The organism is Streptomyces sp. CB02414 (assembly GCF_001905385.1).
Lineage (GTDB): Bacteria > Actinomycetota > Actinomycetes > Streptomycetales > Streptomycetaceae > Streptomyces.
The window spans coordinates 1-223,381 of the sequence record NZ_LIPF01000010.1; the positions used below are offsets into that span (position 1 = coordinate 1).

At 72.9% G+C, this 223,381-nt stretch carries 206 protein-coding genes and 5 pseudogenes (1 of these 211 cut by a window edge); 110 read left to right on the forward strand and 101 right to left on the reverse strand.

The window, feature by feature from the left end; genetic code table 11:
• Nucleotides 1-191: 191 nt before the first annotated feature.
• Nucleotides 192-1,025, reverse strand: a complete 834-nt coding sequence (locus tag AMK11_RS29230; RefSeq protein ID WP_073731096.1) for a putative protein N(5)-glutamine methyltransferase — start codon at nucleotides 1,023-1,025, stop codon at nucleotides 192-194.
• A 172-nt stretch (nucleotides 1,026-1,197) separates the two neighbouring features.
• Entirely contained in the window at nucleotides 1,198-2,268 is a 1,071-nt protein-coding gene (locus tag AMK11_RS29235) for a hypothetical protein (protein ID WP_073731097.1), read from the reverse strand.
• A gap of 103 nt (nucleotides 2,269-2,371) precedes the next feature.
• On the opposite strand from AMK11_RS29235, the gene AMK11_RS29240 reads away from it, so the two are divergent.
• From AMK11_RS29240 to AMK11_RS29265, 6 genes are all read left to right on the forward strand, one after another.
• Entirely contained in the window at nucleotides 2,372-2,908 is a 537-nt protein-coding gene (locus AMK11_RS29240; RefSeq protein ID WP_073731098.1) for a MarR family winged helix-turn-helix transcriptional regulator, read from the forward strand.
• Nucleotides 2,909-2,957: 49 nt separating this feature from the next.
• Entirely contained in the window at nucleotides 2,958-3,563 is a 606-nt protein-coding gene (locus AMK11_RS29245) for a sulfite oxidase-like oxidoreductase (protein WP_073731099.1), read from the forward strand.
• 49 nt (nucleotides 3,564-3,612) lie between these two features.
• Entirely contained in the window at nucleotides 3,613-4,332 is a 720-nt protein-coding gene (locus AMK11_RS29250) for a ferredoxin reductase (protein WP_073731464.1), read from the forward strand.
• A 113-nt stretch (nucleotides 4,333-4,445) separates the two neighbouring features.
• Nucleotides 4,446-5,030: an Rv1733c family protein gene (locus AMK11_RS29255; protein ID WP_073731100.1), complete on the forward strand. Its 585-nt coding sequence runs from the start codon at nucleotides 4,446-4,448 to the stop codon at nucleotides 5,028-5,030.
• 151 nt (nucleotides 5,031-5,181) lie between these two features.
• Nucleotides 5,182-6,150, forward strand: coding sequence for an acetylxylan esterase (locus AMK11_RS29260; RefSeq protein WP_073731101.1), 969 nt, complete (start codon nucleotides 5,182-5,184; stop codon nucleotides 6,148-6,150).
• A gap of 201 nt (nucleotides 6,151-6,351) precedes the next feature.
• Complete coding sequence (locus AMK11_RS29265; protein WP_073731102.1) at nucleotides 6,352-7,095, forward strand: GntR family transcriptional regulator; 744 nt, start codon at nucleotides 6,352-6,354, stop codon at nucleotides 7,093-7,095.
• 18 nt (nucleotides 7,096-7,113) lie between these two features.
• On the opposite strand, the gene AMK11_RS29270 is transcribed toward AMK11_RS29265, so the two are convergent.
• A complete protein-coding gene (locus AMK11_RS29270) occupies nucleotides 7,114-7,839 on the reverse strand; it encodes a class I SAM-dependent methyltransferase (RefSeq protein ID WP_073731103.1) in 726 nt (241 codons plus the stop codon).
• Between the two features lie 4 nt (nucleotides 7,840-7,843).
• The gene (locus AMK11_RS29275; protein ID WP_073731104.1) at nucleotides 7,844-8,431 is read right to left on the reverse strand and encodes a PadR family transcriptional regulator; all 588 of its coding nucleotides are present in this window, start codon (nucleotides 8,429-8,431) and stop codon (nucleotides 7,844-7,846) included.
• 92 nt (nucleotides 8,432-8,523) lie between these two features.
• Between AMK11_RS29275 and AMK11_RS29280 the strand changes: the two genes are divergently transcribed.
• The 3 genes from AMK11_RS29280 (at nucleotide 8,524) to AMK11_RS29290 (ending at nucleotide 11,712) form a co-directional block, all read left to right on the forward strand.
• Nucleotides 8,524-8,934 (forward strand): nuclear transport factor 2 family protein, encoded by a 411-nt coding sequence (locus tag AMK11_RS29280; RefSeq protein WP_073731105.1) that lies wholly within the window; start codon nucleotides 8,524-8,526, stop codon nucleotides 8,932-8,934.
• Nucleotides 8,935-9,296: 362 nt separating this feature from the next.
• Nucleotides 9,297-10,436, forward strand: a complete 1,140-nt coding sequence (rho, locus tag AMK11_RS29285; RefSeq protein WP_073731106.1) for a transcription termination factor Rho — start codon at nucleotides 9,297-9,299, stop codon at nucleotides 10,434-10,436.
• Between the two features lie 97 nt (nucleotides 10,437-10,533).
• A complete protein-coding gene (locus AMK11_RS29290; protein WP_073731107.1) occupies nucleotides 10,534-11,712 on the forward strand; it encodes a D-alanyl-D-alanine carboxypeptidase family protein in 1,179 nt (392 codons plus the stop codon).
• A gap of 19 nt (nucleotides 11,713-11,731) precedes the next feature.
• Here the strand turns inward: AMK11_RS29290 and AMK11_RS29295 are convergent, their stop codons facing one another.
• Nucleotides 11,732-12,664 carry a glutaminase gene (locus AMK11_RS29295; protein ID WP_073731108.1) on the reverse strand — a complete coding sequence of 311 codons (933 nt, stop codon included), beginning with the start codon at nucleotides 12,662-12,664 and terminating at the stop codon, nucleotides 11,732-11,734.
• A 129-nt stretch (nucleotides 12,665-12,793) separates the two neighbouring features.
• Between AMK11_RS29295 and AMK11_RS29300 the strand changes: the two genes are divergently transcribed.
• Nucleotides 12,794-13,852 (forward strand): fatty acid desaturase family protein, encoded by a 1,059-nt coding sequence (locus AMK11_RS29300; protein WP_198941490.1) that lies wholly within the window; start codon nucleotides 12,794-12,796, stop codon nucleotides 13,850-13,852.
• 30 nt (nucleotides 13,853-13,882) lie between these two features.
• Here AMK11_RS29300 and AMK11_RS29305 read toward each other — a convergent pair whose 3' ends face one another.
• Both AMK11_RS29305 and AMK11_RS29310 read right to left on the reverse strand, forming a co-directional pair.
• Complete coding sequence (locus tag AMK11_RS29305) at nucleotides 13,883-14,719, reverse strand: undecaprenyl-diphosphate phosphatase (RefSeq protein ID WP_073731110.1); 837 nt, start codon at nucleotides 14,717-14,719, stop codon at nucleotides 13,883-13,885.
• Nucleotides 14,720-14,802: 83 nt separating this feature from the next.
• The gene (locus AMK11_RS29310) at nucleotides 14,803-15,090 is read right to left on the reverse strand and encodes an ArsR family transcriptional regulator (RefSeq protein ID WP_073731111.1); all 288 of its coding nucleotides are present in this window, start codon (nucleotides 15,088-15,090) and stop codon (nucleotides 14,803-14,805) included.
• 163 nt (nucleotides 15,091-15,253) lie between these two features.
• Between AMK11_RS29310 and AMK11_RS29315 the strand changes: the two genes are divergently transcribed.
• On the forward strand, nucleotides 15,254-15,658 hold the full coding sequence (locus AMK11_RS29315; protein WP_073731112.1) for a MarR family winged helix-turn-helix transcriptional regulator: 405 nt from the start codon (nucleotides 15,254-15,256) through the stop codon (nucleotides 15,656-15,658).
• Here AMK11_RS29315 and AMK11_RS29320 read toward each other — a convergent pair.
• Nucleotides 15,655-16,056, reverse strand: a complete 402-nt coding sequence (locus tag AMK11_RS29320) for an SseB family protein (RefSeq protein WP_073731113.1) — start codon at nucleotides 16,054-16,056, stop codon at nucleotides 15,655-15,657. The two genes, AMK11_RS29315 and AMK11_RS29320, sit on opposite strands and share 4 nt — an antisense overlap.
• A 183-nt stretch (nucleotides 16,057-16,239) precedes the next feature.
• Here AMK11_RS29320 and AMK11_RS29325 point away from each other — a divergent pair, with 183 nt between their 5' ends.
• Nucleotides 16,240-16,572: a DUF2795 domain-containing protein gene (locus AMK11_RS29325; protein ID WP_073731114.1), complete on the forward strand. Its 333-nt coding sequence runs from the start codon at nucleotides 16,240-16,242 to the stop codon at nucleotides 16,570-16,572.
• Nucleotides 16,573-16,667: 95 nt separating this feature from the next.
• Nucleotides 16,668-18,113, forward strand: a complete 1,446-nt coding sequence (locus AMK11_RS29330) for a glyceraldehyde-3-phosphate dehydrogenase (protein ID WP_073731115.1) — start codon at nucleotides 16,668-16,670, stop codon at nucleotides 18,111-18,113.
• 64 nt (nucleotides 18,114-18,177) lie between these two features.
• Here the strand turns inward: AMK11_RS29330 and AMK11_RS29335 are convergent.
• Nucleotides 18,178-18,366: pseudogene (locus tag AMK11_RS29335) on the reverse strand (N-acetylmannosamine-6-phosphate 2-epimerase); the annotation flags it as partial.
• 88 nt (nucleotides 18,367-18,454) lie between these two features.
• A complete protein-coding gene (locus tag AMK11_RS29340; RefSeq protein ID WP_073731116.1) occupies nucleotides 18,455-19,207 on the reverse strand; it encodes a FadR/GntR family transcriptional regulator in 753 nt (250 codons plus the stop codon).
• 66 nt (nucleotides 19,208-19,273) lie between these two features.
• Here AMK11_RS29340 and AMK11_RS38800 point away from each other — a divergent pair.
• Both AMK11_RS38800 and AMK11_RS29345 read left to right on the forward strand, forming a co-directional pair.
• A pseudogene (locus AMK11_RS38800) lies at nucleotides 19,274-19,420 on the forward strand (peptide ABC transporter ATP-binding protein); the annotation flags it as partial.
• Between the two features lie 93 nt (nucleotides 19,421-19,513).
• Nucleotides 19,514-21,766 carry a PI-PLC domain-containing protein gene (locus AMK11_RS29345; RefSeq protein WP_073731117.1) on the forward strand — a complete coding sequence of 751 codons (2,253 nt, stop codon included), beginning with the start codon at nucleotides 19,514-19,516 and terminating at the stop codon, nucleotides 21,764-21,766.
• A 48-nt stretch (nucleotides 21,767-21,814) separates the two neighbouring features.
• On the opposite strand, the gene AMK11_RS29350 is transcribed toward AMK11_RS29345, so the two are convergent.
• The 4 genes from AMK11_RS29350 to AMK11_RS29365 all read right to left on the reverse strand — a co-directional run bounded on the left by AMK11_RS29350 (nucleotide 21,815) and on the right by AMK11_RS29365 (nucleotide 29,795).
• On the reverse strand, nucleotides 21,815-25,198 hold the full coding sequence (locus tag AMK11_RS29350) for a CARDB domain-containing protein (RefSeq protein WP_073731118.1): 3,384 nt from the start codon (nucleotides 25,196-25,198) through the stop codon (nucleotides 21,815-21,817).
• Between the two features lie 373 nt (nucleotides 25,199-25,571).
• Entirely contained in the window at nucleotides 25,572-27,017 is a 1,446-nt protein-coding gene (argG, locus tag AMK11_RS29355; protein WP_073731119.1) for an argininosuccinate synthase, read from the reverse strand.
• A gap of 46 nt (nucleotides 27,018-27,063) precedes the next feature.
• On the reverse strand, nucleotides 27,064-28,506 hold the full coding sequence (locus AMK11_RS29360) for an NAD-dependent succinate-semialdehyde dehydrogenase (protein WP_073731120.1): 1,443 nt from the start codon (nucleotides 28,504-28,506) through the stop codon (nucleotides 27,064-27,066).
• A 20-nt stretch (nucleotides 28,507-28,526) separates the two neighbouring features.
• A complete protein-coding gene (locus AMK11_RS29365; RefSeq protein ID WP_073731121.1) occupies nucleotides 28,527-29,795 on the reverse strand; it encodes an aspartate aminotransferase family protein in 1,269 nt (422 codons plus the stop codon).
• Between the two features lie 225 nt (nucleotides 29,796-30,020).
• On the opposite strand from AMK11_RS29365, the gene AMK11_RS29370 reads away from it, so the two are divergent.
• From AMK11_RS29370 to AMK11_RS29380, 3 genes are all read left to right on the forward strand, one after another.
• Nucleotides 30,021-31,688: a PucR family transcriptional regulator gene (locus AMK11_RS29370; protein ID WP_073731122.1), complete on the forward strand. Its 1,668-nt coding sequence runs from the start codon at nucleotides 30,021-30,023 to the stop codon at nucleotides 31,686-31,688.
• Between the two features lie 119 nt (nucleotides 31,689-31,807).
• A complete protein-coding gene (locus AMK11_RS29375) occupies nucleotides 31,808-32,503 on the forward strand; it encodes a GOLPH3/VPS74 family protein (protein WP_073731123.1) in 696 nt (231 codons plus the stop codon).
• Nucleotides 32,504-32,603: 100 nt separating this feature from the next.
• A complete protein-coding gene (locus AMK11_RS29380; RefSeq protein WP_073731124.1) occupies nucleotides 32,604-33,176 on the forward strand; it encodes a dihydrofolate reductase family protein in 573 nt (190 codons plus the stop codon).
• Between the two features lie 128 nt (nucleotides 33,177-33,304).
• Here AMK11_RS29380 and AMK11_RS29385 read toward each other — a convergent pair whose 3' ends face one another.
• Genes AMK11_RS29385 through AMK11_RS29400 form a run of 4 tightly spaced genes read right to left on the reverse strand, consistent with a single transcriptional unit; the run spans nucleotide 33,305 to nucleotide 38,769 of the window.
• Nucleotides 33,305-35,686: a glycoside hydrolase family 3 N-terminal domain-containing protein gene (locus AMK11_RS29385; RefSeq protein ID WP_079187778.1), complete on the reverse strand. Its 2,382-nt coding sequence runs from the start codon at nucleotides 35,684-35,686 to the stop codon at nucleotides 33,305-33,307.
• Nucleotides 35,683-36,501, reverse strand: a complete 819-nt coding sequence (locus AMK11_RS29390; RefSeq protein WP_073731125.1) for a carbohydrate ABC transporter permease — start codon at nucleotides 36,499-36,501, stop codon at nucleotides 35,683-35,685. Before AMK11_RS29390 ends, AMK11_RS29385 begins: the two co-directional genes overlap by 4 nt.
• A complete protein-coding gene (locus AMK11_RS29395; RefSeq protein WP_073731126.1) occupies nucleotides 36,498-37,454 on the reverse strand; it encodes a carbohydrate ABC transporter permease in 957 nt (318 codons plus the stop codon). The genes AMK11_RS29390 and AMK11_RS29395 overlap by 4 nt, the downstream gene beginning before the upstream one ends.
• 10 nt (nucleotides 37,455-37,464) lie before the next feature.
• On the reverse strand, nucleotides 37,465-38,769 hold the full coding sequence (locus AMK11_RS29400; protein WP_073731127.1) for an ABC transporter substrate-binding protein: 1,305 nt from the start codon (nucleotides 38,767-38,769) through the stop codon (nucleotides 37,465-37,467).
• Between the two features lie 137 nt (nucleotides 38,770-38,906).
• On the opposite strand from AMK11_RS29400, the gene AMK11_RS29405 reads away from it, so the two are divergent.
• On the forward strand, nucleotides 38,907-39,956 hold the full coding sequence (locus AMK11_RS29405) for a LacI family DNA-binding transcriptional regulator (protein WP_073731128.1): 1,050 nt from the start codon (nucleotides 38,907-38,909) through the stop codon (nucleotides 39,954-39,956).
• Between the two features lie 29 nt (nucleotides 39,957-39,985).
• On the opposite strand, the gene AMK11_RS29410 is transcribed toward AMK11_RS29405, so the two are convergent.
• From AMK11_RS29410 to AMK11_RS29450, 9 genes are all read right to left on the reverse strand, one after another.
• A complete protein-coding gene (locus tag AMK11_RS29410; RefSeq protein WP_241847105.1) occupies nucleotides 39,986-41,155 on the reverse strand; it encodes a hypothetical protein in 1,170 nt (389 codons plus the stop codon).
• Between the two features lie 135 nt (nucleotides 41,156-41,290).
• Complete coding sequence (locus AMK11_RS29415; protein WP_073731129.1) at nucleotides 41,291-41,725, reverse strand: ribosomal maturation YjgA family protein; 435 nt, start codon at nucleotides 41,723-41,725, stop codon at nucleotides 41,291-41,293.
• A complete protein-coding gene (locus AMK11_RS29420; protein WP_241847106.1) occupies nucleotides 41,722-43,257 on the reverse strand; it encodes a fused MFS/spermidine synthase in 1,536 nt (511 codons plus the stop codon). The genes AMK11_RS29415 and AMK11_RS29420 overlap by 4 nt, the downstream gene beginning before the upstream one ends.
• Before the next feature lie 322 nt (nucleotides 43,258-43,579).
• Nucleotides 43,580-44,512 (reverse strand): aminoglycoside phosphotransferase family protein, encoded by a 933-nt coding sequence (locus tag AMK11_RS29425; protein WP_073731131.1) that lies wholly within the window; start codon nucleotides 44,510-44,512, stop codon nucleotides 43,580-43,582.
• Between the two features lie 130 nt (nucleotides 44,513-44,642).
• Complete coding sequence (locus AMK11_RS29430; RefSeq protein ID WP_073731132.1) at nucleotides 44,643-45,380, reverse strand: dienelactone hydrolase family protein; 738 nt, start codon at nucleotides 45,378-45,380, stop codon at nucleotides 44,643-44,645.
• A 97-nt stretch (nucleotides 45,381-45,477) separates the two neighbouring features.
• Entirely contained in the window at nucleotides 45,478-46,845 is a 1,368-nt protein-coding gene (locus AMK11_RS29435; protein ID WP_198941491.1) for a CoA transferase, read from the reverse strand.
• Nucleotides 46,842-47,189 carry a hypothetical protein gene (locus AMK11_RS29440; protein ID WP_073731133.1) on the reverse strand — a complete coding sequence of 116 codons (348 nt, stop codon included), beginning with the start codon at nucleotides 47,187-47,189 and terminating at the stop codon, nucleotides 46,842-46,844. The genes AMK11_RS29435 and AMK11_RS29440 overlap by 4 nt, the downstream gene beginning before the upstream one ends.
• Before the next feature lie 141 nt (nucleotides 47,190-47,330).
• Nucleotides 47,331-48,221 carry an aminoglycoside phosphotransferase family protein gene (locus AMK11_RS29445; protein WP_198941501.1) on the reverse strand — a complete coding sequence of 297 codons (891 nt, stop codon included), beginning with the start codon at nucleotides 48,219-48,221 and terminating at the stop codon, nucleotides 47,331-47,333.
• Nucleotides 48,222-48,320: 99 nt separating this feature from the next.
• The gene (locus AMK11_RS29450) at nucleotides 48,321-48,638 is read right to left on the reverse strand and encodes a hypothetical protein (RefSeq protein WP_073731135.1); all 318 of its coding nucleotides are present in this window, start codon (nucleotides 48,636-48,638) and stop codon (nucleotides 48,321-48,323) included.
• 338 nt (nucleotides 48,639-48,976) lie between these two features.
• Here AMK11_RS29450 and AMK11_RS29455 point away from each other — a divergent pair, with 338 nt between their 5' ends.
• Nucleotides 48,977-49,585 (forward strand): hypothetical protein, encoded by a 609-nt coding sequence (locus AMK11_RS29455; protein WP_073731136.1) that lies wholly within the window; start codon nucleotides 48,977-48,979, stop codon nucleotides 49,583-49,585.
• 873 nt (nucleotides 49,586-50,458) lie between these two features.
• A complete protein-coding gene (locus tag AMK11_RS29460) occupies nucleotides 50,459-51,850 on the forward strand; it encodes an MFS transporter (RefSeq protein ID WP_198941492.1) in 1,392 nt (463 codons plus the stop codon).
• 42 nt (nucleotides 51,851-51,892) lie between these two features.
• Here AMK11_RS29460 and AMK11_RS29465 read toward each other — a convergent pair whose 3' ends face one another.
• The 6 genes from AMK11_RS29465 to AMK11_RS29490 all read right to left on the reverse strand — a co-directional run bounded on the left by AMK11_RS29465 (nucleotide 51,893) and on the right by AMK11_RS29490 (nucleotide 58,446).
• Nucleotides 51,893-53,863 (reverse strand): helix-turn-helix domain-containing protein, encoded by a 1,971-nt coding sequence (locus AMK11_RS29465; RefSeq protein ID WP_073731138.1) that lies wholly within the window; start codon nucleotides 53,861-53,863, stop codon nucleotides 51,893-51,895.
• Nucleotides 53,864-53,938: 75 nt separating this feature from the next.
• Complete coding sequence (locus AMK11_RS29470; protein WP_073731139.1) at nucleotides 53,939-54,739, reverse strand: 3-hydroxybutyrate dehydrogenase; 801 nt, start codon at nucleotides 54,737-54,739, stop codon at nucleotides 53,939-53,941.
• 54 nt (nucleotides 54,740-54,793) lie between these two features.
• Nucleotides 54,794-55,273, reverse strand: coding sequence for an NUDIX hydrolase (locus AMK11_RS29475; RefSeq protein WP_073731140.1), 480 nt, complete (start codon nucleotides 55,271-55,273; stop codon nucleotides 54,794-54,796).
• A gap of 68 nt (nucleotides 55,274-55,341) precedes the next feature.
• Entirely contained in the window at nucleotides 55,342-56,955 is a 1,614-nt protein-coding gene (gene lnt, locus AMK11_RS29480; protein ID WP_073731141.1) for an apolipoprotein N-acyltransferase, read from the reverse strand.
• A gap of 83 nt (nucleotides 56,956-57,038) precedes the next feature.
• The gene (locus AMK11_RS29485; protein WP_073731142.1) at nucleotides 57,039-57,581 is read right to left on the reverse strand and encodes a hypothetical protein; all 543 of its coding nucleotides are present in this window, start codon (nucleotides 57,579-57,581) and stop codon (nucleotides 57,039-57,041) included.
• A gap of 79 nt (nucleotides 57,582-57,660) precedes the next feature.
• A complete protein-coding gene (locus AMK11_RS29490) occupies nucleotides 57,661-58,446 on the reverse strand; it encodes a glutamate racemase (RefSeq protein WP_073731143.1) in 786 nt (261 codons plus the stop codon).
• 39 nt (nucleotides 58,447-58,485) lie between these two features.
• Between AMK11_RS29490 and AMK11_RS29495 the strand changes: the two genes are divergently transcribed.
• Nucleotides 58,486-59,739: a glycosyltransferase gene (locus AMK11_RS29495; RefSeq protein ID WP_073731144.1), complete on the forward strand. Its 1,254-nt coding sequence runs from the start codon at nucleotides 58,486-58,488 to the stop codon at nucleotides 59,737-59,739.
• A 19-nt stretch (nucleotides 59,740-59,758) separates the two neighbouring features.
• Here AMK11_RS29495 and AMK11_RS29500 read toward each other — a convergent pair whose 3' ends face one another.
• Nucleotides 59,759-61,036: a TerD family protein gene (locus AMK11_RS29500; RefSeq protein ID WP_073731145.1), complete on the reverse strand. Its 1,278-nt coding sequence runs from the start codon at nucleotides 61,034-61,036 to the stop codon at nucleotides 59,759-59,761.
• Nucleotides 61,037-61,332: 296 nt separating this feature from the next.
• Here AMK11_RS29500 and AMK11_RS29505 point away from each other — a divergent pair, with 296 nt between their 5' ends.
• The 4 genes from AMK11_RS29505 to AMK11_RS29520 all read left to right on the forward strand — a co-directional run bounded on the left by AMK11_RS29505 (nucleotide 61,333) and on the right by AMK11_RS29520 (nucleotide 65,938).
• Nucleotides 61,333-61,773 carry a DUF6643 family protein gene (locus tag AMK11_RS29505; protein ID WP_073731146.1) on the forward strand — a complete coding sequence of 147 codons (441 nt, stop codon included), beginning with the start codon at nucleotides 61,333-61,335 and terminating at the stop codon, nucleotides 61,771-61,773.
• 42 nt (nucleotides 61,774-61,815) lie between these two features.
• A complete protein-coding gene (locus AMK11_RS29510) occupies nucleotides 61,816-62,643 on the forward strand; it encodes an MOSC domain-containing protein (protein ID WP_073731147.1) in 828 nt (275 codons plus the stop codon).
• A 139-nt stretch (nucleotides 62,644-62,782) separates the two neighbouring features.
• Nucleotides 62,783-63,388 (forward strand): Rv1733c family protein, encoded by a 606-nt coding sequence (locus tag AMK11_RS29515; protein WP_073731148.1) that lies wholly within the window; start codon nucleotides 62,783-62,785, stop codon nucleotides 63,386-63,388.
• 108 nt (nucleotides 63,389-63,496) lie between these two features.
• Entirely contained in the window at nucleotides 63,497-65,938 is a 2,442-nt protein-coding gene (locus tag AMK11_RS29520) for a right-handed parallel beta-helix repeat-containing protein (protein WP_073731149.1), read from the forward strand.
• Here AMK11_RS29520 and AMK11_RS29525 read toward each other — a convergent pair.
• The gene (locus tag AMK11_RS29525; RefSeq protein ID WP_073731150.1) at nucleotides 65,935-68,343 is read right to left on the reverse strand and encodes a hypothetical protein; all 2,409 of its coding nucleotides are present in this window, start codon (nucleotides 68,341-68,343) and stop codon (nucleotides 65,935-65,937) included. The genes AMK11_RS29520 and AMK11_RS29525 overlap by 4 nt on opposite strands.
• A 287-nt stretch (nucleotides 68,344-68,630) precedes the next feature.
• Here AMK11_RS29525 and AMK11_RS29530 point away from each other — a divergent pair, with 287 nt between their 5' ends.
• On the forward strand, nucleotides 68,631-69,458 hold the full coding sequence (locus tag AMK11_RS29530; RefSeq protein ID WP_073731151.1) for a DeoR/GlpR family DNA-binding transcription regulator: 828 nt from the start codon (nucleotides 68,631-68,633) through the stop codon (nucleotides 69,456-69,458).
• 126 nt (nucleotides 69,459-69,584) lie between these two features.
• Complete coding sequence (locus tag AMK11_RS29535) at nucleotides 69,585-70,058, forward strand: SRPBCC family protein (protein WP_073731152.1); 474 nt, start codon at nucleotides 69,585-69,587, stop codon at nucleotides 70,056-70,058.
• A 21-nt stretch (nucleotides 70,059-70,079) separates the two neighbouring features.
• Here AMK11_RS29535 and AMK11_RS29540 read toward each other — a convergent pair whose 3' ends face one another.
• Entirely contained in the window at nucleotides 70,080-71,204 is a 1,125-nt protein-coding gene (locus AMK11_RS29540; RefSeq protein WP_073731153.1) for a PLP-dependent cysteine synthase family protein, read from the reverse strand.
• A 351-nt stretch (nucleotides 71,205-71,555) separates the two neighbouring features.
• On the opposite strand from AMK11_RS29540, the gene AMK11_RS29545 reads away from it, so the two are divergent.
• Both AMK11_RS29545 and AMK11_RS29550 read left to right on the forward strand, forming a co-directional pair.
• Nucleotides 71,556-71,879, forward strand: coding sequence for a hypothetical protein (locus tag AMK11_RS29545; protein WP_073731154.1), 324 nt, complete (start codon nucleotides 71,556-71,558; stop codon nucleotides 71,877-71,879).
• A 183-nt stretch (nucleotides 71,880-72,062) separates the two neighbouring features.
• Entirely contained in the window at nucleotides 72,063-72,611 is a 549-nt protein-coding gene (locus AMK11_RS29550) for an ATP-binding protein (protein ID WP_198941493.1), read from the forward strand.
• Nucleotides 72,612-72,724: 113 nt separating this feature from the next.
• Here AMK11_RS29550 and AMK11_RS29555 read toward each other — a convergent pair whose 3' ends face one another.
• Nucleotides 72,725-73,009 carry an SHOCT domain-containing protein gene (locus tag AMK11_RS29555; RefSeq protein ID WP_073731155.1) on the reverse strand — a complete coding sequence of 95 codons (285 nt, stop codon included), beginning with the start codon at nucleotides 73,007-73,009 and terminating at the stop codon, nucleotides 72,725-72,727.
• A gap of 191 nt (nucleotides 73,010-73,200) precedes the next feature.
• Between AMK11_RS29555 and AMK11_RS29560 the strand changes: the two genes are divergently transcribed.
• The 5 genes from AMK11_RS29560 to AMK11_RS29580 are packed head-to-tail and all read left to right on the forward strand — an operon-like array spanning nucleotide 73,201 to nucleotide 76,170.
• A complete protein-coding gene (locus tag AMK11_RS29560; protein WP_241847107.1) occupies nucleotides 73,201-73,800 on the forward strand; it encodes a TetR/AcrR family transcriptional regulator in 600 nt (199 codons plus the stop codon).
• Between the two features lie 10 nt (nucleotides 73,801-73,810).
• Nucleotides 73,811-74,398, forward strand: coding sequence for a DUF4865 family protein (locus AMK11_RS29565; RefSeq protein ID WP_073731157.1), 588 nt, complete (start codon nucleotides 73,811-73,813; stop codon nucleotides 74,396-74,398).
• A complete protein-coding gene (locus tag AMK11_RS29570) occupies nucleotides 74,395-75,303 on the forward strand; it encodes a phosphotriesterase family protein (protein WP_073731158.1) in 909 nt (302 codons plus the stop codon). The genes AMK11_RS29565 and AMK11_RS29570 overlap by 4 nt, the downstream gene beginning before the upstream one ends.
• A 47-nt stretch (nucleotides 75,304-75,350) precedes the next feature.
• Entirely contained in the window at nucleotides 75,351-75,734 is a 384-nt protein-coding gene (locus AMK11_RS29575) for a tautomerase family protein (protein ID WP_073731159.1), read from the forward strand.
• 37 nt (nucleotides 75,735-75,771) lie between these two features.
• Complete coding sequence (locus AMK11_RS29580; protein WP_073731160.1) at nucleotides 75,772-76,170, forward strand: VOC family protein; 399 nt, start codon at nucleotides 75,772-75,774, stop codon at nucleotides 76,168-76,170.
• 5 nt (nucleotides 76,171-76,175) lie between these two features.
• On the opposite strand, the gene AMK11_RS29585 is transcribed toward AMK11_RS29580, so the two are convergent.
• Entirely contained in the window at nucleotides 76,176-77,417 is a 1,242-nt protein-coding gene (locus tag AMK11_RS29585; RefSeq protein ID WP_073731161.1) for an ROK family protein, read from the reverse strand.
• A gap of 37 nt (nucleotides 77,418-77,454) precedes the next feature.
• Complete coding sequence (locus tag AMK11_RS29590) at nucleotides 77,455-78,105, reverse strand: alpha-ketoglutarate-dependent dioxygenase AlkB family protein (protein WP_073731162.1); 651 nt, start codon at nucleotides 78,103-78,105, stop codon at nucleotides 77,455-77,457.
• Between the two features lie 55 nt (nucleotides 78,106-78,160).
• On the opposite strand from AMK11_RS29590, the gene AMK11_RS29595 reads away from it, so the two are divergent.
• Nucleotides 78,161-79,336 (forward strand): methyltransferase, encoded by a 1,176-nt coding sequence (locus tag AMK11_RS29595; RefSeq protein WP_073731163.1) that lies wholly within the window; start codon nucleotides 78,161-78,163, stop codon nucleotides 79,334-79,336.
• Between the two features lie 11 nt (nucleotides 79,337-79,347).
• Here AMK11_RS29595 and AMK11_RS29600 read toward each other — a convergent pair whose 3' ends face one another.
• Both AMK11_RS29600 and AMK11_RS29605 read right to left on the reverse strand, forming a co-directional pair.
• Nucleotides 79,348-80,232 (reverse strand): class II fructose-bisphosphate aldolase, encoded by an 885-nt coding sequence (locus AMK11_RS29600; protein WP_073731164.1) that lies wholly within the window; start codon nucleotides 80,230-80,232, stop codon nucleotides 79,348-79,350.
• Nucleotides 80,233-80,291: 59 nt separating this feature from the next.
• Nucleotides 80,292-81,173 (reverse strand): SIS domain-containing protein, encoded by an 882-nt coding sequence (locus AMK11_RS29605; RefSeq protein ID WP_073731165.1) that lies wholly within the window; start codon nucleotides 81,171-81,173, stop codon nucleotides 80,292-80,294.
• A 134-nt stretch (nucleotides 81,174-81,307) separates the two neighbouring features.
• Here AMK11_RS29605 and AMK11_RS29610 point away from each other — a divergent pair, with 134 nt between their 5' ends.
• A complete protein-coding gene (locus AMK11_RS29610) occupies nucleotides 81,308-82,087 on the forward strand; it encodes a DeoR/GlpR family DNA-binding transcription regulator (protein WP_073731166.1) in 780 nt (259 codons plus the stop codon).
• A gap of 396 nt (nucleotides 82,088-82,483) precedes the next feature.
• Here the strand turns inward: AMK11_RS29610 and AMK11_RS29615 are convergent, their stop codons facing one another.
• Nucleotides 82,484-83,452: a hypothetical protein gene (locus AMK11_RS29615; protein WP_073731167.1), complete on the reverse strand. Its 969-nt coding sequence runs from the start codon at nucleotides 83,450-83,452 to the stop codon at nucleotides 82,484-82,486.
• 190 nt (nucleotides 83,453-83,642) lie between these two features.
• Between AMK11_RS29615 and AMK11_RS29620 the strand changes: the two genes are divergently transcribed.
• Together AMK11_RS29620 and AMK11_RS29625 are read left to right on the forward strand one after the other, a co-directional pair.
• Nucleotides 83,643-83,888: a heavy-metal-associated domain-containing protein gene (locus tag AMK11_RS29620; RefSeq protein WP_073731168.1), complete on the forward strand. Its 246-nt coding sequence runs from the start codon at nucleotides 83,643-83,645 to the stop codon at nucleotides 83,886-83,888.
• Nucleotides 83,889-83,965: 77 nt separating this feature from the next.
• Nucleotides 83,966-86,227, forward strand: a complete 2,262-nt coding sequence (locus AMK11_RS29625) for a heavy metal translocating P-type ATPase (protein ID WP_073731169.1) — start codon at nucleotides 83,966-83,968, stop codon at nucleotides 86,225-86,227.
• A gap of 360 nt (nucleotides 86,228-86,587) precedes the next feature.
• On the opposite strand, the gene AMK11_RS29630 is transcribed toward AMK11_RS29625, so the two are convergent.
• A complete protein-coding gene (locus AMK11_RS29630; RefSeq protein WP_241847108.1) occupies nucleotides 86,588-88,654 on the reverse strand; it encodes a BCCT family transporter in 2,067 nt (688 codons plus the stop codon).
• A gap of 188 nt (nucleotides 88,655-88,842) precedes the next feature.
• Between AMK11_RS29630 and AMK11_RS29635 the strand changes: the two genes are divergently transcribed.
• On the forward strand, nucleotides 88,843-89,460 hold the full coding sequence (locus AMK11_RS29635; protein WP_079187784.1) for a TetR/AcrR family transcriptional regulator: 618 nt from the start codon (nucleotides 88,843-88,845) through the stop codon (nucleotides 89,458-89,460).
• 183 nt (nucleotides 89,461-89,643) lie between these two features.
• Nucleotides 89,644-90,327: a phosphatase PAP2 family protein gene (locus AMK11_RS29640; RefSeq protein ID WP_073731170.1), complete on the forward strand. Its 684-nt coding sequence runs from the start codon at nucleotides 89,644-89,646 to the stop codon at nucleotides 90,325-90,327.
• Nucleotides 90,328-90,335: 8 nt separating this feature from the next.
• On the opposite strand, the gene AMK11_RS29645 is transcribed toward AMK11_RS29640, so the two are convergent.
• The 4 genes and pseudogenes from AMK11_RS29645 to AMK11_RS29655 form a co-directional block, all read right to left on the reverse strand.
• On the reverse strand, nucleotides 90,336-90,788 hold the full coding sequence (locus AMK11_RS29645) for a phospholipase (RefSeq protein WP_073731171.1): 453 nt from the start codon (nucleotides 90,786-90,788) through the stop codon (nucleotides 90,336-90,338).
• Nucleotides 90,789-90,979: 191 nt separating this feature from the next.
• A pseudogene (locus tag AMK11_RS38805) lies at nucleotides 90,980-91,348 on the reverse strand (cupin); the annotation flags it as partial.
• 9 nt (nucleotides 91,349-91,357) lie between these two features.
• Nucleotides 91,358-92,287 (reverse strand): PmoA family protein, encoded by a 930-nt coding sequence (locus AMK11_RS29650; protein WP_073731172.1) that lies wholly within the window; start codon nucleotides 92,285-92,287, stop codon nucleotides 91,358-91,360.
• Complete coding sequence (locus AMK11_RS29655) at nucleotides 92,284-93,399, reverse strand: Gfo/Idh/MocA family protein (protein WP_073731173.1); 1,116 nt, start codon at nucleotides 93,397-93,399, stop codon at nucleotides 92,284-92,286. Before AMK11_RS29655 ends, AMK11_RS29650 begins: the two co-directional genes overlap by 4 nt.
• Nucleotides 93,400-93,607: 208 nt before the next feature.
• Between AMK11_RS29655 and AMK11_RS29660 the strand changes: the two genes are divergently transcribed.
• The 3 genes from AMK11_RS29660 to AMK11_RS29670 all read left to right on the forward strand — a co-directional run bounded on the left by AMK11_RS29660 (nucleotide 93,608) and on the right by AMK11_RS29670 (nucleotide 96,672).
• On the forward strand, nucleotides 93,608-94,201 hold the full coding sequence (locus AMK11_RS29660) for a Dps family protein (protein WP_073731174.1): 594 nt from the start codon (nucleotides 93,608-93,610) through the stop codon (nucleotides 94,199-94,201).
• Between the two features lie 112 nt (nucleotides 94,202-94,313).
• The gene (locus AMK11_RS29665) at nucleotides 94,314-95,378 is read left to right on the forward strand and encodes a hypothetical protein (RefSeq protein WP_073731175.1); all 1,065 of its coding nucleotides are present in this window, start codon (nucleotides 94,314-94,316) and stop codon (nucleotides 95,376-95,378) included.
• A gap of 91 nt (nucleotides 95,379-95,469) precedes the next feature.
• Nucleotides 95,470-96,672 (forward strand): cysteine desulfurase-like protein, encoded by a 1,203-nt coding sequence (locus tag AMK11_RS29670; protein WP_073731176.1) that lies wholly within the window; start codon nucleotides 95,470-95,472, stop codon nucleotides 96,670-96,672.
• Nucleotides 96,673-96,681: 9 nt separating this feature from the next.
• On the opposite strand, the gene yicI is transcribed toward AMK11_RS29670, so the two are convergent.
• Nucleotides 96,682-98,952: an alpha-xylosidase gene (gene yicI, locus AMK11_RS29675; protein WP_073731177.1), complete on the reverse strand. Its 2,271-nt coding sequence runs from the start codon at nucleotides 98,950-98,952 to the stop codon at nucleotides 96,682-96,684.
• A gap of 283 nt (nucleotides 98,953-99,235) precedes the next feature.
• Between yicI and AMK11_RS29680 the strand changes: the two genes are divergently transcribed.
• Genes AMK11_RS29680 through AMK11_RS29695 form a run of 4 tightly spaced genes read left to right on the forward strand, consistent with a single transcriptional unit; the run spans nucleotide 99,236 to nucleotide 103,744 of the window.
• On the forward strand, nucleotides 99,236-100,522 hold the full coding sequence (locus AMK11_RS29680; RefSeq protein ID WP_073731178.1) for an ABC transporter substrate-binding protein: 1,287 nt from the start codon (nucleotides 99,236-99,238) through the stop codon (nucleotides 100,520-100,522).
• Nucleotides 100,523-100,533: 11 nt separating this feature from the next.
• Nucleotides 100,534-101,487 (forward strand): carbohydrate ABC transporter permease, encoded by a 954-nt coding sequence (locus AMK11_RS29685; protein ID WP_073731179.1) that lies wholly within the window; start codon nucleotides 100,534-100,536, stop codon nucleotides 101,485-101,487.
• 6 nt (nucleotides 101,488-101,493) lie between these two features.
• Nucleotides 101,494-102,321 (forward strand): carbohydrate ABC transporter permease, encoded by an 828-nt coding sequence (locus AMK11_RS29690; RefSeq protein WP_073731180.1) that lies wholly within the window; start codon nucleotides 101,494-101,496, stop codon nucleotides 102,319-102,321.
• Nucleotides 102,322-102,361: 40 nt separating this feature from the next.
• Nucleotides 102,362-103,744 (forward strand): GH1 family beta-glucosidase, encoded by a 1,383-nt coding sequence (locus tag AMK11_RS29695; RefSeq protein ID WP_073731181.1) that lies wholly within the window; start codon nucleotides 102,362-102,364, stop codon nucleotides 103,742-103,744.
• A gap of 444 nt (nucleotides 103,745-104,188) precedes the next feature.
• On the opposite strand, the gene AMK11_RS29700 is transcribed toward AMK11_RS29695, so the two are convergent.
• Nucleotides 104,189-105,430: an ROK family protein gene (locus AMK11_RS29700; RefSeq protein WP_073731182.1), complete on the reverse strand. Its 1,242-nt coding sequence runs from the start codon at nucleotides 105,428-105,430 to the stop codon at nucleotides 104,189-104,191.
• A gap of 135 nt (nucleotides 105,431-105,565) precedes the next feature.
• On the opposite strand from AMK11_RS29700, the gene AMK11_RS29705 reads away from it, so the two are divergent.
• Genes AMK11_RS29705 through AMK11_RS29715 form a run of 3 tightly spaced genes read left to right on the forward strand, consistent with a single transcriptional unit; the run spans nucleotide 105,566 to nucleotide 107,877 of the window.
• On the forward strand, nucleotides 105,566-106,738 hold the full coding sequence (locus AMK11_RS29705) for an MFS transporter (RefSeq protein WP_073731183.1): 1,173 nt from the start codon (nucleotides 105,566-105,568) through the stop codon (nucleotides 106,736-106,738).
• A 59-nt stretch (nucleotides 106,739-106,797) separates the two neighbouring features.
• Nucleotides 106,798-107,538, forward strand: coding sequence for a maleylpyruvate isomerase family mycothiol-dependent enzyme (locus AMK11_RS29710; protein WP_073731184.1), 741 nt, complete (start codon nucleotides 106,798-106,800; stop codon nucleotides 107,536-107,538).
• A gap of 54 nt (nucleotides 107,539-107,592) precedes the next feature.
• Nucleotides 107,593-107,877: a DUF6332 family protein gene (locus tag AMK11_RS29715; RefSeq protein WP_073731185.1), complete on the forward strand. Its 285-nt coding sequence runs from the start codon at nucleotides 107,593-107,595 to the stop codon at nucleotides 107,875-107,877.
• Here the strand turns inward: AMK11_RS29715 and AMK11_RS29720 are convergent.
• The 3 genes from AMK11_RS29720 to AMK11_RS29730 form a co-directional block, all read right to left on the reverse strand.
• Nucleotides 107,838-108,503 (reverse strand): response regulator, encoded by a 666-nt coding sequence (locus tag AMK11_RS29720; protein WP_073731186.1) that lies wholly within the window; start codon nucleotides 108,501-108,503, stop codon nucleotides 107,838-107,840. The two genes, AMK11_RS29715 and AMK11_RS29720, sit on opposite strands and share 40 nt — an antisense overlap.
• Nucleotides 108,500-109,786 carry a sensor histidine kinase gene (locus AMK11_RS29725; RefSeq protein WP_073731187.1) on the reverse strand — a complete coding sequence of 429 codons (1,287 nt, stop codon included), beginning with the start codon at nucleotides 109,784-109,786 and terminating at the stop codon, nucleotides 108,500-108,502. Before AMK11_RS29725 ends, AMK11_RS29720 begins: the two co-directional genes overlap by 4 nt.
• Before the next feature lie 147 nt (nucleotides 109,787-109,933).
• Nucleotides 109,934-111,265: a geranylgeranyl reductase family protein gene (locus tag AMK11_RS29730; protein WP_073731188.1), complete on the reverse strand. Its 1,332-nt coding sequence runs from the start codon at nucleotides 111,263-111,265 to the stop codon at nucleotides 109,934-109,936.
• A 145-nt stretch (nucleotides 111,266-111,410) separates the two neighbouring features.
• On the opposite strand from AMK11_RS29730, the gene AMK11_RS29735 reads away from it, so the two are divergent.
• Complete coding sequence (locus tag AMK11_RS29735; protein WP_073731189.1) at nucleotides 111,411-112,766, forward strand: dipeptidase; 1,356 nt, start codon at nucleotides 111,411-111,413, stop codon at nucleotides 112,764-112,766.
• 73 nt (nucleotides 112,767-112,839) lie between these two features.
• Nucleotides 112,840-113,458 (forward strand): annotated as a pseudogene (locus AMK11_RS29740) (MBL fold metallo-hydrolase).
• A gap of 2 nt (nucleotides 113,459-113,460) precedes the next feature.
• Here AMK11_RS29740 and AMK11_RS29745 read toward each other — a convergent pair.
• The 3 genes from AMK11_RS29745 to AMK11_RS29755 form a co-directional block, all read right to left on the reverse strand.
• Nucleotides 113,461-114,504, reverse strand: a complete 1,044-nt coding sequence (locus tag AMK11_RS29745; protein ID WP_073731190.1) for an NUDIX hydrolase — start codon at nucleotides 114,502-114,504, stop codon at nucleotides 113,461-113,463.
• Between the two features lie 140 nt (nucleotides 114,505-114,644).
• The gene (locus AMK11_RS29750; protein WP_073731191.1) at nucleotides 114,645-114,842 is read right to left on the reverse strand and encodes a hypothetical protein; all 198 of its coding nucleotides are present in this window, start codon (nucleotides 114,840-114,842) and stop codon (nucleotides 114,645-114,647) included.
• Nucleotides 114,843-115,381: 539 nt separating this feature from the next.
• Nucleotides 115,382-116,335: an ROK family protein gene (locus AMK11_RS29755; protein WP_073731192.1), complete on the reverse strand. Its 954-nt coding sequence runs from the start codon at nucleotides 116,333-116,335 to the stop codon at nucleotides 115,382-115,384.
• A 245-nt stretch (nucleotides 116,336-116,580) separates the two neighbouring features.
• On the opposite strand from AMK11_RS29755, the gene AMK11_RS29760 reads away from it, so the two are divergent.
• A complete protein-coding gene (locus AMK11_RS29760) occupies nucleotides 116,581-117,657 on the forward strand; it encodes a LacI family DNA-binding transcriptional regulator (RefSeq protein ID WP_073731193.1) in 1,077 nt (358 codons plus the stop codon).
• Nucleotides 117,658-117,699: 42 nt separating this feature from the next.
• The gene (locus AMK11_RS29765) at nucleotides 117,700-118,533 is read left to right on the forward strand and encodes a hypothetical protein (protein ID WP_073731471.1); all 834 of its coding nucleotides are present in this window, start codon (nucleotides 117,700-117,702) and stop codon (nucleotides 118,531-118,533) included.
• Here the strand turns inward: AMK11_RS29765 and AMK11_RS29770 are convergent.
• From AMK11_RS29770 to AMK11_RS29790, 5 genes are all read right to left on the reverse strand, one after another.
• The gene (locus tag AMK11_RS29770; protein ID WP_073731194.1) at nucleotides 118,514-119,812 is read right to left on the reverse strand and encodes a DUF6986 family protein; all 1,299 of its coding nucleotides are present in this window, start codon (nucleotides 119,810-119,812) and stop codon (nucleotides 118,514-118,516) included. The two genes, AMK11_RS29765 and AMK11_RS29770, sit on opposite strands and share 20 nt — an antisense overlap.
• 167 nt (nucleotides 119,813-119,979) lie before the next feature.
• Nucleotides 119,980-120,942, reverse strand: a complete 963-nt coding sequence (locus AMK11_RS29775; protein WP_073731195.1) for an electron transfer flavoprotein subunit alpha/FixB family protein — start codon at nucleotides 120,940-120,942, stop codon at nucleotides 119,980-119,982.
• Between the two features lie 58 nt (nucleotides 120,943-121,000).
• Entirely contained in the window at nucleotides 121,001-121,789 is a 789-nt protein-coding gene (locus AMK11_RS29780) for an electron transfer flavoprotein subunit beta/FixA family protein (protein ID WP_073731196.1), read from the reverse strand.
• A gap of 221 nt (nucleotides 121,790-122,010) precedes the next feature.
• On the reverse strand, nucleotides 122,011-122,529 hold the full coding sequence (locus AMK11_RS29785; protein WP_073731197.1) for a flavin reductase family protein: 519 nt from the start codon (nucleotides 122,527-122,529) through the stop codon (nucleotides 122,011-122,013).
• A gap of 145 nt (nucleotides 122,530-122,674) precedes the next feature.
• Nucleotides 122,675-123,103, reverse strand: a complete 429-nt coding sequence (locus AMK11_RS29790; RefSeq protein ID WP_241847109.1) for a TlpA family protein disulfide reductase — start codon at nucleotides 123,101-123,103, stop codon at nucleotides 122,675-122,677.
• 220 nt (nucleotides 123,104-123,323) lie between these two features.
• On the opposite strand from AMK11_RS29790, the gene AMK11_RS29795 reads away from it, so the two are divergent.
• A complete protein-coding gene (locus AMK11_RS29795; RefSeq protein WP_073731199.1) occupies nucleotides 123,324-124,052 on the forward strand; it encodes a lysophospholipid acyltransferase family protein in 729 nt (242 codons plus the stop codon).
• Nucleotides 124,053-124,077: 25 nt separating this feature from the next.
• Here the strand turns inward: AMK11_RS29795 and AMK11_RS29800 are convergent, their stop codons facing one another.
• The 4 genes from AMK11_RS29800 to AMK11_RS29815 form a co-directional block, all read right to left on the reverse strand.
• Nucleotides 124,078-124,650 carry a transglutaminase-like domain-containing protein gene (locus AMK11_RS29800; protein ID WP_073731200.1) on the reverse strand — a complete coding sequence of 191 codons (573 nt, stop codon included), beginning with the start codon at nucleotides 124,648-124,650 and terminating at the stop codon, nucleotides 124,078-124,080.
• 81 nt (nucleotides 124,651-124,731) lie between these two features.
• Nucleotides 124,732-125,802, reverse strand: a complete 1,071-nt coding sequence (locus tag AMK11_RS29805; RefSeq protein WP_073731201.1) for a threonine aldolase family protein — start codon at nucleotides 125,800-125,802, stop codon at nucleotides 124,732-124,734.
• Nucleotides 125,799-126,545: an SDR family oxidoreductase gene (locus AMK11_RS29810; RefSeq protein WP_073731202.1), complete on the reverse strand. Its 747-nt coding sequence runs from the start codon at nucleotides 126,543-126,545 to the stop codon at nucleotides 125,799-125,801. Before AMK11_RS29810 ends, AMK11_RS29805 begins: the two co-directional genes overlap by 4 nt.
• A 56-nt stretch (nucleotides 126,546-126,601) precedes the next feature.
• Entirely contained in the window at nucleotides 126,602-128,005 is a 1,404-nt protein-coding gene (locus AMK11_RS29815) for a DUF6421 family protein (RefSeq protein ID WP_073731203.1), read from the reverse strand.
• A 227-nt stretch (nucleotides 128,006-128,232) separates the two neighbouring features.
• On the opposite strand from AMK11_RS29815, the gene AMK11_RS29820 reads away from it, so the two are divergent.
• Entirely contained in the window at nucleotides 128,233-128,916 is a 684-nt protein-coding gene (locus AMK11_RS29820; RefSeq protein WP_073731204.1) for a glycerophosphodiester phosphodiesterase, read from the forward strand.
• A 3-nt stretch (nucleotides 128,917-128,919) separates the two neighbouring features.
• Here the strand turns inward: AMK11_RS29820 and AMK11_RS29825 are convergent, their stop codons facing one another.
• Nucleotides 128,920-129,459 carry a GNAT family N-acetyltransferase gene (locus AMK11_RS29825; RefSeq protein ID WP_073731205.1) on the reverse strand — a complete coding sequence of 180 codons (540 nt, stop codon included), beginning with the start codon at nucleotides 129,457-129,459 and terminating at the stop codon, nucleotides 128,920-128,922.
• Between the two features lie 93 nt (nucleotides 129,460-129,552).
• Between AMK11_RS29825 and AMK11_RS29830 the strand changes: the two genes are divergently transcribed.
• Together AMK11_RS29830 and AMK11_RS29835 are read left to right on the forward strand one after the other, a co-directional pair.
• Nucleotides 129,553-129,945, forward strand: a complete 393-nt coding sequence (locus AMK11_RS29830; protein ID WP_073731206.1) for a VOC family protein — start codon at nucleotides 129,553-129,555, stop codon at nucleotides 129,943-129,945.
• A gap of 103 nt (nucleotides 129,946-130,048) precedes the next feature.
• The gene (locus tag AMK11_RS29835) at nucleotides 130,049-130,813 is read left to right on the forward strand and encodes a VOC family protein (protein WP_073731207.1); all 765 of its coding nucleotides are present in this window, start codon (nucleotides 130,049-130,051) and stop codon (nucleotides 130,811-130,813) included.
• 866 nt (nucleotides 130,814-131,679) lie between these two features.
• Here the strand turns inward: AMK11_RS29835 and AMK11_RS29840 are convergent.
• Both AMK11_RS29840 and AMK11_RS29845 read right to left on the reverse strand, forming a co-directional pair.
• A complete protein-coding gene (locus tag AMK11_RS29840) occupies nucleotides 131,680-132,237 on the reverse strand; it encodes a MarR family winged helix-turn-helix transcriptional regulator (protein WP_073731208.1) in 558 nt (185 codons plus the stop codon).
• Entirely contained in the window at nucleotides 132,234-133,922 is a 1,689-nt protein-coding gene (locus tag AMK11_RS29845; protein ID WP_073731209.1) for an FUSC family protein, read from the reverse strand. Before AMK11_RS29845 ends, AMK11_RS29840 begins: the two co-directional genes overlap by 4 nt.
• A gap of 162 nt (nucleotides 133,923-134,084) precedes the next feature.
• Here AMK11_RS29845 and AMK11_RS29850 point away from each other — a divergent pair, with 162 nt between their 5' ends.
• From AMK11_RS29850 to AMK11_RS29870, 5 genes are all read left to right on the forward strand, one after another.
• Nucleotides 134,085-134,648: a DUF5134 domain-containing protein gene (locus tag AMK11_RS29850; protein ID WP_073731210.1), complete on the forward strand. Its 564-nt coding sequence runs from the start codon at nucleotides 134,085-134,087 to the stop codon at nucleotides 134,646-134,648.
• Nucleotides 134,649-134,779: 131 nt separating this feature from the next.
• Nucleotides 134,780-135,715 (forward strand): M56 family metallopeptidase, encoded by a 936-nt coding sequence (locus AMK11_RS29855; RefSeq protein ID WP_073731211.1) that lies wholly within the window; start codon nucleotides 134,780-134,782, stop codon nucleotides 135,713-135,715.
• Between the two features lie 87 nt (nucleotides 135,716-135,802).
• Nucleotides 135,803-136,474, forward strand: coding sequence for a phosphatase PAP2 family protein (locus AMK11_RS29860; protein WP_073731212.1), 672 nt, complete (start codon nucleotides 135,803-135,805; stop codon nucleotides 136,472-136,474).
• 57 nt (nucleotides 136,475-136,531) lie between these two features.
• Nucleotides 136,532-137,221: an HAD family hydrolase gene (locus AMK11_RS29865; protein ID WP_073731213.1), complete on the forward strand. Its 690-nt coding sequence runs from the start codon at nucleotides 136,532-136,534 to the stop codon at nucleotides 137,219-137,221.
• Between the two features lie 176 nt (nucleotides 137,222-137,397).
• Nucleotides 137,398-138,081 carry a TetR/AcrR family transcriptional regulator gene (locus AMK11_RS29870; protein WP_073731214.1) on the forward strand — a complete coding sequence of 228 codons (684 nt, stop codon included), beginning with the start codon at nucleotides 137,398-137,400 and terminating at the stop codon, nucleotides 138,079-138,081.
• Here the strand turns inward: AMK11_RS29870 and AMK11_RS29875 are convergent.
• Entirely contained in the window at nucleotides 138,069-139,571 is a 1,503-nt protein-coding gene (locus AMK11_RS29875) for an LVIVD repeat-containing protein (RefSeq protein WP_073731215.1), read from the reverse strand. The genes AMK11_RS29870 and AMK11_RS29875 overlap by 13 nt on opposite strands.
• A 223-nt stretch (nucleotides 139,572-139,794) precedes the next feature.
• Here AMK11_RS29875 and AMK11_RS29880 point away from each other — a divergent pair, with 223 nt between their 5' ends.
• On the forward strand, nucleotides 139,795-140,451 hold the full coding sequence (locus AMK11_RS29880) for a DUF305 domain-containing protein (RefSeq protein WP_073731216.1): 657 nt from the start codon (nucleotides 139,795-139,797) through the stop codon (nucleotides 140,449-140,451).
• Between the two features lie 18 nt (nucleotides 140,452-140,469).
• Here AMK11_RS29880 and AMK11_RS29885 read toward each other — a convergent pair whose 3' ends face one another.
• Nucleotides 140,470-140,925: a DUF6214 family protein gene (locus AMK11_RS29885; protein WP_073731217.1), complete on the reverse strand. Its 456-nt coding sequence runs from the start codon at nucleotides 140,923-140,925 to the stop codon at nucleotides 140,470-140,472.
• Nucleotides 140,926-141,149: 224 nt separating this feature from the next.
• Between AMK11_RS29885 and AMK11_RS29890 the strand changes: the two genes are divergently transcribed.
• Nucleotides 141,150-142,502 (forward strand): FAD-dependent oxidoreductase, encoded by a 1,353-nt coding sequence (locus AMK11_RS29890; protein ID WP_073731218.1) that lies wholly within the window; start codon nucleotides 141,150-141,152, stop codon nucleotides 142,500-142,502.
• A 236-nt stretch (nucleotides 142,503-142,738) separates the two neighbouring features.
• On the opposite strand, the gene AMK11_RS29895 is transcribed toward AMK11_RS29890, so the two are convergent.
• A complete protein-coding gene (locus AMK11_RS29895) occupies nucleotides 142,739-143,101 on the reverse strand; it encodes an ArsR/SmtB family transcription factor (RefSeq protein WP_073731219.1) in 363 nt (120 codons plus the stop codon).
• 153 nt (nucleotides 143,102-143,254) lie between these two features.
• Between AMK11_RS29895 and AMK11_RS29900 the strand changes: the two genes are divergently transcribed.
• On the forward strand, nucleotides 143,255-144,334 hold the full coding sequence (locus tag AMK11_RS29900; protein WP_073731220.1) for an NADH:flavin oxidoreductase/NADH oxidase: 1,080 nt from the start codon (nucleotides 143,255-143,257) through the stop codon (nucleotides 144,332-144,334).
• Between the two features lie 199 nt (nucleotides 144,335-144,533).
• Nucleotides 144,534-145,337 (forward strand): pectate lyase, encoded by an 804-nt coding sequence (locus AMK11_RS29905; RefSeq protein ID WP_073731221.1) that lies wholly within the window; start codon nucleotides 144,534-144,536, stop codon nucleotides 145,335-145,337.
• Here AMK11_RS29905 and AMK11_RS29910 read toward each other — a convergent pair.
• Nucleotides 145,324-146,097 (reverse strand): PaaX family transcriptional regulator C-terminal domain-containing protein, encoded by a 774-nt coding sequence (locus tag AMK11_RS29910; RefSeq protein ID WP_383585480.1) that lies wholly within the window; start codon nucleotides 146,095-146,097, stop codon nucleotides 145,324-145,326. The genes AMK11_RS29905 and AMK11_RS29910 overlap by 14 nt on opposite strands.
• Nucleotides 146,098-146,206: 109 nt before the next feature.
• On the opposite strand from AMK11_RS29910, the gene AMK11_RS29915 reads away from it, so the two are divergent.
• From AMK11_RS29915 to AMK11_RS29935, 5 genes are all read left to right on the forward strand, one after another.
• A complete protein-coding gene (locus tag AMK11_RS29915) occupies nucleotides 146,207-147,889 on the forward strand; it encodes an acyl-CoA dehydrogenase family protein (protein WP_073731223.1) in 1,683 nt (560 codons plus the stop codon).
• A gap of 81 nt (nucleotides 147,890-147,970) precedes the next feature.
• A complete protein-coding gene (locus tag AMK11_RS29920) occupies nucleotides 147,971-149,125 on the forward strand; it encodes a WD40/YVTN/BNR-like repeat-containing protein (protein WP_073731224.1) in 1,155 nt (384 codons plus the stop codon).
• A 70-nt stretch (nucleotides 149,126-149,195) separates the two neighbouring features.
• Nucleotides 149,196-149,873, forward strand: coding sequence for a uracil-DNA glycosylase (locus tag AMK11_RS29925; RefSeq protein WP_073731225.1), 678 nt, complete (start codon nucleotides 149,196-149,198; stop codon nucleotides 149,871-149,873).
• The gene (locus AMK11_RS29930; RefSeq protein ID WP_073731226.1) at nucleotides 149,870-150,856 is read left to right on the forward strand and encodes an N-acetylglucosamine kinase; all 987 of its coding nucleotides are present in this window, start codon (nucleotides 149,870-149,872) and stop codon (nucleotides 150,854-150,856) included. The genes AMK11_RS29925 and AMK11_RS29930 overlap by 4 nt, the downstream gene beginning before the upstream one ends.
• Nucleotides 150,857-150,994: 138 nt before the next feature.
• Nucleotides 150,995-151,918 (forward strand): sirohydrochlorin chelatase, encoded by a 924-nt coding sequence (locus AMK11_RS29935; protein WP_073731227.1) that lies wholly within the window; start codon nucleotides 150,995-150,997, stop codon nucleotides 151,916-151,918.
• Between the two features lie 100 nt (nucleotides 151,919-152,018).
• Here AMK11_RS29935 and AMK11_RS29940 read toward each other — a convergent pair whose 3' ends face one another.
• Together AMK11_RS29940 and AMK11_RS29945 are read right to left on the reverse strand one after the other, a co-directional pair.
• Nucleotides 152,019-153,053, reverse strand: coding sequence for a lactonase family protein (locus AMK11_RS29940; RefSeq protein ID WP_073731228.1), 1,035 nt, complete (start codon nucleotides 153,051-153,053; stop codon nucleotides 152,019-152,021).
• A gap of 105 nt (nucleotides 153,054-153,158) precedes the next feature.
• A complete protein-coding gene (locus tag AMK11_RS29945; RefSeq protein ID WP_073731229.1) occupies nucleotides 153,159-154,649 on the reverse strand; it encodes an FUSC family protein in 1,491 nt (496 codons plus the stop codon).
• 207 nt (nucleotides 154,650-154,856) lie between these two features.
• Here AMK11_RS29945 and AMK11_RS29950 point away from each other — a divergent pair, with 207 nt between their 5' ends.
• From AMK11_RS29950 to AMK11_RS29960, 3 genes are all read left to right on the forward strand, one after another.
• On the forward strand, nucleotides 154,857-155,333 hold the full coding sequence (locus AMK11_RS29950; RefSeq protein ID WP_073731230.1) for an Lrp/AsnC family transcriptional regulator: 477 nt from the start codon (nucleotides 154,857-154,859) through the stop codon (nucleotides 155,331-155,333).
• Nucleotides 155,334-155,353: 20 nt separating this feature from the next.
• Nucleotides 155,354-156,040: an HAD family hydrolase gene (locus AMK11_RS29955; protein ID WP_073731472.1), complete on the forward strand. Its 687-nt coding sequence runs from the start codon at nucleotides 155,354-155,356 to the stop codon at nucleotides 156,038-156,040.
• A gap of 125 nt (nucleotides 156,041-156,165) precedes the next feature.
• Complete coding sequence (locus tag AMK11_RS29960; RefSeq protein WP_073731231.1) at nucleotides 156,166-156,906, forward strand: DUF4142 domain-containing protein; 741 nt, start codon at nucleotides 156,166-156,168, stop codon at nucleotides 156,904-156,906.
• A 24-nt stretch (nucleotides 156,907-156,930) separates the two neighbouring features.
• Here the strand turns inward: AMK11_RS29960 and AMK11_RS29965 are convergent, their stop codons facing one another.
• Nucleotides 156,931-157,728, reverse strand: a complete 798-nt coding sequence (locus AMK11_RS29965) for a LysR substrate-binding domain-containing protein (RefSeq protein WP_073731232.1) — start codon at nucleotides 157,726-157,728, stop codon at nucleotides 156,931-156,933.
• Between the two features lie 59 nt (nucleotides 157,729-157,787).
• Between AMK11_RS29965 and AMK11_RS29970 the strand changes: the two genes are divergently transcribed.
• Nucleotides 157,788-158,186, forward strand: coding sequence for a DUF5997 family protein (locus AMK11_RS29970; RefSeq protein ID WP_073731233.1), 399 nt, complete (start codon nucleotides 157,788-157,790; stop codon nucleotides 158,184-158,186).
• Nucleotides 158,187-158,222: 36 nt separating this feature from the next.
• On the opposite strand, the gene AMK11_RS29975 is transcribed toward AMK11_RS29970, so the two are convergent.
• The 3 genes from AMK11_RS29975 to AMK11_RS29985 form a co-directional block, all read right to left on the reverse strand.
• Entirely contained in the window at nucleotides 158,223-158,714 is a 492-nt protein-coding gene (locus AMK11_RS29975) for a DUF1360 domain-containing protein (RefSeq protein WP_073731234.1), read from the reverse strand.
• Nucleotides 158,701-159,111 carry a DUF2267 domain-containing protein gene (locus AMK11_RS29980; protein WP_073731235.1) on the reverse strand — a complete coding sequence of 137 codons (411 nt, stop codon included), beginning with the start codon at nucleotides 159,109-159,111 and terminating at the stop codon, nucleotides 158,701-158,703. Before AMK11_RS29980 ends, AMK11_RS29975 begins: the two co-directional genes overlap by 14 nt.
• A gap of 99 nt (nucleotides 159,112-159,210) precedes the next feature.
• On the reverse strand, nucleotides 159,211-160,281 hold the full coding sequence (locus AMK11_RS29985; protein ID WP_073731473.1) for an MGDG synthase family glycosyltransferase: 1,071 nt from the start codon (nucleotides 160,279-160,281) through the stop codon (nucleotides 159,211-159,213).
• A 252-nt stretch (nucleotides 160,282-160,533) separates the two neighbouring features.
• On the opposite strand from AMK11_RS29985, the gene AMK11_RS29990 reads away from it, so the two are divergent.
• The 4 genes from AMK11_RS29990 to AMK11_RS30005 are packed head-to-tail and all read left to right on the forward strand — an operon-like array spanning nucleotide 160,534 to nucleotide 165,009.
• Nucleotides 160,534-161,388 carry an SDR family NAD(P)-dependent oxidoreductase gene (locus AMK11_RS29990; RefSeq protein WP_073731236.1) on the forward strand — a complete coding sequence of 285 codons (855 nt, stop codon included), beginning with the start codon at nucleotides 160,534-160,536 and terminating at the stop codon, nucleotides 161,386-161,388.
• Between the two features lie 43 nt (nucleotides 161,389-161,431).
• Nucleotides 161,432-162,358, forward strand: a complete 927-nt coding sequence (locus AMK11_RS29995; RefSeq protein WP_073731237.1) for a DMT family transporter — start codon at nucleotides 161,432-161,434, stop codon at nucleotides 162,356-162,358.
• 58 nt (nucleotides 162,359-162,416) lie between these two features.
• The gene (locus tag AMK11_RS30000; protein ID WP_073731238.1) at nucleotides 162,417-163,229 is read left to right on the forward strand and encodes a polysaccharide deacetylase family protein; all 813 of its coding nucleotides are present in this window, start codon (nucleotides 162,417-162,419) and stop codon (nucleotides 163,227-163,229) included.
• A 10-nt stretch (nucleotides 163,230-163,239) separates the two neighbouring features.
• Nucleotides 163,240-165,009: a glycoside hydrolase family 15 protein gene (locus AMK11_RS30005; protein WP_073731239.1), complete on the forward strand. Its 1,770-nt coding sequence runs from the start codon at nucleotides 163,240-163,242 to the stop codon at nucleotides 165,007-165,009.
• Nucleotides 165,010-165,226: 217 nt separating this feature from the next.
• Here the strand turns inward: AMK11_RS30005 and AMK11_RS30010 are convergent, their stop codons facing one another.
• The 4 genes from AMK11_RS30010 to AMK11_RS30025 are packed head-to-tail and all read right to left on the reverse strand — an operon-like array spanning nucleotide 165,227 to nucleotide 170,064.
• On the reverse strand, nucleotides 165,227-166,357 hold the full coding sequence (locus AMK11_RS30010; RefSeq protein WP_073731240.1) for an XdhC family protein: 1,131 nt from the start codon (nucleotides 166,355-166,357) through the stop codon (nucleotides 165,227-165,229).
• The gene (locus AMK11_RS30015; protein ID WP_073731241.1) at nucleotides 166,350-168,500 is read right to left on the reverse strand and encodes a xanthine dehydrogenase family protein molybdopterin-binding subunit; all 2,151 of its coding nucleotides are present in this window, start codon (nucleotides 168,498-168,500) and stop codon (nucleotides 166,350-166,352) included. The genes AMK11_RS30010 and AMK11_RS30015 overlap by 8 nt, the downstream gene beginning before the upstream one ends.
• A complete protein-coding gene (locus AMK11_RS30020) occupies nucleotides 168,497-169,489 on the reverse strand; it encodes an FAD binding domain-containing protein (protein WP_073731242.1) in 993 nt (330 codons plus the stop codon). Before AMK11_RS30020 ends, AMK11_RS30015 begins: the two co-directional genes overlap by 4 nt.
• Complete coding sequence (locus AMK11_RS30025) at nucleotides 169,486-170,064, reverse strand: 2Fe-2S iron-sulfur cluster-binding protein (protein ID WP_073731243.1); 579 nt, start codon at nucleotides 170,062-170,064, stop codon at nucleotides 169,486-169,488. The genes AMK11_RS30020 and AMK11_RS30025 overlap by 4 nt, the downstream gene beginning before the upstream one ends.
• Before the next feature lie 196 nt (nucleotides 170,065-170,260).
• Between AMK11_RS30025 and AMK11_RS30030 the strand changes: the two genes are divergently transcribed.
• On the forward strand, nucleotides 170,261-170,851 hold the full coding sequence (locus AMK11_RS30030) for a TetR/AcrR family transcriptional regulator (RefSeq protein WP_073731244.1): 591 nt from the start codon (nucleotides 170,261-170,263) through the stop codon (nucleotides 170,849-170,851).
• Here AMK11_RS30030 and AMK11_RS30035 read toward each other — a convergent pair.
• Complete coding sequence (locus AMK11_RS30035) at nucleotides 170,814-171,611, reverse strand: response regulator (protein ID WP_073731245.1); 798 nt, start codon at nucleotides 171,609-171,611, stop codon at nucleotides 170,814-170,816. The two genes, AMK11_RS30030 and AMK11_RS30035, sit on opposite strands and share 38 nt — an antisense overlap.
• Nucleotides 171,608-173,254 (reverse strand): sensor histidine kinase, encoded by a 1,647-nt coding sequence (locus AMK11_RS30040; RefSeq protein WP_073731246.1) that lies wholly within the window; start codon nucleotides 173,252-173,254, stop codon nucleotides 171,608-171,610. Before AMK11_RS30040 ends, AMK11_RS30035 begins: the two co-directional genes overlap by 4 nt.
• A 265-nt stretch (nucleotides 173,255-173,519) precedes the next feature.
• On the opposite strand from AMK11_RS30040, the gene AMK11_RS30045 reads away from it, so the two are divergent.
• From AMK11_RS30045 to AMK11_RS30065, 4 genes are all read left to right on the forward strand, one after another.
• Nucleotides 173,520-174,506: a Bug family tripartite tricarboxylate transporter substrate binding protein gene (locus AMK11_RS30045; protein ID WP_073731247.1), complete on the forward strand. Its 987-nt coding sequence runs from the start codon at nucleotides 173,520-173,522 to the stop codon at nucleotides 174,504-174,506.
• Nucleotides 174,503-175,042 carry a tripartite tricarboxylate transporter TctB family protein gene (locus AMK11_RS30050; RefSeq protein WP_073731248.1) on the forward strand — a complete coding sequence of 180 codons (540 nt, stop codon included), beginning with the start codon at nucleotides 174,503-174,505 and terminating at the stop codon, nucleotides 175,040-175,042. The genes AMK11_RS30045 and AMK11_RS30050 overlap by 4 nt, the downstream gene beginning before the upstream one ends.
• 1 nt (nucleotide 175,043) lies before the next feature.
• Entirely contained in the window at nucleotides 175,044-176,543 is a 1,500-nt protein-coding gene (locus AMK11_RS30055) for a tripartite tricarboxylate transporter permease (RefSeq protein WP_073731249.1), read from the forward strand.
• Nucleotides 176,544-176,806: 263 nt separating this feature from the next.
• Nucleotides 176,807-177,130, forward strand: a complete 324-nt coding sequence (locus AMK11_RS30065; RefSeq protein WP_073731250.1) for a putative quinol monooxygenase — start codon at nucleotides 176,807-176,809, stop codon at nucleotides 177,128-177,130.
• Between the two features lie 850 nt (nucleotides 177,131-177,980).
• Here AMK11_RS30065 and AMK11_RS30080 read toward each other — a convergent pair.
• Entirely contained in the window at nucleotides 177,981-178,406 is a 426-nt protein-coding gene (locus AMK11_RS30080; RefSeq protein ID WP_073731253.1) for a secondary thiamine-phosphate synthase enzyme YjbQ, read from the reverse strand.
• Nucleotides 178,407-178,461: 55 nt separating this feature from the next.
• Between AMK11_RS30080 and AMK11_RS30085 the strand changes: the two genes are divergently transcribed.
• A complete protein-coding gene (locus tag AMK11_RS30085) occupies nucleotides 178,462-179,541 on the forward strand; it encodes an NAD(P)-binding domain-containing protein (RefSeq protein WP_073731254.1) in 1,080 nt (359 codons plus the stop codon).
• 12 nt (nucleotides 179,542-179,553) lie between these two features.
• Here AMK11_RS30085 and mltG read toward each other — a convergent pair whose 3' ends face one another.
• Both mltG and AMK11_RS30095 read right to left on the reverse strand, forming a co-directional pair.
• Nucleotides 179,554-180,420: an endolytic transglycosylase MltG gene (mltG, locus tag AMK11_RS30090; protein ID WP_198941495.1), complete on the reverse strand. Its 867-nt coding sequence runs from the start codon at nucleotides 180,418-180,420 to the stop codon at nucleotides 179,554-179,556.
• 43 nt (nucleotides 180,421-180,463) lie between these two features.
• Nucleotides 180,464-182,266 carry an ABC transporter ATP-binding protein gene (locus AMK11_RS30095; RefSeq protein ID WP_073731255.1) on the reverse strand — a complete coding sequence of 601 codons (1,803 nt, stop codon included), beginning with the start codon at nucleotides 182,264-182,266 and terminating at the stop codon, nucleotides 180,464-180,466.
• A gap of 163 nt (nucleotides 182,267-182,429) precedes the next feature.
• Here AMK11_RS30095 and AMK11_RS30100 point away from each other — a divergent pair, with 163 nt between their 5' ends.
• Nucleotides 182,430-182,891, forward strand: coding sequence for a MarR family winged helix-turn-helix transcriptional regulator (locus AMK11_RS30100; protein ID WP_073731256.1), 462 nt, complete (start codon nucleotides 182,430-182,432; stop codon nucleotides 182,889-182,891).
• Nucleotides 182,892-182,923: 32 nt separating this feature from the next.
• Here the strand turns inward: AMK11_RS30100 and AMK11_RS30105 are convergent, their stop codons facing one another.
• On the reverse strand, nucleotides 182,924-183,676 hold the full coding sequence (locus AMK11_RS30105) for a hypothetical protein (protein ID WP_073731257.1): 753 nt from the start codon (nucleotides 183,674-183,676) through the stop codon (nucleotides 182,924-182,926).
• Nucleotides 183,677-183,858: 182 nt separating this feature from the next.
• Between AMK11_RS30105 and AMK11_RS30110 the strand changes: the two genes are divergently transcribed.
• The 4 genes from AMK11_RS30110 to AMK11_RS30125 all read left to right on the forward strand — a co-directional run bounded on the left by AMK11_RS30110 (nucleotide 183,859) and on the right by AMK11_RS30125 (nucleotide 189,050).
• Nucleotides 183,859-185,769 carry an ABC transporter transmembrane domain-containing protein gene (locus tag AMK11_RS30110; RefSeq protein WP_073731258.1) on the forward strand — a complete coding sequence of 637 codons (1,911 nt, stop codon included), beginning with the start codon at nucleotides 183,859-183,861 and terminating at the stop codon, nucleotides 185,767-185,769.
• Nucleotides 185,766-187,547 carry an ABC transporter ATP-binding protein gene (locus tag AMK11_RS30115; protein WP_073731259.1) on the forward strand — a complete coding sequence of 594 codons (1,782 nt, stop codon included), beginning with the start codon at nucleotides 185,766-185,768 and terminating at the stop codon, nucleotides 187,545-187,547. The genes AMK11_RS30110 and AMK11_RS30115 overlap by 4 nt, the downstream gene beginning before the upstream one ends.
• 699 nt (nucleotides 187,548-188,246) lie before the next feature.
• Nucleotides 188,247-188,717: a DUF5709 domain-containing protein gene (locus AMK11_RS30120; RefSeq protein ID WP_073731260.1), complete on the forward strand. Its 471-nt coding sequence runs from the start codon at nucleotides 188,247-188,249 to the stop codon at nucleotides 188,715-188,717.
• A 60-nt stretch (nucleotides 188,718-188,777) separates the two neighbouring features.
• Nucleotides 188,778-189,050 carry a type B 50S ribosomal protein L31 gene (locus tag AMK11_RS30125; RefSeq protein ID WP_073731261.1) on the forward strand — a complete coding sequence of 91 codons (273 nt, stop codon included), beginning with the start codon at nucleotides 188,778-188,780 and terminating at the stop codon, nucleotides 189,048-189,050.
• A gap of 50 nt (nucleotides 189,051-189,100) precedes the next feature.
• Here AMK11_RS30125 and AMK11_RS30130 read toward each other — a convergent pair whose 3' ends face one another.
• Nucleotides 189,101-189,895, reverse strand: coding sequence for a metal-dependent hydrolase (locus AMK11_RS30130; RefSeq protein WP_073731262.1), 795 nt, complete (start codon nucleotides 189,893-189,895; stop codon nucleotides 189,101-189,103).
• 145 nt (nucleotides 189,896-190,040) lie between these two features.
• Between AMK11_RS30130 and AMK11_RS30135 the strand changes: the two genes are divergently transcribed.
• Both AMK11_RS30135 and AMK11_RS30140 read left to right on the forward strand, forming a co-directional pair.
• On the forward strand, nucleotides 190,041-192,554 hold the full coding sequence (locus AMK11_RS30135; protein ID WP_073731263.1) for a DEAD/DEAH box helicase: 2,514 nt from the start codon (nucleotides 190,041-190,043) through the stop codon (nucleotides 192,552-192,554).
• A gap of 19 nt (nucleotides 192,555-192,573) precedes the next feature.
• Nucleotides 192,574-193,443 carry an acyl-CoA thioesterase gene (locus AMK11_RS30140; RefSeq protein ID WP_073731264.1) on the forward strand — a complete coding sequence of 290 codons (870 nt, stop codon included), beginning with the start codon at nucleotides 192,574-192,576 and terminating at the stop codon, nucleotides 193,441-193,443.
• An 8-nt stretch (nucleotides 193,444-193,451) separates the two neighbouring features.
• Here AMK11_RS30140 and AMK11_RS30145 read toward each other — a convergent pair whose 3' ends face one another.
• Together AMK11_RS30145 and AMK11_RS30150 are read right to left on the reverse strand one after the other, a co-directional pair.
• Nucleotides 193,452-194,399: a DUF6397 family protein gene (locus AMK11_RS30145; RefSeq protein ID WP_073731265.1), complete on the reverse strand. Its 948-nt coding sequence runs from the start codon at nucleotides 194,397-194,399 to the stop codon at nucleotides 193,452-193,454.
• Nucleotides 194,400-194,538: 139 nt separating this feature from the next.
• Nucleotides 194,539-194,952: a roadblock/LC7 domain-containing protein gene (locus AMK11_RS30150; protein WP_073731266.1), complete on the reverse strand. Its 414-nt coding sequence runs from the start codon at nucleotides 194,950-194,952 to the stop codon at nucleotides 194,539-194,541.
• Nucleotides 194,953-195,059: 107 nt separating this feature from the next.
• Between AMK11_RS30150 and AMK11_RS30155 the strand changes: the two genes are divergently transcribed.
• Nucleotides 195,060-195,488 carry a PPOX class F420-dependent oxidoreductase gene (locus AMK11_RS30155; protein ID WP_073731267.1) on the forward strand — a complete coding sequence of 143 codons (429 nt, stop codon included), beginning with the start codon at nucleotides 195,060-195,062 and terminating at the stop codon, nucleotides 195,486-195,488.
• Between the two features lie 37 nt (nucleotides 195,489-195,525).
• On the opposite strand, the gene AMK11_RS30160 is transcribed toward AMK11_RS30155, so the two are convergent.
• The 5 genes from AMK11_RS30160 to AMK11_RS30180 all read right to left on the reverse strand — a co-directional run bounded on the left by AMK11_RS30160 (nucleotide 195,526) and on the right by AMK11_RS30180 (nucleotide 200,486).
• A complete protein-coding gene (locus AMK11_RS30160; RefSeq protein ID WP_073731268.1) occupies nucleotides 195,526-196,131 on the reverse strand; it encodes a GTP-binding protein in 606 nt (201 codons plus the stop codon).
• A gap of 62 nt (nucleotides 196,132-196,193) precedes the next feature.
• Complete coding sequence (locus AMK11_RS30165; RefSeq protein ID WP_073731269.1) at nucleotides 196,194-196,607, reverse strand: DUF742 domain-containing protein; 414 nt, start codon at nucleotides 196,605-196,607, stop codon at nucleotides 196,194-196,196.
• A gap of 18 nt (nucleotides 196,608-196,625) precedes the next feature.
• Nucleotides 196,626-197,063: a roadblock/LC7 domain-containing protein gene (locus AMK11_RS30170; RefSeq protein WP_073731270.1), complete on the reverse strand. Its 438-nt coding sequence runs from the start codon at nucleotides 197,061-197,063 to the stop codon at nucleotides 196,626-196,628.
• Entirely contained in the window at nucleotides 197,060-199,624 is a 2,565-nt protein-coding gene (locus AMK11_RS30175) for a sensor histidine kinase (protein ID WP_073731271.1), read from the reverse strand. Before AMK11_RS30175 ends, AMK11_RS30170 begins: the two co-directional genes overlap by 4 nt.
• Before the next feature lie 64 nt (nucleotides 199,625-199,688).
• The gene (locus AMK11_RS30180) at nucleotides 199,689-200,486 is read right to left on the reverse strand and encodes an MHYT domain-containing protein (protein ID WP_073731272.1); all 798 of its coding nucleotides are present in this window, start codon (nucleotides 200,484-200,486) and stop codon (nucleotides 199,689-199,691) included.
• A 152-nt stretch (nucleotides 200,487-200,638) separates the two neighbouring features.
• Here AMK11_RS30180 and AMK11_RS30185 point away from each other — a divergent pair, with 152 nt between their 5' ends.
• Nucleotides 200,639-201,238, forward strand: coding sequence for a class I SAM-dependent methyltransferase (locus tag AMK11_RS30185; RefSeq protein ID WP_073731273.1), 600 nt, complete (start codon nucleotides 200,639-200,641; stop codon nucleotides 201,236-201,238).
• A gap of 4 nt (nucleotides 201,239-201,242) precedes the next feature.
• On the opposite strand, the gene AMK11_RS30190 is transcribed toward AMK11_RS30185, so the two are convergent.
• The gene (locus tag AMK11_RS30190; RefSeq protein ID WP_073731274.1) at nucleotides 201,243-201,998 is read right to left on the reverse strand and encodes an alpha/beta fold hydrolase; all 756 of its coding nucleotides are present in this window, start codon (nucleotides 201,996-201,998) and stop codon (nucleotides 201,243-201,245) included.
• Nucleotides 201,999-202,121: 123 nt separating this feature from the next.
• On the opposite strand from AMK11_RS30190, the gene AMK11_RS30195 reads away from it, so the two are divergent.
• Entirely contained in the window at nucleotides 202,122-202,646 is a 525-nt protein-coding gene (locus AMK11_RS30195) for a PadR family transcriptional regulator (RefSeq protein WP_073731475.1), read from the forward strand.
• Here the strand turns inward: AMK11_RS30195 and AMK11_RS30200 are convergent.
• Nucleotides 202,632-203,558, reverse strand: coding sequence for an oxygenase MpaB family protein (locus AMK11_RS30200; protein ID WP_079187792.1), 927 nt, complete (start codon nucleotides 203,556-203,558; stop codon nucleotides 202,632-202,634). The two genes, AMK11_RS30195 and AMK11_RS30200, sit on opposite strands and share 15 nt — an antisense overlap.
• Before the next feature lie 66 nt (nucleotides 203,559-203,624).
• On the opposite strand from AMK11_RS30200, the gene AMK11_RS30205 reads away from it, so the two are divergent.
• From AMK11_RS30205 to AMK11_RS30215, 3 genes are all read left to right on the forward strand, one after another.
• The gene (locus AMK11_RS30205) at nucleotides 203,625-203,921 is read left to right on the forward strand and encodes a hypothetical protein (protein WP_198941496.1); all 297 of its coding nucleotides are present in this window, start codon (nucleotides 203,625-203,627) and stop codon (nucleotides 203,919-203,921) included.
• A 139-nt stretch (nucleotides 203,922-204,060) separates the two neighbouring features.
• A complete protein-coding gene (locus tag AMK11_RS30210; protein WP_073731277.1) occupies nucleotides 204,061-205,014 on the forward strand; it encodes a hypothetical protein in 954 nt (317 codons plus the stop codon).
• A 192-nt stretch (nucleotides 205,015-205,206) separates the two neighbouring features.
• On the forward strand, nucleotides 205,207-206,598 hold the full coding sequence (locus tag AMK11_RS30215) for a tannase/feruloyl esterase family alpha/beta hydrolase (RefSeq protein WP_073731278.1): 1,392 nt from the start codon (nucleotides 205,207-205,209) through the stop codon (nucleotides 206,596-206,598).
• Between the two features lie 4 nt (nucleotides 206,599-206,602).
• On the opposite strand, the gene AMK11_RS30220 is transcribed toward AMK11_RS30215, so the two are convergent.
• Nucleotides 206,603-206,785 carry a hypothetical protein gene (locus tag AMK11_RS30220; protein ID WP_073731279.1) on the reverse strand — a complete coding sequence of 61 codons (183 nt, stop codon included), beginning with the start codon at nucleotides 206,783-206,785 and terminating at the stop codon, nucleotides 206,603-206,605.
• Between the two features lie 228 nt (nucleotides 206,786-207,013).
• On the opposite strand from AMK11_RS30220, the pseudogene AMK11_RS30225 reads away from it, so the two are divergent.
• A pseudogene (locus tag AMK11_RS30225) lies at nucleotides 207,014-209,931 on the forward strand (DEAD/DEAH box helicase).
• Nucleotides 209,928-211,196 carry an SWIM zinc finger family protein gene (locus AMK11_RS30230; protein WP_073731280.1) on the forward strand — a complete coding sequence of 423 codons (1,269 nt, stop codon included), beginning with the start codon at nucleotides 209,928-209,930 and terminating at the stop codon, nucleotides 211,194-211,196. Before AMK11_RS30225 ends, AMK11_RS30230 begins: the two are co-directional and overlap by 4 nt.
• A gap of 233 nt (nucleotides 211,197-211,429) precedes the next feature.
• On the opposite strand, the gene xylA is transcribed toward AMK11_RS30230, so the two are convergent.
• Nucleotides 211,430-212,593: a xylose isomerase gene (gene xylA / locus AMK11_RS30235; protein WP_073731281.1), complete on the reverse strand. Its 1,164-nt coding sequence runs from the start codon at nucleotides 212,591-212,593 to the stop codon at nucleotides 211,430-211,432.
• A 187-nt stretch (nucleotides 212,594-212,780) separates the two neighbouring features.
• On the opposite strand from xylA, the gene xylB reads away from it, so the two are divergent.
• The 7 genes from xylB (at nucleotide 212,781) to AMK11_RS30270 (ending at nucleotide 220,989) form a co-directional block, all read left to right on the forward strand.
• The gene (gene xylB / locus AMK11_RS30240) at nucleotides 212,781-214,226 is read left to right on the forward strand and encodes a xylulokinase (protein ID WP_073731282.1); all 1,446 of its coding nucleotides are present in this window, start codon (nucleotides 212,781-212,783) and stop codon (nucleotides 214,224-214,226) included.
• A 156-nt stretch (nucleotides 214,227-214,382) separates the two neighbouring features.
• Nucleotides 214,383-215,597, forward strand: coding sequence for an ROK family transcriptional regulator (locus AMK11_RS30245; RefSeq protein WP_073731283.1), 1,215 nt, complete (start codon nucleotides 214,383-214,385; stop codon nucleotides 215,595-215,597).
• Between the two features lie 309 nt (nucleotides 215,598-215,906).
• Nucleotides 215,907-216,557 (forward strand): N-acetylmuramoyl-L-alanine amidase, encoded by a 651-nt coding sequence (locus tag AMK11_RS30250; protein WP_073731284.1) that lies wholly within the window; start codon nucleotides 215,907-215,909, stop codon nucleotides 216,555-216,557.
• A gap of 132 nt (nucleotides 216,558-216,689) precedes the next feature.
• On the forward strand, nucleotides 216,690-217,940 hold the full coding sequence (locus AMK11_RS30255; protein ID WP_073731285.1) for a GAF domain-containing protein: 1,251 nt from the start codon (nucleotides 216,690-216,692) through the stop codon (nucleotides 217,938-217,940).
• 160 nt (nucleotides 217,941-218,100) lie between these two features.
• Nucleotides 218,101-219,624 (forward strand): acetaldehyde dehydrogenase ExaC, encoded by a 1,524-nt coding sequence (exaC, locus tag AMK11_RS30260; RefSeq protein ID WP_073731286.1) that lies wholly within the window; start codon nucleotides 218,101-218,103, stop codon nucleotides 219,622-219,624.
• A gap of 31 nt (nucleotides 219,625-219,655) precedes the next feature.
• On the forward strand, nucleotides 219,656-220,153 hold the full coding sequence (locus tag AMK11_RS39275; protein WP_079187793.1) for an SDR family oxidoreductase: 498 nt from the start codon (nucleotides 219,656-219,658) through the stop codon (nucleotides 220,151-220,153).
• A gap of 47 nt (nucleotides 220,154-220,200) precedes the next feature.
• The gene (locus AMK11_RS30270) at nucleotides 220,201-220,989 is read left to right on the forward strand and encodes an OBAP family protein (RefSeq protein ID WP_073731288.1); all 789 of its coding nucleotides are present in this window, start codon (nucleotides 220,201-220,203) and stop codon (nucleotides 220,987-220,989) included.
• 5 nt (nucleotides 220,990-220,994) lie between these two features.
• Here AMK11_RS30270 and AMK11_RS30275 read toward each other — a convergent pair whose 3' ends face one another.
• Entirely contained in the window at nucleotides 220,995-221,405 is a 411-nt protein-coding gene (locus tag AMK11_RS30275; protein WP_073731289.1) for an SgcJ/EcaC family oxidoreductase, read from the reverse strand.
• 34 nt (nucleotides 221,406-221,439) lie between these two features.
• Nucleotides 221,440-222,198 (reverse strand): YqjF family protein, encoded by a 759-nt coding sequence (locus AMK11_RS30280; protein ID WP_073731290.1) that lies wholly within the window; start codon nucleotides 222,196-222,198, stop codon nucleotides 221,440-221,442.
• A gap of 103 nt (nucleotides 222,199-222,301) precedes the next feature.
• Between AMK11_RS30280 and AMK11_RS30285 the strand changes: the two genes are divergently transcribed.
• Nucleotides 222,302-223,381: the 5' portion of a DNA polymerase III subunit beta family protein gene (locus tag AMK11_RS30285; RefSeq protein ID WP_073731291.1), read on the forward strand. It continues 6 nt past the right edge of the window; only the first 1,080 of its 1,086 coding nucleotides appear in the window; its start codon is at nucleotides 222,302-222,304; its stop codon lies off the right edge, out of view.

Consider the following 223,381-nt stretch of genomic DNA (forward strand, 5'->3'; position numbering starts at 1 on the left):
CGCGGGACAGCACACCTAGGCCCTGTCGTCAAATTCCCGCCTGCCCGGCGACGTCTGGCACGCACGCTCGCCGCGTTGCCGAACCGCCCACGTGGCTCCGCCACGAGGACGCTCCGGCGCCTTGCGATCGCACGCACCAGACGCCGCCGGGCCCGCCCTCCGGGCGGACGACGGGAATTTGACGACAGGGCCTAGCCGAGACCAGGCTCCCTGACGCCGATCACCACATGGGCGTACAGCTCCTCGCAGACCGCGAGGCGGGTGGCGAGCCCCGCCCGGGTGAAGGCGTCGACGGCCGCCGGTGCCTGGCGTTCGCTCGTCTCGACCAGCAGGCAGCCGCCGGGCGCGAGCCAGTCCGGTGCCCCGGCGGCGACCCTGCGCAGCACCTCCAGGCCGTCGGCGCCGCCGTCGAGGGCGACCAGCGGCTCGTGCTCCCGTGCCTCGGCGGGCAGCAGGGGGACCTCGCCGGTGGGGACGTAGGGCACGTTGGCCGCGAGGATGTCCACACGGCCGCGCACCGCGTCGGGCAGCGCGTCGAACAGGTCCCCGGCGTACACCCGGCCGCCGCAGCCGGCGAGGTTGCCGCGGGCGCAGGCGACGGCGGCCGGGTCGACGTCGGCGGCGTGCACCTCGGGCCGGTGGAGCGCGGCGGCCAGGGCGACACCGACGGCGCCGGAGCCGCAGCACAGGTCCACGACGACGGCCGCGTCCGGCGCCTGTGCCAGCGCCTCGGTCACCAGGAACTCGGTACGGCGGCGGGGCACGAAGACCCCAGGGGTGACGGCGACGCGCAGACCGCGGAACCCGGCCCAGCCGAGGACGAGTTCGAGGGGCAGCCCGCCGGCGCGGCGGTCCACCAGGGCGGTGAGCTCCCCGGCGGTGCGGGCGGCAGCCAGGATCAGTTCCGCCTCGTCCTCGGCGAAGACGCAGCCCGCGGCGCGCAGCGCGGCCACGACGGAGTCGTACGACGGGAAGGCGGCCGAGAAGGGGGAAGAAAAGGGGGGCGTGGAGAACAGCTGAGGCATGGAAGCCGAGAGCCTTTCGAGAACCGAAGGGCGCTCTCGAGGTCACCCGCCGACGGGGACCGCACTGTTGTGAGGTGAGAGCACCAGGGCCGACACAGCGGTAATGGGTCTCACCTCCTCGGCGTCCGGCGGCCGGGACTGCCCGCGGCCGACGGACACACTACCCCAATGATCAGACGCCGACGGACTCCTCGGCTTCCTCGTCCGCTTCCGCCACTGCCCTGGCCCCGGCCTCCCGGCCGTCCGGCCTCGCGTGCTTGCCGGCGGCGGTGACCGGAGCCGGCGCCGTACCGGCGCGCTCACGGAGGGCGGCGACCGCCGTCACCAGCAGCCCGAGCAGCAGCCACGCGGCCAGCGTCCACAGGCTGCGGCCCAGCCCGTCGCCGTCGAAGTACAGCAGGCTGCGGGCGCCCTCGACGAACCCGGCGCCGTTCCAGAAGGCGTGCAGGGTGCCGAAGAAGCCGTTCTGCAGCTCGGGGCGGAACAGACCGCCGGAGGTGGTGAAGTTGAGCATCACGAACAGCACCATCATGGCGAGCGTGGTCCACCGCTTGAGGAAGGTGTGCAGGCCGACGCCGATGAACAGGATGCCCGCGGCGTACAGCCAGGCCATGCCCCACACACCGGCGAGGTCGTGGTGGGCGAGGTGGAACACCGGCCCGGCGAGCAGGGCGCCGATGCCGCTGACGACGACGGAGACACCGAGCGTGAGCAGGGCCCGCACCCGCATGGACAGGGCGGCTCCGACGGCGCCGAGGGCGGCGACGGAGGCGTAGGAGCCGATGCTGACCGCGATCAGCAGGAAGAACAGGCCCTGCCCGGTCGGGTCGTCGTCGACCGGGGTGGCCACGTCGGTCACCTTCAGCGGGGCGCCCTGCTCTTCGGCGAGGGGGGTGAAGACCTTCTCGGCGGCCATGGCGCCCATGTCGGAGGCGGCGGTGGCGACCAGGACCTCGGGCGCCTCGGCGCCGGGCACGTAGGCGCCGGTGATGTCGCGGGCCTTCAGCAGGTCGACGGCGTCGGCGCGGTTCGCGACGGTCCGCACGTCCAGGGCGTCGCCCGCCCCGTCCTTCACCGACTGGGCGAGGACCTTCGCCTCGGGTCCGGAGCCGACGACGGCGACCGGGAGGTGGTTCGGCTCGGGGGTGACGAAGGCCCCCATGTACGCGAGTCCCATGCCGACACACATCAGCAGCGGGGTGATCAGGTGCGTCAGCACGTGGCGCAGGGCGTGCGACTTCATCGCGCACATCCTCCAATGGGCGGCCGGAGGGCCACCAACTAGTTGGCTTATACAACTCTCTTTCCAGTTGTACTATACAACTAGCAATGGAGGAGGAAGACCCGTGACGACGGCCGAGACGCACGACGAGACGACTGTCACCCCCGGCGACCGCACCGCGGACGCGGCCGTGGAGACCATCCAGCGGGAGATGACGGCCTTCGCCCGCCGCGCCCGCGCGTCGGCCGGGCGCATGCACCCGGAGCTGTCCCTGGTGTCGTACACCCTGCTCGGGCACCTGGAGGAGCGGGACGGCTGCCGGGCCACCGACCTTGCCGCCCACTACGCCCTGGACAAGTCCACCGTCAGCCGCCAGGTGTCCGCCCTGGAGCGCGCCGGGCTCGTCGAGCGCCGCGTCGCCCCGGACGACCACCGCGTCCAGGTCCTGCACCTCACGGACGCCGGGCGGCGCATCCTGGCCCAGGTCACCGAGAGCCGCCGGGCCGCGGTCCGGGAGCGGCTCGTGGACTGGTCCGAGGAGGATCTGGCCCGCTTCTCCGCGTACCTGGAGCGGTACAACGCGTGGCCGGCCGCTCCGGCCGGCGGGGACCAGGACCGGGAGGCCGCCCCCGGGCGCGTACGGTTGACCGGTACGCACTGAGCACGCCGGCCGCGGCATCCCCTCGCGCCGGTCCGAAAGGCCGCACCGCATGAACACCACCCGAGGCTTCACCGGGCGCCCGCGCGGGGCCCGGCCCGGCCTGCCGCCCGGCCAGTACGACGCCGGCGACGACTGGCCCGTGCTGTCCGCCGAGGTCACGCCCGAGCTGGCGGCCGCCGACTGGACGTTCCGCGTCGGCGGCCTGGTCGCCGAGGAGCGCACCTGGGACTGGGCGGACGCCCACCACCTGCCGGCGTCGGCGTACGCGGGCGACATCCACTGTGTGACGGGCTGGTCGAAGTTCGGCGTGCGGTTCGCGGGCGTGTCCCTGGACACCTTCCTCGACGCGGCGGCTCCCCTGCCGTCCGCCACGCACGCCGTCGCGTACGCGCACACCGGATACACGGCGAACCTGCCGCTCGCGGACCTGACGGGCGGGCGCGCCTGGATCGTCTGGGAGTACGACGGGCGGCCGCTCGCCCCCGAGCACGGCGGCCCGGCGCGGCTGGTGGTGCCGCACCTGTACTTCTGGAAGAGCGTCAAGTGGGTCGCCGGCCTGGAACTCCTCGACCACGACGAGCCCGGCTTCTGGGAGCGGAACGGCTACCACGCGCGCGGCAACCCCTTCGAGGAGCAGCGGTACTCCGGTGACTGAGACGGCGACGCACGAGACAGCGCCCTTCACGCCCCCGACGCGGTTCGCCGTGCCGGGGCGGATCGAGGTGGCGGGCCAGGTGGCCGCGAGGTGGCAGACGGCGACCGTCGCGCAGGTCCGCCGGGAGACGTCCCGCGCGTCCACCTTCCGGCTCGCGGTGCCCGGGTGGGCGGGCCACCTGCCCGGCCAGCACCTGATGCTGCGGCTCACCGCCGAGGACGGGTACGCGGCCCAGCGGCACTACTCGCTGGCGTCCGCGCCGGACGACTCCGGGCACATCGAGCTGACCCTCGACCACGTCGAGGACGGCGAGGTGTCCGGCTGGTTCCACCGGGTGGCCCGGCCCGGTGACCGCATCGAGGTGCGCGGCCCGCTGAGCGGCTTCTTCGCCTGGCCCGGCGACCGGCCTGCCCTGCTGCTGGGCGCGGGCTCCGGGGTCGTGCCGCTGATGTCGATGGTCCGGCACCACCGGGCGCGGCGACTGACGGTGCCGCTGCGGATGCTGGTGTCCGCGCGCAGCCCCGAGGAGCTGATCTACGCCCGTGAGCTGGGCCCGGAGACGGTCCCCGTCTTCACCCGGAGCGCGCCGGCCGGGACGCCCGTGGGCCGGATGACGGCCGCGCACCTGGCACCGCTGCTGGCCGAGCGGCCCGCCGGGGGCTGGGAGGCGTACGTGTGCGGTTCCAACTCCTTCGCGGAGCACGCCTCGCGCCTGCTGGTGGCGGCCGGCCAGCCGGTGGACCGCATCCGGATCGAACGCTTCGGCTGAGCCGGCCCCGCCCTCGGACTCCTCCGCGTCCGGGACGGAGACAGAGTGAGCGAGGTCGGCCGTACGGGGTACCTGACCCTGCGGGTACTCGCACACGAGGCGCGGAGGTCGACATGCGGACCCGGGTGCGTGGCCGGCGCCTGCGGCACAACCCCCTGCGACGCCGGTCGGACGTCTTCGAGGCGTGGACGACGGTGGTCGTCGCCCTCCTGCTGTTGCTGGGGGCGCCGGCGCTGGGCGCGGCCGCCGCCCTGTGGAGCCACGCCGGCGCGCAAGCGGTCGCGGCGGAGCAGCGGGCCGAACGGCACCGCGTGCGGGCGACGGTGGAGGGCAGCACCCCGGACACCCTCCCGTCGGTGCAGGCGGGCGGCCAGCACTCCTACCGTGCGACCGTCCGCTGGACCACACCGGAGGGCACCGAGCGGACCGGCACCGCCCGGGTCCCGGCCGGTACCCGCCACGGTGACGCGGTCGACGTGTGGCTGGACTCCCGCGGCCGGAACGTACCGGCGCCGATCCACGACTCCGCGGTCCTGCAGCACAGCATCACCATCGGCGCCTGCACGACGGCCGGGGCGGCGCTCGCGGTGCTCCTGGCGCGCTGCGCCGTACGCAAGGTGACCATGCGGCGCCGGCTGGCCGAGTGGGACCGCGAATGGGCCCTGATCGAACCACAGTGGACGCACCGCAGGGCCTGACCGCTCGCACCTGGCTGACCTGCGGTTCGACGGGCCGAACGCCGGCGGGAGGGGTACCGCGGTCGGGGTCTGGCGGGCCCTCCGACCGCTCACGTACGGTGTGTGATCATCCGTACGGTCCGGCACCGGCTCCCTGCAAAGGCGGTTCTCGATGGCCCTGTTCGACCTTCCGCTCGACGAACTCCACGACTACCGCAGCGCGTCGGCCGAGCCCGAGGACTTCGACGCCTTCTGGGCCAAGACGCTCGCCGAGGCCCGAGAGCACGATCCGGCCGTCCGCTTCGAGCCGGTGGACACGGGACTGTCCACGGTGCGGGTGCACGACGTGACCTTCGCCGGGTTCGGCGGTCACCCGGTGAAGGGCTGGCTGACGCTGCCCGCGGCGGCTGCGGAGCCGCTGCCGCTGGTCGTGGAGTTCGTCGGGTACGGCGGCGGGCGCGGGCTGCCCCACGAGCATCTGCTGTGGGCGTCCACGGGGCGGGCGCACTTCGTGATGGACACCCGTGGTCAGGGCAGCGCGTGGGGCGGCGGTGGCGGTACCCCGGACCCGGTCGGCGGCACCCCCGCGTACCCGGGTTTCATGACCCGCGGCCTGGACGCCCCGGAGAACTACTACTACCGCCGCGTCTTCACCGACGCCGTCCGCGCGGTCGAGGCGGCCCGCTCGCACCCGCTGACCGACGCGACGCGCACGGTCGCCCTCGGCGGGAGCCAGGGCGGCGGCATCACGATCGCCGTCGGCGGGCTGGTGCCGGACCTGACGGCCCTCGCGCCGGACGTGCCGTTCCTGTGCGACTTCCCGCGCGCGACCACGCTCACCGACCGGCACCCGTACCGGGAGATCGGCCTGTACCTCAAGACGCACCGCGGCCGCACCGAGGACGCACTGCGCACCCTGTCCTACTTCGACGGGGTGCACTTCGCCGCGCGCGGCCGGGCGCCCGCCCTCTTCTCCGCGGCCCTGGAGGACCAGACCTGCCCGCCGTCGACCGTGTTCGCGGCGTTCAACGCCTGGGCGCACGACGACAAGGCGATCGAGGTGTACGACTTCAACGACCACGAGGGCGGCGGGCCCTTCCAGGAGGCCGCCAAGCTGCGGTGGCTGCGTTCCCGCCTCTGACCGGGACGGGAGCCAGCTGACCGGGACGGGGGCCGGGGTGCCCCGTACGGCGCCTTGTGGCGCGGTGACGGACGGTCGACGCGCGGGTGAGGTTTCGGCCGAACCGGCCGGCGGCTCTTCCGTGCTGGTTTAGACCAATGGTAATTCTGGTGGCGCACCGAGCCCGCGCGGCTACCGCACGTCACGACAGGAGGGCGCGGCATGGCCCCCGCCACCCCGTACGACCACTCCCCCGCCGACGCCCCGCCCCTGTACCGGCGGGTGGCCGCACGGCTGCTCGGCGAGCTGCACGACGGGACCTTCCCGCCGGGCGGACGGCTGCCCGGCGAACGCCGGCTGGCCGAGCACTTCGACGTGAGCCGGGAGACCGTACGGCAGGCCCTCGAGGTGCTGCGCCGGGACGGGCTGCTCGCCACCGACCGGCGGGGCAGTCACGTCGCCCTGCCGGGGCCGGCCCCGCAGAGCCCGGCGTCGCTGGCCTTCCCGGTCGGCGCGCGGGCGGCTCAGCCGTGCACCGGCGACCGGACCACCGTCGCCTGGAAGCCTCCGTCGCCCGAGCACGCCGAAGCGCTGGGGCTGGCGCCCGGCCGGCCGACCCTGGTGCACCGGTACACGTCGGCGACCGCGGACGGGAGCGGCCGGCGGACGGCCGTGACCTCGTTCTCCGCCGTGGCCCTCGCCGAGGTCGAGGAGCTGGCCCGGTACCGCGGACGCGCCGACGGGTCCAACTCGGCGCAGCTGCGGCGGGCGTACGACTGGATGCGCGGGGCGGGTCTGACCCTGCACCACCGGGACACGATCACCCGGCTCGCGGACACCCAGTCCGTGCGGGTCGTCCGGCGGGTGCACGACCAGTACGCGCGGCCCCTGGAGATCACCGACCTCCTCGTGGACGCCCGACAGGACGCGCTGGTCTACGAGTTCACGCTTCCGGCGGCCGGCTGACCCCGACCGCGCCCGCCCTCACGGCAGCCGCCGGGCCACGACCAGCCGGGCGCACGGGCTGCCGTCGGGCCGGAGCCCGAACTCGGGCAGGGCCCGCAGCTCCGTGCGGAATCCGGCGCGGGCCAGTTCCCGGCCCACGTCCCCGAGCCGGAACGTCCGGTAGTACATGACGAACGGCGGCCGCCACAGCGCGTTGCGCACCCGCATCGCGGCGTCGAAGCCGAGCAGCGTCCAGTATCCGCGGGAGCCCGGCCGGGGCGGGGCGACGACGGGGAAGGCGAAGCAGCCGCCCGGCCGCAGCACGGAACGCACCTGGCCGAACAGCCCCGGCAGTTCGCGGGGCAGGAAGTGCCCGAAGGCGCCGAAACTGACGACGAGGTCGAACGCGGGACCGAAGGGCAGGGCGCGGGCGTCCGCGCGCACCCAGGAGACCGCGGGCCCCTGGGGCACGGCGCGTTCCCGGGCGACCGCGAGCATGCCCGCGCTGAAGTCGACGCCCGTGACGCGCTCCCGGCACACCCGGGACAGCACGTCCACGCCGGCGCCGGTGCCGCAGCACAGGTCGAGCCCGGCGTCGAACGGCCCCGCCGGTTCCAGGGCCGAGGCCACGGCGCCGAGCACCCGGTCCGGCGTCCGGTACGGGGTGTGGTCGAACTTCGGTGCGAGCAGGTCGTAGCCGCGCTCGACCGACGACAGCGCCTGAACGGCGAGTTCACGCAGGGTGGGGCCTTCGGGGCTGAACATCAGGTCAGCCTAGGGCCTGTCCGGTGGGCCCGGCCGGGGCGCGCCGCTCCCGCAGCACCGTGAGGACGCGCTCGCACCAGCGGGCGTTCTCGCGCTCGAAGGTGATCCCGGCGAGCAGGGTGAGGTAGGGCCCGACGCGGTCGGACTCCCGCAGGTGCTCCTCCTCGGTGCGGCCGTCCAGGAGGCGCTCGCGGACCCGTTCGTAGCGGGCCAGTTTGCCCAGGGCCCAGGCCCTGCGTTCCTCCACCAGCGCGCGGACCCGCTCCGGGTCGACGCCGTCCATGGCCTGCATCTTGATCAGGAACTCGTCGCGGACGGCGGTGGGGCGCCGGGTCGGCTCGGCGGCGAAGGCCCCCAACTGCTCGCGGCCGGCCGCCGTGAGCGAGAAGAGCCGCTTGGTGGGCCGGCGCTCCTGCGGCACCGTCCGGGCCTCGATGAGTCCGTCGCCCGCGAGGCGCTCCAGCTCGCGGTAGAGCTGCTGCGGTGTGGCCGGCCAGAAGTTGGCGAGCGAGACGTCGAACACCTTGGACAGCTCGTAGCCCGAGGCCTCGCCCTCCAGCAGGGCGGCCAGGACGGCGTACTTGAGAGACATGTCGACACGCTAGCAAGCAGGGGCTAGCCTGCTCCGCACCTATTCAAAAAGTTGGGTATACCTCCGGGTGCCCACTGACTTCAGGAGTCGCAATGCGGGCATTCCGTGCGGCGGTCGAGGCCCACGACCTCGACGCCGTCGAAGCACTGCTGGCCGAGGACGTGGTCTTCACCAGTCCCGTGGTGTTCAAGCCCTACCGAGGAAAGGCGATCACGGCGGCGATCCTGCGTGCGGTCGTCCGCGTCTTCGAGGACTTCCGCTACGAACGCGTCATCGGCGAGGCGGACGGCCGGGACCACGCGCTGGTGTTCACGGCACGGGTGGGCGACCGCGAGATCGGCGGCTGCGACCTCCTGCACCTCGACGAGGACGGCCGGATCGACGAGCTGACGGTGCTGGTGCGCCCGCTGTCGGGTGCGCAGGCGCTGCAGGCGGCGATGGGCGCGCAGTTCGAGCGGATCGTCCGGGAGGCGCAGGAGGCGGAGGCACGTTCGGGGGCCTGAGTCCCGCCCGGCACACGCGGAGGACGGAACATCCGTCGCACCCACGGCGTTGAGGAGGGTGGGAGCCGGAACAGGCGCCCACCCCTCCGCCGCACCACGACTTCCGTGGTACGGTGCGTGAAGCACTTGTGTACGCCCGGTCCCGGGCGCCGGTGCCTGTTTCTCCCTCGGTTCGCCGACTCGCCCGTCCAGTCGACCGGCGCGTCAGCTTCTCAGCACAACCTCGTGAGCGGGCGTCTCGACCCGCTGTGTCCGAGGTGCTGTTCCCGCCGTCCGGAGGCGTGTCGTCCGACCCCTCGCGCGGCCTCTCACCCCTTCCTTCCACATCCTCCGTGCCCGCGTCCTCGAAGGGACCGACCACCATGACCACCACACTCGAACACCCCCCTGCACGTCAGTCCCCGGCCGAGACCGTGCGCGGTGTCCTCGACATCGACGCGGGCGGGAAGGGACACCTGCGAGGCCCGAGCCTCCAGCCCGAGCCGGCCGACCTGTCCGTCTCCCCCGCGCTGATCCGCCGCCACGGCCTGCGCAAGGGCGACCTGGTCGAGGGCGTGCGCGGCGACCGCCGCGCCCTGTCCGACGTCGTCCGGGTGGGCGGCCGCGCACCCGACCGGCAGGGCGGCCGGCGCCGGTTCGGCGACCTGACGCCGCTGCACCCGCACTCGCGGCTGCGGCTCGAACACCCGGCGGCCGGGGCGACCGGGCGCCTCGTCGACCTGCTCGCCCCGGTCGGCAAGGGGCAGCGCGGCCTGATCGTGGCCCCGCCGAAGACCGGCAAGACGGTCCTCCTCCAGCAGATCGCCGCCGCGGTCGCCGGCAACCACCCCGGCTCCCGCCTCATGGTGGTGCTGCTCGACGAGCGCCCCGAAGAGGTCACCGACATGCGCCGGGCCGTGCGGGGCGAGGTGTACGCCTCGACCTTCGACCACGGCGCCAAGCAGCACATCGCGCTCGCCGAGCTCGTGATCGAGCGGGCCAAGCGGCTGGTCGAGGCCGGCGAGGACGTCGCCATCCTCCTGGACTCCCTCACCCGGCTGTGCAGGGCGCACAACAACGCCGCCTCCTCCGGCGGCCGCACCCTCAGCGGCGGGGTCGACGCCGGGGCGCTGCTCGGACCCAAGCGGTTCTTCGGCGCCGCCCGGCAGGCCGAGGAGGGCGGCTCCCTCACCATCCTCGCCACCGCCCTGGTGGAGACCGGCTCGCGCGCCGACGACTTCTACTTCGAGGAGCTCAAGAGCACCGGCAACATGGAGTTGCGGCTCAGCCGCGAGCTCGCCGCCCGGCGCGTCTTCCCCGCCGTGGAACTGACCGGTTCCGGCACCCGCCGCGAGGAACTGCTGCTGTCCCCCGCGGAGTCGGCCGCCGTGACCGGGCTGCGGCGGGCCCTGCAGACCCGGGACGGGCAGTCCGGTCTGGAGACGCTGCTGGAGCGGATGCGCCGGACCCCGGACAACGCGGCGTTCCTGCGCGCCGTCCAGCCGACGCTGCCCGCCGGCTGACGTCCGCCGTCGCTCCCGCTACGGCATCCGGGTGCTTGCGGGCGCGACCCGGCCCGGGCAGCGTGGCGGTCCAGGGGCCCGTTCCTACGTTTGCGGTATGACTATCGGATTCTCATCCCGGGCGGTTCACGCCACCTGTGCGCTCTGCGCGGCCGGGCTGCTGACGCTCATGCCCGCCGCGGCCGCCCGCGCGGAACGGCCGGACCCCGGTCCGCCCGGCGGATCACGGGCCGCGGCGCCGGGGCAGGCGCTCCTGTACCGCTCCGGTACCCAGGTCCGGCCCCACCGGGGCGCGCCCGAGGTCCCCGATGTCTCCGCGCTGTCCTGGGTGGTGGCCGACGCCGGCACCGGCGACGTGCTGGCCGCGCACGACGCGCATCGCAAGCTGCCACCGGCCAGCACCCTCAAGACCCTGTTCGCGCTCACGGTGCTGCCGGTCCTGCCGGGCGGCATCCGCCACGAGGTGAGTGGCGACGAACTGTCCGGCATCGGGCCCGGCAGCAGCCTGGTGGGTGTCGTCGAGGGACGTACGTACCGGGTCTCCGACCTGTGGAACGGCGTCTTCCTGAACTCCGGCAACGACGCCGTCCACGTCCTCGCCTCGCTCACCGGCGGCTGGAGCGCCACGGCCGCCCGCATGCAGGCCGAGGCCCGCGCCCTCGGCGCCCGCGACACCCACGTGCGCTCACCCGACGGCTACGACGCGCCGGGGCAGGTGTCGTCGGCGTACGACCTCGCGGTCTTCGGCCGGGCGGGCCTCAGGAACCCGGACTTCGCCCGGTACTGCAAGAAGATCGACGCGCTGTTCCCCGGCCGCGACGGGGACTCGTACGGGATCATGAACACCAACCGGCTGCTCACCGGGGCGGACGGTGTGGAACCGTACCCGGGGCTGATCGGCATCAAGAACGGCTACACCAGCAACGCCGGCAACACCCTCATCGCGGCGGCCCGCCGCGACGGACGGACCCTGGTGGTGACCGTGATGAACCCGCAGGAGGGCGGCGGCCACGCCGTGTACGAGGAGGCCCGCGCCCTGCTCGACTGGGGATTCGAGGCGGACGGCCGCGTCGACCCGGTGGGATCGCTGGTGCCCGCTTCCGCCCGCCCGCGGCCGGGACCCGAGGCCGTGCCCGCGTCGGTCACGACGGCCCGGCCGTCACCGGACGACGCGGGCTGGGCGGAGACCGGTGCGATCGTGGGCGTCGCCGGACTCGGCGCGGGCGCCATGGCACTGGCCCTGCGGCTCAAGCTGGTCCGGGTGGAGAAGGACTGACGCCGCCTCGGCCCGTGCCTCAGAAGACCGAGAGGCCCGTCAGCGTCGTGAAGCGGTCCAGGGCGGCGACCCCGGCCACCGAGTTGCCCCGCTCGTCCAGGCCGGGGCTCCACACGCACAGCGTGCAGCGGCCGGGCACGACCGCGATGATGCCGCCGCCGACCCCGCTCTTGCCCGGCAGGCCCACCCGGTAGGCGAAGTCCCCGGCCGCGTCGTACGTCCCGCAGGTCAGCATCACCGCGTTGACCTGCTTGGCCTGACTGCGGCTCAGCAGCCGGGTGCCGTCGGCGCGGATGCCGTGCCGGGCCAGGAAACCGGTCGCCAGGGCGAGGTCGGCGCACGAAGCGGCCACGGAGCACTGCCGGAAGTACTGCTCCAGCAGGACCGGCACCGGGTTGTCGATGTTGCCGTACGACGCCATGAAGTGGCCGAGGGCCGCGTTCCGGTCGCCGTGCGCGGTCTCGGAGGCGGCGACCTCCTCGTCGTGGGCCAGGTCCGGGTTGCCGCTCTCGGCGCGCAGGAAGGCGAGCAGTTCGCCCGCGGCGTCGCCGGTACGGGTGTGCAGGCGGTCGGTGACGACGAGGGCGCCGGCGTTGATGAACGGATTGCGGGGGATGCCGTTCTCGTACTCCAGCTGCACCAGGGAGTTGAACGGGTTGCCGGACGGCTCGCGGCCCACGTGCTCCCAGAGGGCGTCGCCCTCGCGGGACAGGTCGAGGGCGAGGGTGAACACCTTGGTGATGGACTGCGCGGAGAACGGCTCGCGCCAGTCCCCCACTCCGTACACCGCGCCGTCCGGCTCGGCGACGGCCATGCCGAAGCGGCGCGGGTCGCAGGCGGCCAGCGCCGGGATGTAGTCCGCGGGCCGGCCGCTGCCCGGGGTCCGCTCGATCTCCTCGGCGATGCGTTCCAGGACCGGCAGGAAGGTCGTCGGCGTACTCATGATCGCCATTGTCCACGCGGGCCCGTCGCGGCGCGCAGCGGCGGGGAGGACCCCAGGTCGGGGGTGGGGCTGGCTACACCCCGGGCTCGGGTGCCAACGCCATTCTGCGGCCGGACGGCCGTTCACATACTGAAGTACATGGTCAATTCAACGGTGCTCGTCGAGAGCACGCCCGCGCGTGGACAGGAAAAGGGACGCGAGAAGGGCAGCGACTTTTCCGAACTCAACCGGCGTATGGCCGACGCGGGGCTGCTGCGGCGCCGCCCGCTGTATTACACGGTCCGTTTCGGCGTGGTCGCCCTGGCGCTCGCGGGCGGTGTCGCCGCCTTCCTCCTGCTGGGGGACAGCTGGAGCCAGCTGTTCGTGGCGGTGGGGACGGCCGTCGTCTTCGGCCAGCTCGGACTGGCCGCCCACGACCTCGCCCACCGGCAGGTCTTCACCCGCCGGCGCCCCAGCGAGACCGGCGGACTGCTGGTCGCCAACCTGCTGCTGGGCATGAGCTACGGCTGGTGGATGAACAAGCACACCCGCCACCACGCCAACCCCAACCACGAGGAGAAGGACCCGGACGTCTCGCCCGACATCCTGGTCTGGTCCCGGGGCCAGGCGAGCCGGGCCAAGGGGCTCCCGCGTTTCATCGGGAGGCACCAGGCCGCGCTGTTCTTCCCGCTGCTGACGCTGGAAGGGCTGAATCTCAGCTTCAACAGTTTCAAGGCACTGCGCAGCCCGTCCATGAAACGGCCGGTCCTCGAGGGCACCCTGCTCGTCGCCCACTTCGTCCTCTACTTCGGCGGCCTGTTCACGGTCCTCTCCCCCGGCAAGGCGCTCGCCTTCATCGCCGTGCACCAGGGCCTGTTCGGGATCTACCTGGGCTCGGTCTTCGCCCCCAACCACAAGGGCATGCCGATGATCGAGGAGGGCACGCGGCTCGACTTCCTGCGCCGTCAGGTCCTCACCTCCCGCAACGTACGCGGGGGATTCCTCGTCGACGCGTTCATGGGCGGCCTCAACTACCAGATCGAGCACCACCTCTTCCCCAGCATGCCGACCCCGGCCCTCGGCAGGGCCCAGGTCATCACCGAGCGGTACTGCGCCGAACTGGGCGTCCCGTACCACCAGACGGGGCTGCTGGCCTCGCACCGGGAGGCGCTGCGCCACATGCGGAGCGTCGGGGAGCCGCTGCGCAACGCCCGCTGAGCACCCGTCCGGTGTCCCGGCGTGCCGGGGTCAGCTCTGCAGTACGCCGGTGCCGAGCAGCCCGAACAGCAGGAGGCCGACCGCGATCCGGTAGATCACGAACGCGTTGAAGGAGTGCTTGGCGACGAACTTCAGCAGCCAGGCGATGGAGGCGTAGGCCACCACGAAGGAGACGAGGGTGCCGACCGCCAGGGGGGCGGCGCCCGTCCCGGTGCCGAGGGCGTCCTTCAGTTCGTAGAGACCGGCGCCGGTCAGGGCGGGGATGCCGAGGAAGAAGGAGAGCCGGGTGGCGGCCACCCGGTCCAGGTCGAGCATCAGGGCGGTGGACATGGTGGCGCCGGAGCGGGAGAAGCCGGGGAAGAGGAGGGCGAGGATCTGGGAGCCGCCGACCAGCATCGCGTCCTTGAACGACGTGTCGTCCTCCCCCCGCTTGTGCCGGCCGGTCCGGTCGGCCACCCACATCACGCCGCTGCCGACGATCAGCGAGCCGGCGACCACCCACAGCGAGGCCAGCGGCCCCTTGATCAGCGGCTTGGCGGCCAGGCCCACGAGCACGATCGGGATCGTCGCCGCGATGACCCACCAGGCGAACTTGTAGTCGTGGTGGTAGCGCTCCTCCCGGTCGGTCAGCCCGCGCAGCCAGGCGGCGACGATCCGCCCGATGTCCTTGCGGAAGTAGACGAGGACGGCGGCGATGGCGCCGACCTGGATGACCGCCGAGAACCCGATGACGGCGTCGTCGTCGACGGGGATGCCCATCAGTCCTTCGACGATCTTGAGGTGGCCGGTCGAGGAGACCGGAAGGAACTCGGTCACCCCCTCGACGGCTCCGAGGACGACGGCCTGACCGATGCTGATGGCGCTCATGGCACCCATGTCCTACTACAAGCGGTGGGCGGCTCCCCGTCACCGCCGGAGCGCGTCGGCCTCAGTCACCCCCGTGAGCGCCGCTACCAGCCCTTCTCGAACATCCGCGCCACCTCGGCGACGCGCACCTCGTCCCGCCGGTAGTACGTCCGCCGGCGGACACGGGCGGCGCGCAGCAGCCCGAGTCGCGCGAGCAGTTCGAGGTGGGTGACGGCCACCCGGCGGGACACGCCGAGCTTGGCGGCGACCAGTTCCGCGCGGACGCCGTGGGCGACGACGTCCTCGTGGTGCCGCGGCGGGAAGTGGGCGGCCGGGTCCCCGAGCCATTCCAGGATGGCGAGGCGCGTACCGCGCACGGGGGTCCTGAGCATCTCGCCCTCCCTGGTTCCGGGCCCGCCCGTACCGTGTCCTCCCACTGTCCCGCAGCCGGTGCCCCGCTGTCCGGGACTCCGGCACCTTGCCCCCCGGACTCACGCTTGCGCGCGCACTGGTTGCACGGGAAACGCACCGTGGTTCCGGTGTTACCGTGCAGACATGGCAGCCAGAACGGCCGGTGCGCGGCTCGGGGAACGGTGGCGGGAGATCCTCTCGGTGCACGCGCGCACGCTGTGCGAGATCGACCGCGTGCTGCACCCGCACGGTCTGGGCGCGAGCGACTTCGAGGTGCTCGACATCCTCGCGGCCGAGGCACCCGAGGAGGGCTCCCAGTGCCGGGTGCAGAACCTCGTCGGCCATGTCCACCTGAGCCAGAGCGCGCTGTCGCGCCTCATCGCCAGACTGGAGAAGGACGGGCTGGTGGTGCGCTCGATGTGCGCGGAGGACCGGCGCGGCGTGTACGTCGCCCTGACCCGCAGGGGCCGCGACCTGCACGCGGAGGTGCTGCCGCTGCAGCGGGCCGTACTGGCCCGCATGCTCGGCGACGGGGGCTCTCCGCTCTAGGGACGGGCCAGCAGGGTGCGCACGCCGTCCGACGTGAGCGTGAGGCGGTGTTCGGAGCCGGCGTCGATGGACAGCGACAGGTCGTCGGCCGGCCACTGCGCGGCGAGGGCGCCCAGCGGCACCATGCGGTAGCGGGAGACGTACGGCAGCAGGTCCGCCATCTGGAGTTCGGACGTGAAGACCGGCACCACCTGCCGGCCGCCCTGCTGTTCCAGCACCGGAAGCGCGAGCATCCCCGGGTCGGCGGCGTCCTGGTCGTTCGCGTCGTCGGGGACGGGGACGAGGACGTCGCTGCTCGCGAGCGTGTCCAGCGCCGCCGTGTCCTCGGTGTTCTCGGCGAGTGCGTCCAGCGCGCGCTGGGCGGGCGAGACGGAGTTGTCGTTCGCGGGTGTTTCCATGACAGTTCCCTGGTCGCGGCGGTGGGGTTCCCGCCCCGAATGATCGGCGCGGGGGCGGTCCAGCCTCGCGTACCCGATCGTCCAGGGCGCAACCCTGTTCGAGGATTCGCCCGGAATGTGAGGAGTGGGGTCCCAAGGGTTACCCGGAGACTCCGAACGTCCCACGGACCGGGAGAAGGCCTCATGTCCCACAGCACCAGCGCCCGAGAGGTGGCCGACGCCGTCAAGGACGTCGACTTCCCCGCGGGCAAGGACGATCTGATCCGGGCGGCACGCGAGGCGGGCGCCTCGCAGGACGCCGTCGCCGCGCTGCGCGGCATTCCGCCCGAGAGCTACGCCAATCGCGAGGAGGTGGCCCGGTCGGTGCGCGTGGACCCCGCGTCCGACCTCGGCACGTCCCGCGCACAGCGCGCCGAGCAGGCCCGCGCGGGCGGCAAACCCGGCCAGTCGCAGCACCTGCGTGAGGTGCCGAAGCCGCCGGTGGAGGAGGAACTGGACCGCGGCCGGGACCGCTGACGACCCGATCATCTGATCACAGGGAGGCCCACTTGATCGATCATAAGGGCGATGGGGTTAGCATATGAGCGCCGCCTAGCTCGAAAGATAGAGACGTGACTGTCAACGACGACTCGTTCACCAACTGGAAGAACCGCGAGGAGATCGCGGAGTCGATGATCCCGATGATCGGGAAGCTGCACCGTGAGCGGGACGTCACCGTCCTGCTGCACAGCCGCTCCCTGGTGAACAAGTCGGTGGTCAGCATCCTCAAGACCCACCGCTTCGCCCGGCAGATCGCCGGCGCGGAGCTGTCGGTCACCGAGACGATGCCCTTCCTGCGGGCCCTCACCACGCTGGACCTCGGCCCCTCGCAGATCGACATCGGCATGCTCGCCGCGACCTACAAGAGCGACGACCGCGGGCTGTCGGTGGAGGAGTTCACCGCCGACGCCGTCGCCGGGGCCGCCGGCGCCAACAAGATCGACCGTGGCGAGGGCCGCGACGTCGTCCTGTACGGCTTCGGCCGCATCGGCCGGCTCGTCGCCCGCCTGCTCATCGAGAAGGCCGGCTCGGGCAACGGCCTGCGCCTGCGCGCCATCGTCGTCCGCGGTGGCGGCGAGCAGGACCTCGTCAAGCGCGCCTCGCTGCTGCGCCGCGACTCCGTGCACGGCCAGTTCCAGGGCACGATCACCGTCGACGAGGACAACAGCACCATCCTCGCCAACGGCAACGCCATCAAGGTGATCTACGCCGACGACCCGACGCAGGTCGACTACACGGCGTACGGCATCAAGAACGCCATCCTCATCGACAACACCGGCAAGTGGCGCGACCGGGAGGGCCTGTCCAAGCACCTGCGGCCCGGCATCGACAAGGTCGTCCTGACCGCGCCGGGCAAGGGCGACGTCCCCAACATCGTGCACGGCGTCAACCACGACACCATCAAGCCGGACGAGCGGATCCTGTCCTGCGCGTCCTGCACCACCAACGCGATCGTCCCGCCGCTGAAGGCGATGGCGGACGAGTACGGCGTGGAGCGCGGCCACGTGGAGACCGTCCACTCGTTCACCAACGACCAGAACCTGCTGGACAACTACCACAAGTCGGACCGCCGCGGCCGCAGCGCGCCGCTGAACATGGTGATCACGGAGACGGGTGCCGCCTCCGCCGTCGCCAAGGCCCTCCCGGACCTCCAGGCGAAGATCACCGGCAGCTCCATCCGCGTCCCCGTGCCGGACGTCTCGATCGCGATCCTCAACCTCCAGCTCTCCCGCGAGACCACCCGCGAGGACGTGCTCGACCACCTGCGCGAGGTGTCGCTGACCTCTCCGCTCAAGCGCCAGATCGACTTCATCAGCGCGCCCGACGCGGTCTCCAGCGACTTCATCGGCTCGCGCCACGCCTCGATCGTGGACGCCGGCGCGCTCAAGGTCGAGGGCGACAACGCCATCCTCTACCTCTGGTACGACAACGAGTTCGGCTACTCCTGCCAGGTCGTCCGCGTCGTCCAGCACGTCTCCGGGGTGGAGTACCCGACATACCCGGCGCCGGCGGTCTGATCGCCGCGGTACGTGGAAAGGGGCGGTGGGAGAGTGTCTCCCGCCGCCCCTCGCGCATGCCGGGTCAGGACCTGAGGCCGTCCGCGAACAGCCGGGTCAGCGCGGTCGGCGCCGTGATGGCGGTGCCGACGACGACGCTGTGCGCGCCCGCCGCGAGGGCCTGCGCGGCCTGCTCCGGCGTGGCGATCCGGCCCTCGGCGAGCACCGGGACTGCGAGCGCCCCGGCGAGGTCGGTGACCAGGGCCAGGTCCGGGTCAAGTGCCCTTCGAGGCCGCCGGCTTTCGGCCGTACGCCGGAGGCGCCCCCGCCACCGCGAGGGCGCCTCCGGGTCCGCCGGTCGGTCAGCGGCGGGCGCGGGCCTCCGCGATCCGCTGCCGCACGGGCGCGTAGTGCTCGGCCAGCGCCTCCGCGAACTCGGCCGCGTCCCGCGCCCGCACCGCGTCCACGATCCGCTGATGGTTGGCGATGGTGGCCGCCTCGTGCTCGTGGGTGAAGACGTCGAGATGCGGCGCGACGATGACGTAGACGTCCCAGAAGGCGGACGAGAGCTGACCGACGAGGTCGTTGCCGAGCGGGGCGAGAAGCAGGGTGTGGAAGGTTCGGTCGGCCTCGACGAAGCCGTTCCCCTCCCCCGCGCCCGCCCTGCGCATCTCGTCGACGTGGGCTGCGAGGCGGTCGATCTGCTCGTCGCTCAGTGAGGTGACGAGCCGTTCGGCCATGCCCCGCTCGAACAGCTCGCGCACCTCGATGAGGTCGCTCATCACCTGGAAGTCGTCGTCGGGGCCGAGCAGCCCCCGGAAGGCCAGGCTCTCCACCAGGGCGGACAGGCTCAGCCGCCCCACATAGGTGCCGTGTCCGTGCCGCACCTCGACGATGTCGAGCGCGGTGAGGATCCGGATCGCCTCCCGCACGCTGGAACGGCTCGCGCCGAGCGCCTCGCACAGGGCGGGCTCGGTCGGCAACGGGTCTCCCGGGCGCAGCTCGTTGCGCAGGATGTAGGCCTTGATCCCGTCCACGACTTCCTGCCGCAACGGTTGTCGTGCCGTCTTGGGCTCCGGTACCTGGTGCCGAATCGCCCTTTGCCCCACCGCCACCTCTTGACCCCTCTCATTTGCCCAGCTACGCAGGATGTTACCAAGCATCAGACATCAGACGTATGATGCACCTTCCACACCCGCTGCTGGAAGGCGGACGACGCGTGCGCCACCGCCTTCCCGGCGGCGACGGACGGTCCGGGCGGGCACCGCTGGCACTGTGTGCATCCGCAGGGGAGCGTCGCCGGGCAGGAGGCCCTGAGCGGCGGCTGACCCGCATCGGCCGACCGTGCCGGGGCATGAGTGTGATGGCGTACCACCCGTACGCCGTGTCGCACGACGGTCGGCCGAAACGAGAATGGGGTCATGGACGGACTGGTTCGGCGCTCCCCCTGGATCGGGGTGCTGATCTGGTGCGTGGCGGTGCTGAGCCTGTCCGTCCTGGCCGCGGCGGCGGTGGTGCGCAGTACCGTCCTCGACCCGAAGTTCTACTCCCAGGTACTGGAGGACGAACGGGCCTACCAGCGGTTCTACGACGAGGTGCTGGTCGACCCGGCCAGTACGCCGCTGACCCAGGAGCTCCTGGACCGGCTGCCCGTCCCGCAGTCGACCATCACCTCGAACCTCAAGGTGGTGATTCCGCCGGAGACGCTGCGGGCCATCGGCGACCGGCAGATCGCCGAGGTGATCCACTACCTGGAGGGGAACCGCGACCGGCTACGGATCACGGTCGACCTGGAGCCCGTCGTGGCGAACGTCGAGCGGCTCAGCCAGGCCTACTTCGGTGATGCCGTCGCCGCCCTGCAACAGCGGTCCGAGCCCGACTTCCAGGCCTTCGTGCAGCGGCTGTCGGAACTGGCGGCGCAGGTGGTGGCCGGTGAGGCGCCGTTGGAGGGCCTGCCGTCGCTGCCGCTGTCCCACGGGCAGGCCGTCGCGGCGACCGAGGTGCTGATGCGCCTGGTGCCGGCGGACGCGCGCGCGGGGATCAGGCCCACCGTGCAGGCGGCGCTGGACCGCGGGGACGTGGCCGGGGCACTGGCGTCGGTCGCGCCGGTCGCGCTGACGGACCAGGTCCGGGCCGCGGCCGCGGAGTTCCTGCGGGAGGCGCGGGAAGGCACCTGGGTCGTCACGGTCGACGTCGATCCGGCGCGGGAGGCGCTGGCCCCGGTGGACCGCGCCCGTTCCGTCACCCGCCTCTTCCAGGAGGTGGTGGAACCGGCGGCGGCGGTGCTGTGCGCCGCCGCGCTCACTCTGCTGTGGCTGTCCACGCCCGGCCCCGTCAGACGGCGGCTGATGCCGCTCGGGTGGGTGCTCGCGGCCGCCGCCTCGCTGACGGCCCTGACCGTGGCGCTGCTGCGTCTCATGCCGGTCGACGCCCTGTTCGGGACTCCGGCCTCGTGGCCCCCGTCGGCGGCGGAACTCCTCACGGACGTCCAGGCCACGGCCGTCGACCAGCTCCTGACGACCGCCGTGCTCGTCGCGGTGATCCTGCTCGCCGCGGGCGCCCTGCTGATCACCGTCGGGTGGGCCTGGGAGACGCGGCCCGGCATGCCGGTCCTCACTGATCCGCGGCACGGTCCGACGCTGACCTTCGCCGTCACGGCCTGCGCGCTGGTCGGCACGATGCTGGCGCCGGTGGCCATCACCGGTTCCTCGCCGCGCATCTGCCAGGGCAGCGCCGAGCTGTGCGACGCCCGGTACGACGAGATCGCGCAGCTCGCGTCGCACAACGCGATGGCCACGACGGCGGACCGGTTCATCGGCCCCCTCCAGGACCCGGACATCGTCGGCCAGCTCGACGCCGGGGTGCGCGTGCTGCTCCTGGACACGCACCGCTGGGAGCGGCCCGAGGAGGTCGCGGACCGGCTCAGCACCTCGGACTTCTCCCCCGCGCTGCGCCGGCGGCTCACCGGCATCCTGGAGCGGGTGAACCCTCCGGAGCCGGGCCTGTGGCTGTGTCACTCGGTGTGCGGGGCCGGCGCGCTGGAACTGGCGCCCACGCTGCGCCAGATCGGTGGCTGGCTGCGGGCGAACCCCACCGAGGTGGTCACGCTGATCCTTCAGGACGGGGTCGGTGCCGTCGACAGTCAGGCCGCCTTCGAGCAGGCCGGGCTCTCGGACCTGCTGTACGAGCCGGACGCGGACCCGGACCGCCCGTGGCCGGAGCTGGGCGAGATGATCGACGAGGGCCGGCGACTGGTCGTCTTCGCGGAGAAGGCCGACGGGCCCGCGCCGTGGTACCGCAACTTCTACCGGTACGGCATGGAGACGCCGTTCGCGTTCCGCAGCCCGGACGAGATGTCCTGCCTGCCGAACCGGGGCGGTACGGACAAGCGGCTGTTCCTGCTCAACCACTTCGTCACGGCCGGCGGCGGCCGGCGGCTGGACGCCGGGACCGTCAACTCCCGGGAGCGGGTGCTGGAACGGGCGCACAACTGCGAGCGGCAGCGCGGCAGGCCGGTGAACTTCATCGCGGTGGACTACGCGACGATCGGCGACGCGCTCGGCGCGGTCGAGGAACTCAACGCCGAACGCCGTGAGGACGACGGCCGCTTCCCCGTGGAGCGGTCACCGGGAAGGCTCGGCGACGCGGTGGTGGCCGCGTCACCGAGGGAGTGAGGCGCGGGCCGGCGGTCCGCGGGCGGACCGCCGGCCGGTGCGCCGTTCCTAGCGGTTGATCTTGAACTGGGAGCCCGGCTCGATGCGTATGTCGTCCTCGGCCGAATCGGTGATCGTGACGTCGGTCAGGGTGGCGCTGCCGCGGGCGCCGCCCATGGCGAGGATGCCCGATCCGTTGTTGGACTTGTCGATGCGGACGTTGTCGATCTTCACGTCCGGCATCGCTCCGCCTCCCGTCTTGAACTGGATGCCGTCGTAGGTGGAGTCGAGGATCTCGGTGTCCCGGATGGTGACGCCCGGGATGTCCTGGCCCTGCGCGAAGAGGGTGATGGCGCCGAACTCCTGCGCCTCGTTCCAGAACGCGCCGCCGGTGCGGTGCAGGGCGTTGCCCGCGATCAGGGTCTGCCCGGAGAAGGGCAGCGGGTCGTGGTCGGTGGCGAGCATGATGGCCGGGTAGTTCATCGTGTCGGAGATGACGTTGTTCTCGATGGTGTTGCCGTAGCCGCCGTAGATCGCGATGCCGTTGGCCCGCCACGGGAGCTGGATGGTGTTGTTGCGGAAGTGGTTGTCGTGGCCGACGTCCACCGAGGTGTCCTTCACGTACTTGCTGGCCCACACGGCGAGCGAGTCGTCGCCGGTGTTGCGGAAGGAGGAGTTGTAGACCGTGGAGTTGCGGGTGCCGTTGGCGAAGTTGATGCCGTCGGCGTAGGTGTTGCGGATGCGCATGCCGGTGAACTCCAGGCCGTCACCGGGGCCCCACAGCTCGGGGATGTTCGAGTAGTCGCGGCCGGCCCAGACACCGACGTTGGCGTGCTCGATCCACACGTTGCTGATCTTGGTGTCCTTGCCGAAGCGGCCGTTGAGGCCGACGCCGCCCTCGTGGTTGCCGTCGCCACCGCGGATGGTGCCCGAGCCGAAGATGGCGAGGTCGGAGATCTGGGTGTTGTCGTCGATGTCGAAGCCGAAGTTGCCCTCGTGCGGGTGGTTGATGCCGCCGGCCTCGTGCGGCGGGGTCAGGGTGTACAGCTGGGAGTGCCACATGCCCGCTCCGCGGATGGTGACGTCCCGGATGCCGACCTGGTTGAACTGGCCGCGGTTCTGCGGGTCGTCGGTGAGGATCTTCTGCTCCTGGCGCCACTGACCGGCCGGGATCCACACGCAGGGGATGTCGCCGTTCTGGTCGGCGGTGACGGCGCGCTGGATGGCGTCGGTGTCGTCGAGTCCGTCACCGGGTACGGCACCGTACTCGGTGATCGGGACGCAGTCGTCCGGCTTGGTCTTCGGCGGCGCGACCTGCTCCAGGTCGATCAGGTCGATGACGTAGAAGGCGGCCGTGTCGCCCGCGTCGCGCTGGAGACGGAATTCGGTGCCCTGCGGGAAGGTCCGGTCCAGCAGCGCGTGGGACTCGTCGAACAGCCGCCGCGCGTCGCCGCCGGGGCGGTTGGTGAGGTCCTCGGGGTCGTCGGTGTCGCCGTACAGCCAGCTGTGCTTGGAGGACAGGGTCAGCTTCCGCACGAACTCGCCGTCGGCGTAGAGGCTGATCGTGGCCTCGGCACCACCGCCGCCGGGGGCGTCGGGGATGGAGTTGCGTACGACGATGGAGTTGGTGGGCGTGGTGGAGGTGAACTCGACGTACTGGCCGGTGGAGTCGAGCCGGACGGACTTGCGGCCCGAGGACTCGGTGCCGAAGTTGGTGTGGCCGAAGGTGCGCTTGGCGTCGGTGGTGAGCAGGGTGCCCTCGTAGCGGCCGTTCTCCGCCTCGTACTCGGTGTAGGGGACGGCGGCGCCGCGTCCGACGACGATGGACTTGGCGAGCACGTTGTTGTTCTCGTTGGTCTCGGTGACGACGCCGGTCGCGTCGGCGGTGGCGGTGAGCGTGGCGCCGCCGCTCGTCGCCTTCCAGGTGCCGCTGATCGGCACGTTGACGGTGGCGCCCGCGGCCACCTCGCCGGTCGTGCCGTTCAGGGGGGTCGTGCCCGCTTGGAGCCGGGTCACCGAACCGGCTTCGACGGCGCTGGTGCCGCGGTTGTGCACGGCGACGGTGAAGGTGACGGGTGCGCCCACGGCCGGGTTGGCCGGGTCGGTGGTGATGGAGCGCACCTCCAGGTCGGGTCCGGGGGCCCGGTCGACGACCAGCCGGCCGGAGGCGGTGCGGCTGTTGTTGGAGTCGTCGAGTTCGGCGACCGTGTCCCGGGGGTCGGCCACGGCGGCGACGGCGTAGCTGCCGGCCGCGTGGGTGCCGGTGGCGATCTCCACCTCGGCGGACTCGCCGGGGTCGAGCGCGGGCACCTCGGCGCTGCCGGCGGCGGCGCCCTCGACGGTGACCTCGGCCGTGGTGGCGGCCGAGGGTGCGGTGCCGGCGTTGCGGACGGTGGCGTCGACGGTGACCTCGTCGCGCTCGGAGGGGTCGGCGGGCGACCAGTCGAGGCCGGTGACGGTCAGGTCGGGCGCGGGCGCGGCGGCGCCGACGACCTGGAACTCGGCGACCTGGCCGCCGGGCGCGCCGGTGTTGGAGAAGAAGCGGAGCCGTACGTCGGACACGCGGCCGGTGACCGGGACGGTCACGGTGTTGTCCGTGCCGGGGCTGAAGGAGTAGTCGGCGCGGGCCCGCAGTGAGGTGAAGTCGCTCTCGCCCTGCGCGCGGCCGAGCACCTGGATGCTCTGGGTCCGGGCGGACCAGACCGGGTCCGGGTTGAGCTTGACGACCACGGCGCTGACGTCGGCGTCGGCGCCGAGCTTCACGGTGAGGTCGGCGGGGTGGCCGGCGGCCTCCCAGTAGGTGGAGGTGGAGTCGTCGGTGGCGTTGGCCGCGACGTAGGAGTGGACCGACGAGGTGGCCTCGACCGGCTTGTTGCGGGCCAGGTTGGTGCCGGTGGGCGGGGGCTCGGTGACCACGTCGTCGCCGTAGACCTCCAGTTCGGACAGCTGGGCCGCGTTCCAGCCGGTGTTGCCGGTGACGTGGACGCGGACGTAGCGGGTGTCGGCGGGCGCGTCGAGGTCGAGGGCGACGGTGTTGGCGCGGGCGGGGTCGAAGGCGCGCGGCGCCGAGGCGTCGAGGGCGCGGAAGGTGGAGCCGTCGGTGCTGCCCCGGAGGGAGAGCGTCTGGCTGCGGCTCTCCCAGCCGGCGGGCAGCTTGAGGACCACCCGCTCGACGTCGCGGGCCTCACCGAGGTCGACCTGCACCCACTGCGGGAAGGAACCGGCCGGGCCCTCCCAGTAGGTCGCCTGGGTGCCGTCGGTGGTGTTTCCGGCCGGGTAGGCGCCGTGCGAGCCGCCCGCGGTGGCGGGACGGCCGAGGGCGAGGTTCACGTCGGCGGCGGCCGTGGCGGCGTGCGCGCCGGCCGCGAAGGGCAGCGGGAGCAGCCCGACCGTCATCAGCCCGGCCACGACGGCGCCCGTCAGCGACCGTCGGCCGAGAGATCTCCATCTCATGGGGGTCCTCTTGTTCGGTGGGGAGTCGGGGAGCACGACAGGCCGGCAAGCAAAGGGGAAGCACCGACCATGCGCATCAATTGAGCTGGACAGTCGATTCTTTGCGGAAAGCGCGTCATCAGGTTTCTAGCGCGTCACCTGTTTGTCAACGGTCCTCGCCACGACCGGATTTGGTACGCAAACTCCTTGCGCCGCTTGCGATCGACTTGCGTTGGCGTTGACCTGGGCATGTCGCGTCGATACACCCAGACGACACCGTTTCAACCCTGTACGGCACGCAAGTCGTGCACGGGGAGGAGAAACAGAAAGGCCGGCCCGGCGCCCGTAGGCGTCGAGCCGGCCTCTGCCGGTGGGGGCGTCCCCGGGGACGCGGTCAGTCCGTGCCGGACTCCATGGCGGCGCGGTCCAGCAGCTCGTCGTCGCCGGAGACCTGGCCGCGCGAGGCGATCGCCTGGGCGCCGCCCTCCGGCATGGCGCCGATCAGTCCCGTGGCGGCGGCCTGGGCGGCGCCGATGGCGGGGTTGGCGGTGCCGATCATGCCGAGCCCGGCGTACTGCTCCAGCTTGGCGCGGGAGTCGGCGATGTCGAGGTTGCGCATGGTGAGCTGGCCGATCCGGTCCACCGGACCGAACGCGGAGTCCTCGGTGCGCTCCATGGACAGCTTGTCCGGGTGGTAGCTGAACGCCGGGCCCGTGGTGTCGAGGATCGAGTAGTCCTCACCGCGCCGCAGCCGGAGGGTGACCTCGCCGGTGACGGCCGAGCCGACCCAGCGCTGGAGCGACTCCCGGATCATCAGCGACTGCGGGTCGAGCCAGCGGCCCTCGTACATCAGCCGGCCCAGGCGCCGTCCCTCGGTGTGGTACTGGGCGAGGGTGTCCTCGTTGTGGATGGCGTTGACGAGGCGCTCGTAGGCCGCGTGCAGCAGGGCCATGCCGGGGGCCTCGTAGATGCCGCGGCTCTTGGCCTCGATGATCCGGTTCTCGATCTGGTCGGACATGCCCATGCCGTGGCGGCCGCCGATGGCGTTGGCCTCCATCACCAGGTCGACCGGGGAGGCGAACTCCTTGCCGTTGACCGTCACCGGGCGGCCCTGGTCGAAGCCGATCGTGACGTCCTCGGCGGCGATCTCGACGGACGGGTCCCAGAACCGCACGCCCATGATCGGCTCCACGGTCTCCACGCCGGTGTCGAGGTGCTCCAGCGTCTTGGCCTCGTGGGTGGCGCCCCAGATGTTGGCGTCGGTGGAGTAGGCCTTCTCCGTGGAGTCCCGGTAGGGGAGGTCGTGGGCGAGCAGCCACTCCGACATCTCCTTGCGGCCGCCGAGCTCGGTCACGAAGTCGGCGTCCAGCCACGGCTTGTAGATCCGCAGCTGGGGGTTGGCCAGCAGGCCGTAGCGGTAGAACCGCTCGATGTCGTTGCCCTTGAAGGTGGAGCCGTCGCCCCAGATCTGGACATTGTCCTCGAGCATCGCCCGCACCAGCAGGGTGCCGGTGACGGCACGGCCGAGCGGCGTGGTGTTGAAGTAGGCGCGCCCGCCCGAGCGGATGTGGAACGCCCCGCAGGTGAGCGCGGCCAGCCCCTCCTCCACCAGCGCCGCACGGCAGTCGACCAGGCGCGCGATCTCGGCGCCGTAGGTCTTGGCGCGGTCGGGCACCGAGGCGATGTCGGGCTCGTCGTACTGGCCGATGTCGGCGGTGTACGTGCAGGGGACGGCGCCCTTGTCACGCATCCACGCGACCGCGACCGAGGTGTCGAGGCCGCCCGAGAAGGCGATACCGACGCGCTCGCCGGTGGGGAGGGAGGTGAGGACCTTGGACATAGGAAGAGTATGCATGATGACGCATGACCATGCAAAGCCGGGGTGGTCAGCGGGCCGGCATAGCCAGGTACTGGTACTCCAGGAACTCCTCGATGCCCACGGTCCCGCCCTCACGGCCGAGCCCGGACTGCTTGATCCCCCCGAAGGGCGCGGCCGGGTTGGAGACGAGGCCGGTGTTGAGGCCGACCATGCCGACCTCCAGACGCTCGCCGACGCGCAGGGCGCGGTCCAGGCCCTCGGTGAAGAGGTACCCGACGAGCCCCCAGGGGGTGTCGTTGGCGCGCCGCACCACCTCGTCCTCGTCGTCGAAGGTGAGGATCGCGGCGACCGGTCCGAAGATCTCCGTCTCCATCAGGCGGCTGTCGGGGGAGACGCCGGTGAGCACGGTGGGCGGGTAGAAGCAGCCGGGCCCGTCGGGGGTGCGGCCGCCCACGAGCACCCGGGCGCCGCGTTCCAGCGCGTCGGCGACCAGGGCCTCCACCTTGGCCCGTCCGGCGGCGTCGATCAGCGGGCCGACGTCGACGCCGTCCCGGGTACCGGGGCCGACCACGAGGGCGCCCATGCGTTCGGCCAGCCGCCGGCCGAACTCCCCGGCGACCGAGCGGTGGACGAAGAAGCGGTTCGCGGCGGTGCACGCCTCGCCCATGTTGCGCATCTTCGCGACCATCGCGCCGTCCACCGCCTTGTCCAGGTCGGCGTCGTCGAAGACGATGAACGGCGCGTTGCCGCCCAGCTCCATCGACGTGCGCACGACCGTGTCCGCGCACTGGGCCAGCAGCAGCCGCCCGACGGCCGTGGAGCCGGTGAAGGACAGCTTGCGGATCCGGCCGCCGCGCAGCAGCGGTTCGCACACCTCGCCCGCCCGGGAGGTGGTGACGACGTTCAGGACGCCGTCCGGCAGCCCGGCCTCCTGGAGGATCGCGGCGAGGGCCAGGCTGGACAGCGGTGTCTGCGGGGCGGGCTTGAGGACCATGGTGCAGCCGGCCGCGACCGCCGGGCCGATCTTGCGGGTGCCCATGGCCAGCGGGAAGTTCCACGGCGTGATCAGCAGACAGGGGCCGACCGGGCGCCGGGAGAGCAGCATGCGGTTGCGTCCGTCGGGGAGGATGCCGTGACCGCCGTCGATGCGGACGGCCTCCTCGGAGAACCAGCGGAAGAACTCCGCCGCGTACGCCACCTCTCCCCGGGCCTCCGCGAGCGGCTTGCCCATCTCCGCCGTCATCAGGCGGGCGAGCGCGTCGGTGCGGTCGAGGATGATCTCGTAGGCGCGGCGCAGGATCTCGCTGCGGGCCCGGGGCGCCGTGCGGGCCCACTCCTCCTGCGCCTGGACCGCCGCCTCCTCGGCGAGCCGGGCGTCCTTGGGTCCCGCGTCGGCGACGTGGCAGAGGATCTCGCCGGTCGCCGGGTCGTCCACGGGCATGACGGCGCCGTCGGCTGCGTCCGTCCAGGCGCCGCCGATGAACAGCCGGGTCGGCGTGTCGTCGGTCATCGGGTTCCTCCTCGCCGTGCTCACCGGTCCGCGTCCCGCGACGTGCCGGCCTCCACCGCGGCCGCCCAGGCCCGCAGCCCCTCGTCGATCTCCGACTCGCCGATCACCAGGGCGGGAATCATCCGCACCACCTGGTTCCACGCGCCGCACAGCAGCAACAGCAGGCCCTCGTCGACGGCGGCCCGCTGGACCCGGGCGGCGGTCTCGGGGTCGGGCTCGCCGTCCTCGGTGACGAACTCGGAGGCCAGCATCAGCCCCATCCCGCGCACGTCCCCGATGGCCGGCGTACGGGCCGCCACCGCCTCCAGTCCGTGGCGCAGCCGCGCCCCCATGGCCTCGGCGTTCTCGACGAGCTTCTCGTCGCGTACGACGTCGAGGGTGGCGCAGGCCGCCGCGCACGCCACCGCGTTGGCGCCGTAGGTGCCGCCCTGGGAGCCCGGCCAGGCCTTGCGCATCAGTTCCTCGGGGGCGGCGATCCCGGACAGCGGGAACCCGCTGGCCAGCCCCTTGGCGGTGATGAGGACGTCCGGGGTGACACCGAAGTGCTCGTGGCCCCAGAACCGGCCGGTGCGGCCCACGCCGGTCTGCACCTCGTCCAGGATCAGCAGGAAGCCGTGCCGGTCCGCCCGTTCCCGCAGGCCCTCCATGAAGGCGCGGTTCGCGGGCACGTACCCGCCCTCGCCGAGGACCGGCTCGACGATGACGGCGGCGGTGTCGGCGGGCGAGGAGATCGTCTGGAGGGTGTAGTCGAGTTCCCTCAGGGCGAAGCGGGTGGCGGTGTCCTCGTCCCAGCCGTAGCGGAACGCGGTCGGGAAGGGGGTGACGACCACGCCGCTCATCAGCGGGGAGAAGCCGGAGCGGAAGCGGGTGCCGGAGGTGGTCATGGAGGCGGCGGCCACGGTGCGGCCGTGGAAACCGCCGTGGCAGACCAGGACGTTGGGCCGGCCGGTGGCCTGGCGCGCCAGGCGCAGCGCCGCCTCCACCGCCTCGCTGCCGGAGTTGGTGAAGAACAGGCTGTCCAGTCCGTCGGGCAGCACCTCGCCGAGCCGTTCGACGAGCCGGCGCAGCGGCTGGTGCATGACGGTCGTGTACTGGCCGTGGATCAGCGTGCCCACCTGCTCCTGGGCGGCGGCCACCACCCTGGGGTGGCAGTGCCCGGTGCTGGTGACGCCGATGCCGGCGGTGAAGTCCAGATGGCGGCGGCCGTCCTCGCCGTAGAGGTGGACCCCCTCGCCCCGGACCGCCGTCACGGGCGTGGCCTGGCGAAGGTGCGGCGACAGTGCGGTCATGCTCGTCTCCCGGCCTGGTCGTCGGTTCTGCTGCGTCCCCCGAGCATGCCCGCGGTGCGTGCCCGGACAACGCGTGATCTGTCCGGACGGGGCGCGGTATCCGGACGTTGTGTCAACCAGTGCGCTCCACCGTGCCGTGCCCTTGGTGTCCGGGGTGGGGTCCGGGCGCCCTTGCGCAGGTCAGTGACGCTTGTCAGAGTGACAACAGGCGCGCAGGGAGGCACCGTGAGCGAGAACCGGGACCCGGGTCCGGCGGGCCGTCCGCTCACCGTGGCCGACGTGCTGGCGCTGCCGGTCGTGGCCGACGGCGACCCGCGCGTGGTGACCGGCGTGGAGCACGTCGACCGCCCGGTGCGCTGGGTCCACATCACCGAGCTGACGGACCCCGCCTCCTTCCTCAAGGGCGGCGAACTGGTCCTCACCACCGGCATGCCGCTGCCCGACGACACGAGCGGAGTGCGCCGCTACGTCGACGAGCTCGCCGCGGTGGGCGCCGCGGCCCTCGTCATCGAGCTCGTCCGCCGGTACCACCGGCCGCCCGACGCGCTGGTCGACGCCTGCCGGGCGCGCGGTCTGCCCCTGGTCACGCTGGCCAAGGACGTGAACTTCCTGGAGGTCACGCAGGTCGTCCACGCGCTGCTCCTCGGCAACCAGGCGGACGCGATGCGCCGGACCCAGCGCGTCCACGAGGCGTTCACCGCCCTCACCCTGCGGGGCGCCGGGCCCGAGGACGTGCTGCGCGCGGCGGCGGAGATGAGCGGACGCACGGTCGTACTGGAGAACCTGGTCCACCGGGCACTGGTCTGCGAGCCCTCCGGCAGCACGGCGGAAGCCGCGCTCACCGACTGGGAGCGACGCTCGCGGTCCACCCCCGCCGCCGACCGGGCGGGAATCCGCGGGCCCGAGGGCTGGCTCGTGGCACCGGTCGAGTACCAGGGCGAGACCTGGGGTCGGGTGGCCATGCTCCACGACCCGTCCGGCACGTCCGGCCCGTCCTACACATTCGCCCCGGCCCGCACGGCCGTTCCCCCGCCCTTCGGTCCCGAGGACGTCACCGTCCTGGAGCGCACCGCGATGGCCCTCACCATCGCCCGCCTCACTCATCCCACGCCCTGGGAACGCGCCGCGCACCGCAACGCCCTGCGCGACCTCGCGGAACAGCGCCACCACTCCCCCGCGGACGCGCGCGCCCGCGTCGCGGCGCTCGGGCTGCCCACGGAGCACACCCGCTTCGTCGCCGTCCTCGCCGACGTCCCGGCCGAATCGGAGACGGCGCGGACCGAAGCCCGCCTCTCCGAGGAGCTGGACGCGTCGGGAGCACCGGCGCTCGTCGGCCTCCTGGGCCCCTCCCGCATCGGCGTACTGCTGGCGCTGCGCCCGTCCCAGCCCTGGCGGCAGGCGGTCGAGCGGGTGAGCAGGACCGTGCTGGACCCGGCCCCTGGCACGACCGTGAGCGCCGGCTCCCCGGCCGGGGACCTCGCCGACGTCGCCCGCTCGTTCCGCGAGGCGGCCCGGGTGGCCGAGGCGACCGAGCCCGGGCAGCTCCTCCCCCCGGACCGCTCCTTCCACGAACGGTCCGACATCGGTCTGCGCCGCCTGCTCTTCGCGCTCCGCGACGACACCCGGGTCCAGGAGTACGCGGAACGGCAGCTGGGCCGCCTCCTCGACCATGACGCCCGGCACGGCACCGGCCTCCTCGCCACCCTGCGGGGCTACCTGGACGCCGCCGGCAACAAGACCGTCGCCGCCCGCGCGGCGGGCGTGTCCCGGGAGACCGTCTACCAGCGCCTGCACACCATCGAGCGGCTGCTCGGCCGCGACCTGGAATCCGGCGAGCAGCGCACCGAACTGCACGTGGCGCTCCAGGCACTCGACGCCCTGCGGGGGCGCTGACCTCGCCGGGGAAATCGGCCGTGCGGGAACGGCGGGTACGGGTAGGGGCGTCTGTGACGACACAGGCGAAAGCCTCGCCCGCAACCGCTCGCCCGGCCCGACCCCGGAGGACCGAACGCATGACATCCCCCACAAAGACCCCGGAAGTTCCGGAAATCCCCACCACCCTCGGGGAGCAGCTCCTGCTCCTCTCGCTGGACGACGAGTCCGGCACCGCGAGGGAGACGGCGCGGGTGGCGCCGGCCATCGCCGCGGCCGCGCTGGTGGAGCTGTCGCTGGCCGGCCGCGTCGACGTGACCGACGAGAAGGTCACCGTCGTCGACGCGACGCCGCTGGGCGAGCCCGCCCTGGACGCCGCGCTCGAGGCCGTCGGCGGCGGCGAGCCGGGCACGGCCAAGGACTGGATCGAGCGGCTGAAGACGGACCCGGTGGCCCGTGCGAACACCGGCCTGATCGTCAAGGGCCTGATCCGCGAGGAGCGGAAGAAGGTGCTCGGGCTCTTCCCGGTACGCCGGTACCCGGAGGCCGACGGCTCCGTGGAGGCGGCGGTGCGCCGGCGCCTGGAGGCCGTCGTCCTGGGCGGCGCGGCACCGGACGAGCGCACGGCGTCCCTGGTGGCCCTGTTGCACGGAGCGAAGCTGCACCGCCTGGCCTTCCCGGACGCCGACGCGCGCCGCGTGGTGGCGGCCATGGAGTCGGTCGCGCAGGGACGCTGGTCCGCGGCGGCCGTGCGCCACGTGGTGAAGGCCACGGAGGACGCGCTGGCGGTGATCGTCGCGGTGACGGCGGCGACGACGGTCGTGACGACCGTCTGAGGTTCATTCGAGACGCAGCGATGAGTTTCCCGCCGGCCGCCGGTCCTACCTCCTGAACGTGCTGGAAACCGGACTTGAGACAGACAGTGGGGAACCCGAGATGCGTACCTTGATCAGCACCGCCTTCGTCTCGCTCGACGGCGTCGTGGAGGCCCCGGGCGGCGAGCCCGGTTACCGGAACTCCGGGTGGACCTTCAAGGACGTGGAGTTCCTGCCCGAGGCGTACGACATCAAGGACCGGGAGCAGAAGGAGGCCACGGCGCTGATGATGGGCCGGGTCAGCTACGAGGCGTTCAGCCCGGTGTGGCCGGACATGGAGGAGTTCGCCGGCTACAAGGTGATGCCGAAGTACGTCGTCTCCACCACCCTCGGCGAGGACGACCTGGTCTCGAACTGGAACGAGACCACCATCCTGCGCTCGCTCGACGAGGTCGCCGCGCTGAAGGAGACCGAGGGCGGCCCGATCATCGTCCACGGCAGCGCGGCGCTGAACCGGAGCCTGTCGGACGCCGGTCTGATCGACCGGTACCACCTGCTCGTCTTCCCGCTCCTGCTCGGCGCGGGCAAGCGGCTGTTCAGCACCACGGACAAGGACACCCAGAAGCTGAAGCTCGTCGAGCACGAGGTCTACGCCAACGGCCTGCAGAAGCAGGTCTTCGACGTGGTGCGCTGACCGGTGGCCCGGTCGCCCCGGTCCGGCTGAGCAGCGCGTCATGGCCTGATCGTACGGACGGGACGGCCGCCGGCGAGCGGCGCACCCGGCAACTCGCCCGGGTGCGCCGCTCGTGGTCCGCCGGCGGATCAGGCGTCGGCGGCGCCTTCGCGGCCGAAGTCGGCGTGCAGTCGCCGGGTGTGGTCGACGCGGCGCTCCGGGCCGGTGAGGGTGACCGTCGCCGTCAGACGCGGATCGGTGCTGGAGGCGGCGAACCTCAGTTCCAGATCGCCCGGTTCGACGACGCGGTGGCCGTCGCGGCCGGTGAACGCGGCGAGGTCGGCCGGGACCGTGACGCGCAGCCGGCGCTCCTCCCCCGCCGCCAACGGCACCCGGGTGTAACCGATGAGGCGCTGCACCGGCTGGACGACGGAGGCGACCGGGTCGTGCAGGTAGAGCTGGACGACCTCGGTACCGTGCCGTGCGCCCGTGTTGCGGACGGTGAGGGCCAGCCGGAACTCCCCGTCGGTGGGCGCCTCTTCGCCGTCCAGGACGAGGTCGCTCCACTCGAACGTGGTGTACGTGAGGCCGTGCCCGAAGCCGAAGGCGGGCGTCGGGTCGATGTTGGACACCTCGCTGGCGTGGGCGAGCCGGGCCCCCAGGTAGGTGGTCGGCTGGGCACCCGGGCCGCGGGGCACGCTGACCGGCAGCCGGCCCGAGGGGTTCGTCCGTCCGCCGAGTACCGCGGCGAGGGCTGCGGTGCCCTCCACGCCGGGGAAGAACGACTGGACGATCGCCGAGGACTCCCGCGCGGCCCGGCCCAGGGCGTAGGGGCGTCCCGCGAGCAGCACGGTCACGACCGGCTTGCCGGTGTCGAGCAGCGCGTCGAGGAGTTGCTGCTGTGCGCCGGGCAGGCTCAGCGACTCCGCGTCGCAGCCCTCACCGCTGGTGCCGCGCCCGAACAGCCCGGCCCGGTCGCCCAGCACGGCGAGGACGACGTCCGCGCCGCGGGCCGCGCGGACGGCCTCGGGGATGCCGGACACGTCCCCGTCGTCGACGCCGGTGCCCCGTACGACCGTGAGCTCCGCGTCGGGGAACTCGGCGGCCAGCGTGGAGCGCAGGGTGGGCAGGTCGATGCCGAGGGGGGTGCCGGGGTGGTGGACGCCGATGTGCTGGGGGAAGGAGTAGCAGCCCAGTACGGCAGTGGGCTCGTCGGCGTTGGGGCCGACCAGGGCGATGCGGCGCGGCCGGCCGAGCGGCAGGGTGCCGTCGTTGCTCAGGAGGACGACCGCCTCCTCGGCGACCGCGCGGGCCAGCTCCCGGTTCTCCGGGCCGTCTAGGTCGATCCGGCCGCGCAGGGCTTCCGGGTCGTCCAGGTCGGCGCCGTCCAGCGCGGACGGCACGGGGTCCCAGTCCCGGTCGAGCAGGCCGAGTCCGGCCTTCTGCGTGAGCACCCGGCGCAGGGCGCGGTCGATCACCTCTTCGGGGACCCGGCCGGCCGTCACCGCCTCGGCCAGGGGTGCGCCGAAGGTCTTGACGGTGGGCAGTTCGACGTCGACGCCCGCCCCGAGCGCGGCCCCGGCGGCGCCGGCCCAGTCGGCGGCGATGTCGTGCAGGGTCTTGAGGAAGGCGATGCCGAAGTAGTCGGCGACGACGGTGCCGTCGAAGCCCCAGGTTTCCCTGAGCAGTCCGGTCAGCAGGTGCTCGTCGGCCGCGGCGGGCACGCCGTCGGTGTCGGTGTAGGACGCCATCACCGACCGGGCGCCGCCCTCGCGGACCGCCATCTCGAAGGGCGGCAGCAGGACGTCGGCGCGCTCGCGCGGCCCCATGGGCGCGGGGGCGAGGTTGCGGCCGGCCCGGGAGGCCGAGTAGCCGACGAAGTGCTTGAGGGTGGCGACGATTCCGGCTCCCTCCAGGCCGCGCACGTAGGCGGTGCCGATGGTGCCCACGAGGTAGGGGTCCTCGCCGATGGTCTCCTCGACGCGGCCCCAGCGGGCGTCGCGCACCACGTCCAGAACGGGTGCGAGGCCCTGATGGACGCCGACGGAGCGCATGTCGCGGCCGATCGCGGCGGCCATGCGGTGGACGAGGTCCGGGTCGAAGGTGGCGCCCCAGGACAGCGGGACGGGGTAGGCGGTCGCGCCCCAGGCGGCGAAGCCGGCCAGGCACTCCTCGTGCGCGACGGCGGGGATGCCGAACCGGTTCGCCGAGGCGATGCGTGCCTGGGTGCGCAACAGCGAGAGCGCTCCGAGCGCGGGGTCGACGGGAGCGGTGCCGAAGGGGCGGGTCAACTGGCCCAGTCCGGTGGGCACGAGCAGGTCGAGGTCGACGGCCTCCTCCATGTCGTGCTGGTGGGGGGCCACGTCGCCGCCCTCGTCGGACGCGCCGACCCACACGCCGTACAGCTGGGCGATCTTCTCCTCCAGGGTCATCGCCTTGATCAGCGCGGACACCCGGGTGGAGACGGGGTGGGCGGGGTCGTTCCAGAGGGGGACTTCAGGGGCGGTCTCAACGGCCACGTTGTCGATCACTTTCCTCCGACGCCCATCAGGCCCTGGACCAGGGCGCGACGGGCGAACAGGTAGACGAGCAGGATGGGCGTCATGGACAGCACCACGGCCCCCAGCAGACCGGGGATGTCGATGCCGTGCGCGGTCTGGAAGTTGTACAGGCCCAGCGTCACCACCTTGGTGGAGTCGGACTGGGTCAGCACGAGCGGGAATAGGAAGCCGTTCCACGCCTGGAGCGCGGAGAACACCACGATCGTGGAGAGTCCGCCGCGCGACAGCGGCAGCACGAGCTGGAAGAACACGCGCCGCGGGCTCGCGCCGTCCATCGCCATGGCCTCGTACAGCTCCGACGAGATGTCGCGCATCGCGCCGCTGAGGATGAGGGCGGACATCGGCAGGCAGAACGCGGCCGTGGGCAGGATGACGCCGAGCAGGTTGTCGTAGAGTCCGGCTTCGCTGATCAGGTAGAACATCGGCACGATCACGGCCTGGGCCGGGATGGCGAGACCGAGCAGGAACAGCCGGAAGATCGCCGACGTGGCCCGGCCGCGGCTGCGGACGATCGCGTAGGCGAGCGGCGGGACCAGCAGCAGCACGATGCCGATCACGCTGGCGGTGACGACGAGGGTGTTGAAGAAGTACTGGCCGAAGCCCGAGTCGAAGGCGCCGGTGAAGTTGTCCAGGGTGAAGCTGTCCGGGAGCGAGACCGGTCCGTTCTCGGCGTAGTCCTGGCGGGTGCGCAGGGTCGCGGCGAGCATCACGTACAGCGGCAGGCCGACCAGGACCAGCCAGACGAGCGAGCCGGCGCCGGCCACATAGTTCGGTCGGCGCCTCATGACACACCCTCCATGGAACTGCGCATCTTGTCGTAGCCGGAGACCCGGACGACGATCAGCGAGATGATCGTGGCCGCGACGACCAGGGCCAGGGCGATCGCGGAGCCGGTGCCGTAGTCGAAGCTCTTGAACGCCTTGTCGTACATGTAGTAGGCGCTGATGGTGGTGTCGGTGCCGGGGCCGCCCTGGGTCAGGATGAGGACCGTCTCGAACGTGGTCAGACCGCCGACGATCATCAGGATCATCGAGGTGATCATGGAGGTGCGCAGCTGCGGCAGGGTGATGTGGAAGAACTGCCGGTAGCGGCCCGCCCCGTCGATCTCCGCCGCCTGGTACAGCACCGGCGGGATCGCGCGCGCGGCGCCCTGGTAGATCAGCGTGTGGAACGGGGTGAACTGCCAGGTGCTGACGAATGCCAGCACCCCGATGGCGGTGGCCTGTTCACCGAACAGGTTCCCGTCGCCGAACAGCCAGGTGGCGTCGGCCGGGATGCCGAAGTTCGGGTCGAGCAGCGCCCGCCACAGCACGGACACGGCCGTCGCGGACAGCAGCAGCGGGACGAAGTAGATGACCGACAGGACGGCGCGGTTGCGCTGGTGACCGGCGGCCCAGACGCCGAGCAGGATGCTCAGCGGCGTCTGGAGGACCACGCCGAGCGCGGTCAGCAGCAGGGTCAGCCAGACGCTCTTGAGCATGACCGGGTCGTCGAGGAGGCGCGACCAGTTGTCCGTGCCGACGAACTCGGGCGAGCTGAGCCCGTCCCAGCTCATGAAGGACAGCACCGCCACCATGATCAGCGGCACGATCGCGAAGAGGGCGAAGAACACTGCGGCGGGCAGCGCCCAGGCGAAGCCGGGGCGGCCCACCTTCGTCGTGGACGAGGCGGGCGGCCGCCGCCGGGACTCCTTGCGGGGTCCGGCGGCGGGCCGGGCACTCGTGGTCTGTGTGGTCATGAGCCGTTCGTCACTCGGTCGGGAGGGCCTGCATGGCCTGGATGAAGCCGTCCGTGTCGAGCTGCCCGTTGAAGAACTGCTGGACGGCCTTGTGCATGTCCGAGCTCGCCTTCTGCGGGTACGCCTGGTCCCAGGACAGCTGGAACGAGGGGGCGTCGGCGACGAGGTCGTACTGGAAGCGCGAGTACTCGGGGGTGCCCGAGGTGTCGATGAACTTGTCGGTGTTCGTGGTGGTCGGCAGGTTGCCGATCTCCAGCTGCGCCTTGACGAACTCGTCGGAGTACATAAGTTTCAGGAACTCGGCGACGGCCTCGGGGTGCTCCGTCTTCTTCATCACCGAGTAGTAGTTGTTGGTGTTGCCGGCGACACCTGCCGGGTCGCCCTTGCCGCCCTCGACGGCCGGGAAGGCGGTGTAGCCGAGGTCCTTCTCGGCGAAGTCCGGGTGGTCCGTGAGCTGCTGGGAGTAGTACCAGGAGCCCATCAGCTCGAAGCCGGCCTTGCCGGAGGCCACCAGCTGGACCGAGCCGCCGTTGGTGTACTTGACGGAGTCGTAGTTCTTGCCGAAGGCGCCGGAGTCGACGAGCTGCCTGATCATGTCGAGGGCCTTCTTGCTGTCCGGGCTCTCCCAGGCGCTCTTGTCGCCCCCGACGGCCTTCGCGAACAGCTCCGGTCCGGCTATGCGGTCGTAGAGGTACTGGAACCACATCTGGGTGGGCCAGACGTCGCCGCCGCCGAGCGCGATCGGCGTGACGTCCTCGTCCTTGAGCTTCTCCACCGCGTCGAGCAGTTCGTCCCAGGTCTTCGGCGGCTGGACGCCCGCCTCTTCGAGGACCTTCTTGTTGTGGAAGAGCAGGACGGGCTGGGTGCCGCGCATCGGGATGCCGTACGGCTTGCCGTCGACGACGGCGTTCTCGAAGACCGTCGGCAGGAACTTCTTCTCCAGGTCCGGGTTCTTCTTGATCATGTCGTCCAGCGGCATCAGCAGGTCCGCCTCGACGAACGGCTTGATGCTGCCGCCGCCCCAGTTGAAGAAGATGTCCGGGGCCTGGGGGGTGTTGATGATCGTCTGGAGCTTCTTCTGGTAGTCGGCACCGGGGATGGTGTCGAGCACCGCCTTGACGTCGGACGTCTTGTTGAAGGTGTCGACGATCTGCTGCTCGACCTTGTTGGTGGCGTCCCCGTAGACCAGGACATGGATCTTGCCGTCGTCCGACGACGCCCCGCCGTTCCCGTCACCGCAGGCCGCGAGGCTCAGCGCCAGGGCGAGCGTCGCGCCGGTGGCGACCAGTCTGGGCAAGCGCGCACGTGTCTTCATCGTTCGCCTTTCGAAAGTTTCGGCTCCGTCACCGAAAGTCCATGCCGTCGGACAGTAAAGTCAGTCGGGATTTACGGTCAATGGCCGTGCGCGGGACGACCCAAAACGTTATCGATCGCATGACCTATCCTCCTTGCATGCACGGTGAAGTTGAGGTGGGCGCCAGGGTGACGCTGGCCGAGGTGGCGAAACAGGCGGGGGTCTCGCCTCCGACAGTTTCGAAGGTGATCAACGGTCGTTCGGACGTCTCCCGTGCCACCCGGTCGCGGGTCGAGCGGCTGCTGGAGGTGCACGGCTACCGCCGGCGGACGTCGGACCGGCCGCGCTTCCCACTCGTCGAACTCGTCTTCCACGAGCTGGACAGCGTCTGGGCGGTGGAGCTCGTGAAGGGGGTGGAGAACGTTGCCAGGGCCAACCGGGCGACCGTCGTGCTCACCAGGAGCGGCACGCGGCACGCGCCCGCTCCCGACTGGCTCGAGGGAGTGCTCCGCCGCAGGCCGCTGGGGGTCGTGCTGGTCTTCTCCTCGCTCCCGGCGGAGGTGAAGCACCGGCTGCGCTCGCGTGACATCCCGTTCGTCATCGTCGACCCGGCCGGCGACCCCGACCCCGACGTACCGTCCGTGGGCTCCGCCAACTGGGCCGGGGGCCTGGCGGCGACCCGCCATCTCACCGACCACGGGCACGAGCGCGTCGCGATCGTCACCGGCCCCGAGGACATGCTGTGCTCACGGGCCCGCCTCGACGGCTACCGTTCGGCGATGACCATGGCGGGCCTGCCCGTCGATCCCCGTCTGATCCGCTTCGGCGACTTCCAGGTGCGCGGGGGCTTCGAGCACGCCATGGACCTGCTGGACGGCCCCGGCCGGCCCACCGCCGTCTTCGCGGGCAGCGACCTCCACGCCCTGGGCGTACTGGAGGCGGCCCGCCTCAAAGGTCTGCGCGTCCCCGAGGACCTGTCGGTGGTCGGCTACGACGACGTGCCGCCGGCCCAGTGGTCGAGCCCGCCGCTGACCACGGTCCACCAGCCCCTGCGGCACATGGCCGAGGAGGCGACCCGCATGCTCTTCGGCCCGGACGGCCCCGGCGGGGCGGCCCGGCGCATCGAACTGGCCACGCGCCTGGTCGTACGGCAGAGCACCGCGCCGCCGGGAGGACCCGCCCGGACCGCCGCACCGCGGACCGGGTGAAGTGCCGAAGTGCCCCTGCCGGGACAGGTTCAGCGCGGGCGCGTGACGAGGACCTGCCGCTCGGTCGCGGTGGACGACTCCCCCAGCAGGTCCAGCGGTTCGGCGTCGTACGCCACCGCCCGGCCGTGCGCGTCGGTGGACGGGCCGGACGCCGGCCTCTGGTTCACGGTGCCGTCGGGCCGGGCGGTGACCGTCGTGGTGCGGCCGGTGCGCAGCTCCATCAGGTAGATCACCTGGAGCGGGCCACGGGGTACCCGCTCCTCGGCCGCCACGAACACGACGTGCCGGCCGTCGGCGCTCACCCGCCCGGAGTGCGTGGCGAACTGCGGCCTGGGCCCCAGGACATGGCGCAGGGTCCCGTTCCTCAGGTCCTTGACGAAGACGTCACCGGTGTCGTTGGTGCCCCGCGGCGGCAAGGTCCGGCAGTTGAGGCGGAACGATACGTGCCGGCCGTCCGCCCCCATCACCGGGTCGGTGACCCAGTGGTCGGACGGATCGTCCACGCACTCGGGGTCGGCGCGCGTCCGCCGGTCGGCCCGCCGGTCGAGCACGTAGACGTGGGTGGCCGAGTCGGCCGCCGCGGGGTCGGAGGCGAGGTAGGCGAGGTGTCGGCCGTCGTGGCTCAGGGTCGGTCGCGCGACCTGCTGCCCGTCCCCGGCCGCCGGGTCATCGGCCCACTCGCCGGTTCCCCGCCGGAGGTCGCGCACGCGGATGCGGGGATGCGCTTCCGGCTCCCGCTCCGGCCGGGCCGCGAAGGTCACGTACCGTCCGTTCCCGCTGAGCGCGGGAGCGTTGGCGCTGTTGAACCGTGCGTCGGTGCCGTCACTGACCAGTTCGGTGCGGCCCGTGCGGACGTCGTAGACGTGTGCTTCGGTCCCGTCGAGCGTCGGGTAGGCGACCCGGGTGCCGTCGGCGCTGATGGACGGGGCGACGGCCGGCGCGCCCCGGTCCATGCCCTCGGCCAGGTCACTGGCCCAGTGCACCCGTCCGGTCCGCAGGTCCTTCACGTAGACGTCAGCGGCCTCGTCGGTGTCGCCGGGCGCCAGGTTCGAGGCGTACGACCAGAAGGCCACGTAGCGGCCGTCGGCGCTGATCGCGGCGTACCGGCTCCGCTCGTTGCCCATCACGTCGTCGGACGTGACGTTCACGTGGTCCGTGCCGGGCTTCAGTTCCAAGGCCCCCGCGGGCACCGTCTGCACGGCGGCGCACACCACGGCCACAGCGGCGACAGCGGCCGCTCTTCCCCCAAGACGCATGCTTCCCCCCGGTCGGCACGTCTCCCCCGGCCCCGCGGCCGGGACCCCCAGCCATGGAAGCCGCTCGCGAACGTCCGGTCAATGCGCTCGACGCCGTACGAGCGACGAGGAACGCCCACCACCGACCGCTCCCGAGGACGCGACGACGAGCCACCCGGCCAGCGCACCGACCGCGTACCAGAACAGGTCCGGCGCGTTGAAGGTCGACCCGAGCACCAGGCGGGCGGCGGTGCTGCGCCGGGAGAGGTCCGCCGGCACGCCACTGAGCTGGAGGACCTCGACGCCCCAGCTCACGGCCAGCGCGAGCGCGGCGGCCTTCGCGGCCGGCGTGCGGGGCGCCGCCAGGAGGACGAGGGCGAAGATGAGCAGGGTGTACAGGCTGTCCCCGCCGTACTTGGCCACGTCTCCCGCCGCCACGGACCGCAGCCCCAGTCCCGCGCCGACGACCGAAAGGGCGGCCACGGCCGCCGTCAGACGGATCCGGCCCGCCCCGCCGCGACGTGTGCCCGTCACCGGCCGCCCCGCGAGTCGTAGGGCTGGAGGAGCTGGTCGACGGGGGCGTGGTCGTCGGTGAGCGGCCGGGCGTCGCCGATCCAGGCGGTGAGGTCGTCGCCGGTCGCGAGCCGCCATCCGACGTGCCGGGCGTCGAGTGCTTCCTGGGTCGCGCGCAGGTCGACCGGCCGGTCGGAGGCGAGCACCACCAGGTTGCCGCCGTCGGGGGCGGCGGCCCGGTCCGAACCGATGTCGACGGGGTCGCCGACGAGGACGACGTGCTCGAACGTCTCGCTGAGCGTGGCGACTTCAGCACGTGCGAAGGCCAGGTCACCGTGGTCGATCAGGTTGGCGGCGTACAGGCCGTCCTCGTCCAGCACCCGCCGTACGTCCCTCATCGCCTCCACCGTCGTGAGGTGCCACGGCACGCTGACACCCCCGAAGGCGTCACCGACGACCAGGTCGCGGCTGTCCGTCTCCAGCCGTCGCAGACCGAGCCGGCCGTCCTCCGTGCGCACGTCGATCCCGGAGTCCGGCCTCAGCCCGAACCGCTCGCGGTCGATGCGCACGACCCCGCCGTCGATCTCGGACACCAGGCTGCGCGTGCCCGGCCGGGCAGCCGCGAGGTAGCGCGGAAAAGTGAGCCCTCCGCCGCCCAGGTGATAGGCGGTGATCGGCTCGCCCTCGGGAAGGGCCGTGTCGACCACCGACGCCAGGGCCCGCACATAAGTGAACTTCAGGAACGCCGGGTCGTCGACGTCGACGTAGGAGTGCCGCACGCCGTCCAGCACGAGCGTGTGACCGCCGTCCCGGTCCGGGTCCGCCACGACCCGTGCGCAGTGGTACTTGGTCTCCGCATCGCAACCGCCGGGCGCGGGGACGGTGGCGAGGCCGCCGGCCACGACCACCAGGGTGAGGGCGGGCGTGCCGGTCCATCCGCGCGCTCGCCAGCCCACCAGCGCCGAGCCGGCCATCAGCAGGGCGCCGAGACCGAGGAGGATGCCGCTGACCGGCAGCCGCGAGATGAGGACGAAGCCGGTGAGGACGGTGCCGACGATGGCGCCGACGGTCCCGACGCCGGACAGCCGGCCGACGACCGTCCCGGTCTCGGCGAGGCTCGTGAGGCGCAGCTTGGTCACCATGGGCGTCACGGCGGAGAGCAGCGCGCCCGGAACGAGGATGGTCAGGCCCGCGACGATCAGGAGCAGCACGGGCGCCCACTCCGCGGTGGAGCGCAGCACGGCGGGGGTGAGCGCCACGACCGCGCCCGACACCCCGAGCGAGGGGCCGATGAGCCGGCGTGGGTCTACCTGGTCCGCGAGGCGCCCGCCCAGCCAGGAGCCGAGGGCGATCGCGGTGAGGGCGATACCGATCACCATGGTGCTGGTTTCCAGGGTGAGACCGAGGTAGGGAGCGAGCAGCCGCAGGGCGACGATCTCGACGACCAGGACCGCGGCCGACGACCCGAAGACCAGCGCGACGGCGGAGCGGGAGCCCAGGCCGCGGTTGCGAGAAGTGTCCTCGGCCGGGGACGAAGAAGGCAGTCCGGTCACGGACGACATCCTCGCACGCGGCTCATCGGCGTGTGGCTGCCGAGCGGCGACTGCCACGCGCCGGAGCGCAGCGGAAGGCCTTCGAGGGGCCATCGAGCGGGCAACTGGCCACTTCTCGCATGCCCCACGACCAACTCCGAGCGCCTAATGCTGCTTCCGCGCCATCCGAACGGCACTGACGGGCATGGGGAAACGATGGACCGTACGGAAGGCGTCGCGCGTCACCGGCACACCACGAACCGGTGCCGCGTCGCCGCGGTTCACCGCGTGTGGTGGAAACCTGGCCCTGGGACACCGGACGCGGACGACTGCCCGGCCTCGCTCACGAGATCGGGCGAGGCCGACGGAGTACTCGGCTGTCGGCCAGAGCCATGAGGAACCGAGTCTCCGCGTCGTCCCGCCCCGCACACCTTCTGGGGACCGCGACGAGGGCGGCCAGGGCTCGGCACCAGCCCAGCACCCGACGAGGAGACATGCCGGGAACCAGCGCCGCCAGCTCCTCGACCCTCTGCTCCAGCACGGCTGGATCCGCGACTCCGTCAAGCAACCAGTCCACGGCGTCGAAGTCCGGGTCGCCCCACGTCGGCCTCGGATCAATCGCCACCAGGCGGGCACCCGGACCGGACAGCACGTTGGCCGGATGAAGATCGCCGTGCACGAGTCCCACCGGCCCATTGGCCGCCAGTTCCAGGGCCGCCGCTCGCGCCTGCCGAAGCACCTTCGTGGCGGTTGGCTCGTTCACGTCGCGCGCCGCCAGCCTGCGGTCGGTCAAGTCGAAGACGAGGTCGACGCGGTGTGAGAGGCGCCGCAGTACCGAGTGCTCGCCCGGCACGGGAGCGGGGTCCCGCAGGTCCCGCAGCAACACGGCGACCTCGGCCAGATTCCACGCACTCCGGCTCACCTGCACCCCCGGCTCCACGTCCGCCAGCAGCAAAGCCCCGACGGTCAGATCTTGTGCCAGCAGCGTGACAACCGACGGCGTCTTCTCCCAGGCCCGCAGAGCTTCGGCCTCCTCCCGGGCGATCCCGGTCTCCGGCGTGAGTTTCAGCCATGCCGAGGTGCCGGTGTCCCGCTCGAAGCAGCGGAACACCCGCGAGGTGCCTCCTCCGCCCGTCGCGACAAGCTCCAGATCCCAGCGGTCAGCGAGTTCGTCCACGAGCGCCGGCAACTCGTCGCACCAGGCCAGCACCTCAGCTCCGAACCGAACGACGAGCCGGTCCCGGACCTCCGGCGCGACGCGGAGCAGCTCTGTCAACTTGTCCCCCGTGAGTGGCGGATGCGCTTTCGCGCATCCTGGAGTTCGTGATGCTGACCCTGACAGACATGCCGGGACCGTCCATCGCGTCGTTCAGGACCGCCTCGCGCTCGACCGGGCCAGTGCGGGGTTATGCCCCGGGCTCCTCCGTCAAGGGCAGGCACTCGGCGAGCAGGTCGACGACGTCGCGCCAGGCTCGCCGCGCGTGCTGCGGGTGGTAGCCGACGCCGGGGACCGTGGGGTGATCGACCGGCGGATGGTGGAAGGCGTGCAGGGCGCCGCCGTAGACCGCGAGGCGCCAGTCGACGCCCGCGGCTTGCATCTCGGCGGTGAACGCGTTCCGTTGCGCGGGTGGCATGATCGGGTCCTCCGACCCGACTCCGGCCCACACCGGGCAGCGAATGCGCGCCGCCTCGCCCGGCCGGCCCGTGGTGGTCGCGTTGACTGTGCCGATCGCGCGCAGGTTGACCCCGTCGCGCCCGAGTTCCAGCCCGACGGCGCCCCCGGTGCCGTAGCCTACGGCGGCGATCCGGTCGGGGTCGGTCCGCGGTTCGGTGCGCAGTACGTCGAGCGCCGCATGGCCGATGCCCCGCATCCGGTCGGGATCGGCGAGCAGCGGCAGGCAACGGGCCAGCATCTCCTCGGGGTCGCCCAGATAGCGCCCGCCATGGAGGTCGAAGGCCAGCGCCACGTATCCCAGTTCGGCGAGAGCGTCGGCCCGGCGGCGCTCGACGTCGCTGAGCCCCATGCCCTCCGGTCCGAGCAGCACTGCGGGCCGGCGGTCGGCACCGGCCGGGAGAGCGAGGTGCCCGATCATCGTCAGACCGTCGGCCGGGTACTCGACCGTACGCGTCGTAATCGTCGTCATGGGACTGGACTGTATTGACCGTCGAGCCCGACCCGGCCGCGGTTCTGCCGTCAGCAGTATGGGCTTTCGAACTGGAGCCAAGGGCCGTCGCGTGTTCTCAGGCCCAGTTCGGCCGATCGGTGCCCCATTGAGTCGGTGCGTGGTCCCAGTTCGTGGGTGCGCCGTCGTAGTGGACCGGGGGCAGGGCGTGACGCAGCCGACCGTAGGGCGATTCGGTCTCGGCGAGCCAGGACCCGGAATCGTAGGTGCCGGCTTCACCCCGCGCAGGGGTGGGGCGGATGTCGTGCAGCAGCCAGGACGCCGTGCCTGCCAGGGAGAGGCGCAGATGACATCCACCGCCGGTGGCCTGACGATCGCTCAGTGCACGTAGGACGGCGGCGGCGAGCAGGTAACCGGTTCCGTGGTCCAGCGCCTGTGCGGGCAGTACACCGGGGCGGCCGTCGGCTGTGGCCTCGATCGCGGCGATACCGGTACCGGCCTGGACCAGGCTGTCGAAGCCGCGACGCCCGGCCCAGGGGCCGGACCAGTCCCAGGCACACAGTTGGGCCACGATCAGGTCGGGGTACCGGTCCAGGAGCACGTCGGGAGTCAGTCCGTGCCGGTCCAGGGCACCGGGGCGGTAGCCGGTCACCACGACGTCCGCCCGGCCGAGGAGTTCCTCGAAGGCGTGCCGGTCGCCAGGGCTGCCGAGGTCCAGCAACGTGGAGCGTTTGCCCACACCGGTGTCGGCGTGGGCATCTGCGTCCTCTGGGAGCCGGGGGGCGTCCACGCGCAGCACGTCCGCGCCCAGCAGCGCCAGTGTCCGTGTGGCGACGGGGCCGGCGATGACACGGGTCAGGTCCAGGACCCGCACGTCCTGGGCCGGTACCGACGCGGGCGCCGGCAGCCGAGGACTGCCCTGGCCCACGTGCCGCCTCTCGACCAGGGCCGGCCCGGCCGCGGCGGGTGCGGAAGCCACGGCCACGGCCAGGCCGCCTGCCGCGTAGACGGTCTCCTGGACCTCCTCGGCCGGACGCGATGCCAACTCCTTCGAGAGCACGCCCACCAGCTCCCGGTCCCCTCCCCTGTCCGCGATGCCCAGGGCGCTGAGCAGCCGGGCCCGGTGGTGCGGGTAGTTGGCGTGGGTGCGAACCCAGCCGTCGGCAGCCGGCCAGAACCCGGACAGCGGGGCGAAGGACGTCGGGGCCCGGCCGTCGATGCGCAGGTGGCGTTCACTGACGAACGCGGTGGCCACCGCCGCCTCGTTCACCCGCACCGCGGGCACCGGCACGCGGTTGCGCAGCGCCAGCAGTTCCGCCGCCGCCAGTGAGCACACTCCGACGCCGGCCCGCGCCATTTCCCTCACCGGCAGACGTGACGGCAGGACAGCGCCCGCTCCCACGAAGGACACGTGCTGAACCAGTTGGCTCCGGCCCCCCAGGATCGCCCAGGCGTGTGCGGTGGCCGCGTCGTCGGTATACGTCATCCGCTCATCATGTACCCCGCGTACGGGACCAGGACCGCCGGAAGAGTCAGCAGGCGTGGCCCGAGGGGGCGGCCGGTGCGCAGGGGGCGGACGTCGTAGAGGAGGAGCAGGGCGAGGACGAAGGCGCCGAGCAGGAAAAGGGCGATCAGCACGAACCCGCCGGACTCGATCTGGTCGTAGGTGCAGCCGTCCAGGTCCCGGCGGCGCAGGTCCTCGTACCCGCAGTGACCGTGAGCTACGTACCAGCGCGCGCAGAGGATGGTGAAAAACGCGGGGACACCTATCAACAGGTGCACCACAAGCGGCGGCAGACAGCCGCGCAGGACGGGGAGGACGCTACGCATCCGGCCACCTCACCAAGGCACGGCCGACCAGTCTGTGATCGCAGCCACTCCTTCGGTCACAGGGCCGTCACAACTGCCTCATCGGCTACTCGCTCTCACCGATGCCTGGGTCTCGTGAGCGGGCCTACGACCGGGGCGACGTCACTCCATCGTCTCCAGAATGCGGTCGAGAGTCCGGCGTCCCATTCTGCTCATCGCCGGATTGCTCTCGACGTAGTACCAGACAAGACCCATCGCCTGTTCGAACGCCCATGCCTTGCCGCGCTCCCACTCCAGATCGTCACAGACCAGCGTCCGCCGGAGCACTTCCCGCGGGCCTGGCCGCAACAGGTGCCAGGCGCCGACGAGATCCAGCGCGGGGTCGGCCGGGCCGAAGCCGCCGGTGTCGAGTACGCCGCTGAGCCGGTCTCCCGTGACCAGTACATTGCCGGGGATCAAGTCACCATGGCTCATCACGTCGGCACCCGTGCGTGGCAACTCCCGAAAGTGGCCCCACACCTGGCGCAGCCGGGGCACGTCGAGCAGTCCCTCACTCTCCTCGAAGCACTTCGCCATCCAATCGTCATGGTGAGCGAGAACGCCGCCCCTGTTTTCGCCGCTGAAGATGCGTCCCCGCGTTTCGGCGTCCCGGAGAGACGCGATGAAGGCCGCAAGGTCCTCGGCGAAAGCGTCCGACCCACTCGGGTCGGCATCGGAGGCGATCGTTCCCGGCAGCCATGTCTGAACCGACCAGGGCATGGGGTAACCCGCTCCAGGCTTTCCCAAGGCGACCGGTTCCGGGGCGGGGAACCGAGAGACCTGTGCCAGCTCCGCGCTCGCCTGGGCTTCCTGTTCCAGAACCGCCAGCGTCTCGGCGGCATCGTTCAGACGCAGTGGGAAACGTGCGGAGAGGTCGTTCCCGATGCGGAAGATGGCGTGGACCGTCCCGGTCGACACCAGGGGTCGGATCGCCTTGCCGCTCCACTGAGGGAACTGTTCTCGGACCAGGGTCGCAACTATTTCGGTGGTCACGTCCACTTGGTCATCGTGCATGGTCAAGCAGGTCTCCGGGCTCCAGGGCACGAGGCCGCAGCAGTTGAGGCAGTTCAGTCAGGGACACCGCGGCAGTATCCCGGCACCCCCAGCAACACGCTACCCATTTCCGATCAACTGCCCGCTCCACGGAAGGATCCCTGTGCCTGGCGGCGTGGCACAGTCGCGGATCTGGGTCCGGATCGGGGTGGTGACCTCACCGGTGTCGCTGCTGTTGTTCATGCCGGAGACGCCGATGTGGGCGTACCCCTGCGCCTCGGTCCAGCCGAAGACGGACATGAGCTTGTCCTTCAGGCCCTCGGTCGCGTTCACCGTGCTGCCGTGGATGTCGACGTCCGCCCCGAGGGCGTGGGCGCGCTCGACCAGACGGTCCGCGACGGCGCTGTCTCCTTCACGCGGGCGGCAAGCGGGGCGCACTCCCCCGGCCCGTGCCCGGCGAGAGATGCACGAAGAATGGACCGCCTTACCTCGCCGCCACCCCCTCGAAGGGGATATGGACGACATCTGCCGCAAACTCTCTCCTGCTTCCTCCGCGCCACCCAACGCACCGAAATGCAATCGCCAGTTGATCTTCAACACCTTGACGAGAGATACTACCTGGCGGATGCGCGTTCCCGACCGAGTGGCACTCGCTTCAATATCCTCCCCCCGCAGGTCGTCGGAGGTCATCTACCAAGAGATTACTGGGCAGTTGACCTCAGGGTTTCGTGGTAGCGTCCTTACTCGAAGGGACAGTGCGACCTGAAAGGAAAATCGTGAACACGGAGAAGATCGCCGCTCGCCGCCTCTCGCTGGAAGAGGTGACGAAACTCGGCGTGAAGGACAGGATATTCGTTTCCGCCGACACTGCGGAACTCAAACTTCCCGACTGCTACGTCCCTGCTTTTCTGACCAAGCCCGGTGAAAGTTTCGAGGGCGGCTCGATCACGGCGAGGACCGTGTTCCGGGAAGAGGTCTCCTGCCTTCCCGACGACGAGAATGAAGCCGGAATCTACTTGGCCGACGAGAACGGCTCGGTGACCATCGAGGTCCTCCAGTCCGCCGGTGTCGTGCTGGACCTGGCACTTTTCATCCCCGGTGGTGACAAGGGGTCCCTCACGGCCCTTTACGCTGCGGCCCGGCAGGCGTTCGGCGCCGACGTCGTTCAGATCTGGCGCCAGGGCCTCAAGGAGGTTCCCGACGTGAAGGTCGACATCTTCGAGGAGCAGGTTCCCCGGGGGCGCAAGGCGAGCGACAACCCCAAGCGTGACCGTCGCGCGATCGACACCTACCCCACCCGTGCGGACTTCATCGAGTTCTCCGCGGGCTGGAAGCCGGTCGTTGAGATCCACAAGCCGGTCGTTGACGACACCCCGACCATCTGAGGCGGCGTTACCTCTCGTCTCGGCCTGAGAGACGAATGCGCCGGAGCCGGTCGACCCCTGAGCGGCAGGCGGCCGTCGGAAAACGGAGCGCCAGGGGTCGGCGTGTACGAGCGTCGTCCGCATCCGGACGCCACTGCACCGCCCCCGATCAGCACGGGCAGGTTCGACACCTGCCGAGCGTGCGTGGATACCTGGTCGTGGCTCTGGGGCGTACGACTCGGCGCCGTATGCGCGTCGAACTGCACAAGCCCGAGCCCAACGCCACCGCCGGCCACAGGAAGGATCTCGGGCCGAGCTAGAGATTGCGGCCGCGCCGGGACGTGAGGGGATGCGCCCGGCGCGGCCAATAATCACTTGTTGCCGCTTCGCCTCACCTCATCACGCACTGCGCGAAGAGAGCGAATGGCCGTGACCATCTTCTGGGCCCCCTCCTGCAATGGGGGCGGCTCTCGTCCCGAGCTTGCGGCGGCGCTCGATCTCGATCAGCGACCACACGACTTTTCGTGTGGAGTTGAAGTTACCGGGACTCGGCACCTCCTGTCTGGAACACCGGGGAGGTGAGCCATCTCCACGCTCACCGTTGAGGAGATCGAAGGAGATCGCAGCGTGGGAGCCGGCCTCCCTCGGGCCCACCTGGGTGCGCGAGTCGGACCACTGCGTCAAGTCCCTGAGAGCCGGGGATGGCGAGCCCCGGCGCTTCAGCACCGCACCGTCGAATCATCCTGTGAGACGTCTTCCCATGAGCCGGCATGGTGGCCACACGCATAGCCGACCCTCGAACTATGTTGCCCCGCCACATGTGCGCCTGACCTGCGGATTCCTACGGTGTGGCGACACGCAAACGTCCCCGCAGACCCCCAGGAAGTGGTGCCGATGTCGTCGCCCGCAACCGCTCCACCAGCCCCGCACAACCTCAAGCGCATCGTCGCCGCGTCCCTCATCGGCACCACCATCGAGTGGTACGACTTCTTCCTCTACGGCTCCGCCGCCGCGCTCGTCTTCAACAAGCTGTTCTTCCCGGACTCCGACCCGCTGGTCGGCACGCTGCTGTCGTTCCTGACCTACGCCGTCGGGTTCGCCGCACGACCGCTGGGGGCCTTGGTGTTCGGGCACTACGGTGACCGGCTCGGGCGCAAGAAGCTGCTGGTGCTGAGCCTGTTGATGATGGGCGGGGCGACGTTCGCGATCGGGCTGCTGCCCACGCACGCGACCATCGGCACGGCCGCTCCCGTGCTGCTGACCGTGCTGCGGCTGGTCCAGGGCTTCGCCCTCGGCGGTGAGTGGGGCGGGGCCGTACTGCTGGTGTCGGAGCACGGGGACGCGCGGCGGCGCGGGTTCTGGGCGTCGTGGCCGCAGACAGGAGCGCCCGCGGGGCAGTTGCTGGCGACCGGTGTGCTGTCGCTGCTGACGGCCGTGCTGTCGGACTCCGCGTTCAACAGCTGGGGGTGGCGCATTCCCTTCCTGCTCTCCGGCGTACTGGTCATGGTCGGTTTGTGGATTCGTCTGTCTGTCGACGAATCGCCGGTGTTCAAGCAGGCGTTGGCCAAGGCCGAGACGCGGAAGGCCAAGGCCGAGCCCATGCCGCTGGTCTCCGTACTGCGGCACCACTGGCGCGACGTACTGATCGCGATGGGCGCGCGGATGGCGGAGAACATCAGCTACTACGTCATCACGGCCTTCATCCTCGTCTACGCCACCACCGCCGCCGACGTCTCCAAACAGACCGCGCTCAACGCGGTGCTGATCGCCTCGGCCGTGCACTTCGCGGTGATCCCGGCCTGGGGTGCCCTGTCGGACCGGATCGGCCGGCGTCCCGTGTACCTGCTGGGGGCGGCCGGGGTCGGGCTGTGGATGTTCCCCTTCTTCACGCTGATCGACTCCGGGAGCTTCGGCGCTCTGCTGCTCGCGGTGACCGTGGGGCTGGTGCTGCACGGTGCGATGTACGCGCCCCAGGCGGCGTTCTTCTCCGAGATGTTCGCGACCAGGGTGCGCTACTCGGGTGCGTCCATCGGCGCCCAGTTCGCCTCCGTGGCGGCCGGTGCGCCCGCCCCGCTGATCGCCACCGCCCTGCTGTCCGAGTACGACAGCTCCACCCCGATCTCCCTCTACGTCATCGCCTCGGCCGTGCTGACGCTGATCGCCGTGGGCGTGGCCAAGGAGACGCGCAACCGGGACCTCGCCGATGTCGCGGCCTCCCCCGAGGACGCCGATCCGGACGGGACCGAGGCGACCGCCTCCCGTACCCCGGGGGCCCGCGCCCTCTGATCCGGCCCCGGCACCGGCCCCCGCACGCCGTGCGCGCGGGGGTCAGTGCTGTGCCGGTATCGACAGGCGGTGGAGTCTGAGGGCCAGTTGTATCTCCAGTGCGCGCTCGGGGCCCTGCCAGTCGTCGCCCAGGAGACGGCCGACGCGTTCCAGGCGCTGGGCGACCGTGTTCACGTGGACGTGGAGCGCGTCCTTGGTGCGGGCGGGGCTCATGCCGCAGGCGAAGTACGCGTCGAGGGTGCGCACGAGCTCGGTGCCGCGCCGCTGGTCGTAGGCGACGACCTGGCCGATGGTGCGGTCGACGAAACCGGAGACGTTCTGGTCGCCGGCCAGGAGCAGGCCCAAGAAGCCGAAGTCCTCGGCGGCGGCGCCGTCTCCGGAGCGGCCCAGCAGTCTCAGGGCGTCGAGGCAGCGCCTGGCCTCGGCGTACGCGGCGGCCACGGCGTCCGGGTGGGCGGCGAGGTCCTCCACGGGGGCGGAGGCGCCGACGGTGACGGCCTCGTGCACGGCCGTGCCCAGGTGCCGGGCGGTGCGGCGGGCCAGGTCCGTGGCGCCGTCCCCGGTGGTGAGGGGCAGCAGGAGTACGGTGCCGCCGTCGCGGGCGGCGGCGAGGCCGTGCCGGGTCGCGGCGAGGTGGGAGGCCGCGGCCCACAGCCGTCTGCGCGCGTCCGCCTCCTGGTCGGCGTCGGGCGCGGTGGCGTCCAGGCGGGCGGCGAGCACGACGTGGGTGGCGGCCAGGTCGGCACGCAGCCGTCGGGCGCGGTCGCCGAGCAGGCGCGGGTCGCGGTCGCGGGCGTCGAGCAGGTCGTCCAGGAGCTCGCCACGGACGCGCTGTTCGGCCTCGGCGGCGGAGCGGCGGGCGAGCAGGAGGAGCGAAGTGACCATCGCGGCCCGCTCCAGGGTGAGCTGGTCGACGGGGTCGAGCCCGGGGTGGCCGCGGAGCACCAGGGCGCCGAGCAGCTCGTCGCCGGCGGCGACGGCGGCGATCCAGTCGTCCTCGTGGCGCACCGCGTGGCCCTCGGCGCGGGACGATTCCAGGGCGCGCGCCGGTGCGGCCGCGGCCTCGGTGAACTCGACGGTGCCGTCCAGCACCTGGGAGACGGCGGCGGCCACGTCGTGGACTCCGCCGCCGCGCAGTACGAGTTCGGCGAGCCGGTCGTGGACGTCGGAGGCACGCTCGATGACGCCGCTGCGGTCCCGGATGATCTCGTTGGCCCGTTCCAGGCCGGCCAGGGCCGAGCGGGTCTCGGCGAGCAGGTTCGCGGTGTCGATGGCGGCCGCCGCCAGGGCGGCGAAGGAGCCGAGCAGGGCGATCTGCTCGCGTTCGAAGACCCGGGCGCGCCGGTCCGCGGCGAAGAGCACGCCGATGACGTGGTGGCCGAGCATGAGGGGGACGCCGAGGATGGCGACCAGCCCCTCGTCGCTCACACCCGCGTCGATGGTGCGGGTGTGCTGGAAGCGGGCGTCCTTGAAGTAGTCGTCGGTGACGTAGGGGCGGGCGGTCTGGGCGACGAGGCCGCCGAGTCCTTCGCCCATGCCGAGCCGCAGCTGCTGGAAGCGGGCGGCGACCGAGCCCTCGGTGACCCGCATGTAGGTGTCGCCGCGGGCCGGGTCGTTGAGGCTGAGGTAGGCCACGTCGGTACCGAGCAGGGAGCGGGCCCGCTGCACGATCGCGCGCAGAACGGCGTCCAGGTCGCGCAGTCCGGCGAGGTCGTGGGCCGTCTCGAACAGGGCGGACAGCTCGGCCTCACGCCTGCGCCTGCCCTCCAGCTCGGAGCGGACGCGCAGGGCGAGGTCCTTGGCCCGTTCGAGCGCGGCGATCCGCTCGGCGGGGACGGACTCCGCGCGGGCGAGGAGCACCGGCTGCTCGTAGGCGTCGGCGGAGGCACCCCTGGCCAGCAGCTCCAGGAAGGGGGTCTCGACGGGCGCGGGCGCCGGTTGCGCGGCGGCACCGGCCGGTGCCGCCGCGGCGTGGGCGGGGCGCTCGGCGGACTGCACGTGATCGCGGGACATGCTCACAGGATTCCCCATCGTGCGGTGGTCGCGGCAGCCCTGTGGAAAACCCGGTCCGCCGGGCCGCCACCCCGGTCAGTGGGCCGTCCAGCCGCCGTCCAGGACCAGCGACGTGCCGGTGACGAAGGACGCCTGCGGGCCGCACAGGTAGGCCACTGCCTCGGCGACCTCGTCGGGTTCGATGAGGCGCCGCAGCGCGCTGTCCTTCAGCAGTACGTCGTTCAGCACCTGCTCCTCGGGAACGCCGTGGGCGCGGGCCTGGTCGGTGATCTGCCTCTCGACCAGCGGGGTGCGTACGTAGGCGGGGTTCACGCAGTTGGAGGTGACGCCGTGGGCCGCGCCTTCGAGGGCGGCGGTCTTGGACAGTCCCTCCAGGCCGTGCTTGGCGGCCACGTACGCCGCCTTGTAGGCCGAGGCGCGCAGGCCGTGGACGGAGGAGACGTTGACGATGCGCCCCCACCCCTGCCCGTACATGTGGGGCAGGGCGCCGCGGATGAGGCGGAAGGGGGCCTCCAGCATCACGGTGAGCACGGTGTGGAAGACGTCCGGCGGGAACTCCTCGATGGGCCGGACCAGCTGCAGGCCCGCGTTGTTGACGAGGATGTCGGTGCCGGCCGCGGCGCGTTCGGCGGCGTCCAGGTCGGTCAGGTCCAGGACGTGCGGTTCGACGCCGCCCGCCAGGTCACCGCAGCTCTCGGCGAGCGCGTCCAGCCCGGCGGCGTCCCGGTCGACGGCTCTGACCTCGGCCCCGGCTGCGGCGAGCCGCTGCGCACAGGCACGGCCGATGCCGCCGGCGGCACCGGTGACGAGGGCGGTGCGGCCGCGCAGGTCGAGCGAGGAGGCGTGGGGGGCCGGGAGGACGCTGGGCGAGGTCATGTCCCGACCCTAGGCAGGCCGCCCCGCTCACCACATGTGGGCGCGCTCCATACTTCAGAGTGAACCAGTGGTGTCGAACCATGTGGGGGCGTCGGACAGTGCCTGCTTGATCCGGAACTGCCCGAACTCCCCCAGGTCCGGCAGGGCGTCCACTTCGAACCAGCCCACCTCCAGCGACTCGTCGTCGTTGACCCTGGCCGCGCCACCGACGGCCCGGCAGCGGAAGGTGATGTCCATGAACTGGCAGACGTCCCCGTTGTCGTACGTGACGGGGCTGAGCGCCTGTGCGAGGACCAGCCGTTCGACGACGCACCGTACGGCGGTCTCCTCCTCCACCTCGCGCACGGCGCAGGCCGCGGGCTGCTCCCCCGGTTCCGGGATACCTCCGATCAGGGACCAGCGGCCGTTGTCCGACCGCCGGCCGAGCAGCACTCTGCCCTCGTCGTCGAAGACGACGGCGGTGACCCCGGGGAGCCACAGCAGCTGGTGTCCGGCGGTGACGCGCAGGTCGCGGATGAAGTCGGGAGTAGCCATGGGCACGACCCTAACGGGCGGCCCGGACCGCTCCCGCCGGTGTCGCGGGGCGTGCGGCGGGCGTACGGCTACACGCCACCGGCGCGCCGGCCGCGCACACCGGCGCCGACGGCCCAGCCGAGCCCGCCGGCCGCGACCAGCACCAGGACGATCTCGGGGGCCACGCCCAGCCGGGTGGCGGGCGTCTGGGAGGAACGCAGCGGTACCTCCTGGACCAGGGAGTCCGCCACGAACATGCCGGTCTTCTGGGTGACCGTGCCGTCCGGCATGATGATCGCGCTGACGCCGCTGGTGACCGGTACGGCGACGGTCCGGCTGTGCTCGACCGCGCGGACGCGGGACATCGCGAGCTGCTGGTAGGTCATCTCGCTGCGGCCGAAGGTCGCGTTGTTGCTGGGCACCGAGATCATCTGGGCGCCGTCGGTGACCTCGGAGCGCACCGCCCAGTCGAAGGCTGCCTCGTAGCAGGTGACGAGCCCCACCTCGGTGCCGGCCATGGTGAACACGCCGGGCTCGGAGCCCCGGCTGAAGTCCTGGCTGACCATGGAGGTCCACTCGTCGTTGATCGCCCCGATGAGCGAGCGCAGCGGCAGGTACTCGCCGAACGGCTGGATCTGCCGCTTGTCGTAGGTGTCGACGGGTCCCTTGTCCGGGTCCCACAGGATCTGCTCGTTGAGGAGCTTGCCGTCGCGTTCCACGACGCCGCCCACCGAGATGGGCACGCCGATCGCCCGGGCGGCCCGGTCGATGACCGCGCGGGCGTCGGGGTTGGCGAAGGGGTCGATGTCGGAGGAGTTCTCCGGCCAGAGCACGAAGTCGGGCCGGTCCACCTCGCCGGCCGCGACCTCGGCCGCCAGGCGCCGCGTCTCGCGCGCGTGGTGGTCGAGCACGGCCCGGCGCTGGGCGTTGAAGTCCAGACCCGCGCGCGGCACGTTGCCCTGTATCACGGCGATGGTCGCGGTGCCGTCCTCGGCCTCGTCGCTGACCAGTGGGCGGGCGGCGACGGCGCCCACGAGGGGTACGGCCACGCTCAGGAGGGCGACGGCCGCCGCCCCGCGGCGCACCTCGCCGGTGCGACGTGCCCGGACGGCCAGACGGACGGCCTCGTGGAGGCCGAAGCCGCAGAGGACCACCGCGAAGCCGAGCACCGGTGTGCCGCCGACCGCGGCGAGCGGCAGGAACACGCCGTCCGCCTGGCCGAACGCGATCTTGCCCCAGGGAAAGCCCTCGAAGGGCACCCGCGCGCGTGCGGCCTCCCCGGCGATCCACAGCGCGGCCGCCCACAGGGGCCATCCCGGCAGCTTCGACACCGCCGCGGCGCCCGCGCCGACCAGCGCCACGAAGACCGCCTCGATCGCGGCCAGGGCGAGCCAGGGGCCGGGGCCGACCTCCACGCCGGTCCACACCAGCAGTGGCAGCAGGAAGCCGAGGCCGAAGAGGTAGCCGAGGCCGAGGCCCGCCTTCCAGCCGCGGCCGCGCAGCGCCCAGCCGAAGCCGGCGAAGGCGGGCAGGGCCAGCCACCACAGGGTGCGCGGCGGGAAGCTGACGTAGAGCAGCACTCCGGAGAGCGCGGCGGCGACGGCCGGGAGGAGGCGCAGGAGCCACGCGGCGGCGCGTGAGGGGGGCGTGTCCTGGGGGTGCGTCCGGTCCGGCTCGCCGACGGAGGTTGCGGTGGCTGTCACCCCCCGGAGTGTACGGCGGGTGACCGCGCGGCCGACAGCACGGCCCCCGGCCTGCGACCGGCCCTCGCGCCGGGAGTGCGTGGTCAGCGCGCCGAGCCGGGGGCCTTCGGCCGCAGGCGGTCCTTGATGACCTGGACGGCCGTTTCCGCGTCGTCGACGGTGACGGTGAAGGTGTGGCCGTCCCACAAGCGCAGGACCAGGCCCTCCCCGCGGCGTACGACGACCGCGGTGCCCTTCTCCGGTCGCCAGCGGTAGCCCCAGCCGCCCCAGTGGCGCGGGGTGACGTGGGGGGCGAACTCGGCGCCGGCGACCTGGGAGAGGGGGATGCGGCGGCGGGGCACGCCGATGTGGCCGCAGCGCACCTCCAGGCACTCCTCGTCGACTCTCAGCGCGACGTGCACGAAGGCGAGCGTGCCGAAGAGGACCAGCAGTCCCGCCGCGATGCAGCCGACGACCGCCATGGCCAGCGGGGCGCCGCCGGACTCCCAGGCCGATTCGACGGCCAGCGCGATGCCGAACGCCAGGCAGGCGGCACCGATGAGGGCCAGCAACCACTGGACCCGGTTGGTGGCACGTCCGGTCCAGACGTGCGGTGGGGGGACGCTCTCGCCGTGGCGATGCCTCATGGATATGAGGTTACTCAGGTTTCGCTGCGCCGGTACCTCGTCGCGCAGGGTGACTGGGCCGACCGGGCGGCCCCGCCGGTCAGCGCGCCGGCGTGACGGCTTGGAGCAGCCGGCCCTCGTCGTAGGCGAGCGCGGGAGCGGGCAGCATGCCCTCGCGGCCGCTCAGGAGCACGGTGAGGGTGCCTGCGGCCGGGGCGCCGGGGTCGGGAGCGGTGCCGATCCGGCGCAGCGCCTGGGTGGCGACCGCGCCCGCGGAGCCGTGCAGGACAAGGCGCGGGCCGTCGGGGCGCTGGACGGCGGCCCGGATGCGTTCGGCGACCAGTTCGTAATGGGTGCAGCCCAGGACGACGGTCGTGACGTCGTCGGGCGTCAGGGCGGCCGCGGCGGCGACGGTCGCGTCGATCGCCGTCTCGTCCGCGTGCTCGACGGCGTCGGCGAGCCCCGGGCACGGCACCTCGGTGACCTTCGCCTCCCCGGCGAACTCCTTGATCAGGTTCCGCTGGTAGGCGCTGCCGGTGGTGGCGGGTGTCGCCCAGATCGCCACGGGGCCGCCGCCGGACGCCGCGGGCTTGATCGCCGGAACGGTGCCGATGACCGGCACTGCGGGCTCGAGGCGGGCGCGCAGCGCGGGCAGTGCGTGCACCGTGGCGGTGTTGCAGCCGACGATGAGGGCGTCCGGGCGGTGCGCGGCGGCCGCCTCGGCGACGGCGAGGGCCCGTCCGGTGAGGTCCTCGGGGGTACGCGGGCCCCAGGGCATGCCGTCGGGGTCCAGGGAGAGGATGAGATCGGCGTCCGGTCGCAGGCGCCGTACCGCGGCGGTGGCCGCCAGCAGACCGATTCCGGAGTCCATGAGCGCGATCTTCACCCGGCCACCATAGTCGATGCGCCGTCGCGGGCCCGTGCCGTGGGGCAGACTGCGCACGTGAGCGCCGATGTGTGGACTGCCGTCGTGACCGTCGTATCCGCCCTCTCGTTCGCCGCCTGGCTGTGGCTGCTGCTCGCCCGGGGCTTCTTCTGGCGTACGGACGTCCGGCTGCCGGCCCAAGAGGAACCGGACGTGTGGCCCTCCGTCTGCGTCGTCGTCCCGGCGCGCGACGAGGCGGCCGTCCTGCCCTCGAGCCTGCCGTCCCTGCTCGCCCAGGACTATCCGGGGCGGGCGGAGGTCTTCCTGGTCGACGACGGCAGCACGGACGGCACGGCGGACCTGGCGTGCGGGCTGGCCCGGCGGCAGGAGGGGCTGCCGCTCACCGTGGCCTCGCCGGGGGAGCCGCCGGCCGGCTGGACCGGCAAGCTGTGGGCGGTGCGGCACGGCATCGGCCTGGCGCGGGCACGCGAGCCCGAGTACCTGCTGCTGACGGACGCCGACATCGCTCACGCGCCGGACAGCCTGCGCCGGCTGGTGGCGGCGGCCCGCGCCGGTGGTTTCGACGTCGTCTCGCAGATGGCCCGGCTGCGGGTGGAGAGCGTGTGGGAGCGGCTGGTCGTGCCGGCGTTCGTCTACTTCTTCGCTCAGCTGTACCCGTTCCGGTGGATCGGCGGGAGCCGGGCCGGACGCGACGGGGCGGGCGGGAAGAGGAGGACGCGGACGGCGGCCGCGGCGGGTGGCTGCGTGCTGTTGCGCGCGGACGCCGCCGAGCGCGCCCGTGTCCCGGACGCCATCCGGCACGCCGTCATCGACGACGTGGCCCTCGCGCGGGCGGTCAAGGGCGTCGGCGGGCGGGTCTGGCTGGGTCTGGCGGACGGGGTGGACAGCGTCCGTCCGTATCCGCGGCTGCGCGACCTGTGGCGGATGGTCTCGCGCAGCGCGTACGCGCAGTTGCGGCACAACCCGTTGGTGCTCGCCGGGACGGTGGCCGGCCTGGCGCTGGTGTACCTGGTGCCGCCGGCGGCGGTCGTCGTGGGCGCGGCGACGGGCAGCGCATCGGCACTGGTCCCGGGCGCCGCCGCCTGGCTCGTGATGGCGGGGACGTACGCGCCGATGCTGCGGTACTACCGGCAGCCGCTGTGGCTCGCCCCGCTGCTGCCGTTCACCGCGTTCCTCTATCTCCTCATGACGGTCGATTCCGCGGTGCGGCACTACCGGGGGCGCGGCGCGGCCTGGAAGGGCCGCACCTACGCCCGTCCGGACGCCGTGCCCGAGGAGGGCCGGGCAGCCTGAGCGCTGCCCCCGGGGTGGGTCATTTCCGGCCGGGGGTCCAGTTCATGCCCCAGCCGTAGGCGTGGTCCACCGTCCGCTGCGGGCTCACTCCTCGCTCCGGCACGAGGTAGCGGGCTTCGCGCTGGACGACCAGGTCGTTGCCGTCGGCGGTGATCAGCGCGAGGGCGCACACCGTCGAGGGGACCGTGCACTCGTCGAGCGAGAAGTCGATCGGGGCGCCGTACTGCGGCTGGAGGGTCACCGTGGCGTGCAGGTCGGCGAAGGAGCGGGCGCCCTCGTAGATGGTGACGAAGACGAGGACGCGCCGGAAGTACTGCTTGTGATCGAGGTTGATCGTGAGGTTCTCCCCGGTCGCCACGGCCCCGGTGCGGTCGTCGCCGTCGAGGTGGATGAACGGCGGCCGGTCGAGGGCGCCGTAGGCGTTGCCGAGCGCCTGGACGACGCCCTTGCTGCCGTCGGTGAGTTCGTACAGGCAGCACAGGTCGAGGTCGAGGTCGTCGTGCATCGCGACCGGGCGGCCGAGTTTGCGGGCCCATCCGGAGAACTGCTTGCGCACCTCCCAGTTGAGGTTGACGCGCATGGCGCCCGAGGTGCCTCCCTGCTTGGTCAGCGAGACGGAGGGAGCGGCCTTGGTGAGCGTGACCTTGGTCAGGCGGACCGGCTCGGCGGAGGGCACCGCCGGCGGGGGCGGCGGGGTGGCGGCCGGCCGGGTCGCGGGCGGGGCCGGGGGCGCCTGCGGGGCGGCCGGGGCCTGCGGGGCGGCAGGGGGCGCCTGCTGCGGTTCGTCCACCGAGATGCCGTAGTCGGTGGCCAGTCCTTCGAGCCCGCTGTCGTAGCCCTGGCCCACGGCACGGAACTTCCAGGCACCCTGGCGGCGATAGAACTCGCCGAGCACGAAGGCCGTTTCCACGGTCGCGCCGGGATTGTCGAAGCGGGCGGCCACGGTGTTCCCGGCGGCCTCGCGGACCTCGATGTACATATCGGGTACCTGTCCGAACGCCCCGCCGTCCGAGGAGGCGGCGAGGATCACCGTCTCGATCGTGGGCTCCACGCGCGCGAGGTCGACGAGCAGACTGTCGGTGACCCGGCCGCCGGCGTCCCGTTTGCCCTCGTGACGGACCGCGCCGGAGGAGTGCGCCGGCTGGTTGTAGAAGACGAAGTCCGCGTCGGACCGGACCTTCCCGCCCACCAGGAGCAGCGCCGAGGCGTCCGCGTCGGGTACGCCGGGGCCGGTCCGCCAGCCCACTTCGACCCGGAGCGCCGTCGTGGGCACCGGGGTGTTCGAGCCTTTCGACATTGACATGTCCGCCCCCATCGCGTGTCACCGAGCCGGGCCGAGTCCCGGCGGTTCGCCTGGTTTTCCGCGCCCAACCTATTCCCCGGCCGCCCGTCCTTCACGAGAGGTACGGGAAGACGCCGGGACAACCGCCGGTAACCCGCCCGGAACTCGCCCTTTACCCCAAGATCGCGCGGCGTGTCGCCCCCTTTTCGCCGAATTCGCTCACATTGGGGATGCCGGGTCACTGCGGACACGGAAAACAACCCTCTTATCGGTCTCCCCAACCAGCACATCGTGGGCTTAACTTATGTGCCATGACCTCCCCCCGCTCCACTTATGGTGGCGGCTACTACTCCGCCTCCTTCCCGGACACCCCGATCTACGACTCGCTCGTGGCCGAGCGGGGCACCCCGCAGATCGCCCCGATCCGGGTCCCCGCCGCGTACGACGCGCCGGGCAGCCACCTGCCCGCGCTCCCGTCGGCCCTGCCCGCCCTTCCGGCCGGCCCCTCCCAGCCCTCCTACGGATACCCGCAGCAGGCGCCGCAGCCCGCCCCGCTGCAGCAGGCGCCCGCCGCGTACATCCCGCACCAGGCGACCGCGCCGCGCGGGTACCCCGGGCCCCAGCAGCCTCAGCCTCCCCGCCCGGCCGCGCCCGGCCCCGCGGGGTACGAGGCGATGCGCCCCGCGGCTCCCCGGCCGGCCCCGGCGCCGTACCAGGACCCGTACAACCAGCAGCAGTACCGCGGCTACTGAGCCGTCCCCGGGACTGTCGGTGCCACCTGGCACGATGGCTCCATGGGGAACGCGCGACTGCAGTCGATTCACGTCCATCCGGTCAAGGCGACCCGGAGCCTGTCGCTCCGGGAGGCCGTCGTGGAGCCCTGGGGGCTGGCCGGAGACCGCCGCTGGATGATGGTCGACGACGGGGGAAAGGTCGTCACACAACGCGGGCGGCCGCGCATCGCCCTGGCCGCCGCCGAGCCACTGCCCGGCGGCGGCGTCCGGCTGTCCGCGCCCGGCCGGGAGCCGCTGACGGTGCCGGTTCCGCGTGCGGGGGCCACCGTGCCGGTGCAGATCTTCCGGGACAAGGTGGAAGCGGTTCTGGCCGAGGACGAGGCGGTGCACGCCTGGTGCAGCGACTTCCTCGAAGCGGACGTCCGGCTGGTGCACCTGGACGATCCCGCCACGCGCCGTCCCGTCGACCCGCGGTACGCCCTTCCGGGCGAGACCGTCACCTTCGCCGACGGCTTCCCGCTGCTGCTCACCACGACTGCCTCCCTAGAGGCCCTCAACGCCCTGATCGCGCGGGGCGAGCACGCCGGAGAGGGCCCGCTGCCCATGGACCGTTTCCGGCCCAACGTGGTCGTCTCCGGCACCGAGGCCTGGGCCGAGGACGGCTGGTCCCGCCTCACCATGGGCGAAGTGGCCTTCCGCGTCGCCAAACCGTGCGGGCGCTGCGTGGTGACGACCACCGACCAGGGCACCGCCGAACGCGGCCGGGAGCCCCTGCACAGCCTGGGGCAACACCGCCGCGTGGACGGCAAGCTGGTCTTCGGACAGAACCTGGTCCCACTCGGCCGGGGCACGATCCGGGTGGGCGACCCGGTGCGGATCTCCGGATGACGTCCCGGTCGTCCGACTCGTCCGACGACCGGTTCCGGTCACCGGCCACAGAGGGGGAACCCGGTCCACCGACCGCGCGTTGGGTCTTGTGAGAGGTTCGTGAGAGAACCCGGCGGGGAGCGGGAAGGGGGCGCGGATCGTGCGGGCGATGGCGGGGCTCTGGCGCTGGCGGCACAATCCGCTGTGCCGTCCGACGGACCTGGCCGAGGCGTGGGTGGCCTGTGCCGGACTGCTGCTGATCCTGACCGTCGCTCCCCTGGCCGGTGCGCTCGTGGGCGGCTCGGCGCAGGACACGTTGCAGCGGTCGGTGCGCGAACAGCACGAGTCCCGGCACCGGGTGACCGCCACCGTTGTCCGCCCCCTGGAGCGTGCACCACTGACCGTCGCCCCGGAGGGTGCCTCCGGCGGGGACCTGCGCAGCCGAGTGATCGCCGACTGGACCGCGCCGGACGGCTCGCGGCACGAGGACTCCCTCACGGCGGGCCTCGACGACCCTGCCCCCGGCGACCACTTCGCGATATGGACCGACGGGCAGGGCCGGACGGTGCCCCGCCCGCTGGACGCCGAGACCGCGACGACGCACGCCGTGCTCGCCGGAATCGGCGCCGGACTGGCGGCCGCGGCCCTGGTCGAGGCCGGCCGGCGGATCGCCGTCCGCCGCATGGTCCACCGCCGCCACGCCCGCCTGGAGCGCGAGTGGGAGCGGGCCGGCCCGGACTGGGGCAGGACCGGCGCGGACAGCTGACGGGCTTCCGCCTCCGGTCAACTCACCACCTGCGCGCACGCTACGGTGGACCGGCCGAACCGAATCGGCGACGACCCGCGTACGACGAGGTGGGGGCACAGCAACGCCATGGCACAGGGCACGGTCCAGGTGACGCACACCGGCACCTCGCGGTGGCGGCGCCGCACGGGTGAGTACGCATCGCTCGCCGCCGCCCTGGAGGCCGCGGCCGACGGTGACGTCCTCACCGTCGCCCCCGGGACCTACCGGGAGAACCTCGTCGTCCACCGGGCGGTGACCCTGCGCGGGCCCGAGGGCGGGCAGGGTTCGGTCCGGATCGCCCCCGTGGACGGCGTCCCGCTGACCGTGCGCGCCTCGGCGGTGATCCAGGACCTGCACGTGGAGGGCCAGGACGCGGCGGCGCCCGCGGTCCTCGTCGAGGACGGCGTGCCGGAGCTGCTGGGACTGAGGGTGGTCGCGCGTTCCGCCTCCGGGATAGAGGTGCGCGGCGGCGCGCGGCCCACGGTGCGGCGCTGCGTCGTCGACAATCCGGCCGGTGCCGGCGTCGCCGTCGTGGACGGCGGGGGCGGCGTGTTCGAGGAGTGCGAGATCGTCTCCGCGGGGCAGGCGGGTGTCACGGTGCGCTCCGGCGCACACCCCCGGCTCGACCGCTGCCGGGTGCACCACGCCTCGGGTTCGGGCCTGACGGTGACCGGCGAGGGCTCCGCGCTGGAGGCCGTGGGCTGTGAGGTCTACGAGGTACGGGGCAGCGGCGTGCAGGTGACGAACCGGGCCACCGCTCACCTCACCGACTGCGACGTGCACCGCACCACCGGCGACGGCGTCACCCTCGACACGGACGCGGTACTCACCCTCGCCGACTGCCGTATCCACGACGTCCCGGAGAACGCGGTCGACCTGCGCTCCCGCTCCGTCCTCACCCTGACCCGCACCAGCGTGCGGCAGTTCGGGCGCAACGGACTGTCGGTGTGGGACCCGGGCACCCGCGTGGACGCCAACCAGTGCGAGATCTTCGACAGCACCGGTGACTACCCGGCGGTCTGGGTGAGCGACGGCGCCACCGCGGTGCTCGACTCCTGCCGGGTGCACGACGTGCCGGACGCGTTGTTCGTCCTGGACCGCGGCTCGCGCGCGGACGTCGTGGACAGCGACCTCTCCCAGGTGCGCAACACGGCCGTGTCGGTGAGCGACGGCGCCACCGCCCAGCTCGACGACTGCCGCATCCGGGACGCCGCCACGGGCGCCTGGTTCCGCGACCACGGCAGCGGCGGCACTCTGAACAACTGCACCCTGGACGGAAACCGCACCGGTGTGATCGTCACCAAGGGCGCCGACCCCACCATCGAGCGCTGCACGGTCGACTCCCCCTCGGAGGCCGGCGTCTACGTGTCGGCCGGGGGCCGCGGGAGTTTCCTCAACTGCCGCGTGACCGGCAGCGCCGGTTACGGCTTCCACGTGATCGACGGCTGCCGCACGACGCTCCGCAAGTGCCGCACGGAGCGGTGCGCGCGGGGCGGGTACGAGTTCGCGGACGGCGGCGCGGAGGCGGGCCGTGACGCCGGTCCGCTGGTCGAGGACTGCACCAGCGACGAGAGCGCCGGCCTGACCGCGCCCGCCGCGCCGGAGCCGGCCGTGCAGACGGTGAGCCAGTCCCCCGGCCTGCTGGGCTCCATCCCCGGGCAGCGCAGCGCCGAGCAGGAGCCCCTGATCGCCGGTACCGAACCGCTGGAACCGGCGCGGACCTCGAAGGCCGTACTGGGGGAACTGGACGCTCTCGTCGGCCTGGAGAGCGTCAAGCGCGAGGTCAGGGCCCTGACCGACATGATCGAGGTGGGCCGGCGGCGGCAGCAGGCCGGACTGAAGGCCGCCTCCGTCAAGCGTCACCTGGTGTTCACGGGCTCCCCCGGCACCGGCAAGACGACGGTCGCCCGGCTGTACGGCGAGATCCTCGCCTCCCTCGGCGTGCTGGAGAAGGGGCATCTCGTCGAGGTGTCCCGGGTCGACCTGGTCGGTGAGCACATCGGCTCCACGGCGATCCGCACCCAGGAGGCGTTCCAGCGGGCGCACGGCGGTGTGCTGTTCATCGACGAGGCGTACGCGCTCTCCCCCGAGGACGCCGGCCGGGACTTCGGCAAGGAGGCCATCGACACGCTGGTGAAGCTGATGGAGGATCAGCGGGACGCGGTCGTGGTGATCGTCGCCGGGTACACGGCGGAGATGGAACGCTTCCTGTCCGTCAATCCGGGCGTCGCCTCCCGCTTCTCACGGACCATCACCTTCGGCGACTACGGTCCCGGGGAGCTGCTGCGGATCGTGGAGCAGCAGGCCGACGAGCACGAGTACCGGCTGGCGCCGGGCACGGCCGAGGCGCTGACGGAGTACTTCACGGCGCTCCCGAAGGGTCCGGCCTTCGGCAACGGCCGTACCGCCCGCCAGACGTTCGAGGCGATGGTGGAGCGGCACGCGAGCCGGGTCGCCCAGCTCGCCGACCCGAGCAAGGACGACCTGACCCTGCTCTACGCCGAGGACCTGCCGGAACCGCGGCCCTAACACTCGTCCGTCCCGTCGTCCGCCGCCGGGACTGAGGACGGGCGGCCGGTGTGGCGGGGTGCCGGCACCTCGGGGCGCAGGCGGGCGAGCAGCCGCCGCCGTTCCTCGGCGAAGGCCGGGTCGGCCTGGTAGTCGGAGTGGCCGAGGATCGGCGCGGGCAGCGGGTGGAGTTCCGTGCGGCCGTACGTCAGGGGGTCCTTGAGGGGTGGGCGGTCCACCGAGGGGCCCGAGTCGCCGGGCAGCCGCATCGGGCCGCCGATGGGGTCGGTGCGCCGGTACAGGTTGCGCCAGCAGTCGACCTCCTCGTGCAGGGAGCCGAGCGCGGCCGGTCCGAAGTGGGCCGGGAACCAGCGGCCGTACAGGCGCTCCAGCGGGGAGCCGTAGGTGAGGAGTGCGACCCGTCTGCGGGCGGGCGGCTCCAGTTGCCAGGCGGCCGAGGCGGCGAGGACGCTGCCCTGCGAATGCCCGGAGATGACCAGCCGCCCGCCGGTGGCCCGGGTCCAGGTCGCCATCCGCCAGGTGAGGTCGGGCACCGCGCGCTCCGCGTAGCAGGGCGGCGCGAACGGGTGGGCGGCGCGCGGCCAGAAGGTGCCGACGTCCCACAGGATGCCGATGGTGCGCCGCGCGGAGGCGTCCTTGTAGGCGCGCCTGCCCCAGGTGACGAACAGTATGAAGCCGAGGCCGATGAGCCAGGAGCCCAGTGCCTGCGCGGTCTGGACGGCGCCGTGCACGACGGCGTACGTCCCTCGCGCGGCGTCGGCGGGAACCTGGTCGGTCACCAGGGCGCCGGCCAGGGCCGCCGCGCCGAGCAGCAGTGTGGTCGCGGAGACGATGGCCACCAGGAGGGGTGCCCGGTCGGTGAGGGTGGCCAGGGCGCGGGTGAGCGCGATGCGCCGGGTGCGACCGGGGTCCCCGGCCTCGCCGGGGTGGTCGTCCTCGATGCCGGCCCGTTCGGCGCGGGCCAGGCGCCAGGTGTGCCGGGCGAGCGCGGCGCAGAGCAGCAGGACGACGACGAGCAGCGGCGGGATGACGGACGCCTGCCAGGTCAGCAGGACCGGCGGCCCGTCGATGGAGGTGCCGGTGCCGTCCAGCCAGTCGGCGACGCGCTGGGCGACGCCGCCGGACATCACCCCGCCCAGCGCGCAGGCCAGCATCGCGACGGACGGCCCGCCGAGACCTCGGATGGCGGCCCGGGAGTCGGGGCTGCTGCGGTGCAGCACGTGGGCGACCACGGCGAGGACGAGGACCAGCAGGCCCTGGACGAGGGCGATGCCGCCGAAGGTCATGTCCCCGGGCAGCCGCCCGGCGGACGACCACTGCGGGCGTGACCAGCCGCCGTACAGCAGGGCGAGGACGAACAGGACGAGGGCGGCCAGTGGCAGCAGCCGTACGAGACGTTCGTCGAGTTCCCGGTCGAGGCGCCGCTCGCTGCGGCCCCGGCGGCAGACCACCGCGACCACGGCGACCGCCCCGGCGGCCAGTGCCGCCACCAGGAGCCAGCCCAGTGTGTCGAGCGTCGCGGGCCCGCCCGGCCGACGGTCGAAGCGGGCCGCGGGCGCGCCGACCGCCGCGGCGACGGTCAGGAGGGCGGCGGCGGTGTGCGCGGCGCGCAGCCGGGCCACGAGCCGCCGCCCGTACCAGAACCCGGGCCGGCCGAGCGCGGTGTGGGCGGGGTCCTCCCCGGGAACCGATTCCGGACCGGACTCCGGACCGGCCTCGGGGCCGGACTCCGGACCGGTCTCGCGGTCCATCGGCTGCTGGGACTCGTAGGCCCGCCAGGTACGCAGCGACAGGTACCACAGCAGCCCGGTGAGCACCGCGGGCACCGCGGCCGCGAGGGCGAGCCTGCGGCCCGGCGTGCTCCACCAGCCGCCGTCCGACATCACCGGCGACAGGAAGCCCAGCCAGGAGTGCCGCTCGGCACAGGCGCGCGTGCCCGCGCACTGCCAGGCCACGAGGTCGAGCGCGACCTCGCACGCCCCGGCGACCAGCAGCACGGTCAGGGTCAGTCCCGCCAGCCGCACCAGCAGCCCGTAGAGGCGGACCGTCCGGGTCCGGCCGTGTGCGGTGGGCCGCATCCAGTGGGCGAGGTTGACCACCATGAACGGCAGGAGCAGCAGCCACAGCGCGCGGGTGCCGTTGCCGGAGGTGAGGTTGCACCAGACGTACGCCTCGGGTACCGGCCGGCCCCGGTAGTCCTCGGGCCGGGACTCGGCGTCGGCGTCCTCGGTGCGCCGGAAGACGGCGGCGATGTGGTCGCCGGTGACCCGCACGGTCCGCGGGTCGTCCAGCATCTCGGCGGGCGTGGTGCCGCCCACTCCGTGGACCAGGAGTTCCAGGGCGGTGCCGCTCCTCTCGGGAGCGTCCCGCCCGCCCGTCCCGGCCCGCTCCTGCGCCTGTTCCACTGTCCCTGCTCCCCCGGTGACGTGCCGTCGGCTGTGTACGTGCGGGCACAAGGATCTCCGCTCGGCGGGCGCCGTACACCCCTCGGCACGGAATCTCCCCGAACTGTGTGGCAGGTGACGCCGGGACGGGACTGCCGTGACATGTGCGCGACGGGCAGGCGGTGGCGCGGCCCGTGCCGGGGCGTGCGAGGATGGGACGTCCGCGCACCGGAGCCGGGAGAGCCCCCGGTCGGAGCGGGTGCGCCGGGCGAGTCGGGCGGTTTTGCGGCGAAAGGACCGGAGCGTACGTGAGTGAGAATCCGAACCTCCTCGCGGAGCAGCGGCGCGCCCTGATCCTGGACGAGGTGCGCCGCCGGGGCGGGGTCCGGGTCAACGAGCTGACCCGGAAGCTCGGCGTGTCGGACATGACGGTCCGGCGCGATCTGGACGCGCTGGCCCGGCAGGGCGTGCTGGAGAAGGTGCACGGCGGCGCGGTCCCCGTGATGGAGGCGAGCACGCACGAACCGGGATTCGAGGCCAAGTCGGGTCTGGAGCCGACCGCCAAGGAGGACATCGCGCGGGCGGCGGCGGAACTGGTCGCGCCGGGCGCGGCGATCGCGCTGTCGGGCGGTACGACGACGTACGCGCTGGCGCACCGGCTGGTGGACGTGCCGGATCTGACGGTGGTCACCAACTCGGTGCGGGTGGCGGACGTTTTCCACGTGGCGCAGCGCACCTCGGGGGCGCGGCAGGGCGCGGCCACGGTGGTGCTCACCGGTGGTGTGCGCACTCCGTCGGACTCGCTGGTGGGGCCGGTCGCCGACCAGGCGATCGCGACGCTCCACTTCGACGTGCTGTTCCTCGGTGTGCACGGGATATCGGCCGAGGCCGGCCTGTCGACGCCGAACCTCGCGGAGGCCGAGACCAACCGGCGGCTGGTGCAGTCGGCGCGGCGCGTCGTGGTGGTCGCCGACCACACCAAGTGGGGCGTCGTGGGCCTGAGTTCGTTCGCCGCGCTGGAGCAGGTGGACACGCTGGTGACCGACGCCGGTCTGCCCGCGGACGCCCGTACGGAGGTCTCGGAGCATCTGGGGCTCGTGGTGGCGGGCGAGCCGGAGACGGACGCGGCCGGCTGACCCCGGACGGCGGCGGCCTCCCTGGTCTCCCCGGCCCCGCTGACACCCGGCGTGCCCCCGGCTATCGTGGCGCCACCCGTCCGACCGTCCGCGTCCGCGGCTTCGCTCAAGGGGGTTGTCGCATCCATGGCTCACCGTCTGCGTCCGGTGGGGGCCGGCTTCGTCGAGACCGCGCCGGTACGGCTGGTCTTCGCCCGCGAGATCTCCGCCGCCCCGGACCTGGTCTTCCGCGCGCTCGCCGAGGACGTGCCGGGCTGGACGGCCTGGTTCTCGGCGGTGACGTTCGCCCGGCCCGTCCGCGAGGGGGCCGGGCGCGAGATCCGGCTCAGAGGCGGTACGCGCTTCCTGGAGACGGTGCTGACGGCCGAGCGGCCCGAGGTGTACGCGTATCGCGTCGACGTCACCAACGCGCCCGGAGCCCGGGCCATGGTCGAGGAGTGGCGGCTGGCACCGGCCGGGACCGGCACGCGTGTGCAGTGGACGTTCGCGGCGGACGGCACGCCGCTGTTCCGCTTCGTGCTGAACCGTGCGCGTCCCGGGCTGGGACGGGCCTTCCGGAACGCGGTCATCTCGCTGGACCGGCGCCTCGCCCGCCCGTAGCAGGTCCGGTACCGCTCGCCGTCAGTCGGCCCAGTCGCCCGTCCGCAGCAGGGATTCGATCGTCGCCGTGTACGGCCCGATGTCCAAGCCCTGTCCGGCGAGCCAGGCGTCCGAGTAGTACTTGTCGAGGTACCGGTCCCCCGGGTCGCACAGCAGCGTCACCACGCTGCCCTGCCGCCCCTCGGCCACCATCTCGGCGACGATCTTCAACGCGCTCCACAGCCCGGTGCCCGTGGAACCGCCCGCCTTGCGGCCGATGGCCCGCTCCAGGGCCCGGACGGCGGCGACGCTCGCGGCGTCCGGCACCTTCATCATGCGGTCGATCGCGCCGGGCACGAAGCTCGGTTCCATCCGGGGCCGGCCGATGCCCTCGATCCGTGAGCCGCGGTCGCAGACGACGCCCGGATCGGCGGTGGTCCAGCCCTCGAAGAAGCAGGAGTTCTCCGGGTCGGCGACGCACACGCGGGTGTCGTACTGCATGTAGTGCACGTAGCGCGCGAGGGTCGCCGAGGTGCCGCCGGTGCCGGCCGTGGCGACGATCCACGCCGGTTCGGGGAACCGCTCCAGGCGCAGCTGGCGGAAGATCGACTCGGCGATGTTGTTGTTGCCGCGCCAGTCCGTCGCGCGTTCGGCGTAGGTGAACTGGTCCATGTAGTGGCCGCCGGTCTCGGCCGCGAGGCGTGCGGACTCCTCGTACATCCGGCGGGAGTCGTCCACGAAGTGGCACTGTCCGCCGTGGAACTCGATCAGGCGGATCTTCTCGGTGCTGGTCGTGCGCGGCATGACGGCGATGAAGGGGACGCCGATCAGCTTCGCGAAGTACGCCTCGGAGACGGCGGTGGAGCCGCTGGACGCCTCGATCACGGGACGGCCCGGCCGGATCCAGCCATTGCACAGGCCGTACAGGAAGAGCGAGCGGGCGAGCCGGTGCTTGAGGCTGCCGGTGGGGTGGGTGGACTCGTCCTTCAGGTACAGGTCGATGCCCCAGTGCTCCGGCAACGGGAAGAGCAGCAGGTGGGTGTCGGCCGAGCGGTTGTTGTCGGCCTGGACCTTGCGCACGGCTTCCTTCAGCCAGGCCCGGTAGTCGGTGTCGCTGTGGTCGACGTCGAGGGTGGCGCCGGTGCGGGTCTGCCGGTGGGTGGTCACGACGTGGCTCCTTACGCTCGCGCCGACGGCACTTCGCGCGGCCGACGCCTCGATCATAGGCATCTTCAACACGCTTCTCACCTGCATAAACACACCTTTGAGCGCCTCAAAGGCAGCGCTGGGGCGCGCCGGGCGGCCGGACGGGGGCGCATTCGCGCGAGTGCTCCGGTCGCCTTCGGAAAGGGGCGGCGCGTACTGGTGCTCGGCGCGCGGTGCGGGCAGACTGCCAGCGGGCGGGACGGGATCCCCGGGGATTCCCGCCGCGGGCGCACACTGGAGCACGACACGAGCCGGTACCGGGCCCAGCGAGGAGCACGGTCCGGCGACCTACGGGCACGAGGGGGCGACGGCATGGCGGAGCCGGAGTTCAGGGCCACGGGGGTGCGGATCGGCAAGCGGCTGCGTTCACTCACCCGGGCCGGGACGGTCCGGATCAGCGGTGGCAGGGTGGAGTTGCTGACCAGCTACGGCAGTGAGATCGACAGCGCCCCGGTGCAGGCGGTGCGCGCCTCCAGGCCCTGGTTCGCCCCCGAGGACCGCGCGCTCGCCGACCTCAACGGCAAGCGGTACCTGCTCACGCTCGGCGAGCGGGACCCCGCGCCGGGTGAGCCGGGTCCGCCGGCGGCCCGCCGTTTCATCGAGGCGGTGCGCAGGGCGGCCGGGCGACGCGCTTGAGATGTCCGTAAGTTGCGGTGCCTCACCCCTTGCGTCACGCTGGTCTCACGTCACTCTGGGTTTACCGGCGATAACGCTGCGAACCAGCCCGCCGGCCATGACAGCAGGCGGCGGCGCGCCGCGTGCGACCTGCTGGATCCGAACTCCGTGTTCTTCCGGACCTCTAGTCGGGGAGTCGCAGCCGTGATCAGTCACCCAAGCAGACATTGCACGGTGGAGCTCCAAGCCCTGCCGTCGCGGATCGGCCAGGTCCGCAGAATCGTATCTGCGCAATTGCGCTACTGGCATATGGATCCCCTGATCGACCGGGCCGCGCTCGGCGTGACGGAGTTGTTGACCAACGTCCACCTGCATGCCCGTCCCGACAAGACGTGCACCGTGGAGATAGAGCTGCTCCTTGACCGGCTCACCGTCTCCGTGCGCGACCACGATCCGCGGCTGCCCGTGGTGGACGACGCCGCGCCGCTGGCGACGTGCGGGCGCGGGCTCTCCATGGTGGCCGCGATGAGTGAGAGCTGGGGCGCCCGGCCGGACGGCGAGTCCGGCAAGGTCGTCTGGTTCACGCTCCCGACGGCGGTACCCGCCGCGCAGGTCACCGCTCCGCCCGTCACCGCGCACCCGCCCCGGCGTCTGGTCGGGGAGGTGCCGGCCGCCGCGTTCGCGGAGGCCGAGCACGCGGTCGACGTCGGCAGACCCCAACCCGCTCCCGCCCGGTCGGCCGTTGCCGGCTGACCGGGCGGTGACCTGTCGCTGCCGCGGGCCCACGGCTCACCGGAGCCGGGCGGGCCCCGCCGCGGCCGGGGCGCCGAGGCGGGCCTCGCCGTCCTGGGCGGCGTTCGCCGCGGTCACACCCCGCCGCTCTTGTCCGTCCGGCCGAACCGCTCGTCCAGCACGGACAGCCGGCGCCAGTATTCGTCCTCGTCAATCTCGCCGGTGGCGAAGCGGTGGCCGAGTACGGTGATCGGCGAGTCGTCCGGGGCGGCGGCCGGCCTGCCGGGGCCGCGACGGCCGCGCCACACGGTGCGGCGCAGCAGCGTGACGCCGCCGGCGATCACCAGGGCCCAGAACAGGGGGAAGAGCAGGACCCATGGCCCGGGTCCGCCGTCGCCGAAGTGTGCCAGGGTCTCCATGTCGTCCAACTCCTCGGTCGCGGTGTCTTGGTGTCGCTTCCGAGCGTCGCTCCGTCAGAGCGCCGTGGCGTCGTACGGCCAGCGGCAGTGCGGGTACCGCGCGGGGAGTACCGGGGCCCTCCGCCCGTGCTTTCCACCCGCGGATTCCCTGTTCCGCGCGTTCTGTAACTACTAGTATGTACACTGCTCGCATGAGCACCTCGGAGCGACTGATCGAGTCCACCCGCGAGCTGCTGTGGGAACGCGGTTACGTGGGGACCAGCCCCAAGGCGATCCTGGAGCGCTCGGGCGTCGGCCAGGGCAGCATGTACCACCACTTCAAGGGCAAGCCCGACCTCGCGCTGGCCGCGATGCGCCGCACCGCCGAGGCGATGCGCGCCACCGCCGAGACCGTACTGACCGGTCCCGGCACGCCGTACGAGCGCGTCGAGGCGTATCTGCGGCGCGAACGCGACGTGTTGCGCGGCTGCCCGGTCGGGCGCCTGACCATGGACCCGGACGTGATCGCCGACGACGCCCTGCGCGCGCCCGTCGACGAGACGCTGGACTGGCTGCGGGAGCAGCTCGCCGGGATCGTCGAGGAGGGCAAGGAGCTGGGCGAGTTCGCGCCCTCGCTGGACGGGGAGGAGGTCGCGGCGGCCGTCGTCGCGACCGTCCAGGGCGGCTACGTCCTCGCCCGCGCGTCCGGCTCCCCCGCCGCCTTCGACGCCGCCGTCCGGGGCCTGCTCGCGCTGCTCGCACCGCCGGCCGCCCCTGCCGGCCGACGGACTTCCGCACCCGTGTCGCCCTAGGAGAACGTCCATGCACGCCATGCAGTACGAGTTCACCCTGCCCGCCGCCTTCGGGACGGACGCCATCCGGGAGCGGGTCGCCCGCACCGGGCACCTGCTGGACGAGTGGCCCGGCCTCGGGCTGAAGGCCTACCTGCTGCGCGAGCGCGGCGTGCAGGGCTCGCCCGTCGACCAGTACGCGCCGTTCTACCTGTGGAACACCGTGGAGGGCATGAACTCCTTCCTCTGGGACGGCGCGTTCCAGCGGCCCACCGACGACTTCGGCCGGCCCGCGGTCCGGCAGTGGACCGGCCTGGCCTACGAGGAGGGCGGCGCCGCCCGCTCCCCCGCGCGCACGGCGGTGCGCCGGCGTCAGCCGGTGCCGGAGGGTGTCCCGCTGTCGGAGGTGGCGGCGCAGGCCGTGCGGGAGACCGGACGGCTGGCGGGCGGGGAAGGGACGCTGCTCGCGGCTGCGGTCGTCGACACGGCCCGCTGGGAGCTGGTGCACTTCTCGCTGCACGCGCACGACGCACCGGCCGAGGCCGAGGGGGACGTGTTCCAGGTTCTGCGCCTGTCGGCGCCGGGGCGGGACCGGTTGCCGCGGGGACGCCGGTGGTGAGCGCGGTCCGCACGGTCCTCGGGGACGTGCCGGCCGGGGAGTTGGGCGTGTGCGACGCGCACGATCACGTGTTCCTCGCCAGTCCCCGGCTGCCCGGTGAGGAGCTGCGCAGCGTGGCGGCGGCACGTGCGGAGCTGGCCGCGTTCCGGGAGCGGGGCGGCGGGACGGTGGTGCAGTGGACGCCGTACGGCCTGGGCCGGCGGGCCGCCGACCTGCCGGGGCTGTCCCGGGAGACCGGCGTGCACCTGGTGGCCGCGACGGGGCTGCACCAGGACGTGCACTACACCGACGACGTGCTCGCCGCGCTGCGGGGGAGGCCGGCGGAGGTCTTCGTGGCCGAACTGACCGAGGGCATCGGGGCGTCGGGGGTACGCGCCGGACTGATCAAAGTGGCGGGCGGCTTCCACACCCTCGACGCGCACGCGCGGTGGGCGATGCCGGCGGCGGCCGAGGCACATCACGCGACGGGGGCACCCATCGCCGTGCACCTGGAACTGGGCACCGGCGCACCGGACGTCCTGGAGTTGCTGTGCGGCGAGTTGGGCGTGCCCCCGCACCGGGTGGTTCTCGGCCACCTCAACCGCTTCCCCGACCCGGTGGAGCACCGGGAGATCGCCGCGTCCGGGTGTTACCTGGCCTTCGACGGACCGTCCCGGGCCCACCACGCCACCGACTGGCGGATGCCGCAGGCCGTACGGGACCTCGCCGAGGCGGGCCACGGCGACCGGATCCTGCTCGGCGGCGACACGACGACCGCCGCGGCCCGGTCGGTCAACGGCGGACCGGGGATGCCGCACCTGCTGCGCCGGGTGGCGCCCCGGCTCGCGCGCGCCGTGGGTGAGGAACTGGTGCGGCGCGTCCTCGTCACCAATCCCGCGCGGGCCTTCGCCGTGGAGTGGCGCTGACGCCCGGCCGCGCGGAACTCGCCTCGTCCGACAGGAGGACCACAGCCATGCCCTTCGTCCGCATCGACGCCCACGGGACCGACTCCGACCGCCTCGACGCGCTCGGGCGTGCCGTGCACCAGGCCCTGGTCGAGACGCTCGGCATTCCGCCCGGCGACCGGTTCACGGTCCTGACCGGCCACGACGGCACCCGCAGCGCGCTGCGCTGGGGCGACTACCCCGGCATCCACCGGGACGAGGGCATCGTGTTCGTCGGCATCACGTTGCGGTCCGGACGGACGACCGAGCGGAAACAGGCGCTGTACCGGCGGGTCGCCGAACTGGCCGAGTCGTACGCCGGGACCGAGCCCCGCAACGTCTTCGTCACCCTGACCGAGAACGCCTGCGCCGACTGGTCCCTGGGCCACGGTCTCGCGCAGTACGTGTCATGATCGCGCCGCACGGGACAGTACACCTAGGCTCGGGTCCATGTTGAGACTCGGCATTCCTGTCATCGGCGTCACGGACGTGCCACGCGCCGTGGAGTTCTGGACGGCGGCGCTGAACCTGGTCGTCTCCGAGGAGTGGGCGAGCGAGACCTGGCGGACGCTGGATCACGCGGACGGCTCCGGGCGGGCCCTCGGGCTGCTGTACAGCGAGTCTCCGGCCGAGCCGCGTCCCCGGCTGCACCTGGACCTCTTCGTGGACTCGGCCGAGGAGCAGCAGGCGGAGGTGCGGCGGCTGACCGGTCTCGGTGCGCGGGCCGTCGACTGGGACCTGTACCCACCCGACCCGGACTTCGTGGTCCTCGCCGACCCGGACGGCAACATCTTCTGCGTCGTCGATCTCAGCCACGCGCCGAGCGGCGGTGACCGGCCCGCGGCCTGAGGCGTTCACCGGGCCAGCGCGCCCAGCGGGTCGTCCAGGACCGGCTGCCAGGCCAGTTCGGCGGCGCCGACCAGGCTGTTGTGGTCGAGGCCGCAGGGCAGGATGGGCACGCCGCCGCTCTGGCCCCACAGGCTGCGGTCGGCGACGACGGCGCGCAGCCGTTCGGGGTCGGCGTCGAGGAGCGCGCGGTGGAGTCCGCCCAGGACGATGCGGTCCGGGTTGAGGATGTTCACCAGGCCGGCGAGGCCGAGGCCGAGGCGGTCGATGAGGGTCTCGGTGGCGGTGCGGACGGCCGGGTCGGCGTAGTGGCCGCGGATCAGGTCGTACGACTGCTGGAGCAGGGAGACCTCCGGTCCCGGCTCGCGGCCGGACGCGGTGAGGAAGGCCAGCGGGTCGGTCTCCACGTCCAGGCAGCCACGGCTGCCGCAGTGGCAGGGGCCGCCGTCGGGGTTGACGGTGAGGTGGCCGACCTCCAGGGCGAGGCCCGAACTGCCGCTGTGCAGGCGGCCGTCGAGGACGAGGGCACCGCCGACGCCCCGGTGGCCGGTGGCCACGCACAGCAGGTCGCGGGCGCCGCGCCCGGCGCCGTGCCGGTGCTCGGCGAGCGCGGCGAGGTTGACGTCGTTGGCGGCGAAGGCGGGGCCGTCGATGCCGGCGGCGCGCACCTGTTCGGCGAAGATCCGCCGCACGGGGGCGCCCGCGGGCCAGGCGAGGTGGAGCGGGTTGAGGGCCAGGCCCTCGGGCTCCGCCACGGCGGACGGCACGGCGAGTCCCGCGCCGACGCAGCGCCTGCCGGTCTCCCTCAGGAGTTCCGCTCCCGCCTCGACCACGGAGCCGAGCACCTTCGCCGGGTCGGCGTCCACGACCTCGCAGCCGGGGGCGGTGGCGACGATGCGGCCGCCGAGGCCGACCAGGGCCGCGCGGAATCCGTCGGCGTGGACCTGGGCGGCGAGGGCGACCGGCCCGTCCTCGGCGACCGCGAGACGGTGCGAGGGCCGCCCCTGGGAACCGGCGGCCGCGCCGGGCCGGGCGTCGACCCGGATCAGACCGAGCGCCTCCAGTTCGGCGGCGACCGCGCCGGCGGTGGCCCGGGTCACGCCGAGTTCCGCGGTGAGGACGGCCCGGGTGGGGGCGCGTCCGGTGTGCACGAGCTCCAACGCGGGTCCGAGCGCACCGCGCCCCCGGTCCAGCCGCGTCCTCGAGGTGGTCCCTTCCCCCGCCGCCCGGGGGTCAGCCTTGCCGCTCATGAGGGGGAGTCTCCCATGATCCGCGGGTGCGGTGGTCCTAGAGCCCGCTGACCCGGAGCGTGATGTTCAGCCGCCCGGTGAGCCCCAACTCGGGCGGTGCGGTGCCCGGGTGCACGCGCGGCACCCCGTGGTACGCGAGCCGGGAGGGCCCGCCGAAGACGAAGAGGTCGCCGCTGCGCAGCTCGACGTCGGTCCAGGGGCGGGTCCGGGTCTCGGGGTTGCCGAACCGGAAGACGCAGGTGTCTCCGAGGCTCAGGGAGACCACGGGCGCGCCGGACTTCTCGTCGGCGTCGCGGTGCATGCCCATCCGGGCGTCGGCGTCGTAGAAGTTGATCAGCGCGATGTCGTAGGGACCGTCCGCCGCGGGCTCGGCGCCCAGCGCTTCGGTGACCGCCCGGCGGGCGAGTTCGCCGAGACGGGCGGGGAAGGGCTTCACGGGCGCGCCGTCGCCGTCGACGACGGTGCGGGCGTACGCGTACGGGTGCCAGTGCCATCCGAGGCAGACCTGCCTCGCGGTCATGGTTCCGCCGCCGGGTGTGCGGACCGTGCGCAGCCCGGCCGGCGGGCGGGCCCACTCGCGGCAGGCGGACAGCAGCTCTTGCTGGAGTGCGGGCTCCAGCCAGTCGGGGACGTGCACGGCGCCGGGCGCGATCTCGGCGCGTGCCCTGGGGAACAGCTCGGCCTCCATGCCCCCATCCTGCCCGACAGGGCCTGAGCTGCGGCTCGGCTAGCCTGGACGCACGATGAACGACCGCAGCGACCTTACGACGACCCCGTGGGGCGAGATGACGACCCCGTGGGGCAAGCAGGTGCTCACCCGCTTTCCCGAGGATCCCCGCGACCGGCTCCGGGCCTGGGACGCCTCCGACGAGTACCTGCTCGGGCACCTCGCGGACCAGGACGTGCCGCTGTCCGGCACGGTGGTGGTCGTCGGCGACCGCTGGGGCGCGCTGGTGACGGCGCTGGCCGCGCACCGGCCGGTGCAGATCACCGACTCCCACCTCGCCCGGGAGGCGACCCGCGCCAATCTGGAGCGGGCGGGCGTCGAGCCTGCCGCCGTACGGCTGCTCACCACGCGGGACACCCCGCCGGAGCGGATCGACGTGCTGCTGGTGCGGGTACCCAAGAGCCTGGCACTGCTGGAGGATCAGCTGCTGCGGCTGGCGCCGGCGCTGCACGAGGGCACGGTCGTGGTCGGCACCGGGATGGTGAAGGAGATCCACACCTCGACGCTGCGGCTGTTCGAGCGGATCGTGGGGCCGACCCGTACCTCGCTGGCGGTGAAGAAGGCCCGGCTCATCTTCGCCACGCCGGACCTCTCGCTGAAGCGGCCCGCCAATCCCTGGCCGCTGAGCTACCGGCTCCCCGACGACGTCGGCCCGGTCTCCGGGCGGACCGTCGTCAACCACGCCGGTGTCTTCTGCGCGGACCGGCTCGACATCGGCACCCGCTTCTTCCTCGGGCACCTGCCGGACACCGGCGGCCTGCGGCGGGTGGTGGACCTGGGCTGCGGCAACGGCGTGGTCGGTACGGCGGTGGCGCTGGCCGACCCGGACGCCGAGGTGCTGTTCACCGACGAGTCCTTCCAGGCCGTGGCCTCGGCGCGGGCGACGTGCGAGGCGAACGGAGCGGCGGGGCGGGCCGGGTTCCGGGTGGGCGACGGGCTGGCCGGGGTGCCGGACGGCAGTGTCGACCTGGTGCTGAACAACCCGCCCTTCCACTCCCACCAGGCGACGACCGACGCCACCGCCCGGCGGATGTTCACCGGGGCGCGGCGCGTGCTGCGCCCCGGCGGTGAGCTGTGGGTGGTCGGCAACCGGCACCTGGGCTACCACGTCGCACTGCGGCGGCTGTTCGGCAACAGTGAAGTGGTCGCGAGCGACCCCAAGTTCGTGGTGCTCAGGGCGGTCAGGAAGTAGGGCGCGGGCGGTCATCCCGTAGTACGGGCGATCACACCGATGAGCGTCGACACCGTCCGCACCATGGCCTCCCGTCCCGCGGTGAGGTAGCCGCGGGAGTCGGCCGCCTCGGGGCGGGCGGCCAGATACTCCCGGATCGCGCCGGTCATGGCGAGGTTGAGCGCGGTGCCGACGTTGACTTTGGCGATGCCGCCGGCGACGGCCGTGGCGAGTTCGTCGTCCGGGACCCCCGAGGAGCCGTGCAGGACGAGCGGCACGTCCAGTGCGCCGGACAGGGCCTTGAGCAGATCGTGGTCGAGGGTGGCGGTGCGCGTCGTCATGGCGTGGGAGCTGCCGACGGCCACGGCCAGGGCGTCCACGCCGGAGTCGGCGACGAAGGCCCGCGCCTCGGCGGGGTCGGTGCGGGCGCCGGGCGCGTGGGCGTCGAGCGGCGGTGCGGCGGCTCTTCCCCGCCCGCCCGGCCCGGCCTTGCCGCCGACCTCCCCCAGTTCCGCCTCGATCCACAGTCCCCGGGCGTGCGCCCAGTCGGCGGCGGCCCGGGTCGCCGCGAGGTTCTCGGCGTACGGCAGCCGGGAGGCGTCGTACATCACGGAGCTGAATCCGGCGTCCGGGGCCTGGCGCAGCAGGCCGTCGCTCTGGACGTGGTCGAGATGCAGGGCGACGGGCGCGGCGGCGCCCTCGGCGGCGGCCACGGCCGCGCGGGCCAGCGGCAGCAGGCGGCCGTAGCGGTACTTCACGGCGTTCTCGCTGACCTGGAGGACGACGGGCGTCCGCACGGCCTCGGCGCCCGCTATGACGGCCTCGACGTGCTCCAGGGTGATGACGTTGAAGGCGGCGACGGCTGAGCGTGCGGCTGCGGCACGGCCCACCAGGTCGCCGGTCTTGACGAGGGGCACGGTCTCTCTTTTCCCCCGGGGTCTTCCCGGGCGCCGGGGTGCGGCTGTCGGGGCGGACGTCAGGGGGCGAGGATCACCGAGCGGGTGAGGTGGCGGGGGCGGTCCGGGTCGAGGCCGCGGGAGGCGGCGACGGCGACGGCGAGCCGCTGGGCGCGGACCAGCTCGGCGAGCGGGTCGAGGTCACCGGGCACCCACATCGCACCGGTGTCCCGGACCTGTCCGGCCAGCCCCTCGGGTGCCTCGCCGAACATCCAGGTGGCCGTGCCCGCGGTGCTGATGCTGACGGGGCCGTGTCGGTACTCCATCGCCGGGTATGCCTCGGTCCAGGACAGGGAGGCCTCGCGCATCTTCAGGCCGGCCTCGTTGGCCAGTCCGACGGTCCAGCCCCGGCCGAGGAAGGTGAACTGGGTGCGCTCGACGAGTCCTTCGGGCAGTTCGGCCGCCAGGGCGGTGCGGGCGTCGGTGACGACCGTGTCCGAGTGCAGGCCGAGGTGGGCGCGGAGCAGGGTCAGGGCGGTGGTCGCGAACCGGGTCTGCACGACGGACCGTTCGTCGGCGAAGTCGAGCACGATCACGTCGTCGGCGGCGGTCATGACCGGCGTGGCCGGATCGGCGGTGAGCGCGACGGTCCGGGTACGGCCCTTCAACGCGGCGAGCAGCTCCAGTACTTCGGTGGTGGTACCGGAGCGGGTGAGGGCGACGACCCGGTCGTACGCGCGGCCCCGCGGGAACTCGGAGGCGGCGAACGCGTCGGTCTCGCCCCGGCCCGCGTCCTCGCGCAGTGCCGCAGCCGACTGGGCCATGAAGTACGAGGTTCCGCAGCCGACGATCGCCACCCGCTCCCCCGCCGCCGGGAGCGCCGCCGCGTGCCGTGCCGCCTCGGCGGCGGCGCGTGTCCAGCACTCGGGCTGGCTGTTGAGCTCGTCTTCGACATACGTCATGCCGCACACTCCCCGATCACCGAACGGTCTGATTGTTCCTGCAAGATATAGCTACCTTTCGAGCACAATCAAGCAATCTTTGGGAAGTGTGCGGTGCGCTAGGGTCAGCGGGAGATCGAGGAACGGAGGCGCGGATGTCGCGCGACGCCCGCTGGAAGGCGCTGCTGGAACTGCTCGTCGAGCGCGGCCGGCTGGACGTCGAGGAGGCGGCGGCCGAGCTGGAGGTCTCGGCCGCGACGATCCGCCGTGACTTCGACCGGCTGGCGGAGCAGCAGATGCTGGTGCGCACCCGCGGTGGCGCGGTCGTGCACGGAGTGTCGTACGAACTGCCGCTGCGGTACAAGACGGCCCGCAACGCCTCCGAGAAACAGCGCGTCGCCCAGGCGGTCGCCGCTCTGGTCGCGCCGGGCGAGGCGGTGGGACTGACCGGGGGGACGACCACCACCGAGGTGGCGCGCGCGCTGGCCGTGCGTGCGGACCTGGCCTCGGGCACGCCGGCGCTGACCGTGGTCACCAACGCGCTCAACATCGCCAATGAGCTGGCGGTCCGGCCGCAGTTCAAGATCGTGGTGACGGGCGGGGTCGCCCGGGCTCAGTCGTACGAGCTGATCGGGCCGCTCGCGGACGGGGTGCTGGGCCAGGTGACGGTCGACGTGGCGGTGCTGGGGGTCGTCGCCTTCGACGTCACGCACGGCGCCGCGGCCCACGACGAGGCGGAGGCGGCGATCAACCGGCTGCTGTGCGAGCGCGCCGAGCGCGTGATCGTCGCCGCCGACTCCAGCAAGCTGGGCCGGCGGGCCTTCGCCCGGATCTGCGCGACCGAGTCGGTGGACACGCTGGTCACGGACGGTTCGGCCGACCCGGACCTGGTGCGGCGGTTCGAGGAGAGCGGGGTGCGGGTCGTACTGGCCTGACGGGAGGACTGCGGCCCGCCCACGACCAGCGGCCGCCCGACGGGCACCACCGGTCGCCCGGCGGGGCCACCGATCACCGTCGGGCGCCACCGATCACCCGACGAGGCCACGGCCGACCCCGGAGTCCGCCGGTCCCCCGGCGGGTTCGCCGGCCGCCGCGTGATGCCTGCCGGCCATCGACGGCTCCTGCCGATCGTCCGGCGGGGACCGTGGCCTCGCTCCACGCGGTCGCACCGGGAGCCTGACGGGACCAGCGTTCGCCCGTCGGGGACCATCGGCCGCCCGCAGCCTGCCGGCCACCCGACGGTCGCCTGACCGGGCCCCTTGGATACCTCAGGGCCCTCGGCCGCCCGACGGGAGCCGTGGCCTCCCGACGGCGCCCGAGGGCGTCGGCCGTCAGTGGCCGTGCCCGTCGGAGTGTTCCGTCGTGGCGGCCGGGGCCGGGTCATGTGCACCCGGTGCCGATCCGGCCCGGACGGTGAACGCCGCGGTGTGGACCTCGCCACGATGCTGGAAGTCCAGGAAGAGGCGGTAGGTACCGGCGGTGGGCGCGGTGGCCGTGAAGGAGATCTCCGGGCCGGGACTGGTGGTGCCGTCGCCGGGTTCGCCGTTCGGGTGGACGTGGAGGTAGGCGAGGTCGCCGGAGCGCAGGGCGACCAGGTGACCGTAGGCGCCGAGGTAGGGCTGGAGGTCGGTGACGGGTTCGCCGTCGCGGGAGACCTTCAGCCGCAATTCGCTCGGGCGCCCGGGGCTCAGCGAGCCGGCGAGCTCGACCTGATAACCACCGGTCGTGGCCGTGCCGTTCGGGGCCGGCAGGGGGGCGGGCTCGTAGCGGCCGGAAGCGGCGAGGTCGGCGCCGAGTGTGAGGTTCTCCGCGCCCTTCTTCGCCGGGGTGAAGTCGGCGAAGACGCGGTAGCCGCCCGCGCCGGGCAGGTCGACAGGGGTGCTCCAGGTGCCGTCCGCGGCTCGGGTGGGGTGCAGGTGGCGGTAGGTGACCAGGTCGCGTGAGGCCACGATGAGGTGCAGCTCCTTGCCGTGCTCGCGCTGGTACGCGGTGACGGCGTCGCCGCTCGTATCCCGGACGGTGAAACGCAGCTCGGTGCGCTCTCCCGCGGTGACACGCGGCGTGGCCAGGTCGAGGGTGTACCCCTTCTCGGAGATCCGCAGTCCGCCGGCCGGTGCCGTCTCGTGCTCGCCGTGGCCGCCGCCCTCCTCGGGTTCGGCCGATGACCGGCCGTGCTCGTCGTGCGGCGCGGGCGCGCTCTCCGCGACGACCGGTTCGACCGTCGTACCGACGCCGTAGGCGGTGCCGAAGGCGGCGGCCAGTGCGGCGGTGAACGCGGTGATCCTCAGTCCGGTGTTCATGGCGGTCGTCTCCTCGAATCCCGGCCTCCGGCTCACGAGAGGCCTCTTCATGCACCTCACCATACCCCTAGGGGGTACCGAGTCAAGCGACTGCCGACGCTTGCGTTTGGTACCCCCTAGGGGTATACATGACATCGGCAGGGATACCCCCGGCCCGTATCCGTCCCGCGTCGCACGTTCGGAGGAAGACATGACCTCGACCGTCACCACCCCCGTCACCCCGCCCGTCAGCACCACCTACGCCGTCGCCGGCATGAGCTGCGGTCACTGCAAGGCGACGCTCACCCGGGTGATCGGTGAGCTGGACGGTGTCACCAGCGTCGACGTCCAGGTCGGCTCCGGCCGGGTCACCGTCACCGCCACCACCGAGCCGGACGACGCCGCGATCGCCGAGGTCGTCGACGAGGCCGGTTACGAGCTGACCGGCCGCGTCTGAAACCCCCGCACTCCCCCGCCGCACCGCCGGGGCCCTTCACCCCGGGTCCCGGCCGACGATCCGCATCAGGAGCAGCCATGACCACCAGTACGACCGGCGCACCGACCGAGGTAGAGCTCGCCATCGGCGGCATGACCTGCGCCTCGTGCGCCGCCCGGATCGAGAAGAAGCTCAACCGGATGGACGGGGTCACCGCCACCGTCAACTACGCGACGGAGAAGGCGAAGGTCAGCTACGGCGCCGACGTGTCCGTCCCCGAGCTGATCGCCACGGTCGAGGCGACCGGTTACACGGCCCGCGAGCCCGAGCCGGTGCGCTCCGAGCCGGAGTCCGGCACGGAGAGCGCCGAGGCCGCCGACGAGCTGCGGCCGCTGCGGGAGCGCCTGGTCACCGCCGTGGTGCTGGCCGTCCCCGTCATCGCGATGGCGATGGTGCCGGCGCTGCAGTTCGAGTACTGGCAGTGGCTGTCGCTGACGCTGGCGGCGCCCGTGGTGACGTACGCCGCCTGGCCCTTCCACAAGGCCGCCTTCACCAACGCCCGGCACGGCGCGGCCACCATGGACACGCTGATCTCGGTCGGCACGTCGGCGGCGTTCCTGTGGTCGCTGTGGGCGCTGTTCTTCGGCACCGCGGGCACGCCCGGCATGACGCACCCCTTCGAGCTGACCATCGCCCGCAGCGACGGCGCCGGGAACATCTACCTGGAGGCCGCCGCCGGGGTGACCGCGTTCATCCTGGCGGGCCGCTACTTCGAGGCCCGTTCCAAGCGCAAGGCGGGGGCCGCGCTGAAGGCCCTGCTGGAGCTCGGCGCCAAGGACGTGACGGTACTGCGGGGCGGCGCCGAGGAGCAGATCCCGGTCGCCGAGCTGAGGGTCGGGGACCGTTTCCTGGTCCGTCCCGGCGAGAAGATCGCGACCGACGGCACGGTCGTCGAGGGCACGTCGGCCATCGACGCGTCGATGCTCACCGGCGAGTCGGTGCCGGTGGAGGTCGGCGTCGGTGACGCGGTCACCGGTGCGACCGTGAACGCGGGCGGCCGGCTGGTGGTCGAGGCGACGCGGGTCGGCGCCGACACCCAGCTGGCGCGGATGGCGAAGCTGGTCGAGGACGCGCAGAACGGCAAGGCCGCCGCCCAGCGGCTCGCCGACCGCATCTCCGGCGTCTTCGTGCCCGTCGTCATCGTCCTCGCGCTGGCCACTCTGGGCTTCTGGATCGGCAACGGCTCCGGGCTTACGGCCGCGTTCACCGCCGCCGTGGCGGTCCTGATCATCGCCTGCCCCTGCGCCCTGGGCCTGGCCACGCCGACCGCGCTGATGGTCGGCACCGGGCGCGGCGCCCAGCTCGGCATCCTCATCAAGGGCCCCGAGGTGCTGGAGTCCACCCGCAAGGTCGACACCATCGTCCTCGACAAGACCGGCACCGTCACCACCGGCCGCATGACGCTGCTCGCCGTGCACACCGCCGACGGCACCGAGGAGGGTGACGTGCTGCGGCTGGCGGGTGCCCTGGAGCACGCCTCCGAGCACCCGATCGCCCGCGCCGTCGCCGACGGAGCGCTGGAGAAGCTGGGCGCGCTGCCCGCGCCCGAGGACTTCGCGAACGTCCCGGGGCTCGGTGTGCAGGGCGTCGTCGACGGCCACGCCGTCCTCGTGGGCCGCGAGAAGCTGCTCGCCGAGTGGGCCATGGAGCTGCCCGCCGAGCTGGCGCGGGCCAAGGCCGAGTCCGAGGCGGCGGGCCGTACCGCGATCGCCGTCGCCTGGGACGGCGAGGCCAGGGCGGTCCTGGAGGTCGCCGACGCGGTCAAGGACACCAGCGCCGAGGCTATCGGCCGGCTGCGCGCCCTGGGCCTGACCCCGATGCTCCTCACCGGCGACAACAGGGCCGTCGCCGAGTCGGTGGCCGCGGAGGTCGGCATCGCTCCCGAGCACGTCGTCGCCGAGGTCATGCCCGAGGACAAGGTCGACGTCGTCAAGCGCCTCCAGGAGGAGGGCCGTTCGGTGGCGATGGTCGGGGACGGGGTCAACGACGCCGCCGCGCTCGCCCAGGCCGACCTGGGGCTGGCCATGGGCACCGGAACCGACGCCGCCATCGAGGCGGGCGACCTCACCCTGGTCCGCGGCGACCTGCGGGCGGCCGCCGACGCGATCCGGCTGGCCCGCAAGACGCTGGGCACCATCAAGTCCAACCTGTTCTGGGCCTTCGCCTACAACGTCGCAGCCCTGCCGCTCGCCGCGGCCGGGCTGCTCAACCCGATGATCGCCGGAGCGGCCATGGCCTTCTCCTCGGTCTTCGTCGTGGGCAACTCGCTGCGGCTGCGGGGCTTCAAGGCCGCGAGCTGAGCCGCCGACACCGGCGAGCCGCCGGCCGGCCGATACGGGCCGGCCGGCGGCTCGTCGGTGTCGGCGGCAGGCCGTTCCGGGCCGACCCTGGTACGGCGGTCCCGCGGAGGTCCGGGAGGCGCCCGCCGTACGCGGTGCGGGCCGAGGTGGGGTGGGGCTCAGCTGGGCGCACGCCCCGGACATCGGCGTGTGCCCGCCGGTGGCCGGGGCATCGGACGAACCGCCGGAAGGGACGCACGGAGCCTGCGCGTCGCGCCCGGTCGGAGCCCGTCCGCCCGCGCGGGCGTCGCCCCCCCCCGAGGCACCCCCGAGGCATCCCAATGGCCTGGGGGCATCCCCGCCGTGCGGGGGCGCACTCCGTCAGCGACGCTCCGAGGCCGTGCAGTCGCGCAGCAGCCGGGCCGTGCGCTCCTCCACGCCGGCCGCGGACGACGCGAACTCGGGTGTGTCGAAGACCTCCCCCGCGATCGGGTCGCGGGGCATCGCCGTCTCGTCCCACTCGACGGCACCAGTCGTGGTGTCGACGGTGGTGGCGTAGGCGGGGACGTCCAGAACGGTGAGGACGCGAACGGAGGAGGTGCCGACTGCGGCCGCGTGCGTCAAGGATTCGGAGTCCTCCGGGGACGGGAAATCCACGACGTCCGCGGTGATCGGTTCGGCCGGGGCAGCGGTCTCCAGTGTGGCGGTGGCCGATTGCCGGGCGGTCGCTCCCTCCGCGCTCCCTCCGCCGCGCTGAGCACGCAGCAGTGCGCGCAGGTCGCGCTCCAGGTGCTCCTCACTCCCGGCGGCCTCGCGGGCCGCCGACACGAGCGCCGTGGGAGTGGCCTTCGGATGGGCTCGCACGTACCGGGGCATGATCGCGATCTCGTGACGGAACATCCGGATCATCGCCACGACGGCTAGGGCGTAGATCACCGACAGAGGAGCGGCGCTGGCTATGGAGCTGACCTGGAGGACGGTCAGAGCGGCCTCACCGCCCGCGAGGAGGAGCAGCGCACCCGCGACACCGATCGTCACGGCCCAGAACACCCTGGTCACTCGAGGGGTCTCGGTGCTGCCACCGTGCGAGAGGACGTCGATGACCAGCGCACACGAGTCGGAAGAGGTGACGAAGAAGAGGGTGATCACCACCAGAGCGACCACGGAGAGGGCCGCGGCCAGGCCGGGTCCGCCGGAAATCCGCTCGAAGAGCGTGAACAGAGTGGTGTTCGTGTCGACCGCACCGCCCTCGCCGGCCATCGACCCGTTCTTCAGCTGCTCCACGATTCCGGTGCCGCCGAAGACCGTGAACCAGACGACGGCGATCAGGGTGGGTGCCAGCATGACGCCGAAGACGAACTCGCGGACCGTGCGGCCACGCGAGATGCGGGCGATGAACATGCCGACGAAGGGCGCCCAGCTCAGGAACCACGCCTGGTTGAACAGGGTCCACCCGAGCGTCCAGCCGTCGTCCGCGCCCGCGCCGGTGACCAGGGCGAGCTTGGGCAGAGTCTGCAGGTACTCGCCGGAGTTCTGGACGAACGACTGGAAGAGGAAGGCCGTCGGCCCGATCAGCAGGACAGCGAGCGCCAGCACGGCGGCCAGGCTCATGTTGGCGTTGGACAGCCAGCGCACGCCCTTGTCCAGGCCGGTGACGACGGATACGGTGCCCGCCGCGGTGACGATCACGACGAGGGTCAGCAGCAGGCCGTCGGAGGGCTGGAACCAGCCCAGGTGGGCGACACCCGCCTGCATCTGCAGCACGCCCTGACCGAGCGAGGTCGCGACACCGAAGACGGTCCCGACGACGGCGAAGACGTCGATGGCGTGACCGACCCACGACTCGATCAGCTTGCGGCCGAAGACCGGCTCCAGCAGCCAGCGGATGGACAGGGGCCGGCCGCGGCGGAAGGACATGTAGGCCAGCCCCAGGCCGACGACGGCGTAGATGGCCCACGCGTGCAGCCCCCAGTGGAACAGGGCGGCACCGATGGCGAACCGGCCGGCCTCGGCGCTACCCGGCTCCACGCCGGCGATCTCCGGCGGCGCCATCATGTGGGTCAGGGGTTCCGCCACCCCCCAGAAGACGAGTCCGATGCCCATGCCCGCCGAGAACAGCATGGCGAACCAGGCGAACCGGGAGAACGCGGGACGTTCGTCGTCCCTTCCCAGACGGATGGCGCCCGCCCGGGAGAACGCCACCCAGAAGGCGAACACCAGAAAGACGGTGACGAGCAGGACGTACCACCAGCCGATGGTCTTTCCGATGCCGTCACGCAGCTCGGTGAAGGCGCTCTGCGCCTCCGCTCCGTACGTCGCCCCGTACCAGGTGGCGAATGCCAGTGAAGCGACGATGATCGCGAGAGCCGGCAGGAACACCGGCTTGCTCAGGCTTCGCCAGGCGGCGGTGACGGGGTTCGCCCCCGGCGCTTCGGGCTGGGCGGCCACGCATACTCCCTTCGCTCGGCAGCCGCGCGGGCTCGGCCGCGCCCGCCCCCTTGGGAGCCGTCAACCTCGCGCTTCGGCGGCGGAGAATGCTCGACGCCACCTGGCTACACTGATCTGTGTAATTCCGGCTGGCAGGCTAAGTAGGCAGATCAGTGAAAGTCAAAAGCGGAGGAGCGAGGAGTCCGGACTTGACACAGCTCAGCGGCGGGACGGCGGAACACCGGGAGCCTCGGCGCGCCACCACGGCCCCGCCCCCGGTCGACCCGGCGGGTCTCACACCACGCGCCCGCCTGGTCCTCGCGGTGGCATCAGGCCTGTTCTACGAGCACGGCATCCACGCGGTCGGTGTCGACACGATCGCCGCCGAGTCCGGGGTGACCAAACGCACCCTCTACAACAACTTCGGGTCCAAGGACGCCCTGGTCGCCGCCTATCTCCGGCAGCGCCACACGACCTGGTGGCAGCGGCTGGAGGAACGGCTGGAGGCCGCTTCGACGCCGCGCGCCCTGACCCTCTTCGATGTCTACACCGAGGACGCCCTCACCAGCACCCGCGGCTGCGCCTTCCTCAACGCCGCAGCCGAGCTCCCCGAGGACCACCCCGCCTTCGCCGTGGTCCGCGCGCACAAGAACGCCGTCGAACGGCGCCTGCGCGAGCTGGTGGCGGAGGACCGGCCCGCCACCGACCCGCACCGCCTCGCCCGCCACCTCTTCCTCCTGCTGGAGGGAGCCTTCGCCCACCAAGGGGTGCACGGCCGGGGCCTGATCACCGAGGCCCGCGACATCGCACGGGACCTGCTGACCTGATCCCGGCCGCCGGACGGAAGGCATCCGCGTCCGTCCCCCGGACGGGTCCGGCCGGCGGGCCGTGGGCCGGGACACGGGACAGGCTTGTGCGGCGACGGATCGCCCGATACGCGCCGGCCACCCACCGTGCTCCCGGCGCGTTGCGCGTACCCCGCTGCCCCTCGCCCCGCGGAGCAGGAGCCCATGACCGAACCGACCAACGCCGACGGGGACACCAGCGGCCCGCTCGCGCCGGCCCCGGTGCCCGCCCGGTCCCGCCGCCGGGGCCTCGACGCCGTACTCGGTGATCTGCGTGCCGTGGACGGCGCGCTGTACGCGGCAGTGGCGGCCACCTCCACCCCCACGCTCGACCGTGCGCTGCGACGGCTGTCCCGCGCGGCCGATCATTCGAAGATCTCACTCGGGATCGCCGCCGCACTCGCGCCGGCCGGTGCGCGGCCCCGCCGGGCCGCACTCGTCGGGCTCGCCGCGGTCGCCGTGACGTCGGCCGCCGCGAACCTGCTGGGCAAGCGTCTGGTGCGCAGGGCACGGCCGGACCGGGAGGCGGCGCGGGTGACGGTCGACCGGCACGTGCCGATGCCCGTGTCGGCGTCCTTCCCGTCCGGTCACACGGCCTCCGCGGTCGCGTTCGCCACGGCGGTCGGCGTGGTCCTGCCCGAGGCGGCCGTGCCGCTCGGCGCGCTGGCGGGCGCCGTCGCCTACTCCCGGGTCCACACCGGCGTGCACTATCCCGGCGACGTGGCCGCGGGCGCCGTACTGGGCATCGCCGGGGCGGCCGCCGCCCTGGCGGCAGCGGCGGCCTCCCCGGTGCCGGGCCTGCGGTCGGTCTGCTCGCCATCGCGGGCACCGTCCTGCGCGGACCGGTGACGGCTGCGTCAGCCGAAGGCCCGCACGGCCTGGTAGTACGTCCACGCCGTGCTGTTGCAGGCGGCCTTGGTGGCGCCCCCGTAGCGGGCGCAGACTCGCTTGAGGTCCTCGTAGAAGGCGCTGTCGAGCCGGGACTTGTTGGCGCTGAAGGTACCGGCGTCCTTGTAGTTGCGGTAGCCGAAGTCGTGCCGCGCGCAGGAGCTGCTGAAGGGGAAGCCGAACGGGTTGTCCGGCGAGGAGGAGCAGTAGTCGGTGGTCCAGTCGAACCCGTAAGCGGCCCAGGCGGACTGGTTCGCCCGCGCGGCGGCCCAGGCGTTGTAGCTGGACGCGCTGGTCTGCGTCCAGCTCGCGAGCACCCGCGGCTTGTCGGCCGGAGCGGCGTCGGCCGTCGCGGCGGTCGCGAGGACGGTGGTCACGGACAGGGCCGTGGCGGCGAGTCCGGTGGCGAGTCTGCGGTGCATTCCACACCTCCATGAGGCTGCGGCCCGCCACTCGGGCCGCAGGTTCATGTCAAGATGATGCGCATTTCGACCACCCCTTCACACTTCCGCCGCCCTAATGGCCCCTTAACTCTTCGGCCCGGCAAGGGATCGGGAAGTGAACAGCCGCCAGCCCCATCCCATCTGCCCCTCAACTCCCCTCCGTGCGGGGCGCGTCGAACGGTGGCCGACGCGCCGGACCGCCACAACTCCCGCCGGCCGGGCACCTTGTCCCGCCCAGGCGCGCGGCGGCCCGCTGGAACTCCCGGTACGGCCGTCGCCCCCGGCGGCCAGGGCCTCGCGCAGCACCAGGTAGCCCCCCGGGACGGCGAGGTCCCTGCGGCGCCGTGCCGCGGCCTCCGGGTCGGCCGGCACCTCGGGCGGGAAGGTGAGGACGGCGTCCCCGGCGTGAACCAGGCGACCGAGCCCGGCCCCAGCGGGACGTCCCGGTCGCCGTCCGGGCTCAGCGTCTGCACCGCGCCGTCTCCACCGGTGACGACGTACGCCTCCGTGCAGACCAGGCGCGGGTGCGGGCCGGGGCCCGGGTGCGCTCACCAGGCCAGGGTGTCCAGATGGGCGCCGACCCGGTCGCGGTCCCAGGCGCCGTCGGCGACCAGGACGCGGTAGCGGTAGGCGAAGGACTCGCCGGGAGGCAGCTCGAACTCCTCGAAGAACGCCCAGGAGAACGCCACGCTCGGGACGGGGTCGGCGCGCACGAACCAGTGCGAGGGGTGGATCGCCCGCTCCTCGTCGAGGTTCTCGGGCGCGTGCGCGAAGACGAGCGTGGAGTGGGCGTCGACGTCGTCGTGCTCGGTGGTGAAGGCGAGCCAGGGGCTCTGGGTGCCCATCAGTCCGGCGGCGTCCGCTTCGGTGTCCGGCGCGAAGACGGTGCCGCCGGTGAAGTCGCGGGGGCCGCGCCACTGGAGTCCGGTGTAGCCGGCCATCTCGCGGCCGGCGGTGGTCGGGGAGCCGAACACCAGTGCTTCCGTGCGGGTGTTGGTGAGGCGGATCGACCAGTCCAGGGCCCAGGAGCCGGCCTCCTCGTCGACCGAGTGCAGGGTCAGGCCGCGCTCCTCGCGGGCCCACTCGGCGCCGCCGTTCTCGATCCAGGTGAGGTGTTCGGTGAGCGCGAAGCGGTCGTCTCCGACCGTGAGGCCGGCGAAGCCGTCGTGCCGCATCGAGCCGATGCGCTCGGGCAGCGGCCGGTAACCCTCGCCGTGGACGTAGCAGTTGCCGCCCCAGAAGTTCTGGCCGGACAGGTGACTGGCCGTCATCTGCAGGCCCTTGTGCCAGCGGTGGTCGCTGGGGCGGTAGCCGGTCACCGTGCGTCCGGCGAGCGTGCGCACCGGGTGGGCGTAGGGCTTGCGGGACTCGAAGGCGTCGGGGTCGGGGCGGTAGACGTAGCGGAGGATCTCGGTGCCGCCGGCGGCGGTGACGGCGATGTGGTCGCCGTGGGTGTGGGTGACGCGGAAGGTGCTCATGCGCGCTCCTTAGGGGCCCAGTCGGGGTGGTCGCCGTGCATGGCCGCGTGGAAGGGGTCGCCGGGCGCGATCTCGCCGGCGAGGACCGGCCGTCCGGTGAACGCCGCCTTGTAGAGGGCGGCGGCGAAGTCCAGCGTGGCCCGGGCCTCCGTGCCGCTGCCGGGCGGCCGCTCGCCCGCGTCCCAGGCGTCCAGCACGGCGCCGAGCTGCGCCGTGTGGGAGCTGGGCACGTCCGTCGCCGGGGTGCGCCAGGCGGCGGCGCGTTCGGGGTCGACGTGCCGGGCCGGGGTGTAGGTCCAGTCGTCGTTGCGGTGCCCGTACAGGTGGGTCAGCTCGACCGTGGCGTCGGCGCAGTCGACGCGGACGCGGCTCACCTCGTCCGGGGAGAGCACGCTGTTGACGACGGTGGCCAGCGCGCCGCTCGCGAACCGCACCAGGGCGGTGGACACGTCCTCGCTCTCGGTGTCGTGGACCAGGCGGGACGCCATGGCCCGCACCTCCGCCCAGGGGCCGAGCAGGTGCAGCAGCAGGTCGTACTGGTGGATGCCGTGGCCCATGGTCGGGCCGCCGCCCTCGGTGGACCAGCGTCCTCGCCAGGGCACGGCGTAGTAGGCGGCGTCGCGGTGCCAGGTGGTCTGGCAGTGGGCCACCAGCGGGGCGCCCAGCTCGCCGCTCGCGATCAGGTCGCGGGCGTGCGCGGCGCCCGAGCCGTAGCGGTGCTGGAAGACGACGGACGCGTACGCCCCCGACGCCTGCTCGGCCGCCGCGATGTCGTCGTACTCGGCCAGCGACAGGCACAGCGGCTTCTCGCACAGCACCCAGGCGCCCGCCTTGAGCGCGGCCACCGCCTGTTCCCGGTGCAGGGACGGCGGCGTGCCGATCAGGACCAGGTCGGGCCGTACGGCGTCCAGCATGTCGCCCACCGACGTGTACCCGGCGACGTCCCCGCCCGCCTCGGCCCGGAAGGCGTCGAGCCGCGCCCGGTCCACGTCCACGGCGGCGACCAGTTCCGTCCGTTCGGCGTGGGCTCTCAGGGCGGGCAGGTGGCCGCCGGTGACGATGGCACCGGTGCCGACCACGGCGACACGGCGGCGGGCGGGACGTGGGGACATGCGGTCCTCCTCGGACGTCGGCGCACGACGGGCACGGACGCCGGCAGAAAGCGCTTTCACTCGGGCAGACCCTAAGCGGCGGGCGAACGACCGGACAACCCCCCAGCGTTTGCGGGCACGGCGGACGGCTGGTCGACTGTCGCCGGGGGGACCGGGGCCGGTCGCACCGCGCCGGCGCAGTCTTCAGTCCTCCGGAAGGAAACCAGGCGTGAGCAACCCGAAGTCGTCGTCCGTGGAGCACAGGTCCGACGGCAGCCAGCCCTGGCTGCACCAGAAGGGCCGCACCATCCAGGAGTTCGGCACCGTCAAGCAGTTCCCCGTGGCGCTGACCATGGACACCCGGCTCTACTCCTGCCAGCGGCTGAACAAGGTGCTGGCGGACACCCGGATCCTGCACGACCTGTACAAGAAGTACCACTGGCTGATGCGCGGGGCGACGTTCTACCAACTGCACCTGCTGCTGGACAAGCACGCCGGCGAGCAGCTGGAGCTGATCGACACGGTCGCCGAGCGCGTCCAGACGCTCGGCGGCGTCGCCATCGGCGATCCCCGGCACGTCGCCGAGATCACCACCGTGCCGCGTCCCCCGGACGGCGTCGAGGAGGTGCCGGCGATGCTGTCGCGGCTGCTGGAGGCGCACGAGCTGATCCTTGCCGACTGCCACGACGCGGCCGCGCGCACCCAGGAGATGGGCGACGACGGCACCAACGACATCCTCGTCTCCGACGTCGTGCGCACCAACGAACTCCAGGCGTGGTTCGTGGCCGAGCACCTGGTGGACACGCCGCTGGTGCACGCCTGAGTTCCCGTCACGTGACGGCGGCGGCCCCCCGGAGGGCTGCCGTCACCCTCCGTGCACCCGGGCGGGGGCGTCCGTGATGCCCCCGTCCCCCTTCTGTGAAAGCGTCCGGCACATGGCCCACTCGTCCCACGGCGCCCACGCCGAGCCCCCGACGCGCGGGCAGCGGTGGTCCACGTTCCGGCAGTCGCCGTTCTGGCCGGCCACCGTGCTGGTGCTGATCCTCGCGGCGGCCGCGGGACTCTTCGCGGGTTCGTACACCTACTCGATGGCGGATCCGACGCCGCACTCGATCCCCACGGCGGTGGTCGGCTCGTACGAGGAGGCACGCGGCCAGGCCTTCCTGGACGGCCTGGAGAAGGCGCTGAACGCCTCCGTGAAGGTGCACCCCTACGAGAGCACGGCCGAGGCGCGGGAGGCGATGCAGGACCAGGAGGTCTTCGGGATCTTCGAGATCCGCGACGACGGGCGGACCGCCGTGCTCGACCTGTCCAGCGCGTCGGGCGCCTCGGTCGCCCAGGTACTGGCCGACACGGCACCGGCCGTGGGGAAGAAGACCGGCGTCCAGGTCACCGTCCGGGACATCAACCCCCTCCAGGAAGGCGACCCGCGCGGGCTCGCGATCTTCTACATCTCGCTCGCCGCGGTCATCATCGGTTTCGTCGGCGCGATCCAGCTGAGCGTGCACGCGCGCTCTCTGACCCCGTTCGAGCGCATCGTCTTCACGGCGGCCTACGCGCTGCTCGGCGGGTTCGCCATCGCCGCGACGGTGGACTGGCTGCTGAACGCGCTGGACCTGCCGTTCGTCGAGTCGTGGATGATCCTGGCGCTCACCATGTTCGCGTCGGGCATGGTCTTCACGATGTTCAACACCCTGTTCGGACGCTGGGCGATGCTGCCGACCTGGGGCCTGATGGTGCTCCTCGGCAACCCGTCGTCCGGCGGCGCCGTGTCCTGGCCCCTGCTGCCCTCTCCGCTGGGGGCGATCGGGCAGTGGCTGCCGCCCGGCGCCTCGGTCAACGCGCAGCACACGGCGGTGTACTTCCAGGGCCACCAGCACCTCTTCCCGTTCCTCGTGCTGGGCGGCTGGGCGCTGCTGTCCTGCACGGTCTTCTGGATCTGGCGGCACCGGCATCCCGGCGGCCGCGAGAAGCAGCCGGCCCACGCCGCGGACTCCTGACCGCCGGCACTCGTCCCTCCAGGGCGTCTGTTCCGATCGGCGCCCCGCTGCGATCATGAGGCGGCAACGCCCGCCTTCGGTTGGAGAGCACATGGCCCTGGACGTCGACGCGATCCGCGCGCAGATACCCGCCCTGAAGTCCGGCTCCGCCCGCTTCGACGCCCCGGGCGGCACCCAGACCCCGCAGCCAGTCATCGACGCCGTCGCCGAGGCACTGGCCCATCCGCTGGCCAACAGGGGCCGGACGACCGAGGGCGAGCGCAACGCGGACGGCATCGTCACGGACGCCCGCGGCGCCCTGGCCGACCTGCTGGGCGCCGACCCGCGGGGCGTCGTCTTCGGCCGCAGCGCCACCCAGCTCGCCTACGACCTGTCCCGGATGCTCGCCAGGACGTGGGGGCCGGGCGACGAAGTGGTCGTCACCCGCCTCGACCACGACTCCAACATCCGGCCCTGGGTCCAGGCGGCCGAGGCGGCCGGCGCGACCGTGCGGTGGGCCGACTTCGACCCCGCCACCGGGGAACTGCTTCCCGAGCACATCGAGGCGGTGCTCTCCCCGCGCACCCGGCTGGTCGCGGTGACCGCCGCGTCCAACCTGATCGGCACCGTGCCCGACATGGCGGCCGTCGCCCGCCTCGCGCACGGCGTCGGCGCGCTGCTGCACGTCGACGCGGTGCACTACGCCTCGCACGCCGTGGTGGACCTGACGGCGCTGGGCGCGGACACGCTGGTGTGCTCGCCGTACAAGTTCCTCGGTCCGCACCTGGGAGTGCTGGCGGCCCGGCCGGAGTTCTTGGAGACACTGCGGCCGGACAAGCTGCTGCCCTCCAGCGACGCCGTCCCCGAGCGCTTCGAGCTGGGCACGCTGCCGTACGAGCTGCTGGCGGGGGCCCGCGCCGCGGTGGACTTCCTCGCGGGTCTGGAGCCGGACGCGCGCGGCAGCCGCCGGGACCGGCTGGCGGCCTCCTTCGCGGCCCTGGAGACGCACGAGGAGGCGCTGCGCGAGCGCATCGAGCGGGGACTGGCGGAACTCCGCGGGATCACCGTGTACTCACGGGCCGCCCGGCGCACCCCGACCCTGCTGTTCACCGTGGCGGGCCTCAGCCCCGCCGAGGTGTACGGGCGGCTCGCCGAACGCGGGATCGACGCGCCCGCCGGCTCCTTCTACGCCCTGGAGGCCTCGCGCCGGCTGGGACTGGGCGACGAGGGTGCCGTACGCGTGGGACTCGCGCCGTACACCGACGCCGGCGACGTGGACCGCCTCCTCACCGCGCTGGGCACCCTCGCCCGCTGACCCGACGGCTCACCCCAGCGGCACCGTCACCTCACCGGTGCCCTCCGCGCTCGCCCCGCCCGCGACCCGCACGGTGAACGGGCGGTCGGTGCCGGTCGCGGTGACCCGCAGGACCTCCCCGTCGCGCCGCACCCGGAAGGTCGCGGCCGGGGTGCCCAGCAGGTCGGGCACGGTGACCTCCGCCCCGTAGCCGGGCCCGGCGGGCGGGTGGACCAGCAGGGTCGGGGCGTCCAGCCAGTCCCCGTCGGGACGGCTGTCGTCGGCGGCCAGCGGGAGGACGGCGCCCTCACGGACGTACAGCGGCAGGCTGTCGTAGCCGTGCCGTTCGGTGCGCCAGACGGGGCCGGTGACGCGTTCGCCGGTCAGGAGGTGGGTCCAGGTCCCCTCGGGGAGGTAGACCTCGGCCTCGCCGTCCTCGGTGAAGACCGGGGCGACCAGCAGGTCGGGGCCGAGCATGTACTGGCGGTCCAGCGTCCGGCAGCCCGGGTCGTGCGGGTACTCCAGGAGCATCGGCCGCATCATGGGCACGCCGGTGCGGTGGGCCTCGGCGGCGACGCCGTACAGGTAGGGCATCAGGCGGTGCTTGAGGTGCGTGAAGCGCCGGGCGACGTCGACCGCCTCCTCGCCGAACTCCCACGGCACCCGGTAGGAGGAGGAGCCGTGCAGGCGGCTGTGCGAGGAGAGCAGTCCGAAGGCCAGCCAGCGCTTGAAGACCGCCTCGTCGGGGGTGCCCTCGAAGCCGCCGATGTCGTGGCTCCAGAAGCCGAAGCCGCTCAGGGACAGGGACAGGCCGCCCCTGAGCGACTCGGCCATCGCCTCGAAGGACGACCAGCAGTCGCCGCCCCAGTGGACGGGGTACTGCTGGCCGCCCGCGGTCGCGGAGCGGGCGAAGAGGACGGCCTCGCCCTGCCCGCGTTCCTTTTCGAGGAGTTCGAAGACGGTGCGGTTGAAGAGGTGCGTGTAGTAGTTGTGCATCCGCTCCGGGTCGGAGCCGTCGTGCCAGACGACGTCGGTGGGGACGCGTTCGCCGAAGTCGGTCTTGAAGCAGTCCACGCCCTGGTCGAGCAGCGGCTTGAGCTTCCCGGCGTACCAGTCGCGGGCGGCGGGGCTGGTGAAGTCGACCAGGCCCATGCCGGCCTGCCACAGGTCCCACTGCCAGATGTCGCCGTCCGGCCGGCGCACCAGGTGCCCGAGGGCGGCGGCCTCGTCGAAGAGCGGGGACTTCTGGGCGATGTAGGGGTTGATCCAGGCGCTGATCCTCAGGCCCTTGGCCTTGAGCCGCGCGAGCATGCCGTCCGGGTCGGGGAAGACGTCCGGGTCCCACTGGAAGTCGCACCACTGGTACTCGCGCATCCAGAAGCAGTCGAAGTGGAAGACGGTCAGCGGGATGCCGCGCTCGGCCATGCCGTCGACGAACGACGTCACCGTGTGCTCGTCGTACGACGTGGTGAAGGACGTGGTGAGCCAGAGACCGAAGGACCAGGCGGGCGGCAGTGCGGGGCGGCCGGTGAGGGCGGTGTAGCGGGTGAGGACGTCCTTGGGGGTGGGGCCGGCGACGACGTAGTACTCCAGCGTCTGGTCCTCGACGCTGAACTGCACCTGTCCGACGGACTCCGAGCCGACCTCGAAGGAGACGGCTCCGGGGTGGTTGACGAAGACGCCGTAGCCGCGTGAGGAGAGATAGAACGGGATGTTCTTGTAGGCCTGTTCGCTGCTGGTGCCGCCGTCGGCCTGCCACATGTCGACGACCTGGCCGTTCTTGACGAACGGGGTGAAGCGCTCGCCGAGGCCGTAGACCTGCTCGCCGACGCCGAGGGAGAGGCGGCCCAGCATGTGGTGGGCGCCGTCGCCGGTGGTGGCGAACGCGGTGCTCTTGGCGTTGGCTCGGGTCAGTTCGCGTCCGTCCGCGTCGTGGAAGGTGAGGCCCCAGGGGCCCTCGCGGTCCAGGCGGAGACTCAGCGGGCCGCTGGTCAGCTCGGTGACGGTGCCGTCCTGGCGCACCGTGCCGGCACCGTCCGCGTCGGCCGCGAGGGCGAAGTCGGGGCCGGGCCGGCGCTTGCCGGCGTGGTGGGTGACGCGGACGCCGATGACGCCCTCGGCGGGAGAGAAGCATTCGACCGTGAGGAGCGGCGCGTTGAGCGTGTCACCCCTGCGCGTCACCTTCTTCACGGCGGCATGGGCGGTGAAGCGCTTCGATTCGGGGCGCACGTCGCGCACTTCGGTGGCGTACGAGATCTGCACGCCCTCACGGATGAGCCAGAAGCCGTCGGTGAACTTCATGATCTTCCTCGGATGGGACGGGAGCTGTCGGATGGGCGAACGGGGACCGTCCCGCAGCGTTTTGATCGTACACAAAACAAATCCGGCCACCGAGGGGCCGCGACGGCCCTCACCGCTCTGATCAGGCACGATTACCGACGAGAACAATCTCTTCACGCCACGGAACGAAGAGATCGGGGCCACTTTCCTCTAGCGCGGCAGCACCCTCGTGACGTATTAGTCATCACACCAAACAAAACGGTCCGGCGACGAAGCCGGACGGTACGACAGCAAGGGCCGCACCATGTCGAAGCGCTTCACCTCGCTCGCCTTGACAGCACACCCTCCTGCCGCCGGGCACCACGGGCGAGGACGCTCACGCCGAGTCGTCGCCCCGGTCGCCGCCGTCTGTGTCCTGGTCGCCGGGGCCGCGCTCACCGGCTGCGGACAGCAGCGGGACCCCGACGTGTACACCGTGCTGAACTCCTCGACCGACGAGTCCTACCACCGCTGGGACGCGGAGGCGATGGCCCGCTGCGGCGAGCGGCTGGGCATCACCGTCGAGCAGCAGAGCGTCCCGGCCTCGCAGGTGATGACGAAGGCGCTGCGCATGGCCTCGTCCAAGTCGCTGCCCGACATCGTGCAGTTCGACGCGTCCGAGATGCCGACCTTCGCCGACGCGGGCGGCCTGACCGACCTGCGGTCCCTCGGGCTGAGCACCGAGGACATCCCCCAGGGCATCGTCGACTTCGGCTCGTACCAGGGGACGTACTACGGCGCCGCCCGGTCGGTGAACACGCTGGCGCTCTTCTACAACAAGGACGTGCTCGACGAGGCCGGCGTCGCGGTGCCCACCACCTGGGCGGAACTGCGGGAGACCGCGAAGGAGCTCACCCGGGGCAAGCGGTACGGCCTGGCGCTGAGCGCGGGCGGCGCGGAGGACGGCGTCTTCCAGTTCCTGCCGTTCATGTGGTCCAACGGCGGTGACGAGACCGATCTGGACGGTCCGCGGGTCGTGGAGGCGTTGGACTACTGGAAGGGCCTGCTCGGGGACGGCTCGCTGTCGAAGTCGACGGTCAACTGGACGCAGGCGGACGTCAACGACCAGTTCATGGCCGGCAACGCGGCGATGATGATCAACGGTCCGTGGCAGGTGGAGACCCTCAACAGCGACAAGTCCCTGCACTGGGGCATCGCGCCGATCCCGGTGCCCGAGGCCGGCGCGGACTCGGTCGGACCGCTGGGCGGTGCCGTGCTCACCGTGCCGGACACCGGTGACGAGGCACGGGAGAAGACCGCCGGGAAGATCGTCGCGTGTCTGTCGAGCGAGCAGGAGCAGCTGACGTACGCGCTCAACAGCTGGATGGTCCCGGCCAACGCCGAGGCCGCCGCGGTCTGGCGCGAGAAGGTGCCGGAGCTGGACTCCCTCGCCGACCAGGTGGCCGTCGCCCGGTCCCGGACGGCGAAGCTCGGCGCCGGCTGGTCGAGCGTGTCGCTCGCCCTGCAGAGCGCCTTCCAGTCCGCCCTGACCGGCCAGTCCAGTGAGACCGCCCTGAAGCGCGCCCAGCAGCGGGCCACGAGCGGGAACTGAGGTACGCGCCCATGACCACGTCCACCGTCACCGCACAGCCGCCCGCGAAGGCCCCCGAGCCCGCCGCGGCTCCCGATCCGGCCCGGATCGCGCGCCGGCGCCGGCTCGCCCAGTGGGGGTTCGTCGCCCCCGCCGTCGTCTTCATGCTGCTCTTCTTCGGCTTCCCGCTCGTCCGCAACGTCGTGATGAGCTTCCAGCACTACACGCCGAAGACGTTCTTCACCGGTGAGGCCCCCTTCAACGGCGCCGACAACTGGTCGAACGTCTTCCACGACGCGCTCTTCGGCAAGGCGCTGTGGCACACGCTCGTCTTCACCGCGGGCTCGCTGCTCGGGCAGTTCTGCATCGGCATGGCGCTGGCGGTCTTCTTCAGCCGCCGGTTCCCGCTGAACGGGGTGCTGCGCTCGCTGATCCTGCTGCCCTGGCTGGTGCCCATGGTGGTGTCCGGCATCGTGTGGCGGCGCATCCTCGACCAGGACACCGGCGTCCTCAACTCCTTCCTGGACACCATCGGCATCGGCGGTCACACGCCCTGGCTGACCAGCCCCGAGATGGCGCTGCTCTCGGTCATCCTGGTCAACATCTGGATCGGCATCCCGTTCAACATGGTCATCCTGTACGGCGGTCTCCAGGAGATCCCGAAGGAACTGCACGAGGCTGCCGCGCTGGACGGCGCCTCGGCGTGGCGGACCTTCCGGTCGGTCACCCTGCCGGTGCTCAAGCCGGTCATCACGGTGGTGCTCGTGCTCGGCTTCATGTCGACGGTCAAGATCCTCGACCTGATCCTCGCCCTCACCGACGGCGGCCCGGCCGACGCCACCCAGACGCTGGGCACACTCACCTACCAGAACTCCTTCGTCCAGCTGGACTTCGGCGCGGGCGCCGTGGTCGGCAACGTGCTCATCCTGATCTCCGCGGTGTTCGCGGTGTTCTACCTGCGGGCCAACCGCACCGAGGGGAAGTGACCGACGATGGCCACCCACACGCCCACCGCGTCCCGGCGCCGCTGGGGCTCCACCGTCGCCGGTGTGCTCGTCCTCGCGGTGATGCTGTTCCCGCTGTACTGGATGCTCAACACCGCGCTCCAGCCGGAGTCGGGGCTGCTGAAGGTCGACCCGGTGCCGGGGAGCCTGGACCTGTCCGGTTTCTCGAAGGCCATCAGCGACCAGGGCGGGCACCTGCTGACGTCGCTCGCGGTGTCGCTCGGCGCGGTCGCCATCTGCCTGCTGATCTCGGCGCCGGCGGCGTACGGGCTGGCGCGGTTCGGGCTGCGCGGCTCGCGCACCATCGTGTTCGGCACGCTGATCACCCAGATGGTGCCGGGCATCGTCATCGCCAACGCGCTCTACAACTCGTACGTCGACCTCGGCCTGGTCAACTCCTACTTCGGCCTGATGCTGGCGGACGCCTCGCTGGGCATCCCGTTCTCGATCGTGCTGATGCGCTCGTTCATGGTGTCGATCCCGGGGGAGGTGATCGAGGCCGCGCAGATCGACGGCGCGGGGCCGGTGCGGACGTTCGTGCGGGTGGTGCTGCCGATGAGCCGCAACTCCCTGATCACGTCGGGGCTGTTCGCGTTCCTGTTCTCGTGGAGCGACTTCATGTTCGCGCTCACCCTGAACACGACCGACGAGGTCAAGCCCATCACCCTGGGCATCTACCAGTACATCGGCGCGCACGTCGGCGACTGGGGCTCGGTGATGGCCGCCTCCGTGCTCTCCGCGGTGCCGGCGGCGATCCTGCTCGTCCTCGCCCAGAAGTACATCGCCGCCGGGATCACCGGCGGTTCCGTCAAGTGACTCAAGTGACCATTGCCGTACAGGAGATGAGCAGCACAGCATGAGCGAGTACCCCGGCTTCCCGCCCGGTTTCGTCTTCGGCGCCGCGACCGCCTCGTACCAGATCGAGGGCGCGGCCCGCCAGGACGGCCGCGGCCCGTCGATCTGGGACACCTACAGCCACACGCCCGGCCTGGTCGTGAACGGCGACACCGGCGACGTGGCCTGCGACCACTACCACCGCTACCGCGAGGACGTGGCGCTGCTGCGGGACCTGGGCGTGGACTCCTACCGCTTCTCGATCGCCTGGCCACGCGTCGTGCCGGACGGGTCGGGCGCGGTGAACCCGAAGGGCCTGGACTTCTACTCCCGCCTGGTCGACGAACTGCTCGCGGCGGGCATCGAACCGGCCGCCACCCTGTACCACTGGGACCTGCCGCAGGCCCTGGAGGACCGGGGCGGCTGGCGGGTGCGGGAGACGGCGGAGCGCTTCGCCGAGTACACGGCCGTGGTCGCCGAGCACCTGGGCGACCGCGTACCGCGCTGGATCACCCTCAACGAGCCGTGGTGCAGCGCCTTCCTCGGCTACTCGGTGGGCCGGCACGCGCCGGGCGCCAAGGAGGGCCGGTCCGCGCTGGCCGCCGCCCACCACCTGCTGGTCGGACACGGTCTGGCGGTGAAGGCCCTGCGGGCAGCCGGTGTGCGCGAGGTCGGTATCACGCTCAACCTGGACCGCAACCTCCCGGCCACCGACTCCCCCGCCGACCTGGCGGCCGTGGTCCGCGCGGACACGCAGCACAACCTGGTGTGGACCGAGCCGATCCTCGCGGGCCGCTACCCGGCCACCGAGGAGGAGACCTGGGGCGAGCTGATCACCGGCGTGGACTTCCGCCGCGACGGCGACCTGGGGCTGATCTCGCAGCCGCTGGACTTCCTCGGCGTCAACTACTACCGGCCGATCGTGGTCGCCGGCGCCCCGCACCGCGAGAGCGACCCGGCGCGGCGGGTGGCGACGGACAACCGCTACGAGGAGGTACGGCTGCCCGGCGTCCGCGAGACGGCGATGGGCTGGCCGGTCGTCCCCGACAGCTTCACCGAGCTGCTGGTGCGGCTGAAGAAGCAGTACGGGGACGCGCTGCCGCCCGTCCACATCACGGAGAACGGCTCGGCCGAGGACGACGCCCCCGCCGCCGACGGCACGGTCCACGACGCCGACCGCGTCGCCTACCTGCGCGACCACCTCACCGCGCTGCGGGCGGCGATCGACGCGGGCGTGGACGTGCGCGGGTACTACGTGTGGTCGCTGCTGGACAACTTCGAGTGGGCGTACGGCTACGACAAGCGCTTCGGCATCGTCCGCGTCGACTACGGGACACAGGAGCGCACACCGAAGGACAGCTACCGCTGGTACCGGGAGATGATCGCCGCGAACAACGGGGGGTGACGCCGCGACGCGGGGACCGCCGGGCCGCGGCTCCCGTGGACGACCCCGTCAGCCCGCCCCACCGCTCGGCGTACGCCGCCCGGTGGGGCGGTGGGCATCCGGCCGCGGCCTCCACGTCAGCCACCCTCGCCCCCGTCAGCCGCCGCCCCGCCCGGCATACGCCACCGGGTCGGCCAACACCTCCCGGACAGCCGCGCCGGCCGCACGATCGCCGCGAACCGCCGCAGGTGACACCGAGGCGGGGCCCTCCGGCCGCACGCAGCCCTCGCGTCAGCCACCCCCGGCTCCGTCAGCCGCCCTCCCGCCCGGCATACGCCACCGGGTCGGCCAACACCTCCCGGACAGCCGCGCCGGCCGCACGATCGCCGCGAACCGCCGCAGGTGACACCGAGGCGGGGGCCCTCCGGCCGCACGCAGCCCTCGCGTCAGCCACCCCCGGCTCCGTCAGCCGCCCTCCCGCCCGGCATACGCCACCGGGTCGGCCAACACCTCGCGGACGATCGTGCCGGCCGCGCCCCGGGCCGCGTCGCCGAGGGGCGAGGAGGCCCGCAGCCGCTTGCCGTCCTCCTGCCACAGACCGGAGACGACCCGGCGGGCGATTTCGCGGTCGACGGCCGGCGCCAGCCAGTCCATCAGTTCGCGGTAGACGCCGCCGAGCACGACCGCTTCGGGGTCGAAGAGGTTCACGGCGCCCGACACGACGACGCCCAGGTGCCGCCCCGCCCGCTCGATCGCGGCCAGCGCGGCCCGCTCACCCCGCTGGGCGCGGCCTCCGAGTTCCGCGACGCCCCGCACACCCGTGGCCGCGTCGATGCCGGCCGCCCGGAGCAGGGCGGCCTGTCCGGCGTACTGCTCCAGGCAGCCGTGCGCCCCGCACCGGCACAGGGGCCCGTCGGGGTCGACGACCATGTGCCCGATCTCCCCGGCGAAGCCGTGCGCTCCCCGCAGCAGCTCCCCCTTGAGCACCAGGGCGCCGCCGATGCCGATCTCTCCGGTCAGGTGGAGGAAGCTGCGCACGCCCTCGGTGCCGGCGCCGAACCACAGCTCGGCCAGGGCAGCGGCGTTGGCCTCGTTGTCGGAGCTGACCGGCAGCGGACGGTGGGCCGGGCGCAGGGCGAGGAGCGCCTGCGCGAACAGGCCCTCCACCGCGACGCGCCGCCAGCCCAGGTTGGGGGCCTGGCGGACGGTGCCGCCGGTCACCAGGCCGGGCAGGGCGACGTGCGCGCCGGCCGGCACGAGGTCCTGCTCGGCCGCCGAGCCGATGGCGCGCGCCGCCAGCCGGGCGGCGCGCGCCAGCACCTCGGAGGGCTGGACCCCGCGGTTGTCGACGTGCTCGACGAGCCGGACCCGGTCGGTGCCGGCGAGGTCGACGACGCACACGGTGACGTAGTCGATGTTGATCTCCACGCCGAGCCCCGCCGGACCCGACCTGGACACCTTCAGGACGGTGCCGGGCCGCCCCGCCTGACCGCTGCTCGTCTTGCCGCCCTCGGAGACGAAGCCGTACTCCAGCAACTGCTCGACCAGCGACGAGACGGCCGCGCGGGTCAGTCCGACGTGCGCGGCGATCCCGGCCCGGGTCGCCTCCCCCGCGTCGTGGACGGCCCTCAGGACGAGGCTGAGGTTGTGCCGTCTGACCGTGGCCTTGTCGGCCTTCGGCTCCAGGGGGGTGAGGTTGTTCTTCATGGTGGTGTCGAGCGTATGCGACCGGCAGGGCTCCGACCTGCGCCGCTGTGGTCGCGGGGCACCCTTGCCCGTCCTCGTCCGGGCCTCTAGCCTGACTTTGTGCCGCAAATAAACAAAGCCCGTTCGCACAGCGCCGTGCCGGGCTCCCGCAACGACCTCGCCCGTCTCCGTGTCGCCCTGACCGCATTCTTCGCCCTCGACGGTTTCATCTTCGCCGGCTGGGTCGTACGCATCCCCGCCATCAAGGAGCAGACCGGCGCCTCGGCCAGTGCCCTGGGCCTGGCCCTGCTCGGCGTCTCCGCGGGTGCCGTCGTCACCATGACGCTCACCGGACGGCTCTGCCGCCGCTACGGCAGCCACCCCGTCACCGTCGCCTGCGCGGTCCTGCTCTGCCTCAGCGTCGCGCTGCCCCCGCTCACCCACTCCGCGCTCGCCCTCGGCCTGGTCCTGCTGGTCTTCGGCAGCGCGTACGGCGGGATCAACGTCGCCTTCAACAGCGCCGCCGTCGACCTGGTGGCCGTGCTGCGGCGCCCCATCATGCCCAGCTTCCACGCCGCGTTCAGTCTCGGCGGCATGGTCGGCGCGGGGCTCGGCGGTCTGGTCGCCGGGTCGCTGTCGCCCGTGCGGCACCTGCTCTGCCTCACCGCCATCGGTCTGGTCGTGACCTTGTTCGCGGGCCGCGCCCTGCTGCGCTGCGAACCCGCCGCGCCACCGGACGGCGCCGACCGGGACCAGCGTGCCCCGCGCCGGCTCGACCGCCGCACGCGCCGCCTGGTCGTCACCTTCGGCGTGATCGCGCTGTGCACGGCCTACGGCGAGGGCGCCATGGCCGACTGGGGCGCGCTGCACCTGGAACAGGATCTCGACGCCTCCCCGGGGATGGCGGCCGCGGGCTACTCCTGCTTCGCGCTCGCCATGACGGTCGGCAGGCTGACCGGCACGACCCTGCTGGAGCGCCTGGGCCGGACGACCACGGTGGTGGCCGGCGGCACGACCGCCGTGGCCGGCATGCTGCTGGGCTCGCTCGCCCCGTCCGTGTGGGCGGCGCTGTTCGGCTTCGCGATCACCGGGCTCGGGCTCGCCAACATCTTCCCGGTCGCGATCGAACGGGCGGGCGCGCTGGGCGGTCCCGCCGGCGTCGCCACCGCGTCCACCCTGGGTTACGGCGGCATGCTGCTCGGGCCGCCCGCGATCGGCTTCATGGCCGACTGGTTCTCGCTGCCCGCCGCGCTCACCAGCGTGGCGGCGCTCGCGGCGGTGGCGGTCCTCGTCGCCGTCGCGACCCGTCGGGCGGCGGCACCGGGCTGAGCCGTCCAGTACCTCGGAGTACTCCCTTCGAGCGCACTCGATCCGGCACACTCACCGCCATGGAGACCGTTGCGTACCTCGATGTCCTGGCCCGCGAGGGCGCGTTGCTCGCCAAATCCGCCGAGTCGGCGGGCACCGGCGCCGAGGTGCCGACCTGCCCCGGCTGGCGGGTGCGCGACCTGCTGCGGCACACGGGCACGGTGCACCGCTGGGCGCAGACGATCGTCGCCGAGGAGCACACCGGCCCCCGGCCCGACGGCGGCCTGCCCGACCTCGACGGCGGCGACCTGCTGACCTGGTTCCGGGAAGGACACGGGCGGTTGGTCGACACGCTCACCGGTGCCGCACCCGACGTGCGCTGCTGGCACTTCCTGCCCGCGCCGTCCCCGCTGGCGTTCTGGGCACGGCGGCAGGCCCACGAGACGACCGTGCACCGCATCGACGCGGAGTCGGCCCTGGGCGGCACGCCGACCGCCGTCGGTGCGGACTTCGCGGTGGACGGCATCGACGAGTTGCTCTGCGCCTTCCACGCCCGCCCCAAGAGCGCCGTACGCACCGAGGAGCCCCGCACGCTGCGGGTGCGGGCGACGGACGTGCCCGGCGCGGTGTGGACCGTACGGTTGTCGGCCGAGCCGCCCGTGACCGAGCGGACGGGCGGCGGTGACGCCGACTGCGAACTCTCCGGGCCCGCCGCACTGCTGTACCCGGCACTGTGGAACCGCCTGCCGTTTCCCGGGGTGGCCGGCGACGCCTCGCTCGCCGCGCTGTGGCGCGAGAGGTCGGGCATCACCTGGAAGTGAACCGGCCGCACCGCGAGCAGGGGCCGGGTCGGCCCGTCTGGGAGACTTGACGCCATGACGACTCACGGGGGACGGCGTACGCAGGGCGAGCGGGACGCGATCACGGTCGAGATCGGCTACGCGCTGTGCAGCGCGGCGTTCGCGGCGGCCGTGCTGTTCGGGGCCGTGGCGGGGCCGGCGTATCTTTTCGGAGTGACCGGCGGGCTCCGCGATGTGCTCTTCGGGGCGGGTGCGGTGCTGGCCGTCGTCGTGTTCTTCGTGCGGGTGGCGAGCGTGCTGCTGCGCTTCGCGCGTGCCGGTCAGCCCAGCCAGCCCGGCCGCACCAAGCCCGACTCGTAGGCCAGTACGACCAGTTGGGCCCGGTCGCGGGCGCCCAGCTTCACCATGGTGCGGCTGACGTGGGTCTTGGCGGTGAGCGGGCTGACGACCAGGCGGCGGGCGATCTCCTCGTTGGACAGGCCGATGCCGACCAGGGCCATCACCTCCCGCTCCCGTTCGGTGAGCCGGGCCAGCTGCCCGGCCGCGGCGGGTTCCTTGGAGCGGGCCGCGAACTCGGCGATCAGCCGGCGCGTCACCCCCGGCGAGAGCAGTGCGTCTCCGGCGACCACCGCCCGCACGGCGCGCAGCAGTTCCTCCGGCTCGGTGTCCTTGACCAGGAAGCCGGAGGCGCCTGAGCGGATCGCCTCGAAGACGTACTCGTCGAGTTCGAAGGTGGTGAGCATGACCACCTTCACGTCCCTCAGCGCGGCGTCCCCCGTGATCCTGCGGGTCGCCGCCAGGCCGTCCTGCACCGGCATGCGGATGTCCATCAGGACGACGTCGGGGCGCAGTTCGCGGATCGCGCGCACCGCCTCCTCCCCGTCGGCCGCCTCCGCGGCCACCTCGATGTCGGGCTGCGCGTCCAGCAGCGCCCGGAAACCGGCGCGTACCAGTGACTGGTCGTCGGCGAGCAGTACGCGGATCACCGGTCCTCCTCCGTGGTGTGGGCGTTCTCTGCGTTGGCGTTCTTGGCGTTCTTGGCGTTCGTGACGCCCCCGGTGCCGATGGGCAGTGTCGCCAGCACCCGGAAGCCGCCGTCGGGGCGCGGGCCCGCCTCGATGGTGCCACCGAGCGCCGCCGCCCGTTCCCGCATTCCGGCCAGCCCGTTGCCGCTGCCGCCGGCCTCGGCACCGGTCGCGGGTCCGTCGTCGTCGACGCGCAGCCGCAGCACGCCGCCGTCCCGGGCGAGGCACACGCGTGCGTGCCGCGAACCGGAGTGGCGTACGACGTTGGTGAGGGCCTCCTGCACGATGCGGAACGCGGCGAGGTCGGCACCGGGCGGCAGCGCCGGCGGCTCGCCCTCGACCTCGACGGTGAGGCCCGCGCTCGCCGCCTGCCCGACCAGCTCGGGCAGGCGGTCGAGCCCGGGGGCGGGCGTGCGCGGGGCGTCGCCGGGGGTGCGCAGGGTGTCGAGGACCTGGCGCACCTCGCCGAGCGCCTCCTTGCTCTTGGCCTTGATGGTGGTGAGCGCGGTCCGCGCCTGCTCCGGGTCGGTGTCGAGGAGCGCGAGTCCGACACCCGCCTGCACGTTGATGACGGAGATGCTGTGCGCGAGGACGTCGTGCAGCTCGCGGGCGATCCGCAGCCGCTCCTCGTCCGCGCGCCGCCGGGCCGCCTGCGCCCGCTCGGCCCGCTCCTTCGCCCACTGCTCGCGCCGGGTCCGGGCCAGCTCCGACACCGCCACGATCGCCACCACCCAGACGGCGATGACGACCTCCCCGCCCCAGGAGGCGGCGGAGTCCGACGACGGCGGCAGCCAGCGGTACAGCCAGTGCACCAGCAGGACGTGTCCCGCCCACAGCGCCGCCAGGGCCGACCACGCGGCCCTGCGGTGCCCGGAGACGACGGCGCTGAAGCAGGCCAGTGCCACGGCCAGGAGGACCGGCCCGTACGGGTATCCGGCGGCCAGGTAGACCAGGGTGGTGGCCGACGTGCCGAACACGACCGCCACCGGGTACCGCTGCCGCCACAGGAGCGCCGCGCCCGTCAGGAACAGGAGCACGCGCGCGAAGGGGTCCAGACCGGCGCGCTCGCCCTCCTGGGAGTGGGCGGCGAAGTTGGAACCGACCAGCACGAACGCCGTGAGCAGTGCCGTGGAGCGCCAGGGCCACCGGTGGCGGTGCTCCGCTTCGTCCCGGCGATGCCACCACGGGGGCCCGTGCCGCCACCACTGCGGCGGCCCGCCCACGTGCCCGCGCTGTCCGTCCATGACCGCCACGCTAGACGCCGCACGACGGGAGCGGCGTCACCCGCGCGTGGTGATCACGCGTACTCCCGGAGAAGTACGCCCCGGTCGCTCCCAGGGCTCGCACGGCGTGCGTGAGCGGTGCCCGTCAGGGTGGTCGGGGCGGGGCGCTCAGGTGCCGGCCTCGTCGTCCGCGGGGCGCGCGGCGCCTGGGGTGTCCGGCATGCCCGCGCCCGCCGGTGTGTCCGCACCCGTCGCCGCGTCCGGAGCGCCCGTCGGCTCCGCCGTGCGCGCGGGCCGGCGGTCCATCGCCGCCAGCGCGCGCTGGGCCAGGGGGTGGCTGCGGACCAGCTCGCCCAGGGAGGTCGAACCCTGCGTGATGTCCTTGAACGCCTTCCAGGCCGGACGGAACCCGGTCAGGGCGGCGTGGAACAGCCCCGGCCGGCGCTCGAAGATCGCCAGCATGCGCTTGCCGACGCTCATCTCGACGCCGAGGCCGGCCTTGACGGCGAAGGCGTAGTTCAGGGCCTGCTTGCGCGCGTCCACGGCGTCGTGCGCCTCGGCGATGCGCACCGCCCATTCGCCCGCGAGCCGTCCCGAGCGCAGGGCGAAGGAGATGCCCTCGCGGGTCCACGGCTCCAGGAGCCCGGCCGCGTCGCCGCAGACCAGGACCCGGCCGCGGGACAGCGGCGAGTCGTCGGCACGGCAGCGCGTCAGGTGGCCGGAGGAGATGCTCGGTTCGAAGCCGGCGAGGCCCAGGCGGCCGACGAAGTCCTCCAGGTACCGCTTGGTCGCCGCGCCCTCGCCGCGCGCCGAGATGACGCCGACCGTGAGGGTGTCGCCCTTGGGGAAGACCCAGCCGTAACTGCCGGGCATCGGCCCCCAGTCGATGAGGACCCGTCCCTTCCAGTCCTCGGCGACGGTATCCGGCACCGGGATCTCCGCCTCCAGGCCCAGGTCGACCTGGTCGAGCTTCACGCCGACGTGCGCGCCTATCCGGCTGGCGCTGCCGTCCGCGCCGACGACGGCCCGCGCCAGCACCGTCTCGCCGCCCTGGAGGACGACGGCGACCGTGCGCCGGTCCGGCACCGCCGACCCGTGCTGCTCCACCCGGGTCACGGTGGCCCCGGTGCGCAGCTCGGCGCCCGCCTTCTGGGCGTGCTCGACGAGCTGCTGGTCGAACTCGGGCCGGTTGATCAGGCCGAACAGCATCTGACGGGAACGCCGGGTCCGGGTGAAGCGGCCGTTGTTCGAGAACGTCACCGCGTGCACCCGGTCCCGGAAGGGCAGCTCGAAGCCGGGCGGAAGGGTGTCGCGCGAGGGACCGATGATGCCGCCGCCGCACGTCTTGTAGCGGGGCAGCTCCGCCTTCTCCAGCAACAGCACGCGCCGCCCCGCGACCGCCGCCGCGTAGGCGGCCGAGGCCCCCGCCGGTCCCGCGCCCACCACGACCACGTCCCAGACCTGACGCGTGTCGTCCGCCGAAGAGTTCTCGCTGCTCACGATGGTCTACTGCTCCCAACAAACCGCATGCCGCACCTGACCCCCGCATCCTACGGCGGGCATCGCCGCAGGCCACTGTGGGAGGATCGGCCCTACCAATCCAAGTACTCCTCGGTACAACGTCGCACCCACAAGGAGCGTGCCCATGTCGTCGAATCCGGTCGCCGAGACCGTCTCCTCGCTGATGCCCAGGGCGAAGGAGGAGCTCACCGCGCTGGTGGCCTTCAAATCGGTGGCGGACTTCGACCAGTTCCCGCGCAGCGAGAGCGTGGGCGCCGCCAACTGGATAGCGGCCGCGCTGCGGGCCGAGGGCTTCCAGGACGTGGACCTGCTCGACACGCCGGACGGCACGCAGTCGGTGTACGGGTACCTGCCCGGGCCCGAGGGCGCCAGGACGGTGCTGCTCTACGCCCACTACGACGTGCAGCCGCCGCTCGACGAGGCCGGCTGGGTGACCCCGCCGTTCGAGCTGACCGAGCGCGACGGCCGCTGGTACGGGCGCGGCGCGGCCGACTGCAAGGGCGGTGTACTGATGCACCTGCTCGCGCTGCGCGCGCTGAAGGCGAACGGCGGCGTGCCGGTGCACGTGAAGGTGATCGCCGAGGGTTCGGAGGAGCAGGGCACGGGCGGCCTGGAACGGTACGCCGAGCAGCACCCGGAGCTGCTGGCCGCGGACACCGTCGTCATCGGCGACGCGGGCAACTTCCGGGTCGGGCTGCCGACGGTCACCTCGACGCTGCGCGGCATGACGATGGTGCGCGTGCAGGTCGACACGCTGGAGGGCAACCTGCACTCCGGCCAGTTCGGCGGCGCCGCGCCCGACGCGCTGGGCGCCCTGATCCGCGTACTGGACTCGCTGCGTGCCGAAGACGGCTCGACGACCGTCGACGGGCTGGCGGCGGACAGCGACTGGGCGGGATTGGCCTACGACGAGGAGCAGTTCCGCCGGGACGCCCGGGTGCTGGACGGTGTGGAGCTGATCGGTTCCGGTTCGGTCGCCGACCGGATCTGGGCGCGGCCTGCCGTCACGGTGCTCGGCATCGACTGCCCGCCGGTCGTCGGGGCAACCCCGTCGGTGCAGGCGAGCGCGAGGGCGCTGGTGAGCCTGAGGGTGCCGCCGGGCGTGGACGCCGCCGAGGCCACCAAGCTGCTCCAGGCCCACCTGGAGGCGCGGACGCCGTGGGGTGCGCGGGTCGCCGTCGAGCAGATCGGCCAGGGCCAGCCGTTCCGCGCCGACACCACCAGCCCGGCGTACCAGGCCATGGCGGACGCGATGGCGGTGGCGTACCCGGGTGAGGAGATGCAGTACGCCGGTCAGGGCGGCTCCATCCCGCTGTGCAACACCCTGGCGGCGCTGTACCCGCGGGCGGAGATCCTGCTGATCGGCCTGAGCGAGCCGGAGGCGCAGATCCACGCCGTGAACGAGAGCGTGTCCCCCGAGGAGCTGGAGCGGCTGTCGGTCGCGGAGGCGCTGTTCCTGCGCAACTACGCGGCGGGCTGAGCCCGGCCGGTCCCGGTTCGTCCGTCGGCAGAGGGGCCCCGCCACCGGGTGGGGCCCTGCCTACGGTCGTGCCATGGACGTCATCGAACTCCTCCCCCGCCTCCACCTGCTGCGCTTCCCCGGTCGGCCAGGCCTATGTGTGGCGCGACGGCGACGACCTGACGCTGATCGATGCCGGTCCGGCCGGGTCGGGGGCGCGCGTCGCCGCGCTCGCGGGGGCGGAGGTGGTGGCGCACGTCCTGGAGGCGCCGGTGGTGCGGGGTGAGGTGCCGGGGCCGCCGCCCGTGTTCGAGGAGTGGCAGCGCCCCCTGCACGCCGACGCCGTCCGGCGGCTGCCGCGGGGCGGTTTCGACCGGCCGGCGCGGGTGCCCGAGGTGTCCGACGGCGACGTCCTCGACTTCGGCGGCGGGGCACGCGTCGTCCACGCTCCGGGCCACACGGACGGCGGCATCGGGCTGCATCTCCCGCGCCACGGCGTGCTGTTCACGGGGGACGCGGTCGCCGCGTCGCCGGTCGAGGGCGGTGTGATGCCCGGTGTGTTCAACACCGACCGGGACCGGGCCGTCGCCTCGTTCGGCAGGCTGGCCGGCCTCGACATTCAGACGGCCTGCTTCGGGCACGGGGACCCGGTGACCGCGGGGGCCGGAGAAGCGCTCCGGGCGTCGGCGCGGGCCCGCCCGGCGGAAGGCTGAGGTCAGCCGACCGGGGTGCCGGCCTCCAGGTAGAGGACCGTGCCGCGTTCCCGGGCCCGCAGGGCCCAGCGCAGCCGCTCGTAGCGGACGGGGGGCAGCAGTCCGGCGGCCTCGTCCTCGGTGACGAAGCGCCAGCCGCGCAGTTCGGGGCCGGGCAGCAGGACCCGGCCGGCGTCCGCCGAGTCGAGCCGGCCGCCGTCGAAGAGCAGGCGCAGACCGCCGTAGCCGGGGGGCACGGGCCGTTCCCAGTCGACGACCAGCAGGGCGGGTACGTCGTCGAGGTGGATGCCGGTCTCCTCGGCGACCTCGCGCATCCCGGCCCGGGCGGGCGCCTCGCCGGGTTCGACCACGCCGCCGGGGAACTCCCAGCCGGGCTTGTAGGTGGGGTCGACGAGCAGGACGCGGTCCTGTTCGTCGAAGAGCAGGACGCCGGCTGCGAGCGTCTCGGCGGTGGGTTCGGGCGTCTGCACGATGTCGCAGGCGGGCACGGAGCCGGTGCCCACGGCCTCGGCGATCCGGGCGGCGGTCTCGTAGGGGGTGAGGGCGCCGGTGTCGACCGGGTGGGCGTCGGCCGTCAGCCAGGAGGCGAGGGCGGCCCGGTACGGCTCGATGTGGTCGTACGACCACTGCCGTACGCGTATCTCGCCGTCGGGGAGGCCCTCCGGTATCTCGCGGCCCGCTATCCGCTCGCGCAGGATCGTTTCAGCCGGGGCGAGCAGGATGTGCCGGACCGCGATCCGGCGGGCGGCGAGGCCGCCGAAGATCTCGTCCCGGTACTCCTGGCGCAACAGCGTCATGGGGACGACGAGGGTCCCGCCGAGCTCGGCGAGCATCGCGGCCGCCGTGTCGATGACCAGGCGGCGCCAGATCGGCAGGTCCTGGAAGTCGCCGATCTCGGCGAGGCGTTTGGGCGGCAGCAGGTGCGCGAGCGTCCCGCCGACGACCTCGGGGTCGAAGAGTGTGCTGTTCGGGATCAGTTCGATCAGTTCCCGTGCGGTGGTGGTCTTCCCCGCACCGAACGCGCCGTTGATCCAGACGACGGTCACAGGTCCCCCTCTTCTGTTGGCCCCCTGTGGCTTGCCCGCAACACCCTGCCACGGAAACCAGGCCCAGTTGAGGGCGTACGACGACGGCGCCGGCGCCCCCTGGGAGGGGCACCGGCGCCGTGTGGTCCGGGCGGTACGGCTCAGCGGCCCAGCTGCCCGAGCGTGTCGTCGTCCACGGACAGGCTCTCGACGGCGACCGTGTCCTCGACGGTGCTGACGGTGTCCTCCACGTCGAGACCGAGGGGGAGGTCGGCCGGGGCGCCGTGGGACGGGCTGACGGCCGCGACGACGAATCCGGTGGCCAGGGATGCGATGGCGAGCATGCTGCGCTTCTTCATGCCTGCTTCAACTGCGCCGGGGCGTGGGGGTCACGGGTGAGGACACGGGAGCCGCGCCCGGCGCGGGTCTTCCCGGGGGGGTACGGCCGCCCCGGGCGGGAGGGGCCGGGCCCGGGCCGAGCGGGGCCGTCACCGAACCGCGCGCTGCGGAACCGGCACGTGAACCCGTCGACCCGGACAGGGCGGTCGGCCGAGGAATATCGGACCCGCCCAGACAATCGGTCGGCGCGAGCAGCTCGGTCGCCCAGACACCACGGCTCACGACCCAGACCGCACGAGCCCGTCACCAACCGCCCTCGCCTCCCGACCGGCGGGCAGCCCCGGACCACCCCAGACACGCGATCGACGCAAACAAGACGGACGCCCGAGCCCCGCCGGCTCACGACCAGACCGTACGACCCGTCACCGACACGCCCCTCACAACCAGCACGCAGGCCCCGCGACGACCCGGGCAGGGCGGTCGGCCGGTGCGGTACGACGCCGGGACCGGGAAGCCACCAGGGGGCAGCCGCCCGGGACAGCATGGCCCGGTGCTCGGTTCAGATCCGTACCGGGCTCGCGTCCGCCGTCCTGGTGAGGGCCGCCGCGGCCGCGCCCACCAAGCCCGCGTCCGTCCCCATCTGGGCGGGCACGACCGCCAGGCGCTGCACGAAGGACAGGGTCGCGTAGTCGGTCAGCGCCTTGCGCAGCGGGGCGAACAGCACGTCGCCCGCCTTGCCCACTCCCCCGCCGACCACGGCGATGTCGATCTCGACGAGGGTCGCGGTGGCGGCGATCCCGGCGGCCAGCGCCTGCGCGGCCCGTTCGAAGGAGGCCACGGCGACGGGGTCGCCCCGGCGCGCGGCGGCGGCCACCGCGGCGGCGGAGGTGTCGCCGTCCGGGCCGGGCCGCCAGCCCGCGTCCAGGGCGCGTCGCGCGATGTTGGGGCCGCTCGCTATGCGCTCCACACACCCGCGCGCGCCGCACGGGCAGGGGTCGCCGTCCAGATCCACGCTGATGTGCCCGATGTGGCCGGCGTTGCCCGTCGGGCCGGGATGCAGCCGTCCGTTCAGGACCAGACCGCCGCCGACCCCCGTGGAGACCACCATGCACAGCGCGTTGTCGTGCCCCCGCGCGGCGCCCTGCCAGTGCTCGGCCGCCGTGATCGCCACCCCGTCGCCGATCAGCTCGACGGGCAGGTCACCGGCGGCTTCCCGAACCCGGCGGACGAGCGGGTAGTCGCGCCAGCCCGGCACGTTGACCGGGCTGACCGTGCCGGCGGAGGCGTCCACCGGGCCCGCGCTGCCGATGCCGACGGCCGTGGCCCGTCCCCACAGCGGCGACGCCGTCAGTTCTCCGAGTACGGCCGCCACGGCCCCCATCACCGTGTCGCCGTCCTCCCGGGCGGGCGTGGCGCGCTGCGCACGCGCCTGGATGCGGCCGTGGCCGTCCACCAGCGCTCCGGCGATCTTGGTGCCGCCGATGTCCAGCGCTGCCACGAGGTCGGTGTGCATCAGAGTCGGATCTCCCCGTTGGACCGAAAAAGGATGAAAGGGCACGAGCACGAGAGCGCACAGCAGAACGGTCCCGCGGTGGGGACGGGGGCCGGAGAGTGCGTTGGACAGTGTCTCCCGCATCTGACAACGTTGTCCAGGCTCTATGCTCGACGCCACATCCTCATACAAACGCATGACCGACACATCCCCCTGAGCACCGTGGACGACTGAACACCGTGGACGACAGGAGCCGACGCTTCCCCGTGGACGACAGGACAGGACACCGGACCGTGCCCGACACGCCCCGCCGCGCAGACCGCATCCCCGGGAACCGCTACGGCAATCGCCCGACCATGAAGGACGTCGCCGCCCGGGCCGGGGTCGGTCTCAAGACCGTCTCCCGGGTGGTCAACGGGGAGCCTGGCGTCACCCCGGAGACCGAGCGGCGTGTCCAGGAGGCGATCGACGCGCTCGGCTTCCGCCGCAACGACAGCGCACGGGTGCTCCGCAAGGGACGTACCGCCAGCATCGGGCTGGTGCTGGAGGACCTGGCCGACCCGTTCTACGGGCCGCTCAGCCGCGCCGTGGAGGAGGTGGCCCGCGCGCACGGCGCCCTGCTGATCAACGGGTCCAGCGCCGAGGATCCGGACCGCGAGCAGGAGCTGGTGCTGGCCCTGTGCGCTCGGCGCGTGGACGGGCTGGTGGTGATTCCCGCCGGAGACGACCACCGGTACCTGGAGCCGGAGCTCAAGGCGGGCGTCGCCACGGTGTTCGTGGACCGTCCGCCGGGGCGGATCGACGCGGACGTGGTGCTCTCCGACAACCACGGCGGCGCCCGCGACGGAGTCGCCCACCTCATCGCGCACGGTCACCGCAGGATCGGCTTCATCGGCGACATGCCCCGCATCCACACGGCCGCCGAGCGGCTGCGCGGCTACCGGGCCGCGATGGAGGACGCCGGGATACCGGTCGAGGACTCCTGGATGTCGCTGGGCGTCACCGACCCCGAGCGGGTGCGCCGGGCGGCCGAGGAGATGCTCGCCGGTCCGAGCCCGGTCACCGCGATCTTCACGGGCAACAACCGGGTGACGGTCACCGTGATCCGCGTCCTCGCCGAGCACGACCGCCGCGTCGCCCTGGTCGGCTTCGACGACATCGAGCTGGCCGACCTGCTCCAGCCGGGCGTCACGGTGGTCGCCCAGGACGCCGCGGCCCTGGGCCGCACCGCCGCCGAACGGCTCTTCCGGCAGCTGGACGGCACCCTGCTCGCCCCCGACCGCATCGAACTGCCGACCAGGCTGGTCACCCGGGGCTCGGGCGAACTGCCGCCCGCGGACTGAGCGGCCGTGGCGGACGAGCCCGGGGACGCCGGGCGCGCGGACGTGTCGCCGCCCGGCGGGCCCGCACGGACCGGCCCGGACGGCGCGGACCGGACACTGCGCGCCCTTGGGCTGGACGGGGTGCCCCGCGAGGAACCGCTGCTCTACCCGGGCGCGTGGCCCCGGGAGTCCGGGATGCTGGAGGGAGACCGGCTGCTGCCGCTGGACCGGGTGGTGTACGGGGACCGGGAGCCGGTGCTGGCGATCGGCTCCAACGGCAGTCCGGCTCAGCTGCGGCACAAGATGGCGGAGTTCGGGATCGACTCGCCGCTCCCGATGGTGCGGTCACGGGTCACCGGACTCGACATCGGAGTGTCCGCGCATGTGAGTCGCATGGGGTACGTGTCCGCCTCGCCGGTGTGCGCTCCCGGCGTCGTGCGGGAACTGTTCGTGCTCTGGCTCGACGCCGAGCAGCTCGCCGTGATCGACGCGAGCGAGGGCGTGCCGATGGCGTCCGGCAACTTCGACCGGGCCTGGCTCCCCGCTCCCGACGTACGCGTCGAACCGGGCGACGGCACGGTGCTGCGCGGCGCGTACGCCTACGTCAACCGCCACGGTGTCCTGCGCGACGGCGACGGGACGCCCCGTCGGCACCCGGGTGAGCAACGGCCCCTCATCACCGGAATCCTCCGGGAGTCGGCCCCGCTGCGGGAGCTGTTCGGGGTGACGCCCGAGGAGTTCTGCGCGCGGGCGCGGGCCGACCGGCGGCTGTGCGAGCGGGGGACGCGGCTGTTCGCCGAGGAGGGGCGGGTGACGGCGTCCGGCCTGGAGCGGTACGTGGGCTCCGGCCGGACGCCGGACGACGCGCTGCCGCCGCCTACTGCGCCGATGCCGTGAGGTCGCCGCGTCGCGGGGACGAGAAGCCCTCCAGGTCGGCGCGGGTCAGGCCGGTCAGCCGGGCGACCTCGCCGATGTCGAGGGCGCCGCAGTCCAGGCCGCGCAGCAGGTAGCCGCTGAGGGCCTTGGCGGTGGCGGGCTCGTCCATGACGTCGCCGCCGGTGCGGTTGGCGTAGCGGGCGAGGCGGGCGGCGGCCTGCTCGAAGCCCTCGCGGTAGAAGGCGAAGACGGCCGCGTACCGGGTCGGGATGTGACCGGGGTGCATGTCCCAGCCCTGGTAGTAGGCGCGGGACAGGGCACGGCGGGTGAGGCCGAAGTGCAGCCGCCAGGCGTCGTGGACCTTCTCGGTGGGGCCGACCGGCAGGACGTTGGTGGAGCCGTCCGAGACGCGCACGCCGGTACCGGCGGCGGCGACCTGCATGACCGCCTTGGCGTGGTCGGCGGCGGGGTGGTCGCTGGCCTGGTAGGCGGCGGAGACGCCGAGGCAGGCACTGTAGTCGAAGGTGCCGTAGTGCAGGCCGGTGGCGCGGCCCTCGGCGGCCTGGATCATGCGGGAGACGGCGGCGGTGCCGTCGGCGGCCACGATGGACTGGCTGGTCTCGATCTGGATCTCGAAGCCGATCCGGCCGGGCTCCAGCCCGCGCGCCTTCTCGAAGGCCTCCAGCAGCCGCCCCATGGCGGTGACCTGCTCGGGGTAGGTCACCTTGGGGAGCGTGAGGACCAGGCCGTCCGGGAGGCCGCCGGCCTCCATCAGACCGCTGAGGAAGACGTCGAGGGTGCGGATGCCCCGGGCGCGCACGGGAGCCTCCATGCACTTCATGCGGATGCCCATGTAGGGGGCCGCGGTGCCCTGGTCGTACGCCTCGGCGATCAGGCGGGCCGCGCGGGCCGCCGCCTCGTCCTCCTCGGCGTCGGAGCGGTTGCCGTAGCCGTCCTCGAAGTCGACGCGGAGGTCTTCGATCGGCTCGCGCTCCAGCTTGGCGCGCACGCGGCTGTACACCGGTTCGGCGAGGTCGTCGCTGAGGCCGAGGACGGCCGCGAAGGACGCGGCGTCGGGGGCGTGTTCGTCGAGGGCGGCCAGCGCCCGGTCGCCCCAGGAGCGGACGGTGTCGGCGGCGAAGACGTCACCGGGTACGTAGACGGTGTGCACGGGCTGGCGGGTGCCCGGGTCTCCGGGGTAGCGGCGCTCCAGCTCCGCGTCGACCGGTGCGAGGGAGGCACTGATCTCCTCGCCGACGGCGCCCGCGAGGCTCGTTGCCACCTTCTCCTGCTGACCCATCCCACACCCTCCTGATGTCCACTTTTCCGCTGCACGGAATCAACAATCCGTATAGCGAAGTTATCTGTCGGTTCCCCGCCGGTCAACACCCATCCTGCGCAGACGCCGAGGCCCCCGCGACCACGGAGGGTCGCGGGGGCCTCGGCCGGAGCCGTACGGCGGGATGCTCAGCCCTTGCGGGACTTCACTTCCTCGGTGAGCTGCGGGACGACGTCGAAGAGGTCGCCGACGACGCCGTAGTCGACCAGTTCGAAGATCGGGGCCTCGGCGTCCTTGTTGATCGCCACGATCGTCTTCGAGGTCTGCATGCCCGCGCGGTGCTGGATCGCGCCGGAGATGCCGGAGGCGATGTACAGCTGCGGCGAGACGGACTTGCCGGTCTGGCCGACCTGGTTGGTGTGCGGGTACCAGCCGGCGTCCACCGCGGCCCGCGAGGCGCCGACGGCCGCACCGAGGGAGTCGGCGAGGGCCTCGATGATCGCGAAGTTCTCCGCGCCGTTGACGCCGCGGCCGCCGGAGACGACGATCGCGGCCTCGGTCAGCTCCGGGCGGCCGGTCGACTCGCGCGGCGTGCGCGAGGTGACCTTGGTGCCGGTCGCGGCGGCGGAGAAGGACACCGACAGGGCCTCGACCGCACCGGCGGCCGGGGCGGGCTCCACGGCGGCCGAGTTCGGCTTGACCGTGATGACCGGGGTGCCCTTGGAGACGCGGGACTTGGTGGTGAAGGCGGCGGCGAACACCGACTGGGTGGCCACGGGACCGTCGTCGCCGGCCTCCAGGTCGACGGCGTCGGTGATGATGCCCGAGCCCAGGCGCAGCGCCAGGCGGGCGGCGATCTCCTTGCCCTCGGCGGAGGACGGGACCAGCACGGCGGCCGGGGAGACGGCCTCGACGGCGGCCTGGAGGGCGTCCACCTTCGGCACGACCAGGTAGTCGGCGTACTCGGCGGCCTCGTGGGTCAGGACCTTGACGGCACCGTGCTCGGCGAGGGCGGCGGCGGTGTCACCGGCACCGTTGCCGAGGGCCACGGCGACGGGCTCGCCGACGCGGCGGGCCAGCGTCAGCAGCTCCAGGGTGGGCTTGCGGACGGCACCGTCCACGTGGTCGACGTAGACGAGAACTTCAGCCATGGGACTTCTTCTCTCCTGCTTGCGAGATGTGAGGGGCGGTCGGCGGAACCAGCGAGGCTCAGATGAACTTCTGGCCCGCCAGGAACTCGGCGAGCTGCTTGCCGCCCTCGCCCTCGTCCTTGACGATGGTGCCCGCGGTGCGCGCCGGGCGCTCGGTCGCGGACTCGACCGTGGTGTAGGCGTTCTCGAGACCGACCTCGTCCTCGTCGATGTCGAGGTCGGACAGGTCCCAGGACTCCACCGGCTTCTTCTTGGCCGCCATGATGCCCTTGAAGGAGGGGTAACGGGCCTCGCCGGACTGGTCGGTGACCGACACGACGGCCGGGAGGGAGGCCTCCAGCTGCTCCGTGGCGGCGTCGCCGTCGCGGCGGCCCTTCACGGTGCCGCCCTCGACCGAGACCTCGGACAGCAGCGTCACCTGCGGCACGCCCAGGCGCTCCGCGAGCAGCGCGGGAACGACGCCCATGGTGCCGTCGGTGGAGGCCATGCCGGAGACGACCAGGTCGTAGCCGGCCTTCTCGATCGCCTTGGCCAGCACCAGAGAGGTGCCGATGGCGTCGGTGCCGTGCAGGTCGTCGTCCTCGACGTGGATGGCCTTGTCCGCGCCCATGGACAGCGCCTTGCGCAGCGCGTCCTTCGCGTCCTCCGGGCCCACCGTCAGGACGGTGATCTCCACGTCGTCGTCGGAGTTCTCCGAGATCTGCAGCGCCTGCTCGACCGCGTACTCGTCCAGCTCGGAGAGCAGACCGTCGACGTCGTCGCGGTCGACGGTCAGGTCATCGGCGAAGTGCCGGTCGCCAGTGGCGTCGGGCACGTACTTCACGGTGACAACGATCCTCAAGCTCACGCCGGCTCTCCTACTGCGTCGACATTTCAGTGCTGCCTCTTGCAGGCAGCATAGGCGCCCCAAGCGGCCGATCCCGGGCGGGGCGACCTGCGCTCCGTCCCGGAATATTACTCGTCAGTACACCCAGTTCATGCCCGCTAAGCAAGCGCTTTGAACTGTGACCTTCGCAACGCAGCGTAACCGGAACTCGACCGCTTCGCAGAAGCCGTCCCGGTGAGCGGTCAGTCGCGCAGGCGGTCGTAACGCCCCTGGTGGTAGAGGAGCGGCCGGCCGGCGTCCCCGGGGTCCCCGGGGTCCCCGGACAGCACCTCGGCCAGCACGATGCGGTGGTCCCCCGCGGGCACGCGGGCGACGACCCGGCACACGAGCCAGGCGAGGACGCCGTCCAGCACCGGCACGCCCTCGGGGCCGTCGTGCCAGGCGGTGGGCGCGGCGAAGCGGTCGGCGCCGCTGCGGGCGAAGGTGGCGGCCACGTCCTCCTGGTGCTCGCCGAGCACGTGGACACCGACGTACTCGGCCGCGGAGACCGCGGGCCAGCTGGAGGAACCGGTGCCGATACCGAAGGAGAGCAGCGGCGGCTCGGCGGAGACGGAGGTGAGGGAGGTGGCGGTGAAGCCGACCGGGCCGGCGTCCCCGCGCGCGGTGATCACCGCGACGCCCGCGGCGTGCCGCCGGAAGGCGGACCGCAACAGCTCGGCGGTGGCGAGCGGCGGCGCGGTGAGGCCGGGTGTGGCCGTCATACGGGAAGTCCTTCTGCGTTGCGCCCCGGTCCGCGGAGCCGGGAGCGAGGCCGTACGGGCAGGCTGACGACGGGTGGCACACACAGTCAATTACGTCCCGGATGCGGAAGCTGTGGAGAAGACCTCATGGACGGCGTGACGGTACTCACACCGCCTCGCCCAGCGCCGCGATCACATCCGCCTTGCGCGGCTGCCCGACGGCGCGCCGTACGACCCGGCCGCCGGCGTCGAGGACCAGCACGGTCGGGGTCTTGAGCACGCCGAGGGCGCGGACGAGTTCCAGGCGGGCCTCGGCGTCGATCTCGACGTGGGCGACGCCGGGGACCATCCGGGCGACCTCGCCGAGGACGCGCCGGGTGGCCCGGCAGGGGGCGCAGAAGGCGCTGGAGAACTGCACGAGGGTGGCCCGTGCGCCCAGCTCCGCGCCGAGGCCGGCCGCGTCGAGCCGGGAGGCCGGCGATCGATCGGGACTGCTGCCGCCGTCGCCCTGCCCGTGCACTCGCGTGTCCTCGTTCCGCCGCCACCGCGGCACTCGTGGGCACGCCTCGGGCGTGCCACCGGTCCGTTCGTCCATCGGTTCAGCGTTCCCCGGGCGGCGGAGATTCCCGCTCCGCCATCGCTTTTCGGCCATGAATCGGCCGACGACGTGATGAGGATCTCGCCACGGGCGGGCACCAAGGCTGGTACACCGGCCGTTCTTGGGGCACGATCTCGACAAGCCGTAAACCTACGGCTGCGTAACTTTCGACTGGGAGTCCCCTTCCCAGGCTGACAAGGAAGGGTCCGACCCGCCCATGGCAGAACTCGCCTACCGCCCGGCCATCGGTCTCGCCCGCACCCTGTTCAAGGTGTGGGACCTCAAGATCGACTGCCAGGGTTCGGAGAACATCCCGCGCTCGGGCGGCGCCGTGCTGGTGAGCAATCACATCAGCTACCTGGACTTCATCTTCGACGGCCTGGCGGCGCTGCCCCAGAAGCGGCTGGTGCGCTTCATGGCGAAGGAGTCGGTCTTCCGGCACCGGGTCTCCGGCCCGCTGATGCGCAACATGAAGCACATCCCGGTCGACCGCAAGCAGGGCGAGGCGGCGTACGCGCACGCCCTGGACTCGCTGCGGTCCGGTGAGATCGTCGGGGTCTTCCCGGAGGCGACGATCTCCGAGTCGTTCACACTGAAGAGCTTCAAGTCGGGTGCCGCGCGCCTGGCGCAGGAGGCGGGCGTCCCGCTGATCCCGATGGCACTGTGGGGCACCCAGCGGCTGTGGACCAAGGGCCACCCGCGCAACTTCAAGCGCAGCCACGTCCCGATCACCATCCGGGTCGGCGAGGCGATGGAGGCCTCCCGCGAGCAGTACGCGGGCGCCCTCACCCGCCGGCTGCGCGAGCGGGTGCAGGAACTGCTGGAGGCCGCTCAGCGCGCTTACCCCGTGCGGCCGAAGGGTGCGGACGACACCTGGTGGATGCCGGCCCACCTCGGCGGCACCGCCCCCACCCCGGAGCAGGTGCGCACCGCCGAGGCCCACTGAGCCGGGGCGCATCAGGGCGGGCGCCTCAGAGCGAGGCCGGGAGCGTCGCCCACAGGTGTGACCGGTCGGTGGCGGCCTTCAGCACCTCCAGCACGGCCGGATGCGGCGCGGCGTACAGCTCCGGGCAGTCCGCCTCGCCCGCCTCGCGGTCCGGCGTGAAGGCCAGCCGCTCCTGCCCCAGGGAGAACCGCGCGTCCACGCCGGGCTTGTTGCCGCGCGGGTCCTGCCGGTGCCACGCCCCGTCGAACCGTACGGCGACCAGCCCGTGCACCACGTCGAACCGCTGGTAGCACAGGGCGGTCGGGATGTCCTCGGCCCTCAGCAGCGCGGTCAGCGCGTGGGCCTTGGCGTAGCAGATGCCGGTGCGCTTCTCCAGGACGTCGGAGGCCCGCCAGGTGACGCGCGGGTCGCCCGAGTCCTGCGAGTGCGGGATGGTGTCGCGCACGAACTCGAAGGCCAGCCGCGCATAGGCATACGAGTCTTCCGCCTCCTTGGCGAGCCTCGCGGCCACCTCCCGTACGTGCGGGTGCTCGTGGTCGATGGCTTCGTCGGCGGCGAGATAGGCGGACAAATCGGGGTTCTGCTGGATCAGCTCCATGCCCGCAGAGCATAGGAAAGCGATCACCCGACAGTCAATGAGTTTTCAGGTGACCGCATACCTATGCATCGATGGAGTTGCCTAGCGGGCCATCTCCTCCTTGAGCGCGGCGACGAACGCGTCGACGTCGTCCTCGGTGGTGTCGAAGGCGCACATCCAGCGCACGTCGCCGGCGGCCTCGTCCCAGAAGTAGAAGCGGAACCTCTTCTGCAGGCGCTCGCTGACCTCGTGCGGCAGCCGGGCGAAGACGGCGTTGGCCTGCACCGGGTAGAGGATCTCCACGCCGTGCACGGCGCGCACGCCCTCGGCCAGGCGCTGGGCCATCTCGTTGGAGTGCCGGGCGTTGCGCAGCCACAGGTCCTTGGCGAGCAGCGCCTCCAGCTGCACCGACACGAAGCGCATCTTGGAGGCGAGCTGCATGGACAGCTTGCGCAGGTGCTTCATGTGCCGCACCGCGTCCTGGTTCAGGACCACGACCGCCTCGCCGAACAGCGCGCCGTTCTTGGTGCCGCCGAGCGAGAGGAGGTCGACGCCGACCGCGTTGGTGAACGTCCGCATGGGCACGTCCAGGGAGGCGGCGGCGTTCGCTATCCGGGAGCCGTCCAGGTGCACCCTCATGCCGTGCGCGTGGGCGTGCTCGCAGATGGCCCGCATCTCGTCGGGCGTGTAGAGCGTGCCGAGTTCGGTGCTCTGGGTGATCGAGACGACCTGCGGCATCGCGCGGTGCTCGTCGTCCCAGCCGTACGCCTGCCGGTCGATCAGGTCGGGCGTGAGCTTGCCGTCGGGGGTGGGGACGGTGAGCAGCTTGAGGCCGCCCATGCGCTCGGGGGCGCCGCCCTCGTCGACGTTGATGTGCGCACTCTCGGCGCAGATCACCGCGCCCCAGCGGTCGGTGACCGCCTGGAGGGCGACGACGTTGGCGCCGGTGCCGTTGAAGACCGGGAACGCCTCCGCGCCCGAGCCGAAGTGGCTGCGGATCACGCGCTGGAGGTTCTCGGTGTACTCGTCCTCGCCGTACGCCACCTGGTGCCCGCCGTTGGCCAGGGCCAGCGCGGCGAGCACCTCCGGGTGAGCGCCGGCGTAGTTGTCACTGGCGAAACCGCGGACCTCGGGGTCGTGGTGGCGACGCGCGTCGGTCTTCGGAGGGTTCACGGCTTCTCGGTCAGCCACAGACGGTTTCCGTTCACTTCCGCGGCGGGCTTCTCCCAGACACCGGCGACGGCCTCGGCGAGGTCACGCACGTCCGTGAAGCCCGCGAACTTCGCGTTGGGGCGCTCGGCGCGCATCGCGTCGTGCACCAACGCCTTGACCACCAGGATCGCAGCCGCCGACGTCGGCCCCTGCTCGCCCCCCGCCTTGCGGAAGTAGTCCGCCATGGCCAGCGTCCAGGCCTCGGAGGCGGCCTTGGCGGCCGAGTAGGCGGCGTTGCCCGCGGTGGGCCTGGACGCGCCGGCGGCGCTGATCAGGACGTAGCGGCCGCGGTCGCTGCGCTGGAGCGCCTCGTGGAAGGCGAGGGAGGTGTGCTGCACGGTGCGGATCAGCAGCTTCTCCAGGAGGTCCCAGTCGCCCAGGTCGGTCTTGGTGAAGTTCTGGCTGCCGCGCCAGCCGCCGACGAGGTGGACCAGGCCGTCGACGCGGCCGTGGTCCTTCTCGATGCGGTCGGCCCACGCGCGGGTGGAGTCCAGGTCGAGCAGGTCGACCGTCTCGCCGGTGACGGTGGCGCCGCCGTGCGCGTAGCGCGCCGCGTCGACCGCCTCCGCCAGCCGCTCGGGGTCGTTGTCCGAGCCGACGACCGTCGCCCCCGCCTCGGCGAGCCGCAGCAGCGCGGCCCGTCCGGCGGGTCCGCCCGCCCCGGCCACCGCGATCACCGCGCCGTCGAGCGCCCCGTTCCCCATGGTCCTCGCCTCCCGAGCCTGTTGCCGTGCCTGTTCCTGCCCGCCGGTGCCGTCGCTCACGCGGCGGCCCGCTCGGCGCCGTCCGCCGAGGCCGTGATGCCCTTGGTGGAGGCGATCACGCTCTTCAGCTTCTTGGACAGGGCCTCGTAGAACATGCTCAGCGGAAACTCGTCCGGAAGCACGTCGTCGACGAGTTTGCGCGGCGGCAGGGTCAGGTCGAGGGCGTCGGGGCCCTTGGCCCACTTCGAGCCGGGGTGCGGGGCGAGGTAGGTGGAGACCAGCTCGTAGCCGGCGAACCAGTGGACGATCTTGGGGCGGTCGATGCCGTCGCGGTAGAGCGTCTCGATCTCGGCGCACAGCTGGTTGGTGACCTGCGGGGCGCGCTGCCAGTCGATGAAGAGCTTGTTGTCGGTCCAGCGGACGACGTCGTGCTTGTGCAGGTAGGCGAAGAGGAGCTGGCCGCCGAGCCCGTCGTAGTTGCGCACGCGCTCACCGGTGACCGGGAAGCGGAACATGCGGTCGAAGAGGACGGCGTACTGCACGTCGCGGGCCTGCGGGACGCCGTCGTCCGCCAGCTTCACGGCCTCCTTGAAGGCGGTGAGGTCGCAGCGCAGCTCCTCCAGGCCGTACATCCAGAACGGCTGGCGCTGCTTGATCATGAACGGGTCGAACGGCAGGTCGCCGTGGCTGTGGGTGCGGTCGTGGACCATGTCCCACAGGACGAAGGCCTCCTCGCAGCGCTTCTGGTCGTGGACCATGGCGGCGACGTCGTCGGGCAGCTCCAGGCCCAGGATGCCGACGGCGGCGTCGGTGACGCGGCGGAAGCGGGCGGCCTCGCGGTCGCAGAAGATGCCGCCCCAGGAGAAGCGCTCCGGGGCCTCGCGCACGGCGATGGTCTCCGGGAAGAGCACGGCCGAGTTGGTGTCGTAGCCGGCCGTGAAGTCCTCGAAGGTGATGCCGCAGAACAGCGGGTTGTCGTAGCGGGTGCGCTCCAGCTCGGCCAGCCAGTCGGGCCAGACCATCCGCAGCACGACCGCTTCGAGGTTGCGGTCCGGGTTGCCGTTCTGCGTGTACATCGGGAAGACGACCAGGTGCTGGAGGCCGTCCGCGCGGCCCGCGGCGGGCTGGAAGGCCAGCAGCGAGTCGAGGAAGTCGGGCACCTCGAAGCCGCCGTCGGCCCAGCGGCCGAGGTCCTTCGCCAGGGCCTCGTGGTAGGCGCGGTCGTGCGGGAGCAGCGGGGACAGCTCCTCGACGGCGCCCGCGACACGGCGTACGGCGTCCTCTGCGGCGGCCCGCTGCGGGGCGCCCTCGGCGTCGAAGTCGATCGACCCGTCCTTGGACTGCCAGGGCCGGATGCGCTCCACGGCATCCTTGAGCACGGGCCATGCCGGGTGCTCGACCACCCTGCTCACCGGAGGAACCTTCTCCTCCGCACCCACCTGCACAAGAATTTCCGTCATGTCCCATCCTCCACGGGAGAAGCTCGCGTCAGGACACCGTATGCATACGAGGTTCCTCCCTTCAAGGGGAGCCTCCGCAAATTATCCTGCCGCGCCCGGGGCTTCACCGCATTTTTTCCTGTGGGATGCCGGATTCCGTATACCCAGCGCGGCAGAGGGGAAACGGTCCGGCAGGGCCGTTAGGCTGCGCCCTGCCATCGCCGCCGTCTACGGAAGCGAGTCGAGCCTTGAACTTCCTCACCATCGGGCACCGCGGAGCGATGGGTGTCGAACCCGAGAACACCCTGCGTTCCTTCGTCGCCGCCGAGCGGGCCGGCCTCGACGTCGTCGAACTGGACCTGCACCTGAGCAAGGACGGCGCGCTGGTCGTCATGCACGACGCGGACGTGGACCGCACCACGGACGGCACCGGCGCGATCGCCGACAAGACGCTGGAGGAGCTGCGGGCACTGGACGCCGGCCGCGGGGAGCGGATCCCGGTCTTCGAAGAGGTGCTGGACGCGGTCTCGGCGCCGTTGCAGGCCGAGATCAAGGACGTGGCGGCGGCGCGTACGCTCGCCGAGGTGATGCTGCGGCGGGACCTGGTGGACCGGGTGGAGGTCATCTCGTTCCACGACGAGGCGATCGTCGAGATCGCCCGCCTGGTGCCGGGGGTGCGGACCGCGCTGGTCGCGCAGTACTACGGTCCCGAGGTCGTGGACCGGGCCGTGGCGGCGGGCGCCGGGACGCTCTGCCTGGACATCGAGCGGATCACGCTGGAGATCGTGCGGCGCGCCCGCAAGGCGGGCCTGAGGGTCTTCTCCTGGACCGTGAACACCCAGGACCAACTGCGGCTGGTGCGCGCCCTGGGGCTGGACGGCGCGACGACCGACTACCCGGAGATCAAGCGCACCGGCCGCTTCACGGCCTGAGGCTCACACCAGCGGCTTGACCAGCAGCTCGAACCGGAGGTCGTCGCGCTGCGGGATGCCGAAGCGCTCGTCGCCGTACGGGAACGGGGTCGTCTCTCCCGTACGGCGGTAGCCGCGGCGCTCGTACCAGGCGATCAGGTCCTCCCGCACGGAGATGACGGTCATGTGCATCTCGGAGACGCCCCACGCCTCGCGGGCCTGCCGCTCCGCCTCCGCGACGATCTCCTTGCCCATACCCGCGCCCTGGAGCGCCGGGCTGACGGCGAACATCCCGAAGTAGGCGTGCGCACCGCGGTGCTCGAGCTGGCAGCAGGCGACGATCCCGCCGTCCCGCTCGACCGTCAGCAGGCGGCTGTCCGGCGACTTGATCACCTCCAGCACGCCCTCCGGGTCCGTGCGCTGCCCCTGGAGGATGTCCGCCTCGGTGGTCCACCCGGCCCGGCTGGAATCGCCGCGGTACGCGGACTCTATGAGCGCCACGATCTCGTCCACGTCGTTGTCGGTGGCGTCGCGGTAGGTCAGTCGGCCTGCGGTGGTGTCCATCTGGGGCGTCTCCGGTTCGTTCTCGGGCGCGTTTCGTTCGCGGGCGCGGCGGGGGCACCGATGAGAGTAACGCTGCCAGTAGGGTCGGTCCGCATGGTGCATGTACTCAGCAGCCGGACCCTGCTCCGCCCCACCGATCCCGACCGCTCCCGGGCCTTCTACGGCGAACAGCTCGGCCTCGCCGTCCACCGCGAGTTCGGCACCGGACCGGAGCGGGGCACCGTGTACTTCCTCGGCGGCGGCTTCCTGGAGGTCTCCGGCCGCGCCGACGCACCCGTGGCTCCCGCCCTCAAGCTGTGGCTCCAGGTCGAGGACGCGGCGGCGGCCCACGAGGAGCTGCGCGCGAAGGGCGTCGAGATCGTGCGGCCGCCGGTGCGGGAGCCGTGGGGGCTGGTGGAGATGTGGATCGCGGATCCCGACGGCACGCAGATCGTGCTGGTGGAGATTCCGGCGGACCATCCGCTGCGCTACCGGCCCGGGATCTGAGCCACCGGGGCGGCACGCGCCGGATGGCCGCGGTCCGGGCCCGGCCTTAGCGTGCTGGAGGGGGACGGACGGTCTGCGGCCGAGCGGAAGGACGCCCCACGCGATGCAGCTCCACGAACCGGTGCCCGGCGGCCCCTGCTGGGCCGAGCTGGGGACCAGCGACCTTGTGGCGGCCAAGCGCTTCTACACCAAGCTGTTCGGCTGGCGCCCCGCGACGGACTCACGGCAGCAGGCGGGCGGCTACACCATCGCCCGCCTCGGCGACGCGGCGGTCGCCGCCCTGACGCCGCTGTACCAGCAGGGGCAGCCGGTCGCCTGGAACGTGTCGTTCGCGGTCCGGGACGCGGACGCCGCCGTGCGGCAGGTGACGGCGGCCGGCGGAACGATCCTGCACGGGCCCGTGGACGTCTTCGACTCCGGCCGGTTCGCAGTGGCCGCCGATCCGGGCGGCGCGGTGTTCCAGCTGTGGCAGGCACGGTCGTTCCCCGGCGCGGGGCTGTTCAACGCGCCGGGCACGCTGGGCTGGGTGGAGCTGCTGACCCGGGAGCCCGGCCGGGCCGCCGACTTCTACACCACGGTGTTCGGCTGGAGCGTGTCCGCGTCGGACCGCTATCCGCAGTGGGGGATCGACGGCGCGGACTTCGGCGGCATGGTGACGATGGACGAGAAGTTCCCGCACGAGGTGCCCGCCCACTGGCTGCCGTACTTCGCCGTGGCGGACGTGAACACCACCGCCGTCGACACGACCGACAGCGAGGGCACCGTGCTCATGGAGCCGACCTCCCCTCCCGACGGACCGCGCATCGCGGTACTGCGGGACCCGCAGGGGGCGATGTTCGGCGTGTACCGGGCGGGCGACGAGCGCTAGCCCTGCCGGGGGCGACGCGGGAACCTTCGGGCCGGCGGACCCCGCACGGCGCCGGGCGCCCGGCCCACCTCCGCTTCGAACGGGCGGGGCTCCCCTCGGACTCGGCGACCGGACCGCAGCGACCCCGGTGGCCCCCAGCGGCCCTTGTGGCCCCGGCGCCGGCGTGTACCGGGCGGGCGACGAGCGCTAGCCCTGCCGGGGGCGACGCGGGAACCTTCGGGCCGGCGGACCCCGCACGGCGCCGGGCGCCCGGCCCGTCTCCGCTTCGAACGGGCCGAGTGTCCCGCCGGACTCGGCGACCGGACCGCAACGACCCCGGCGGCCCCCAGCGGCCCTTGTGGCCCAGGCGGCCCCGGCGCCGGCATGTACCGGGCGGGCGACGAGCGCTGAACTCTGCCGGGGGCAACGCGGGAACCTTCGGGCCAGCGGACCCCGCACGGCGCCGGGCGCCCGGCCCGTCTCCGCTTCGAACGGGCCGAGTGTCCCGCCGGACTCGGCGACCGGACCGCAACGACCCCGGCGGCCCCCAGCGGCCCTTGTGGCCCAGGCGGCCCCGGCGCCGGCATGTACCGGGCGGGCGACGAGCGCTGAGCCCTGCCGGGGGCAACGCGGGAACCTTCGGGCCAGCGGACCCCGCACGGCGCCGGGCGCCCGGCCCGTCTCCGCTTCGAACGGGCCGAGTGCCCCGCCGGACTCGGCGACCGGACGGCGGCGGTCCCGGCGGCCCTTGTGGCCCTGGCCGACGCTTCTGAAGCCGCGGACCCGTCGGCAGCCTCAACCCGTCAAGCGTCAGCCCGTGGTCCCGGCGGCGCGGGACACCCCGCGCCCGCGCGTCCCCGGCGTCGTTGCCGGACCGCCTCAGACCCTCAGACCCGCAGTGCCTGCGGCCGGCTCTCGAGACGGCCCAGCAGCGCCCCGAGGAGCGCCGCCAGCTCCTCCTGGTCCGGTCCGTCGACGCCGGACAGGACGGCGGACTCGTAGGCGAGCTGTTCGGGCAGGATGCCGTCGACCAGGTCGCGGCCGCTGTCCGTGAGGCGGACGTGGGCGACCCTGCGGTCGCGGGTGTCGCCGCGCCGCTCCACGAGTCCGCGCTCGGTGAGCTGCTTGAGGCGCTTGGTGACGGCGGCGCCGGACGAGAAGGTCTCGCGGGCCAGGTCGCCGGGGGTCAGCTCGTGCCCGGTGCGGCGCAGGGCGCCGAGCAGGTCGAACTCGGCCCGAGTGAGCCCGGCCCGGCGCAGCGGGGCGTCCTCGGCCTGCTGGAGGAGGGCGGCGCAGCGGTTGATGCGGCCGATGATCTCCATCGGCCCGGTGTCGAGTCCGGGGTGCACGGCCCGCCACTGCCGTACGACCGCGGCGACCGTGTCCCCGCCCGGTCCGCCCCTCGCGTCGCCCCCGGTCGCCGATCCCCCGTCGGTTGCGGTCATGGCCGTACGTCCTCCGTTCTCGTGCCCGGTTCCCGGTCCGGACGCGCTGCCTGGCGTCGCACCGTTGCGGCGAGCGTACGGTGTCCGGACTGCTCGGCGAGCACGACCCTCTCCTGGGGCAGCGCGCGTCCCCACCATTCGCCGGACGCGGCGTCGACGGTGGCCCGCAGGTCGGTGAGGGCGGCGGCCAGGCCCCGGCGGGCGGCCTCCAGGGCGCCGGGGGCGGGGTCGGGCTCCGCCAGGAGGCGGGCAGCGTGCTCGCGGGCGCGGTCGGCGGCGGTCACCGCCTGTCCGACCCGGCTGCCGGCGCGCCGGTTGGTGACGGCGACGGCGGCCAGGAAGCCGACCAGGGCGCCGACGAGGGTGTCCACCACGCGTTCGGTGATCAGCTCGCCGGGCTGCTGGTACCGGGCGAACTCGGTGATGAGCAGCGCCATCGGGGTCACGCAGACGCTGCCGAGCCAGTAGTTGCGGGTGATCAGCGCCTCGGCCCCGAAGTTGAGGGCGAGGCAGAACAGGACCAGCAGAGCCTGCCCGAGGTGGGCCAGCGGGGCGATGGCGGCGAACACCAGCACCCCGGCGATGTTGCCGACGACGCGCTGGACGGCCCGGCTCCAGGTCAGGGTCATGTTGGCCTGGTAGAGGGCGGCGGCGGTGACGAGGGCCCAGTACGGGCGGCCGATGCCGAGCGCGAGGGAGGCGTAGCCGGCGAGGGCGCAGCCGAGGGCGGTGCGCAGGGCGATCGGGCCCAGGGGGCCGAGCCGCCGCCAAAGGGGGGCGGGGGGCGCGGCGAGCTCGGTGTCGACGCCGAGGAGTTCGTCGGCGGCGCCCTCGGTGGCGCCGGTGCGGGGGATGCGGCCGGTGCCGCGCAGGGCGCGGGCCCAGTCGCGCAGGCGCTCCGGGTCAGTGTCGGCGGGCGCGGCGAGCGCCACCTCCGCGCGGACGACGAGGCGTTCCAGGGCGTGCCGGGTGGTGGCGCGGGTGCCGGTCTCCGGAAGGGCCAGCAGTGTCTGCCAGGCGGACTGGACGGCGGCGTACCCGGCGGCGCGCGCCGCGGTGTGGCCGTCGCCGGTACCCCGGGTGCCGGCGTACGCGGCGGCGGCGTTCAGCGCCTGGGCGGTGGCCCGGCGTTCGGGGCCGTGCGGGCGGACGAGGGCGGGTGCCATGCCGACGATCCAGGCCCAGGCGCCCGCGGCGGCGCCCAGGGCCAGGTGACCGGGAATCTGCCCGAAGGTCTGCGGGACGAAGAGGGCGGCGGAGCTGATGAAGGTCAGGACCACGTTGCCCGGCGGGCCGACGCGGGTGGCGTCGCACAGGGCCTTCTGGACCGCGGCCAGCAGGGCGCCGACCGTGACCAGGACGACCGCGTCGCGGGTGAGCGAGGCGGTGACCAGGGCGACGGCGACACCACCGAGCATGCCGAGGACGACCCAGGCCAGCACGCGGGCCCGGGCGGCGTAGGGGCGGTTGTGGGCGTAGAGGGCGCACAGGGACCCGGCCATGGTGTACATCGCCAGGTCGAGCCGGCCGAGCGCCAGCAGGATCAGGTTGGGCGGGGCGACGGCGGCGACCGAACTCAGTGCGGGCTTGAACCAGATCTCGGAGGGGCGGCGCAGGCGCAGCACGCCGGTCAGGGACAGACGGCGGCCGAGTGAGATGCCGGTGGTGGGGGTCGCGCTGCTCATGCGAAAAGCTTAACAGGTGTTTTATCTGTAAAGGACATGTGCCGTGCTCCCCCTGGTACCCCCCGTGTACTCCCTTGCGCTCGCGTGCGCGCCGCACGGCCCGGGCATTCCTTGACCGACCGGCGGGCATCGGCCGTCGAACCGCGAGCGGGGGAGGCACGTGTGCACGGACCGACGTCGTCCGGGTGGCTGCTGGTCGCGCTGTGCGCGGCGACCGGCGCGTACTGCCTGCTGCGGATGCGCAGCGGCGTGGAGGAGCAGCGCCGCGCCGCGGGCGGCGAGGCGCTCATGGGATTCGGCATGGCCGCCATGGCCGTGCCCGCGGCGGTGTTCACCCCGCCGGCCTGGGCCTGGCCCGCCTACGCGGTGCTGTTCGGCGCCGCCGGGCTGCGCGCCCTGTGGTCGGCCCGGTCGGAACGTCATCACCTGCACCACCTCGTCGGGGACGCGGCCATGGTGTACATGGCGCTGGTGATGGCCGGCACGTCCGCCCACGGTCACGCGCACGGCTCGTCCGGGATTCCCCTGCTCACCGGACTGCTGCTCCTCTACTTCACCGGGTACGTACTGCTGACCGGCGTGCGTCTGCTGCCGGTGGCCGCCGTGGCGAGGGGCGGCACGGCCGGGGGCGGCGCGGCGGACGGCTGGGGCGACCGGCCGGAGCTGGCGCGGGCGTGCCGGCTCTCCATGGGCATCGCAATGCTGGCCATGCTGCTGACCATGTGACAGCCGTCCATCAAGGATGGCCCGCGACGACGCACGGCGTTACCCGGCACACCCCGTGCGCAACCGTTGCCTGCGTCACTTTGTGCGGCGGGCCGCACTCCTGGGCGGTGCGGCGCTCTTAGGCTGCCTTCATGATTCTCCCCGCGGCGCTGCTGCTGCTCGGCGCTCTGACCGCCGTCCTCGCTCCGAGGCTGCTCGCCCGCGCCGACTGGCCGGACCGTGAACCGGTGGTCGCCCTGTGGGTGTGGCAGTGCGTCGTGGCGGCCGTGCTCGTGTGCTGCGCCCTGTCGATGACGTTCAGCGCGGCGGCGGCGTGGCACGCGGTGGGCGGCCACGTCTTCGCGACGGCGCCGCGCCAGGTGGTGGAGGCGTACGCGCTCGGCACGTCCGGGCTCTGGGCGGACACGACCGCCGTCGCGCTGGCCTGCGGCGGGTTGTGGAGCGCCGCGATGCTGGCCCGCGAGATCGCGCGCGCCCGTACCCGGCGTCGGCGGCGCCGCGCCGAACTGCTGCACCGCGCTCCGCTGTTGCCGGGCGAGGCGCCCCGCTCGGACCGGCTCGTCGTCCTGGAGGGCGATCGGCCGGACGCCTGGTGGCTGCCCGGCACTCCCCCGCAGCTGGTCGTCACCACCGCCGCGCTGCGCCGCCTCAAGGGCCGCCAGCTGGACGCGGTGCTCGCCCACGAGAAGGGGCACGCGCAGGCGCGGCACGACTGGCTGCTGCACTGCTCGGCCGCCCTGGCGGACGGCTTTCCGCAGGTTCCGGTGTTCGCGGCGTTCCGCGACGAGATGCACCGCCTGGTGGAACTCGCCGCCGACGACGTGGCCTCCCGCCGCTTCGGCCGGCTGACGACCGCCTTGGCACTGGTCGAACTCAACGAGGACCGGGGCGTGTTCGGCCCCTGCCCGACGACCCACGCCCACGTCCCGCAGCGCGTACACCGGCTGCTCACGCCGCCGAACCGCCTGTCGGCCGCCCGCCGGCTGCGGCTGACGGCGGCGGCCGCGCTGGTGCCGGTGGTGCCGGTGCTGGTGGCGTTCGTACCGGGCTTGCGGGCGCTGGGATAGCCCCACGAGCGGCACTCCAGCCCTCCCGCATCGCGGAAACCGCCCCGGGATTGGCCCCGGACCGCCCGGGTCGGCGAGTATCGCAGCATGCAGACGCCCTCCGTCGACTCCCCGCCCAGTCCCCCGCAGCCGCGCACCGCCCTCCGCGTCACCTGGGTGCTGACCGTGTGCTCGGCGCTCCTGCTCGCCCTGGTGGCCCTCGAATGGAGCCCGCTGGTCGGCGTGGACGACGACATCGCGGACACGACGCACCGCTGGGCGGTCGACGAACCGGGCATCACGCACGCCATGCGGATCCTCACCGACTGGGTGTGGGACACGTGGACGATGCGACTGCTGTGCGCGGCGGTGGTGTTGTGGCTCTGGTTCCGGCGCCGGGACCGGTGGACGGCCGTGTGGCTGGGGACGACGTGCCTGCTCGGAAGCCTGCTGCAGCAGGCGCTGAAGGCGGCCGTGGACCGGGCCCGCCCCGTCTGGCCCGACCCCGTGGACTCCGCGCACTACGCGGCCTTCCCCTCGGGCCACGCCATGACCGCCACGTTCGTGTGCGGCCTGCTCGTATGGCTGCTCCTCCACTACGACACCACCCGCGGCGTACGCCTGACCGCCCTGGCCGTGGCGGTGGTCTCCGTCGTCGGCGTCGGCGTGACCCGGGTGTGGCTCGGCGTCCACTGGGCCACGGACGTCGTAGGGGGCTGGCTCCTGGGCACCCTGGTGGTGGCCGTCGCGGCACTCGTCCACGAGCGCCGTCACCCTTGAGAACGCCGGCGCCCGGCCACCGTCGCGTCGGCCGCCGTCGGCTCGTAGCATCCGCCCATGACTGCCGTGCTGTTCGACTTCTCCGGGACCCTCTTCCGCATCGAACCCACCGACGCCTGGCTGAGCGGGGCGCTCGCGGGCACCGGGACGACGCTCACCGGACCGGAGCTCGCCGCGACGGCCCGCGCGCTGGAGGAGGCGGGTGCGCTGCCCGGCGGAGTCCCGCCGGCGCGGGTGCCGGAGGAACTCGCCGGGACATGGGAGGTCCGGGACGAGAGTGCCCGGCTGCACCGGGCCGCGTACACCGGACTGTCCCGGCAGGTGAGGCTGCCGGACCCGGAACTGCACGACGTGCTGTACGACCGGCACATGACGCCGGACGCCTGGACTCCCTACCCCGAAGCCGCCGAGGTGCTGGGCGCGCTGCGCGAGCGGGGAATCGCCGTCGGGGTGGTCAGCAACATCGGCTGGGACCTGCGCCCGGTCTTCCGTGCGCACGGCCTGGACCGGTACGTCGGCGCGTACGTCCTGTCGTACGAGCACGGCGTCCAGAAGCCCGACCCGCGGCTCTTCGCCACCGCCTGCGCGGCGCTGGGCGCCGAGCCGGGCCGGACGCTGATGGTCGGAGACGACCGGCGGGCGGACGGCGGCGCGGCGGCCCTCGGCTGCGCCGTGCACTTCGTGGACCACCTGCCGGTGGCCGAGCGCACGGCGGGACTGCGGCCGGTGCTGGGCCTGGTGCGCTGACCGCCGCCGACGCACCCGACCACCCCGTAGCCCGAGGCAACCAAGGAAGGTATCCGTCCGCCTCGGACGATCCCCCGTGTCGCCCGAGGCAGACGGTTGCCGGAGCGGGCCCCTCAGGGCCCGTCCGCCTGCGCCGAGTATAGTTGGCTGCCAGCCAGTCAACGCAGGAGTACAGGATGTCCCCGCGCAGCGCCTCGGTCAATGAAGAGTTGCGGAGGCGTTCGAAGGAGCGGCTTCTGCAGGCCGCGGTGGAGCTGGTGGGTGAGCACGGGTACGAGGCGACCACACTGGGCGCCATCGCCGACCGGGCCGGTTCGGCGCGCGGTCTGGTCTCGTACTACTTCCCCGGCAAGCGGCAGCTCGTGCAGTCCGCCGTGCACCGGCTGATGCACCGCACGCTGGAGGAGGCCCTGGAGCGCGAGCCGCGCACCGACGAGGGGCCGGAGCGGATGGCGCGGGCCATCGACGCGGTCCTGGGGCTCGCCCGGGACCGGCCGGTGCTCATGCGCCAGCACATGGCGGGCCTGCTCCAGGCCGAGGTGGGTTTCGTGCCGTGCCCGGAGCAGCTGCGCCTGGCCGAGCTGTTGCGGGACACCGTCGCCCGGCACGGCTCGCGGGACGTCGACCGGGACTACCCGATGCTGCGCGCGCTGCTGATGGGAGCCGTGTTCGCCGCCCTGCTGCCGGGGGCGGCGATGCCCGTGCCGGTGCTGCGCGCCGAGTTGTTCAAGCGCTACCGGCTGGAATGGGGACTGGGTGTCCCGCCGGACGCCGAGGCGCCCGGCGGGACAACGTGCGACACGGACCTGTCGCGGTTCTTCGCGACCGGTGGGCCCGGCCGGCCGGCTCAGTCGAAGTAGTCCGGCTGCGTCTGCGTGTTGAGCTCACGCAGGTGGACCCGCTTGGCCGGGTCGGTGCGCCGGTCGCTGAGCTTGAGGACGTCGAAGCCCTTGGCGATGTCGTTCGAGTAGATGTAGCCGTTGTAGTAGTACGCCGACCACGAGCCGCCGGTGGAGATGGTCTCCGTGCTCAGCGGGCCGCGCTCGAAGTAGGCGATCTCCTTCGGGCGCTCGGAGTCGGTGAACTCCCAGACGGAGACGCCGCCCTGGTACCAGGCCTGGACCATGATGTCGCGGCCCTTGACCGGGATCAGCGAGCCGTTGTGGGCGACGCAGTTCTCCGTGTCCGCCTGGTGGCGGGGGATCTTGAAGTAGCTGCGGAAGACCAGCTCGCGGTGGTCTCCCCGGCCGACGATGTCGTAGATGCCGTCGGCGCCGCGGTTCGGGCCGGTCTCCGCGTTGCAGGTGGCGGCGCCGCCGCCGCCCAGCTCGTCGGTGAAGACGACCTTGTTCGCCTTCTGGTTGAAGGTCGCCGAGTGCCAGAACGCGAAGTTGACGTTGTCCTGGACGCGGTCGATGACCTTCGGACGCTCGGGGTCCTTGATGGAGAACAGGATGCCGTCGCCCATGCAGGCGCCCGCCGCGAGGTCCTTCGAGGGCAGGACGGTGATGTCGTGGCAGCCGGTGGTCTTGGAGACGCCCGGGTTCACCGGCCCGCCCGGGTTGCCGCCGCCGTCGGGGCCCTCACCCGGGAACAGCACCGGGAAGTCCACGACGGCCGCCCGCTCGGGCGCCTTGCGCGGCACCTTGATGACGGAGATGCCGTCGTGCGGAGGCTGGCAGTCCGGGTACGCGGCGTTCGGCGAGTACGAGGAGACGTAGACGTAGACGTTCCTGCGCTCGGGCACCAGCGTGTGGGTGTGGGAACCGCAGGCAGTCTCGACTGCCGCCACGTACTTCGGGTTCCGCTTGTCGCTGATGTCGAAGACCTTCATGCCCTCCCAGGAAGACTTCTCGGTCGCCGGCTGCGTGGTGCTGTTGCAACTGCTGTCGCTGCGCGAGGAGTCGGTCGACAGGAACAGCAGGTCGCCGGAGACGGAGATGTCGTTCTGCGAACCGGGACACAGCACCTGGGCGACGGTCCGCGGCTTCTTCGGGTTCTTGATGTCGAAGATGCGGAAGCCGTCGTAGTTGCCGGCGAAGGCGTACCGGCCCTGGAAGGCCAGGTCCGAATTGGTGCCGGGCAGCGCGTCCTTGGGGATGTTGGCCAGGTGCTCGATGTTGTCCGAGTGGACTATCTCGTCCACGCCGGGTATCTCGCCGCCCTCGATGGCGTCGCGCGCTTCGGCGCGCGCGCTCTTGGAGACCTCCTTCGAAGTCGCCGGGCCGTCCCCGGGGTCGGGGGTCGCCACGGCCGGGCCGGCCGTGAGCAGCGCGGACAGGAGACCGGCGGCGGCCACCGCGACTCCCAGGCGTCTGCGCCGCGTTCGCGGGTCGTTCAACAGGATCACTGTTTCCTCCCTACGTCCGTTCCGACGGAACGGTTCACGCACCACCGCAGTATCGTCTTCGCCATGCTCATACCAACAGGGGGCAACAGGGTCGTGATGAAGTTTTTTGATCAGTGACACGCGGAAGCGTGCTAAGACGGTCATCGCACTCACGAGGTGCTCCGCCGCACGAGGCGCTCCACGCCCCTGCCCCGGGGGCACGAACCAGCCACAGGAGGTCGTTGTGTCCTTCCGCCCCGCGTCGACCCGCGCGTCCCTCGTCACGGCCGCGCTGACCACGCTGGCCGTACTCGGGCTCGGAGCCTGCGAGTCCGGCGCCGACGGCGGGAAGGCGGACGCGGCCGGGCCCTCGGTGATCGCTCCGGGCGAGCCGGGCGGTGACAACCGGACCCTGTCCGCCGAGGAGGCCCAGAAGCAGCGGGCCGACGACGACTCCCCCAACTCCGCGGACGTCTCCTACGCGCGGATGATGATCCAGCACCACGCCCAGGCCCTGGAGATGACCGAGCTGGTGCCGGAGCAGGCCGCTTCCGGCCAGGTCAAGAAGCTCGCCGAACGGATCTCCGCGGCCCAGGGGCCGGAGATCGAGGCGATGAGGGGCTGGCTGACGACCCACGGCGAGAAGGAGACGGGCGGCGGGCACGACCACGCCGCGATGCCGGGCATGGCGACCGAGGCCCAGCTGGAGAAGCTGCGCAAGGCCCGGGGCGAGGCCTTCGACCAGCTCTTCCTGACCCTGATGATCACTCACCACGAGGGGGCGATCAGCATGGCGACCGACGTCAAGTCGCAGGGCAACAACGTGCGGATCGAGGAGATGGCGGACGACGTGGTGGCCCAGCAGACGAGCGAGATATCGCGGATGCGCCGGATGCTGTGACGGTCCGCCGGCGGACCGTCAGCGACGCGCGCGGCGCGGAGCCAGGAAACCGTCGTCGCGCGCCTGGCCGATCAGCCTGAGCGACCTGCGCCGGCTGTGCCCGGTCGCGCGCATCACCGCGAGGACCGGGTCGCCGCCCTCCTCCCGGGCCGCCCGGTACTCCCGAGCGACGAGCCGGCGCCCCTCCCTGCCGCCCGGCCAGGCGGGACGGGCGCGCCGCGGACCGGGCGACGCGGTCGCGGAACCGACCGGCACGCAGGCGTCGGACAGCGGACTCTCCAGCCACTCGGCGAGTGCGGCCAGGTCATCGAGGGACAGCGGCGGCCGGGCCCGCACGTCCTCGACCCGCACCCGCTGACCGGACAGCACGGCGAGCGCCTCCAGCCGGGCGCCGTCGGCGAAGGTGAGCCGGACGTCGAACCACGCGGCGGTGGTGGCACCCTCGCGCACCACCCAGGTCTGCCGCACGGACATCTCGCCGTCGTCCGGACAGCGATCGGAAAGCTGAAGAGAACGATCAACGAAGGATGCGTCGAGCATACACAGAACGTAACCGAATGATCACATTCCATACGAACGGAACACGCGCGGAAGACGCGCCGTTCACCGGGCGCAGCACCCTGTCAGCGCAGCGGGGGCGGTGGGATGCTGGAGACCCAGCGACCTGACTTCGCCCGCCCCGGACAAGGAGTTCCGCCGTGCTGCGTGTCGCCGTCGTCGGCTCGGGACCGAGCGGGTGCTACACCGCGCAGAGCCTCGTCCAGCTCGGCCAGGACGTCCGCGTCGACGTCCTGGACCGGCTGCCGTGCCCGTACGGGCTGGTGCGGTACGGCGTGGCGCCCGACCACGAGAAGATCAAGTCACTGCAGAACGCCCTGCGTACGGTGCTGGAGCACGAGCGGGTGCGGTTCCTGGGCGCGGTCCCGGTGGGTCCCGGTGGAGTACCGGCCGCCCGGCTGCGGGAGCTGTACCACGCGGTGGTGTACTGCGTGGGCGCCGCCGCCGACCGGCGGCTGGGCATCCCCGGCGAGGACCTGCCGGGCAGCTGGTCGGCGACCGAGTTCGTGTCCTGGTACAGCGCCCATCCGGACGCCGTGGACGCCGGGTTCCTGCGCGGAGTGCGGTCGGCGGTGGTGATCGGGGTGGGCAACGTCGCCGTCGACGTGGCGCGGATGCTGGTGCGCGGGGCGGCGGAGCTGCGCGGCACCGACGTTCCGCAGGCCGCCCTGGACACGTTCGCCGCCGGCCGGGTGGCCGACGTGCACATGGTGGGCCGCAGGGGGCCCTCTCAAGCCCGTTTCACCACCAAGGAGCTGCGCGAGCTCGGCGCCCTGCCGGACACGGCCGTACTGGTGGAGCCGGCCGAGCCGGCGCTGGACCCGGCGTTCCGTGACCCCTCGGGCCTGCCCGGCACGCAGCGCCGCAACGTGGAGGTGCTGCGGGGCTGGGCCGACCGGCCCGCACCGGACGCCGCCCGCCGGCTCCGCCTGCGCTTCTTCCTGCGCCCGGTGGAGCTGATCGCGGGCGCCGACGGCCGGGTGGGCGCCGTGCGCTTCGAGCGGACCCGGCCGGACGGGCGCGGCGGTGTGACCGGCACGGGGCGCTACGAGGAGATCCGGGCCGGGCTGGTGCTGCGGTCGGTGGGCTACCGCGGAGTGCCCCTGGAAGGGCTGCCGTTCGACGCGGCGAGCGGCACGGTGCCGCACCGGGCGGGACGCGTCCTGCGCGCGGGCGCCGTCGCCCCCGGCGAGTACGTGGCCGGCTGGATCAAGCGGGGTCCGACGGGGGTCATCGGCACCAACCGGCCCTGCGCGAAGGAGACGGTGACGTCCCTGCTGGCGGACGCACCCGTACTCGTACGGCGGGACCTCCCCACGGGCGACCCCCTCGGTCCGTTGCGGGCCGAAGGCGCCGAGCCGGTCGAGTGGAGCGGCTGGCGGGGCATCGAGCGGGCCGAGGCGGAACTCGGCGCCTCACTGGGGCGGCAGGTCGTGAAGCTGCCCGACTGGGAGTCACTGCTGGCGGCGGCGCGCGGGGCGGCGGACCGCTAGGGCCTGTCCGGCGGATCAGGTCGCAGAAACGGTGCGGCGCCTCGTCGACGCAGGTGAGCGGGGGCGATGGGGCCCCTCCCGCGCATGGGGGTCCCCCCGCTCGAGCGGAGCCGAGAGTGGGGGAGCAGTCGAGCGTGGAGGAGTCGGCAACCGACGACAACGCGGCCGATGGCCGTGCCGGCCCCCCCGTCTGCGGCGTGATCCGCCGGACAGGTCCCAGCTCCTCGCGGACGCCGTCAGCCGGTGCCGAGACGGGCGGCCTGACGGGCCGCCGCCGCCAGCAGGGCGTCCAGCAGCCCCGGGAAGAGGGCGTCCAGGTCGTCCCTGCGCAGGCCGTTCATCTTGGCCGTGCCCCGGTAGGTCTGCCGGATCACCCCGCTCTCCCGCAGCACCCGGAAGTGGTGCGTGGTCGTGGACTTCGTCACCGGCAGGACGAAGTGGGAGCAGGAGAGGAGCGCGTCGCTGTCGGCGGCGAGTTCCCGCACGATCCGCAGCCTCATCGGATCGGAGAGCGCGTGCAGCACTCCTTCCAGCCGGATGTCGTCGCGTGCCGGGTGGGGCAGGTCGCGGGTGCCGGCGGCGGGGGCGGCGGGGGTCACGGCGGCTCCAGATGGTCCGGGAGGGGCCCGCTGTCCGGCAGGGGCTCCGTCGAAGGCTCCATGGTACGAGAGACATCGTAGTTTGACACCCACCGTACTACGAGGGTTATCGTACGACCGTTCCTTCCACCCCGACCAAGGGAGCAGCCCGCCATGAGCGCCCTCTTCCAGCCCCTCCAGCTGCGCGGCACCACGATTCCCAACCGGATCTGGATGTCGCCGATGTGCCAGTACTCCGCCGCGCCGGAGGGTCCCATGGCGGGCGTCCCGGGCGACTGGCACTTCGCGCACTACGGCGCCCGCGCGGTCGGCGGCACCGGGCTGATCGTCGTCGAGGCCACCGGCGTGTCGCCCGAGGGCCGGATCTCGCCGCAGGACCTGGGCCTGTGGAACGACACCCAGACCGAGGCCTTCCGGCGGATCACCGACTTCCTGCGCTCCCAGGGGACGGTGCCGGCGATCCAGCTGGCCCACGCGGGCCGCAAGGCCTCGACCGCACAGCCCTGGAAGGGCGGGGCGCCCGTCGGCCCGGACGCGCACGGCTGGCAGCCGGTGGCGCCGAGCGCGCTGCCCTTCGACGACCGCCACCCGGTGCCTACCGAGCTGACCTCCGCGCAGATCCGAGAAATTGTCGGACAGTTCGCGGATGCGGCCCGCCGGGCCCTCGCCGCCGGTTTCGAGATCGCCGAGATCCACGGCGCCCACGGCTACCTGATCCACGAGTTCCTGTCGCCGCACTCCAACCACCGCACCGACGCCTACGGCGGCTCGTACGAGAACCGCACCCGCTTCGCCCTCGAGGTCGTCGACGCCGTACGCGCGGTGTGGCCGGACGACAAGCCGCTGTTCTTCCGGATCTCGGCGACCGACTGGCTGGAGGAGGGCGGCTGGACGCCCGAGGACACCGTCCGCTTCGCCCGCGACCTCCAGGCCCACGGCATCGACCTGCTCGACGTCTCCACGGGCGGCAACGCCCCGCGCGTGAGGATCCCCACCGGCCCCGGGTACCAGGTGCCGTTCGCCGAGCGCGTCAAGGCCGGGACCACGCTGCCGGTCGCCGCCGTCGGCCTGATCACCGACGCCGGGCAGGCCGAGAAGGTCCTGGCCAACGGCGAGGCCGACGCGGTGCTGCTGGGCCGCGAGCTGCTGCGCGAGCCGTCGTGGGCGCAGCACGCGGCGCGGGAGCTGGGCGACGCGGTCCGGATGCCGGATCAGTACGGGTGGGCCGTGTGAGGCGGCACAGCGCGGCAGGCGTTGACTAGAAAGCGCTTACCCTCTACGGTCCGTTCATCAGCATGACCGCTGCGGACGCGATGTCCGGCAAGGCCCCACACCTGCCCCATCGCGTCCGCACGGCATCGAGCAGCACCATGCACAGCGTTCACGTACATGTTCCGTTCCACCCCCACTCCCCCACGGAAGGGACCCGAACATGACTGCTGCGACACGCCCCCACGGGCGGCGGCGCGCCGCGACCGGCGCACTGGCCGCACTCGGACTCTCGGTTGGCATGCTCATGACCACCGGAGCCACCTCGGCACAGGCCGCCACCTGGCCGACGCCCAACGGCAGCGAGGGCGTCTCCGCCACCATCCCGGTCTCCGGCACCAAGGACTACGGGATGAAGCGCCTCTACGGCACCGGCGACCTCGGCTCCGGCGGCCAGGACGAGGACCAGGGGCCGATCCTGGAACTGGCTCCCGGCGCCGTCCTCAAGAACGTGATCATCGGCGCACCGGCCGCCGACGGCATCCACTGCAAGGGCAGCTGCACCCTGCAGAACGTCTGGTGGGAGGACGTCGGCGAGGACGCGGCGACCTTCCGCGGCTCCTCGTCGTCGAACGTCTACACGGTCACCGGCGGCGGTGCGAAGGAGGCCGGTGACAAGGTCTTCCAGTTCAACGGTGCCGGGACGCTCAACGTGTCGGACTTCGCCGTGAAGAACTTCGGCACCTTCGTCCGCTCCTGCGGCAACTGCTCGACGCAGTACAAGCGCACCATCAACCTCGACTCGATCGAGGTGGGCTGGAAGGGCAGCCGGATCGCCGGCATCAACACCAACTACGGCGACAGCGCCACGCTGCGCGACATCACCGTCGTCGGGGACGACGACCGGAAGATCGTCCCGTGCCAGAAGTACATCGGCAACGACGACGGCGACGAGCCGGACTCGAACGGCTCGGGCCCCGACGGCACCCACTGCAGGTACGGGGCGTCGGACATCACCTACCAGTGACGCGCATGCGGACCTGCCCGGCCTGCTCCCGCTGGTATCGCGCGTAGGCCTCCCGCAGGGCCGCTCCCGGCCAGTCGGACGGGAGGAGTTCGGGGGGCAGGACCGGGTCGGCCAGCAGATGGCGCACGACGGCCGCGAATACGGTGAGCCGGTCGGCCGGCCGCCGGGCCCGGCCGACCCGGTCGAGCAGCGCCCCGGCCGTGGCGGACCAGGCGTCCAGTGGCCACAGGTCCGCCGCCAGGTCGCGGGCCGGACGTGCGGGCCGCGAGGCGTGGCGCTCGGCCACCCGGTCCAGCTCGGCGGGCAGCGGCCGGCACAGATTGGCGGGGCGCAGCCACACGCCCTCCCGGAGCTCGGCCAGACGCAGGGCGGTCAGCCGGGCCCGCAGGTCGGCACGTTCGGCCGCGCCGCGTCCCGTCGCGGTGACCACGACCATCTCCCAGTCGCCCTCCCACGCGCGCGTGTGCGGGCGTACGGCCTCGTCCTGCCGCCGCTGGCGTTCCAGCAGCCGCTCACTGAGGCGGTAGCCGGTGTCCGTGCGCCGCAGGTCACCGGCGGCGGCCATCCGGCTGAGCGCCGCCCGCGCGGTGGACCCTCCGACGTCGAAGCCCTCCACCAGCCGCACCAGTTCCCGGGCCGGCAATTCGGGGGGATGCGCCCCGAGGAGCAGACTCAGGACCACCGACCGCGCGGACAGCGGGCGCAGTGCGGGGCCGTCCGGGGGCGCGGACTCGTTCACAGGCGTGCGCACGGGTCGCACGTTTCCCTGACCACGTATCGGTCGTCCCTCCACATGAACCCGTACTCTACGTGCGTCCACTGTGTTGCACTATTGCTGCGTTCGCAGCAGGAGTGCAACACTCGACGGTATGACGACACTCGCGCAGGACCCGTACGGGGAGTCGGCGGGCCACCCTGAGGGGTACGCCACGCACGACGTCACCAACCAGCCCCCTCCCCTGGCCCCCTATGACGCCTGCGAGGACACGGCCCTGCTGGAGGGGCTGCGGCGGGAGGGCGCCGGGTGGGCCGAGGAGGAGCTGCGGCGGCTCGGCCTGCGGGCCGGGAGCGCCCAGGCGCAGGAGTGGGGCGACCTGGCCAACCGGCACGAACCCGTGCTGCGCACCCACGACCGGTACGGCAACCGGATCGACGAGGTCGAGTACCACCCGAGCTGGCACCACCTGATGCGGGTGGCCGTCGGCGAGGGTCTGGCCGGCTCCGCCTGGGCGGACGACCGGCCGGGCGCGCACGTCGCCCGGACCGCCGGCGGGCTGGTCTGGGGGCACACCGAGGCGGGGCACGGGTGCCCCACGTCGATGACGTACGCCGCCGTTCCCGCGCTGCGCGCCGAGCCGGAGCTGGCGAAGGTCTACGAGCCGCTGCTGACCAGCCGGGAGTACGAGCCGGGGCTGCGCACGCCGGCCGGGAAGCGCGGCCTGCTGGCCGGCATGGGGATGACGGAGAAGCAGGGCGGCTCCGACGTCCGCACCAACACCACGGCTGCCACCCCGACCGCCGAGTCGGGGGTGTACACGCTGCGCGGGCACAAGTGGTTCACCTCGGCGCCCATGAGCGACGTCTTCCTGGTGCTGGCTCAGGCCCCCGGGGGCCTGTCGTGCTTCCTGGTGCCGCGTGTGCTGCCCGACGGCACCCGCAACACCTTCCGCGTCCAGCGGCTGAAGGACAAGCTCGGCAACCGGTCCAACGCCTCGTCCGAGCCCGAGTTCGACGGGACGGTGGCCTGGCTGGTCGGGCCGGAGGGGCAGGGCGTCAAGACGATCATCGAGATGGTCAACTGCACCCGGCTGGACTGCGTCATGGCGTCGGCGACGCTGATGCGCAAGACGCTGGTCGAGGCCGGGCATCACGTACGGCACCGCACCGCGTTCGGCGCCCGGCTGGTCGACCAGCCGCTGATGCGCAACGTCCTGGCCGACCTGGCGCTGGAGTCGGAGGCGGCGACGACGCTCACGCTGCGGCTGGCGGGCGCCGCGGACCGGGCGGTGCGCGGGGACGCGGGTGAGGCGGCGTTCCGGCGGATCGCCACCGCCGTCGGCAAGTACTGGGTGACCAAGCGGGGACCGGCGTTCACCGCGGAGGCCCTGGAGTGCCTGGGCGGCAACGGCTACGTGGAGGAGTCGGGCATGCCCCGCCACTACCGTGAGGCTCCGCTGCTGTCGATCTGGGAGGGCTCGGGGAACGTCAACGCCCTCGACGTGCTGCGGGCGCTCGGCCGCTCCCCCGCCACCGCGCACGCCCTCTTCGACGAACTCGCCCTCGCCCGCGGGGCCGACGCCCGGCTGGACGCGGCCGTGGCCCGTCTGGCGGCGGGGCTGGCCGAGGCGTCCGAGACGGGTGCCCGCCGCCTGGTGGAGCTGATGGCCCTCACCCTCCAGGCCTCCCTCCTGGTCCGGCACGCCCCGCCCGCCGTCGCCGACGCGTTCTGCGCGAGCCGGCTCGGCGGCGACTGGGGGCACGCCTTCGGCACGCTGGCGTCCGGGGCCGACCTCGGCGGCATCCTGGAGCGCGCCCTGCCGCGAGAGGACTGACGGCCCGCGCCGCGCATCCTCCGCGGACCTCGACATCACCGCGCTGACCTGCGGCGTCACCCTTTCCAGAGGTGACTGTCAGTGCCGGGGTGCAGACTGGCCCGTGTCCGAGACGAAGGCGTCGACGAGGACGCCGCGGAGGTGATCGGCATGACCGAGGTACTGCTCGCCGTGGGCACCCGCAAGGGTCTGTTCATCGGGCGCCGGCGGGGTGGCACCTGGGAGTTCGACGAGAGTCCCTACTTCAACGCACAGGCCGTCTACTCGGTCGCCCTCGACACCCGCGGCGACACCCCGCGGCTGCTGGCGGGCGGCGACAGCGCGCACTGGGGTCCGTCGGTGTTCCACTCCGACGACCTGGGACGGACCTGGACGGAGCCGGCGCAGCCTGCCGTCAAGTTCCCCAAGGAGACCGGCGCTTCGCTGGAACGGGTGTGGCAGCTGCACCCGGCCGCCGCCGAACCGGACGTGGTCTACGCGGGCACGGAACCGGCCGCGCTGTACCGCTCGGAGGACCGGGGCGAGAGCTTCGAGCTGGTCCGGCCCCTGTGGGAGCACCCGTCCCGGTCGCAGTGGGTGCCGGGCGGCGGTGGCGAGGGACTGCACACCGTCCTCACCGACGCCCGGGACCCCGGGTCCGTCACGGTCGCCGTCTCGACCGCCGGCGTGTTCCGCACGACGGACGGCGGCGCGAGCTGGGCACCGTCCAACTCCGGTGTCTCCGCGGTCTTCCTGCCGGACCCGAACCCGGAGTTCGGCCAGTGCGTGCACAAGGTGGCGCGGGACGCGGCGGCCCCGGACCGGCTGTACCTGCAGAACCACTGGGGTGTGTACCGCAGCGACGACGCCGGCGCGCACTGGACGGACATCGGCGAGGGGCTGCCGTCCACGTTCGGTTTCGCGGTCGCCGCCCATCCGCACCGCGGGGACACCGCTTACGTCTTCCCGATCAACGCCGACGCGGACCGGGTCCCGGCGGACCGCCGCTGCCGGGTCTTCCGCACCGCCGACGCGGGCAAGAGCTGGGAGCCGCTGTCGTCGGGACTGCCGCAGGAGGACCACTACGGCACGGTGCTGCGCGACGCGCTGTCCACCGACGACGCGGAACGGGCCGGCGTCTACTTCGGCAACCGCAACGGCGAGGTGTTCGCGTCGGACGACGACGGCGACAACTGGCGGCAGTTGGCCTCCCACCTGCCGGACGTGCTGTGCGTGCGGGCCGCGGTCGTCGGATGAAGCGGACCGGGGGGACCGGCCTTGGCCACCGGTTGATCGGCGTCACCCGTACGGCAGTAGGGTGACGCCCGTGGCACCAAGACCCTTGCATGAGATCGTCGAAGCCGGCTGGGCGAACGCCCTGGAACCCGTCGCCGGGCGGATCACCTCGATGGGTGAGTTCCTGCGCGCGGAGATCGCCGCCGGACGCACCTATCTCCCCGCCGGCGCGAACGTACTGCGAGCCTTTCAGCAGCCCTTCGACGACGTCCGGGTCCTGATCGTCGGTCAGGACCCCTACCCCACCCCCGGACACGCGGTGGGGCTGTCGTTCTCGGTCGCGCCCGAGGTGCGTCCCCTGCCCGGCAGCCTCGTCAACATCTTCCGGGAGCTGAACACCGACCTCGGCCTCCCGCAGCCCTCCAACGGCGACCTGACCCCGTGGACCCGGCAGGGCGTGCTGCTGCTCAACAGGGCGCTCACCACGGCCCCGCGCAAGCCCGCCGCCCACCGCGGCAAGGGCTGGGAGGAGGTCACCGAGCAGGCGATCCGGGCGCTGGCGGCGCGCGGCAAGCCGATGGTGTCCATCCTGTGGGGCCGCGACGCCCGCAATCTGCGCCCGCTGCTCGGCGAGCTGCCCTCGGTGGAGTCCGCCCACCCGTCCCCGATGTCGGCCGACCGGGGGTTCTTCGGCTCCCGTCCGTTCAGCCGGGCCAACGACCTGCTGGTCCGCCTGGGAGGTCAGCCGGTCGACTGGCGCCTGCCGTGAGCACCGGCTTCCTCGCCGTGGACTCCGGCGGCTCGGGTCTGCGGGTCGTCCTCGGCACGGCCGGTGCCGACGCGGAGGGTCCGCGGGTGTCCGGGCGGCGCGCGTCGCGGGAGCCGGTCCGCACCGGTGCCCGGGGCATCGATCCCGGGCATCTGCTGGGGCAGTTGTTGCCCATGGCGAGGGCGCTGAGCGAGGAGGCCGGGGTGGACCGGCTCGGCACCGGCGTCGTCGGGGCCGCCGGACTGGCCACCCTCGGCGACGCGCTGCGCGCCGAGCTGCCGGGTGCGCTGGCCCGGGAGCTGGGGGTGCGGACGGTCGCGCTGGTCGCGGACGCCGTCACCGCCTACGTCGGTGCCCTCGGGCCGCGGGCCGGCGCCGTGGTGGCCGCCGGTACCGGCCTGATCGCGACCGGCACCGACCTGACCCGCTGGCGCCGCGCGGACGGCTGGGGGCACCTGCTGGGCGACTGCGGCGGCGGCGCCTGGATCGGCCGGGCCGGCCTGGAGGCGGCGCTGCGCGCCCACGACGGGCGCGAGGGCGGCTCCGCGCGGCTGCTGGCCCGGGCCGAGGAGCGGTTCGGGCCGGTGACGGGGCTGCCCGGCCAGGTGTATCCGCGTACCGACCGTCCCGCCGTCCTCGCCTCCTTCGCGCCGGAGGTGGCCGCGTGCGCGGCCGACGACCCCGTCGCCGCGGGCGTCCTGCGGGCCGCCGCCCGGCACATGGCCGACTCGGCCGCCGCCGTGTGCCCGCCGGGGGGCGAGCCCCGGGTCGCCGTCACCGGTGGTCTGCTGAAGCTGGGCGACCCCCTTGTCGTACCGCTGGAGGAGGAGCTGGCGAAGCGGCTGCCGCATGCGCGGCGGACGGCGGCCGAGGGTGATCCGCTGCACGGCTCGGTGCGGATCGCGAACGACCTCGCGACCGGCTCGTTCACCCTTCCGGGTGACGACAGAATGCTGTGGGTGACGACTGACCCGGACGGCTGAGAATTGGTGCTCCGGCGAGGTGAATCGTGCCGATGTCGGCCGATCCGTACATCACTCTTCAGACAAAACCGGACGGATACCGCTCACCTGCACCCTCCCCGAACAGGGAAACCCGGGAAACCAGTAACATGCGGCGCCATGAGCTCCCCCACTGGGCCCGCGTCCGGCCTGCCAGTACGAATGCCGCGCCCCCGCCAGCCCGGACGGCACCGCCGTCCCGAACCTCTGGTGGCTCCCGAGGGCGCGCCGGCGCTCGTCCTCGCGGTTCCGGGGACGCCCAGCAGCGCCACCCGGGGCCTCGCCGACGAGGTCATCAGCATCGCCCGTTCCGAACTTCCCGGCCTCGACGCCCGCATCGGCTGGCTCGACGGGGACGACGAGGAGTTCCTCCCCCTGACGACCGTCCTCGCACGGGCCGCCGAGGAGCGCGCCGCCCGCTACGAGCAGGCGATCGCCGCCGGCCTGGAGGTGAAGGAGCCCGAGGGTCCCGTCGCCGTCGTCGTGCCGCTGCTCGCCGGCCCGGACGGCGCGCTGCTGCGCCGCATCCGCCAGGCCGTGATGGACAGCAAGGTCGCGGCCGAGCTGACCGATGTGCTCGGCCCGCACCCGCTGCTGGCCGAGGCGCTGCACGTGCGGCTCTCCGAGGCGGGACTGGCGCGCGCCGACCGCGCCCGTCTGTTCACCGTGGCGACCGCGGCGGACGGCATCATCCTGGCCTCCGTCGGCGGTGACGAGGCCGTGCAGGCGGCCGGGATCACCGGCATGCTGCTCGCCGCGCGCCTCGCCGTGCCGGTGATGGCGGCGGCCCTGGACGAGGAGGGCTCGATCACGTCCGTGGCCGAGCAGCTGCGCTCCTCGGGCTCCCAGCAGCTGGCGCTCGCGCCGTACCTGATCGGCCCGGAGATCGAGGCGTCCCTGCTGGAGGAGGCGGCCAAGGAGGCGGGCTGCTCCACCGCCGAGCCACTCGGCCCCTACCCGGCTATCGGCAAGCTGACGCTGGCCAAGTACACGACGGCGCTCGGCATCTCGCCGCAGCAGCCGCAGGGCGCGCCGGTACGCTGACGCGCCGCGCGCGAGACACGCGGGACGCACTGGACACGCACGGCGAAGGGCCCGCTCCGGCGACGGAGCGGGCCCTTCGCCGTTCCGTCAGCCGGAAACGTCAGCCGAAGACGACGCAGGACGCCGCCGGCAGCGCGAGGGAGCCGGCGCGTCGGGGCACCCCGGTCTCGGGGTCCAGGGCGAACCAGGTCACGTCGCCCGAGCGTTCGTTCGCGGCGTACAGGAAGCCGCCCGACTCGGCGATCTCCCGCGGCCAGTGCCCGCCGCAGGGCACGGTCGCGGTCAGCCGCAGTCCGTCCGGCTCCACCGCGAAGACGGACAGGACGTCCTCGCCCCGGGTCGCGGTCCACACGAAGCGGCCGTCGGGCGAGACCACGATGCCCGACGGATAGGCGTCACCGGCCGGGGCCCCGGGCAGCACCGGCACCTCGGTGAGCGGCCGCAGTACGCCGTCGACGGCTTCCCAGCGGCAGACGGTGACGGTGGGCGCCAGTTCGTTGACCACGTAGGCGCGGGTGCCGTCGGGGTGGAAGGCAAGGTGGCGCGGGCCGGAACCGGGGCGCAGCGCGACTTCCCGGTGCACGGCGGGGGTGCCGTCCTCCACGGTGCAGACCCGCACCGAATCGGTGCCGAGGTCCACACTGACGGCCCACCGCCCGCTCGGGTCGGGCCGCACCTGATGGGCGTGTGGCCCCTGCTGGCGCTGGGCGTGCGGGCCCGAGCCGGTGTGCTTCAGGAGGCCGGACGCGGCCCGGGCGAGGGTGCCGTCGGGGCGGACCGGCACGGCGGTGACGCTGCCGGAGCCGTAGTTGGCGGTCAGCACGTGCCCGGCGAAGAGACTGAGGTGGGTGGGGCCGTCGCCGCCGACGGGCACCGGGCGGCCGGCGGGTTCGGGCTTGTCCCCGCTCACGTGGAAGGCGGCCACCGCGCCCTCGGCCGTCTCGCTGACCGCGTAGAGCGTGTCGCCGTCGGGGGCCAGGGCGAGGTAGGAGGGGTCGGCCAGGCGGTCCGTACCGCTCAGGACCGTCAGCGCACCGGTTCCGGGCTCGACGACCGCCGTGACGATGCCGGGCCCGCCGGCCGCCGTGAACGATCCGATGAACGCCCGCCGTCGCCGCATCTCGCCGTCTGTCACCAGTGGCCCCTCTCGTCTCGCCCCGTGCCGTCTGATCGTCTGCCCGGGGGCGACGGTAGCAGTCGACCAGCCCAGGTCTAGACCAAATGGGTGGTGCCGGACGGCTCAGGCGCCGGCGAGCGGCGAACCCGAGGGGGCGCGCAGGGGCGCGGCGAGTTCGGCCAGGGCGTGTTCCAGGCCGTGGAGGTGAGCGAGGGCGGGTTCGGCGGCTCGCGGTCCGTTCGCGTGGGCGGGCACGGAGCCGCCGCCGGTGAGCGCCTCGACCGCGTTCTCGACACGCCAGCAGGCGGCGGCGAGCCGTGCGTCGTGCGAGGCCTCGGGGTCGGCGGCGACGGCGACCAGGCCGCGGATCTCCCGGGCGCAGTCGTCGAGCAGGGCGAGCACGCGGCGGGCGCGGCGCTTGCGGCCGCGCATCGGGTTCAGCGGGTGCACGAGCGGGGCGAGGGACAGCCGGACCCGGCCCAGCAGCTGCTCCAGTTCGGCCACGCGCGGCGCGGGGTCGGCGCCCTCGGTACCGGCGAGGCGGGCGGCGGCCTCGGCGGTGCAGGCGTGGACGCAGCGCAGGGCGCGCTGGATCCACGCGTCCGTCACGGCGTGCGTGGTGACGGGGAGGACGAAGAGCACGGCCAGCGCGGCACCGAGCGCCCCGACGCCGGTCTCGACGAGCCGCAGGGCGAGCAGCCCGGGGCTGAGGAAGCCCAGCAGGCCGTAGAGGAGCTCGGCGAGCAGGGTGACGCAGAGCATCATCCAGGTGTAGGAGACCGCGGCGGTGTAGAAGATGCCGAAGACGCAGGCGGCGGCGAGCACGGCCGTGGGCACCGCGGACCCGGCCAGCGGGAAGGCGATGAGGAAGCCGAGGCCGATGCCGACGACCGTGCCGAGGACCCGGCGGAAGCCGCGGACCAGGGTCTCGCCGCGCGAGGTGGTGTTGACGAAGACCCACCAGGTGGCTCCGACGGCCCAGTACCAGCGCTGGTCGGACACCAGCTGGCCGACGACCAGGGCGAAGCCGGCGCCCGCGGTGGCCTGGACGGCCTGGCGGGTGGTGATGCGGGCGAGCCCGGTGCCGGCGGGAGGCGCGGGGGCGGCGGGCGGGGGCAGGCGGCGCTCGTAGCACCACAGACCGAACCGCACCGCCGCGGCGGTGGCAACGGAGAGCAGGACAGCGGCGTACATCTCGGGCAGCCGGTCCGTGGTCGCGTGCAGGAACTGCGCGATGAAGAAGGTCATGAAGGCGAACACACCGAGGCTGTGTCCGCGCGGGCCCCAGCGCCGGGCGTACACACCGGCGCCGACGACGGCGAGGAAGGTGAGGTCCCGTGCCACGGGGTGGTCGTGCAGCGCGGCCGCGGCGGTGAGCACGGGCAGGCCGGCCACCGGCAGCAGCGCGGTGGTGACCGCCTGCCCGCGCACGGTGGCGTCGGTGACGGTGAACAGTGCGAGCAGCGCGGCGAGCCCGCCGATGACCGCGCCCACCAGGGAGGTGCCGGCCAGGCCGCAGACGACGACGGCCAGCCCGATGCCGAGAACGGCCCGCGCGGCGAACCGCAGCCGGGACCGTCCCGGGTCCGGGCTCACGAACACCCTCTTCAGCACTGATTACCGCCCCCTCGCACACTGGCCCCGAGTCACTGGCATGAAAAAGGCGCCGCGGAGTCCGCAGCGCCATCGACACTCCTATAGGAGCATCCCTTCCACCAGTGGCTCAACAGGCGCATCTGCGAGTGGGCCATTGGTACAGTATGCACGGCGCCCCTACGGCCATGAACGAGCCAATGGCCGACGAAGGAGGCCGCGTACGCCGTGGCCGTGGACGAGCTGGACACCCGCATCCTGCGACTGCTGCTGGAGCAGCCGCGCACCAGTGTGCGCGAGTACGCCCGCGTCCTCGGGATCGCCCGTGGGACCCTCCAGGCCCGGCTGGACCGCCTGGAGCGCGACGGAGTGATCACCGGCACCGCGCCGTCCCTCTCCCCCGCCGCCCTGGGCCACCCGGTGCTCGCGTTCGTGCACATCGAGGTCACCCAGGGGCACCTGGACGATGTGGGCGAGGCGCTGGCGGGCGTGCCGGAGATCGTCGAGGCCTTCTCCACCACCGGCGGCGGGGACCTGCTGACTCGGGTCGTGGCCCGCGACAACGCGCACCTGGAGGACGTGGTCCAGAAGCTGATCAGCCTGCCCGCAGTGGTGCGCACCCGCACCGAGGTGGCCCTGCGCGAGCGCGTCCCGCACCGGCTGCTGCCCCTGGTGGAGTCGATCGGGCGTTCGGCGCGGAAGTGATCCTTGGCATCCTGGACCCCATGAGCACTCTCGGTGGCATCTCGGTCGTCTTCGATCTCGACGGGACCCTCGTGGACAGCGAGCCGAACTACTACGAGGCGGGCCGGCGGACCCTCGCCGAGTACGGCGTCCCCGGCTTCACCTGGGCGGAGCACGAGGAGTACGTGGGCATCAGCACCCAGGAGACGGTCGCCGACTGGAAGCGGCGCTACGGCCTGCGGGCCCCGGTGGAGGAACTCCTCGCCGTCAAGAACCGCCATTATCTGGAGCTGGCCCGCACGTCCGCCCGCGCGTACCCCGAGATGCGGAAGTTCGTCGAACTGCTGGCCGGTGAAGGGGTGCCGCTGGCGGTGGCGTCGGGGTCGTCGCCCGAGGCCATCGAGGCGATCCTGTCCCGCACCGGGCTCGATGCGTGGCTGCGCACGGTCGTCTCGGCCGACGAGGTCGCGCGGGGCAAGCCGGCCCCGGACGTCTTCCTTGAGGCGGCCCGCCGGCTCGGGGCGGACCCGGCCGGCTGCGTGGTCCTGGAGGACGCCGCGCCCGGCGCAGCCGCCGCGCACGCGGCCGGGATGCGCTGCATCGCGATCCCGTACGTCGCCGCGCAGGCGGACGCCCCGGAGTTCGCCACCGCCGGGCTGCTGGTGCGCGGCGGCCAGTCGGAGTTCACCGCGCGGGCGGCGTACGAGTGGCTCGTGCGGACGGACTGAACCGGGCGGGCGGCTTCCCCGGCTTTCCTCGAGTCTCCCCGAATTTTTGCCCGGGGAGGTGATCGGTTCGCCGTCGGCGTCCGTATCTCCTGGTGTCCGAGCCTGTCCTCGCTCCAGGAGGCACGATGCGCATCACGCGCACCACGGCAGGGACCGCCTTCACGGCCGGTGCCCTGGTCCTCACCCTCACCGCGCTCGCCTACCCGACGATGCTGGGGGTGCGGAACACGGGCAACGACCAGGCCCGGATCATCACCAACACCGTGTACGGGCCGCTCACCGAGGCCGACCGGGACTTCGTGGTGAAGGTGCGGGCAGCCGGGCTGTGGGAGCACCCCCTGGGGCTGATGGCCATGGAGCGGGGGACGACACCGGAGATGAAGGAGGCGGGCGAGCACCTGGTCGTGGGGCACGCCCGGCTCGACGCGACCTGCCGCCGGATCGCGCCGGAGCTGGGCATCACCCTGCCCAACCTGGCCTCCCCGCAACAGCAGCAGTTCGTGTCGACCGTGGACGGGACGACGGGCAGGCAGTTCGACACGACCGCGGTGAACATCATGCGCATCACGCACGGGCAGATCTTCCCGGCGATCGCCAACATCCGCGCCAACACCAAGAACTCCCTGGTGCGGCAGCTGGCCGACCAGGCCAACGACACCGTGCTGGACCACATCACGGTGCTGGAGAAGACTGGCCTGGTCAACTTCGACCAGGTCAACTTCCAGCAGTCGGCACCGCCGAACCTCCCCAAGGTGCAGCTCACTCCGCCGGCGCCGCAGCCGGGCGAGCCGGTGCTCTCCCTCACCTCGCCGCCCGGTCTCGAGGTCAACACCTCGGCGCCCAGTCCGAGTCCGACGGTCCGGTGAGGCGGGGGCGGGCGCTCGGGAGCGTCAGCCGCGGCGAGGCCTGCCGCGCCTGGCGCCCTTGCCGCTGCCGGTCTTCCCGCCGCCCCGGCCGCCGCTTCCCGGCTTGCCGCCCGTGCCGCGCCGCGCACCTCCGGTCTGCTTCCCGGCCGCCGGTTTGCGTCCCGCGGGGGCGGTTTCCGTCCGTTCGCCCTTCCGCGGTGCCTGCTCGGGCTGCCGGCCCCGGGTGCTGTTGACGGTCCGGCCCCGGACGATGCCGATGAAGTCCTCCACCCGGTCCGTGTGCGCGTCCTCGGGCCAGGACAGCGCCACGCTCGACCCGGGGGCGTCGGTGACCGTCCGGTACGTGAGGTCCTTGCGGTGGTGCAGCCGGGCCAGCGACAGGGGCACGAGCAGTACGCCGATGCCGGCGGCGACCAGCTCGACGGCGTCCGCGGTGGTGGCCGGGCGCTCGAGCGCGGGCCGGCCCGGTGGCCGCTCCCAGCCGAGGACGTCGTCCAGGGGGTGCAGCACGATCTCGTCGGACAGGTCCTCGACGGTCACCTCGTCGGCCGCGGTGACGAGGTGGTCCTTCGGGATCACCACGACCGTGGTCTCGGTGTAGAGCGGGATCGCGCTGAGCACGGTCCGGTCGACGGGCAGCCGCACCAGCCCGGCGTCGGCGTCGCCGCCCAGCAGTACGCCGCCCGCTTCGGGGGCGGGGACCTGGGTCAGGGCCAGCGGGACGTCGGGCAGCCGCTCGTTCCAGATGCGCACCCATTTGTCGGGCGTCACCCCCGGGACGTACGCGAGCCGGAACGAGGGGGTTTCTTCCGAGCCTGTCACCGGGCCAGGTTACCCGGGTGTGGTCGGAGGCCGCTCACACGCTCGATACCCTTGACATCATGACGTCGCACCAGAACACCCAGACCATGAAGCCCGCGACCGCGGCGAAGAAGCTGGGTGTGTACCTCGAGGCCACACCCGCCGAGTTCCGGGAGGGCGTCGTCACGCGCGCCGAGCTGAACGCGCTCCAGACCGACCCGCCCGCGTGGCTGCGGGACCTGCGGCGCGACGGCCCGCACCCGCGCCCGGTGGTGGCGGCCAAGCTGGGCGTCTCCATCGCCGGGCTGCACCGGGGCGGCGTGGCCCAGCCGCTCACCACCGAGCAGATCGAGGCGCTCAAGGAGGAGCGCCCGGAGTGGCTGGAGCGGGAGCGCGCCGTCCAGGCCGACGTGCGCAAGGAGGCGGCCCGCGTGAAGCAGCTGCACGCCGAGCGCGCGGAGCGGGCCGCGCGGGACTGACCGGCCGCCGCCCGGGTCAGCCTCGTTCGCTTCCGCTCATCCTTCGGCCTTCTGCTCCGTCACGCTCCACGCGTACTGCAGCCAGTCCGACACCACGACGGCGCTGAGGCCGGCGGCCACCAGCCGGGCGGCCCTGGGTGCGACGGCGTAGGTGCCGACCAGCCCGCCGGCCACCCAGGTGGACGTGCAGAACGGGCAGGAGACCAGGTCGCCGACGGCACGCCGCAGCCCCTTGCCGCGCGGGGCGTCCATCACCTCGCTGGCCTCGCCCTCGCGCTCGCGCCGGGTGAACGGCGCCCGCAGGAAGCTGGTGACCTTGTCCTTGGTCAGCAGCCGGGACGCCTTGAACGTCGCGGCGCCGAGCATGGCCACGTCCCAGGCGGGGACGGTGTCGGGCAGTCGCAGCCCGCGGCGCCACGCGGTCACGGCGAACACCCCGGCCCCCGCCGCGAAGGTCGTCGCGAGGGCCGCGTATCCCTCGAGCGGGGTGTCGTCCCCGCCGTCGTAGTGCCGTTCACCGTCCGTCATGGGTACCTCCTTCGGGGCCGCCCCTTCGGCCGAAGAGGTCGGCGCAGTCCTCGGGCAGCTGGGCGAGGAGGTGCTCGACGCGGTCGCCGGGCACCGCTTCGCCGAGGGTGGAGAGCACGGCGCCCGCGTCCCACTCCGCGGTACGTGGCCGGGCGCCGGTCTGCTGGGCCACGCGCCGGAGGAACTCCTCGCGGCCGAACGTCTCGGGGCGCCCGCGTTCCAGGCGCAGCGCGTCGTCCAGGGGTGCGGGCAGGTCGGAAGCCAGGTTCGCGGCCTCCTCCGGCCCGATGCGGGAGGCGATCACCCACAGGACCGCCGTACTGACCTGCTCGGCCTCGTCCGCGCTGTGGTATTCACCGCGGTCGCGGACCAGGGTCAGGAATTCGTCGAGCCGCACGGCGTCGCCTCCTCGGCCGGATATCGCCGTCGGCCGGGTGCCCCGCGGCCGGACGGGGAAACGGGTGCGTGCTCGCGGCTGGGCTCCCTCCATGGGGCCTCACGGCCTGGCGCGTTCGACCTCGGCCTCGGCGAGTATCCGGGTGAGGGCGTCGTTCGTGAACAGCGCGTGTCCGGCGGCGATCCGCTGCCGCCGGGCCGAGCCCGGGGCGGTGAGCCGGCGCAGTGCGCCGAGCAGCGCGGTGTCGTCCTCGGCGACCTCCGACACGCCCAGCGCGGCCATCCGCCGGACCCCGTCCGCGCCGTGCCCGGGGATCGGACGGTGCCCGACGACCGGCAGCCCGGCGGCGAGCGCCTGTACGGCGGTCTGGCCGGCGGCGTTGTCCACGAGGGCGCCCGCCGCGTGCAGCAGGCCGGGCATGTCCGTCACCCAGCCCAGCGCGAGCACCCCGGTTGTGCCGGACAGGTCGCGGCGCAGCCGCTCGTTCTCCCCGCAGAGCACGACCGGCAGGAACCCGTTCCCCGCCAGGAGCCGGACGGTGGCGTCCAGGTGCGAGCCCACTCCCCAGGCGCCCGCGGAGAGCACCACGGCGGGCCGCCCGGGCGCGAGCCGGTCGAAGCGCTCCCGCCACCCGTCGGCGCCGGGAGCGTCGGCGAAGAACTCCGGCGCGACGACGGGACCGCACGTCTCCGCGAGGGTGCCGCTACTCGCCCGCACCTCGCGCGCCGCGTCCTCCGTCAGGCACAGGCAGCGGTCGTTGCCCGGGTGGAGCCACTGCCGGTGGACCGCGAAGTCGATGACGAGGACGACGCAGGGCACGGACAGCAGCCCTCGGGCGCGGAGGTGGCCGGTGAGCTGGGCGCCGAGGTGGAAGACCGGGACGACCACATCGGCGCCCGAGCGTTCGGCCAGCTCCCGCAGCCGGCCGGCGGCCAGCCGGGCCAGGGGGGTCCCGCCGGGGCGGTGTCCGCTGCCGGGGCGCAGGAAGAAGCGGTAGAGGGCGGCGTACGCCCAGGGGAAGTGGCGCACCGACCCGCGGTAGAAGTGCCGCAGCGCGGTGCCCAGGCCGAACGGCAGCAGTGCGAGGACGTCCACGGCCCAGGCGTCGCCGCCACGCTCCCGTGCCCGGCGGACCAGTTCCGCGGCGACCGTGTCGTGCCCGGCGCCCATGCTCGCGCTGACCACCAGCACCCGCCCGCCTCCCCGCGGCGGGCGCGCGGAGGCGGGCCGGCGGGGCTCTGACGAACGGTGGGCAAGCACGGCCCTCCAGTTGCCCGCCCGACATGTTCCAAACCGCTACACAAGCGGGTGTTTCGGGCACAGCGCCAGGGATACTCCGTGACCGCCCGACCGGCCGGACAGCCGAGCCCGACAGCTCGGCCGGCCGGGCTCAGGCGTCCGCCCCGAGCCAAGGTGGTCCTCATGGCCCATGCGTTCTCCCGCTCCCGGCCGGTTGCCGGGGAGCAGGTCGTCGCGCCCGACGCGGACCGCGCCAGGCCCGGGCGGGAGCCCGTCGGCGGGCGGGGTCCGCGGACGCGCACGGCGCTCGTGACGGGTGCGTCCTCCGGCATCGGCGCGGCCGTCGCACGCCGGCTGAGCGACGAGGGCGGCTGGCGGCTGGTGCTCAGCGGACGTGACCCGTCGCGGCTGCGCGAGGTCGCCGAGGACGCCTCGGCGACCGCCTTCGCGGCGGATCTCACCCTGCCCGGCGCGGACCGGCAGCTCGCCGACTTCACGCTGGCCACGGTGGGGCCGGTGGACCTGCTGGTGGCCGGTGCCGGGGTCGGCTGGGCCGGAGAGTTCCTGGACATGCCGGTGCACGCCATCGACGAAGTGCTCGCCGTCAACGTACCGGCCACGCTGCGGCTGGTGCGGTTGGTGCTGCCGGGCATGGTGGCGGCGGGGTCGGGGCGCGTGGTGCTCATCGGGTCGCTGGCGGGCAGTGTGGCGGTGCGCGACGAGGCCGTGTACTCGGCCGCCAAGGCCGCGGTCGGCGGCTTCGCGGACGCCCTGCGGTACGAGCTCCGGGGCACCGGTGTGGGGGTGACCCATGTGGTGCCCGGTGTGGTCGACACTCCGTTCTTCGAGCGCCGGGGCACTCCATACCGGCGGTCCCGGCCGCGTCCGGTGCCGCCCGAACGGGTGGCCGAGGCGGTGCGGACGGCGGTGGTGCGGGGCCGGGACGAGGTGTACGTGCCCGGCTGGCTGCGCCTGCCGTGCCGGGTGCGGGGCGCGGCGCCGGGGCTGTACCGGCGGCTGGCCGCACGGTTCGGGTGACGCGCGGTGAGGACCGGTTCCGGATGAGCGGGAGTGCGCGGCGGTGAGCGCCCTCACCGTCGTCCTGGCCCTGTTCGCGGCGTTGTCCAACGCGGCGGCGTCGGTGCTGCAGCGCCGGGCCGCGGCACAGGACGAGGACCGGGCGGGCGCCCGGCACACGGTGGTGCGCTCGCTGCTGCGGCTGGTGCGTGACCGGTACTGGGTGGGCGGGGCGCTGCTGCTGGCGCTGACGACCGTGCTCCAGGGGGCCGCGCTGGCGGTGGGCAGTCTGGCGGTCGTACAGCCGCTGATGGCGAGTGAACTGCTGTTCACCCTGATGGTGGGCAGTCTGGTCTTCCACCGGCGTCCCGACCCGCGGACCTGGCTGGCGTTCGTGGCGCTGGCCGTGGGGCTCGCCCTGTTCCTGGGCGCCGCCGCGCCCTCGGCCGGCCACGACACCGCCGACTCCGGCCGGTGGGGCTGGGCCGGCCTGGCGCTGTTCGTCGTGGTGACGGCCCTGGCCTCGGTCGGCAGCCTGGTGCGGGGCGCGCCCCGGGCCGCGCTGTTCGGGTCGGCGTCGGCCGTGGCGTTCGGCGGTACGGCGGCGCTGCTGAAGGAGGTCACCGGGCGGCTTCCGCAAGGGGTGGGCGCGGTGCTGACCCAGTGGCCGGTGTACGCCACGGGCGTGGTCGGCGTGATCAGCTTCCTGCTGCTGCAGAGCGCGTTGCGGGCGGGGACCCTCGCGGCGTCCCAGCCGGCGCTGACCCTGGGCGACGCGCTGACCAGCGTGGCCCTGGGCTGGGCGCTGTTCGGCGAGGAGATCGCGCTCGGGGTGCGGGTGCTGCCCGAGCTGGTCGGCGTGGCGCTGATCGGCCTCGGCAGCGTGGGGCTGGCGCGGGCTCCGTCGGTGCACGGCGCCTGGGACACGGCGCCCGCGGCGCGGGACGGGCCGGGGTCGGGGCGGCGGGGGCAGGAGCGTCGGGAGGCGTGAATGGCCCACGCCCCCGACCGTCGACGAAGCCGGAGGGGGCTCGGACAGGAGCAGACACATGAGTGAGGGTTTCCGTGCCGGACCGGCGGTGTGCGCCGTCGCGCCGGTCGTCGCCGCGCTGGCACACATCGGTCCCGCCGCGACCTGGCTCCCCGGGTTGCGTCGGCGGCGGTTCCCCGGACTGGCCGGACAGGGCCGCCCCGACCACGTCGCCCTCACCTTCGACGACGGCCCCGGACCGGTGTCCACGCCGCGCTTCCTCGACGTACTGGACGGGCTCGGGGTACGGGCGACGTTCTTCGTCCTGGGCGAGAACGTCGTACGCCACCGTGCGCAGGCCCGCGAGCTGACCCGGCGGGGGCACGAGATCGCCGTCCACGGCTGGACGCACGACCGCCCCTGGCTGCCGTCCCCGGCCCGGGACGCGCGTGAGCTGGCACGGGCCGTCCGTGCGGTGCGCGAGGTCACCGGGCAGGCCCCGCTCTGGTACCGCCCGCCCTACGGCATCCTCACCTCCGGCCGGTGGGCCGCGGCCCGCCGGGCCGGGCTGCGGCCGGTGCTGTGGACGGCGTGGGGCAAGGACTGGCGGCGGGACGCCACGCCCGCCTCGGTCCGGGCCACCGTGGCCGCGGACCTGCGCGGCGGCGGCACCGTCCTCCTGCACGACACCGACCACGCCTCCGCCCCCGGCAGCTGGCGGGCCGCCCTGACCGCGCTGCCCGGCATCGTGCGCGACTGCCGCGAGGCCGGGCTGGAGGTCGGGCCCCTGCTGGAGCACGGGACGGCGGGGGCGGCCGGCCGCCGGGCGGCGGGGCGGCGCGTACCGGTGGCTCCGGGGGCCGCGCCGTTTCGGTCACCGGCGCCGGGATAGCCGTAGCGTCATGAAGGACGACGATCAGCGCGCGGCGCCCGACCTGTCGTGTCCTCCGTGGGTTCTGCGCGAGTACGCCGTGCTCGCCGACGGTGAGCGGGGGGCGGTCCTGGATCCCCGGGGCCGGATCGTGTGGCTGTGCGCCCCGCGCTGGCACGACGACGCGGTGTTCTCCGCGCTCATCGGCGGTGCCGGGCACTTCACTGTGGAGCCGGCCGACCCGTGGCACGTCTGGGGCGGCTACTACGAGGAGGGCACGCTGATCCGGGTGAGCCGGTGGGTGACCTCGGAATGCGTGGTCGAATGCCGCGAGGCCCTGGCGATGCCGGCCCGTACGGACCGGCTGGTGCTGCTGCGCCGGATGCGCGTGGAGCGGGGCGAGGCACGGCTGCGGCTGGACCTGGACCCGCGGCCGGGCTTCGGCGACGTCCGGATGCGCGACCCTCGGCAGGAGGACGGGATCTGGGCGGCCGGGGCGGAAGGGCTGCGGATGCGGCTCGCCGGGGCCCCGGAGGCCGTGTGGCGGGACGGTGCCGGACTGTGCGGCGAGTTCCGGCTGCGCGAGGGCGAGACCCACGACCTGGTGCTGGAACTGGGCACCGGGCGGGAGACCGGGCCGCTCGACGCCGACGCGCTGTGGCGGGCCACGGAGCGGGAGTGGCGGCGGGCCGTCCCGGACTGCTCGCGGCTGGTCGCGCCGCGCGACGCCCGGCACGCGTACGCCGTGCTGCGCGGGCTGACCAGCGTCTCCGGCGGCATGGTCGCCGCCGCCACCACGTCCTTGCCGGAACGGGCCAACAGCGGACGCAACTACGACTACCGCTACGCGTGGCTGCGCGACCAGTGCTACGCCGGACTGGCGGTCGCCGCGCACGGCCCGCATCCGCTGGTCGACGACGCGGTGCGCTTCGTCGCCGAACGCGTCCTCGAGGACGGGGACAAGGTCCGGCCCGCCTACACGGTCGACGGGCAGCCGGTCGGAAGCGAGCGCTCGCTGCGGCTGCCGGGCTACCCGGGCGGCACCGACCACGTCGGCAACGACGCGGGCGCCCAGTTCCAGCTCGACACCTTCGGGGAGGCCCTGCAGCTGTTCGCCGCGGCGGCCGGGCACGACCGGCTCACGGCGGACGCGGAGCGGGCCGCCGCCGTCGCCGTGGACGTCGTGGAGCGGCGGTGGCAGGCACCGGACGCCGGGCTGTGGGAGCTGGAGGACCGGTGGTGGACCCACTCGCGGCTGAGCGTGGTGTGCGGGCTGCGGCGGATGGCGGAGGTGCTGCCGGGGAGGGCGGGGCGCCGCTGCGACGGGCTCGCCGGCACGGTGCTGCGGGAGACCCGGCGCCGGTGCCTGAACGCCGACGGCCGCTGGCGGCGGGCCGCCGACGACGACGGGCCCGAGGCCGCGCTGCTGGTGCCGATGGCCCGCGGCTGTGCGTTCGGGGACGACGGCGGCGCCGCCACCCGCGCCTACGCCGAGTCCCGGCTTGCCGAGGACGGCTACCTGTACCGCTTCGAACATCCCGGCGTGCCGCTCGGTGAGGCGGAGGGGGCGTTCCTGCTCTGCGGGTTCACCATGGCCCTCGCGACGCACCGGGTCGGTGACCGGGACGGCGCGTTCCGCTGGTTCGAGCGCACCCGGGCCGCGTGCGGACCGCCCGGCCTGTTCGCGGAGGAGTACGACGTGCGCCAGCGGCAGCTGCGCGGCAACCTCCCGCAGGCCTTCGTGCACGCCATGATGCTGGAGTGCGCGGTCCGCCTGGCCGGCGAGTCGGCACTGCCCTGAGCCCGCGGCGCTCGGCGCGGGCCTGCCGGGTGAGGGCCCCGGCCCTCCTGCGCCGACGCGCGCGGTCACCGCGCGGGCTCGGGGCGGTCGACCGGCGCTTCGCGCCCACGCGGTGTCCTCCCGACCGGGTCCACTGGCCCCACCGGTCCCGCCGGCGAACGGCCGTGCCCCAGTGGACCGGCGCGCCCCTGACGGCCGCCACCGCCACCCGCTCCCGTCACGCCGCCACCCCGCTCAGCCCCCGGTGAATGGGCGCCGCGCCGCCCGTCAGGGGTGCGCCGGTCCCGCCGTGCCGGAGCGCGACGATCTCCGCCGCGATGGAGAGCGCGGTCTCCTCGGGGGTGCGGGCGCCCAGGTCCAGGCCGATCGGTGAGCGCAGGCGGGCGAGTTCGCGCTCGGTCACGCCCGCCTCGCGCAGCCTCCTGTTCCGGTCCTCGTGGGTGCGGCGCGAGCCCATCGCCCCAACGAACGCGACCGGCAGCCGCAGAGCCTCCGTCAGCAGCGGCACGTCGAACTTGGCGTCGTGGGTGAGGACGCACAGCACCGTGCGTTCGTCGGTCGGGGTGTCCCGCAGGTAGCGGTGCGGCCAGTCGACCACGACCTCGTCGGCCTCGGGGAAGCGGGCGGGCGTGGCGAAGACGGGCCGGGCATCGCACACGGTCACGTGGTGGCCGAGGAACTTGCCGGCCCGCACCAGCGCCGCCGCGAAGTCCACCGCCCCGAAGACGATCATGCGGGGCGGCGGCACCCTGGACTCGACGAGCAGCGTGAGCCCGCCGGGGCAGCGCGAGCCGTCCTCCGAGAGACCGACCGTGCCGGTACGGCCGGCGTGCAGCAGCGCCCCGGCCTCGGCGACCGCCGTACGGTCCAGGTCCGGGTGGCCGCCGAGACCGCCCTCGTGCGCACCGTCGGCGCGGACCAGCAGGGCCCGGCCCAGGAGGTCGGAGGGGCCCTCGACGACCCGGGCCAGGGCCGCGGTTCCGCCCCGGGCGACGGTGGACAGCGCCGCCCGGAACACCTCCCGAGCAGGCTCCTGGGCGCGCACCGGCGTGACCAGCACGTCGATGACCCCGCCGCAGGTGAGGCCGACCGCGAAGGCGTCCTCGTCGCTGTAGCCGAAGCGCTCGCGCACCGCCTCCCCGCTGTTCAGGGCGGCGGCGCACAGCTCGTACACCGCGCCTTCCACGCAGCCGCCGGAGACGGAGCCGATCGCCGTGCCCTCGCTGTCGACGGCCAGGGCGGCGCCGGGCCCGCGCGGCGCGCTGCCGCCGACGGAGACGACCGTGGCGACGGCGAACTCCCGGCCCTCCTCCAGCCAGCCGTTCAGCTCGTCGGCGATGTCAAGCATCCGTCCCGCCCCCGGCGGTGGGCACCGTCGCCGACAGCACGCGGTCGGGGCGGATCGGGAGGCTGCGGTGGCGTACGCCGGTCGCGTGCCAGACGGCGTTGGCGACGGCCGCCGCCGCTCCGACGATGCCGATCTCGCCGACGCCCTTGATGCCGACCGGGTCGTCCGGGTCGTGGTCGTCCACCCAGTCGGCGTCGATGTCGCCCACGTCGGCGTGCGTGGCCACGTGGTAGCCGGCGAGGTCGGGGGCGTAGAGACCGCCGGTGGCGCGGTCCCGGACCGCCTCCTCGTGCAGGGCCATGGAGATGCCCCAGATCATGCCGCCGACGAGTTGGTTGCGGGCGGTGAGGGGGTTGACGATGCGGCCCGCCGCGAAGATCCCGAGCATGCGGCGCACCCGCACCTCGCCGGTGGCGGTGTCCACGGCGACCTCGGCGAACTGCGCCCCGTAGGAGTGCCGTTCCTTCTGTGCGAGGGCGCCGAGGGCCGCGGTGGTGTCGGAGCGCACGGTGATGCCCTCCGGGGGTACGGCCGCGCCCAGTGCCAGCCGTTCGCGCAGTTCGCGGGCGCCCTCGGTGATCGCCCAGGCCCAGGAGCGGGTGCCCATCGAGCCGCCCGCGATCATCGCCGGACCGAAGTCGCTGTCCCCGATCCGGACCCGGACCCGCTCGGGCGTGACCTCCAGCGCGTCGGCGGCCACCAGGGTGAGCGCGGTGCGGGCGCCGGTGCCGAGGTCGGCGGCGGCGATCCGCACGGTGAAGGTGCCGTCGGCCTCGGCGGTCAGCAGGGCTGTGGAGGGGCCGGCGCCCGCGCCGAAGGAGGCCGCGGCCGTGCCGGTGCCCAGCAGCCAGCGCCCGTCGCGCCGGGTGCCGGGACGCGGGTCGCGCTCGGCCCAGCCGAAGCGGCGGGCGCCCTCGCGGAAGCAGGCCGTCAGGTTGCGGCTGCTGAAGGGCAGTCCGGAGACCGGGCCGGTCTGCGGCTCGTTGCGCAGGCGCAGCTCGATCGGGTCGATGCCGCCGCGCTCGGCGAGTTCGTCCAGCGCGGACTCGATCGCGAAGGAGCCCGGTGCCTCGCCCGGGGCGCGCATGAAGGTCGGGGACGGCACGTCGAGCCGTACGACGTGGTTGGCGGTGCGGTGGGCGTCGGCGTCGTACATCACCCGGGCGACGCCGGCGCCGGGCTCGACGAACTCGTACACGGTCGACGTCTGGTTCAGCGAGCGGTGCTCCAGGGCGCGCAGCCGGCCGTCGGCGCCGGCGCCGAGCCGGACGCGCTGGGTGGTGGGACTGCGGTAGCCGGCCAGCGAGAACATCTGACGCCTGGTCATCACCACGCGCACCGGACGCTGCAGGACGGTCGCGGCCATCACGGCGGACACCTGGTGGGCGCGCAGCCCCTTGCTGCCGAAGCCGCCGCCGATGTGTTCGGAGCGCACCCGCACCGCCGACTCGTCGAGGGAGAACATCTTCGCCAGCTCGCTCTGCACCCAGGTGGCGCCCTGGTTGGAGTCGACGACCTCCAGTCGGCCGCCGTCCCACAGGGCGGTGGCCGCGTGCGGCTCCATCATGCTGTGGTGCTCTTCGGGAGTGGTGTACTCCTCGTCCACGACGAAGGCGGACGCGGCGAGCGACGCCGCCAGGTCGCCCTTCTCGGTCTCGGCGGGCATGTGCCCGTCGGCCGGGTAGGCGCCGGGGTGGTCGGGGGTGAGCGCGGTGTCGTGCCGTTCCTCTTCATAGGTGACGACGAGGGCCTCGGCGGCCTCCCTGGCCTGCTCCGGTGTCTCGGCGACGACGAGGGCGACCGGCCAGCCGGCGTGCGGCACCCGGTCGTCCTGGAAGACGGCGGCGGTGGGGTCCGGCGGGATGCCCAGCAGGCCGATGTAGTCGGTGTCGACGCGCGGCGCGTTGCCGTGGTGGAGCACCGCGAGCACGCCCGGCATGCCGAGGACGGCGTCGGTGTCGAGAAAGCGGATGCGGCCACGGGCGACGGTGGACAGGGCGAGCCAGCCGTGCGCGAGGTCGGCGAAGGGGATCTCGCCGGCATAGCGCGCCACCCCGGTGACCTTGTCGCGGCCCTCCACGCGGGTGTGCGCGGTGCCGACGGCGCCCTTGACCGTCGCGGAGCCGGTCGTGGCGGTGGTCATCGGGCGGCCTCCTCGGCGAGTTCGGTCAGGACGGCCACCACGAGGTTGCGCATGAGGGTCACCTTGTATCCGTTGTCGGGCAGTGGCTTCGCGGCCGCGAGTTCGGCGTCGGCCGCGGCGGCGAAGGCCGCGCCGTCGGCGGGACCGCCGGTCAGCACCCGCTCGGCCGCGTGCGCGCGCCAGGGCCGGGAGGCGACCGCGCCGAGGGCCAGCCTCGCTTCGCGTACGACGCCGTCCTCGACGTCGAGCGCGGCGGCGACCGAGCCGATGGCGAAGGCGTACGAGGCGCGCTCGCGGACCTTGCGGTAGCGGGAGCGGGTGGCGACCCGGGTGGGCGGCAGGACGACGCCGGTGATCAGCGCGCCGGGCGGCAGGGCGGTCTCCCGGTGCGGGGTGTCGCCGACGGGGAGGTAGAAGTCGGCGAGCGGCGACTCGGCCGGTCCGTCGGTGGTTTCGTAGGTGACGACCGCGTCGAAGGCGGTGAGGGCGACGCCCATGTCCGAGGGGTGCACGGCCACGCAGTGGTCGGTGGCGCCCAGGATGGCGTGGTTGTGGTGCTCGCCGGTGACGGCGGGGCAGCCGCTGCCGGGGGCACGCTTGTTGCAGGGCTTGCTCACGTCGGTGAAGTAGCCGCAGCGGGTGCGCTGGAGGAGGTTGCCGCCGACGGTGGCCATGTTGCGCAGCTGGCCGGATGCGCCGGCCAGGACCGCCTGGGTCAGCGCCGGGTAGCGGCGGCGCACGTCGGGGTGGGCGGCGAGGTCGCTGTTGGTGACGGTGGCGCCGATGCGCAGGCCGCCGTCGGGGGTGTCCTCGATGCCGTCCAGGGGAAGTTCACGCACGTCGACGAGCCGGGCGGGGCGTTCGACGCCGGTTTTCATCAGGTCGACGAGGTTGGTGCCGCCGCCGAGGTAGCGGGCGTCGGGGTCGGCGGCGAGCAGCGCCACCGCTCCCGTGACGTCGTCGGCGCGCTGGTATCCGAACTCCCTCATGCGGCCGTCTCCTTCGCGCTTTCCGTGTCCGCCTCGCCGTACGCCTCGGCCGCGTGGGCGACCGCCTGGACGATGGAGACGTAGGCGCCGCAGCGGCACAGGTTGCCGCTCATCCGCTCGCGGATCTCGTCCGGCGTCAGGGCGGGCGGCCCGGCCTCGGGCCGGACGTCGTCGGTGGCGGCGCTGGGCCAGCCGGCCGCGTGCTCCTCGATGACGGCGATGGCCGAGCAGATCTGGCCGGGGGTGCAGTAGCCGCACTGGTAGCCGTCGAGGTCGAGGAAGGCCTGCTGCACCGGGTGCAACCGGTCGCCCTCGGCCATGCCCTCGATGGTGGTGATCTCGCGTCCCTCGGCGGCGACGGCGAGGGACAGGCAGGAGACGGTGCGACGCCCGTCGACCAGGACGGTGCAGGCACCGCACTGGCCCTGGTCGCAGCCCTTCTTGGTGCCGGTGAGGTCGAGGCGCTCGCGCAGGGCGTCGAGCAGGGTGGTGCGGTGGTCGACGGTCAGCTGGTGCTTCTCGCCGTTGATGTTCAGGATGACGGCGCTGGACGTCGACGAGGGCGCTGGGGCCATGATCAGCCTTCTTTGGTGTCTGGTGACCGGGAAAACTGGCTGTAGGCGGTGATTTCGTCCATGGGCAGGGGCGACCGGCCGCTTCCACCGCTAGAGTGGACCACAACCGGACAACTGTCCGCTCACTGGAAAACGTAACGGACAGCTGTCCGCTTAGCAAGGCCGGGATTCGGTCATGAACCCGGAAGGAGGACGGGTGCCGCAGCACAAGAAGGACAAGCCGGACACTCCCCTGCGCTCGGACGCCCAGCGCAACCGCGAGCGCATCCTGGAGGTGGCCACGGAGGAACTGACGCACTGCGCGAACGTCCCGTTGAGCGCCATCGCCAAGAAGGCGGGGGTCGGTCAGGGCACCTTCTACCGCAATTTCCCGAACCGCGAGGCGCTCGTCCTGGAGATCTACCGTTACGGGATGCAGCAGGTGGCCGAGGCCGCGCCCGAAATACTGGCCACCAGGGAGCCCGACCAGGCCTTGCGCGAGTGGATGGACCGCCTCGCCGAGTTCGCCATGACCAAGGCGGGTCTGGCGGACGCGATCCGTCTGGTCACCAGCGCCCCGGGAGCGCCCGAGAAGCCGCGCCCCACCCCGCTGGAGGAGGCGGCCGAGCTCCTGCTCCGTGCCAACGACGAGGCCGGCACCATCCGGCCCGGAGTGACCGGCGACGACTTCTTCCTCGTCCTCGGCGGTCTGTGGCTGATCGGCCCCGGCGAGGACCGGCAGCCGCGGGTCGCCCGGTTCCTGGACTTCGTCATGGACGGGCTGCGGGCGGGAGCGCCCGGCCGGTGACCGCGTCGCGCAGGCGGTAGCGGCGTTCGGGGCGGCCGGCCACCCCGTAGCGCAGGGAGACGTCCACGCTGCCGACGGTGTGGAAGTACTCCAGGTAGCGGCGGGCGCTGACCCGGGAGACGCCGGTCAGCGCCGCGCACTCGCTGGCCGACAGGGTGCCGTCGGCCTCGCGGAGGACGCGTTCGACCAGCTCGGCGGTCTCCACGCTCATGCCCTTGGGCAGGGCCGGGACGGATGACGTGGGCGCCGCCGCCCCCGCCAGGACACGGTCGACGTCCGCCTGGCTGCGGACCACCGTGCCGAGCAGCCGGCCCCGCTGGGCGGCGTAGCGCTCCAGCCGTAGCCGCAGGTCCTCGAACTCGAACGGTTTGAGCAGGTAGTCGACGACTCCGTGCCGTACGGCGCCGCGCACCGTGTCCGCCTCCCGGGCCGCGCTGATGACCATGACGTCGCAGTCGTGGCCGGCGGCGCGCAGCCTGGGGATGACGTCGAGGCCGAAGACGTCCGGCAGGTAGAGGTCGAGCAGGACGAGGTCGGGGCGCAGCTCGCCGACGGCGGTGAGGGCCTGTTCGCCGGTGCCCGCGACCCCGACGACCCGGAAGGGCTCGACGCGCTCGACGAAGGCGCGGTGGACCCGGGCCACCATGAAGTCGTCGTCGACCACGAGCACGCCGATCGCGGAGCCGTGGGTCCGGGAGTGCCCTGCCCCGGGCTCGGCGGTCGTGGCGGTCGCGTCGGCCGGGCCGCTCGAAGCGGTCATGGTGCTGCTCCTTCCGCCACCGCGTCGGTGAGGTGGCTGACGGTCATGCGTGCGGTGAACACGGCCCCCTCGGGCGTGTTGGCCGCCGAGATCTCACCGCCGTGACGCTCGCAGACCAGCCGGGTCAGCGCCAGGCCGATGCCGCGCTCGCCCTGCCGGGCCGCCTTGGTGGTGAAGCCGTGGGAGAAGACCTCGCGGGCCAGTTCGGGCGCCACGCCGGGCCCGGAGTCGCGGACCACGATCTCGACGCTGGAGGCGTCCTGCCTGAGCTCGACCTCGACCCAGGCCTCGTCGTCGTCACCGGGCGGCGTGGCGGCGTCCACGGCGTTGTCGACGAGGTTGCCGACCACGGTGGCCACGTCGGCGGCGTCCTCGGGGGCCAGCCGGTCGAGCGCCGTGCGGTCCGAGAGGCGCAGGGCGACCCGGCGCTCGGCCGCGAGGGAGGACTTGGCCGTCAGCAGCGCGGCGACGGCGGTGTCCCGCACCCGGCGGCTGAGGGTGACGTCCAGCGACTGGCGGCGCTGGTTGAGCGCGCGGATGTAGCGCACCACCTCGTCCTGCTCGCCGATCTGGATGAGCCCGGAGATGGTGTGCAGCTGGTTGGCGAACTCGTGGGCCTGGGCGCGCAGCAGCTCGGAGGTGGAGCGGAAGGAGCCGATCTCACGCTCCAGACGGGCCAGTTCGGTGCGGTCGCGCAGGGTGGTGACCGAGCCGAGCGGGCGGCCGTCCTTGGTGACGGTCATCCGGTTCATGACCAGGACCCGGCCGTGGCGGACGACGACCTCGTCGCGCGGCTCGGCCGCTTGCGGTGTGGCACCGGCGAGGACGTCGCGCAGCCGCCCGTCGATGCCGAGGCCGTCCAGGCTCTGGCCGACGCAGTCGGCGGGCAGGTCGAGCAGACGCCGGCCCATCTCGTTGACCAGGGTGAGCCGGTGCTGCGGATCGAGGGCGACCACGCCCTCCGCGATGCCGTACAGCATCGCCTCCCGGTGCTCGGCCAGCCCGGCGATCTCGCGCGGCTCCAGGCCCAGGGTCTGCCGCTTCACGCGCCGGGCGAGCAGCCAGGAGCCGGCCACGCCGAGGCCGCTGGCGATGCCGAGGTAGGCGAGGAGGTAGGAGGAGGCGCCGCTCAGGCGCTGCCACACCGTCGGGTCTGCCTCGCCGACCATCACGGTGCCCAGGTGACGGCCGAGGGTCTGGCGGGTGGCACCGAGCACCGGAACCTGGGCGACGAGCTCGCGGCTGCCCCGCACCGTCAGCGGCCCCGACCAGCCGCGCCCCGCGGCCGCGCCCTCGCCGCGCGGCAGCCGGCCGCCGATCAGCGTGGGGTCGGTGGAGCTGACGACGCGGCCGTCGGCGTCGGCCACCGTGACGGAGGTGACGCCGGACTGGGTCTGCGTGGAGTTGACCAGCGGGGCGAGGGCCTCCTGCGGGACGGGGCGCAGAAGCTGGCTGCGGACCAGCGGCGTGGCGGCGAGCTGTTCGGCGAGGGCGGCGACCCGGCGGCCCTCGACGCGGTTGAAGGTGGCCCTGGACTGGGCGAGCGAGACGCCGGCGACCGCGAGCAGGACCACCACGACGATGGCGAGCTGGAGGACCAGCATCTCGCCCGCGAGGGTCTGACGGCGGAAGGTGGGGGCCACGGCGGACTCGTTCTCGGCTGGGTCTCGGCTGGGTCTCGGACGGCGATGGGGGGCGGGGGGCCGGTTCGCCATCATGGCGCTCACCTGCGGCGAAGGAAAGGGATGTGCCGTCTTCGCAATGAACCGGCGACCGCAATGAACACAACCTCCCTTGGTTCCGCAAGGAAGACAGGAGACAGGCGCCCGGGCACCATGTGGCCCACGTCACCCTCCCCCACAGGGCTGCCCCCGTATCTCTCTACCCAACCGACAGGTGGTGTCATACGTGCGCCTGCGCACCCCCCTTGCCCTGCTCGGGGCCGCCGTGCTCGTGCTCGCGGGACCGCCGCTGCTCTCCACGGGCAGCGACTCCGAGACCGGCACGCAGATCCCCGGCCTGCGCTTCATGGTTCCCAACACACCCGGCGGCGGTTACGACATCACCGCCCGCACGGCCGCGAAGAACGCCGAGGACGCCGGGCTCACGCACAACATCGAGGTGTTCAACCTGCCCGGCGCGGGCGGCACCGTCGGCCTGAGCCGGTTGGTGAGCGAGCACGGCAACGGCAAGCTCGCGATGTCGATGGGCCTCGGCGTCGTGGGCGCGGTCCGCTCCAACCACGCGCCCAAGACCCTCGCCGACACCACGCCGATCGCGCGGCTCACCGAGGAGCAGGACGTCGTGGTGGTCGCCAAGGACTCGCCGTACAAGACGATCGACGAGCTGATCACCGCCTGGAAGAAGGACCCGGGCAAGATCCCGGTCGGCGGCGGTTCCTCGCCGGGCGGGCCCGACCACCTCGCGCCGATGCTGATGGCGCAGGCCGCCGGGATCTCCCCCAAGTCGGTCAACTACATCCCCTTCGACGGCGGCGGCGAGCTGCTCGCCTCGATCCTCGGCAACAAGGTCGGCTTCGGGGTCTCCGGCGTCGGCGAGTACCTGGACCAGATCAAGGCGGGCGAGCTGAGGGTGCTCGCGGTGACCGGCCCGGAGCGGGTCGACGACCTCAAGGACGCGCCGACCCTCAAGGAGTCCGGCTACGACGTGGACTTCACCAACTGGCGCGGCGTCGTCGCCCCGCCCGGCCTCTCCGAGGCGGAGCGGAACAAGCTGACCCGCCTGTTCGAGGAGCTGCACGACTCCCCCGAATGGAAGGAGTCCCTGGAGAAGAACGGCTGGGACGACGCCTTCCTCACGGGTGAGGAGTTCGGCACCTTCCTGGACGCCCAGGACAAGCGCGTGGTGTCGGTACTGAAGGAGCTGGGACTGTGACGACGCCGACCACCGAATCCTCCACGGGGACGGCCTCCGGCCGCCGCTCGTGGCTGCGCGAGCACTCCGAACTCGGCGTGTGCGTCCTGCTGCTGGCCCTCGGGGTGCTGGTCCTGACCGACGCGCTCACCATGGACGTCGACATCACCCAGCGCGGTCCGGTCGGCCCCAAGACCGTACCGGTCGTCGTCGGCATCGGCCTGCTGGTGATCGCCGCGCTGCTCGCGGTGGACGTCCTGCGCGGCGGCCGGGGCGAGGCCGAGGGCGGCGAGGACATCGACCTGTCCGAACCGGCCGACTGGCGCACGGTGCTGCTGCTCGCCGGGATCTTCCTGGGCGCGGCCGTGCTGATCGAGCCGGCCGGCTTCCCCGTCGCGGGCGCGCTGCTGTTCTGGGGCGCGGCCTTCGCCCTGGGCAGCCGCCGCGTGGACCGGGACCCGCTGATCGCCGCGGTGCTGTCCCTGATCACCTACGTCGTCTTCGACAAGCTGCTCGGCGTGCCGCTGCCCGGCGGTCCGCTGATGGGAGTGCTCTGACATGAACGCCCTCAACTCCCTCATGGACGGGTTCGGTACGGCCCTGACCCCGGTCAACCTCCTGTGGGCCGCGCTCGGGGTGCTGCTGGGCACGGCCATCGGCGTGCTGCCCGGCATCGGCCCCGCGATGGCGGTGGCGCTGCTGCTGCCGGTGACGTACGGGCTCGATCCGGTCGCCGCGTTCATCATGTTCGCCGGCATCTACTACGGCGCGATGTTCGGCGGTTCCACCACCTCGATCCTGCTCAACACACCCGGTGAGAGCGCCGCCGTGGTCGCGGCCATGGAGGGCAATCCCATGGCCAAGGCGGGGCGCGGCGCACAGGCGCTGGCCGCCGCCGCCATCGGCCACTTCGCGGGCGGCATGATCGGCACGGTCCTGCTGGTGGCGCTCGCGCCGACGGTCGCCGACCTGGCGGTGGACATCGGCGCGCCGGACTACTTCGCCATCATGGTGCTGGCGTTCATCGCGGTGACCTCGGTGCTGGGTTCCTCGCGTGTCAGAGGCATGGCCTCCCTGCTGATCGGACTGACGATCGGCCTGGTGGGCCTGGACCAGATGACCGGCCAGCAGCGGCTGACCTTCGGTTCGCTGCAACTCGCCGACGGCGTGGACGTGGTGATCGTCGCGGTCGGGCTGTTCGCGATCGGCGAGGCACTGTGGGTGGCGGCCCATCTGCGGCGCGGGGCGCCGGAGCCGATCCCGGTGGGCCGTCCCTGGCTCGGGCGCGGTGACGTGAAGCGCACCTGGAAGTCGTGGCTGCGCGGCCCGTTCATCGGCTTCCCGTTCGGCGCGATCCCGGCGGGCGGCGCGGAGATACCCACGTTCCTGTCGTACGTCACGGAGAAGCGCCTGTCCAAGCACAAGGACGAGTGGGGCAAGGGCGCCATCGAGGGCGTGGCCGGCCCCGAGTCGGCGGCGTCGGCCTCTGCGGCGGGCACGCTGGTGTCGATGCTGACGCTGGGCCTGCCGACGACGGCGGTCGCGGCGGTGATGCTGGCCGCGTTCCAGCAGTACGGCATCCAGCCGGGACCGCTGCTCTTCGAACGCGAACCCGAGCTGGTGTGGGGCCTGATCGCCTCCCTCTTCGTCGGCATGGTGCTGCTGCTCGCCCTCAACCTGCCGCTGGCGCCGGTGTGGGCCAAGCTGCTGCGTATCCCGCGGCCCTACCTCTACGCGGGGATCATGTTCTTCGCGGCGGTCGGCGCGTACGCGGTCGGCGGCGAGGTCATCGACCTGGTGACTCTGCTGGTCATCGGCCTGGTCGGGTTCGGCATGCGGCGCTACGGCCTGCCGATCCTGCCGGCCGTGATCGGCGTCATCCTCGGCCCCAACGCCGAGCAGCAGCTGCGCCGGGCCCTGCAGATCAGCGACGGCAGCGTGACGGGTCTGGTCAACACGCCGTTCGCGGTGACGGTGTACGCGGTGATCGTGCTGCTGCTGGCGTGGCCGCTGCTGAAGCGACTGGTGGTCCGGGGGCGGGCGCGGACCGACGCCTGAGTCGCCGGACCGGGAGATCGCCCGACGATCGAGGTCATTTCGTCCGGGACCGACTTCATCGGTAACCTCGTTGGCAGCTACACCGACCTGTGTGAGCTGATGGTGCTCGCGGCGCAGGGCGGGGTACGGCTGCACCGGCGACGTATCCGCTCGACCGGTTCCAGGACGCGCCGGCGGACCTGGACGCCGGACGGGTCCTCGGGCGCGCCATCCTGGTGCCGTGACCGGACGGCTCCGGTCCACCCCTCACAGAAGGCGAAGTCATGATCTTCATTACGGCGAAGTTCCAGGTGCTCCCGGAACACGCGGACCAGTGGCCGGAGATCTCCGGCGAGTTCACCCGGGCGACCCGTGAGGAGCCCGGCTGCCTCTGGTTCGACTGGTCCCGCAGCCTCGACGACCCGTCCGAGTACGTCCTGGTCGAGGCGTTCCGCGACGACGAGGCCGGCGCCGCGCACGTCCAGTCCGCGCATTTCCGGGCCGCGCAGGAAAAGCTGCCCCGCTACCTGGCCCGCACGCCGCGCATCGTGAACACGACGCTCGACCAGGACGGCTGGTCGGAGCTGGGTGAGATGGCGGTCGAGTAGGGCGCCGGAGCCACCCGCGGAGGAGGGGCGCGCGCTCTGCCGGAGCGCGCGCCCCTCCTCCGTCACGGGAGGATGTGGGCGGCCTTCACCCGGTGGAGGTGGACGAGGATGTCGTAGGAACGACCGAGGGCGGTTTCCGGAGCGTCGGTCGACCAGTACAGGCCGTAGGAGCGGGTGGGGCGGGCCTCGGCGAGCCAGGCGCGGGCCGCCGGGACGCGGTGCGCGGGTCGATGCTGAAGTCGCGGTGGCGGACTTCGTCGAGGGTGTGCTCGTTGTGACCCGCCGGGGCGGGTGCGACGGTGCACGACTCGGGCCGCTGGGCGGTGAAGTCCGGCAGGGCGTTCACGGTGCCCGGGTCGAAGGTCAGGCCGATGCGGCTCCGGGCACTCATCCGGATTGTCGCTGGTGTACGCGATGTGGCCGTTGTTGAAGGCGAGCGGGACACGGCCGCCCTCGTGTCGCAGCCACCAGGCGGTGTCGGCGCCCAGCGTCCTTCGACCTGACTGCCGGCCAGGTAGCGGCGCAGATCGTCGGAGTGTTCGGCCTGGAGCAGGGCCTCGATCGTCATCAGCCACAGCGTCCAGTCGTCCCTGGAAGGACTTGATGATCGCCACCGCCATCGCCATCGCCATCGCCATCGCCATCGCCATCGCCCGGAGCTTCACCGCCTACGCCTTCCCCGACGAGCAGTTCTCCGAGCGCATGCGCTAGCGCGACCGGGCCATGCCGCGCTGCTGCTCGGTACCCCGAGGACGAGGTCGGCGAGGGTGCCGCCCTCACGCTGGGCGCCGCGCAGACGGCCCTGTTCACCGGCCTGATGACCCAGTGGCCCACTGAGCTGACGGTCCGGTCAGCCCAGGAAGCTGAGCCGGACCTTCCGCTCCGGGTTGTCCCTGTTTGTATCCACCAGGCACACCGACTGCCAGGTCCCCAGCTCCAGCCGGCCGCCGATCACGGGGAGCGTCGCGTGCGGCGGCACGAAGGCGGGCAGGACGTGGTCGCGGCCGTGGCCGGGGGTGCCGTGGCGGTGCTGCCAGCGGTCGTCGGCGGGCAGCAGGGTGTGCAGGGCGGACAGCAGGTCGTCGTCGCTGCCGGCGCCCGTCTCGATGATCGCGATGCCGGCGGTGGCGTGCGGGACGAAGACGTTGAGGAGGCCGTCGCGGCCGGCCGCCGCCTCGCGCAGGAAGGACTCGCAGTCGCCCGTGATGTCGGCGACCCGCTCCGTCGATCCGGTGGCGAGGTTCAGGACCCGGGTGGTGAAGGCAGCATCTGGCATGCCTCCATCCTGACACCGGGGGAAGACCGGGGCGCACTCCGCCGTTGGTAGAAATGTGAACCACACACGTGAGGTCGAGGTCGTCGTCATCGGTGCCGGTCAGGCGGGACTCGCCGCGGCTCATCACCTGAGGCGCACCGGGTTCGAGCCGGAGCGCGACTTCGTGGTGCTGGACCACTCCCCCGGGCCGGGCGGCGCCTGGCAGTTCCGCTGGCCGTCGCTGACGTACGGCAAGGTGCACGGCATGCACGCGCTGCCGGGCATGGAACTGACCGGGGCGGACCCGGCGCGGCCGTCCGCCGAGGTGATCGGCGAGTACTTCGCGGCGTACGAGGAGACCTTCGACCTGCGGGTACGGCGGCCCGTCGACGTCCGCGCGGTGCGCGAGGGGACGGGCGGGCGGCTGCTCGTCGAGACGCCGGCCGGGACCTGGTCGGCGCGGGCGCTGATCAACGCGACCGGCACCTGGGACCGCCCGTTCTGGCCGCGCTACCCGGGGCAGGAGACCTTCCGCGGGCGGCAGCTGCACACCGCGCGGTACGCCGGCCCCGAGGAGTTCGCCGGACAGCGGGTGGTCGTGGTGGGCGGAGGCGCCTCGGGGACGCAGCACCTGCTGGAGCTGGCCCCGTACGCCGCTGCCACCACCTGGGTGACCAGGCGGCCCCCCGTCTTCCGGGAGGGTCCCTTCGACGCGGAGGCCGGCCGCGCCGCGGTGGCGCTCGTGGAGGAGCGGGTGCGGCAGGGGCTGCCGCCGAAGAGCGTGGTGTCGGTGACCGGACTGCCGCTGAACGACGCGGTCCGGGCGGGACTGGAGTCCGGTGTGCTGGACCGCCTGCCCATGTTCGACCGGGTCACCGAGGAGGGCGTGGCGTGGGCCGACGGACGGCGGGTGGCCGCCGACGTGATCCTCTGGGCGACCGGGTTCCGGCCCGTCATCGACCATCTGGCGCCGCTGCGGCTGCGGGAAGCGGGCGGCGGGATACGGGTCGAGGGGACGCGCGCGGTCGCCGACCCGCGCATCCATCTCGTGGGCTACGGGCCGTCCGCCAGCACCATCGGCGCCAACCGGGCGGGCCGCGCGGCCGTACGGGACATCAGGCGGCTGCTGGCCGAGGAGGAGCCGGTGGCCGCGTGACGCCCCGCCGGGTCAGGTGTCCTGTGCTTTGTCGGAGGCGCTCTGCCCGAGGCGGTTGAACTCGGTGACGTTGCGCTGGTGTTCCGCGTAGTCGGCGGTGAACCGGGTGTCGCCGGGCTTGACGGTGACGAAGTACAGCCAGTCGCCCGGCGTGGGGTTGATCGCGGCGCGCATCGCGTCCTCACCCGGGTTGGCGATGGGCGTGGGCGGCAGCCCCATGCGCTGGTACGAGTTGTACGGACTGTCGATCTTCGTGTCCTTGGTGGTGGTCTTCAGGGTGGAGCGGCCCAGGGCGTAGTTGATGGTGGAGTCCATCTGGAGCGGCATGCCGCGTTCCAGGCGGTTGAAGATCACCCGGGCCACCTTGCCCATGTCCTCCTTGGTGGCGGCCTCGGCCTGCACGATGCTGGCGATGGTGACCGCCTGGTAGACGTTGAGCGCGTTGCGCTGGGCGCCCGCGGCGATGGGTGCGCCGGTGAACTTCTTGTTCGCCGTGTCGACCATGGCCGTCAGCAGCTTCTCCGGGGTGGGGTCCTCGCCCAGCGGGTAGGTCGCCGGGAAGAGATAGCCCTCGGGATTGCCCCCCGCGTCGTTCGGAAGCTTGAGGTTGGCCTTGGCCAGGGACTTCTTGGTGGTGCCCGCGGGCAGGGCGAGGGTCTTGTCGACGGCCTCGTAGACCTGGGTGGCGCGCCAGCCCTCCGGGATCACGAGGGACGTGGGACGGGATTCTCCCTCGTCGTCCGTCATCAGCAGCGGCACCGCCACGGCGGTACCGGCCACGATGGCGCCGGTCGCGATCAGGGCGATGCGGCCCCGGCGCGTCAGTCGGATCGTTCTCCTGGTGCCTCTCGCGCTGCGCGGCGGTGTGTTCGTCTGCATGCGGGCACGGTAACCCCGATGAGCGGACAAACCTGGCATATCGTCACCTTGTCGGCTCCAGTCGGGCGTCCCGGCGGACCAGTGCGGCATAGCGTCCGTCCCGCTCCAGCAGTTCCTCGTGCGTGCCCTGCTCCGCCAGGCGCCCGGAGTCGAGGACCACGATGCGGTCGGCGTCCCGGACGGTGGACAGGCGGTGCGCGATGGTGATCGTGGTGCGGTCGGCGGACAGGGCGTCGAGGGCGGCCTGCACGGCGGCCTCGGTGCGGGTGTCCAGGGCGCTGGTCGCCTCGTCCAGAACCAGGACGGGCGGGTCGCGCAGGATGGTGCGGGCGATGGCCAGGCGCTGCTTCTCGCCGCCGGAGAACCGGTGTCCGCGTTCGCCGACGACCGTGTCGTAGCCGTCGGGCAGGGCGGCGATGTGGTCGTGGATCTGCGCCGCCCGCGCCGCCTCCTCCAGCTCCGCGTCGGTGGCGTCCGGTTTGGCGAAGCGCAGGTTCTCGGCGACGGAGGCGTGGAAGAGGTACGTCTCCTGCGAGACGACGCCCACCGCGCGGGCGAGGGTGTCGAAGTCGAGGTCGCGCACGTCGACCCCGTCGAGGGTGACCCGGCCGCCGGTCACGTCGTACAGCCGCGGCACCAGGTGGCCGAGCGTCGACTTGCCGGCGCCGGTCGGGCCGACGACGGCGAGGCTGCTGCCGGCGGGCACGGCGACGTCGATGCCGCCGAGGACCGGGCGGCCCTCGCCGTCGTAGCGGAACTCGACGTCCTCGAAGCGGACCTCGCCCTTGACGCGGTCGAGGTGGACGGGGTCCTCCCGCTCGGTGATGTCGACGGGCAGGTCGAGGTACTCGAAGATGCGCTGGAAGAGCGCGAGCGAGGTCTGGATCTGGACGCCGGTCGACAGCAGGCTCACGGCCGGGCGGAACAGGCCCTGCTGGAGCGAGACAAAGGCGACGATCGTGCCGAGGGAGACACCGGGGCCGCCGAGCTGGAGGGCGATGCCCGCGGTCCAGTAGATGACGGCCGGCATGGCGGCCATGACGATCGTGATGACGGCCATCCGCCAGCGGCCCGCCATGTTCGACCGCACTTCCAGGTCGACCAGGCCCTCGGACTCGTCGGCGAAGGCGCGGGTCAGCGAGTCGGAGCGGCCCATGGTGCGGCCGAGCAGGATGCCGCTGACGGAGAGCGACTCGGTGACGGTGGCGGCCATCGCGGCCATCTGCTTCTGCCGCTGAGTGGTGATCCTGCGGCGCTCGCGGCCGACGCGGCGGCTGATCCACACGAACACCGGGAGCAGGAGCAGCGAGACGACGGTCAGGCGCCAGTCGAGCACCACCATGGCGACGATCGTGGCGACCACGCTGGTGAGGTTGGAGACCAGGGAGGTCGCCGTGGAGGTGACGGTGGCCTGCATGCCGCCGATGTCGTTGGCGATGCGGGACTGGACCTCGCCGGTGCGGGTGCGGGTGAAGAAGGCGAGGGACATCTGCTGAAGGCGGCCGTAGACGGCGGTGCGCAGGTCGTGCATGACCCGCTGGCCCACGGTCGTGGAGATCAGCGTCTGGAGCACGCCGAAGACGCTGGTGAGGACGGCGCCGAGGATCATGCCGAGGGCCAGCAGGCTCAGCAGGCCGGTGCGCCCCTCGGGGATCGCGACGTCGAGGATCTCCTTCAGCAGGAAGGGGGTGGCGACCGAGACCAGCGACGCGGCGCCGACGAGCAGTCCGACGACCGCGAGGCGGCCGCGGTAGGGGCGGAACAGTCTCAGGATGCGGCGCACCTGCCGGGGTTGTTCCTTCGCTTCGGCGGGCGCCTGCCAGGCGGATTCGCGATCGGGGTGCATGGGCTCCTACGGAGGTCGGGTGGGTGCGGCGGTGACGGCCCGGTCGCACGGGACGCACGAACGCGCCGGGCGACGGGGGCGCGACAGGAACGCGCCGACCCTACGGACCATAGCTCATTGTTACCTATGCTCACAATGAACGTCGTCCTGATATTGTTCCCGCATGACCGCCCCCGATCCCGACGGCCTGCTCGCCGAACAGCTGCTGCGCCTCACCCGCCGGGTGCAGCGCATCCAGAAGCGTCACCTCGAGCACCGCGGCCTCGGCATCACGCCGGCCCAGTCCCGGCTGCTGCGCACCCTGGCGCACTACGGTTCGCCACCGCGCATGGCCGATCTCGCCGAGCGGCTGGAGGTCGTGCCCCGTGCGGTGACGACGCTGGTCGACGGGCTGGAGGCAGGCGGGAAGGTGCGCCGCGTCCCTGACCCCGGCAACCGACGGGTGATCCGGATCGAGCTCACCGACGACGGGCGCGCGGCCCTGCGCGAACTGCACGCCGGGCGCCGCGCGGCCGCGGAGGAGATCCTCGCCCCGCTGACGGGCGATCAGCGCACGGTGCTGGGCGGGCTTCTGGGCACGCTCATCGACGGCCCGGTGGCGGAGGAGGCCCACCGGGCACCGTGACCGCGGGCGCGGTCGGACCCCGAGGCGCGCGGTCAGGCCCTGAGGTGCGCCCTGTCGCCCATGACGACCACCGGGTGCAGGTCCGGGTCGAGCGAGCGCAGCAGGTACTCCATCCCCGCCCTGGGCAGGCTGACGCAGGCCGACGTGCCGCTGCCGTGGTCCATGTGCAGCCAGATGCTCCCGCCCTTGGACGCTCCCTCGGGGCGGGTGGGGTCGTTCGGCGGGGTGCCCTTGACCCGGTTGTAGTCGATGGCGATCACGTAGTCGAAGTCGTGCCAGTACGCCTTCGCCCACGACCGCGGTGCCGCGAAGGCGTCGGAACGGGTGTACGGGAGCCCGGCGCCGGGAGCAGGGTCCGGGTCCGGGAGGACGCCGCCCGCGTCGCTGAGGGTGAACACGCCGACGGGGCTGCGCTTGTCGTTCTCGTGGTGGTCGGTCGTCCATCCCTTCCTGCCGTTGTGCGCCGCCCAGCTGTGCGCGCGGTGCCAAGCGGAGCCCCGCTTCGTGTACAGCACGACCGTGGCGTCGGCGGAGTCCCTGCCCTCGCCGTACACCACCACGACCTGGCGGGAGTCGGCGGGTATGCGCCGCTGGAGCCGGTCGCCGACGCCCGGGATCCGTGTCGGGTCGGCGGTAACGCCGCCGCTCCGGCTCGCGGAGGGGCGTTTGCCCGCCGAGTCTCCCGGTGCGGGCCCGGACGGGCCGCCGCAGGCGGACAACAGCGTCAGAAGGAAACCGAGGGCCGCCGTCGCGACCGCCGTACGCCGTGCAGCACCACTGAGCATCGGTCCATCGTCGCACCCGTGCCGGCCCGGCCGGGGAGGCGGTCGGCGGGCGGTAGCCGGATTCGTACCCAGCCGCGGAAAACCGCTTGATTTTGGGCACGTCGCGACGCGAACCTTTCACGGTTTGCAGCTTCTTCATGCCGTGGTCAACGGCACCCCCTGACACGAGCCACTGGGACGTCATGCAGATCCAAGACCTTCCGTTTCCCGACCCGGGCGTGCCCGACGCACGCTCGGGGCCCCGATTCCTGTGGTGGCTTTTCCGGAACCAGCTGGGTGGACAACTCAAGTCACTGGCCTGGGGCCTGCTGCACTTCGCCTCCGTCTCCGCCCTGCCGTTCTGCGTCGGTCTCGCCATCCAGGCCGTCGTCGACCGCTCCGGCACCGGACTGGCCCTCGCCGGCGGCCTGCTGGCACTGTGCTGCGTCGGCAACGCGCTCGGCGACACCTTCCTGCACCGCGCCGCCGTCACCAACTGGATCACCGCGGCGGCCCGCGTCCAGCAACTGCTGGCCCGCAAGACCGCCCTGCTGGGCTCGGCCCTGACCCGCCGGGTCGCGGCCGGAGAGGTCGTGGCCGTCTCCACCGGTGACGTCGAGAAGATCGGCTGGTTCGTGGAGGCCGTCTCCCGCTTCACGGCGGCGGCCCTGACCATCGTGCTGGTCTGCGTGGCCCTCGTCGTCTACGAGCCGGCCCTCGGCGTCGTCGTGCTCCTGGGCCTGCCGGTGCTGGCCCTCGCGGTGCTGCCCCTACTCCCCCGGGCCACCCGGCGGGCCGACGTGCAGCGCGAGAAGGCGGGACGCGCCACCGAACTCGCCTCGGACACCGTCGCCGGGCTGCGGGTGCTGCGCGGCATCGGCGGGGAGGAACTCTTCCTCGACCGCTACCGCGACGCCTCCCAGGAGGTGCGCCACGCCGCCGTGCGCAGCGCCCGCATGTGGGCCCTGATCTCCGGGATCCAGGTGCTGCTGCCCGGACTGCTGCTGATCGCGGTGGTCTGGCACGGCGTCCACCTGGCCCGCGAGGGCCGTATCGGCGTCGGCGAACTCGTCACCGTCTACAGCTCCGTCATGATCCTCACCTACCCGCTGCGGCACTTCGAGGAGATCGCCATGGCGTACTCCTTCTCCCGGCCTTCCGCCAAGCGGGCGGCACGGGTGCTGGCTCTGGAGCGGGCGACCGACACGGCCGGATCGCGCGCCGCCGAGGTCCCGGCCGGGGACCTGTACGACCCCGACACCGGGCTCCTCGCCCAGGCCGGCCGCTTCACCGCAGTGGTGTGCGGCGACCCGGACGCGGCCGGGCACCTGGCGGAACGGCTCGGCGGACACCCCTCGGAGGCCGGCACCTCCGCCGTGCTGGGCGGGGTGCCGCTCGACGAGCTGCCCCTGGAGTCCGCGCGCACCGCCGTCCTGGTCCAGGACAAGGACCCGGTGCTGCTCTCCGGCACTCTGCGCGAACTGCTCGACGTACCCGCCTCCGGCAAGGTCGGCGCCGAGGACGCACTGGCCGCGGCCCAGTGCGGCGACGTGCTGGCGGCGCTGGTGCAGGGTTCGCTCGGCGCGGACGACCCGATGGACGCCCGCATCACCGAACGGGCCCGGTCCCTGTCGGGCGGGCAGCGCCAGCGGCTCGCCCTGGCCCGGTCCCTGATCACGGACCCGGAGGCGCTGGTGCTGGACGAACCGACCTCCGCCGTGGACTCGCACACCGAGGCACGGATCGCGGAGGGCGTGCGTTCCCTGCGCGCCGGACGCACCACCGTGGTCTTCACCTCGTCGCCCCTGCTGCTCGACCGCGCGGACCGCATCGTGTTCCTGCACGACGGGAAGGTCGCCGCGGCCGGCGCCCACCGGGACCTGCTGCACAGCGAGCCCCGGTACCGGGCCGTGGTGACCCGCGAGACCGACGAGGAGACCCCGCCGAACCGGGACGCGAGCCCGGCCGGAGGCGGACCGGCGAAGACCGCCGGCCGGCACACGGGGTCCCTGGACGGCGGACAGGCTGTGGACCGCGGCGAGGCCCCGGACGGCAATGCCCTCGGCGACGACGACGTACTGCACCGACTGGAAGAGATCGAGGAGACGGCATGATCGGCGTCGCGCCACCGTCGTACGACCCGGCGGCCCCGACGACGGCGAGCACCCTGCCCGTCGGCGCGCCCGCGACCGTACGCGCCTACGCCGGGGAGCTGCTGCGCCGGCACCGCCGCGCGTTCGTCTTCCTGGTCACCGTCAACACCGTCGCGGTGATCGCCTCGATGGCGGGCCCCTACCTGCTGGGCGGGCTCGTCGAGCGCGTGTCGGACGGTGCCCGCGAACTGCACCTCGGTCTGACAGCCGCCTTCTTCGTCCTGGCGCTCGTCGTCCAGGCGGTGTTCGTCCGGGAGGTGCGGCTGCGCGGAGCCGTTCTCGGGGAGCGGATGCTGGCGGATCTGCGCGAGGACTTCCTGGTGCGGTCGGTCGGGCTGCCGCCCGGCGTCCTGGAGCGGGCCGGCACCGGTGACCTGCTCTCCCGGATCACGACGGACATCGACCGGCTCGCCAACGCCATGCGCGAGGCCGTGCCCCAGCTCGCGATCGGGGCCGTGTGGGTGGTGCTGCTGCTCGGCGGGCTTGTCGTCACGGCCCCGCCGCTGGCGCCCGCGGTTCTGCTCGCGGTGCCGCTGCTGGTGATCGGCTGCCGCTGGTACTTCCGGCGGGCGCCCTCCGCATACCGCTCGGAGGCCGCCGGGTACGCCGCCGTGGCCGCCGCGCTCGCGGAGACCGTGGACGCCGGTCACACCGTCGAGTCCCACCGGCTGGACGCCCGCCGCATCGAGCTGTCGGAACGCCGGGTCAAGGAGTGGACGGCCTGGGAGCGCTACACACTGTGGCTGCGCTCGGTGCTCTTCCCGGTCATCAACGTCACCCATGTGACCGTGCTCGCCTCCGTTCTGCTGATCGGCGGTGTGTTCGTCCTCCAGGGCTGGATCGGGGTCGGTCAGCTGACCACGGCGGCACTGATCGCGCAGATGCTCGTCGACCCGGTCGGCATCATCCTGCGCTGGTACGACGAGCTCCAGGTGGCCCAGGTGTCCCTGGCCCGGCTGGTGGGTGTCCGGGACATCGAGCCGGACGCCGGTGACGCCTCGCTGGCACCCGCCGGCCGGCAGGTGCACGCCGACCGCGTGCACTTCGGCTACGTCGAGGGCGTGGACGTCCTGCGCAAGGTGTCGCTCGAGGTGGCCCCCGGCACGCGGCTCGCGCTGGTCGGTCCCTCCGGGGCGGGCAAGTCGACGCTGGGCCGGCTCCTGGCCGGCATCTACGGCCCCCGAGACGGCCGGATCACTCTCGGCGACGCCGAACTGTCCCGGATGACCGCCGAACGCGTCCGCTCCCACGTCGCCCTCGTCAACCAGGAGCACCACGTCTTCGTGGGCTCCCTGCGCGACAACCTCCGCCTCGCCCGGGCCAGTGCCACCGACGCCGAGCTGTGGGCGGCGCTGGGCGCGGTCGACGCGGACGACTGGTCCCGGGCGCTCGACGAGGGCCTGGACACCGAGGTCGGCTCGGGCGGCTTCGCGCTCACCCCGGCCCAGGCCCAGCAGATCGCGCTGGCCCGCCTGGTGCTGGCCGACCCGCACACACTGGTGCTGGACGAGGCGACGTCGCTGCTCGACCCGCGTGCGGCCCGGCATCTCGAACGGTCCCTGGCCCGGGTCCTGGACGGCCGCACGGTGATCGCGATCGCCCACCGTCTGCACACCGCCCATGACGCGGACGTCATCGCCGTCGTCGAGAACGGCCGGATCAGCGAACTGGGCAGCCACGACGAACTGGTCGCGGCGGACGGCGCGTACGCGGCGCTGTGGCGGTCGTGGCACGGGTGAGCCCGCGCCCTCGGCCGCCGGGGCAAGGCGGAACGGGCTCCGTCGCGTACCGCGTCGGGTGCCGGGTGGGGCGGGTTCCTGCCGCTGCCGCGTCGCCCGGTACGGCAGGGGCACGCTCCTGCCGCGTGCCGCGTCGCCGGTACTGAGTGGAGCGCACGCTCCTGCCGCGTGCCGCTTCGCCCGGCGCCGGATGGGGCACGCTCCCACCACAGGTCCCGCACTGGCCGGACCGGGGAGGGCGGGACTGCGCCTGGGAGGCGGGTGCCCCGCCGTCGACTCGGGGCAGGGCCGATGGCCACCGCTCCCCACGCCGCCCGATGGCGCATCGGACGGATTCCCGCGCCTGCCTGGGGACCGGTGCCAGGGCCCGGCCATGAGGCGCTGGGCCGCGCCGCCGAGTGCCTCGGGCGCCCCTGTGCCCACGGACGGGGTCGGCACCTGGGAAGACGGAGCCGGCACTTCAGGGAGGCGGGGGCCCGGCTCCGGCTGGGCCCGCGGGGTACGGGCGCCGGGGACCCGGACGACGGCCGTGCCGTTGCGCGGTCCCGAACGGGAGTGGAAGGCTGGGAGAAGGCACCGGCTCGGGGTGGCCCCGGGAACCGTGCGGTTCCGCGAGAAGTGACGCCTGTGCCCCGTGCAGCGGCGGCCCGCCGCGGACCACGGCGAGAAGGGCCTCGGCCCCACCCCCTGGAGGTACCCGTGAACAGCGTCGGTGGATGGGGAGACGACGTCTACCAGCCCGACGGGTCCGAGCAGCGCGAGGACACCGGGCTGCTCGACGGCGAGGACACCCTCGAATACGACGGGGTGGACGATCCCCTCGATCGCGGCTGGTCCCCGCCCGAACGCCCCTGGGCGGTGGAGCACACCGGAGTGACGGCCGCCGAACGCCATCGGGGCGAAACGCTGGAGCAGCGGCTCTCCGAGGAGCGGCCGGACGTGCTCCCGCCCGACGGCGACGGACTGGGCGATTCCGACGGCACCGACGGGGAACTGCTGGACAACGAGGTCGGCGCGGATCGTTCCGGCCGGCTCGTGGCACCCGACGAGGGGACGCACGAGGACGAGGAGCCGGCTCTGGTCGCCACGGACGTGGGCATCGACGGTGCCGCCGCCTCCGCCGAGGAGGCCGCGATGCACGTCGTCGACGAGGACTCCCTGCCCGGCTGACGTCACCCGCGACGGTGTGCCGCCGTCGCGTCCATCATCCGCGCCGCACCAGGAGCAGCCATGCAGCAGGACAAGCACCCCGAGTACCGGCCCGTCGTCTTCCGTGACCGCAGCGCCGGATACGCCTTCCTCACCCGTTCCACCGCCACCAGCGACCAGACGATCGCGTGGGACGACGGCGAGACGTACCCGGTGGTGGACGTGGAGATCTCCTCCGAGAGCCACCCCTTCTACACGGGCAAGGCCCGGACGGTGGACTCCGAGGGACGTGTCGCGCGCTTCGAGCGACGCTACGGCGGGGGCGAGGGGCAGGGCGCCGACGGGACCGGCTGATCGGTCCGGACGACCGGATCCGCGCCCCGGCGGCCGGGGCTGTGTATCGCTCAGATGAAGTTGAGCGCCGCCGCGCCACCCACTCCGCCGAGCAGCATGAACGCCGGCATCAGCACCTTCAGCTCGACCCAGCTGCCCGCCCGGAACCGCATGGCCTTCGGCGGGCCGATGGGGTACCAGCGTTTGCGGCCTACGGGTATCGGCCAGAGTATGGGGCAGCCAGAGACCGTCAGCGCGTCCCCGATGTCGTGCACCAGCGCGCCGAGCACGATCGGCAGCCCCAGCCACAGGTACTCCTGGCCGGGTGCGGTGAACAGCCAGTCGGAGCCACCGTCCGGCTTGTCCAGTATTCCGGCGAGGATCCACGCGCTGGTCCCGGCCAGCAGCCAGACCAGCACGTCGCTGCTGGAGCCGCGGGTCGCCCGCCAGAGCAGGCCCTCGATGGCGAGCACCATGTGCACGAAGAGAATGGCCAGCACTGCCCAGCGGCCGCCCGTGATGGCGAGCACCGAGGTGCCCCCGCCGATCAGGACCGCCCACAGCCAGGTGTGGGTCAGCGTGCGGTGCCCGCCGGAGCGGCGTGGGTCGCCCTGCTTCTTCGTGGCCTTGTAGACCGCGTAGGACAGCTTGTCGACGATCTCGCACAGTCCTCGTGAGGCCGGCCCGAAGGCCCGGGAGATGGTGGCCGCCTTGTGGTCGAGATCCGGGGCGAGCGCGGCTCCGGCGCAGATCAGCGCTCCGGCGAGCAGGACCGGCCAGGGCATCGGGTGCCCCGCCGCGGCGGTCGCCGCTCCGACGCCGAGCCACGCCGCGGCGCCCGACAGTGAGTGTGCTGGTCCCATCATCGCCGTTGCCCGCCCCATTCCTCGTGTGCCGCTGTGCAGTTGTCCCGGTGCGCCGAAGGCCCGTCGGCGACCCAGCGTAGCGTTCGTGATCTTCACGCGGACAGCCGATTCCCCCATCGCGGCCGAGGCCAGGCAAGATGGGGGCGTGACCCTCATCGATCAGCTGCCGCGGACCGCCGACCCCGACGCCCTGTACGAAGCCTTCGAGGCGTGGTCCCAGGAACGAGGTATCACGCTCTACCCCCATCAGGAGGAGGCGCTGATCGAGGTGGTCTCCGGCGCGAACGTGATCGTGTCGACGCCCACCGGCTCCGGCAAGAGCATGATCGCCGCGGGCGCCCACTTCGCCGCGCTGGCCCGCGACGAGGTGACCTTCTACACCGCGCCGATCAAGGCGCTGGTGTCGGAGAAGTTCTTCGAGCTGTGCAAGCTCTTCGGCACCGAGAACGTCGGCATGCTGACCGGCGACGCCTCCGTGAACGCCGACGCGCCGGTCATCTGCTGCACCGCCGAGGTCCTGGCGTCGATCGCGCTGCGCGACGGCAAGCACGCGGACATCGGCCAGGTCGTCATGGACGAGTTCCACTTCTACGCGGAACCCGACCGCGGCTGGGCCTGGCAGATCCCCTTGCTGGAGCTTCCGCAGGCCCAGTTCGTCCTCATGTCGGCCACCCTCGGTGACGTCTCCTTCTTCGAGCAGGACCTCGCGCGCCGCACCGGCCGTCCCACGGCGGTGGTCCGCTCGGCCACCCGGCCCGTGCCGCTCTCCTACGAGTACCGCTACACACCGCTCACCGAAACGCTCACCGACCTGCTGGAGGCCAGGCAGGCGCCCGTCTACATCGTGCACTTCACGCAGGCGCAGGCCGTGGAGCGGGCGCAGGCGCTGATGAGCATCAACATGTGCTCGCGTGAGGAGAAGGAGCGGATCGCCGAGCTGATCGGCAACTTCCGCTTCACCACCAAGTTCGGCCGCAACCTCTCCCGTTACGTCCGGCACGGCATCGGTGTCCACCACGCCGGCATGCTGCCCAAGTACCGGCGGCTGGTGGAGAAGCTCGCGCAGGCCGGTCTGCTGAAGGTGATCTGCGGTACGGACACGCTCGGCGTGGGCGTCAACGTGCCCATCCGTACGGTCTTGTTCACGGCCCTGACCAAGTACGACGGCACCCGGGTGCGCACCCTGCGGGCCCGCGAGTTCCACCAGATCGCCGGCCGGGCCGGGCGGGCGGGCTTCGACACCGAGGGCTTCGTCGTCGCCCAGGCGCCCGAGCATGTCGTCGAGAACGAGAAGGCGCTCGCCAAGGCCGGTGACGACCCGAAGAAGCGCCGGAAGGTCGTCCGCAAGAAGGCGCCCGAGGGCTTCGTCGCCTGGTCGGAGAACACGTTCGAGAAGCTCATCGCTTCCGAGCCCGAGCCGCTGACCTCCCGGTTCCGGGTGACGCACACCATGCTGCTGTCCGTGATCGCCAGGCCCGGCAACGCCTTCGCGGCCATGCGGCACCTGCTGGAGGACAACCACGAGCCGCGCAAGCAGCAGCTGCGGCACATCCGCCGGGCCATCGCCATCTACCGGTCGCTGCTGGACGGCGGCATCGTCGAGAAGCTCGACGCTCCGGACGCCGAGGGACGCATCGTCCGTCTCACGGTGGACCTGCAGCAGGACTTCGCCCTGAACCAGCCGCTGTCCACCTTCGCGCTGGCCGCGTTCGAGCTGCTGGACCCGGAGTCGCCGTCGTACGCGCTGGACATGGTCTCCGTCGTGGAGTCCACGCTGGACGATCCGCGGCAGATCCTCGCCGCCCAGCAGAACAAGGCGCGCGGCGAGGCCGTGGCCGCGATGAAGGCCGACGGCGTCGAGTACGAGGAGCGCATGGAGCGCCTCCAGGACATCACGTACCCGAAGCCGCTGGAGGAACTGCTCTTCCACGCCTACGACACCTACCGCAGGAGCCACCCCTGGGTCGGTGACCACCCGCTGTCGCCGAAGTCGGTCATCCGGGACATGTACGAGCGGGCACTGACCTTCACGGAGCTGGTCTCCCACTACGAACTGGCCCGCACCGAGGGCATCGTGCTGCGCTACCTCGCGAGCGCCTTCAAGGCCCTCGACCACACCGTCCCCGACGACCTGAAGTCCGAGGACCTGCAGGACCTGATCGAGTGGCTCGGCGAGATGGTGCGCCAGGTCGACTCCAGCCTGCTGGACGAGTGGGAGCAGCTGGCCAACCCGGCGGAGATGACCGCCGAGGAGGCGCAGGAGAAGGCCGACCAGGTGCGGCCGGTCACCGCCAACGCGCGCGCCTTCCGCGTCCTGGTCCGCAACGCCATGTTCCGCCGGGTCGAGCTCGCCGCCCTCGACCAGGTCGAGGAACTCGGCGACATGGACGGCGAGGCTGGCTGGAACGCCGACGCATGGGGCGAGGCCATGGACGCGTACTGGGACGAGTACGACGACCTGGGCACCGGTCCCGACGCACGCGGCCCCAAGCTGCTGATCATCGAGGAGGAGCCGCAGAACGGCCTGTGGCGCGTGCGGCAGATCTTCGACGACCCGAACGACGACCACGACTGGGGCATCAGCGCCGAGGTCGACCTCACGGCCTCCGACGCGGAGGGCCGGGCGGTCGTCCGCGTCACCGATGTCGGCCAGCTGTGAGCACAGGAGAATCCCACCCATGACGAATCCGGCCGAAAGCCTCGTCGCCCTGCTCGACCTGGAGCAGATCGAGGTCAACATCTTCCGCGGCCGCAGCCCCGAGGAGTCGCTGCAGCGGGTCTTCGGCGGCCAGGTGGCCGGCCAGGCGCTGGTCGCCGCCGGCCGCACCACGGAGGGCGACCGCCCGGTGCACTCGCTGCACGCGTACTTCCTGCGCCCGGGACGCCCGGGCGTGCCGATCGTGTACCAGGTCGAACGGGACCGGGACGGGCGGTCGTTCACGACCCGCCGGGTCACCGCGGTGCAGCAGGGCCGCACGATCTTCACGCTCACCGCCTCCTTTCACAAGCCTGAGCAGGGGAGTTTCGAGCACCAGCTGCCGCTGGCCCGCAAGGTCCCGGACCCCGAGTCCCTGCCGAAGGTCGCCGACGAGGTGCGGGAGCACCTGGGCGCGCTGCCCGAGCAGTTCGAGCGGATGGCCCGCCGCCAGCCCTTCGACATCCGCTACGTGGACCGGCTGCGCTGGAGTGCCGAGGACGTCGAGGACGCCGAGCCCCGCAGCGCGGTGTGGATGCGCGCGGTCGGGCCGCTCGGCGACGACCCGCTCGTGCACACCTGCGCCCTGACCTACGCCAGCGACATGACGCTGCTGGACGCGGTGCGCCTCCCGGTGGAACCGCTGTGGGGACCGCGGGGCTTCGACATGGCGTCGCTGGACCACGCCATGTGGTTCCACCGGCCGTTCCGCGCCGACGAGTGGTTCCTGTACGACCAGGAGTCACCGATCGCGACCGGAGGGCGGGGGCTGGCACGCGGGCGGATCTACGACAGGGAAGGGCGGATGCTGGTTTCCGTCGTCCAGGAAGGGCTGTTCCGGGCCTTGAAGTAGGGCGTCGGTCAGGGGTCCTTGCGCCACAGCCGGCGGAGGAGGCCGCGGAACCGTCCGGCCTCCTCCTCCCCGTACCGTGGCGTGTCCCGGCCGGGCGGGGCCGGCGCGGAGGGAGAGGCCGGGCGTGGCGCGGGAAGGTACCGTCGTGCCGCCGCCATCTCGCCCGTCAGGTTGGTACGGAGCCAGTGGATCTCATCGGGGTCGGCCGCGGTCGTGATCTCTTCGGCGAGCGTCGCGGCCGGGGAGCCGGGTGATCCGTGAGCCGGCGGCACTCGGCGCAGCTGGTTGAGCCGAGAACGCTCGTAGGGGTCCCGGACGGCCCGCGACACCTCGACCGGGTCCAGCAGCGACGCGACCGCCGCGGCCCGGGCCCACGGGTCGCCGGCTTGGCGGAGGAGGAATCCCAGGTACCGTCCCCGCCAGTTGCGGGGACGCAGGTCCAGGCCTTCCGTCAGTTGGTCGCGCAGTCCCTCGGGCGTACGGCCCTTCACCAGTGCGGCATTCTGCTCGTCCCGCGCGAACTGCCGTAGCTCGTCGGCCAGATACAGCCAGACGACGGCACGGTATCGGTTGACGTAGAAGCGCACGGGCACCAGGAGGCCCAGGCGTGCGAGGCGGGTGAAGCGGGCCCTGGTCACTGCCATGAGGGCCGCGCCCTCCGTGGTCCCGACGGTCCGGACGCGCTCCCGCAGAACCTGCGGGAAACCCTCCGTCGAACGGATCCGCTCGATCTCCTCGCGGGCGACACGACGGCCGCCGCCCCCGTCGCCGTCGCCGTCGCCGTCGCCGTCGCCGGGTACGGTGCGGATACGGCCGAGGTGCACGGCCAGGTCGAACTCGCTGCGCTTGAGGCAGAGTTCCCTTGCGGCGTGGCCGGGCGCGAGGGCGGCCTCGCGGGTCGTGCCGGCACGCCGGCCGGTGGTCGTGGGCTGGTGCGTGAGAGTGCTGCCGGACATGTTCGTCTCCCCCGTGGAGTGTGCGGCAGGGCGCCGGTCCGCGCCCGTCTGACACAGAACGGTAGCCGTTGCCGCGATCTCCGTGGCAAGCCTGTGGACAACTCCGCAGCCAACCTCGCTGGAGGATTGAATTCCCAGGTCAGAGCTCTTTCGGTGATATCCGTCCGGGCTGTCGCGCATCGACGTCGAGATGCTCGCCCACCCGGTTCACGAGCAGCGTCATCTCGTAGGCGATCTGCCCGATGTCGGCCTCCGCGCCGCTGAGCACGCACAGGCAGCTGCCCGTGCCCGCCGCGGTGACGAACAGGACAGCGTCGTCGAACTCGACCATCGTCTGCCGTACCTGCCCCGCGCCGAAGTGGCGCCCCGACCCCTTGGCCAGACTGTGCAGTCCGGAGGAGACGGCGGCCAAGTGCTCGGCGTCCTCGCGCCGTAGTCCCGTACTGGCTCCGGTCACCAGCCCGTCGTTGGACAGGATCAACGCGTGCCGGACGTCTTCGACGCGCTCGGTCAGGTCGTCCAGCAGCCAGCCGAGTCCCTGATTCTGCGCCATGTTCCGATCTCCCCGTGTCGTCCCCGTGTGCGTGCCTCTCCCCCGTACCGGAGGATCTGCCCGCCAGCCTTCACCACGGCCGTGCTCCGGGCAAGGAGGATGTGGGCATGGCACAGAAGATGACCGACGAGGAATGGCGGGCGTTCGTCTCGGACGGCACCCGCACCGGCAAGCTCTCGACCGTCCGGGCGGACGGCAGCCCGCACGTGGCACCCGTGTGGTTCCTGCTCGATGGGGACGACGTGGTGTTCAACACCGGCAAGGACACCGTGAAGGGCCGCAATCTGGTCCGTGACGGCCGGGTCGCCCTGTGTGTGGACGACGACCGGCCTCCTTTCGACTTCGTCGTGCTGCAGGGCCGCGCGCGGGTCTCGGAGGACCTCGACGACCTCCGGCACTGGGCCGCCCGCATCGGGGCCCGGTACATGGGCGAGGAACGCGCCGAGGAGTTCGGGACCCGCAACGGAGTTCCGGGCGAGCTCCTCGTACGCGTCACCGTCGACAAGGTCCTGGCACAGAAGGCCGTGGCGGACTGAGAGCCCGCCGGAGTGCGCTCGGGAGGGCTGGTGCGCCTCAGCGCACGGAGTCGAGCAGCCGGGCGGTGTGCATCCGCCCGGCGTACTCGACGAGCCGGATCAGCACCTCCTTCCCCGAGTCGCGGTCCCTGGCGTCGCACAGCACCACGGGCGTTCCCCGGTCCAGGTCGAGGGCGCGCAGGACGTCGTGTGTCTCGTGGCGGCGTGCCCCCGTGAAGCAGTTGACGGCCACCACGAAGGGGATGTGCCGGTGCTCGAAGTAGTCCACGGCCGGGAAGCAGTCCGCCAGGCGCCGGGTGTCCGCGAGGACGACGGCACCGAGCGCGCCCTGGGACAGTTCGTCCCACAGGAACCAGAAGCGGTCCTGCCCCGGGGTGCCGAAGAGGTACAGGGACAGCCCCGACCGGATGGTGATGCGCCCGAAGTCCATGGCGACGGTGGTGGTGACCTTGCGGTCGAGGCCGTCGGTGTCGTCCACCAGCCGGCCCGCCTCGCTGAGCTGTTCCTCCGTGCGCAACGGCCTGATCTCGCTGACCGCGCCCACCAGGGTCGTCTTGCCCACGCCGAACCCTCCGGCGACCAGGATCTTCAACGCCAGCGCCGTCGTGTCGCCGTCATCGGCGTCGGGTTGCTCGGAGGCCATCGATCACTTCTCCCGGTCCGGTCGGTCGTGCACGGTTGTGCCGGTCATGGCTGTCGGCTCCTCTACAGTGCGCGGAGTCCGGCGATCACTTCGCGCAGAATCCGTTCGTCTGCCAAGTGCGCGGGCGGTACGGGCCGGCTGACGGTCACACAGCCGAGTTCCACCAGATCGCCGAGGAGCACGCGGACGACGCCCACGGGCAGCTCGGCGTCCGCGGCCAGTTCGGCGACCGACTGGGTCTCCGAGCGGCACAGGCGGACCAGGGTCCGGTGTTCCGGCCCGAGCACGGCCTCGTCGGAGCCCGGCGCGCCGGGGACGCGGGTGACGAGGGCGATCAGGTCGAAGCGCACCCACGCCGGCCCTGGCCGCGTGCGTCCGCCGGTCATCGCGTAGGGGCGGACCAGGGGCCCGGCCTCGTTGTCGTACCACTGGCTGCCCGGCCGGTCCCGGCCGGTGCCCGTGGTGTGGTCGGTCATCGGTGCGGCCCTCCCGGGTCATCCGCCGGCGGGCGGCCGCGTGGCGGCGCGCGGCGCCGTGTGGAGGTGTTCACCGACGCGTCTGACCAGTCGTGCCATCTCGTAGGCCACCAGGCCGATGTCGGCGGTCACCGCTGTGAGGACGGCGAGACAGGAGCCGTCGCCGGCGGCGGCCACGAAGAGGAAGCCGTCATCCATCTCGACCATGGTCTGGCGTACGCCCCCGGCGCCGAAGTGCCGGCCCGCGCCCTTAGCCAGGCTGTGGAAACCGGAGGCGACCGCCGCGAGATGTTCCGCGTCCGCACGGCCGAGGCCCGTCGACGCTCCCACGGCGAGTCCGTCGTTCGACAGCACCACGGCGTGCCGCACTTCGTGCACGCACCCGACGAGGTCGTCCAGGAGCCAGTCGAGTTCGCGGGCCCGCCGGGCGCTCGCGGTGCCGGAATCGTGGATCATGCGGGGTCTCCTTCGTCTCTGGTGCCGCCGGCCCGCGCGTCCGGCGGTGTCCGAGGGCCGGGGCGTCGGCCACCGCCGCGCGACCAGCCGTCGCGGTAGGCCGTCATGCGCTCCCGTACGAGTTCCGGGGTGCGCTCGTCGTGTGCGCGTGCGGAAGGCGGCGGCGCGGGGTCCGCCGGGCGTCCGTCGCGCAGTTGGGGGGCCAGGCTCGCCTGCCGCACGCGACGGGGGAGGTCGTCGGACCGGCCCGTCGTGGGGTGCGGGTCGGGGCCGTCGGTGGTGACGGAGTCGTCAGGGGACCGGTGCAGTCGCAAGGGGGTGGCTCCTCGGGGCCGGCCCGGTGCCGACTTCTCCGCCGTCGCCGGTACGGAGACCGCCAGCGCCGGACGTTCGGCCGGGGCGGTGACGGGCTCCTCGTACGCGGTGGCACCGGAGACGCGCGCGTATTCGGCGTCTTCGGGCCGTGAGGTCTCGTAGGCCGCTGTGGGCGGACGCTCCGGCGTTCCGCTGTGCAGGAGTGCGGTGGGCAGGAGGACGACGGCGGTGGTGCCGCCGTAGGGCGAGGTCTTGAGGTGGACCTTGATGTCGTGCCGTGCGGCGAGCCGGCTGACCACGAACAGGCCGAGGCGGTCGCTGTCGAACAGGTCGAGCGCCTCGGACCGGGCGATGCGGTGGTTGGCCTCGGCGAGGTTGTCCTTGCCCATGCCGAGCCCGCGGTCCTCGATCTCGACGGCGTAGCCGTTGCCCACGGGCTCGCCGCTGACACGCACGCGCGTGTGGGGCGGTGAGAACTGGGCCGCGTTCTCGATGAGTTCGGCCACGAGGTGGGTGAGATCGGCGACCGCGGCACCGACGACCGACTCCTCGGGAAGGTGCCGTACCTCCACGCGCGCGTAGTCCTCGACCTCGGAGACGGCCGCCCGGACCACGTCCGTGAGGGAGACCGGCATGCGCCAGGCGCGGCCCGGTGCGGCGCCGGAGAGGATGATGAGGCTCTCGGCGTGGCGCCGCATGCGGGTGGTGAGGTGGTCGAGGCGGAAGAGGTCGCTGAGCTCGTTCGGGTCGTCGGAGCGGCGTTCCATGCTGTCCAGGAGGCTGAGTTGGCGGTGGACGAGGATCTGGCTGCGGCGGGCGAGGTTGACGAAGACGCCGGAGATGCCGCTGGCGAGTTCGGCGCGTTCGACCGCGGCCCGCAGGGCGGCCCGGTGCACGGTGTCCAGTGCCTCGGCGACCTGACCGGCCTCGTCCTCGGCGGGCGGCCCCGCCTGCGCCTCGGGGCCGATGTCGATCTCCTCGCCCGTGCGCAGTCTGCGCATGGCCTCGGGGAGTCTGTGCCGGGCGATCTCCAGGGCGCTGTTGCGCAGACCGACCAGTTCCATGACCAGCCCGCGGCCGATGCGGACGGAGATGACGAGCGACGCGGCGACGGCGAGGAGACCGAGGAGGACGGCGGCGCCGGCCGGCGTGAGCACTCCGCGGGTGAACGGGTCGGCGCGGTCGGCGACCCCTCGCCCGGCGTCCTGTTCGATCGCGTGCATACCGTCCCGCACGCGCGCGTGCGCCCCCTCCCAGGCCGCGAGCGGTGCCGCCGCCTCGATCGCCCGGTCCTCGGCCCCCGGGGCGAGCAGCTTCTCCTCGGCCGCCTCCAGCGTCGCGTAGGCGCTGGAGGCGACGAGGTCCTGCCAGGCCGCGCGTTCGGGGCCGCGCAGGTCGGCGGCGGAGGACTCGGTGAGGGAGCGTCGCCTGTCGACGGCGCCCGTGAACAGTCTCAGCCGCTCGCCGTCGAGGCCGTCGGCGAGGCGGGCGCCGGCCAGCAGGGCCTCTTCCTGGGCGAGCGCCTCGCCCGCACGGGCGAACTCGACCAGCACCCGTGCGTCGGATCCCGGATCGGCGTCCTGGATGCCGCTCAACGCGCCGCCCACGCGGAAGGCCGCCGAAATAGTCGTCGTGTACTGGCCGTAGGCGTCCGCCCAGTCCGCGCTGCGGTCGAGGACGGCGGTGCGCAGCGGTCCGAGCCGTTCGGCTCCGGCGACGAACGCCTCGAGCCGCCGGGCCACCGAGGCGGGTAGTTCCTCGCTGTCGGCGACGGTGTGGCGGTCGCCGAGGCGCAGTTCCGCCACCGCGCGGTCGGTGCGTGCGGCGTGCTCCCTGTAGTCGTCGCCCGGGACCGCCGACGCGTCGATGGCGCGGCGTACGGCCGCGCGCCGCTCCGCCTGCAGGGCTGCGACGGCGGCGCTCACGGGGGCCCGGACCTTGGCGTCCACGCGCTGCACCTGCCGTAGCCGTGAGATGTCCTGTGCCGTGGTGACGGTGGCGTACGCCCACAGGGTCAGCAGGGAGACGACGGGCACCATCAGCAGGCAGACGATCCTGGCGCGGACGGTGCGCGGGCGTATGCGCCTGCGCCACGCGCGCGTGCCGTCCGGGCTCTGTGCCGTGTCCGCGGGGCTTGCGGGGTCCTCGTCCGTGGCCGGTGGACCGGCGTGTGCCCGACGGCCGCGCACGGGTGGCCGGGCCGGTGACTCGGCACCGGCTCTGGGCGTCGTCCGTGGTGTACGCATGGTTTCCTCACTCGGGACGGAGTCGGGACGCTCCCGCCGGGACCGTCGAGGCCCGGGGCCGCCGCTACCGGACGGTGCCACCGGCCGTGCTACCGGCGGCGCTCTTGAGGGGCTGCCGCGCCGACGCGGAGGCCTCGTGCTCTCCCGCCGTCGGCGAGAGCGCGACGAAGGCCGAGGTCAGGAAGAGGTAGGACCCGAGACCGACGGCGAGGGGAAAGATGAACTGCATCGCCGTGGCCCCGGGCAGCGTTTCGCCGGAGGGCGCGACCCGCACGCTCACCGCGAACATGCCGGTGTAGTGCATGCTGCTCACGGCCGCTCCCATGATCAGGGAGGCGATGGTGACGGAGAGCGCGGACTTGATGTTGAGCGCGGCCCACAGGGCCGCCGTGGCCGCGGCGACGGCGATGAGGACGGAGAGGCCGACCCGGACGGGGTCGTAGGTCACGTCGCCGTGCAGGCGGACGGCGGCCATGCCCAGGTAGTGCATGCTGGCGACGCCGAGCCCCGTGGTGAGTCCCCCGAGCAGGAGTGCTCGCGGGCGGTTTCGTCCGTAGCCGACCGCGAAGACGCCGGCACAGACGACGACCACGGCGACGAGCAGGCTCGTGAGCGTGAGCGGTACGTCGTAGCGGATGTCGGTGCCGCTGACGCGGAAGCCGAGCATGGCGACGAAGTGCATCGTCCAGATGCCGGTGCCGATCGCCGAGGCGGCGGTGAGCAGCCAGTTGCGGCGCGTACGGCCGGTGGCGGCGAGGGCGCGCACGGTGCAGCGCAGTCCGAGGGCGGCGCCGGTACAGGCCATCGCGTACGACAGCACGGGGGTCAGCCAGCCCAGGGCGGCGTGGTCCAGGTGTCCCATGACCCCGGGACGCTAGTCCCGGAGAGGGCGCACCACGGGGGCGCGTTTCGAAAGGTGTTGCTATCTGACACAGAGAAGCGCTGGAACGATCGCGTCAGGCTCGAACGTGTGCACCCCGGCATCGTCCGTGCGGTTGGGGGATCATGCGGAGCATGAGCGACGACCACACACACGTCCAGGAGTTCTTCGGCGTCCGCGCGGCCGACTGGGACAGCCGGTTCCCCGACGACGGCCCCGCCTACGCGGCCGCGGTCGCCGAGCTGGATCTGCGCGAGGGGGCCCGCGTGCTCGACGCGGGCTGCGGCACCGGACGCGCCCTGACGCCGTTGCGCGCGGCCGTGGGAGCGTCGGGTCTGGTCGTCGGGGCCGATCTGACGCCCGCCATGCTCCAGGCCGCCGTACGGGCCGGGAGGCACCGCGTCGGACGGTTGCTGCTGACCGACGTCGCCGCGCTGCCCCTGCGGTCGCGGTCGCTCGACGCCGTGTTCGCCGCGGGGCTCATCGCGCACTTGCCCGATCCCGCCGGGAACCTGCGGGAGTTGGCGCGCGTCGTGCGCCCCGGTGGTGTGCTGGCGCTGTTCCACCCGATCGGGCGGGCGGCGCTGGCGGCCCGGCAGGGACGGCGGGTCAGCCCGGACGACCTGCGCGCCGAGCCCAGGCTACGGCCGTTGCTGGCCGGCTCCGGGTGGCGCATGACGTCGTACGTGGACGAGGATGCCCGTTTCCTGGCCCTGGCCGTGCGGGAGGACTGACCGCTCAGCTTCCCTGTGCGACCACCGCCGCGAACTCGTCGGGCCGGTCGAGCATGACGTTGTGCCCGGCGCCGGGGACGGTCACCACGCACACTCCCGCGGCCTCCAGCTCCGCCCGGCCCTCCAGTTCGCCGCTGAGTCCGCCCTGCACGTACACGCGGTCCACCGGGAGCCCTTCGAGGAGGGTGCGCATCACGGGCTCCGACCCCCGGAGCAGTCCGACCGCCGAGCGGTGCAGGGCACGTGCGTCGGCCAGCCGCATCGTCACCGCCCACGGGGGACCGACGTCCTCCAGCACGCGCGCGTGACCGACGTCGACGAACTCCTCCTCCTCGTAGGCGGCGATGCGGGTGCTGCCCGCGTCCGGGTGCGGGCAGGCGTCGAGGTTGGCCTCCGTGAGGACCAGACGGGAGACCAGCTCGGGCCGCCGGTGGGCGAGCACGATGGCCACGGCACCGCCCATGCTGTGCGCGACCAGTTCGGTGCCGACCAGTTCCGCCGCGTCCAGCGCGGCGGCCAGCGCGTCGGCGTGGTCCTCGAGCGTGTAGCCGAAGTGTTGGGGCCGGTCGCTGATTCCGTGGCCCGGCAGGTCGACGAAGAGGCTGCGGCGGCCCGCGAGTCCGGGGCGGGCCGCGATGTGCGCGTGGTAGACGGACGAGACCGAACCGAGCCCGTGCACGTACACCCGCGCCGGTTCCGCGCCCGGTACCTCCGTCCAGCGGATGCGGCTGCCGCGACCGTCGAACCGGGCTTCCCTCATTGCGTCCTCCTTCTGGATCGCGCACTCGCGCACGACCACAAGGAGAATACATCTGAACCGATGTATAGCCTTGCCAGAGTACACAGAGCCAGAGGTACCACGCCCATGGGCGAGAATGCGGGCATGCTGGAGCTCGCCATCCTCGGATTCCTCTACGACGCCCCGCTGCACGGCTACGAACTGCGCAAGCGCATCACCGCTCTGACCGGGCACGTACGCCCCGTCGCCGAGAGCACGCTGTACCCCGCGATCAAGCGCCTGGAGAAGGCGGGCTTCCTCGCGCGGGCCACGCAGCCAGGCGCCGTGGCGGCACCGCGTCATGTCCTGACCCTCACCGACGAGGGGCGGCGGGAGTTGCGCCGCCGGCTGGCGGAACCCGCGCGGCGCGACATCACGGACGAGAACCGCTGGTTCACGGTGCTCGCCTTCCTCCGGCACCTCGACGACGCCGCCGCCCAGGCCGCCGTACTGCGCCGGCGGCTGGCCTTCCTCGAGGAACCCGCCAGCTTCTTCTACGACGGTGACCGGCCACTGCGCGCCGAGGAGCTGGACGATCCCTTCCGGCGCGGCGTTCTGACCATCGCGCGCGCCACCTCCCGCGCGGAGCTCAGCTGGCTGCGGGAGACGATCGGCTCACTCGGCGGCTGACGTGTCGATGTGCCGGACCGGGCAGCCCCGCACGCCCGGAACGGGGCGGGTGCCCAGCTCCGCCAGCCGGTAGCCGTTCGGGTAGCTCTTGATCTCCCGATTCTGCCGGGCGTGGTGCGGGGCACGCCTCGGCGGCATCAGCCGGACCGTCCGCCCGCGCAGCCGCACCGCGCGGCGCACGATCGCGCGGACGGCGGGGCTCGGCGCGGGATAGCGGAAGGCCCGCAGGAGGGGCTCGTCGAGCAGGGCCAGGGTCCCGGCGCGCAGCAGCGGGGCGAGGGGGCCCGGGTACCAGGAGGCCATGAGATCGAGTGTGGCGTCGGAGACGCGGCGCCCGCCCTCGTCCCAGGCGAAGTGCGCCTCCTCATAGGCGTCGAGGCAGCTCTCGAACTCTTCGTACGAGCCGGGAATGTCCTTGATGCCCATGTACCGGCCCAGCGTGCGGTAATGGAGCGCCGAGGCGACGGTCTCGTGGCGCGACATCCTGCGCCAGCCGTAGTTGTCGATCCAGCGTTTGGGAATCACGACGAACGTGCACAGGACGTAGCGCATGTCGTCGTTGGAGATGTCGTAGCTGCGGTGCATCTGGTTGATGCGCCGGACGGACGTGCGGCCCTGCTCGCTGCCGAAGCCGTGCTCGACGATGGCGTCGAGCAGGAGCGCGGTGTCGTCGTACCGCTTCTGCGGCCGGCCGGTGAACTCCGCCGTCTCGGCCAGCAGGCGGCCGATGCTCGGGACGGCGTAGGTGCGGTACAGCGCCAGTTCCAGGGCGCGGGCGAAGTCCCAGGGGAATTCGTAGGCCGAGGACAGCCGGTAGATCTCCGAGGCGTCCTCGTACGGGTCCATCCGCCGGATCTGCTCCAGGCGCTCGAAACGCTTCACCGTGGCCTTCCCCTTCTGCTGTCGAGGCATCAACTCTACGTTGAATAGCGGGAGATGCACGATCAGCCAGGAAATCGGCAGGGGAGGGTGATCCGCTTGTTCGGGAAGATCCGCGAGGCCTGGAGCAGATCTCGCGCCGCTCGGCGCACGGTGGGCAAGGCGGGAGGGGAGCCGCGCTCGCACAACCTGTTCGAGGCCGCCGCCGTGTACGTCTCGGCGTGCGCGGAGGACGACCAGGACAGGATCGACGAGGCGACGGGCTGGGTGTCGCCGGAGGCACTTTCGTTCGGCGTGAACGAGCTGGCGTGCCGGGCCGTGATCGCGCTCGCGCGGGAGCGCGACGAGTCGCCCCGGGACGTGGCCCGGGCGCTGCTGGGGCTGCCCGCCACCTGACGCGTGTGCGCCGGGGCAGTGGTCGATTCGCCCCCGTCCAGCCGGAAAGCTGCAGCTCGGGTGCGTCTGGGAGTCGTGACAAGGGCTTCCCGGTCGCACTAGGGTGCGCGCCATTGGACGAACCGATGGGGAGGCTGGGATGGCCGGGACGGACGAGGACGCCGTCGCCGCCGCGGAGGATGCGCTCTACGTGCTCACGGCGGTGCTGCTGACGCCGGCGAAGTTCCCGAGCGTGCTGGGCGACGACTACGTGGAGGCGTGCGCGGCGCTCGGACTCCCGCCGCTGGCCGACGGCTACGGCCTGGTGCTCGGCCAGGACGGTGACGGCGCCCGGTGGACGGTCGTCATCGACGACGTCTCACTGGTCGCCGTCGCCGTGGCGTCCTGGGACTGCGGCATGGAGTACGACCTGTCACCGGACGAGCGTACGGTCGTCGCCGCGCTGCCCGGCTGGCCCCTCCCGGTCGCCGTGACCGCCCCCGGTGTCCCCGCGCCGCACGATCCCGTCCCCGAGTCCGCCGACCAGCCCGCCCTGTCGCCGCCGGACACCGCTGTCTGGGGGCCCGCGCAGCGGCGCATGGGGGCCGACGAGATCGCCGCGCAGTGGGCGCAGTGGCGGGGGCAGATCGACGACGCGGACTTTCCGGCGCCCGCCGGGAGCGCCGGTTCGGTGGACGGCGGTCCGGAAGCCGGGCCGGAGGAGGAAGGGGACACCGGCGGCGGCGATGCGGAGTCCGACTCCGGTGACAGGGCCGAAGTCGCGGGCCGGGACGGTGCCAGCGGCCGGGCCGGGGCCACGGACAGGACCGGAACCGGGGCCTTCGGGCACAGCGGCGTGCGGCGGGTCCTCGCCGAGGCCCGCGCCTACATCGACACGCCGCCGCCGCTGGGCCGGGTGCGGTCGTCGTTCGCGTCAGGGGACGCCCGGACGCTGCGGGCCGACGGTCCGGGCTGGTCGCTGGTCGCCAGGACCGACGACATCGCCTTCGTCCTGCTCGACGAGGAGCCCGGTGAGGTCCTGCCCGTGGGCAGGGGCCCCTCGCTGCCCGGGCTCCTGGAAGCCCTCGACAGGATGGCCGTACGGCCGAGCTGACCGGGGACGGGAAACCGAGACGCGCGGCGGCGGCAGTCGGGCCGGCCTACGTCCCCGACTGTTCTCGGCCCCCATGCCCGACTCTCTTCCCATGTGGCTCCAACCCATGGAAGACGCCGGAGACGGCCCGCACGATGGGGCAGCTCCGAGCTCGGCTGCGAGCTCCACTCCCCCTCGTGCCTGGAGGTTCCGATGCGTACGCTCCGTGGTGTTCCGTTCCTCGCCGCCGTTCTCACGGCGGTCTCGCTCACCGGGCCGGCGCCCGCCGCCGCGGCGGCCGACGGCAGCGGGCACTGCGCCCGCCAGGAGCGCGTGCGGGTGCCGGGAGCGGCCCTGCAGCGCACCGCCTGCCTCGACGATCTGACGACCACCGGCCTCGCGGGCACCCCCTACACCGACCTGGCCGACCAGGCCGGGCTGACCGCCGGCGGGACGAGAACGCCGGCCGGGGTCGCCGGCCTCCAGATCGACGGGTACTTCCCGGACTCCTCCCGCTTCAACACCACGCACGGCTGGCGGCAGGACTCGCAGTTCGTGATCCGGCTGCCGGACCGCTGGAACGGCGGTCTCGTGGTGACAGGTGCGCCGGGCACGCGCAAGCAGTACGCCACGGACAAGGCGATCTCCGACCGGGTCCTGGCCCAGGGGTACGCGTACGCCGCGACCGACAAGGGCAACAGTGGAACGGACTTCTACCGGGACGGCGCCCGGCCCGGGGACGCGGTCGCGGAGTGGAACGCCCGGACCACCCAGCTGACCCGGGCCGCCCGCCGGGTGGCCGCCCAGCGCTACGGACACGCGCCGCGACGCACCTACGTCGTCGGTATCTCCAACGGCGGCTACCTCACCCGGTGGCAGCTGGAGAACCACCCGGAGCTGTACGACGGCGGTGTGGACTGGGAGGGCGCGCTGTGGACCGCGAACGGCCCGAGTCTGCTCACGTCCCTGCCGGTCACGGTCGCCCGGACATTCGGCACGGCACGGGACGAGGAGTTGTACGCGGCGGGCTTCGCGCGTGGCTCCGAGTTCCTGTGGCCGTACCACGAGAAGGCCTACTGGGGTCTGACTCAGAAGATCTACCGCGCCGAGTTCGACCCGGCCTACGATCCCCGCTGTCCGGGCCCCACTGCCGGGTCGACGACGCAGGAGATCCTGGCGCCGTGCCGCTCGGACGCGGCGTACGACTACGCGCAACGCCCTGCCTCCGTCCACCGGGCGGTGGCCCGGGTGGCACTGACCGGACGCATCGGCAAACCGCTGATCACCCTGCACGGCGATCTGGACGCGCTGTTGCCCAAGGCCGCCGACTCGGACGTGTACACACACATGGTCGACGCGAGCGGGCGGGGCAGGCTGCACCGCTACTACACGATCACGGGCGGAACACACGTCGACGGGCTGTACGACACGTATCCCGACCGTCTGCGGCCGATCCTGCCGTGCTTCCGTTCGGCGTTCGACGCGCTGACCGCCTGGGTGGAGCAGGGCACCGCACCGCCCGCGGACCACACGGTCGGCAGGCCCGCGGGCGGTGACGTGGTCAACTCCTGCGCCTTGGGCGGGACCGCGGCGGCGCGGCGTTAGCGCCTCAGCGTCCGATCTCCTTGCGTGTGACGCGGCGCAGCCTGCGCCGCTGCGAGGGGTCCAGGGTGAGGTACGCGGCGGCCGGGACTCCCAGAACTATCAGCAGGGCGGCCCACCAGGGCAGCCAGATCAGCAGGATGAGCCCGACCGCCACACCACCCGCTGCGACTTTGGCGTTCTTCGACATGGTGTCGCCTCCTTCGCGGCCACTGCCGCTCTCTGTCCTGAAAACGGGCCCGCGCTTCCGGCGGTTCCGTACCGCGACCCTGAGACGTCCCTGAGACCGAGCCCTGACACATCCCCGAGAACCCTTCGGTGGCTCTGCCCGGAGGACCGGAGAACACCTTCCCACTTGAATAGTGACCCAAGACACAAGGTGAAGGCATCTCGGTGACACACTCCCACTCGGATCGTGATGTACAATCGCCAATCGCGTCCCCGACTAGTCAAATTTGAGGAATACGTCATCGCTGCGCAGACCGCTCTCCCGGCAACACCCTCCGAGGTATCCGAACTCGCCCGCTGTTGTGCCGTCTTCCTGCCCGCTGATCCCGCCCGCGCCGGCCGGGTCGCCTTCTGGCGCACCGACGGCGAGAGCCCTGTCGGCCTTGCGTCAGGGTCGGTGGAGAACCTGACGGTCGTCCTGCCCGACGGCGACGGAGTGCGACCGGCGACGGTCCCCGCCCTGCTGTTGCCGGTGCGGGCGGCCCTGCCCGTCCTCACCCGCGCACGTTCCGGCGCCGACGCCCACCGGGCGACCGTGTTCTGGGGCGCGGTGGCGCTCGAGGCCCTGCATCTCGTCGCGCGCGGCCTGCTGCTGCCCGGTCTGTCCGCGGCCGACCACGACGCCTGGCGCACGGGTCCGCTGGGCGCGGAGGAGACCGAGCGGGTGCGCCACCTGGCCGCCGCCATGCCGCCCGAGGCGCACGCCGTCCCGGTCGACGGCGTCGAACCCCTGCTGCTGCCCGACCCGGAACGGCTGGTCCGCGACTTCCGGACTCGGTCGCCGACACACTGCCCCGCTCCCCCGCCGCCGAGCTGGTGACGGCCGGACCCGCGTACGCCGCGCGGGAGCCGCGGCGGGAGCCCGGGCTCCGCGCGTGGAGCGCCGATGTCGCAGCCGGCCACGACATGGGCGTACGGCTGTCGCTGCGCGTCGAGGTGCACGGCCTCACGGACGCGGCGTCCCCGGACACCCGGCCGGCGTTCCGGGCCGTGCTCCAGGTGCACAGTGTGAGCGATCCCGCGCTCGTCAAGGACGCCGCCGAGGTGTGGGCGGGCACCGGGACGGAGGCGTTCGGCACGCGCGCCCGGATGGACGCCCTGCTCGCGCTGCGCCGTGCGGCACGGGCCTGGTCCGCGCTGACGCCGCTGCTGTCGGCCGCCGTGCCGGACGCCGTGGACCTCGCCGACGAAGACGTCACCGAACTCCTCGGGCCGGGCTCCCGGGCGCTCGCCGGCGCGGGGGTCGACGTGCACTGGCCGCGCGAGCTGGCGCGTGATCTGACCACCCGCGCGGAGGTCGGTCCGGCCGACGACGGGCCGACGCAGCGCACGGCCTCGTCGGACGCCGGCCCGTCGTTCCTGTCGGCCGACGCGCTGCTCGCCTTCAACTGGTCGTTCGCCCTGGGCGACGAGCGGCTCACGCGCGAGGAGCTGGATGTGCTCGCCGAGGCCAACCGACCTGTGGTGCGCCTGCGTGACCAGTGGGTGCTCGTCGATCCCGAGGAGGCCCGGCGCGCCCGCGCGCGGCAGGACCGCAAGGTCACACCCGTCGACGCGCTCGCCGCCGCTCTGACGGGCTCGACGGAGGTGGACGGCAGCCGCGTCGAGGTGCGCGCCACGGGATGGCTGGCGGCCTTGCGGGAGCGCCTGACCGATCCCGGGGCGCAGGACACCGTCGCGCAGCCCGCCGGCCTGCACGCCACGCTGCGCGACTACCAGCGCCGGGGACTGGACTGGCTGGTGCGCATGACGTCGTCGGGCCTGGGCTGCTGCCTCGCCGACGACATGGGGCTCGGCAAGACGATCACGCTGATCGCCCTGCACCTGCACCGGCAGACCGACGCGACGGCCGCCGGACCCACTCTGGTGGTCTGCCCGACGTCCCTCATGGGCAACTGGCAGCGGGAGATCGAGCGGTTCGCGCCCGGCACGCCCGTCCGCCGCTTCCACGGCACGAAGCGCGACCTGGAGGGCCTGGCCGACGGCGAGTTCGTGCTCACCACCTACGGCACCATGCGCCTGGACACCGGCCGGCTCTCGGCCGTGCCGTGGGGCCTGGTCGTGGCGGACGAGGCCCAGCACGTGAAGAACCCGTACTCGGAGACCGCGCGGCAGCTGCGTTCCATCGGCGCCCGCGCGCGCGTGGCGCTCACCGGCACCCCGGTGGAGAACAACCTCTCGGAGCTGTGGGCCGTCCTCGACTGGGCCACCCCGGGACTGCTGGGCCGGCTCGGCACCTTCCGAAGGCACTACGCACAGGCCGTCGAGGGCGGCCAGGACCCGGCGGCGGCGGAGCGGCTGGCGCGGCTCGTGCGGCCGTTCCTGCTGCGGCGCCGCAAGTCGGACCCGGGGATCGCCCCGGAGCTGCCGCCGAAAACCGAGACCGACCACCCCGTGTCCCTGACCACGGAACAGGCCGGTCTCTACGAAGCGGTGGTGCGTGAGGCGCTCGCGGAGATCGCCGGGGCGGACAGCATGGCGCGCCGCGGCATGATCGTGAAACTCCTGACGGGACTCAAGCAGATCTGCAACCATCCGGCGCAGTTCCTGAAGGAGGAACGGCCGAGGATCACGGGCCGGTCGGGGAAGCTGGAGCTGCTGGACGAACTGCTCGGGACGATCCTCGCCGAGGGGGCGAGTGTGCTGGTCTTCACGCAGTACGTGCAAATGGCCCGGCTCCTCGAACAGCACCTGGCCGCCCGAGGTGTGGCCTCGCTGTTCCTGCACGGCGGTTCGTCCGTCACGGCCCGGGAGTCGATGGTGCGCAGGTTCCAGGACGGCGAGGTCCCGGTCTTCCTGCTGTCCCTCAAGGCGGCGGGCACCGGACTGAACCTCACCCGCGCGGAGCACGTCGTGCACTACGACCGCTGGTGGAATCCGGCGGTGGAGGCGCAGGCCACCGACCGCGCCTACCGCATCGGCCAGACCCGCCCGGTGCAGGTGCACCGGCTGGTCGCCGAGGGCACCGTCGAGGACCGCATCGCGGCCCTGCTGCACCGCAAGCGGGAACTGGCCGACGCGGTGCTGGGAGCGGGCGAGGCAGCGCTCACGGAGCTGACGGACGCGGAACTGGCCGACCTGGTCGAGCTGCGAGGGGGCACGGGATGAACGAGTACGACGAGGACACCGAGCGGACGTTCGCCGCGCTGCCGCCCGCGCACGGCCGTGGCTTCGCGCAGACCTGGTGGGGGCGGGCCTGGTTGAAGTCGCTGGAGGACGCGGCGATGGACGCGGCCCAGGTGAAGACGGGCCGCCGGCTCGCGCGCGCGGGGGCGGTCGGGGCGGTGTCGGTGCGACCGGGGCGCATCACCGCCGTCGTCCAGGACCGGGACCGTACGGCCCACCGGGCGGACGTCCTGCTGGAGGAGCTGTCCGACACCCAGTGGGACCGTTTCGTCGACCTGGCGATCGAGCGGTCCGGGCATGTGGCGGCGCTGCTGGACCGCGACATGCCGCCGCACCTCGTGGAGGACGCCGCGACCGCCGGCATCGACCTCCTGCCGGGCATGGGCGACCTGGAGCCGGAGTGCGACTGCGGCGCCTGGGACCACTGCGGGCACACGGCGGCGCTGTGCTACCAGGTCGCCAGGCTGCTCGACCAGGACCCCTTCGTGCTGCTGCTGATGCGCGGCCGCGCGGAGAGCGTTGTACTCGACGCCCTCCAGTCGCACGGTGGAGCGCCCGCGGAGGACGGCGCCCGCCCTCCGGACGGCGTGGACGCGGCCGAGGCGTACGCGACGGGGCATGTGCTGCCTCCGCTGCCCGCCCCGCCCGCTGTCCCGGACGCGCCGGGTGTGCCGCCGTCGCTGGACACCGGGACCGCGCCGCCGCCCGGTGTCGACCCTGCCGCCCTGGGCTTCCTGGCCTCCCGGGGCGCGGCGGAGGCACACTTCCTGCTCGCCGAGGCCCTGCGCGGGGGGCACGAACGGCAGGCCCTGAGCACGGAACCGGACGCCTCCGAGGACGCCGTGCGCCTGGCCGCGGGCGACCCGGCACCGGACGTGTCGCGCCGCCTCGGCGAGGGCTCGGGCCGCACGCCGGAGTCCTTGGATGCCGCCGTCCGCGCGTGGCGGCTCGGGGGCGGGCCGGCCCTGTACGTGCTGGAGCAGGAGTGGACGGTGGAGGGCGACACGCTCGCCCGCGCGCGTGCGGCACTCGAGTCGGCCTGGGACGAGGACGAGCGGCCCGCGTTGCGGGCGCGGGGCAACCGCTGGACCGTCGTCGGCGCGCCGCACCAGCTACGCCTGGACCGCGAGGGCCGCTGGTGGCCGTACCGCAAGGAGCGCGGGCGCTGGGTCCCCGCGGGCGGCGCGGCCCACGACCCGGCGACGGCCCTGGCGTCGGCGGCACCGGCGGCCGGGGACGAACCCTGAGAACCGGTGCGGGCGGGCGCCCCTGACGCTGCTGCCGCGAACAACCGGTGCGGGCGCCCGTGAGGATGCTGCCGCGAACAACCGCTGCCGGCCCGTGTCGCCGCTGCCGGCAACGGTTGTATCTCCGCCGGTACCCGACGTGCCGACAGTTTCCGGCCCCCGTCCGTCGACCGGACGGGGGCCGGAACCTCGTGCAGGGGTCCGAGCGCTGGGCAGGTGCCTGGGCAGACGCCTCAGCGGGCGCCGAGGAGGTGGTCCATGGCGAGCTGGTCCAGGTGCTCGAAGGCCATACCGCGCGCGGCGGCCGCGTCCACGTCGAAGGTGTCGTAGGCACTCGGGTCGGCCAGCAGGGCCGCGAGGCCGTCCTCGGCGGTCGGACGGGCCAGCTCGTCCAGCCGGGCCGCCGCGAGGGCCTCCTGCACCTGCGGGTCCGCCCGGAAGGCCGCCGCCCGGTCCTTGAGGATCAGGTAGTTGCGCATGCAGCCGGCCGCCGACGCCCACACACCGTCGAGGTCCTCGGTCCGCGGGGGCTTGAAGTCGAAGTGCCGCGGCCCCGTGTAACCGGCCCTCTCCAGCAGGTCGACGAGCCAGAACGCGGCCCGCAGGTCGCCCGCGCCGAAGCGCAGGTCCTGGTCGTACTTGATGCCCGACTGGCCGTTGAGGTCGATGTGGAACAGCTTGCCCGCCCACAGCGCCTGCGCGATCCCGTGCGGGAAGTTCAGCCCCGCCATCTGCTCGTGGCCGACCTCGGGGTTCACGCCGTACAGCTCCGGACGTTCCAGCCGCTCGATGAAAGCCAGAGCGTGGCCCACCGTCGGGAGCAGGATGTCGCCGCGGGGCTCGTTCGGCTTCGGCTCGATCGCGAACTTCAGGTCGTAGCCCTGCTCGGTGACGTATTCGCCCAGCAGGTCGAAGGCCTCCTTCATCCGGTCCAGGGCGTCCCGCACGTCCTTGGCCGCGCCGGACTCCGCGCCTTCCCGGCCGCCCCAGGCGACGTACACGCTCGCGCCCAGCTCCACCGCGAGGTCGATGTTGCGGATCGTCTTGCGCAGCGCGTACCGGCGCACGTCCCGGTCGTTCGCCGTGAACGCGCCGTCCTTGAACACCGGGTGCGTGAACAGGTTCGTCGTCGCCATCGGCACCTTCATGCCGGTCGCGTCCAGCGCCTGCCGGAACCGCTTGACGTGCTCCTCGCGCTCGGTGTCGCTCGACCCGAACGGGATCAGGTCGTCGTCGTGGAAGGTGACCCCGTACGCCCCCAGCTCGGCCAGGCGGCGCACCGACTCCGCCGGGTCCAGCGCACGCCGGGTGGCATCGCCGAAGGGATCCCGGCCCTGCCAGCCGACCGTCCACAAGCCGAACGTGAACCTGTCCTCGGGAGTGGGCTGGTAGTTCATTCCGCGGCTCCTCACTCGCTGCCGATCACTCGCTGCCGACTATTTCGTCATGGCGCTTTACAAATTAGTATGCACACACGCTTCTGGGAAGGGACAAGGTGTCCCCGAAGGAGTGATCGAGGCAGTCCAGCCACTCCAGGCAGTCCAGTCAGAGCCCGCAGAGAGCCGCGGAAGAGGGAGAAACCCGATGTCAGCAGCCGAGGGACCGCTCGTAGTCGGCGTGGACACGTCCACCCAGTCCACCAAGGCACTGGTCGTCGACGCGGCCACCGGCCAGGTCGTCGCGAGCGGCCAGGCACCCCACACGGTGTCCTCAGGAGCCGGCCGCGAGAGCGACCCGCGTCAGTGGTGGGACGCGCTCCGCGAGGCCCTGCACCAGTGCGGTGACGCCGCGCGGGAGGCCGCCGCGGTGTCCGTCGGCGGTCAGCAGCACGGTCTCGTCACGCTGGACGCCCAGGGCGAGCCGGTGCGCCCGGCCCTGCTGTGGAACGACGTGCGCTCGGCCCCGCAGGCCCGCCGCCTGATCGAGGAGCTGGGCGGCCCCAAGAGCTGGGCGGAGCGCACGGGCAGCGTGCCCAGTGCCTCGTTCACGGTCACCAAGTGGGCCTGGCTGGCCGAGCACGAACCGGAGGCGGCCCGCGCGGCGAAGGCGGTACGGCTCCCCCACGACTACCTCACCGAACGGCTCACCGGCGAGGGAACCACCGACCGCGGCGACGCGTCCGGCACCGGCTGGTGGGCTTCCGGCACCGAGGCCTACGACGAGGAGGTCCTCGCGCACGTGGGGCTCGATCCGGCGCTGCTGCCCCGTCCGGTCCGTCCCGGCGAGGTGGCCGGAACCGTGCGCGACGGCCACGGCCTGCCCTTCTCCAAGGGCACCCTGGTCGCCGCCGGCACCGGCGACAACGCGGCCGCCGCACTGGGCCTCGGGCTGCGCCCGGGTGTGCCGGTGATGAGCCTGGGCACCTCGGGCACCGTCTACGCCGTGTCGCGGCACCGCTCCGCCGACCCGACCGGCACCGTGGCCGGATTCGCCGACGCGCGCGGCGACTGGCTGCCGCTGGCCTGCACCCTCAACTGCACACTCGCCGTCGACCGCGTCGCCGCGCTGCTGTGCCTGGACCGGGAGGCCGTCGAGCCCGGCACCGACGTCACGCTCCTGCCCTACCTGGACGGCGAGCGCACACCGAACCTGCCGCACTCCTCCGGCCTCCTGCACGGGCTGCGTCACGACACCACCGCCGGCCAGCTGCTCCAGGCCGCCTACGACGGTGCCGTCCACTCGCTCCTCGGTGCGCTGGACCTCGTCCTCGACGCCGACGCGGACCCGGACGCGCCGCTGCTGCTGATCGGCGGCGGTGCGCGCGGGACCGCCTGGCAGCAGACCGTACGACGGCTGTCGGGGCGGCCCGTGCAGATCCCCGAGGCCAGGGAGCTGGTCGCGCTCGGCGCCGCCGCACAGGCGGCCGGCCTGCTGACCGGCGAGGACGCGGCGGCGGTCGCCCGCCGTTGGAACACGGCCGCCGGGCCGGTGCTGGACGCCGTGGAACGGGACGAGGCGACGCTGACCAGGATCTCCGGGATACTCTCCGACGCGGCACCCCTGCTGGAGCGGGGAGTGGGTTCCGGCTGAGCACACGACCGCACGGGCGACGCCGCCGGCGCGCAGGCGTCGCCCGACGACCGTCGCAGGCCGGCCCGGCCGATTGCCGTCGGCACCGCCTGTCGACGGCTTCGAGAGGCGTGACCGAACGGACGACGGAGAGACCGACCAAGGACTGACGGAGGCATGACCGCACCGCCGCACGAAGCGCACAGCCACCCGGCCCGCCCCGGGCGTGCCCTGCCGGACACCCAGCAGGGCATGCGCCGGCGCAACCTCGCCCGTGTGATGCACACCGTCAGCGCGGAGGGTCCGCTGTCGCGGGCCGCCGTGGCGTCCCGGATCGGGCTGACGCGTGCGGCGGTGTCGACCCTGGTGGACGAGCTCATCCGCACGGGACTGCTGGAGGAACTGGGCCCTGAGCGGCCCGGCCGCGTGGGGCGGCCCGGGTCGGCGCTCGCCGTCAGTGGAACGGGGCCGGCCGGCATCGGTGCGGAGGTCGGTGTGGACCACCTCGCGGTCTGCGCGGTCGACCTGCGCGGCAGCCTGCGGGCGCGTGTGGTGCGCCACGGCAGCAATCGGGGCCGCTCCCCGGAGCCGGTGATCGAACAGCTCAACGGTCTGGTGCGGCAGGTCGTCTCCGAGACCGAGGCCGAGGGACTGTGGCCGGCCGGGCTCGCACTGGCCGTGCCGGGACTCGTGGCACGCGACGCCCGTACCGTCGTCCACGCCCCGAACCTGGACTGGCACGACGCGGACCTGGGCCCGCTGCTGCCGGAACACCTGCCGCTGACCGTGGGCAACGAGGCCAACTTCGGCGCGCTCGCCGAACTCTGGCTCGGCGACGGCACCCCACGGGACTTCCTGCACGTCTCGGCCGAGATCGGCATCGGTGCCGCCGTCGTCGTCGACGGGCGGCTGCTGCGCGGCACCCGCGGCTTCGCGGGCGAGCTGGGCCATGTGCCCGTCCGGCCCGACGGACCGGAGTGCGCCTGCGGCGGACGGGGATGCCTGGAGCAGTACGCCGGCGAGAAGGCGGTCCTGCGCGCGGCCGGTCTGGAGCCGGGCGAGGACCGGGTGGGCATGCTCGCGGAACGTGCGGCCGAAGGGGACGAGGCGGTACGGCGTGCCCTGCGCGAGGCGGGCACGGCACTCGGCATCGCGCTGACCGGGGCGGTCAACCTGCTGGATCCCGAGGGTGTGGTGCTGGGTGGAGCACTGGCCGGGCTCGCCCCCTGGCTGCTGCCGTCACTCAACGACGAGCTGGCCCGGCGCACGGCCGGCCCGGCGTGCCCGGTCGCCGTGTCGGAACTCGGGTCCCGGGGGCCGTTGCTGGGCGCCGCCCACTCGGTGGTGCGGGCCGTCCTGGACGATCCGGCGGTGGTGGCGGAACGGGCCTGAGCCCGAGCCGGGCAGCACTCCGTCCCTTCGCGGCGCGAAACACCGCAGCGAAACACTCCAGCCCCCGCCTCCCACCCTTTCATCACTCGTTCGAGTGAGCGCGATGTCCACAAGGCGGGGGCTGTCCACGGAACGGCGCGGCGCTCTTCTGCGCAATCCCCGCTGCCCGTACGGTGATTCACGCGGACGCACCCGGCGCGACGGACGGCGGACCACGTCCGCGTCACCGACCTCCCCTCCTCCTCGGCGGCCGTCGCGCGCCGAACACCCCCCACCGGGCCCAGGCCCCCACCGACGAAAGGTCAGTCCATGGAAAGGGAAAGGAAAGCCGCCCCCGTACCGACCAGGCGGCGCCTGCTGCAGGGCGCCGCGCTCGCCACCGTCCCGTTCGCACTGTTCTCCGGCACTCGTGCCGCGGCGCACTCCGGTACCGGCGCACGACCCGGATCCGACCCGGACCCGAACCCCCGTGCCGCCGAGTACCCCTCCGTCGAGTGGCAGCCGGCGAGCACGTCCAACTACACCCGGTCGACCCGTCCCTCCGCCTACCCCGTCGACCACGTCGTCGTCCACGTCACGCAGGAGACCTACGCCGACACCCTCTCCATCTTCCGCAACCCGGACAGGCAGGTCTCGGCGCACTACGTCGTCCGCTCCTCGGACGGGCACGTCGCGCAGTGCGTCCGCGAGGCCGACATCGCCTGGCACGCGGGGAACTGGGACTACAACACCCGCAGCATCGGCATCGAGCACGAGGGGTGGGTGGACCGGCCGGAGTACTTCACCGACGCCCTGTACGAGCAGTCGGCCCTCCTCACCGCGGCGATCTGCACCACCTACGGCATCCCCAAGGACCGTGAGCACATCATCGCGCACCACGAGGTGCCGGGCAGCGACCACACGGACCCGGGGCCGCTGTGGGACTGGACCCGCTACATCAGACTGGTCAACTTCGCCTGAGCCGCGCCCGGCTCGCGGCGGAAGGCCTCGGCGGAAGGCCACCTTCGGGTGATCGGACCGGTCGAAGTGGTTGTCCGCTTCCGTCCACGGAGTGACGATGGCCCCGTCGCGACACCTTCCGGGGAGGCCGAGTTGACTGATGCGTGGCTGGCTCTGGAACCGGGGGCCGACCCCGTCGAACGCGCCCGGACGCTGCGGCGGGCGCACGAGGCCTTCACCGAGGCGGGTACGGTGCCGCGGCCCGTGCGCCCCGTGGTGGCGGAGTCCTGGCGACGCTCGGTCCGGGCGGGTGTCGGCCCCGACGGGACCGCGAGTGTGGAGCTCATGGACGACGACCTGGGCGCCTACCGGGCCGAGCATCCGCTGGCGCGGGTGATGCCGCTGATCCGGGAGCTCCTCGGGACCTTCGCCGCCGACGGCGAGCACTTGCTCGCGGTCTGCGACGCGCACGGCAGACTGCTGTGGGTCGAGGGGCACCCGGCGACCCGGCGACGGGCGGACGGGATGAACTTCGTGCCGGGCGCCCGCTGGGCGGAGTCGGCGGTGGGGACCAACGCGCCGGGCACGGCGGTGGCCGTCGGCCGGCCGGTCCAGGTGTTCACGGCCGAGCACTTCATCCGCCGGGTCCAGCCGTGGACGTGCGCGGCTGCCCCGGTGCACGATCCCCGTACCGGACGGGTGCTCGGCGCGGTGGACATCACCGGCGGGGACGGCCTGGCGCACCCGCACAGTCTGGGCTTCGTCCAGGCGGTCGCGCGTGCCGCCGAGTCTCAGCTGGCGCTGCTCGCCCCGGAGCCGTCCGCTGCCGAGGGGGCCGAGCTGACCGCGTTGGGCCGCGACGAGGCGCTGCTCAGCTCGGGCGGCCGCGGAGTGCGGCTGAGCCGGCGGCACAGCGAGATCGTCGTGCTGCTGGCCCACCATCCGGAGGGCCTCACCGGCGACGAACTGCTGTGCGCGCTGTACGAGGACGAGTCGGTGCCGCCGGTGACGTTGCGTGCCGAACTCGCCCGGCTGCGCGGCATCCTGGGCCCCGGCCGACTGGTGTCGCGGCCCTACCGGCTGACGATGCCCGTCGAGTCCGACGCCACGGTGGTCGAGCGTCGCCTGCGGTCCGGTGCCGTGACGGCGGCGGCGACGGCGTACGCCGGTCCGCTGCTGCCCGGCTCCCGGGCCCCGGCGGTCGCGCGGCTCAGGCGCCGGCTCGCCGACGGGCTGCGTGCCGCGCTGATCGCCTGCGGCGATCCCGACCTGCTGGCCGACTGGGCGCACTCCCCGTGGGGCGAGGACGACCTCGACGTCTGGCGCACCCTGGCCGCGGTCCGGCCGACGGCCGCGGCCCGGTCCCGGCTCGCCGCGCTGGAGTCCGAACTGGCGGCCCCGTAAGACGTGGTGGCCACGTACCGGCCGGCCATGACCGACCGGTCGTGGACCGGTAGCGGGCGGCTGCCGCCGCGGACGCAACCTGTCTGCAACGTCCCGCTGCCTAGCCTCGCGCGCAGAGCCGTCCAACGGCGGGCGGCACTCGACGAGGGAGGCAGACAGGATGACCCGTTACGCGGCGCCCGGCACCGAGGGCGCGATCGTCTCCTACCAGTCGCGCTACGACCACTTCATCGGCGGCGCGTACGTGCCGCCGGCGCGCGGGCAGTACTTCGAGAACCCGTCACCGGTGAACGGCCAGCCGTTCACGGAGGTCGCGCGCGGTACGGCGGAGGACGTGGAGCGGGCGCTCGACGCGGCGCACGAGGCGGCCCCGGGCTGGGCCCGGACGTCGGTGACCGAGCGCTCCGACGTCCTGCTGAAGATCGCCGACCGCATGGAGGCGAACCTGGAACGCCTGGCGGTCGCCGAGAGCTGGGAGAACGGGAAGCCGGTGCGCGAGACGCTGGCGGCCGACATCCCGCTCGCCGTCGACCACTTCCGCTACTTCGCGGGCGCGATCCGCGCCCAGGAGGGCTCGCTCGGCGAGGTCGACGACGACACCGTGGCGTACCACTTCCACGAGCCGCTGGGGGTCGTCGCGCAGATCATCCCGTGGAACTTCCCGATCCTGATGGCGGCCTGGAAGCTCGCTCCCGCCCTCGCCGCCGGCAACGCGGTGGTCCTGAAGCCCGCCGAGCAGACTCCCGCCTCGATCCACTACTGGCTGAGCCTGGTCGCGGACCTGCTGCCGCCCGGCGTCCTGAACATCGTCAACGGCTTCGGCGTGGAGGCGGGCAAACCGCTGGCGTCCAGCCCGCGGGTGGCGAAGGTGGCGTTCACCGGGGAGACCACCACCGGGCGGCTGATCATGCAGTACGCCTCGGAGAACATCAAGCCGGTCACCCTGGAGCTCGGCGGCAAGTCGCCCAACATCTTCTTCGACGACGTCTGGGACCGGGACGACGACTTCCGCGACAAGGCGCTCGAGGGCTTCACGATGTTCGCCCTCAACCAGGGCGAGGTGTGCACCTGCCCGTCCCGGGCGCTGGTCCAGCGCGGCAACTACGCCGACTTCATGGCGGCCGCCGTCGCCCGCACCGAGCTGATCAAACCGGGCCACCCCCTGGACACCGACACGATGATCGGCGCCCAGGCCTCCAACGACCAGTTGGAGAAGATCCTCTCCTACCTCGACATCGGCCGGCAGGAGGGCGCCAAGGTGCTCACCGGTGGCGAACGCGTCGAGCACGAGGGAGAGCTGAAGGGCGGCTACTACGTCCAGCCGACGGTCTTCGAGGGCCACAACCGCATGCGGATCTTCCAGGAGGAGATCTTCGGCCCGGTCGTGTCGGTCACGTCCTTCGACGACTTCGACGACGCGATCAAGACCGCCAACGACACCCTGTACGGTCTCGGCGCCGGGGTGTGGACCCGCGACATGAACACCGCCTACCGCGCGGGCCGCGCGATCCAGGCGGGCCGCGTCTGGACCAACTGCTACCACGCCTACCCGGCGCACGCCGCGTTCGGCGGCTACAAGCAGTCGGGGATCGGCCGGGAGAACCACAAGATGATGCTGGAGCACTACCAGCAGACGAAGAACCTCCTGGTGTCGTACTCACCGAAGAAGCTGGGCTTCTTCTAGAGACTCAGACAACGGCGCCTGACCAGGCAACTTGTCCGGCAGGCGCCCTTGTCACACTCACCCTGGGCCGCGCTCGGCGACAAGCCGGTGCGCTGCGAAGGACGACCTTGAGGCCGCCGATGCCTCCGTGTGGCGCGACATCTTCGACGTCAACGTGATCGGCGCTTGGCAGCTGACCACCGCCGCCGTCCCGCACCTGCGCGAGTCCGGAGCCGGCTCGATCGTCAACGTCTCATCGGTCTCGGCGACCCGTGCCCTGGGCAGCTCGTCCCCTACGCCGTCAGCAAGGCCACCGGGTCGGCACTCCGGAGGACCTCGCCGAGGCGGTCCAGTTCCTGACACGGGCGACCTATACGACCGGCGATGTCATCACGGTCGACGGCGGCCGCCACATCGTCTGAGCGCCCGGGCGCCCCGCCGTTGGACGCCCGCAGCATCCGCCGCCGCGGTGTCGTCGGAAGCTCACCCTCGCCCTTCGAGGGACTGGCACTGGCCGCCGAGCCCGGCTCCGCGTCCGAGGAGGGCCTGAGAGCCGACGGGCCGTTACGGCCACCGGGCGCAGGGCACCCGGCGGCCATGGCATTCACACACGGAACGCACCGTTCGGGCGGCGCCGGCCGGGGACGTGCCGCAGCCGTGGGCGTCGGTGCCGCGGCGGGCGCCACGGCCGCCGCCGGGCTCCTGCTCGGCCGCAAGGCGGCCACGATCGGCAAGGTCGGCAAGGGGCACCCCCTCAAGCACCGCGCGCTGGACCTGGCGGCCGGCGCGATGCAGCCGAAGTACCCGATCGACGCGATGAGCACCTACCTCAACGGCTTCCACATGTACGCCGACGACATGGGCAGGCAGGTGGAGGCCACGCACTTCTGCATCCATCTCCGGCACGACCTGCACCAGTGCGTGATCTTCGACCGCAACGCCCCCGACGCCCGGCTGATAGGCATCGAGTACATCATCAGCGAGGAACGCTTCCGCAGCCTGCCCGAGGACGAGAAGCGGCTGTGGCACAGCCACCACTACGAGGTGAAGTCCGGCATCCTCACCGCGCCCGGTATCCCCGACCTGGCCGAGCACGCCTACTTCGAGGACCTCGTGACCACCTACGGGAAGACCTTCCACACCTGGCAGTACGACCGCGACGACTTCCCGTACGGCATCCCGCAGCTGATGATGGGCTTCACTGAGGACGGGCAGGCCTCGGACGAGATGGTGCGGGCACGGGACGAGCGGCTCGGCCTCTCGACGGCCCGCAAGCGGCGCAGCCGGGAGGACATCCCGATGCCGGAGGTGGCTCCCGGTGCCAACGCGTGGGAGAGCGGCCGGACGGTGCAGACACGCGTCGAGGAGACGGATCTCAAGCGCTGATCCGCTCAGCCGGCCCGCACTTCGGTGTTCTGGCCGGCGTGCAGCAGCCAGCGTCCGTCGTCCTGCCTGGTCATGACGTACAGCGGCGCGCCCTCCGTGTCCCCCTCGGCCGAGTGGTAGACCTGCCGTACCTTCACGGCCGCCACGTCCGGCCGCAGGAACTGCACGTGGACGGCCTCGTAGGTGACGTCTCCGTCCCACGTGGCGTTCGGCAGCACGGCGCGGGTGAAGTCGGCGATCGCGTCGAAGCCGAGGAGGACCTTGCCGTGGGCGGTCGTCCACAGCGCGTCCGGATGGAAGAGGGCGAGGAATCCTTCGGCGTCCTTGGCCCGCTGGGTGCGTTGGACGGTGGCCACGACCTGCCGGATCGCCTCGATGTCGGCCGTGGTGTCGGTGTTCGGGATGTCGGGGTTCATGCGGGCCAGCCTGGTACCTCGAGTCCGGTTGAGGTCAAGGGCCGAGGGGCAGAAGGGCCGCTGGGCGTGCGGGCCGGCCGAGGCGGACCCGGACGCCCGGTGAGTAGAGCACGCTGACGGGGGCGGCGGTGGGGGCGGGGACACCGGCGGCCGCCACCAGGTTCTCGTCGCAGGTGAGGAGCTCGGCACGGTACAGGGGCCAGCGGGGGTGGTGGTTGGGCAGGTACGCCGCACCGCCGGGGAACGCGTTGTGCATGCCCCAGCGGGCGGTGAGGAAGTGCTCCAGCCCCGTGGGCTCGCGGATGTGCTCACCGGTGCGGACGACGATGCGGCTGGACGCCCCGCGCGGACCGGGCCATCGGCGGGAGCTCGTGTAGGCCAGAGTGGAGCCGGCGGAGCGGACGCTCATGCGGGACCACAGGTAGGGCAGCCGGAAGAGGAGGCGCCCCATCACCACCGGGACCAGCCGCGAGGCGTCCATCGACCGGAAGACCACACCGCGCCGGCCGTGGACGTCCACCGAGTACAGGCGCACGTTGGTCTCCGGGAACGAGCCGAAGTAGGGCACCCCGGGCAGCCGGAACCAGCCGACCCGGTACATCCGGAAGGCGACGAGTCCGACGTACGTCAGCCCGTCGTACGTGTCGGGGACGGTGCCGCGCGGCATCAGGTGCGCCACGGCGGCCGGCTCGACGGCCCAGTGGACGAAGGCCAGGTCGAGCCACTCCTGGGTGAGCAGCGGTGTCCTTGCCGGCTCGGGCGCGTCGGGAGTCACGGGGGTGGGCTTCTGCACGGCGCAAGAATGGCAGACGGCCGGGACGGGCGTGGGGCCCTCGGGGGCCGGGATTGACCCTCGACCTGGTCAAGGGCCCAGAGTCGCGGACGTGGAGAGCGAGATGCGCAGCATTGGGGAGATGGCCGGCGACAGCGGCCTGGGCGTGAGCGCCCTGCGGTTCTACGACCGTGCCGGTGTGCTGGTCCCCGCCTGGGTGGATCCGGTCAGCGGCTACCGCTGGTACGCGCCGGAGCAGCTGGACGAGGCGCGGCTGCTGGCGCGGCTGCGCCGGGCCGGCATGCCCTTGGCGGACATCCGGCTGGTACTGGCCGGCTGGTCCGGTTCGGACACCGACCTGGTGCGCGGACTCCTCCTGGCGCACCTACGCCGGCTCGAAGGCGGGCTGGCCGCCGCCCGCGCCGAGTTCTCCGCGATCCGGACCCTGCTCGACCAGAGGGAGAACCCCATGACCACCGCACCCCGCACCACCGCCGCCCGTCTGTCCGTGTCCGCGCCCGAGCTGGCCGCCGCGCTGGACGCGGTCCGCTACGCGGCGAGCTCCGACCCCGGACTGCCCATGCTCGGCGGTGTCCTGTTCGACGTGGAGGGCGACACCCTTCACCTCGTGGCCACCGACCGCTACCGGATGGCCGTGGCCCGGATCGGCGCCACCGGTCACGCGGGGCCACGCGTGCAGGTGACCGTGCCCGTCCCGCTCTCCGACGCGATGCGCGCGCTGCTGGGCGGGGACGAGCCCGTCGGTCTCACCGTGGACGGTGACCGGGTGGCGCTGGAGGCCGGGGACCGTCAGGCGGCCGGGCAGTGCCTCGCCCAGGACTTCCCCGACTACCGCCGGCTCGTCCACCTGCCGTCCGGACGGCGGGCCCTCGTCGAGACGGCCGCCCTCCGTGCGCAGCTGGAGACCGGTCCCGTCCGCCCGGGTGTGGCGCGCGAGCAGGGTGACGTGTCCGGCGACGTCAGTGTGCTCGGGATCGCGGACGACGGCACGGTCAGCGTGCGCGAGGACGGAGACGGCGACGGGAGCCGCGTCGCCGTCGACCGGGGGTTCCTGCTGGAGGCGATCGCCGCCGCGGGCGGAGACCGGCTGGTGCTGGAGTTCGGCGCCCCCACGGCTCCTGTGGCGATCCGCCGCGTGGCCGACGAGACGACGTTCGCACTGCTCATGCCGGTCCGGCTGGAC

What these genes read in the sequence shown, in the direction of transcription:
- AMK11_RS29725 (WP_073731187.1), bottom strand. Translation starts at nt 109,786, where the DNA reads ATGGACGGACAGCGCGGGCACGTGGGCGGGCCGCCGCAGTGGTGGCGG.
- argG (WP_073731119.1), bottom strand. Translation starts at nt 27,017, where the DNA reads ATGTCCAAGGTCCTCACCTCCCTCCCCACCGGCGAGCGCGTCGGTATC.
- AMK11_RS29970 (WP_073731233.1), top strand. Translation starts at nt 157,788, where the DNA reads ATGACGTCGCACCAGAACACCCAGACCATGAAGCCCGCGACCGCGGCG.
- AMK11_RS29485 (WP_073731142.1), bottom strand. Translation starts at nt 57,581, where the DNA reads ATGAGGCATCGCCACGGCGAGAGCGTCCCCCCACCGCACGTCTGGACC.
- exaC (WP_073731286.1), top strand. Translation starts at nt 218,101, where the DNA reads ATGACCCGTTACGCGGCGCCCGGCACCGAGGGCGCGATCGTCTCCTAC.
- AMK11_RS30055 (WP_073731249.1), top strand. Translation starts at nt 175,044, where the DNA reads ATGAACGCCCTCAACTCCCTCATGGACGGGTTCGGTACGGCCCTGACC.
- AMK11_RS29270 (WP_073731103.1), bottom strand. Translation starts at nt 7,839, where the DNA reads ATGTTCAGCCCCGAAGGCCCCACCCTGCGTGAACTCGCCGTTCAGGCG.
- AMK11_RS30000 (WP_073731238.1), top strand. Translation starts at nt 162,417, where the DNA reads ATGAGTGAGGGTTTCCGTGCCGGACCGGCGGTGTGCGCCGTCGCGCCG.
- AMK11_RS29640 (WP_073731170.1), top strand. Translation starts at nt 89,644, where the DNA reads ATGACCGAACCGACCAACGCCGACGGGGACACCAGCGGCCCGCTCGCG.
- AMK11_RS30035 (WP_073731245.1), bottom strand. Translation starts at nt 171,611, where the DNA reads ATGACCGCTTCGAGCGGCCCGGCCGACGCGACCGCCACGACCGCCGAG.
- AMK11_RS30115 (WP_073731259.1), top strand. Translation starts at nt 185,766, where the DNA reads ATGATCGGCGTCGCGCCACCGTCGTACGACCCGGCGGCCCCGACGACG.
- AMK11_RS29520 (WP_073731149.1), top strand. Translation starts at nt 63,497, where the DNA reads ATGGCACAGGGCACGGTCCAGGTGACGCACACCGGCACCTCGCGGTGG.
- AMK11_RS29295 (WP_073731108.1), bottom strand. Translation starts at nt 12,664, where the DNA reads ATGGCGATCATGAGTACGCCGACGACCTTCCTGCCGGTCCTGGAACGC.
- AMK11_RS29605 (WP_073731165.1), bottom strand. Translation starts at nt 81,173, where the DNA reads ATGACGTATGTCGAAGACGAGCTCAACAGCCAGCCCGAGTGCTGGACA.
- AMK11_RS29230 (WP_073731096.1), bottom strand. Translation starts at nt 1,025, where the DNA reads ATGCCTCAGCTGTTCTCCACGCCCCCCTTTTCTTCCCCCTTCTCGGCC.
- AMK11_RS30180 (WP_073731272.1), bottom strand. Translation starts at nt 200,486, where the DNA reads ATGGGACACCTGGACCACGCCGCCCTGGGCTGGCTGACCCCCGTGCTG.
- xylB (WP_073731282.1), top strand. Translation starts at nt 212,781, where the DNA reads ATGTCAGCAGCCGAGGGACCGCTCGTAGTCGGCGTGGACACGTCCACC.
- AMK11_RS30105 (WP_073731257.1), bottom strand. Translation starts at nt 183,676, where the DNA reads ATGCTCAGTGGTGCTGCACGGCGTACGGCGGTCGCGACGGCGGCCCTC.
- AMK11_RS29400 (WP_073731127.1), bottom strand. Translation starts at nt 38,769, where the DNA reads ATGAAGACACGTGCGCGCTTGCCCAGACTGGTCGCCACCGGCGCGACG.
- AMK11_RS29440 (WP_073731133.1), bottom strand. Translation starts at nt 47,189, where the DNA reads ATGCGTAGCGTCCTCCCCGTCCTGCGCGGCTGTCTGCCGCCGCTTGTG.
- AMK11_RS29325 (WP_073731114.1), top strand. Translation starts at nt 16,240, where the DNA reads ATGTCCCACAGCACCAGCGCCCGAGAGGTGGCCGACGCCGTCAAGGAC.
- AMK11_RS30015 (WP_073731241.1), bottom strand. Translation starts at nt 168,500, where the DNA reads ATGACCACCGCCACGACCGGCTCCGCGACGGTCAAGGGCGCCGTCGGC.
- AMK11_RS29545 (WP_073731154.1), top strand. Translation starts at nt 71,556, where the DNA reads ATGGCGGAGCCGGAGTTCAGGGCCACGGGGGTGCGGATCGGCAAGCGG.
- AMK11_RS30130 (WP_073731262.1), bottom strand. Translation starts at nt 189,895, where the DNA reads ATGATGGGACCAGCACACTCACTGTCGGGCGCCGCGGCGTGGCTCGGC.
- AMK11_RS29465 (WP_073731138.1), bottom strand. Translation starts at nt 53,863, where the DNA reads ATGTCCCGCGATCACGTGCAGTCCGCCGAGCGCCCCGCCCACGCCGCG.
- AMK11_RS29800 (WP_073731200.1), bottom strand. Translation starts at nt 124,650, where the DNA reads ATGGAGCTGATCCAGCAGAACCCCGATTTGTCCGCCTATCTCGCCGCC.
- AMK11_RS30270 (WP_073731288.1), top strand. Translation starts at nt 220,201, where the DNA reads ATGGCATTCACACACGGAACGCACCGTTCGGGCGGCGCCGGCCGGGGA.
- AMK11_RS29475 (WP_073731140.1), bottom strand. Translation starts at nt 55,273, where the DNA reads ATGGCTACTCCCGACTTCATCCGCGACCTGCGCGTCACCGCCGGACAC.
- AMK11_RS30195 (WP_073731475.1), top strand. Translation starts at nt 202,122, where the DNA reads ATGCTGGAGCTCGCCATCCTCGGATTCCTCTACGACGCCCCGCTGCAC.
- AMK11_RS30125 (WP_073731261.1), top strand. Translation starts at nt 188,778, where the DNA reads ATGCAGCAGGACAAGCACCCCGAGTACCGGCCCGTCGTCTTCCGTGAC.
- AMK11_RS29625 (WP_073731169.1), top strand. Translation starts at nt 83,966, where the DNA reads ATGACCACCAGTACGACCGGCGCACCGACCGAGGTAGAGCTCGCCATC.
- AMK11_RS29280 (WP_073731105.1), top strand. Translation starts at nt 8,524, where the DNA reads ATGCGGGCATTCCGTGCGGCGGTCGAGGCCCACGACCTCGACGCCGTC.
- AMK11_RS29650 (WP_073731172.1), bottom strand. Translation starts at nt 92,287, where the DNA reads ATGAGCACCTTCCGCGTCACCCACACCCACGGCGACCACATCGCCGTC.
- rho (WP_073731106.1), top strand. Translation starts at nt 9,297, where the DNA reads ATGACCACCACACTCGAACACCCCCCTGCACGTCAGTCCCCGGCCGAG.
- AMK11_RS29860 (WP_073731212.1), top strand. Translation starts at nt 135,803, where the DNA reads ATGCAGACGCCCTCCGTCGACTCCCCGCCCAGTCCCCCGCAGCCGCGC.
- AMK11_RS29710 (WP_073731184.1), top strand. Translation starts at nt 106,798, where the DNA reads ATGGAGACCGTTGCGTACCTCGATGTCCTGGCCCGCGAGGGCGCGTTG.
- AMK11_RS30170 (WP_073731270.1), bottom strand. Translation starts at nt 197,063, where the DNA reads ATGATCCACGATTCCGGCACCGCGAGCGCCCGGCGGGCCCGCGAACTC.
- AMK11_RS29695 (WP_073731181.1), top strand. Translation starts at nt 102,362, where the DNA reads ATGAGCGAGTACCCCGGCTTCCCGCCCGGTTTCGTCTTCGGCGCCGCG.
- AMK11_RS29315 (WP_073731112.1), top strand. Translation starts at nt 15,254, where the DNA reads ATGGCAGCCAGAACGGCCGGTGCGCGGCTCGGGGAACGGTGGCGGGAG.
- AMK11_RS29560 (WP_241847107.1), top strand. Translation starts at nt 73,201, where the DNA reads ATGAGCACCTCGGAGCGACTGATCGAGTCCACCCGCGAGCTGCTGTGG.
- AMK11_RS29290 (WP_073731107.1), top strand. Translation starts at nt 10,534, where the DNA reads ATGACTATCGGATTCTCATCCCGGGCGGTTCACGCCACCTGTGCGCTC.
- AMK11_RS29990 (WP_073731236.1), top strand. Translation starts at nt 160,534, where the DNA reads ATGGCCCATGCGTTCTCCCGCTCCCGGCCGGTTGCCGGGGAGCAGGTC.
- AMK11_RS29245 (WP_073731099.1), top strand. Translation starts at nt 2,958, where the DNA reads ATGAACACCACCCGAGGCTTCACCGGGCGCCCGCGCGGGGCCCGGCCC.
- AMK11_RS29380 (WP_073731124.1), top strand. Translation starts at nt 32,604, where the DNA reads ATGCGTACCTTGATCAGCACCGCCTTCGTCTCGCTCGACGGCGTCGTG.
- AMK11_RS29845 (WP_073731209.1), bottom strand. Translation starts at nt 133,922, where the DNA reads ATGAGCAGCGCGACCCCCACCACCGGCATCTCACTCGGCCGCCGTCTG.
- AMK11_RS30200 (WP_079187792.1), bottom strand. Translation starts at nt 203,558, where the DNA reads ATGCCTCGACAGCAGAAGGGGAAGGCCACGGTGAAGCGTTTCGAGCGC.
- AMK11_RS29885 (WP_073731217.1), bottom strand. Translation starts at nt 140,925, where the DNA reads ATGTCCGTGCGGCAGACCTGGGTGGTGCGCGAGGGTGCCACCACCGCC.
- AMK11_RS29365 (WP_073731121.1), bottom strand. Translation starts at nt 29,795, where the DNA reads ATGACCGCACTGTCGCCGCACCTTCGCCAGGCCACGCCCGTGACGGCG.
- AMK11_RS30275 (WP_073731289.1), bottom strand. Translation starts at nt 221,405, where the DNA reads ATGAACCCCGACATCCCGAACACCGACACCACGGCCGACATCGAGGCG.
- AMK11_RS29830 (WP_073731206.1), top strand. Translation starts at nt 129,553, where the DNA reads ATGGTGCATGTACTCAGCAGCCGGACCCTGCTCCGCCCCACCGATCCC.
- AMK11_RS29770 (WP_073731194.1), bottom strand. Translation starts at nt 119,812, where the DNA reads ATGGGTCAGCAGGAGAAGGTGGCAACGAGCCTCGCGGGCGCCGTCGGC.
- AMK11_RS30220 (WP_073731279.1), bottom strand. Translation starts at nt 206,785, where the DNA reads ATGTCGAAGAACGCCAAAGTCGCAGCGGGTGGTGTGGCGGTCGGGCTC.
- AMK11_RS30210 (WP_073731277.1), top strand. Translation starts at nt 204,061, where the DNA reads ATGGCCGGGACGGACGAGGACGCCGTCGCCGCCGCGGAGGATGCGCTC.
- AMK11_RS29430 (WP_073731132.1), bottom strand. Translation starts at nt 45,380, where the DNA reads ATGACGACGATTACGACGCGTACGGTCGAGTACCCGGCCGACGGTCTG.
- AMK11_RS29615 (WP_073731167.1), bottom strand. Translation starts at nt 83,452, where the DNA reads ATGAACACCGGACTGAGGATCACCGCGTTCACCGCCGCACTGGCCGCC.
- AMK11_RS29955 (WP_073731472.1), top strand. Translation starts at nt 155,354, where the DNA reads ATGAGCACTCTCGGTGGCATCTCGGTCGTCTTCGATCTCGACGGGACC.
- AMK11_RS29610 (WP_073731166.1), top strand. Translation starts at nt 81,308, where the DNA reads ATGTCGCGCGACGCCCGCTGGAAGGCGCTGCTGGAACTGCTCGTCGAG.
- AMK11_RS29310 (WP_073731111.1), bottom strand. Translation starts at nt 15,090, where the DNA reads ATGCTCAGGACCCCCGTGCGCGGTACGCGCCTCGCCATCCTGGAATGG.
- AMK11_RS30140 (WP_073731264.1), top strand. Translation starts at nt 192,574, where the DNA reads ATGACGAATCCGGCCGAAAGCCTCGTCGCCCTGCTCGACCTGGAGCAG.
- AMK11_RS29585 (WP_073731161.1), bottom strand. Translation starts at nt 77,417, where the DNA reads ATGAGCGGCAAGGCTGACCCCCGGGCGGCGGGGGAAGGGACCACCTCG.
- AMK11_RS30065 (WP_073731250.1), top strand. Translation starts at nt 176,807, where the DNA reads ATGATCTTCATTACGGCGAAGTTCCAGGTGCTCCCGGAACACGCGGAC.
- AMK11_RS29470 (WP_073731139.1), bottom strand. Translation starts at nt 54,739, where the DNA reads ATGACCTCGCCCAGCGTCCTCCCGGCCCCCCACGCCTCCTCGCTCGAC.
- AMK11_RS29505 (WP_073731146.1), top strand. Translation starts at nt 61,333, where the DNA reads ATGACCTCCCCCCGCTCCACTTATGGTGGCGGCTACTACTCCGCCTCC.
- AMK11_RS30165 (WP_073731269.1), bottom strand. Translation starts at nt 196,607, where the DNA reads ATGACCGACCACACCACGGGCACCGGCCGGGACCGGCCGGGCAGCCAG.
- AMK11_RS29915 (WP_073731223.1), top strand. Translation starts at nt 146,207, where the DNA reads ATGACGACACTCGCGCAGGACCCGTACGGGGAGTCGGCGGGCCACCCT.
- AMK11_RS29390 (WP_073731125.1), bottom strand. Translation starts at nt 36,501, where the DNA reads ATGAGGCGCCGACCGAACTATGTGGCCGGCGCCGGCTCGCTCGTCTGG.
- AMK11_RS29260 (WP_073731101.1), top strand. Translation starts at nt 5,182, where the DNA reads ATGGCCCTGTTCGACCTTCCGCTCGACGAACTCCACGACTACCGCAGC.
- AMK11_RS29685 (WP_073731179.1), top strand. Translation starts at nt 100,534, where the DNA reads ATGACCACGTCCACCGTCACCGCACAGCCGCCCGCGAAGGCCCCCGAG.
- AMK11_RS30230 (WP_073731280.1), top strand. Translation starts at nt 209,928, where the DNA reads ATGAACGAGTACGACGAGGACACCGAGCGGACGTTCGCCGCGCTGCCG.
- AMK11_RS29855 (WP_073731211.1), top strand. Translation starts at nt 134,780, where the DNA reads ATGATTCTCCCCGCGGCGCTGCTGCTGCTCGGCGCTCTGACCGCCGTC.
- AMK11_RS30025 (WP_073731243.1), bottom strand. Translation starts at nt 170,064, where the DNA reads ATGGCCCCAGCGCCCTCGTCGACGTCCAGCGCCGTCATCCTGAACATC.
- AMK11_RS30020 (WP_073731242.1), bottom strand. Translation starts at nt 169,489, where the DNA reads ATGAGGGAGTTCGGATACCAGCGCGCCGACGACGTCACGGGAGCGGTG.
- AMK11_RS29815 (WP_073731203.1), bottom strand. Translation starts at nt 128,005, where the DNA reads ATGACGGAAATTCTTGTGCAGGTGGGTGCGGAGGAGAAGGTTCCTCCG.
- AMK11_RS29405 (WP_073731128.1), top strand. Translation starts at nt 38,907, where the DNA reads ATGCACGGTGAAGTTGAGGTGGGCGCCAGGGTGACGCTGGCCGAGGTG.
- AMK11_RS29775 (WP_073731195.1), bottom strand. Translation starts at nt 120,942, where the DNA reads ATGGCTGAAGTTCTCGTCTACGTCGACCACGTGGACGGTGCCGTCCGC.
- AMK11_RS29935 (WP_073731227.1), top strand. Translation starts at nt 150,995, where the DNA reads ATGAGCTCCCCCACTGGGCCCGCGTCCGGCCTGCCAGTACGAATGCCG.
- AMK11_RS29825 (WP_073731205.1), bottom strand. Translation starts at nt 129,459, where the DNA reads ATGGACACCACCGCAGGCCGACTGACCTACCGCGACGCCACCGACAAC.
- AMK11_RS29460 (WP_198941492.1), top strand. Translation starts at nt 50,459, where the DNA reads ATGTCGTCGCCCGCAACCGCTCCACCAGCCCCGCACAACCTCAAGCGC.
- AMK11_RS30245 (WP_073731283.1), top strand. Translation starts at nt 214,383, where the DNA reads ATGACCGCACCGCCGCACGAAGCGCACAGCCACCCGGCCCGCCCCGGG.
- AMK11_RS29690 (WP_073731180.1), top strand. Translation starts at nt 101,494, where the DNA reads ATGGCCACCCACACGCCCACCGCGTCCCGGCGCCGCTGGGGCTCCACC.
- AMK11_RS29555 (WP_073731155.1), bottom strand. Translation starts at nt 73,009, where the DNA reads ATGGAGACCCTGGCACACTTCGGCGACGGCGGACCCGGGCCATGGGTC.
- AMK11_RS29500 (WP_073731145.1), bottom strand. Translation starts at nt 61,036, where the DNA reads ATGTCGAAAGGCTCGAACACCCCGGTGCCCACGACGGCGCTCCGGGTC.
- AMK11_RS29275 (WP_073731104.1), bottom strand. Translation starts at nt 8,431, where the DNA reads ATGTCTCTCAAGTACGCCGTCCTGGCCGCCCTGCTGGAGGGCGAGGCC.
- AMK11_RS29795 (WP_073731199.1), top strand. Translation starts at nt 123,324, where the DNA reads ATGGCAGAACTCGCCTACCGCCCGGCCATCGGTCTCGCCCGCACCCTG.
- AMK11_RS30010 (WP_073731240.1), bottom strand. Translation starts at nt 166,357, where the DNA reads ATGCTTGACATCGCCGACGAGCTGAACGGCTGGCTGGAGGAGGGCCGG.
- AMK11_RS29575 (WP_073731159.1), top strand. Translation starts at nt 75,351, where the DNA reads ATGCCCTTCGTCCGCATCGACGCCCACGGGACCGACTCCGACCGCCTC.
- AMK11_RS29265 (WP_073731102.1), top strand. Translation starts at nt 6,352, where the DNA reads ATGGCCCCCGCCACCCCGTACGACCACTCCCCCGCCGACGCCCCGCCC.
- AMK11_RS30080 (WP_073731253.1), bottom strand. Translation starts at nt 178,406, where the DNA reads ATGCCAGATGCTGCCTTCACCACCCGGGTCCTGAACCTCGCCACCGGA.
- AMK11_RS29510 (WP_073731147.1), top strand. Translation starts at nt 61,816, where the DNA reads ATGGGGAACGCGCGACTGCAGTCGATTCACGTCCATCCGGTCAAGGCG.
- AMK11_RS29870 (WP_073731214.1), top strand. Translation starts at nt 137,398, where the DNA reads ATGTCCCCGCGCAGCGCCTCGGTCAATGAAGAGTTGCGGAGGCGTTCG.
- AMK11_RS30155 (WP_073731267.1), top strand. Translation starts at nt 195,060, where the DNA reads ATGGCACAGAAGATGACCGACGAGGAATGGCGGGCGTTCGTCTCGGAC.
- AMK11_RS29565 (WP_073731157.1), top strand. Translation starts at nt 73,811, where the DNA reads ATGCACGCCATGCAGTACGAGTTCACCCTGCCCGCCGCCTTCGGGACG.
- AMK11_RS29790 (WP_241847109.1), bottom strand. Translation starts at nt 123,103, where the DNA reads ATGGACGAACGGACCGGTGGCACGCCCGAGGCGTGCCCACGAGTGCCG.
- AMK11_RS29785 (WP_073731197.1), bottom strand. Translation starts at nt 122,529, where the DNA reads ATGACGGCCACACCCGGCCTCACCGCGCCGCCGCTCGCCACCGCCGAG.
- AMK11_RS29305 (WP_073731110.1), bottom strand. Translation starts at nt 14,719, where the DNA reads ATGAGCGCCATCAGCATCGGTCAGGCCGTCGTCCTCGGAGCCGTCGAG.
- AMK11_RS29840 (WP_073731208.1), bottom strand. Translation starts at nt 132,237, where the DNA reads ATGACCGCAACCGACGGGGGATCGGCGACCGGGGGCGACGCGAGGGGC.
- AMK11_RS29535 (WP_073731152.1), top strand. Translation starts at nt 69,585, where the DNA reads ATGGCTCACCGTCTGCGTCCGGTGGGGGCCGGCTTCGTCGAGACCGCG.
- AMK11_RS29350 (WP_073731118.1), bottom strand. Translation starts at nt 25,198, where the DNA reads ATGAGATGGAGATCTCTCGGCCGACGGTCGCTGACGGGCGCCGTCGTG.
- AMK11_RS30190 (WP_073731274.1), bottom strand. Translation starts at nt 201,998, where the DNA reads ATGAGGGAAGCCCGGTTCGACGGTCGCGGCAGCCGCATCCGCTGGACG.
- AMK11_RS29960 (WP_073731231.1), top strand. Translation starts at nt 156,166, where the DNA reads ATGCGCATCACGCGCACCACGGCAGGGACCGCCTTCACGGCCGGTGCC.
- AMK11_RS30005 (WP_073731239.1), top strand. Translation starts at nt 163,240, where the DNA reads ATGAAGGACGACGATCAGCGCGCGGCGCCCGACCTGTCGTGTCCTCCG.
- AMK11_RS29445 (WP_198941501.1), bottom strand. Translation starts at nt 48,221, where the DNA reads ATGCACGATGACCAAGTGGACGTGACCACCGAAATAGTTGCGACCCTG.
- AMK11_RS30185 (WP_073731273.1), top strand. Translation starts at nt 200,639, where the DNA reads ATGAGCGACGACCACACACACGTCCAGGAGTTCTTCGGCGTCCGCGCG.
- AMK11_RS29360 (WP_073731120.1), bottom strand. Translation starts at nt 28,506, where the DNA reads ATGACCGACGACACGCCGACCCGGCTGTTCATCGGCGGCGCCTGGACG.
- AMK11_RS29975 (WP_073731234.1), bottom strand. Translation starts at nt 158,714, where the DNA reads ATGACGGACGGTGAACGGCACTACGACGGCGGGGACGACACCCCGCTC.
- AMK11_RS29905 (WP_073731221.1), top strand. Translation starts at nt 144,534, where the DNA reads ATGACTGCTGCGACACGCCCCCACGGGCGGCGGCGCGCCGCGACCGGC.
- AMK11_RS29715 (WP_073731185.1), top strand. Translation starts at nt 107,593, where the DNA reads ATGACGACTCACGGGGGACGGCGTACGCAGGGCGAGCGGGACGCGATC.
- AMK11_RS29835 (WP_073731207.1), top strand. Translation starts at nt 130,049, where the DNA reads ATGCAGCTCCACGAACCGGTGCCCGGCGGCCCCTGCTGGGCCGAGCTG.
- AMK11_RS30095 (WP_073731255.1), bottom strand. Translation starts at nt 182,266, where the DNA reads ATGCACCCCGATCGCGAATCCGCCTGGCAGGCGCCCGCCGAAGCGAAG.
- AMK11_RS29345 (WP_073731117.1), top strand. Translation starts at nt 19,514, where the DNA reads ATGGACGGACTGGTTCGGCGCTCCCCCTGGATCGGGGTGCTGATCTGG.
- AMK11_RS29865 (WP_073731213.1), top strand. Translation starts at nt 136,532, where the DNA reads ATGACTGCCGTGCTGTTCGACTTCTCCGGGACCCTCTTCCGCATCGAA.
- AMK11_RS30145 (WP_073731265.1), bottom strand. Translation starts at nt 194,399, where the DNA reads ATGTCCGGCAGCACTCTCACGCACCAGCCCACGACCACCGGCCGGCGT.
- AMK11_RS29900 (WP_073731220.1), top strand. Translation starts at nt 143,255, where the DNA reads ATGAGCGCCCTCTTCCAGCCCCTCCAGCTGCGCGGCACCACGATTCCC.
- AMK11_RS29755 (WP_073731192.1), bottom strand. Translation starts at nt 116,335, where the DNA reads ATGCACACCGACCTCGTGGCAGCGCTGGACATCGGCGGCACCAAGATC.
- AMK11_RS30175 (WP_073731271.1), bottom strand. Translation starts at nt 199,624, where the DNA reads ATGCGTACACCACGGACGACGCCCAGAGCCGGTGCCGAGTCACCGGCC.
- AMK11_RS30110 (WP_073731258.1), top strand. Translation starts at nt 183,859, where the DNA reads ATGCAGATCCAAGACCTTCCGTTTCCCGACCCGGGCGTGCCCGACGCA.
- AMK11_RS29320 (WP_073731113.1), bottom strand. Translation starts at nt 16,056, where the DNA reads ATGGAAACACCCGCGAACGACAACTCCGTCTCGCCCGCCCAGCGCGCG.
- AMK11_RS29620 (WP_073731168.1), top strand. Translation starts at nt 83,643, where the DNA reads ATGACCTCGACCGTCACCACCCCCGTCACCCCGCCCGTCAGCACCACC.
- mltG (WP_198941495.1), bottom strand. Translation starts at nt 180,420, where the DNA reads ATGCAGACGAACACACCGCCGCGCAGCGCGAGAGGCACCAGGAGAACG.
- AMK11_RS29595 (WP_073731163.1), top strand. Translation starts at nt 78,161, where the DNA reads ATGAACGACCGCAGCGACCTTACGACGACCCCGTGGGGCGAGATGACG.
- AMK11_RS30150 (WP_073731266.1), bottom strand. Translation starts at nt 194,952, where the DNA reads ATGGCGCAGAATCAGGGACTCGGCTGGCTGCTGGACGACCTGACCGAG.
- AMK11_RS29665 (WP_073731175.1), top strand. Translation starts at nt 94,314, where the DNA reads ATGGCCCACTCGTCCCACGGCGCCCACGCCGAGCCCCCGACGCGCGGG.
- AMK11_RS29680 (WP_073731178.1), top strand. Translation starts at nt 99,236, where the DNA reads ATGTCGAAGCGCTTCACCTCGCTCGCCTTGACAGCACACCCTCCTGCC.
- AMK11_RS30250 (WP_073731284.1), top strand. Translation starts at nt 215,907, where the DNA reads ATGGAAAGGGAAAGGAAAGCCGCCCCCGTACCGACCAGGCGGCGCCTG.
- AMK11_RS29700 (WP_073731182.1), bottom strand. Translation starts at nt 105,430, where the DNA reads ATGAAGAACAACCTCACCCCCCTGGAGCCGAAGGCCGACAAGGCCACG.
- yicI (WP_073731177.1), bottom strand. Translation starts at nt 98,952, where the DNA reads ATGAAGTTCACCGACGGCTTCTGGCTCATCCGTGAGGGCGTGCAGATC.
- AMK11_RS30100 (WP_073731256.1), top strand. Translation starts at nt 182,430, where the DNA reads ATGACCGCCCCCGATCCCGACGGCCTGCTCGCCGAACAGCTGCTGCGC.
- xylA (WP_073731281.1), bottom strand. Translation starts at nt 212,593, where the DNA reads ATGAACTACCAGCCCACTCCCGAGGACAGGTTCACGTTCGGCTTGTGG.
- AMK11_RS29590 (WP_073731162.1), bottom strand. Translation starts at nt 78,105, where the DNA reads ATGGAGGCCGAGCTGTTCCCCAGGGCACGCGCCGAGATCGCGCCCGGC.
- AMK11_RS29580 (WP_073731160.1), top strand. Translation starts at nt 75,772, where the DNA reads ATGTTGAGACTCGGCATTCCTGTCATCGGCGTCACGGACGTGCCACGC.
- AMK11_RS29645 (WP_073731171.1), bottom strand. Translation starts at nt 90,788, where the DNA reads ATGCACCGCAGACTCGCCACCGGACTCGCCGCCACGGCCCTGTCCGTG.
- AMK11_RS30160 (WP_073731268.1), bottom strand. Translation starts at nt 196,131, where the DNA reads ATGGCCTCCGAGCAACCCGACGCCGATGACGGCGACACGACGGCGCTG.
- AMK11_RS29655 (WP_073731173.1), bottom strand. Translation starts at nt 93,399, where the DNA reads ATGTCCCCACGTCCCGCCCGCCGCCGTGTCGCCGTGGTCGGCACCGGT.
- AMK11_RS29375 (WP_073731123.1), top strand. Translation starts at nt 31,808, where the DNA reads ATGACATCCCCCACAAAGACCCCGGAAGTTCCGGAAATCCCCACCACC.
- AMK11_RS29255 (WP_073731100.1), top strand. Translation starts at nt 4,446, where the DNA reads ATGCGGACCCGGGTGCGTGGCCGGCGCCTGCGGCACAACCCCCTGCGA.
- AMK11_RS29300 (WP_198941490.1), top strand. Translation starts at nt 12,794, where the DNA reads ATGGTCAATTCAACGGTGCTCGTCGAGAGCACGCCCGCGCGTGGACAG.
- AMK11_RS29735 (WP_073731189.1), top strand. Translation starts at nt 111,411, where the DNA reads ATGTCGTCGAATCCGGTCGCCGAGACCGTCTCCTCGCTGATGCCCAGG.
- AMK11_RS29750 (WP_073731191.1), bottom strand. Translation starts at nt 114,842, where the DNA reads ATGAAGAAGCGCAGCATGCTCGCCATCGCATCCCTGGCCACCGGATTC.
- AMK11_RS30215 (WP_073731278.1), top strand. Translation starts at nt 205,207, where the DNA reads ATGCGTACGCTCCGTGGTGTTCCGTTCCTCGCCGCCGTTCTCACGGCG.
- AMK11_RS29810 (WP_073731202.1), bottom strand. Translation starts at nt 126,545, where the DNA reads ATGGGGAACGGGGCGCTCGACGGCGCGGTGATCGCGGTGGCCGGGGCG.
- AMK11_RS29435 (WP_198941491.1), bottom strand. Translation starts at nt 46,845, where the DNA reads ATGACGTATACCGACGACGCGGCCACCGCACACGCCTGGGCGATCCTG.
- AMK11_RS29395 (WP_073731126.1), bottom strand. Translation starts at nt 37,454, where the DNA reads ATGACCACACAGACCACGAGTGCCCGGCCCGCCGCCGGACCCCGCAAG.
- AMK11_RS29235 (WP_073731097.1), bottom strand. Translation starts at nt 2,268, where the DNA reads ATGAAGTCGCACGCCCTGCGCCACGTGCTGACGCACCTGATCACCCCG.
- AMK11_RS29670 (WP_073731176.1), top strand. Translation starts at nt 95,470, where the DNA reads ATGGCCCTGGACGTCGACGCGATCCGCGCGCAGATACCCGCCCTGAAG.
- AMK11_RS29985 (WP_073731473.1), bottom strand. Translation starts at nt 160,281, where the DNA reads ATGGGCGCCGGGCACGACACGGTCGCCGCGGAACTGGTCCGCCGGGCA.